The following is a 230,686-nucleotide window of genomic DNA, read 5'->3' as shown; positions in this document are numbered from 1 at the left end:
CTGCAGCATCGCGGTGCCAAATGAATCTGTGTCAGGTGTGGCTGGACGCCTATCAATCGCCAAGGCAGCATGGGCGCCTTCATCACAGGGGCTGAACCCATGCGACGATTGCCTTCTCTGGCAGCACTCAGGACCTTCGAATGCGCCGCCCGGCACGCCCATTTCGGTCGCGCCGCTGCCGAGCTGTGTGTCACCGACAGCGCCGTCAGTCATCAGATTCGCCAACTCGAAGAACACTTGGGTGTCTCGCTGTTCATCCGTGAGGGCCGGCAAATCCGTCCGACCATGGCCGCTGGCCGTCTGATGCAAAGTCTGCAGCAAGCGTTCGAATTGATCGGCGATGCCTGCGATGAATTGCGCGACCCGTCATCGCTGGCCGTGTTGCGCCTGGCGGTCACCGCCGAGTTGACGCAAAAGTGGCTGATGAGTCGCCTGACAGATTTCTACGCCCGCTACCCGCACATCACGCTGCACCTCTACGAACAACCGATCGACGCCACGGCGCCGGGGGAAGACATCGACCTGGCGATCACCTACGGCACCGGCCCGGTCGATAGCAGCGCATACTTCGTGCGCCCCTTGCCCGCGTTGCAGTTCTTTCCGGTGTGCAGTCCCGGCCTGTTCAATCAGGGCACCCTGAAAACGCCCAAGGATCTGGTGCGTCACTGCCTGCTGCACGACGATCAGGACGGCAAGACCTGGACCGCGTGGCTGACCAGTCATGCCGGCGATCAGCGTCCCGGACGGCAACTGTATTTCGCCCATGCCGGCCTGGCGCTGGAAGCGGCGGTCCAAGGCCAGGGCGTGGCGATGGGCGATAACCTGACGGCGCAGGAGGATTTGCTCAGTGGTCGCCTGGTCCGGCCGTTTACCTCAAGCATGACGGCGCTCGGCCAATATGCGCTGGTGTGCGAGCGGGTGCGCCTGGAGCGCCCAGCCGTAGCGCAGATGCTCGAGTGGTTCAACGATCAATTGATCGATTGATGAGTTGAATTCAACTATTCCGAAATAATCATCGTTGGTGAGCAGGGCGCTCGCCCCCTTAGCCTGTGGTCATTCCAATCCCCGCTGATGAGGTTTGACCATGGCACGTTTGCTCGACTCCACTCCCAAACTCGACGGCTTCCGCCTGCCCGGCGAATTCGAAACCAAGTCCGGTTGCTGGCTCGGCTGGCCGGAGCGCACCGACGTCTGGCGCAATGGCGCCAAGCCCGCGCAGAAAGTCTGGGTGCAGATTGTCAGCGCCATTGCCCAAAGCGAACCGGTGACGGTGTGTGCCTCTGCCAACCAGTTCGCCACCGCCCGCCGTCAGTTGCCGCCTCAGGTGCGCGTGGTGGAAATGACCTGCAACGACACCTGGTTTCGCGACAGCGGCCCGTGCTTTGTGGTCAACGACGAGAGTGGCGAGGTGCGCGGCGTCGACTTTGAGTTCAACGCATACGGTGGCCTCGACGGTGGCTTGTATTACCCGTGGGACAAGGACGACCAGATCGCCAGTAAAATCCTTGAAATCGAACGCTTCGACCGTTATCGCGCGCCGCTGATTGCCGAACTGGGCGGCATCCAGAGCGACGGCCAGGGCAGCATCCTGACCACCGAACAATGCCTGCTCAACCGCAATCGCAACCAGCATTTAGGCAAGGACGAAGTCACCCGTCGCTTGACCGATTACCTCGGTGCCGAGCAGATCATCTGGCTGCCGCGCGGTTGCAAGTTCGACGAAACCGATGGCCACGTCGACGACCTCGCGTGCTTCGTGCGTCCCGGCGAAGTCGTGCTGCAATGGACCGACAATCGTGATGACCCGCAGTGGGAAATCTACCAGGAGGCCTACGACATCCTGCGCAGCACCTGCGACAGCCGTGGCCGCGAGCTGATCGTGCACAAACTGCCGCAACCGGACGTGCTGGAATGGACCGCCGAGGAAGCCGAAGGCCTGGACCAGCAAGACAGCACCCATACCCGTCAGGCCGGGACGCGGATCTGCGCGTCGTACATCAACTACTACGCCGGCAACACCTCGATCGTGGTGCCGTTGTTTGGCGATCGCAACGATCAAGCGGCCCAGGCGACCCTCGCCGAACTGTTCCCGCAGCACAAGATCGTCGGCATCGAAAACTCCCGGGAGATCCTCCTCGGTGGCGGCAATGTCGCCTGCATCACCATGCCGCAATACGCGGCGCCTGCCCGCAGCCAAAAGGGAGTGTGAACATGGGCCTGCACAAACTGACTCAAGCGTTATTGCTGGTGCTTGCACCCTTGTGTGTGCAGGCCGCCGACACCGCCAAACCGGTGGTGAACCTGTACATCTGGGGCGAGTACCTGGCGCCGGATACGCTGACCAATTTCGAGAAAACAACCGGCATCCATGTGGTGGCCGATCACTTTGATTCGCTGGAAACCGTCGAGACCAAATTGCTGACCGGTCGCAGCGGCTATGATCTGGTGCTGACGGCGGGGCAGCACTTGTCCCGGGCGATTCAGAGCGGGGCGATTCAGACGTTGAACCACCAACGATTGCCGCACTTTGCCGGTGTCGGCGAAGAGTTTCGCCAGCACATGGCGGCGTTCGATCCAGGTAATCGCTACGCCGGGATTTACGCCTGGGGCACCACTGGCGTCGGTTATCAGGAAGAGGCGATCAACAAGCGTTTGCCCGATGCGCCACGGGACAGTTGGGCGATGCTGTTCGACCCGGCCGTGGTGTCCAGATTTGCCGATTGCGGGGTCAGCCTGCTCAACGATCCCAACGAGGTATTTGCCGCGGTCATGAAGTACATGGGCCTGGACATCAACCGCCAGAACCTCGATGACCTGAAACTGGCCGAGCAGCAATTGGCGAAGATCCGGCCGTACATCCGCTACTTCGACAATGACCTGAATATCAGCGACCTGGCCAACGGCAACACCTGCGTGGCGATGTCCTGGAACGGCAACGTGGGCATCGCCGCCACACAGGCCGAGGCTGCGCACAAGCCATTCAAGCTCAGTTACCGGATACCGACGGAGGGCACGTTGATCTGGTTCGACGCCATGGTCATTCCCAAGGATGCGCCGCACCCTGAGGCCGGGCTGGCGTTGATGGACTATCTGATGACGCCGGAGGTGATTGCACCGATCACCGACACCATCCACTACGCCAATGCGATTACCGCGGCGGACGGGTTGATTGACCCGGCGATTCGCAATGATCCGGGGACGTATCCGTCGGCGCAGGTGCGGGCTTCGTTGTATAGCAAGAATGACAATGACAAGGCGTTCAACCGAGCGCTGATTCGGGCATTCAGTCGGTTGAAGTCGGGGTTGTGATTGGCCCTGAGTAATATGTTGGCCTTTCGGCTGCCATCGCGAGCAGGCTCGCTCCCACAAGGGATTTGTGAACACTGAAAATCCGATGTGGGAGCGAGCCTGCTCGCGATGAACGATGACTCGGTCTACCGGCTAGGCATCCGCCACAAATACCAGGACGCCACCGTCCGATACGGACTCCACGCCAAGCCAATCTCGACCATCTGCTTGCGCGTCGGCTGCACCTCCAGCCCCTTCAAGCGCCGATACCCCTCGCGCACGCCGAAGTCATCGGCGGGCAAGATGTCCGGTCGCTCCAGGCTGTAGATCAGCAGCATCTCGACCGTCCAGCGGCCGACCCCGCGCAAGGTGATCAAGCGCTCGATCAGCGCTTCATCCTCCATGGCCAGTGCCGTTGCGTAATCCGGCACCACGCCGTCGAGGGTGGCCTGCGCTATCCCCTGAATGGTCGCAATCTTGCCCGCGGAAAAACCGCAGCTGCGCATCTGGTCAAAGTCGGTGGCGATGATCTGTTCCGGCCTCGGAAATGCCACTGACGGAAACAACGCCAGCAGCCGCCCGACAATCGCATCACCGGCCTTGGCGTGCAGTTGCTGATAGGCAATCGCCCGCACCAGCGATTCGTAAGGATCGCGAGCCGGGTGCGGTTGATGCAGGCAGGGGCCGATGGCCGCGATATGGCGGCGCCAGTCGTCATCGATGGACGCCAGGAATTGCGTCGCGTCCTGATAGGGATCGGGCATGTCGATCAGGCTTTTTCCGCAGGCTTGAGCAGGGCGTTCACTTCGCCGTAAGTGAATGCCTTGAGGTGGCTGCTGTCGAGTTTGCCGGTTTCCAGGAAGCCTTTGGCCAACGAGGCCATCGCCCCATAGAGAAACTCGGCGATGCCCGAACCGGCACTCAGGCGACGCACGCCGAGTGCTTTGAGTTCATCGAGCGACGGCAGCCCCGGAAGCCCGAGCACGTTCACCGGCAACGAGGTGCCTTGGCACAACGCAGCGATCTCGTACTCGGCCGTCACGCCCGCAGCGAACAACCCGTCAGCGCCCGCCGCCTGATACAACGCGGCGCGTCTGAGGGTTTCGGCGACGCGGTCCTCAGCAGGCACCAGGCCTTTGAGGTAAACATCGGTGCGGGCATTGATGAACAGCCTCACCTGGCGGCGTTCGGCAACCTGACGGGCGATTTCGATCTTGTGTGCCAGCAACTCGGGCGGCGAAGCGCCGTCCTCTATGTTGATCCCGACGGCGCCGGCCGCGATCACCGCATCAATGACCTCGGCAACCCGCGCCAGGTCGTTGGAATATCCCGCCTCGATGTCCACGGTCAACGGCACCGAAATCACCCGGGCGATGGACTCGACGGTCGAAATCAGGCGTTCGAGGGGCAGGGCATTGCCGTCCGGGTAGCCATGCGCCCACGCCACCGCCGCGCTGCTGGTGGCCACGGCCTTGCAGCCCAGTTGCTCGACGATGCGCGCCCCGGTGGCATCGGCGACGTTGGTCAGGATCAACAGGCCGTCGTGGTGCAGTTGATGAAATTGACTATCCATCGTGTGTCCTTCCTTAAGACTTTTGGTGAAAAACAGGGGATCAGAATGCGAGTTGTTCGGTCAGCTGCACGGCGGCCTTTTCCAGTCGGAGCAAAAACGCCTTGCGCGGTTGTCCTCCACCATAGCCCGTCAGCGAGCCGTCTGCACCGATCACCCGGTGGCAGGGCAACACAATCGAAAGACGGTTATGCCCGTTGGCCAGGCCCACCGCGCGGCTGGCGCCGGGCTTGCCCAGTTTTGCGGCAATGGCGCCGTAGGTGCTGGTCTGGCCGTAGGGGATCGTCGCCAGTTCAGCCCACACCCGGCGGTCGAATTCGCTGCCCGGCAAGTGCAGGGCAACGGTGAATTCAGTGAGTTTGCCGGCGAAATACTGCGCAAGCTCGGCTTCAATCTGCTGCAGGTGCGCATTGTGTCCGGGCGCTACGGCATAGCCATAACGGGCCTGCAATTCTTCGACTTCCTTGGTCAACGCCGGTCGATCGAGAAACTCCAGCAGCACCAGGCCGCGACGCTCAGCCATGGCGATCATCGGCCCCAGCGGCGTGGTCAGCCGGGTAAACAGCAACGGCTCGCTGTTGGCTGCACGGCCCGGGGTGATGTGAAACGATTTTTGAAACGCGTCGCGAAAACCGCTCAGGGATTCATAGCCCGAGTCGAAGGCAGCGTTATCGATGGAGTTTCCCTGCTTGATGCCGCCCAGCGCCATGCCCAGGCGTCGGGTGCGCAGCCAGGCGTGGAAGGTCATGCCGAAATGCTGTTTGAACCAACGGCGCAGTTTCAGCGGCTCGATGCCTTGCGCCATAAGCTGGGCGTCGGTCCAGCGCAGGTCAGGATCGGCGTCGACGGTCTTGAGCAACGCCTGCACCCAGTCGGGGGCAATGGCGGCGGCGTCGAGGGGCTTGCAGCGCAGACAGGCGCGATAACCTGCCGACATGCACTCATCGGCATGGGCGAAAAACTCGACGTTCTCCGGTTTGGGTTTGCGCGCCGTGCAACTGGGGCGGCAGAAGATCCCGGTGGTCTTGACCGCAGTGAAGAACACCCCCTCGTAGGCGGTGTCCCGTTCGAGCATGGCGCGGACCATCTCGGCGTGGGGCGGAAGCAAAGCGTTCTGTAGGTTCATGGGCTGAGCATAAAACGCGTTGGCCGACGCCTCCACCGGAAAATCGACAGAGAATTACGCCGCCTCAGATCGAGCGTTGATTGACCCGTTTCGACAGTTCTTCGGCGCTCTCTTTGCGCTCCGAATAACGATCGACCAGAAACTCCTCACGACCCCGCACCAGCAACGTGAACTTCATCAGTTCTTCCATGACATCCACTACACGGTCGTAATACGCAGAAGGTTTCATCCGGCCCGCGTCATCGAATTCCATGAAGGCCTTGGGCACCGACGATTGGTTGGGGATGGTCAGCATGCGCATCCAGCGGCCCAGCACGCGCAGTTGATTGACGGTGTTGAAGGACTGGGAACCGCCGCAGACCTGCATCACCGCGAGGGTCTTGCCCTGGGTCGGACGCACCGCACCCATCGTCAGCGGGATCCAGTCGATTTGTGCCTTGAACACGGCAGACATCGAACCGTGGCGTTCCGGTGAGCACCAGACCTGGCCTTCGGACCAGAGCACCAGTTCGCGCAGTTGCTGGACCTTCGGGTGGTCGCTGGACGCATCGTCGGGCAGGGGAAGGCCGCTAGGGTCGAAGATCACCGTTTCGGCGCCGAACAGACGCAGGATCCGCGCGGCTTCTTCGGTCAGCAGGCGGCTGAAGGAGCGCTCGCGAGTCGAGCCGTAGAGCAGCAGGATGCGCGGTTTGTGGGTACTTTGATCTGACAGTGTCAGCAGTTCCAGATCCAGATTGGGCAGGTCGTCGTTCATCACAGGGTTCCAATGCGGTCCAGTTCGACCTTCAGTTCTGCGTGCGAAAGGCTGTTCAGGTCCAATGCGAAGAAGGCTGCAAAGCGCCGTTTGATTGTTTCGACTGTGTGGTCAAAAGCGGCCTGGATCGCTTGCTCGGTGCCATGCACCTCCGACGGATCGGCCAGTCCCCAATGGCTTTTGAGCGCTGGTCCGAAGTAGACCGGGCAGGCCTCCCCGGCGGCCTTGTCGCAAACGGTGATGACGATATCAGGCGGTGAATCGGCGAACGCCGAGGAGTCTTTGCTATAGAGGCCGTCGGTCGAGACTCCAAGGGTGTGCAGGGTTTGCACGGCTTGAGGATTGAGCCGGCCGCTGGGGAAACTGCCGGAACTCACTGCGGTGAAACCGGCGGGGGCCAAATGATTGAACAGTGCTTCGCTCAACACGCTGCGGCAGCTGTTGGCGGTGCACATGAATAGAACCTTGGTGGGACGTGAGTTCATTGCGACGGCTCAAATATATGGATATTCGAATATACGTATGCTCGCCGAAAATGCCAATCCACTTTTTTCGACCTTTTAATGTTTGTGCCGGTGATGGATGTCCGGAAAGTGCGGGTGACTGTGGCGGATCGGCGTGTGCTGATGTTCATGGGTGTGTGGCTCGACTCCGTCCCACTGGAACGCATGCTCATGTTGATGATGTTCGTCATGAACGTGCCGGTGGCTATGAAGGAGTGCGAGGTGCTGATGTTCATGGGCATGACGTTCCTTGAGGTGGATCCAGACGCCCAGCCCCATCAGCAGTGACGCGCCCCAGAACGTTATGCTGACCGGCTCACCGAACAGCACAATGGCAATCGCCGCGCCAAGGAAGGGCGCCGTCGAGAAGTAAGCCCCCGTGCGTGCGGTGCCCAGCCCGCGCAGCGCCAGGATAAACAGCACCAGACTGATCCCGTAGCCGAGGAAACCGACGAGCAACGTCGGCCCGAGTACCGCGATGTGCGGCAGTTTGGCTCCCAGCGCCAGTGCCAGGGCGCAGTTCACCAGCCCGGCAGTCAGCCCCTTGATGCCCGCGATGAACACGGCGTCGGAGGCCGACACTTTGCGCGTCAGGTTGTTATCGATGGCCCAGCAGACACAGGCCAGCGCCACGGCCAGCGGTCCGATCCAGCTCTGCGATTGCGCCGAACCTTGCGGCCAGGCCAGCAATAATCCGCCGGCAACAATGGCCAGCATTCCGGCAACGATCCGTCGGTCGGCATTTTCCTTGAACACCACCCACGCCAGCACGGCAGTCAGCACCGATTCGAGGTTGAGCATCAAGGATGCGGTGGAGCCGGAAGTCAGGGTCAAGCCGAACATCAGCGCGACCGGCCCAAGGACGCCGCCAAACGCGATCGCACCGATCAGCCAGGGCCATTCTGACGCTTTGAGGCCGCTGGGCTGCCAGCCCCGGTCGCGGATCAGCCTGAGGAGTGTCAGGCCCAGTCCGCTGCCCAGATACAACAACCCGGCCAGCAGGATGGGCGAGAGATTCAGGCCCAGCACCTTGGCCAAGGGCGTGCTCGCTCCAAACAGCGCAGCGGCGCCCAAGGCATAAACAACATTCAGGTTCATTCAAGGCTCGACAGGTATTGAGGCAGGATGCCTCGCAGTGTGAACCCGTGTCGCCCCCCGTCAATCCCCTGCGCTCAGGCGCGGCGCGCCATCAACAGCACCGACGCCGCGGCCGACAACAACCCCGCGCAGCAACGGTTGAATATTCGTTTGCCCCGAGGCTCGGCAAACCAGCGGCGCATGTGCAGGCCCATGTAGGCATAGGCGCTGATGGCGATCCATTCCAGCATCAGAAACAACGCGCCGAGCAGCGCGAATTGCGGCGTCACGGTGTGAGTCGGGTCGACGAACTGGGGCAGGAACGCGGTGAAGATGAGGATGGCCTTGGGGTTGCCGGCCGCGACCAGAAACTCCTGGCGTGCCAGCGCCATGATGCCGACTGGCGCGCCCTTCACCACGTGTTCGGCGCCGGGGTCGGCTCGCCACAATTGCCAAGCGAGGTAAAACAGATACGCCGCACCGACAATCTTGATGCCGTAGAACAACAGTTCAGACGTTTGCAGCACCACGGCCAACCCGGCGGAGGCGAGGGCGATCATCCCGGCAAACGCCAGCAGCCGACCGATGCCGGCCACACAGGCAATGCGGTAGCCGTAGCGGGTCGAGTTACTGACCGACAGCAGATTGTTCGGCCCGGGCGCCATGTTCAACGCGAAGCAGGCGGGCAGAAATAGCGAAAGGGTGGCGAGGTCCATGACAGGTCTCCAGGAGCAAGAGAACGCTAGTTTTATCACGGACGGCGAAGGCTTTCCCGGTACAGCGGTGCGCGCAGGCCGCAGTACAATTTCGCGAAGATTATTTGGCGAATCTTCTCGCACCCACCACACACAGGATCACCGCCACGGTAACCCCGAGCATACCGAGGCTGACTTGCTCATGTAGCAACGTGGCCGCCAGTGCCAAGCCAAAAAATGGTTGCAGCAGCTGGAGCTGTCCCACGGCGGCAATTCCTCCTTGGGCAAGCCCGCGATACCAAAATACGAAGCCGATGAGCATGCTGAACAGCGAGACGTACCCCAGGCTCAACCAGGCCGGTGTGCTGATGCCCGAAAACGACGCGGGGGCCAGCCACCAGGTCAGCGGCGCCACCACCGGCAACGACAACACCAGCGCCCAGGAAATCACCTGCCAGCCGCCCAGTGTCTTGGAGAGCTTTGCGCCTTCGGCATACCCGAGCCCACAGGCAAGGATGGCCAGCAGCATCAGGATGTCGCCAGCGGGGGAGGCCGTCAGCCCCTGAGCGAGGGCAAACCCCACCACCAGCAAACTGCCAAGGATCGAGAAGCACCAGAACGCCGGCCGCGGACGTTCACCGCCGCGCAAAACACCAAACGCGGCTGTCGCGAGTGGCAACATGCCGACGAAGACGATGGAGTGCGCGGAGGTAACGTATTGAAGTGCCAGTGCCGTCAGCAGCGGAAACCCGATAACAACGCCCATCGCCACGATAAACAAGGGCATGAACTGGTGACGCGCAGGACGCTTTTCCTGCAACAGCAGTACAAGGCACAGCGCCAGAACAGCCGCGATGGTGGCGCGTGCGACCGTCAGAAAGACCGGATCGAACTCGAGGACGGCCACCCGGGTAGCGGGCAGTGAACCGCTGAAGATCAGGACGCCGATAAGTCCATTGATCAGCCCGCTCGCGTTCTTTTCCAGTGACTGGTGTTGTAGCTTCGATGCACGTTCCATGGGAGTCCACTCGCAGTTCGGGGGTTGCCTTGCGGGCATCGTATGACCGAGTATCGATACAATCAAAAAATTGTCATGGATACATCTTGATATGCCTCGCTCCCGTTACAAATCGCTGGTGGACGCGTTTGCCGCCGATATCCGCGCCGGGCGTTTGCCGCCGGGTACGCGGTTGCCGACACACCGTCAGCTCGCCACCACGGAAAAGCTGGCCCTGGTCACGGCCAGCAGGGTCTATGCAGAGCTGGAGGCAATGGGGCTGGTCAGCGGTGAAACGGGGCGCGGAACGTTCGTCAGGGAGACGTCGCTGCCACCCAGCCAAGGGATTCATCAGCCGGCGGTGGCGGTCGGAATGGTCGATCTCAACTTCAACTATCCCTCTGTGCCGGGGCAGGCCGACCTGCTGCGCAATGCCTTGCGCCAGCTGGCGTTGTCCGGCGACCTGGAGTCCCATCTGCGCTACCAGCCGCATGCGGGCCGCCTGCATGAGCGGGCATCGATTGCACGGCATCTGCTGACACGCGGACTGAATGTTCAGGCCGAACAGGTATTGATCGTCAGTGGCGCCCAGCATGGATTGGCCGTGACCCTCATGGCGCTGCTGCAACCCGGAGAAGTGATCGCGGCTGACGCCTTGACCTATCCGGGGTTCAAGGTGCTGGCCGAGACGCTGCACCTTGAAGTCGTACCGATTCCGCTCACTGATCAGGGGCCAGACCTGGAGGCACTGGAAAAGCTCTGCCGCAGCCGCTCGGTGCGTGCCGTCTACACCATGCCGACGCTGCACAATCCGCTGGGGTGGGTGATGCCCGCCGATCAACGCGAGCGCCTCGTGTCGATTGCGCGCAAGCATGACCTGCACATCATTGAGGACGCTGCCTACGCCTTTCTGGCGCAAGATCCGCTGCCACCGATCGCGCAGCTGGCACCCGAAAGAACGCTGTACGTTTCAGGCTTTTCCAAGAGCGTCGCCACCGGTTTACGCGTCGGATTCGTCGCCGCCCCCGCGCACCGGGTGGCCGCGCTGGAACGCACGATCAGGGCGACTACCTGGAACACGCCCGGGGTGATGACCGCGATTGCCTGCGCCTGGATCGATGACGGAACCGTCAGCGCGCTGGAAGCGCAAAAGCGTGCCGATGCGCAGGCCCGGCAAGCCTTGGCTGACACCCTGCTGACAGGGCTGCACTACATTCGTCATCCTGCTTCCTACTTTATCTGGCTGCCCCTGGCGGAAGACGCGAGAGCCGATCAGATCGCCGTGGCATTGCTGCGCGAACAAGTGGCGGTTTCAACCGCCGAACCCTTTGCAACCTCTGTGCATGTGCCGCACGCGATCCGGTTGGCGCTGGGGTCAGTGGACATGGACTCGCTCGCCGCGGCGCTGGTGAAAGTGAAGCGGGTGGTGGGGGCTTTTACGTAGCGAGCTGCGCTGTCGGTCTGCAGTTTTTATGAGCCCACGTCGCCCGCTGAAGGATCTCGCAAAGCATTTGCCCGAGCGAAGGGCATCGCCAAACGCAACCATGACCTACGCTTGTTCACAGACGCATGTTCAGTGAGCAGGGGTTGCTCCTGAGCGAGATTCAACCGACACCCACAAAAACAATATCGGGAGATCCTTTATGCCTGCCTTGCTCCGTCGAGTCAGCCGTTCCATGGCAATCGCCATTGCAGTTGCCGCGCTGAGTGCATCAGCGTTTGCCCTGGACACCGTCAAGTTCATGGCCCCCGGCTCGGTCGGTGGCGGTTATGACCAGACCGCGCGGGACCTGGGCAAAGCCCTGGTCGAGGTCAAAGCGGCCAAAGCCGTGACCTTTGAGAACAAGGGTGGGGCAGGCGGCACATTAGGCCTGGCGCAATTCGCCAACAGTACCAAGGGCGACCCGAACGCGCTGCTGGTGGTCGGCGCGATCATGGTCGCCGGTATTGAACAGAACAAACCGCAAATCACCTTGAAGGATGTGACACCGATTGCCCGGTTGTTTACCGAGTACAACGTGATCGCCGTACGCAAGGAATCCGAGTTCAAAAACCTGGAGGATCTGCTCAAAGCCTTCAAGGAAAAACCCTCCAGCATCACCTGGGGTGGCGGCTCAAAAGGCTCGATTGATCACATTGGCATCGCCGATCTGGCCAGCAAAATGGGAATCCCGGTCAATAAAGTCAATTACGTCGCCTTCGCCGGGGGCGGTGAAGTGGTCGCTCAGGTATTGGGCGGCCAGATCAAAGTGATCACCGGCGGCTATGCCGAACTGGGCCAATACATCCGAAACGGCCAGTTCCGGGTACTCGCCATCGGCGCACCTGAACGTATCGCCGGTATCGATGCGCCGACGTTGAAAGAGAGTGGCTACGACGTGATTATCGGCAACTGGCGTGGTGTCTACGGTGCCGCGAATCTTACGCCCGAGCAGCGCAAGGAGGTGACCGATGCCGTCCTGGCTGCCGCCGAAAGCAAAGGCTGGAAAGAAAACGTCGACACCAATAAATGGGCACCCAACATTCTGACCGGTGATGAGTTCGGCAAGTTTGTCGATGCTGAACACGTGCGACTGCATGGAATGCTGGTCGAGGTCGGGTTGATTGCAAAATGAACCCGCCTCGTCGGATCGTCCCGGTTCAACTGGCGATTGGTTTGGGAGTGATCGCCATCAGCGCCGTGCTGGCGCTCGGTGCGTACCAGTTCCCTGCGGAGATGGGGTTCGTCATCCTCGGCGCTCACGTCTATCCCTACGCGCTGGCGGTGTTTCTGGGTGTCGTTGGCCTGGTGTTGAGTTATCAGGCGGTCAGCGGTGGTTTCCGCGAATTGGCCGACCACGATGACGAATCTGCCAAGGCGCTGCCCGGCGGCAAACTCGGCGCCGCCTGGGTAACCGCGGGACTGGTGAGCGTAGCCGTGCTGATCAACCTCATTGGCTTCGTGTTGGCGGCCGGTTTGTTGTTTGCCTGTTCGGCCCGGGGGTTTGGCAGTCGGCGCCCGGCGCGGGACCTGGCCATCGGCATCGCCTTGACCTTGCCTATTTACTGGCTGTTCAACGCCGGGCTGGGGGTTTCCCTTCCGCCCCTCGTCAACGCCTGGTTCTGACCCCGGCTACAGGAGATAAAACACGGTGGATATTCTCTCAAGCCTGGCCATCGGTTTTGCCGCCGCCCTGACGCCGATCAACCTGATGTGGGGGTTTATCGGCTGTTTGCTTGGCACCGCGATCGGTGTGCTACCGGGCATCGGGCCGGCGCTGACGGTTGCACTGCTGCTGCCGATCACGGCCAAGGTCGATCCGACGGGGGCGCTGATCATGTTCGCCGGCATCTACTACGGCGCTCAGTTTGGTGGCTCGACCACCTCCATCCTGCTCAATACGCCCGGGGAGTCGTCCTCCATGGTGACGGCCCTGGAAGGCAATCTCATGGCTCGCAACGGACGCGCCGGACCTGCCCTGGCAACGGCGGCCATCGGCTCATTTGTCGCCGGCACCATTGCGACGATTCTGCTGACCCTGTTTGCCCCGGTCGTTGCCACACTGGCGCTCAAGTTCGGGCCTGCGGAGTATTTCGCGATTCTGGTGTTGTCATTCACCACCGTGTCGGCGGTGCTCGGCGCGTCGATGCTGCGGGGTTTCGCTTCGTTGGGGATCGGCCTGACCATCGGCCTTATCGGCCTGGACTCGACTTCGGGGATCGCGCGCTACACCCTGGGCGTGCCGGAATTGGTCGATGGCATCGAAGTCGTGCTCGTGGCAGTCGGGTTGTTTGCCGTAGGGGAGGCGTTGTACAGCCTCCTGTATCAAAAGGAAGAAGCAAGCGGTCGGCACCGGTTGACGTCGCTGTGGATGACCCGTGCCGACTGGAAACGCTCGGTCCCGGCGTGGCTGAGAGGCACGCTGATTGGCTTCCCCTTTGGATCGATTCCCGCAGGCGGCGCGGAAATTCCGACGTTTTTGTCCTACTCCGCCGAACGCAAACTGAGCAAATTTCCGAAAGAGTTTGCGGGCAGCAAAGGCGTGGGCGCCATCGAAGGGGTGGCGGGGCCCGAGGCAGCCAACAATGCCAGTGCTACCGGCTCTCTGGTGCCACTGCTGACGCTCGGCATTCCGACCTCCGCCACCGCGGCGATCCTGCTGGCCGCGTTCCAGAACTACAACCTGCAGCCGGGACCGATGCTGTTCCAGACCTCGGGAGAACTGGTCTGGACGCTCGTGGCCTCGCTGTACATCGGCAACGTCATCCTGCTGGTATTGAACCTGCCGTTGGTAGGCCTTTGGGTCAAGCTGCTGCAAATTCCCCGGCCATACCTGAATGCCGGGATTCTGGTGTTCGCCACCATTGGCGTATACGGCATGCGCCACTCTTCGTTCGACCTGTTGCTGATGCTGGGGATCGGTTGGGGCGGGGTGCTGATGCGCCGTTTTGATTTTCCCGTGGCGCCCGTGATCGTGGGCATGCTGCTGGGACCGATGGCTGAAAAGCAGTTGCGTAACGCGTTGTCCATCAGCGAAGGGGACTGGATGATATTTGTGACGCAACCCATCGCTGCGTCGTTCCTCGCGCTGACGCTTCTGGTGCTCATCGTGCCTCATCTGCTGCACGCTCGGGGCATCAAGCTGCATGAGGATGATTAGGCATTTTTCTTCAATACGCAGCGCAGGGGGATCAGTACGTTGAGCGCTGATTTCCTGAATTGAAGAAGGTGTGCAATGAGTCTGATTATTTCCATGGCCACATTTGCGCTGGTGGCTTCGATAACACCCGGGCCGGTAAACATTGTCGCGTTGAGTTCGGGGGCGCAGTTTGGTTTTCGCGCCAGTCAACGGCACGTCGCCGGCGCCACGTTGGGTTTTGTTCTGTTACTGGTTTTGATGGGGCTGGGACTGCATGAGGTGTTGCTCCTTTGGCCGGCAATGACGCAGGTGATGCAACTGGCCGGCGTGGCGTTCCTGTTGTTCATGGCCTGGAAACTGGCGGCGGACGATGGTCGCATCGATGCCAAGGAGTCGCACCGGGCACCTTCGATGCTGTACGGCGCCGTGATGCAGTGGCTCAACCCGAAAGCCTGGCTGGCCTGCGTGGCGGGCATGGGCGCGTTCGTCGCGGACGGCGAGGCGCGGCTGGTCTGGCAGTTTGCGGCGGTCTATCTGGTGATTTGCTACGTGTCGGTGGGGTGTTGGGTGTATGCCGGTACATTCCTGCGGGGTTACCTCAATAACCCTGCAGGGATGCGTTTGTTCAACCGGAGTATGGCGATCCTGTTGGCGCTTTGTGCGGTCTACCTGCTATTGCCTTGACACTCAGGACAGGCCGCTAAGCGCATTTTCGGTTGGAACGGACAAGGCAGTGAAGCGTCCCTTTCGCAGTTCCGAAATGGCATAAACAGTTCGGGCGGCCCTGCCATTGCCATCGGCAAAACTGTGATACCCCAGCAAGGCACCCAATAACTGCTTGTTGAAGTGTTCGGAACTCGTATCCAGCTTTGCCAAGTGTTTGTCCAGCAGATGCGCACCGGAAACGCTTGCGGGGTATTTAGCCAGCCCTGTCGGAGAGCGATAGGTTTTTTCGGGGGCAGGAATGGCTTTCTTATGTATCTGTCTCAACACGGACGGATCATTAAGCGAGTCGCTACTGGCGGTGTATTCACGAAGCAACGTTTTTAACGTTTCCAGGTCATTTTTGGAACTGGAGGCGTTGAAGATCCAGGCCGCGGCCCGATCCACATCATCGGTCAGACCGCCAGGGTTGAAAGTGCTTTCTTTCGCCATGCCAATGTAGGGGGGCTTACCGAGGTCGAGTTTAAGCAAGGCGTCCTGATGTGCGTTCATGAAGTTGATGTTTTTGACCTCCACATCCAAGACGTTACTTAGAATGTCTGGTAATGCCGATGGGGTGTCTTTGTAGACGTGCAGGTGCGACAGATCATATTTTTGCACCTCATGTTTAGCGATGATTTCGACAGTGTCCGCTGGCAGAACGGTTTTTAAATTTTTCGCACCCTCGGATCTGAGCACAATGTCGCTCAGCGAGTTCTCCAGCAAATGCTTGATTTCAATATTGGAGAATTCGTTCGCCAGCATGCTCTCGTTACTCTTCGACAAGCGTTGCAGAACGTTCTCTGCATCGAGTAAATCAGGGTCTTTGAAAACGAATCTGCCGTGCTCCAGCAGGGGAAGCGCCAAGCGAGATTCGGCGGCTGCATTGAGTTGCGAGGCCCGAACAAAATCGTAAGCGTCCGCGCTTCCCGTCAACTTTCGCAGTTGATCGGTCGCCAGTTCGAATCCGCTGCTGCCCAGCTTGGCAACGCGCACGGCGCCTTTACCCAGAAGGGTGGGAATGCCATCCACGGGGTTAAACAACGATAGCGAAAACTTCAAACTCAGCTGGGTGACGGACGAAATTTTTGAACCCAGGCTGCCCGCCTTGAAGATCAGGTTGGCAGCGGTGCCCGCAAATCCGATAAAGGGCAGCAATACGGCGGCACCATCCAGTAAACATCCCCAGATTCCGCTGGTCCTACGGTCCTTGTCCCCAGATTCGAGGTCTTCAATACAGCTTTTGAATGGAATAATGATATTGGAAATGGTGTCGGCCCATCTGACGTCCTCCTCTAAACGCAGCTCAAATTCTGTTTTGTCGAAACCTGCTGCGATCAGTGAGTCTTTTGTCACATACAGAGCCTCGGATGCGATGAAACGCGCGATATCCTTGAATGCCATAGAACGAAAAGCCAGCAGTGGAGACCGGTAATCAGCGGTGCTTCCTGTTCGTCTGGGCAGCAAAGACAACAGGTCTACGTTAAAGAACTGATGAACCACATTATTTGATGGCTTGCCGTTGAAATAAGCGTCCAGGTCCAGCGCTGCGTTAAGCGATAGCTCTCCACGGTCATTCGCAATCAACGCTTCAGGTATGAAATCGTCGATTTCATCTACGAGCCCGGAAACTCTGAAAGCTTCTGCCAAGGACTGATTTTTTTTGCATTCGCCGGAGAGTGTATTCAGTTCGTAGCAATGGAGCTCGTTGCCCAGTGTAGCGGTGATGATCACACCAAATCGGGCGCGGTCCGTGGGCTGTATGGGCTGGCTGTTGAAAGGGTCTCGCGGCAAGTATCGGCGAAGCGAAAATACCCCAATCTCGCCAACGCCCAATTGGCCTCGGTCTTGTTGTGGGAGAGAGGCGAGCGCATGGCGAATGACGGTGGTTGTCGCTTCTTTCAAACGTTTGAGATGAGCGTCAACTGCCTGGTGGAAAATCTCGTTTATCGACGGCAGCGTCAACAATTGTGGAAACAGCGTGTAAATATCCTTGCCGACCATGTGCCATTTCCTGTCTGCCAGGTTATTGGAGAGGTACGCGTCCAGGATCGATAAGGTCAGGGGGTGTTGGCCAGAAAATCCCGCACTGGTTCTGAGTATTTTTGTTTCTAGAAAATCGCAATCAGGTACGTGAAATTTCAGTGTTTCAAGTGCGAGTTTTTTGCGACTGGGAAACGGTGTCGACAGTGTGTTTGCGCAATGACTCAGTTCATCCAGGTAATCATTGTATTGCGTGGTTGCGGTATTGATCGCTTCCTGGCTGAAGTGACTGCCCGAATCCCCAGGTATGGATTCGTTGATCCGTGCCCAGTACAAAACTGGTTGAACCGTGGAGGCGTTATGCAGTAACTGCTGTCGATGACTGATGGGTGCGATCATCGCCCGCTTCAGTAGTTCTTCATAAGTTAATAGTTGAGATGCCCCCGCGGCATTGAACTCCGCCAGCATGACGGAACGATTCAACACGACCCAGGCCGTCGAACCCATTTGCAACCAGGTCGGTGTATTTTGCACCAGGAACGCTGGCGCCAGTTCAGTCAGCAGTGCGTATACGATCATCGGCACAGCGACAGGTTCGATATATTTGCCGTTGCTGGTCACCTTGTTTGCAAAATGACTTTCCAACTCTCCCCTGACTGCTAGCCAACTCTTTTCGACATGCGCGGTGGAGTACAACTTGTACCCCGCAATATTGATTTCAGGCGTTTTGTTATCAAGGTTGATTCTGAGGTCGAGCATGATCGCCGCCAACAATACCTGTCGGCCCAATACGATGTTCGATACGGCGTCCATCCCGGCGTCATACCAACCCAGCGCCTCGGTGTATTGACGAGCGATGGCGCGGGTTTCCGGTTGACTTAACAACCACTTCAAGTCGTCGTAGGTTTGTGGCTGGATCGCGTTCGGCGAAGGCTGGGTGCCATGCCAGGAAATGACGTTCATCAAGTGGTTGATAAGCAATTCATTACCATCGAGCAATTGATCGGTGACTTTCCAAATAGTCGAACGATGTTCGGTCGTCAGTTCATATCTGGAGTGTGCAGCGCTGGCGAATACTTCACAGAAATTGCTGCGCCCTTTGGCAGCTTCAACGTTGAAAAAATCCAGTAAATTTGCCGCCTGGTCGGCCGTTTGCGGTACGTCGACCTCATGAAAGCGCAACCATTGCGCAACGTTGATCAACGAAGTCGAGCTGATGCCCCAAGTGGTTCGCGTTTGTGTTTTGAGCGTGTTCAGCTGTTTTTCAAGATCTGCAACCTGCTCGATCTCATTCGTGATGTCGTGTTGCTCGAAAACCGTGCGAAAGCGAACACCCAGGGCAGAGTGAAAGATTTGTTTGTGAGCTTTTTTTAATGCCTGGATGCGGCCATTAGTGTCGACGTGAAAAATAGTTTCTTCTGGTAATGATAATTTTGCGCGAACATCAATAAACGCTGGGTGTTGAACAAGGCCTGTCAATAACAGTTTTCCGGGCCTGTGTGCTTTATGAAACTGCGAGTCTTCGGTGATGTGAAGGTAGAAATTTTCAAAGCCGCCCTGTTTGAAGAAGTCTGGTTGATTGGTTGAGATGCCTAACGCTTCAGTTGTCTGATTTTTTTCGCTGAGTTCCGGATCGGAATAAGTAGTGCTGAAGTGGGTGGCGTTATAAATAGCGAGGTTGTCATTCATGGGCGGGCAATCCTTTGCGCGTTGATAGGTTAATAAGTTGCACACCTGGGTCGGGCGCAGAGTAGATGGTGTTGGAAGATTAGCGAACGACATTGTTCAGTCACAACGGTTATCTATTGTCCTGATGTGTCTGCTGTAGCACTGTTAAAAATAATAATGAAGGCTGCTTGATGTTTTAAGTGTCAAGTAATCAGCCGCGATACTGTCCCGGGGTTGCCGCCAAATGCTGTTTGAATGCTCGCTGAAAGTGCGCCTGATCAGCAAATCCCGCTTCCAGCGCTACATCGACAATCAACTTGCCGTTGCGCAGTTGTTCGCGGGCGAATTGGATACGTCGGTTAACCAGATAGGCATGGGGCGTCATGCCGTAATGCTGTTTGAAGGCGCGGATCAGGTAGGACGGTGACAGCTGCGCGGCCTCGCATATGTCCTCGAGCTTGAGCATCAGCGTGCAATTGTCGCGGATGAAATCGGCGGCCCGTTCCAGTTTGAAATTGGGCTCGCGCAACGGCTGTCCAATCGGATTGAGTTGCTGTTGAACCTCGGTGAAAAACTCCACCGCTGCGCTGTGCTTGCTCAACACGTCCTTCAGGGGATCAACCAGTGTTGCGTACAGGTCGTTCAGGCCCGTGAACAGCTTGCCATCGCGGGTATGGGTTACGGAAAACCGTCGATACGCCGAGTCCTGGCTGAAACCGAGCTGATGCTGCAAATCGGTCAGCCAGGGCGTCTCGACGTACAGCATCAGGTAAGACCAGGGCTGGTCGTCTATCGGGTTGCAGGCGTGAACATCGCCGGGATTCATCAGCACAACGGTGCCGGCGCTGACCTCAAAGGCCGATTGCTCATGGACGTAGGTACTGCGCCCGGCGGTGATCGCACCGATGGAGAAGTGCGCGTGAGAATGCCGGGCGTAACAGACCTCGCGGCCATCGGCGATGGACCGGGCTTCGATGAAGGGCAGGGCATCATCGCGCCAGAAGCGTGGGGCTTTGTCTGCGTACTTGGCAACGGTGTGCTTCATCGTTCATGTTCTCGGCGGCCAGAGGGCGAGTGTATTAGCTCTCGCCGTTAAAGGCTCGTTGCAAGGCGGCGATGTCGAGTTTTTTCATCTGCATCATGGCTTGCATGGCGCGCTGGGATTTGGTCGTGTCGGGGTCTTTGAGCATGTCCATCATGGCGACCGGCACGATCTGCCAGGACAGGCCGAATTTGTCCTTGACCCATCCGCATTGCTCATTCTCGGGGTGAGCGGAAAGTGAGCCCCAGAAATAGTCCACTTCCTCCTGGGTCTGGCAGTTGACCTGAAATGAAACCGCTTCATTGAACTTGAACACCGGACCGCCGTTGAGTGCCGTCATGGGCTGTCCGTCGAGTTCAAAACTGACCGTCAACACCGAGCCTTCGGGCCGGCCATGTACCTCCTGACCGGCTTTGCCATAGTGAGTGATGGCAGTGATTTTGGAATGATCAAAGATCGAACAGTAAAACTTCGCAGCCTCTTCTGCCTGATCGTCGAACCAGAGGCAGGGAGTCAGTTTTTGCACGCGTTGCATGGTCGATGCTCCTCTACGGGTTGCTCATGCCGGATTATCAGCGTAGTCAGCCTGTGGTCGATTGGCCGGACCGTAGATCGACAAACAGCCAAGTGGAATTGGTTGCGAGGCGAGTCTGTATGACTACTTTGTGTGTCATTAAGACTCCTTTTCGGTGTTGTCGATATGACTCTTGTTGGCGTAGATGATTGATTTTGTGGGGTTTAAAAGGTGGCACGGGACTTGATACATCTACGGTACAACTGACCTGTTTCAGGAGTACGGAAAATGTTCGATTTCTTCAGCAATCCCCTGAACGTACTGCATCTGTCGAGCAAAGTGCTGGGCGTCGGCCTGATCATGTTGCTGGTCGGCATCTATGGCGCCTATCTCTACAACGGCCATTTGCCGATTGTCGCGCTGGTGTCGATGCATGCCATGACCATCATCGGGCCGACCTTGCTCAAAATAGGTTATGTGATGCGTCTGCTGGCCCAGCATCGTCTGGGAACACGTCTGGCAAGGGTGGTGGCGTAATGCGCAGACTTGCCGCTGCCCCGGTCTTCAGTCTCGGTTTTCGTCCCTTTTTCCTGGCCGGTGCCGGTTTTGCGGCAATCGCGGTGGCGATCTGGGCGTTGTGGTTGTACGGCCGACTGCCCGGCGCGCAACCCGTTGGCGGCATGCTGGCGTGGCACCGGCATGAAATGCCGTTTGGTTTTGCCACGGCCATCATTGCCGGGTTTCTGTTGACGGCCGTGCCCAACTGGACAGGGCGTCCCGGCCTCAGTGGCTGGCCGCTGATCGGCCTGGTACTGGTGTGGCTGCTGGCGCGACTTGCCTGGTTACTGCCCATTCCCGAGGGGTTGTTGTTGCTGGTGCAAGTGCCTTTTCTTCCGCTGCTGGCCTGGGCGATCGGACGGGACCTGGTCGCGGCGGGCAAGCGTGACAACTATCCGGTGTTGTTGGTGATCGCATTGATGGCCGGCGCTCAAGGCATGACCTTGTGGGGCATCGCTGTGGATGATGCGGGCCTGCAACGGCGTGGTGTACTGGCGGCCTTGTGGTTGGTGGCGGCGCTGATGACCGTGATTGGCGGGCGGGTCCTGCCGTTCTTTATCCAGCGGGGCTTGAACCGGGCTGCAGCGGCCGCCGCTCAGGCGCTGCCCACCCGGGTCTTGTTGGTGAGCAGTCTGCTTGCTGCCGTGTCTTTTGCCGGTGGGTTGAATGACGTCCCCAGGCCTTGGTTGGCGCTGTTGTTTGGGGTGATAGGGGCATTGCACTTGCTGCGGTTGTGGCGCTGGCATGATCGGGGTATCTGGCGGGTGCCGCTGCTTTGGTCGCTGTTTCTGGCGTACGCCTGGCTGATGGTTGCGGCGCTGGCGATGGCGCTCTGGCACGCGGGAGTCTTGCCGCAGCAAAGTCTGGCTACGCATGCGCTGGCTGTCGGGGGGATCGGTGGATTGATTCTGGCGATGATTGCGCGGGTCAGTCTTGGTCATACCGGGCGTTTGCTGCAACCGTCGGGGCTTGTGGTGTTGGGGTTTGCGTTGTTGTTGATCGCCGCTGTGTGTCGGGTGTTTCTGGTGCCGTTTTCTGGGGTCGGGCTGGGGCTTTCGGCGGTGTTTTGGAGTGGTGCTTTTGTGCTGTTTCTGGCGAGGTATACCGGTATTTTGCTCAAGCCCAGGTGCTGACGATTTGAACCTTGTCGTTGGGTCGTTGTTCAGGGAGATGCTGACGCTGGGGGGCATATCCGTTTCTTCGGTCATGGCGGCTATTGGTTCCGCCCTGACGGCGGGTCACTTTGAAAAGCGCAAAGTAACCAAACGCTAGCGCCCCTGACGTACGGTGCCTCGCTGTGGCTCGGCATTCCCTCACTCCGGTCCTGCTCCGTGGGCCCGCCGCCATCGGCCATCCATGGCCGGGGGCGGCTAACCCGGCATCCATGCCGGGTTGCCCACTACGCAGAACCTGCGTTCGGCCTTCCGACGGAGCAGATCAAGATCAAGATCAAAAGCGCAAGGCGAGCTAACGCTCGACCTGATGAGTGGTGAGAAGCCACGGGTGTACACCGTCAAAATGTGGGAGTGAGCCTGCTCGCGATGAGGCCCTGTCAGTCGGCGGTGATATTGCCTGTAATGCCGCCATCGCGAGCAAGCTCGCTCCCACAGGTATTGAGTACATCTGGCAAAGCCAGGTTGGCCGGAAGGCCACTTCGCGTGATCGCGCCCACGCTCTGGAGAACGATCAGGACGCGCAAGCGTTGAGCAACCAGGCCGGCCCGCAGGCCGCCTCGCTTTGGCTTTGGCGGTGCACGCCCCCTCGTGAGGCCGAGCGCAGGTTCTGCGCAGTGGGCAACCCGGTATGGATGCCGGGTTAGCCGCCCCCGGCCATGGATGGCCGATGGCGGCGGGCCCACGGAGCAGGACCGGAGCGAGGGCATGCCGAGCCTTAGCGAGGCACCGAACGTCAGGGGCAAAAGCGCTTGGTTACTTGGCGCTCTTCCAAGTGACCCGCTGTAAAAGCGGAACCAATAGCCGCCGTTACCGCAAAAACGGATATACCCCCAACCCCAACCCCAACCCCAACCCCAACCCCAACCCCAACCCCAACCCCAACCCCAACCCCAACCCCAACCCCACCCCAACCCCAACCCCAACCCCAACCCCAACCCCAACCCCAACCCCAACCCCAACCCCAACCCCATCAAGACCGACCCGTGACCGATGGTCGATGAACCCGTCTCCCCCGGCATTTTGCGCTTAGCTGTATGGATAACCCAAGCGCGCAAGCATCTCCATCACCACAGCGACGCCCCTCCAGAACACCGTGAGTCTGAGGAAATTCACAATGCTGACCCTGAACATCAACGGTAAAGACCAAGAGCTTGATGTCCCCGCAGACATGCCATTGCTCTGGGTCCTGCGCGATGTCGCGCACCTCACCGGGACCAAATTCGGTTGCGGCATGGCCCAGTGCGGCGCCTGCACCGTACACATCGACGGAGCACCACTGCGCTCCTGCATCACCCCCGCCACGGCAGTCGCCCACGGCCAAAAAATCCTCACCATCGAAGGCCTCTCCACTGACGGCTCACACCCGGTGCAACAAGCCTGGGCCGAACTCGACGTGGTGCAGTGCGGTTACTGCCAGTCCGGACAAATCATGTCCGCCGCCGCATTGCTGGCCAAGATCCCCAAACCCACCGACAGCGACATCGATCAGGCGCTCTCCGGCAACATCTGCCGCTGCGGCACCTACCCAAGGATCCGTGCCGCGGTCAAACGCGCCGCCGAGATCGGTTGATGCCACGTTGAAGGGAGTCTGGATATGAACAGCTTCAACCCCGTGTCACGCCGCAGTTTCCTCAAGGGTAGCGCCGCCTTGGGCGCCGGTCTGGTAGTGGCGTTCGTCATCCCCGGCGCTCATCGCTTTGCCCTGGGGGCGGAAAATGAAGGCAATGTTTTTGCACCGAATGCTTTCCTGCGCATTGGCAATGACAACACCGTCACCGTGCTGCTCGGCCATTCGGAAATGGGCCAGGGCATCTGGACTGGCCTGACCATGTTGATCGCCGAAGAACTGGACGCCGACTGGTCGAAGATCCGCGTCGAGCATTCTCCTGCGTCAGCGGCGGACTACGGCATGCCGGGATTCGGCGGGATGCAGATCACCGGCGGCTCGACCTCGACCTGGATGGAATTCGACCGCTATCGGCAGGCCGGCGCGACGGCGCGCTTGATGCTGATCCAGGCGGCCGCCAAGCGCTTCAACGTCGCGCCCTCCGAGATTCATACCGAATCAGGCGTGGTGGTTGCCGGCGACAAACGTGCGACCTACGGCGAGCTCGCAGATGATGCCGGCAAGCTGCCAGTGCCGGATCCGGCGTCGATCACGTTCAAGGACGCCAAGGATTGGAAAGTCATCGGCAAACCCACCAAGCGTCTGGACACCCCGGAGAAAATCACCGGCCGCGCCAAGTTCGGCATGGACGTGCAGTTCGACGGCTTGATGACGGCCATGGTTGCCCGTTCGCCGGTGTTCGGTGGCAGCGTCAAGTCTTTCGAAGGAGCCGAAGCGCTGGCGGTGCCGGGCGTGCATAAAGTGGTACAGGTGCCCACGGGCGTGGCGGTGATTGCCGATCATTACTGGGCTGCGAAGCTTGGGCGCGATGCGTTGAAGGTCGAGTGGGACCTGGGGCCGAACACCGGTCTCGACAGTCAGCAACTGCTGGAAACGTTCCGCAAGCTCGCGGCCACTCCCGGCATTTCGGCGAGCAAGGCCGGCGACACGGCCACCGCATTGGGCAAAGCGGTCAAGACCATCGACGTCGAGTACAGCGTACCGTATCTGGCCCACGCACCGATGGAACCGCTCAATTGCACGGTGAAAATCAGCAAGGACAAGTGCGAGATCTGGACCGGTACGCAGTTCCAGACGCTGGATCAAATGATCGCGGGCAAGATCACCGGGCTCAAGCCTGAACAGGTGGAAATCCACACCGAATTTCTCGGCGGCGGATTCGGACGCCGAGCCAATCCGACCTCGGATTTCGTCGCGGAGGCCGTGCAAGTGGCCAAGGCAGCGGGCGAACCGGTGAAAACCGTCTGGTCGCGGGAGGACGACATCCGCGGCGGCTATTACCGCTCGGCGTTTTTGCATCAGGCGCGAATCGGCCTGGACGCCGACGGCATGCCTCTGGCCTGGAAGCATGTGATGGTCGGCCAGTCGATCATGGCCGGCACCATGCTCGAGGCAACGATGGTCAAGGACGGCATCGACAAGACCTCGGTCGAAGGCGTCGCCGACAGTCCGTACATTGAAGGCCTGGCCAATCACCAAGTGGAACTGCACTCGCCGAAAACCGGCATCAACGTGCTGTGGCTGCGTTCGGTGGGGCACAGCCACACGGCGTTCGTCATGGAATCGTTGATTGACGAATTGGCGGAGGCGGCCGGCAAGGACCCGGTGGAATATCGACGTACCTTGCTCAAGGCGCATCCGCGGCATCTGGGCGTGCTCAACCTTGCCGTCGAGAAAGCCAACTGGACGGCGCCGCTGCCGGACGGCCATGCCTTGGGTGTGGCGGTGCATGAGTCTTTCGGCAGCTACGTGGCGCAGGTGGCTGAGGTGTCCCAGGACAACCTGGCGATTCGAGTGCATCGGGTGGTGTGCGCAGTGGATTGCGGGATTGCCGTCAACCCGATGAGCATCGCCGCACAGATGGAATCCTGCATCACCTTCGGCCTCGGGTTTACCTTGCACAGCAAGCTGACCCTGAAGAACGGGCAGGTCGTGCAGTCCAATTACCATGATTATCAAGTGCTGCGGCTGAACGAAATGCCGGTGGTCGAAGTGCACATCGTGCCGAGCACCGAAAGGTCCGGAGGGATCGGCGAGGCCGGCGTCCCACCCACGGCGCCAGCGGTGGCCAACGCGGTGTTCGCCCTGACCGGGCAACGTCTGCGGGAACTGCCCTTGCAACTGTCGGGGGTGTGACATGAGACGACATCTGATTCTAGGCGCGGTGGTGCTGGTCGGTCTGGTCAGCTACGCCGATGACCTGTTTGCCGATGACAAGGAAGCCATCAAGGCCTTCGAAACGGTGCAGAAGGTGTTCCAGAGCCCGCGCTGCCAGAACTGTCATATCCCGGGGGATTCACCGTTGCAGTTCGATGCCGGGATCCCGCATGCGATGAATGTCGTGCGCGGGATGGACGGCAAGGGCGCGGCCGGTTTGCCCTGCGCGACGTGCCATGCCGATAGCAATCCGCCCGCCAGTTACGGGCCCCATGCCCCACCGGGAGCACCGCATTGGAGCTTGCCGCCTGCGGCGCACAAAATGGCCTGGATCGGGCTGCCGGCCGACCGCTTGTGCGCAATGATCAAGGATCGCGCCAGCAATGGTGATCGGGATTTCGCCGCGCTGATCAAGCATGTCAGTGACGACAAACTGGTGCTGTGGGGCTGGAATCCGGGAGAAGGCAGGGCGCCGGTGCCGGTGCCGCACGACATTTTCGTCACCCAGTTCAAGCTCTGGGCGCAAGCGGGAGGGCCATGTCCGGTGGTGGGCAGCTGACCGGCGGTCCGTTATCAGGGAGTCATACCGGGTATGCACCACTCTAAAGTACATACCCGTCACTGGAGTGAGTCATGCTGATCCCAGGCAAACCGGTCAAAAACGGCGCGTGCGCAGACACGTTGCGTTCGCCACAACAGGAGCGCCAACACCTGCGCGACCTGGCCCGTATGGCCGAGCAAGAATTGATGGGCGTGCAGATGGCGAGCATGGACGAGTTGACGCTGCTGCCCAACCGTCACGGCTTCACAGCGCTGGCCGAACAAGGGCTGAACGCCTGCCAGCAGTTGGGCAGGCCGGCCACGCTGCTGCTGTTCAACCTCGATGACTTCAAGCACATCAACTACCTCTACGGACGCGCCGAGGGCGACAATGCGCTCAAGACCTTCGCGGATGTGCTGCGGATCGCCTTTCGCGAAAGCGATGTAATCGGCCGGCTAGGCAGCGACAAATTCGTGGCCTTGCTGACAGGCTCGAGTGCCGTGGAAATAGCGGCGATCAGGGCGCGCCTCGAAGAAATACTCGAAGAGCGCAACGCCACTGTGCATCGCGCTTATGACCTGCACTTCAGCATCGGCCAGATCGAGGTCGACCCGTTGCTGCATGACACGGTGGATCAGCTCCTGATCGCGGCGGATGCCTTCACTTGGCAAACAGTTGGCTGATGTCTTTGAATGCCTTGAATTCCAGCGCATTGCCGCAGGGGTCGAACAGAAACATCGTCGCTTGCTCGCCCACCAATCCCTGAAAACGAATGCCCGGTTCGATCACGAATCGGGTGTCGCGGGCTTTCAATCGCTGCGCCAGGGCTTCCCACTCTTTCATTCCCAGCACTACGCCGAAATGCGGCACGGGCACGTCATGACCGTCCACGGCATTGGTGTTCGCCGCTTCCTGAGACGCGTTTTTCGGCGCCAGGTGGATCACCAATTGATGGCCAAAAAAGTTGAAGTCGACCCAATGGTCACTGGAGCGGCCTTCTTCCAGGCCGAATACTTCAGCGTAAAAATGCCGGGCGGCGGCCAGGTCATAGACCGGGATGGCCAAGTGAAAAGGAGAGAGTTGCATTGGTCTTGCCTCGGATGTGTCGGGAGTGAGGCTGAGTTTAGCGCTGTGCTTTTTGATTGAAAGACGATAGTTTTTGCGTCGAGCTCAAATTATTTCGATCAATCGAGAACGCCATGCTGCGCGAACTGAAAACTTTCATTGCCGTGACACGCTTCGGCACGTTCGCGGCGGCCGGAATGCATATCGGGCTGACGCAGTCGGCGGTCAGTGCGCAGATGCGCAATCTGGAACAGGCGCTGGGCATTCGTCTGTTCGATCGCACCGGGCGCCAGGCGATCCTCAATGCGGCAGGGCAACGGGCGTTACCGATGGCGCGGGAGATCCTCGAAACGTTCAGCCGGATGGCGGTCAGTGATGATGTCAGTGAATACCGCGGCGAACTGAAAATTGGCGCGGTGGCGACGGCGCAGACCGGCTTGTTGCCTCAAGCATTGTTGCGATTGCGTCAGCAGGCGCCGTTGCTGGAGCCCAAGCTGGTGCCGGGTGTCTCGTTGAATTTGTTGAGTCAGGTGGACACCGGAGAGGTGGACCTGGCGATTCTGATCAAGCCCCCGTTCGACTTGCCCAAAGAACTGTCCGCGCAGGTGATCCGCCGGGAAGCCTTTGTATTGATCGTGCCGACGGACCTCGAAGGCGATGACCCGTTGCAGATTCTCGCGAGTCATCCTCATGTGCGTTACGACCGCAATTCGTTTGGTGGGCGCCTGGTCACGCGGTTTCTGCGTGAACAGCAGATTGATGTACAGGTGGCACTGGAGCTGGATGAACTGGAAGCCATCGTGAAAATGGTCGAATGCGGGCTCGGCGTTTCGCTGCTGCCCGAAGCGGGGTTGTGGCTGGACTATGGAGCGAAGGTCAGGATCATCCCGCTGGGCGATTTGACGTTCTATCGCGAAATCGTCCTGTTGCAGCGCTACAGCCAGCGCACACAGCCGATCCAGCAGCTGTTCGCCGAGTGCCTGAATGCTGCATCAGTCAACCATGATGCTGCCATCGGCCTGCTGACGGTAGAGGGTGTAGGGCAGCAGTAACGTATCGAACGCACCGGATAGAACCACATCGATCAGCACAATGGCCGGAGCGTTGTCATGCACTTCGGCTTCTCGGCCTTTTTCCAGGGGCGCATTCAGTATGCAGAAATCGTAAGTCACACCGCTGTAGATTCGCGGAACGGCGCCGCAGTAGCTTTTGCGCTCCTTGAGACTCTTCGCCGCCACTTCGTCACCGCGCATCACTGTTTGTACCGTACCGCAACCCGCGAGCATCAACGCCGCGAGTAAAACCGCCTGAGTTTTCATACCGCCAATCCTTCGCCGGAAAACCGTCAATCTACGCGTTTCACATCAAAACATCACTCACGCCATCGGGGGCAAGCGGCGTTTGACCGGGGTCTTTTTGACGATGGCGGTGTTGGTTTCGGCGTGGGTGTTGAGGCGGTCGAGCAGGGTGTCCAGTTGCTCCATCGAACGCACATGCAGGCGCGCGATGAAGCAGTCGTCGCCGGTGACTTTGTCGCATTCGGTGAATTCGGGGATGGCCTGGATTTGTCGCTCCACTTCCTGCAACTGGCCCGGCAGCGGGCGGATGCGCACGATGGCCTGGAGTTGATAACCAAAGCATTTTGGATCGATCTCGACGGTGTAGCCCTTGAGCACGCCACGCTCTTCAAGACGGCGCAGACGCTCGGCAACGCTGGGCGATGACAGGCCGCTGATGTTCGCCAAGGCCTTGAGCGAGCGGCGTGAGTCTTCCATCAAGGCGCTGATCAGCACTTGGTCGATGTCGTCGGTCATGGCAAAACCCCTGTTAGGCGATTGACTGAATATGCCTTGATAAAAAAGGCAGAAGCCGATTTTAGCCTGCTTTTTGCGCTGGAGAAGCCCTCTGCCGGATTGGCATACTTTGGCCTCAAACAGAGGAGTCTGATGATGGACAAAACAATACGTCGCGGTTCATTTGAAATGACCGCCGCCATGCTGATTTCCGGGACCATCGGCTGGTTTGTGTTGGTGTCCGGGCAACCGGTGCTGGACGTGGTGTTCTGGCGTTGCGTGTTCGGCGCCGGCACGCTGTTGCTGATCTGCGCGGCATTCGGCTTCCTGCGTCCAGGCATTCTGACCCGCACCACGTTCTGGCTGGCGGTGCTCAGCGGCGTCGCGATTGTCGGCAACTGGTTGCTGTTGTTCGCCTCTTATTCCCGTGCTTCGATTGCCATTGGCACGGCGGTGTATAACGTCCAACCGTTCATGCTGGTCGGGTTGGCCGCGCTGTTCCTCGGCGAGAAGATCACCCTGCAGAAACTGTTCTGGCTGGGCGTTTCGTTTCTGGGAATGCTGGCGATTGTCAGCGCTCATGGCGAGCAGGGCCCGGGCGGTAACGATTACCTGATGGGGATCGGTCTGGCACTGGGGGCGGCGTTTCTTTACGCGATTGCAGCACTGATCATCAAGCGCCTGACCGGCACGCCACCGCATTTGATTGCGCTGATCCAGGTCAGCACCGGCGTGCTGTTGCTGGCGCCATTCGCGCACTTTTCAGCATTGCCGCAGGCACCCAGTGCCTGGGGCAGCCTGGTGACGCTGGGCATTTTCCACACCGGCGTGATGTATGTGCTGTTGTACGGTGCGATTCAGAAACTGCCGACGGCGCTGACCGGAGCGCTGTCGTTCATCTACCCGATTGCGGCGATTTTCGTCGACTGGTTTGCCTTCGGCCACCGCCTCGATCCGCTGCAATGGATCGGTGTCGCAGCGATTCTGCTGGCCGCCGCCGGCATGCAGCAGGGCTGGGGCCTGAAGGTTCGCCGGACGGTCACCTCATAACCGGGCATCAGATGCTCCAGCGCGGCGCAGTCTTCGCCAGGCGCTGGCGCATCTCGCCGATATTCAAGGCGAACTGACGGATCAGTAACCGATAGCCATCCAGCGGGTTGTACACCGGTGCTTCGAGACTTGAATTAACCGGCAAATCGATAGGGCGATTCAGTCGCTGCGACGCGCCGGTTTTCAGCGCCCGGGCCATGCCGATCAACTGCACCCGAATTTGCCGGTGTTCGGCTTTCAATGACGATTGCAGGTGCGCCATGGCCTCGGGGTCATTGGCATCCGGTCGGGTGTTGCCGAGGATTTCCAGGGTGCTGACGCACATCCGCAAGTTGCGCTGGATGGCATCGAGTTCGGTCATGGAAATCTTCACTTCCTTGGACACCGACGGCATCAGCGAGCGCAGTTGCACCATCACCGTATTCAAGCGATTCATGAGTTTGAGGTGTTCGTCGTCACTGACCGGTTGGCCATTGATGATGCGCCCGTAAATCGTCGCGCAATCGCGCAGCGAATCGGCCAGGTTGTAGCGCCAGGAATAGACCGCATACAGCGGCAGGGCGAAGGAGAACGCCAGGGCCAGGGCAATGCCGATCAGGATATCCACCCCGCGCCACAGGCCATCGGTGACAGGGTTATCGCCGTGGCCGGCGACGATAAACACGGTAATCGCCGACAGCAGCGCCGTGTAACCGCCCTTGCCAATGGCATGGTACGAGAAGAACCCGCACACCACCGACATCGCAAAATAGGTCAGCCACGGCATGCCAAGCCAGGCCTGTTGCGCCGCCAGCAAAAGCCCGACGCCAGCACCGATCAGGGTGCCGATGGCGCGTTCAGCGGCTTTTTTGCCGATGTTGCCGTGGTGTTGCAAGCCGCCGATCACCACCAGCATCGTCACCGACGCCCACTCACCGTGGGGCAGGTGGATGCCGGTGGTCAGCAGGATCGTCGCCAGCAACCCGAGCGATACGCGCACCGCGTGGATCAGTTTCGCGTGGCGATAGCGCCGATACGGGTCCAGCAACGGACGCAGTAAACGGCGCAGCAGCGGTGGCAATCGGTTGGCTCTGAATGTGCTCAGGCTCGGTGTCCTCAGAAAATATAATCGGTGGTCAGGAAGCTTGAGCTGCGTCCGCTGATGATCTCGCTGATGAGTTCCTTGTTGGTTTCCTGGAACTTGGTGGCCACCAGCGTGCGGATCGAAAACACCCTCAGCGCATCATGTACCGACAGCGTGCCTTCGGCGGAGTTCTTGCGGCCATTGAACGGGTAGGTGTCCGGGCCGCGCTGGCACTGGGCGTTGAGGTTGATCCGCCCGACCTGGTTGGCAAAGGTGTCCACGAGGCGCCCGACGGCCACCGGGTTGGTGCCGAAGATGCTCAACTGCTGGCCGAAGTCCGATTCCAGGACGTAGTCGATCACCGTGTCCAGATGCCGGTAAGGCACGATGGGTACCACCGGGCCGAATTGTTCTTCCTGATAGACGCGCATCTGCGGCGTCACCGGGAACAGCACGGCCGGATAGAAGAACGACGCCCGGGCCTGACCGCCGTTCGGATTCACCACCGTGGCGCCTTTGCTCACGGCATCCGCCACCAGTGAATGCAGGTAGTCGACCTTGCTCGCTTCCGGCAGTGGCGTCAGGGCTACGCCGCTGTCCCAAGGCATTCCCGGCTTCAGGGTGGCGAGTTTGGCGTTGAATTTCTCGATGAACGACTCGACCACATCTTCGTGGACAAAGAGGATTTTCAGCGCGGTGCAACGCTGGCCGTTGAACGACAGCGAGCCGGTCACCGCTTCGCTGACCGCGTTGTCGAGGTCGACTTCCGGCAGCACGATGCCCGGGTTCTTCGCATCCAGGCCCAGCGCCGCACGCAAACGGTGTGGTTTGGGGTGGAGTTTTTTCAAGTCGCTGGCGGCTTTGTTGGTGCCGATGAACGCGAAGATATCGATCTTGCCGCTGGCCATCAGCGCGCTGACGGTCTCGCGACCGCTGCCGTAGATCACGTTGATTACGCCTGCCGGGAAGCTGTCGCGGAAGGCTTCCAGCAAGGGCCGAATCAGCAGCACGCCGAGTTTCGCCGGTTTGAACACCACGGTGTTGCCCATGATCAGCGCCGGGATCAGCGTGGTGAAGGTTTCATTCAGCGGATAGTTGTAAGGCCCCATGCACAGCGCCACACCCAGCGGTACGCGGCGGATCTGCCCGAGGGTGTCCTGCTCCAGCTCGAAACGGCTGGAGCGGCGGTCGAGTTCTTTCAGGGCGTTGATGGTGTCGACGATGTAATCACAGGTGCGGTCGAACTCTTTCTCCGAGTCCTTGAGGTTCTTGCCGATCTCCCACATCAGCAGCTTGACCACGGCCTCACGCTGTTCGCGCATCCGGCTGAGGAAGGTTTCGACGTGCTGGATGCGTTCGGCCACCCGCATGGTCGGCCACAAACCCTGGCCCCGGTCATAGGCGCGGACGGCGGCATCGAGCGCGGTCAGTGCGGTCTCGGCGTCGAGCAGCGGCGTGCTGCCGAGGATCACTTGTTCGTCGCCATTGGCACCGGTCACGTACACCGGGCTGCGGACCTGGGCGAGGGGCCCGGACCAGTTTTTCAGTTCGCCGTCGACCAGGTATTCGCGTTGCTCGGTCTGGCCGTCGAGGCGGTATTTTTCCGGAATGTCGGCGTGACTCGGGAACAGGTTGCCGAGAATGTTGGCTGTGGTCATGTCGCTACCCCGTCTGGATTGGGTGACTGATGAATCGTTTTAGCAGACCTCGGCCTCGCTTGTCATGACTCATCTCATCGTTTTGCGGCTCAGGGTTTCAACCCTCAACCCACTCGCGTCGGTGCCTTCGTGTTGACCTGTGCTGTAGCACGATGAAAAAGGTGGCCCCGTCGAGGGACGCCGTCAACCCGCAAATCCATATGGGGTGCACACAAATGCTCATCCCCCGGTTAAACTCAGCGCTCTTTTTAAGGAGTTCATATGAGTTATTACCAGCCGGGCATTCTCGCCACCCCTGTTCCGCCACAAGCCCGTCATATGTTCTTCGCCCTCGAATCTGCCGAAGCCTTGCCTGCCGCGCTCGATAACCTGGCGCAACTGGTGGACGGGAAATCGGCGGTGGTCGGCTTCGGTGAGTCCCTGGTCAAGGCGCTGCACGCTCGGGTCGAAGGCCTGCGGGCGTTCCCGGCGCTGGCCGGTGTCGGTGTCGATAATCCGTCGACCCAGCATGCGCTCTGGTGCTGGTTGCACGGCGTCGACCGGGGTGAATTGCTCAATCGCAGCAACGCCATCGAAGCCGCGCTGGCACCGGCCTTGCGCCTGGTGCAGATGAACGAAACCTTCCGCCACCAGACCGGCCACGACTTGACCGGTTACGAGGACGGCACCGAAAACCCCCACGATGAAGCCGCCGTGGCTGCCGCGCTATTGGGCGAAGGTGCAGAAGGCCTGGTCGGGGGCAGCTTTGCCGCGATCCAGCAGTGGCAGCATGACCTCAAGGGCTTTCACGCCATGCCGCCCCATGAGAAAGACAACATCATGGGCCGCCGCCTGATCGACAACGAGGAAATCGACGACGCGCCGATTTCGGCCCACGTCAAACGCACCGCCCAGGAAAGTTTTGCCCCTGAAGCGTTTGTGGTGCGTCGTTCGATGCCGTGGATCGAAGGTGAACGCGCCGGCCTGATGTTCCTGGCGTTCGGTTTCTCTCTCGACGCTTTCGAAGCCCAGTTGCGCCGCATGAGCGGCCTGGAAGACGGCATCACCGACGGCTTGTACCGCATCAGTCGCCCAATCACCGGCGGCTACTACTGGTGCCCGCCGCTCAAGGACGGTCATCTGGACCTGCGCGCCCTGCGCATCGGCTAACCCTGCTCGGCATGTTGAAAACCGATTGGGTGATGGACGCGCTCCTTAAGCGCATATGACACATAGTCAAAAGATCGCAGCCTCGTTTCACTCGACAGCTCCTACAGGGTTTTGCATTCCTTCTGTAGGAGCTGTCGAGTGAAACGAGGCTGCGATCTTTTGATCTTCTAACCTTATGCTTAATCAGTATTTCTCAATCCTCACAAGGCCTCTCTAAGATCACGTCATAACTCGTTATAACAAGTGATCTTCATGACCGATAACGTTCTATCCCTTAGCCCGCTTTCCCACAGCAGTATTCCGCTGCACACCCAACTGCGCGATGTGTTGCGCGCCCGTATTCTCGACGGCGAATACCCGCAAGACAGCCAGATGCCTTCCGAAAGCGAGCTCGGTGTGCTGTTCAAAGTCAGCCGCATCACCGTGCGCCAGGCCTTGGGCGATCTGCAAAAGGAAGGGCTGATCTTCAAGATCCACGGCAAGGGCACCTTCGTCGCCAAGCCCAAAACCTTCCAGAACGTCAGCACTTTGCAAGGCCTGGCCGAGTCCATGACCGGTCGCGGCTACGAGGTGATAAACCGCCTGCGCAGTTTCAAATTCATTGCTGCCGACAAACTGGTCGCCGAGCGTTTGCACGTCGCCGAAGGTGAAACCGTGGCGCAGATCAAACGGGTGCGATTGATCAATCGCGAGCCGATTTCGCTGGAAATCACCTACCTGCCCAAAGCCATCGGTGAGCGGCTGGAGAAGGCCGATCTGGTGACGCGCGACATCTTTCTGATCCTCGAAAACGACTGCGGCCTGGCCCTCGGCCACGCCGATCTGGCCATCGATGCGGTGCTGGCTGACAGCGACCTGACCCAGGCGCTGAACGTCGAGCCCGGCTCGCCGATCATGCGCATCGAGCGCCTGACCCACGACGCCAGCGGCCACCCCGTGGACTTCGAACACCTTTACTACCGTGGCGATGCCTTCCAGTACCGCTTGCGGATCGACCGGCAAAAAGGGGATCAGGCATGACCCACAGTTCTATCACCAGAAACACGCTGGAGCAGGAATACGACATCGTCGTGATCGGCGGCGGCACCGCTGGCCCGATGGCGGCGATCAAGGCCAAGGAGCGCAACCGCGATCTGCGCGTGCTGTTGATCGACAAGGCCAACGTCAAACGCAGCGGCGCGATCAGCATGGGCATGGACGGCCTGAACAACGCAATCATTCCCGGTCACTCGACGCCAGAGCAGTACACCAAGGAAATCACCATCGCCAACGACGGCATCGTCAATCAGGCGGCGGTCTATGCCTATGCGACCCACAGCTTCGAAACTATCGAGCAACTGGACCGCTGGGGCGTCAAGTTCGAGAAGGATGAGACCGGCGACTACGCGGTGAAAAAGGTCCACCACATGGGCGCCTACGTGTTGCCGATGCCGGAAGGGCATGACATCAAGAAAGTCCTGTACCGCCAGTTGAAGCGGGCGCGGGTAAGCATCACCAATCGCCTGGTCTGCACGCGATTGCTGACGGATGAAGAGGGCGCAGTCAACGGCGTGATGGGTTTCGATTGCCGCACCGCCGACTTCCATGTGATCAAGGCCAAAGCCGTGATCCTCTGCTGCGGCGCGGCCGGGCGCCTGGGGCTGCCAGCCTCCGGCTACCTGATGGGCACCTACGAAAACCCGACCAATGCCGGCGACGGCTATGCCATGGCCTATCACGCCGGGGCCGAACTTTCGAACCTCGAATGCTTCCAGATAAACCCGTTGATCAAGGACTACAACGGCCCGGCCTGCGCCTACGTCACCGGCCCGCTGGGCGGCTACACCGCGAACAACAAGGGCGAGCGCTTCATCGAATGCGACTACTGGAGCGGCCAGATGATGTGGGAGTTCCACCAGGAACTCGAGAGCGGCAACGGCCCGGTGTTCCTTAAGCTCGATCACCTGGCCGAGGAAACCATTCAGAACATCGAAGAGATCCTGCACAGCAACGAACGCCCGAGCCGTGGCCAGTTCCACGCCAATCGCGGCACCGATTACCGCACGCAAATGGTCGAGATGCACATCTCGGAAATCGGCTTTTGCAGTGGGCACTCGGCGTCCGGCGTGTGGGTCAACGAGAAGGCCGAAACCTCGGTCAAGGGCTTGTACTCGGCGGGGGACATGGCAGCGGTGCCGCATAACTACATGCTCGGCGCGTTCACGTATGGCTGGTTTGCCGGCACTAATGCAGCGGATTTCGTCGCCGGGCGCGAGTTTTCAGCGGTCGATGCCGAGCAGGTTAAAACGGAAAAGCAACGGGTCTACGCACCACTGGACCGAGAACACGGACTGCCGCCCGCGCAGGTCGAGTACAAGTTGCGGCGTTTTGTGAACGACTACCTGCAACCGCCGAAAGTGACCAAGAAGATGCAGATCGGCCTGCAACGCTTCAGCGATATCCAGCGCGATCTCGATCAGATCAAGGCCCACAACGCCCACGAACTGATGCGCGCCATGGAAGTCAGCATGATCCGCGACTGCGCCGAAATGGCCGCCCGCGCGTCCTTGTTCCGCGCCGAAAGTCGCTGGGGGCTTTACCACTATCGCGTCGACCACCCGCAACGCGACGACAGCGACTGGTTCTGCCATTGCCATCTGAAGAAGGGTGAAAACGGCTTGATGACCAGCTTCAAGAAAGCCGTCGAGCCTTACATCATCGCGCTTGATGCCGAAGAAATGCAGGCCTATGACCGGCTGCGGGTCGGTGCCTTCGCGGCCTGAGCATCACTAAAAGAGAGACCGCCAAATGGCCTATCAACCCCAGGAAATCTTCTTCCGCTCCAACGCGCCGGTCACGGTCGATGAAGACCTTTGCATCGCCCATAAAGGCTGCACCGTGTGTGTCGACGTCTGCCCGATGGACCTGCTGGCCATCAACCCGGCCACGCAAAAAGCCTACATGGCCTTCGATGAATGCTGGTACTGCATGCCCTGCGAAAAGGACTGCCCGACCGGGGCCGTGAAAGTCGAAATACCGTATTTGCTTCGTTGAAATGCATATCAGTGTGGGAGCGGGCTTGCTCGCGAAGAGGCCGGTACAGCTTGCATCGCCATTGACAGAGAGGACGCTTTCGCGAGCAAGCCCGCTCCCACAAGGGATCGAGGCCAGCTGAGAATATTGTGTGCAACTGGCAACCTGTGGGAGCGAGCCTGCTCTCGATGACGTCAGCCCAGACAACATAAACGCCATCCGGCAACACCGGACGCTTGCTTCAAAACACCCCTCGTTTCCCACCACGCCCTGATCGTGGCGGAGACGAACATCCTATAAATGATTCGAGGGGATTCACTATGCTATTGCGCGCAGCATTTGCCGGTCTGGTACTGGCTTCATTCACCTTGTCGGCCTCGGCCGAAACCATCCGCATCGCCATCGGCACCCAGGACACCACAATCAATTGCGCCGCCGGCGGCTTGTTGATTCGCGAACTCGGCCTGCTCGATAAATACCTGCCCCACGACGGCCCCTACAAGGACGCCAACTATGACGTGGAATGGAAAAACTTCACCAGCGGTGCGCCCCTGACCAATGAGATGGTCGCCGGCAAACTCGACTTCGGCGCCATGGCCGATTTCCCCGGTTCGTTCAACGGTGTGGCGTTCGAAACCGCCGGCAAGCACAGCCTGTTTATCAGCGTGTTGTCGGGCAGCATCAAGGGCAGCGGCAACGGCATCGTGGTGCCAAGCGCCTCGGGCGTGCAGTCGCTGGCCGAGTTGAAAGGCAAGACCATTTCCGTGCCGTTCGCGTCCACTGCCCACGGTATGTTGTTGCGGGCCGTGGCTGCGCAAGGCTGGGATCCGCTCAAAGATGTGAACATCATCGCCCAACCGCCGGAAGTGGCCGGTTCTGCGTTACAAGCCGGGAAAATCGACGCCCACGCCGACTTCGTGCCGTTCGCCGAACTGTTCCCGAGCCGAGGTTTCGCCCGCAAGATTTATGACGGTTCACAGGCCAACACACCGACATTCCATGGTGCCTTGGTCGATCAGGCCTATGCGAAGAAATACCCGGAAATCGTCGTTGCCTACCTGCGAGCGAGCATCGAGGCCAATCAACTGCTGGCGGCCGAGCCGGAGAAATACAGCGAGCTGATCGCCAAGGTCTCCGGCGTCGACGCCGAGGTCAATTACCTGTTCCACGGTCCGCTGGGCGTGCAAACCCGTGACCTGAGCTGGAAGCCGGAATACCGCCAGGCCGTCGGCACCGCCATCGATACGCTCAAGCTGTTGAAGAAGGCGGATCGCGGCCTGGATCTGAATACCTTCATCGACGACCAGTACATCCGCGCCGCGTTCAAGGCCTCGAACCTGGACTACACCGCGCAATTGGCCAACTACGGGCAGACGCCGCTCAACGCGGTGGATGCGGCGAGCGGCAAAGCCATCACCGACTTCAGTCATGTGGCGGAAATCTGGGTGCGCGGTGAACCGAAAGTCCGTCAATACGCCTCGGCCGAATCGGCGTTCACCGCATTGGCCGGCTTGAAGCAGGAAGGCAAAAGCATTCGCGCGGTGTATGCCCAGGCGAGCGACAGCGGGATCAAGTTGCTGGCCGATCAGGCGTGGTTTGCCAGTGATGCGAAAGGCCGCTTGAGTGCATTCCTGCTCAAAGGCCAGGCCCAGCAATTCGCCACGGCCCAGGGCGGAAAAGTCTTCGACTTCATCGATGCCACCACCCAGGCAGTCGCCACCCGCTAAAGCGCAAATCCCTGTGGGAGCGGGCTTGCCCGCGAAGGGGCCAGTTCAGGCGTCATCAGTGTTGACTGGCACACCGCAATCGCGAGCAAGCCCGCTCCCACAGTGATCTCGGTTGAGAGGAAGAATTGTGTACGGATCATATTTGCGCTGGATACCAAGAGCCGCTTCACTGCTGCTCTGCCTTTTATTCTGGCAACTCGCCGCCAGCCACCACTGGAACCTCGGGCTGGTGACCTTCGCCAACGTGCCGACGCCGCTGGCCGTTATCCAGGCAGCCCTGGGCCTGGGTGATTCCGGCAAGCTTGCCCAGCACCTGAGCAGCAGCCTCGGCCGCGTCTTCGCCGGTTACCTGGTGGCGATGATCATCGGCATTGCTTTGGGCCTGGCCATCGGGCGCTCGAACTGGGCCGAAGATGTATTGCTGCCACCGCTGGAAGTCCTTCGCCCGATTCCGGCCGTCGCCTGGATTCCCTTGGCCATCCTGATGTTTCCGTCCTCGGAATTGTCGATGGTTTTCATCACCTTCACAGGCGCACTGTTCCCGATCCTGCTCAACACCGTGCACGGCGTCGAAGGCGTCGACCCGCGCCTGATAGCGTCAGCCAAAAGCCTCGGGGCAGGGCGCCGGGCGATTCTGTGGGAGGTGATTGTGCCGGGCGCCGCGCCGAGCATCATCACTGGCCTCGCCATCGGCATGGGCACCTCGTGGTTCTGCCTGGTGACCGCCGAAATGATCTCCGGCCAGTACGGCATCGGCTATTACACCTGGGAGTCCTACACCCTCCAGAACTACGCCGACATCGTCGTCGGTATGTTGCTGATCGGTGTCCTCGGGATGGGCAGCAGCCTGCTGATCAAACGCCTCGGCGGGCTGTTCACGCCTTGGCACCGACCGCGAGGAAAAGCCTGATGAGCATGATGCAAACCCCTGAGGGGCGGATCGACATTCGCCAACTGTCCATCGTCCTCGGCGAAGCACAGCACGCCTTCGAAGCCGTGCAAGGCCTCGACTGCCAGATCGAACCGGGGCAATTCGTGTGCATTCTCGGGCCATCCGGTTGTGGCAAATCGACTTTGCTCGGCGCACTGGCGGGGCACCTGCAGCCGACCACCGGCAGCCTGAAAGTCGATGGCGCGGACGTTTCTGGCCCGTCGCCGCAACGGGGCATGGTGTTCCAGCACCACACCCTGTTCCCGTGGAGAACCGTGCGCGACAACGTGGCGTTCGGCTTGAAAATGCGTGGCATCGGCAAGGTCGAACGCCACCAGGCTGCCGATGAAATCCTCGCGCTGGTGGGCCTTGAAGGCTTCGCCGAACGCTGGCCGGATCAGCTCTCCGGTGGCATGCAGCAACGGGTGGAAATCGCCCGTGTACTGGTCAACCGTCCGCGCCTGTTGCTGATGGACGAGCCTTTCGGCGCCCTCGATGCGCTGACCCGGCTGAACATGCAGGAGCTGCTGCTGGACATCTGGACGCGGATTCGCACCACGGTGGTGTTCGTCACCCACGACATCGACGAAGCGCTGTTCCTCGCCGACCGCCTGCTGGTCATGAGTTCACGGCCTGGTCGAATCATTGAAGACCTGCGCCTGGAATTCCCTCGACCACGCACCACCGAATTGGTCACCAGCCATGAGTTTTCCCGCTTGAAACGCCATTGCCTCGAATTACTGCGTCATGAAGACGGTCGGCAGTTACCACGCCTGAACCCTCTCGGACTGCCTCCTGAAAACAAACTGCCGCGATTTGCCCTATGACCTCTCTATTCGATGTAACCGACAACGACGACATTCTCGCCCTGCAACCGCGCCTGACCGACGACGATCCTGGCGTGCGCCGGATCGCCCTGATCGAACTGGCCGACCTTGAAGAACCGGACGGTCTGCTGTGGCTGGTCAACCGACTGGCTGAAGACCCGACCGAAGACGTCCGCGCCGAGGCCGCGCGCCTGCTTGAAGCTTGGGAAGACACGCCAGTGGTCGAGGCACTGTGCCAGGCCCTGACCGATCCCTCCTTGGCCGTGCAAGCGGCCGCCGCGCAAAGCCTGAGCCTGCTCAAGAGCGAGGCGGCGGGCAGGGTGGTTCTGCCGTGGACCGGGCACGCCGAAGTCAACGTGCGCATCGCCGCGTTCAGGGCTCTGCGTGAATTGCGTTTCCCCGGTGCCGCGGGCGCTGCCGCAGCGGCATTGAACGATGAAAACGCCAGTGTCCGGCGCGAAGCCGTGGGCGTACTCGGCTGGCTCAAGCAACTCGATGCCTTGCCCGCCCTGGCCAAACTGGTCAGCGACGATCCGGACACCGAAGTCCGCCGCGCCGCCACCGGGGCCTTGGGCCTGGCGTCCGATGCTCAAGTGTTGCCGGCCTTGCGCCAGGCATTGCAGGACCCGGCCTGGCAAGTGCGCGAAGAAGCCGCCACCACCCTGGGCAAAGTCGGCCACGTTGACGCCGGTCCTGCCTTGGTCGAAGCCTTGAGCGACGATTACTGGCAAGTCCGTCTGCGCGCCACCCGCAGCCTCGGTCGTTTGCGTTACGTTCCGGCGCTCGATGCGCTGATCGACACCCTCGGCCACCGCATCAGCAACCTGCGCAAGGAAGCCGCGCTGGCCCTTGGCGAACTGAACGATAAAGGCGCCATCGCGCCCTTGCAGGCCGCACAAGACGACAGCGACCCGGAAGTGCGCAAAGCCGTGCGCATCGCCTTGAGTCAACTGCAATGAACCCGGTGGCGGTGGGCAACTCCCAAAGCAAACAGCAGCTGCGATTGAGCTGGGCGGATGGGCGTGAGCAGCGGCTGGATCATGCTGAGTTGAGGCGTCAGTGCCCGTGTTCGCAATGCCGGGCGTTTCGGTTGCAGGGGCTGACGGTCAAAGTCGACGAGCGCATCCGCGTGATTGAACTCAACCCACAGGGCTACGGCCTGCAACTGATCTTCAGCGACGGCCATGAGCGCGGCATCTACCCATGGCCGTATCTGGCACAACTCGCCCCTGAGAACGGCTGAACCCTTGTGGGGGATAGCCTGCTCGCGAAGGTCCTTCGGACCAGTCGCAGATTATTTCAACGCCGGGTCTCCCATGTTCATTTTCTTCCAGGATTGCAACAACACTTGGGCCTTCGGTTCCTGACCACTGTCGAGGTAGTACTGGATCAGCGACAACCGCGCATTGCGATTGGCGGGTTGGACTTTTAGCAGTCGTTCCAACTCTGCGCACGCTTCATCAACCTTGCCGCTGTCATGCAACGCCACCGCCAGCACATAGCCGTACTGGCCGTTTTGCGGCTCCAGTTGCGCCGCTTTGCGCAAGGCCGGCATGGCTTGGGCGGATTTCCCCGCACGCACCAGTGACAGGCCTTGGGTATGTTGCAACAGGGCGGCGTCGGGATGTTCCTTGAGGCTCTGCACCAACAGCGATTGTGCTTCTTGGCCGCGTCCGTTGGCCTCCAGCCATTGCACCAGCGTGACGAGGGCCGGGTAGAAATCGGGATCACGCTTCAGTGCACTACGCAGCAGCGGTTCAACTTCGTCATTGCGACCGCTGGCCTGATACAGCATCGCCAGGTTGAGGTTGGCCTCGGCGCGTTCCAGCAGGCTTTTTTGCACGGCTTCGTACTCGGCGATGGCCGCTTCCCAGTTCGCCTGGGCGCCGCCAAGACCGTTACGGGCGGCGCCAAGCAGATCCCGAGCCGCGCCAATGCGCACAGCCTTCACCGGGTCTTTCAGCAACGGTGTCAGCAACGGCGCTCGCTCAGGTGGCGGCAGGAACGCGCTGATCGCCCGCACCGCGCTCTCACGCACTTGCGGCGCGGCGTTGCCAAGGTCTTTGGTCGCCAGTTTCAGCGCCTGCTCGCTCGGGTACAGCGGCAGTTCTCCGAGCAGGGTCGCCCGCTGAATCGCCGGCAAATTGCTGCGCTGCAGTTGTTCGTACAAGGCTTGCGCGGCACCAGGCTGGTCGTTGCGAATCAACCACAGGCTTTCGTCATAACGTGGCGCGGTTGGCACCTGCGAGCTGCTGCTCCACAGCTTGAACTGCTCGGTGACCTTGTCGCCGGCCTTGCCCTGGTGACAGGTCAGGCAAGCGTCCGGTGTACCAAGTTTTTGCGCCCGCTCCGGGTTGGGAATGCTGAAGCTGTGGTCATGCCGAAAGTCGTTGCCCATGTAGAACTTGCCGGGCATGTGGCAATCCACGCATTGCGAACCTGGCTGGCCCATGGTGTGGCGGGTGTGTTCGATCGAGTCGTAGTTCTTCGCTTGCAACCCCTTGCCGTCGACACCGGCCACCGAGGTCTTGCCAGCGGTGTTGTGGCATTGCAGGCAAACGCCGTTGCCCGGCGCCTTGAGTTCGGTGCTGTGAGGGTTGTGGCAGTTGCTGCAGCGCACGCCCTTGTCGAACATTTTGCTTTGGGCAAAAGAGCCGTGCTCGAACACCTCGTCCTTGATCTTGCCGTCCAGCGCATACAACTCGCGGGTCAAGGTGCTTGGCAGGTAGTCGTCCATCAGGCGTTTGCCGGCGGTGTAACCATCGTCCAGTGGCGCGCGACGGGAGTGGCAACGGGCGCAGGTTTCGATTTCGACGGTAGCGTCCTTGTCCTTGAGGTCCACCGCAAAACCCACGTGGATCAAGCCAGTCTTTTTCGCCGTCCATTCCAGGTGATTGGAGGCTGGGCCGTGGCATGCCTGACAGCCGACACCGAGGCTGTTCCATTGACTGTCAAAAGTGTTTTTGGCGGCATCGAAATTGCGCTTAAAGCCGGTGGTATGGCATTCGACGCACATGAAGTTGGCGTTCTGGCTCGGTTTGCTCCAGTGCAGCGGACTCTTGAAATTCACGCCCTGGCCGGGATAGAGGTGAAACCAGCGATGTTTCTCGGTATCCCAGGCCACGCCCAGCGCTTGCAAGCGCCCGTCGCCGACCTCGATCAGGTATTGCTGCAACGGCGCAATACCGAAGGTATAGGCGACCTTGAAGTCGGCATTCTTGCCGTCGATGCCCGGCGTGTTGACCCAAAATCCGTCGTCCTTGCGTGAGAAACGGCTGGTTTCGTTTTCTGCCTTGAACGTGACGTTATTGAAATCACCCAGCATCGTTTCGGCATTGGCTGGCTGCATCGCCAATTGGTGATGGGAGCCTTGCCAGTCTTTCGTCTGCTCGCTGTGGCAGCCTTGGCATTGTTGCTCGTCGACCATCTTCGCCGGCGCCAGGGCGACGGGTTGCGGCTTGGCCGGCTGAGCGGCAGGCGCGCTGACGGGCACGGGTTTGGGCAGCGCTGGCGAACTGCTGAACAGAAACCAGCCGATTGCCGCCACCGCCACCAGCAACAGACCGATGGTGACGGGAAACAGATAACGATGGGTCAGCGATTTTGGCGAATCAGGGGTTGGCTGTGCTGCTTTATTTTTATGTGTCGGCATTACGACTTCCGTAGTCCAGGTGCGTTTGCCGTCGGGCGCGCGTTCTAGCCTATTGCAGCTTTGTCGCAGGATCGGTGTCTGTCAAATGGCGGCTGTGAGCAAAACCTCGGAGAACGATGAATATCGTGTGTTTTCAACAACTGCTCCAGTGTCGATAGACCCAATCCTCAATACTCAGCCCGTCCCAGTCGGTTGTAATAGCTGATCAGCGAGTCATACCCTCGTGTCACCGCAAAAAAGTCATCACTCAATCGCTGTGGTTCAGCCTTGTTCTGCCAGTCCTGGTGCAGAGCATTCAAGGCATCCAGATACGTCTGCGTCGGCCTGGCAATGTGCGACCAGAGATAACTGGGGACTTCGTTACGTTTTTGCGTTTCTGGTAACTGACTGTGGTTGAACTGCTGCCGGTAATCCCAGGCCAGTTGCAGTTCAGCGGTGGTTTTGGCCAGGGCCTGGGGTGTCAGGGTTCGATTTTTAACCCCCTCGGTGACCAGGTTCAGGGTATCTCTGGCCTGGATCATGTAAGCCAGCAAATACCAGTGAATGTCCTTGCCCAGACGCGCTTCGATCAGATTGAGCTGCGCGCGTCGCTGTTCAAGGTCCAGCGCTTCGACGTGCTGTCTGAGCAGCGTCGACGCCGTGAGGTAGTCCTCGGCCTTAATTCTGAACTGGTCGGCAAACGCAGGCTGCACCTCGTTGATGACGGTCGAAAAGCGCGCCTGCCGGTAAAAAGTGATTTGCTGCGTCAGGGGCATTACTTGCTGTAACGCCTGCGCGTAGGCATCGGCTTTTAACGCCAACGGTGGGTCGTATTCAAGCAGCTTGAGTTTTTCGCTGATTTTTGCCGAGCAGATGTCCCTTTGGAGGTAGGACGCATCACTGGCACCGTTGTCGTCGAAGTCATGCTGGCGGGTAATCCAGTCAAGCACTGGTTGCTCAGATTGCTTCGGCGATTTGTACAGTTCGTAGGCCACTCGCCAATGCACGTCGACACGATTGATGCAGTCGATCACCGGGCTTAGCGCATTGGCCTGCGCGGTGAGCGGCGCGTCGTATTTATCCAGCCACAAGTCGATGCGGGCGACGAATTTCGAGGAGCCGGCCAACCCTATCAAGATAAGCAGTACGACGGTGGCTATGGGGAACAGCCATTTCGGAATCATGGCTGTTTCTCCTGGCCGTACCACTGCTCAGCGGTGGCCGGGGCGTAGCATTCGCTGGTGGTAACCGGCATGCGGCTGCACAAGCGTTCGGTCCATTGTTGCAGGCCCTGGTTGCGATTGACCGTGCCTTGGCTTGAGATCACTTTGAACACGCCGAGTATTACAACCAGGACCACAATGCCCGCGCCCATCAAGCAACGTTTGAACAAGGGGCTGGCGTGCTGCCAGGAAACGCGCGGCTTGACCTCTCTGCGGCGTATCAGCCCGACGGTTGCCAGCGTGCTCACGTAAACGATGCTGCCAACCACGCCATAAACATTGCCGATGCCTGCTGTCATGACTGCACAGGGAATCAGGTCGCGCAGCACGCCAAACGGCAGCGGGCCGCGCGAGGGCGAAAGGCGCGCACTCAATCGATCGTCCAGCAACCAGAAGCGATGGGCGACTAGCCCTGTCATCCAGTTGAGTACCCAGCCGCCAGCAGCGAATATCATCGACCAGAACACCGTGACGCCAATCAATCCGCCCAGCCGCGTGCCCAACGGAGCGAACTGGATAAAGGAGCCGACCAGGCAGGCGAGGACAATGCCCAGGTACATCGGCCAACTGTCGTAGACGTATTCCCAGTCCCGCCAGAAGAACGGCGTGCCGCCGGGTAGATTTGCGCAGATATCAGGATGATTGGCGTGCAGCGCAGAACTCAGCTTGCGGCATTGCACCCAATCTTCGTCGCGCAAGCGTCGAGCCAGGGCGCGGCGCTGGCTGAACCTCAGGGGTGCCAATAACAGGCGTGCGGCGCGATGCTGCGGCGTGGCGGCGGGTTCTGCAGCCAGGCACTGGTGCCAGGCCAGAAAGATCGGTGCTTCACGACGCTCGGCGATGTGCTGGCGCTGCTGCTGCAACTGTTCGATCAGGACTTCATCCAGTTCCAGCCGCTGCTGATAGCTAAACCAGTGAAAGGTCTCGATCGCCCACTCGATCAGGTCTTCGCAGGTGTCAGTGTGCTCGACGCAATGCCTTAGCACCGCATCTTCCATGACATCGACGGCGCCATGCGCTACGGCGGTGGCATGCCGTTGTTTGAGCTCGTCACGGCTGACGTTATGCAATGAGCGCGTGACCACGTGCAGCGCATCAACCTCGACCACTGACAGGCCGCTCAGGTCCCACGACTCTTCAACGCTGGAGTCTTCCTCGCGCAAGCGCTCCCATTGCTCGATGTTCAGCGCTTGTTCGTAGGCCTCACGCAGACGCTGAAAACCTTCCGGGTCTTCGTCTGGACGTGTCTGTTTGAGCAGTGCCGCGTATTGGCGTTTGATTTGGCGCGTATCGGCGTCGGCCGACAGACCAAGGACGGTCCAGCAACTCATTGCGTGTGCAACTCCATGAAAACCTGCGACGCGGCAACATCCCTGTAAACGGGGTGTAGTGGCAATTCGATTTTGCGCACACTACCTGTTTCGCGTCGAAAAGTCCTTGGCCCGACCACGCCCATCGAATAGGCGCTGATGTTGGTCTGGCCGATGTCGTCGCCTTGTTCCTTTTGCTCACTTACGTCATTCAAAAGCGACAACCGTTTTTTGCATTCCTGCATTACGCTTTTTTTATTGCACTTGCTCGGGTGTGGTGGCATCGAACGGATAGACCCGGCGCCATTCGGCAGCCATATCCACGATAGTCCAGTCACGGGTTTTTGCTTCATCCAGGGCCTTGTCCAGACGACCGATGTCGGATTGGCGGTCGTAGGCCCATTCGCGTTTGGCGTCGGTGTGATGCACCAGTCCCATGAACCGTTTGCCTGGCCCTGCGGCCGTCCACTGGAGCATTTGTAGATCGCCATCGGAGTTGCCGAAAGCGAGGATCGGCCGTTTGCCGATGACGGAATCGATGCTTTCGGGTTTGCCCGGGCCGTCGTCGTTGTGCGCCAGTTTCGGCGAGCGAATGATCGAAGCTTTGCCGTCCTTGTACTGGAACGCTGTGACGAACGTGGTGCCGATGACCTGCTCCGGAGGGATGCCGTAGACCTTCTCGGCGAAGGCACGCATGAACGCGGTGTCACCGCCGGAAACGATGTAGGTCTTGAAGTTCTGGCTGCGCAGGTAGTCGAGCATTTCCAGCATCGGCTGGAAGATCATCTCGGTATACAGCTTGCCGGTCTTGGGGTGTTTGGCCTGGCTCAGCCAGGTTTTTGCGTAGTCATCGAAGGCTTCGGTGGTCATGCCGGTGTGGGTGGCACCGAAGATTTTCATCATCCCGCCCATGCCGGAGGCCGCCAGGGCCTTGTGATCGTTTTCCAGTACGGCCTGGAACGGCTGGGTGGTTTTCCATTCCGGGTGTTGTGGCGCGGTGCGCTTGACTTCTTCCAGGGCAAACAACAATTCGAAGTACATCGGCTGCTCGCTCCAGAGGGTGCCGTCGTTGTCGAACACAGCAATGCGGTCCTCGGGCTTGACGAAATCCTTGCTGCTCTGGTCGGTGACAGCCTGGACGAACTCGATGATGTTTTTCTTCGAGGGTCCGTCGTTCCATGACGGCAGGGGCTCGGCGGCCAGCGCCAATAGCGGCAGGCTCAAGGCTAGTGCGAACAGCAGTTTCAACCCGTAGCGTTGGCGGGTCGATATCGGGCTCGTCATGGGAAATCCTTCTCTTGGACAGGGTTTAGTGGTCGTAGTACTAGAGGGGCGGCGGCATTGCGGGATTCGGCCCGCTTATGCAGCGTAGCCAAGGATTTCTTGAATTGGCGCAGCGCCGGATTTTCGTTTGATTGCCGGCTGTAACGACCCCGATCTCGCCGGAAATCGGCACGCCCTTGCTGCAGAAAGACATGACCCAACCCGGTTCCGGCGGCACGATCCCGACATTGGAAAACAACAGTTGCCCAGTGATCGGCCGACCGACACCGCTCTCAGAGGGCTTGCGCCGATCACACCCAGGGCCAGTAAAGGACGAACTACAAAAGGCCTGACCATGACTGACGCCCCTTACTGTTTTTGTGGGTCGACGGGTGTCAGCGGCGGAATTTGCCACTGGCCACTGCTCACTTCCGGTTTTGGCAGGTACAGGCGCAAGACGCCATAGAACGGACCATTGGGTGCCGGCAGCCAATTGCTTTGCAGGTCGTTGGCCGGTGCCTTGTTCTGCAGGTACAGCGTCAGGCCGCCGTCGGCATCGCGCTTGAGATCGGGCAACATCCGCGAGTTGATCAGGTAGCGGTCCAGCGGGTTGGCCACCAGCAGCTTGGTCTTGCCGTCGTACATCGTCAGTGACCAGAACGCGTCGGCGGGGGGCAGGGCGCCCTTGTCGAAATGCAGGGTGTAATCGTGTTTCGAGGCGTCGACCGGTTGGTCGTCCTTGTCGACGAAATAACCGATGTAATTCGCTTCTTCGGCGGAGTTGCCGAAAATCCCCATGTTGGCGCCGGCGTAGCGGTACAGGTAATTGCCGTTGAGGTGATCGCGGCTACCGAAGAAGTCGCCGCTGCTGACCTGATGGGTATCGACCTTGTCTTTTTTCAACCGGGCGAATTCGGCCTTGGCATCGCTGATGCCATCCTCCAGGGCCTGTCGCTGTACGGCGGTGTAGTCGTGCAACTTGAAAGGCTTGCCGGCTTCGATGCCGATTTTCTTGAAACGCGCGAGCAGGTCCTTTTCGGCGTCCTGTGCCGGGGCGAAGGCCAACATGAAATTCAGGTAGCGGAACAAGTCCGGGGTGTCGCTCATGGTCGGCGTCGGTTTCGGCCAGGCGATCTTCGGCGCGGGCGGCGGAGCCTTATGTTTGACGTAGTGGCTGAGCGTCTCGACCTTGTAGCCTTTCTGGATCTGCTTGACCTTGGCCAGGTCTTTGTCATCGAACAACTGCGTGCGATACAGGGCGTACGCGATGTTGGTTTCGCTGCGCAGCAACCGGTCCATATTCACCGGTTGCTGACCTTGCCAGTTGGGCCCGGCGATCATGAAATGGCCGCCGTTATTGCCTGTGCTGCGCGTGCCCAGATAGGCAAAGTTCTGCGTGTAGGCGTCGATCAACTGCACGGAGTAGTAACGGTTTTCGTCGATTTTCGGCAGGGTCAGCACCAGCGGTTCGGCGCGCAGGTCCATCCAGATGAACGAGTAGGGTGTGTCGGCATTCGGCGTGACGAAGGCGGTGTCCTTGGCGGTGAACGCCTTGGCGGTGTTGCCGATCTTGTTGAAGGGCGCCTTGAAGTTAGCGCTCTTTTTGTCCACGGCCTGGGTGTACAGGGTCTTGTACATCTCCACCACCGGGAAACCGTACAGGTAGGCCTCCTTGGCGATACCCCGGGCTTCTTCGGGGGTGGCGGTGAAGTCGGCCCAGACGCTGGTGCTCAGGGTGAATGAGAGTGTGGTGAGCATCAGGCGTTTATACATAGAACATCCTTATTCAATTCCGGGCGTCATTCCACGGCCGTTATGCCGTCAAGCTTCACGCTTTTGTCAAAGTGAGCTGCGGTCGGGACGTATTGCTGCACCGAGATGTCAGTATCGTTTTTCAAATCCTGAGCGCCGACGCCACAACTGGCGAACATCGTCATCAGGCTGAAACCGACCACACGAATGAGAAGACGCATGGGAAACTCCTTATTTAACGAGGGTGATGTTGGTCGCGCAGAATCGTGGGAAGTGCGGCAGGCCGTCGCCTTAGTGCTCTCGTGGCTCATTGGACGACTCGGCATTTGACGGCCGTTACTGCTTAATTTCTTTCCTATCAAGCCTGTAGGACACGTCTGATGAAGTTAGCAGCTAACACCGGGTTCGCCAGTCGGAAAGGCTGATTCCTTGGTTTTTGTACAAGTTTTTGTAATTTTTCTTGTACTGAAAAGTTAATACGAATCAGGGTGTTGTCCGTTGAAGTAGGTTTTCGGTTGAACATTCCCACGCCCCCACGTGGGAATGTTCGGTTGTTCAGCTCTTCTTCATTTGCGACCGCACCCACTCTTCCTGCTCGCGCAATTGCGGGGTGAACTCCGCGCCGAAATCGTCCGCCTCGAAGATCTGGCGTATCTCGATCTCGGCTTCAGTGCCCGGCATTGGATTGGGGCAGCGCTTGACCCACTCGATCGCTTCTTCCTTGGACTTCACTTGCCAGATCCAGTAGCCGGCGATCAGCTCCTTGGTTTCGGCGAACGGACCGTCGATGACGGTGCGCTTGTCGCCCGAGAAGCGCACCCGGGCACCTTTGCTGCTCGGTTGCAGGCCATCGCAGTCAATGAGGATGCCAGCCTTGGCCAGTTCCTCGTTGTAGTTGCCCATCGCGCTCATCAGTTCTTCGCTGGGCATCACGCCGGCCTCGGAGTCCTGGCTGGCTTTAACAATGATCATGAATCGCATGGTCTTCTCTCCGCTGGAGGGTGGTTGATTCAAGGTGTAGTCGAATGACCGTTTGTTGAATCGACAACGCCGCTAAAGAAAGCAATCCGAATGTGCAGATTAGCTTTCGGCTCACCGCTCAGATAGCTGCCCACCTGGCTGGAAATCCCACGCGATAACTATGTACCGCACCAGACCACTGCTGCGCCGACATGCTGTGCCCTACAGACAAGGAGTGACTGTATGGCACCACAAATATTCAACGATGGATCCTCAGGAAGTGTCGTCATCAGGTCGGGACCGCCCGCTTCAAGCGGTGGTTCCGGTGGAGGGGCTGGCGGCGGAGGGGTTTCAGGCGGGTTTGGCAGAACCAACAAAAAACAGCAAAGGGCCCGAAAGCGCGCCATAGAAGCCGCTCGTCAGGCAAAGGAAAAAGAGCGTTTGCAGGCAGACGCCCAAGCTCAAGCAGCGGCGGCTCAGGCTCAGGCTCATGCCCAAGCAGCTCAAACCCAAGCTCAAGCCGCCGCGGCGCAGGCTCAAGAGTTGTCTCGCCTCCAGGCTTTGCAGCAATTTCTCGCTGGGCTGGCCCATCGTCATGACGCCATCAGAGCCGAGGTAGACCGCAGCTTTGCGGCCAAGGCCGATCAACTCGCGCCATTCCTTGAGCATGAAATCGCGGGTGCTCGACGACCGCCTGAAACGGGTTCGAGCGAGCGTTGGCAGCTCTACACCATCACCAAGGGAAAAAACGAAATCGACGGGCTGATCGCCCACAAAACCGCAGAGCTCAATGCAAAGAATGCGATTGCCAGATCCTTCGATGGGCACGATCCATTCACCCGTACTTCGAACGATTACCTGACACGACTCGGGGCGTTCGGCCAAGCGCTCAATGACGGCCACCAGATTTGGGAAAGCGCCTACAACGCGGCCCACGAAGCCCGGCTGCTATCCGCGCAGCTAAACGCGCTCACGGATAAATCCAATGCGCTGGCCAGACATCATGCCGAGCAGACCGTCGTCTGGCGTGAGCGGGAAGCGGTGTGGGAGACACTCCGTCAGTTTGCCGAGCAGCGCGATGCTCGAGTCCGGTTCAAGCAGCAGGCTGATGAAGACGTGCGAATCGATCGGGTCAGGCGGGTCAATACGCTGACTGTGCCCGTACCGATAGCGGCTGGCGGCGGGATGATTTTGACCCGCGAGGGTGTTCTTCTTGTTGCTCAGGATGTAGCGGCGGTGATTGAGGCTGCTTCCCAAGCTGCAGGCAGGCTCCTTGGCGATTTTGTTCGCATTGCAGCCCGAACCGGACCTGCATTTGTTACTGCAATGGTGTACTCGCCGACGCTTGGCAATGGCGAACTGACTCCCGAACAACGCAGGCGACTGTTTCACTCAGTTGGCGTACCGGCGCAGGCGCTGGGGCTTTCTGACAGCCGTGTTCTGCAATCGATCGCTGATGCGGGCGGATCGGTTGAAGTGGCCTATCGGCTCAAACCTGAAACGGTGCCAGAAGGCACCGCGATCATTGCCGTCAGTACCGGAGGCCAGATTGGCGCACATATTCCGGTCATCAATGCAGTACTCGATCCACTGACCGGGGCTTATAACGCCGAGATCCCCGGATACCCCGGCAGGCAATTGCAGTTCACCCCGCAAGTTCCCTCTCCAGCGGCAACGGCGAGTCAAGGCGGGTTGGCGGTGATCACACCGCAGGTCCAGAACATCCCGGAGGGTGCCGACCTACGCATTCAGGATTGCATCGTGTGCGTGCAGGGCCTGCGGCCGACTTATTTCTCTTTCGGCTTGCCCACGATGGGGTCTGGTGTCGTCACCGGTACCGGTCAGCCCGCCGGCCTCGATTGGTGGAAAGCCGCCAGCCAGGCGAGCGGCGCGGCTATTCCGGTACAGATCGGCGATCAGTTTCGAGGCCGGGAAATCAACTCGTTCGTGGCCTTCGATGAAGCGCTGTGGCGAACGGTTGGCGAGTACCCGGCGCTTGTCACCGAATTTGATGAGGTGAACAAAAAGCGCATCGAACAAGGCTTTGCACCCTATGCGCCCAAAAGTACCTGGGTGGGGGACAGGCGTGAATTCGAACTGCGTTATCAAGAGTCCGCAGCGCTCGGTGAAAACCCCTTCAACCTCGACAAAATCAGTATCACCACGCCGCAAAGCGCCTTCGGACAACAAGGGATCCTGCCTGCCATTGAGGCCTGGCCAATTCGGCCTGTTGGCGTGGGTACCTGGACACCCCTCGTTCCGCCGGGTATCGACCACCTCGGTCCTACAACATTTCCGCTCACACCGCCGATTCCAGCGGTTTATCCCGGCACTCCGGTCATCCCGGTCCTACCCCAAAACGAGACGTTTCCGGCTGTTGACGAAGGGCAGATCGGTGCCAGTATTCCTGGGTATCCGGCGGATATGGAATTGCCTTCGCCGGATGTGCTGTTTCTTGATCGGCGGGATGATCCGGGTACGGCTACAGGGGCGGGAGCTGATGCCTCGCATGTTTGGCTCGGTGAAGCCGCCAGAGGGAAGGGAGCGCCTATTCCTTCGCAGATTGCAGACCAGTTAAGAGGAAGGGAGTTTGCTAATTTTCATCGATTCAGGGAGGCGTTTTGGAAGGCAGTTGCGGCTGACTCAACTTTAAGCACTCAATTCAATGCCACAAACGTAAGGTTTCTGCGCAAAGGCAACGCGCCTTTTCCTATTGAAAATGATCAGTACGGAGGTCGAGTTAAATACGAGCTCCATCATCAATTGGAGATTGCCCAAGGAGGTGCGGTGTATGACATGGACAACATTGTTGTAATGACACCGAGACGACATGTTCTAGTGCATAAGGGGGGTCAGCAGCTATGAAAAGTTATTCACGTATCGAAGATTACACAGAGTCTGAGTTTCTGGAGTTTCTTCGAGAACTTTTTGAGGGCGGAGAGGATTTGACGGCTGATGAGTTTGATCAATACATGATCGAGCGCGTAAATCATTTCGTGGCAATCACCGAACACCCCGGCCGTTCCGACGTCATCTTCTACCCCAAGGAAGGTCAGGAAGACAGTCCGGAAGGCATCCTTAAGGAAATCAAGGAATGGCGCGCACTCAATAACAAACCCGGCTTCAAACCGGATTAGTGCCCGGACATCTTTATAAGGGATGAGCAAGGAGCACGCGCATCTGCCGAAATCAAATGAACAGATGCGCTGTGCTGGAAGTTTTCAAGTGGTCAAAAGGAAGCATTAAAGATGGATCTTAAATCGACACTCAAGGATTACACCGAGCCGGAATTCCAGTCCTTGGTAAACAGGATTTGGGCAGTTGATCTGCCTAAGCGCAATCACGATCAACTGATCAATCATTTCGACCGTATCGTTGGCCATCCTGACGGTGCCGACCTGCTGTTTTACTCAAAAGATGAGTACAACGTGAATTCCCCTGAGTGGGTCGTCGGCTATGTGATCGAGTGGTGGCAAAAACAGGGTTTGGCCGCGTTCAAGGGCCAAGGTGCGCCTGTGAGAACGCCAATGCCGTATGTGCCGCTGAATCCCGCGCAAATGGAGCAGCAACGAGCGACTTTGAGTCTGGCAAGTGTTCAAAGAGTCGTCGCTGGAGTATTAGCGTCCGAGCAAACGGTTGAAGTGTCTCTTGGTCTTCTTGAACAACGGATCAAACACCTGCATGACCAACAGGCTGAAGCAGTGAACATCATCGAGCGCGAGACGAGTCTCCGAGCGCTGGAGGCGGCCGAATACGAGGCACGGACGTCCGCGCGCCAGTATGAATTCTGGAAATCGAGCATCGAGTTGACCAGGAACGCCGTCATGCGTGACAAGACCGGCACTCGGTCAGAGCAGATGCTATGGCAAAGTATCGCGCAACAGATCAACACCGCCCATGAACGGTACGCAGGGAGTTTGATGGCCATCAACCAGCGTCTGCTTCGCTTGCAAGTTCAGGCAGAAGCATTGCTGGTCCTCGCACAATCCCGACTTGTCCGACAGCGCCATAAAGAGGGGATCGGCCCGACCCAGACGCCAGGTCTGCTTCTCGCAGACCTTGCCTTTGCCAAGGTACGCCCGAGTATCTTGCTCAACGGTGCGTTGTCGCAGCCACTGGATACTCATTGGATGGCTCTGCAAAAATCCATACGTTCGGTTATGGCAGAGTTCACCTGGCAGCTCACTGCTGCAACCGAGGCTGATACAGTTCAGTACGCCGCGGTCCTGCAATTGGAGTTTGTCAGTCGTGCGGAAACCGGGATGTATGGATTGAGTGTGCCCCTTGCCGAACTTCACCCTATCGAGGGACAGGACTGGCAAGGTCTGGCGAAGTCTCAAGCCGGGGTCGACATGCGCTTCAGAATGAACAGTGGCAGCTACTCCGTTCCACCCGGCACCTTGTCTCGGGGATTGAAACGGATAGAAACGCTGCTACAGATAGCCATTACCCCGACCAATGGAACAAAAGTGCGAGTGCGCGAGGCCGTTTGGGATGAGCGTCTGAAAGCTTTCTGCTTCACTACTGAGGCAAAAGTACCGGTTACCGTTAACTGGCATTCGCCGGACGTACTTCAAACCACTTCGGACCTTGCACCAGACTCCGCGAGCAGGTTGGGATTCCTCGTCTCGTCTCCCGTGCCTTTACTCAAGGTGATCGACGATATCGCAAAGATCCAGTTCGATGACTATGTCGTCGTCTTTCCGCCAGATTCGGGGGTGGAGCCGCTTTATGTCATGTTCAGGGATTCGCGCGAATATCCCGAAATGGCGTTCGCTGAGATCACCTCATGACACGACTTCGTTCACGACCTGCCAATCCACCATCCGGCCAGACAAAGGAATGTTGCCCACTATGCCTGTTTTGGAACTGACGACCCTGATCCCAAACCGTACGCCGGACTTTGTTCTCGGCTTTTGTCTGGAGGGTCTGAATTTTCCGAAGATCTTTCCGGAGCGAATCACGCTGCTAAGCGATATCGACTTGAGCAACCTGCGCATTGAAGCCGGGCGCCAGTTCCGCTTTCGACACTGGATGTTCAATGTCATTCCGGCGAACTGGACCGTGGTCATCCGCGAAGTGGGCGAGCAGCATTTCATCGATGAAATGCTCGAGGGGCCGATGGCTGCCTTTCGTCACGAACATCGGGTCGAGGCTGGGGAGGGCGGTACGCTATACACCGACCGGGTCACTTATGCGGCCATCGGGGGCGCGTTAATGGAAACTCTGTTGGTGAACACGTATATGCGCCGGATTTTTGCGGCACGGCACCGCAATATGTTGCGGTTATTGGCTTGAACACGACCTTGTGGGAGCGGGCTTGCCCACGATAGCGGTGTGTCAGCCGACATTTATTTTGAATGTCAGTCCGCAATCGCGAGCAGGCTCGCTCCGACAAAGATTTATGTTGTATACAAGTTTTGTATCGGGGATAGGTCGAAGGCCTCGTTTCGTGGTTAACTTCGGCCTCTTCAAAATTCTCCACAACAACGTTCAGAAGGACTCCGTTCATGGCTCAAGTCACTCTTAAAGGCAACCCGGTTCAAGTCAACGGTCAACTGCCACAAGTCGGTTCCAAGGCGCCAGCCTTTTCCCTGGTTGCCGGCAATCTGTCCGACGTGACCCTGGCGAACTTCGCCGGCAAGCGCAAAGTGCTGAACATCTTCCCAAGCGTCGACACCCCGACCTGCGCGACTTCGGTTCGCAAGTTCAACGCCCAGGCCAACGATGTCGCCAACACCGTTGTGTTGTGCATCTCCGCCGACCTGCCGTTCGCTCAGGCACGTTTCTGCGGCGCTGAAGGTCTGGACAACGTTCAGAACCTGTCGACCCTGCGCGGTGCCGAGTTCATCGAGAACTACGGCGTGGCCATCGCTGACGGCCCGCTCAAAGGCCTGACCGCCCGTGCCGTTGTGGTTCTGGACGAAAACGACACCGTGCTGCACAGCGAACTGGTCAGCGAAATCGGCCAGGAGCCGAACTACGAAGCGGCACTCGCTGTCCTCAAGTAAGCTCGTTTTTACAATTGTTAACGGCCTGGCCCTGTCCAGGCCGTTTTCATTTGTGCTTCAGTGTCTTAGATAAATCTCCCGTTACGTAAGCCGAAGGTAAATTGCCGGTAAAGGCGCTTTGCTTAATACCCGCCAGTGCTTATCGTTCAGCCTCCCGTAGAAAAAAGCTCACGCGCCCAATGGTTGATCATTCAATGCAATCCTCCGCTTCCCGTAATCCTCGTCGCTGGCTGCTCGGCCTGCTTGTCCTGTTGGTCATCGCTGGGCTGTGCTGGAAATTCTGGCCTGCCGGCAGCAGCCAGAAGGACGGTGCAGCTCCGAAAGCCGTCGCCGGGCACACCGGCAAGTCGGGAAGCATGCGTCCGGGCTTTGGCGGGGCGACCGGACCGATCCCGGTGCGTGTGGCGCCGGCGGTCAAAGGTGATTTCCCGCTGTACTACAGGGCGTTGGGCACCGTCACCGCACTCAACACTATTAATGTACGCAGCCGCGTTGGCGGCGAGCTGATGAGGATTGCCTTCGAAGAAGGTCAGATGGTCAAGGCCGGCGACCTGCTGGCTGAAATCGACCCGCGTCCTTACCAGAACGCCTTGCTCCAGGCCGAAGGCACGTTGCTGCAGAACCAGGCACAACTGAAAAACGCCCAGGTCGATGTCGAGCGTTATCGGGGTCTGTTCAAGGAAGACAGCATCGCCAAGCAAACCCTGGACACCGCCGAAGCGCTGGTCGGCCAGTACCAGGGCACGGTCAAGACCAATCAGGCGGCAGTCAACGACGCCAAGCTCAATCTGGAATTCACCAAGATCCGCGCCCCGATTGCCGGGCGTGTGGGCCTGCGACAGCTGGACGTCGGTAACCTGGTGGCCGCCAACGACACCACGGCGCTGGCGATCATCACCCAGACCCAACCGATCAGCGTCGCCTTCACCTTGCCGGAAAACAGCCTCGACGTCGTATTGGCGCGCTATCGCACCGGCGCCAAACTGATTGCTGAAGCCTGGGACCGTGGCGACACGCAGTTGCAGGCCACGGGCGTGTTGCAGAGCCTGGACAACCAGATCAACGTCACCACCGGCACCCTGAAATTCAAGGCGCGCTACGAGAACCGCGATCAGGTGTTGTTCCCCAACCAGTTCGTCAACGTTCACCTGCTCGCCGACACCCTCAAAGGCGTGGTGCTCGCACCGTCGGCGGCGATTCAGTTCGGCACCAACGGCACCTTCGTCTACGCAATGGACGGCGACAAGAAGGTCACGATCCGCCAGTTGAAAGTCGGCGCCAGTGACGGTCAGAACACCGTGGTCACCGAAGGCCTCGCTCCCGGGGATCGCGTGGTCCTGGAAGGTACCGACCGCCTGAAGGAAGGCAGCGAAGTCGAAGTGGTCAACGACACCAAGGACGTACCAACCACCCCGACCGGCCACTTGCAGGGCAAATCGGCGGCCAGCTCGACTGAGCCTGCGACCGCCACCGACAAGGCGAAAAAGGACGGCGCATGAACATCTCGCGGCTGTTCATCCTTCGCCCGGTCGCCACGACCCTGAGCATGCTGGCGATTATCCTGGCCGGGATGATCGCTTATCGGCTGCTGCCAGTGTCGGCGTTGCCGCAGGTTGATTACCCGACCATTCGGGTGATGACGCTGTACCCCGGCGCCAGCCCGGACGTCATGACCAGCGCCGTCACCGCGCCGCTGGAGCGTCAATTCGGGCAGATGCCCGGCCTGACCCAGATGGCGTCGACCAGCTCCGGCGGTGCCTCGGTGCTGACCCTGCGTTTCAGCCTCGACATCAACATGGACGTCGCCGAGCAGCAGGTGCAGGCCGCGATCAACGCCGCCACCAATTTGCTGCCCAAGGACCTGCCGGCACCGCCGGTGTACAACAAGGTCAACCCGGCGGACACCCCGGTGCTGACCCTCGCGATCACCTCCAAGACCATGCTGCTGCCCAAGCTCAATGACCTGGTCGATACCCGCATGGCGCAGAAAATCGCCCAGATCAGCGGTGTCGGCATGGTCAGCATTGCCGGCGGCCAGCGTCAGGCGGTGCGGATCAAGGTCAACCCCGAGGCCCTGGCGGCCAACGGTTTGAACCTGTCCGACGTGCGCACCTTGATCGGCGCGTCCAACGTCAACCAGCCCAAGGGCAACTTCGATGGCCCGACCCGCGTCTCGATGCTCGATGCAAACGATCAACTGACATCGCCCAAGGACTACGCCAACCTGATTCTGGCCTACGCCAACGGCGCGCCGTTGCGGCTCAAGGACGTCGCGGAAATCGTCGATGGCGCCGAGAACGAGCGTCTGGCGGCGTGGGCCAATGAAAACCAGGCCGTGCTGCTGAACATTCAGCGCCAGCCCGGCGCCAACGTCATCGAGGTGGTCGACCGGATCAAGGCCTTGTTGCCGAGCATCACCGACAACCTGCCGGCGGGCCTCGACGTCACTGTCCTCACTGACCGCACCCAGACCATTCGCGCCTCGGTCACCGACGTGCAACACGAGTTGCTGATCGCCATCGCGCTGGTGGTGATGGTCACGTTCCTGTTCCTGCGTCGGGCCAGCGCCACGATCATCCCGACGGTGGCCGTGCCACTGTCGCTGATCGGTACGTTCGGCGTGATGTACCTGGCCGGGTTCTCGGTCAACAACCTGACCTTGATGGCCCTGACCATCGCCACCGGTTTCGTGGTGGACGATGCCATCGTGATGCTGGAGAACATCTCCCGGTTCATCGAAGAAGGGGACACGCCTCTTAATGCCGCGCTCAAGGGCGCCAAGCAGATCGGTTTCACCCTGATTTCCCTGACCCTGTCGCTGATCGCGGTGCTGATCCCGCTGCTGTTCATGGCGGACGTGGTGGGGCGGTTGTTCCGCGAGTTCGCGATCACCCTGGCGGTGGCGATCCTGATTTCTCTGGTTGTCTCCCTGACCCTGACGCCGATGATGTGCGCGCGTTTGCTCAAGCGTGAGCCGAAGGAAGAAGAGCAGGGCCGCTTCTACCGCGCCAGTGGCGCAGCAATTGACTGGATGATCGCGGGCTATGGGCGCAGGTTGCAGTGGGTGCTCAAGCACCAGCCGCTGACCTTGCTGGTGGCCATCGGCACGCTGGCGCTGACGGTGTTCCTGTACATGGTCGTGCCCAAGGGCTTCTTCCCGGTGCAGGACACTGGCGTTATCCAGGGCATTTCCGAAGCACCGCAATCGATTTCCTTTGCGGCGATGAGCGAGCGCCAGCAGGAGCTGGCCAAGGTGATCCTGGCCGATCCGGCGGTCGAAAGCCTGTCGTCCTACATCGGTGTCGACGGTGACAACTCGACGTTGAACAGCGGTCGCCTGCTGATCAACCTCAAACCCCACAGTAGCCGCGATTTGGGCGCGACCCAAGTGATCGCTCGCCTGCAACCGGAATTGGACAAACTGGTCGGTATCCGACTGTTCATGCAGCCGGTGCAGGACTTGACCATCGAAGACCGTGTCAGCCGCACGCAATACCAGTTCAGCATGTCCTCGCCGGATTCGGAGTTGCTCAGCCTGTGGAGCGGGCGTCTGGTGCAAGCCCTGGCGCAACGGCCGGAACTGACGGACGTCGCCAGTGATTTGCAGGACAAGGGTTTGCAGGTTTACCTGGTGATCGACCGCGATGCAGCGTCGCGGGTCGGGGTGTCAGTGTCGAACATTACCGACGCGCTGTACGACGCCTTCGGCCAGCGGCAGATTTCCACCATTTATACCCAGGCCAGCCAGTACCGCGTGGTGCTGCAATCGCAGTCCGGCGAGAAGATCGGCCCGGATGCGTTGAACCAGATTCACGTCAAGACCACCGATGGCGGGCAAGTGCGCCTGTCCAGCCTGGCGCACATCGAGGAGCGACAGGCGCAACTGGCAATCACCCACATCGGCCAGTTCCCGGCGGTGATGATGTCGTTCAACCTGGCGCCCGGCGTGGCGCTGGGGCATGCGGTCGAGATTATCGATCAGGTGCAGAAGGACATCGGCATGCCGATTGGCGTGCAGACTCAGTTTCAGGGCGCAGCCGAGGCGTTCCAGGCATCCTTGTCGAGCACCTTGCTGCTGATTCTGGCGGCGGTGGTGACGATGTACATCGTGCTTGGCGTGTTGTACGAGAGCTACATCCACCCGATCACCATTCTCTCGACCTTGCCCTCGGCGGCGGTCGGCGCCTTGCTGGCGCTGCTGCTGAGCGGCAATGACCTGGGGATGATCGCGATCATCGGGATCATTCTGCTGATCGGCATCGTGAAGAAGAACGCGATCATGATGATCGACTTCGCCCTCGACGCTGAGCGCAATCAGGGCATGGACCCGCAGACCGCGATCTATCAGGCCGCGTTGTTGCGCTTCCGGCCCATTCTGATGACCACGCTCGCTGCGTTGTTTGGCGCCGTCCCCCTGATGCTGGCCACCGGTTCCGGCGCCGAATTGCGCCAGCCTTTGGGTCTGGTGATGGTCGGCGGTTTGCTGGTGAGCCAGGTCCTGACGCTGTTCACCACGCCTGTCATTTATCTGTATTTCGATCGCCTAGGTCGGCGCTGGGGTCGTAAACGTGAGTCCGTGGAAGCGGTAGAGCAGCCATGAACCTGTCCGGACCTTTCATCAAGCGCCCGGTCGCGACCATGTTGCTGAGTCTGGCGATCATGCTGCTGGGCGGTGTGTGCTTCGGCTTGTTGCCGGTGGCGCCATTGCCGCAGATGGATTTCCCGGTGATCGTGGTTCAGGCCAGCCTGCCTGGCGCGAGTCCCGAGGTCATGGCCTCGACCGTGGCCACGCCGCTGGAGCGCTCGTTCGGCGCGATTGCCGGCGTCAACACCATGAGCAGCCGCTCCAGCCAGGGCTCGACCCGGGTGATTTTGCAGTTTGACCTCGACCGCGACATCAACGGCGCGGCGCGGGAAGTGCAGGCGGCGATCAACGCCTCGCGCAACCTGCTGCCGAGCGGGATGCGCAGCATGCCGACCTACAAGAAGGTCAACCCGTCCCAGGCGCCGATCATGGTGCTGTCGCTGACCTCCGATGTGCTGGAAAAAGGCCAGCTCTACGATCTGGCCTCGACGATTCTGTCCCAGAGCCTGTCCCAGGTGCAGGGCGTGGGCGAAGTGCAGATCGGCGGCAGTTCGTTGCCGGCCGTGCGTATCGAACTCGAACCCCAGGCGCTCAACCAGTACGGCGTGGCCCTGGACGATGTGCGCAACACCATCGCCAACGCCAACGTGCGCAGGCCCAAAGGCTCGGTCGAGGACAGCCAGCGGCTGTGGCAGGTTCAGGCCAACGATCAGCTGGAAAAAGCCAAGGATTACGAGTCTCTGATCATTCACTACGCCGACGGCGCGGCATTGCGCCTCAAGGACGTGGCCAAGGTCAGCGACGGCGTCGAGGACCGCTACAACAGCGGTTTCTTCAATAACGACGCGGCGGTTTTGCTGGTGATCAACCGCCAGGCCGGCGCCAACATCATCGAGACGGTCAACGAGATCAAGGCCCAGCTCCCGGCGTTGCAAGCCGTGCTGCCGGCCAGCGTCAAGCTGAACCTGGCGATGGACCGTTCGCCGGTGATCAAGGCGACCCTGCACGAAGCGGAAATGACCCTGCTGATCGCGGTGGCGCTGGTGATTCTGGTGGTGTTCCTGTTTCTCGGCAATTTCCGCGCTTCGCTGATTCCGACCCTGGCGGTGCCGGTGTCGCTGGTCGGCACCTTTGCGGTGATGTACCTCTACGGGTTCTCGCTGAACAACCTGTCGCTGATGGCGCTGATCCTGGCTACCGGGCTGGTGGTGGACGATGCCATCGTGGTGCTGGAAAACATCTCCCGGCACATCGATGAGGGCGTGCCGCCGATGAAGGCCGCCTACCTTGGGGCGCAGGAAGTCGGCTTCACCTTGCTGTCGATGAACGTCTCGCTGGTGGCAGTGTTCCTGTCGATCCTGTTTATGGGCGGGATCATCGAAAGCCTGTTTCGCGAGTTTTCCATCACGCTGGCGGCGTCCATCGTCGTGTCGCTGGTGGTTTCCCTGACGCTGACGCCGATGCTCTGTGCGCGTTGGTTGAAGCCGCACACGCCGGGCCAGGAGAATCGTTTGCAGCGCTGGAGCCAGCGCGCCAACGAGTGGATGGTCGGTAAATACGCGACCAGCCTCGACTGGGTGCTGCGTCATCGTCGACTGACGTTGCTCAGTCTGTTCGTGACAGTCGGCGTTAACATAGCGCTGTATATCGTTGTTCCTAAAACCTTTATGCCCCAGCAGGATACCGGTCAACTGATCGGTTTCGTGCGCGGCGATGACGGTTTGTCGTTCAGCGTCATGCAGCCGAAAATGGAAACGTTCCGCCGTGCCGTTCTCAAAGACGATGCGGTGCAAAGTGTCGCCGGCTTCATTGGCGGCACCAACGGCACCAACAACGCATTCATGCTGGTGCGTCTGAAACCGATCAAGGAACGCAACATTTCTGCGCAGAAGGTGATTGAACGTCTGCGCAAGGAAATGCCCAAGGTGCCTGGCGCGCAATTGATGCTGATGGCTGACCAGGACTTGCAGTTCGGCGGCGGTCGTGAGCAAACCACCTCGCAATATTCCTACATCCTGCAAAGCGCCGACCTCGGCGAGTTGCGCGAGTGGTATCCCAAAGTCGTGACAGCCTTGAAGGCGTTGCCGGAACTGACCGCGATTGACGCCCGCGAGGGGCGCGGCGCGCAACAGGTGACGCTGATTGTCGATCGCGATCAGGCCAAGCGCCTGGGCGTCGACATGAACATGGTCACCGCCGTGCTGAACAACGCCTACAGCCAGCGGCAGATTTCGACGATTTACGACAGCCTCAATCAGTATCAAGTGGTGATGGAGGTCAATCCGAAATACGCCCAGGACCCGATCACCCTCAAGCAGGTGCAGGTGATCACCGCCGACGGCGCGCGGATTCCGCTCTCAACCATCGCTCATTACGAAAACAGCCTGGAAGACGACCGCGTCAGCCACGAAGGCCAGTTCGCATCCGAAAGCATTGCCTTCGACATGGCTGAAGGCGTGACGGTGGAGCAGGGCACGGCGGCCATCGAGCGGGCGATTGCCCGGCTCGGCATGCCGGAAGACGTGATCGTGAAAATGGCCGGCACCGCCGACGCCTTCGCCGCTACCCAGAAGAGCCAGCCGTTCATGATTCTGGGCGCGCTGGTGGCGGTGTATCTGGTGTTGGGTGTGTTGTATGAAAGCTATATTCACCCGCTGACCATTCTGTCGACGCTGCCGTCGGCCGGGGTCGGCGCGTTGCTGTCGATCTATGCGCTGGGTGGCGAGTTCAGCCTGATTTCGCTGCTCGGGCTGTTCCTGCTGATCGGCGTGGTTAAGAAAAACGCCATTCTGATGATCGACCTGGCGTTGCAACTGGAACGGCACCAAGGCCTGACGCCGCTGGAATCGATCCGCAGCGCCTGCCTGCAACGTCTGCGACCGATTCTGATGACCACCCTGGCGGCGATCCTCGGCGCGTTGCCATTGCTGCTGAGCCGCGCCGAAGGTGCGGAAATGCGTCAGCCGCTGGGCCTGACCATCATCGGCGGGCTGATTTTCAGCCAGGTGCTGACCCTTTACACCACACCGGTGGTTTACCTCTACCTCGACAAACTGCGCCATCGCTTCAACAAATGGCGTGGAGTGCGTACCGATGCTGCTCTGGAAACTCCGCTATGACTGACCGATCGCTTATCAATCTGGCCACCCCGTTGGCGGCGGCCCGGGGCTCGCGTCTACTGAGCCTGACGCTGTGCGTGGCGATGCTCAGCGCTTGCGCTGTCGGCCCGGACTACCAGCGCCCGCCGGCCGCGACGCCGGTGCAATACAAGGAAGCGGCAGGTTGGCGTCAGGCCAAGCCCAGCGACTCCCTGGCGCGCGGCGCCTGGTGGGAGTTGTATGGCGACCGGCAGCTCAATGGCCTGATCGAAAAACTCAACAGTTCCAACCAGACCGTTGCCCAGTCCGAAGCCCAATACCGTCAGGCCCAGGCGTTGGTGCGCAGTGCCCGGGGTGCGTTTTTTCCGACGGTGGACCTGACCGTCAGTAAAAGCCGCTCCAGCCAAGGCACCGGCAGCAGCAATTCGAGCCTGACCAGTTCCTCCAGCGGCATTCGTGACACCTACACCGCGCAGGCCGGTGTCAGTTGGGAAGCCGACATATGGGGCAAGTTGCGCCGGGGCCTCGAAGCTGACACGGCGAATGCCCAGGCCAGTTTTGCCGACCTGGCGGCGATGCGCCTGAGCCAGCAATCGGAGTTGGTGCAAAATTACCTGCAATTGCGGGTGATCGACGAGCAGAAGCGCCTGTTGGAAGCGACCGTCGAAGCCTATCAACGCTCGCTGAAAATGACCGAAAACCAATACCGCGCCGGTGTTTCCGGCAAGGACGCGGTGGCCCAGGCGCAGACTCAGCTCAAAACCACCCAGGCGGACATGGTCGACCTGATCTGGCAGCGTGCCCAGTTCGAGAACGCCATTGCCGTACTGATCGGGCTGCCGCCTGCCGAGTTCACCCTGGCCGAGACCAAGGATATCCCGGCGTTGCCCGAAGTGCCGCTGAGCCTGCCTTCGCAGTTACTTGAACGCCGCCCGGACATCGCTTCCGCAGAGCGTTCGGTGATGGCGGCCAATGCCAACATCGGCGTGGCCAAGGCCGCGTACTACCCGGACCTGACCCTGAGCATGAATGGCGGCTACAGCAGCAGCACCTTTGCCAACTGGATCAGCTTGCCGAACCGCTTCTGGTCGGTCGGGCCGCAGTTGGCCATGACCCTGTTCGATGGCGGCCAGCGTTCCGCTGAAGTCGATCGCAGTGAAGCGGCCTACGACGAAACCGTGGCCAAGTACCGCCAGACCGTGCTCGATGGTTTCCGCGAGGTGGAAAACTATCTGGTACAGCTCAAGGTGCTGGAGGACGAAGCGGGCGTGCGTCAGGAAGCGCTGGATGCGGCGCGTGAGTCATTGCGCCTGATCCAGAACCAGTACAAGGCCGGGCTGATTGCGTATCTGGATGTGGTGGTGGTTCAGGCCACGGCGCTGAATAACGAACGCAACGTGCTGAGTTTGTTGCAGAGCCGCCTGATCGCCAGTGTGCAGTTGATCGCGGCGCTGGGTGGTGGCTGGGACGGGCAGCTTCAGGTCAGCGATAAGGATTGATCCGGCGGGTCTTGATCGTTTCCCTTGCCCCGCCGGGATGTCCGACTGGACTGGCCTGGCATGGGACGCAGAGCGTCCCTGACGGCATTCCCACGCAGAGCGTGGGAACGATCGGCACACTCCGCTCTGGCACGGAAGTAAAATTATCAAACAAGCGTTTCATCGGGTTGATGGCCATTTGACCATTATTGTCAGTGCGTTCTTTTGCGCAATCAGTACAATCGCCGGATTTGCCACGCCGAGAACGGAAGCAGTACGGCAGGGCGATTGCGAGAAGTCACATGCTCATCGGTAGCTATTCACCCACATTGGTCATCATTTCACTCTGTGTCGCGATTCTCGCCTCCTATACGGCGCTCGACCTGACTGAACGCATTGCCACGGCCAAAGGCCGGGCCGTGTTCCTGTGGACGGCGGGTGGCGCCTTGGCCATGGGCGTTGGCGTATGGTCGATGCACTTTATCGGCATGCTCGCGTTCACATTGCCCATCGATCTGGGGTATGACTTCACCCTGACGGCCTTGTCGCTGTTAACCGCGATCCTGTCCTGTGGCTTTGCCTTGTGGCTGGTCAGCCAGCCGCGCCTGCCCGGCTGGCAATTGGGGTTCGGCGCGTTGATCATGGGCGCTGGGATCAGTGCCATGCATTACACCGGCATGGCCGCCATGCGCATGCAACCGGGTATCGATTACGACCCGACGTTGTTCAGTGCGTCGCTGCTGATCGCCGTCGGTGCATCCGGCGCGGCGTTGTGGATCGCCTTTCGCCTGCGTCAGCACACACCGTACGTGGGCCTGTTGCGTGCAGGTGCCGCGGTCATCATGGGCCTGGCCATCGTTGGCATGCACTACACCGCCATGGCCGCGGCGCGTTTCCCGGATGGCAGCTACTGCGGCGCCGCGATCACGGGCTTGAACGGCAAGGGCCTGGACAATCTGGTGCTGATCACCACGCTGGCGGTGTTGAGCATCGCCTTGCTGACGTCGGTGCTGGATGCGCGTCTTGAAGCGCGCACCGCCGACCTCGCGCGCTCCCTGACGGAAGCCAATCGCGAGCTGACCCAATTGGCCCTGCACGACACCCTGACCGGTTTGCCCAATCGCATGTTGCTCGCCGACCGCATCGAGCAAGCCATGTCCAAGGTGAACGAGCAGGGCGGTTGTTTTGCGCTGATGTTCATCGACCTGGACGGCTTCAAACCGGTCAACGACGCCTTCGGTCACCACATGGGCGACCAGTTGCTGCGTGAAGTCGGCCTGCGCCTGCGTGAGGATTTGCGCAGCCAGGACACCCTGGCGCGCATCGGTGGCGATGAGTTTGTGCTATTGGTGCGGCTCAGCGAGCCGAACGATGCATTGGACCTCGCGGCTCGGCAAGTCGGGCTGATCGGCAGTTCGTTCCGGGTCGCCGAACATGATCTGCAGATTTCCGCCAGTGTCGGCATTGCGCTGTTTCCGGGCAACGGCCAGACAGCCCAGGAATTGCTGATGAATGCCGACGCGGCGATGTACCACGCCAAGGGCGCCGGGAAAAACGGCTACAGCTTTTTCGATGCCTCGATGAACAGCAACGCGCGCATCCAGCTGCAATTGCTGCAGGATTTGCGCAACGCTCTCGATCAGCAACAGTTCAGCCTTTATTACCAACCCAAATTCGACGCCGGCAATGGTCGTCCGGTGGGCGCCGAGGCGCTGCTGCGCTGGGAGCACCCGACCCAGGGCATGCTGCTGCCGGACAGGTTCATCGACCTTGCGGAAAAGACCGGGCTGATCATCCCTATCGGTGAATGGGTGCTGAACGAAGCCTGCCGTCAGATGCGCGAGTGGTACCTGCAGGGCTACACCGACTGGCGCATCGCGGTGAACCTCTCGGCGTTGCAGTTCTGTCACAAGGGCCTGGTCAACAGCGTCTCCAAAGCCTTGGCTACCCATCAGTTGCCGGCGAACAGCCTGACCCTGGAAATCACCGAAACCACCGCCATGAGCGACGCCGACGCGAGCATGACGGTGCTTCAGGAACTCTCGGAAATGGGCGTCGACCTGTCGATCGATGACTTTGGCACCGGCTATTCGAGTTTGATGTACCTCAAGCGCCTGCCGGCCAATGAGCTGAAGATTGACCGTGGTTTTGTCCGCGATCTGGAACACGACAGCGACGATGCGGCCATTGTGTCGGCCATCGTTGCCCTCGGTCAGGCGTTGGGCCTGCGCATTGTTGCCGAGGGCGTGGAGACCGGTGTCCAGCAGGATTTCCTGACCCAACTGGGCTGCGACTCGTTGCAGGGTTACCTGTTGGGGCACCCGCTGCCCGCGGATCGCTTCATGATCGACATCCATCGCGGGGAACAACGGGCTGTCGGTTGAAGGGCCGTGTGATTGATGTGAGCCCATGCAAAAGCCGGCAATGGCGGTTATTCTTGGCCCCGACTGCTTAGGTTTGTTAGGGGACACTCACATGGACAAAGTCATTCTCATCACTGGCGGCAGCCGTGGCATCGGCGCCGCAACCGCGCTGTTGGCCGCCGCGCAAGGCTATCGAATCTGCATCAACTATCAGGCCGACGAAGCGGCTGCGCAACGTGTGCTGGAGCAAGTCCGCGCGCTGGGCGCCCAAGCCATCGCGGTCCGCGCCGACGTCAGCATCGAAGATGAAGTGATCGGCTTGTTCCACCGGGTGGACACCGAACTGGGCCGGGTCACCGCGCTGGTGAACAATGCTGGCACGGTGGGGCAAAAGTCCCGTGTCGACGAAATGTCCGAATTCCGCATTCTCAGAACCCTTAAAACCAACGTCCTGGCACCGATCCTCTGCGCCAAGCACGCGGTCCTGCGCATGTCGCCAAAGCATGGCGGGCAGGGTGGCAGCATCGTCAACGTGTCTTCGGTGGCCTCGCGCCTGGGCTCGCCCAACGAATACGTGGATTACGCTGCATCGAAAGGTGCGCTGGACAGCTTCACCATTGGCCTGTCCAAAGAGGTAGCAGGCGAGGGCATTCGCGTCAACGCGGTGCGACCGGGGTATATCTACACAGACTTCCATGCACTCAGCGGTGATCCGGACCGGGTGAGCAAACTCGAATCAGGCATTCCGATGGCCCGGGGCGGACGGCCGGACGAGGTGGCGGAGGCGATTATCTGGCTGTTGTCGGACAAGGCGTCGTATGCGACCGGGACTTTTGTCGATCTCGGTGGTGGCCGTTAATTTCTGAGATTTGCGGTGCTGGCACTGGCCTCTTCGCGGGCAAGCCCGCTCCCACAGTGGATCGGGTGAACAGAACATTACTGAGCACCAACAAACCCTGTGGGAGCGGGCTTGCCCGCGAAGAGGCCGGCCACGCCAGCATCCAGTTGTCAGAACGACCGCACAATCCGCCCCAGCGTCTCCATCGCCTTCTCCGATTCCTCGGTCCACGGGCTCCCGTAGTTCAGCCGGATACAGTTCCTGAACCGCTGGGTCGGTGAAAAGATTGGCCCCGGGGCGATGCTGATGCCCTGCGCCAGTGCCATCTGAAACAATTTCAATGAATCCATCTGCGGCGGCAGCTCCAGCCACAGGAAGTAACCGCCCGCTGGTTGGCTGACGCGTGTCTGCGCCGGGAAGTAGCGGGCAATGGCGGCGAGCATGGCGCTTTGCTGTTCTTCCAGGGCGTAACGCAGTTTGCGCAGGTGTCGGTCGTAGCCACCGTGTTGCAGGTAGTCAGCGATGGCGGCCTGGGCCGGCATCGAGGCGCACAGCGACGTCATGAGTTTGAGCCGTTCGATTTTCTGCGCATAACGCCCGGCGGCGACCCAGCCGATGCGGTAGCCGGGGGCCAGGCTCTTGGCGAACGAACCGCAGTGCATCACCAACCCTTCGGTATCAAACGCCTTGGCCGGTTTCGGCGCTTGCTGGCCGTAATAGAGTTCGGCGTAGACGTCGTCCTCGATCAGCGGCACCTGGTGGCGGCGCAACAATTCAACCAGTTCCTGCTTTTTGGCCTCGGGCATGGTCGCGCCCATGGGATTCTGGAAACTGGTCATGCACCAGCACGCCTTGATCGGATGGCGTTCGAGGGTTTGCGCGAGCACGCCAAGGTCGATGCCGTCCCGTGGGTGCACCGGAATTTCGACGGCTTTGAGCTTCAGCCGTTCGAGGATTTGCAGGCAGGCATAGAACGCCGGTGCTTCGATGGCTACCAGGTCGCCGGGTTCGGTGACGGCTTGCAGGCACAGGTTTAACGCTTCCAGCGCACCATTGGTGATCAGCAGTTCTTCCATGGGCAGCATCAGCCCGCCGACCATGTAGCGCAGGGCGATTTGTCGGCGCAGTTGCGGGTTGCCCGGCGACATGTCGGTGACGACCATGCGCGGGTCCATGTCCCGGGCGGCGCTGGCCAGTGAGCGCGACAGCCTTTGCAGCGGGAACAGGGTCGGACTGGGAAACGCCGAGCCGAAGGGCACTGTGGTCGGGTCCTTGATCGAGTCGAGCACCGAAAACACCAGTTCGCTGACGTCGACTTCAGTGGATTCGTTGACCTGGCTGCTGATCACCGGCTCCGAAAACGGGCTCGGCGCATGGGCGTTGACGAAGTAGCCGGAGCGCGGCCGGGCGCGGATCAGGCCTCGACGTTCGAGCAGGTAGTAGGCCTGGAACACCGTGGACGGGCTGACCCCGTAGGTCTGGCTGGCGTAGCGCACCGACGGCACGCGCTGGCCGGGGCCAAGGACGCCGGAGCGGATCAGTTCAGCGATGTCGTCGGCGAATTTTTCGTAGCGTTTCATCAAGTGCTCGATGGGTGTCATTCAGAGAAATCGAGGTGACTTCATCGCGAGCAGGCTCGCTCCCACAGTTGACCGCATACCCCTGTGGGAGCGAGCCTGCTCGCGATTGGCAGCACCGCAGTCTAACGGTTCATCGGCGCCACAAACCTGCTTTTTGCCACGCTATAGATACCTGGCTCATCGCTGTCGGCAATCTTGAAACTGATCGTCTGTGAACTGCTGCTCGGACGTTCTGCCAGCAGGGCCACCGACACCGGTACGTCGACAATCTCACCCGGTGCCAGGCTCAGTTCAGTCTTGCCTTGGAGCTGGAAGCCGTCGCCTTCTACCAGGCTCAATTGATAGTCCTGGCGCACCTGAGTCTTGTTGATGACCTTCAGGCTGTAGATGTTTTCAATCTGTCCCTGACTGTTCTCACGGAACAGACCGCGGTCCTTGCTGACATCCAGCGACACCATCGGCCGTTCGACCAGGGCGAGGACGAGGGCGCCGATCATCACCAGCAGCACGGCGGTGTAACCAATCAACCGTGGCCGCAACAGGCGGGTCTTGCCGCCTTGCAGCTCACGCTCTGAGGTATAGCTGATCAGGCCGGGGGCGTAGCCCATTTTGTCCATGATCGAATCACAGGCGTCGATGCACGCCGCGCAGCCGATGCATTCCATCTGCAAGCCATCGCGAATGTCGATCCCGGTCGGGCAGACCTGCACGCACAACTGGCAGTCGATGCAATCACCGAGGCCGACGTCGGCCGGTTTCACTTCACGTTTGCGCGGGCCACGGTTTTCACCACGGGCCACGTCATAGGAAATGGTCAGGGTGTCCTTGTCGAACATCACACTCTGGAATCGCGCATACGGGCACATGTGCATGCACACCGCTTCACGCAGCCAGCCGGCATTGATGTACGTCGCCCCGGTAAAAAACAGCACCCAGAACAGGCTGATGCCGCCCATCTGCAAGGTCAGCATTTCTTCGGCCAAGGGCCGGATCGGCGTGAAGTAGCCGACAAAGGTCAGGCCTGTCAGCAGGCTGATCGCCAGCCACAAGGTGTGCTTGGCCGAGCGGCGCAGCAGTTTGTTCAGGCCCCACGGCGCGGCCTGCAGCTTGATGCGCTGGTTACGTTCACCTTCGGTGACCTTCTCGCACCACATGAAGATCCAGGTCCACGAGCTCTGCGGACAGGTGTAGCCGCACCACACCCGGCCGGCGAACACGGTGATGGCGAACAGGCCGAAGGCGGCAATGATCAGCAACGCCGAGAGCAGGATGAAGTCCTGCGGCCAGAAGGTCGCGCCGAAGATGTGGAATTTGCTTTCGGAAAGGTCCCAGAGCACCGCCTGACGATCGCCCCAGTTCAACCACACGGTGCCGAAGAACAGCAAAAACAGAAATCCGGCACCGCTCAGACGCAGGGTGCGGAACAGGCCGGTGAAGCTGCGGGTGTGAATCAGGTTGTCGCTGGACTTGGCCTTCATCTTTGGACGCGAAGGCTCATAGGTCATTACTGGCGGGGCGCTTTCTACGGTTCGGACGGGGATTCTATCGCTCATGGTCTTTCGCTCATCAGCCTCCATCAGGCATGAGCACTATGACCAGCGATCTGTTTGCATAACAGACTCAGGTATTGCAATAAAAAGCGGATCAGATGGGCGCCGATGCGCTGCCTGCGACAACTTGATGCACCCGGTGCAGCAGGAGGCAGGCGCCGGTATCAGTCGCCTGCGGGGCGTGTTGATGTGGGTCAGTCAAATCACCGAATCACTGTCGGTGGCCTTCAAATGCTTACGACCGTCCACGGCGCCTGCTACGGTCAATGCGTCGGCTTCTGCTTCGGTGATGTAGATGCGCTGGCCGTCGAGTTCCACCGCTGACATGGCTTTATCCGAGTCAGTGATGATGGTGACGTCGGGGCACAGGCGAATTTCTTCACCGTTTTCCGTGGTGAAAAAGCATGTCTGGTTTTCGATGCGCACAGTCATGAAGGTGTCCTTTTCTCTATAGGTTCTACAGTGTTAGGGCATCGCGGCGGATCATCGTTCGGTGCAACCGATTAATGGTCGGTGCGGTCCATGCTCTATCGAGCAATCACAAGGATTTGCACCATGAACGCCTGGTGGCATGAGGTTTGGGTAACGCTGCAAGCGGAATTCGCCGACATTGGCGATGCATCGCAACTTACGCGCATCACCGTACGGTTGCTGATAGCTGCGCTGCTGGGCGGCATTCTCGGGTTTGAACGCGAGCAAAAGGGCAAGGCGGCAGGCGTTCGCACGCACATGCTGGTGGCGTTGGGCGCGGCCTTGTTTGTACTGGTGCCGCAGATGTCCGGGTCCCAGGCCGACGCCATGAGTCGGGTGGTGCAGGGCGTGATCGCCGGGATCGGTTTTCTCGGCGCCGGCACTATCCTGAAAAACCAGGAGGGCGATGAAGGCCACGTCAAAGGCCTGACCACCGCCGCCGGGTTGTGGATGACGGCGGCGATCGGGGTATCGGCCGGTTTGGGGCGCGAGGCGACCGCGGTGTTCAGTACGTTGCTTGCGCTGGCGATTTTCAGTGTGATGCCCAAGGTCGTGAAAATGCTCGACCGGGATAAGGACGAGCAGGAGAGACCCTAGCGACGCCAGTCATCACTCAGGCGTGACGATAACGGGCGGCATGGTATTGGGAGGCTCTTCCCGAGGCGGTGGGGTGGTTCCCGGCGGCTCCTGTTCGGGAGCCGGTGCCGGGTCCGTCGGCGGGATGGTCGGCTGGTCGATGTTCGGGTCCGGTGTTTCGGCGGGGATCGGAATACTCATGATTGAAGCCTCCTTGTGGTACATGGCGTAAGTCGTGCTTAAGTTTGTTGACCCACAGGTCACGGAATTGATTCCCGGTAAATGGGCGTGAACTTTTCCCCGCGCCTGTCGCTCGGAACCTAAGTGAGTTCATTCCGGAGCAGATGATTCCGCGTGAATGAAAACCAGACACATGAGCGTCCATGGGGCGTAAAGGAGAGATGCTCGATGACTGCTGAAAAACCGACTGAGTTGAACTACAACCCGCACATGCCGCTGTCGCAGGCGTTGCTGCTGCCGCGCATCGCCATTGAAAACGTCATGCCGACCCTCGACGGTGGCCAATTCGCCGTCAAAGCGGTGGTAGGGCAAGACGTCGTGGTGACCAGCAAAGTGTTCGCCGACGGTCACGACAAACTGGCCGTCAGGGTTCGCTGGCAAGCCGATGGCGAGGATATCTGGCAAAGCGAGACCATGACCGAGCTGGGCAATAACGGCTGGCAAGGCCAGTTCCGTGTCGAGCACCAGGGTCGCTATGTATTTTGTATCGAAGCCTGGATCGATCAGTACGCCAGCTTCTGCTATGAGATCGAGAAAAAGCACATGGCCGGTGTGCCCATCAGCCTGGAGTTGCAGGAAGGGCGGCATCAGGTTCAGCAAGCGGCTGAGCGTTCCGAAGGGCCGCTGAGCGAAGAACTGGCGGCGCTGCACCATGAATTGTCCGGTCTGCTCGAAGCCGAGCAGGTCGCGCTGTTTCTGCACCAACATAGCGCCGACCTGATGGCGCAGGCCGATCATCGCGCTTACTTGAGCCTCAGCCCCGAGTTCCCGGTGGATGTCGAGCGCGAGCTGGCCCAGTTCGCCAGTTGGTATGAGCTGTTTCCGCGCTCGATCACGGACGACCCCGCGCGTCACGGCACCTTCAATGACGTGCACTCGCGGCTGGCGATGATCCAGGACATGGGTTTCGACGTGCTGTATTTCCCGCCGATCCACCCGATTGGCCGCAGCTTCCGTAAAGGCCCGAACAATTCCCTGACGGCCGGCCCCGACGATCCGGGCAGCCCGTATGCGATTGGCAGCGAGGAGGGCGGGCACGAGGCGATTCATTCCGAACTCGGCACCCGTGAAGACTTCCGCCGATTGGTCGCGGCGGCGGCTGGCCACGGGCTGGAAATCGCCCTGGACTTCGCCATCCAGTGTTCCCAGGACCATCCATGGCTCAAGCAGCATCCGGGCTGGTTCAACTGGCGCCCGGACGGCACGATCAAATACGCCGAGAACCCGCCGAAGAAATACCAGGACATCGTCAACGTCGATTTCTATGCCACGGACTCGATCCCCAGTTTGTGGGTGGAATTGCGTGACATCGTTGTGGGCTGGGTCGAAGAGGGCGTGAAGATCTTTCGCGTGGACAACCCTCACACCAAACCGCTGCCGTTCTGGCAATGGCTGATCGCCGATGTGCGGGCGTTGTACCCCGAGGTGATTTTCCTCGCCGAAGCATTCACCACCCCGGCGATGATGGCGCGGTTGGGCAAGGTTGGTTACTCCCAGAGCTACACCTACTTCACCTGGCGCAATACCAAAACGGAGCTCGCGACCTACTTCACCGAACTCAACGAGTCGCCATGGCGCGAATGCTACCGGCCAAACTTCTTCGTCAATACCCCGGACATCAACCCGGCGTTTCTGCATGAGTCCGGCCGAGCCGGTTTTCTCATTCGTGCTGCGCTGGCCACCATGGGCTCTGGCTTGTGGGGCATGTATTCGGGCTTTGAACTCTGTGAGGCCGCGCCGGTGCCGGGCAAGGAGGAATACCTCAATTCCGAGAAGTACGAAATTCGCCCTCGGGACTTCAATGCCCCCGGCAACATCATTGCCGAGATCGCCCAGCTCAACCGCATCCGCCGACAGAACCCGGCGCTGCACACGCACTTGGGCTTGAAGGTCTACAACGCGTGGAACGACAACATCCTGTATTTCGGCAAGCGCAGTGCGGATGGCAGCAACTTCATTCTGGTGGCCGTCAGCCTCGATCCGCATAACGTGCAGGAGGCGAACTTCGAATTGCCGCTGTGGGAAATGGGTTTGCCGGACGACGCCATCACCCAGGGCGAAGACTTGATGAGCGGCCACCGCTGGACCTGGCACGGCAAGTATCAGTTCATGCGGATCGACCCCGCACATCAGCCATTCGGCATCTGGCGCATCACCATTTAGCACATGATCGTTCCCCCGTCGAGGCGTCGAACCGTCTGCGTGGGAATGCAGCCCGGGACGCTCTGCGTCCCAATCCAGAGCCGAACGCGGAGCGTCCGAGGAGGCATTCCCACGCAGAGCGTGGGAACGATCTCGGCCACGGAGTTCTCGGTTTTCAACAGGAGTTTCAAATGGCGAAGAAACCCAAGGCTGCCACCTTTATCAAAGACCCGCTCTGGTACAAGGATGCGGTGATTTACCAAGTACACGTTAAGTCTTTTTTCGACTCCAACAATGACGGGATCGGCGACTTTCCCGGTCTTATCGCCAAACTCGATTACATTGCCGACCTGGGCGTCAACACCATCTGGCTGTTGCCCTTCTATCCGTCGCCACGGCGCGACGATGGTTACGACATTGCTGAATACCGGGGCGTGCATCCTGACTACGGCACCCTGGCCGACGCCAAGCGGTTCATCTCCGAGGCCCACAAACGCGGGCTGCGGGTGATCACTGAGCTGGTCATCAACCACACTTCCGACCAACACGCCTGGTTCCAGCGCGCCCGTAAAGCCAAACCCGGTTCCGCGGCGCGGGACTTCTATGTCTGGTCCGATGACGATCAAAAATACGACGGCACCCGCATCATCTTTCTCGACACCGAAAAGTCCAACTGGACCTGGGACCCGGTCGCCGGCCAGTATTTCTGGCACCGCTTCTACTCCCACCAGCCGGACCTGAATTTCGACAACCCGCAAGTCATGAAAGCCGTGCTGTCGGTGATGCGCTACTGGCTCGACATGGGCATCGACGGCTTGCGGCTGGACGCCATTCCGTACCTGATCGAACGCGACGGCACCAACAACGAAAACCTGCCAGAGACCCACGACGTCCTGAAGCAGATCCGTGCCGAAATTGACGCCAATTACCCGGACCGCATGTTGCTGGCCGAGGCCAATCAGTGGCCAGAAGATACCCAGCTGTATTTCGGTACCACCGATAAAAAGGGCCTGAGTGGCGATGAATGCCACATGGCCTTTCACTTTCCGTTGATGCCGCGCATGTACATGGCGCTGGCTCAGGAAGATCGCTTCCCGATCACCGACATCCTGCGCCAGACCCCGGAGATTCCGACCAACTGTCAGTGGGCGATTTTCCTGCGCAACCACGATGAGCTGACGCTCGAAATGGTTACCGACAAAGAGCGCGATTACCTGTGGAATTACTACGCGGCCGACCGTCGGGCGCGGATTAACCTGGGCATTCGCCGTCGCCTCGCTCCGTTGATGGAGCGCGATCGTCGCCGTGTCGAATTGCTCAACAGCCTGCTGCTGTCGATGCCTGGCACGCCGACGATGTATTACGGCGATGAAATCGGCATGGGCGACAACATCTATCTCGGTGACCGTGACGGCGTGCGCACGCCGATGCAGTGGTCGATCGACCGTAACGGCGGTTTCTCCCGCGCCGACCCGGCAAGCCTGGTATTGCCGCCGATCATGGACCCGCAATACGGCTACCTGTCGGTCAACGTCGAGACCCAGGCCGGCGATCCACATTCACTGCTGAACTGGACGCGGCGCATGCTCGCGGTGCGCAAGCAATCCAAGGCGTTCGGGCGCGGCACCCTGAAAATGCTGTCGCCGACCAACCGGCGGATCCTGGCCTACACCCGGGAATTCACCGGACCGGACGGCAAACACGAAATCATCCTCTGCGTGGCCAACGTGTCGCGCAGCGCGCAAGCGGCGGAGCTGGACCTGTCGGCATACGTCGGCATGGTGCCGGTGGAGATGCTCGGCGGTAACGCTTTCCCGCCGATTGGTCAGCTGAATTTCCTGCTGACCCTGGCGCCTTATGGTTTTTATTGGTTCGGACTCGCGGCGGAGAATCAAATGCCTAGCTGGCACGTTGAACCGGCACAAAGCCTGCCGGACTTCACCACACTGGTGTTGAAGAAACGCATGGAAGAACTGCTCGAAGCGCCGTCACGCGGCACGCTGGAGCAAAGCATCTTGCCGAACTGGTTGCAGAACCGTCGCTGGTTTGCCGGCAAGGACGCAGCCATCGAGAAGGTCAACCTGGCCTACGGCGTGCGCTTCGGCGATGCCCAGCGTCCGGTGTTGCTGAGCGAGATCGAGGTCACCAGCGGTGGCCAGACCAGCCGCTATCAATTGCCGTTCGGCTTTATTGCCGATGATCAGGTCGGACCGGCACTGCCGCAGCAACTGGCGCTGTCGCGGGTACGACGCGGGCCGCAAGTGGGCTTGATCACCGATGCGTTCAGCCTGGAAAGTTTTATCCGCGCGGTGGTGCTGGGCATGCAGGAAAGCACCGTGTTGCCGTCGGATGGCGGCGAGATCCGCTTCGAGCCGACCGCTGAGCTGAACAAGCTGGGCCTGACGGCCGAGTCAGAAGTGCGTTACCTGTCCGCCGAGCAATCCAACAGTTCGGTGGTGGTCGGCAAAAGCATGGTGCTCAAGCTGATCCGTAAAATCGCCACGGGTGTGCACCCGGAATTGGAGATGAGTGCCTATTTGACTCAGGCCGGGTTCGCCAACATCTCGCCGCTGCTGGGCTCGGTGATTCGCCGCGATGCAAACGGTGAAGACAATCTGCTGATGATCGCCCAAGGCTATCTGAGCAATCAGGGCGACGCCTGGGAATGGACCCAGAACAACCTCGAGCGGGCGCTGCGTGATGAACTGGCCGACGCCATGTCGGAGCAGGAGCAGCATTACAACGCGCTGGGCGAGCTCAAGGACTTCGCCGGCATGCTCGGCCAGCGACTCGGTGAGATGCACCAGGTGTTGGCTGCGCCGACCGACAACCGGGATTTCGCGCCGCAGGTCACCACGCAAAAAGAGGCCCTGGCTTCGGCCAAGGATGTTGCGGCGCAGGTGGATCACGCGCTGAAACTGCTTAAAGAGCATCAAAACGAACTGAACCCTGCGGACAAAACCTTGGTCAGTCGTTTACTGGACAACAAAAAAACCATCCTCAGCCATGTTCAGGAGCTGGGCAAAAAAGCAGTGGGTGGTTTGCGTATTCGTGTCCACGGTGATTTGCACCTGGGGCAAGTGCTGGTGATCAAGGGCGACGCTTACTTGATCGACTTTGAGGGTGAGCCGGCGCGGCCGTTGAGCGAACGTCGCGGCAAGCACAGCCCCTATAAAGATGTGAGTGGCGTGCTGCGCTCCTTCGATTACGCGGCGGCGATGGCGATCAATGTGCAAAACGTCGACAACACCGCCGAAGCCCGCGCGGCACGACAACGGGTAGCCGACCGTTATTTGAATGATGCAAAACTGGCATTTGTCGACGCTTATCGGCTGGCGGCAGCTAGTCTTGCTCATGCATGGCAAGATCCGGAAGGCGAGGACGCCTCGCTGGCGTTGTTCGGTCTGGAGAAGGCGGCCTATGAGGTGGCGTATGAGGCTGAAAATCGCCCCACTTGGTTGCCGGTGCCATTGCATGGATTGTTTGGATTATTGAGTGGGCTTAAACCCTTTTCCGATCTTGGTGGAGAGTAGTTATGGGTTTCTCGAACAAGGAACAGGGTCACGCTAAAGAGGCGCTGCTGCCCAGATCGCGGGATATCGACGCGCTGGTGCGCGCTGAACATCACGACCCCTTTGCAATTCTTGGCCCCCACGGCGATGGCGCCGGTGGGCAATTCATTCGTGCTTACCTGCCGGACGCGCTCAGCGTGCACGTGCTGGCGAAGGACACCGGCGAAGAGCTCGGTATCCTTGAGGCCACGCAGACGCCGGGCCTGTTTGTCGGGCATTTCGACCGGGCTCAGCCGTACTTGCTGCGCACCCGTTGGGCGGGCGGCGAGCAGGTCTCTGAAGACCCCTACAGCTTCGGCGCGTTGCTTGGCGAGATGGACTTGTATCTGTTCGCCGAAGGCAATCACCGCGACCTGAGCGCGTGCCTCGGCGCGCAGCTGAAGAACGTCGACGGTGTCGATGGCGTGCGTTTCGCCGTGTGGGCACCGAACGCCAAGCGCGTGTCGGTGGTGGGCGACTTCAACAATTGGGACGGTCGCCGGCATCCGATGCGCCTGCGTCATCCGACCGGGGTCTGGGAGCTGTTCATTCCGCGCATGCAGGCCGGGGAGGCCTACAAGTACGAGATCCTGGGCGCCAACGGCATACTGCCGCTGAAGGCAGACCCGATGGCCCTGGCCACCTCGCTGCCGCCGGACACGGCGTCGAAAGTCGCACCGCCGCTGTCTATCGACTGGCAGGATCAGGCGTGGATGGAGTCACGCGTTGAGCGTTCACGTCCGAGTGCACCGCTGTCGATCTACGAATTGCACGCCGGCTCCTGGCAGTGCGAGCTGGATGATCTGGGCGAAGTGGCCCGCCAGTACACCTGGCACGAACTCGGCGAGCGGTTGATTCCGTACGTGAAAGAGCTGGGGTTCACCCACATCGAACTGATGCCGATCATGGAACACCCGTTTGGCGGTTCGTGGGGATATCAGCTGCTGTCGCAATTCGCTCCAAGCGCTCGTTATGGTTCGCCCAATGACTTCGCGGCCTTCGTCAACGCCTGCCACCAGGCCGACATCGGCGTGATCCTTGACTGGGTGCCAGCGCATTTCCCTACCGATACCCACGGCCTTGCGCAATTCGATGGCACGGCGCTGTACGAATACAGCAACCCGATGGAAGGTTTCCATCAGGATTGGGACACGCTGATCTACAACCTTGGTCGCACCGAAGTGCACGGCTACATGTTGGCTTCGGCGCTGCACTGGCTCAAGCATTTCCACATCGATGGCTTGCGGGTCGATGCCGTGGCCTCGATGCTCTATCGCGATTACTCGCGCAAGGCCGGTGAGTGGGTGCCCAACCGTCATGGCGGTCGCGAGAACCTCGAAGCCATCGACTTCCTGCGTCACCTCAACGACGTGGTCAACCTCGAAGCCCCTGGCGCAATGGTGATTGCCGAAGAATCCACGGCGTGGCCGGGCGTGAGCCAGAGCACGCAACAGGGCGGCCTTGGTTTCGACTACAAATGGAACATGGGCTGGATGCACGATTCGCTGCATTACATCCAGCAAGACCCGGTGTACCGCGCCCATCATCACAACGAGCTGAGTTTCGGCCTGGTGTATGCCTGGTCCGAGCGGTTCATCCTGCCGATTTCCCACGATGAAGTGGTGCACGGCAAGCACTCGCTGATCGACAAGATGCCCGGCGATCGCTGGCAGAAATTCGCCAACCTGCGTGCCTATCTGAGTTTCATGTGGGCGCACCCGGGCAAGAAACTGTTGTTCATGGGTTGCGAATTCGGCCAGTGGCGCGAGTGGAATCACGATCAGCAACTGGATTGGTACCTGCTGCAATACCCGGAACACCAGGGTGTGCAGAAACTGGTCGGCGACCTCAATCGCTTGTACCGCGAAGAGCCGGCGATGCATGAGCAGGATGATGCGCCGCAAGGCTTCCAGTGGTTGATTGGCGACGATGCCATCAACAGCGTTTACGCGTTCATGCGCTGGAGCAAGGATGGCCGGCCGGCACTGGTGGTGGCGAACTTCACGCCGGTACCGCGTGAGGCCTATCGCATCGGCGTACCAATCGCCGGACGCTGGAGCGAAGTGATCAACAGCGATGCCGCGATGTATGCCGGTTCCAACTACGGCAACAGCGGCGGGGCGTTTACCGAGGAAGAACCAAGCCACGGCCAACCGCTTTCGCTGGTGTTGAATCTGCCGCCGCTGGCGGTATTGATCCTGCGCCCGGAAGGCTGATCTAAAACCGCGTCGCCCCCATCGCCAGCAGGCTAGCTCCCACACCGGTTCTGTGTACGACACAAAACCACTGTGGAGCTAGCTTGCCAGCGATGGCGTCCGACCAGACAACACATTCCCAAAAACTGCCCACCCATTGATCGCATGCCTTACACAAATCCAATTGTGGGAGCTAGCCTGCTGGCGATGGCATCAGCCCAGACAACACATTCCTTAAAACTGCCCACCCATCGATCTCATGCCTTACACAAATCCAATTGTGGGAGCTAGCCTGCTGGCGATGGCGTCCGCCCAAGCAACACATTCCTTAAAACTGCCCACCCATCGATCTCATGCCTTACACAAATCCAATTGTGGGAGCTAGCCTGCTGGCGATGGCGTCCGCCCAGGCAACACATTCCTTAAAACCGCCCACCCATTGATCTCATGCCTTACACAAATCCAATTGTGGGAGCTAGCCTGCTGGCGATGGCGTCCGCCAAGATAACGCGTGTCTCAGCCCATCCCTCACCAGCGCATCCGCACACCCAGGCTCGCAATCAGCCCGTTCAAATCATTTTGGTCGACGACGCTGCTGTAATCAGCGCTGACGTACAGGCTCACCGCAGGCGTTACCCGCGCCACCAACCCCAAGCCCACGTCAACGGTCGATGAATTGCGACTGCTGCTGATTTTGTCGACTTGATCGAGGGTCACGGTATTGCCGGTATAAACGGTGTGCCACAAGTTGGTCCGCACATAGGGTTCGACCGGCAGGCCGTTGAGATCGTAGCTACCTTTCAAGCGTGCGCCGACCCGGCCGCTCCAGGACGTCACATCGCTCGACGACGCATTGCCCGAGCCTGCATAAGGCGTATCGAGCGTGATGCGCTGGTTGATCAACTGCGCTTGCGGTTCGATCACCCAGTTATCGCTCAGACCGATCGGGTAACCGCCTTCCACCGACAACGTCATCGCGCTGCCTTCGGTTGCCTGCCGCGCGCCCTGATCGTTGCGGGTATAGCCGTTGACACGGCCACCGCTGGCGGTCAAGTCCACGTGCCAGCCTTGTTCGCCCGTCAGGCTCCAGTAGGCGCCGAAGCTCTGGCCTCGAAGGATGAGGGTGTCATTGGCAGGGTCGGCCAGCGCCCGATTGGTCAACAGCCCGTTGCTGTTGCCTTGTACCAGGGTCATGCCGCCAATCAGTCCGACCTGCTGGGTACGCCCGCTATCGCTTCGCAGGGTCAGGATCGCCGGACCTTTGAGTTCGGAGCTGCCCGAAATTGCAGAATTCTGTGCCATAAAATCGGTTTGCGCTTGCCGTGACGCTTGCCCATACACCTGATCCCACGCCGATGGTGCGGCGTCTTCGATCGTCAGGTGTGAGCTTCGGGTATCGGAGCCGGCGCTGAAGTGGCCCGGGTAGAGCGCGGAGAGAGAGTTGGCGGGCAGGCTCAGGACTGGAACGTCCTGGCGATACCAAGGTGTGGATTCATCCTCGGTGGGACCCGCCTGAACCTCGATGGATGAGCACAACAGCAGTGAGCTGGAGACAGTGCAAAAGGTAACTTTGATCTCTTGTCGGGTGAATGAAGTTTTCATGGCGGTCTACCTTGCAATCGCATGCCGTATCTCGCTTTGGCGTCTCTCCTACCCCGAATGAGGGGCGACCGAATGGATTGAGGCAAGCCGCCGGCCGCCCGATTTCGCGGGAGTCTTCGGGTTGCCCCGGGTGGTATTTCCGGGGGTAGTAACGTGAAGCTAAGAAGACCGAAGGCGTTGCGTCAAGAAAATGAACGATGAGTGGTATGCCTAAATCAGGGTATGCAACTAATTGTTTTTCCGCGCTTATCTAAGTTCTTGTTTGTACGAAAAATCATCTTCCGAGCCGCGAGCCAGAGGTCTCGGGCAGCCGACAATCGGTCTTTTTCCGGCCTGGCAGCGGCGGATTTCCTGGCTCTTTGTGCCGGGAAAATGCTGTCAGTATTACGGCTATCCCTGGTGGGGCAGGGCTACAGTCGGCGTGTTCATCCCGGGTGGAACGCCTTGGAAATCTGACAGGTTTGTTTCGACGGGGCAGATCAAGCTCATCAATAGATGAAGGCGTTGAATGGTAAGAAGCAACAGCGGTGCGCCGATCTGCTTTGTGTAGGGGTGAGCCTGCTCGTGATGCTGTTGCTGTTGATCGTTCCCACGCGGAGCATGAGAACGATCGGGATACGGTTATTCGTCGGCGAATGCTTAAAGGTGCACTTCAACCGCGAGCGGCAAATGGTCCGACAAATGCGTCCAGGGCTTGCTGCCGAGAATGCGCGGATTATGGCTACTTGCGTTGCGCAGGTAGACCCGGTCCAGGCGCAGCAGGGGGAACCGCGCTGGATAAGTTTTCGCCGGTCGGCCATTGTGGCGTTCGAACGCTTCATGCAGGTAATCGCGCCGGGCGAGGGCGGTGTTGCCGTGCAACTGCCAGTCGTTGAAGTCGCCGGCGATGATCACCGGCGCGTCGTCGGGCAGGGATTCGAGCAGTTGGCAGAGCAATTGGAGTTGTAGCTGGCGATGGCTTTCCAGCAGGCTCAGGTGAACGCAGATGGCATGAACTTCAGCGTGCCCCGGCACATCGAGGATGCAGTGCAATAAACCGCGTCGTTCGGGGCCGGTGATCGAGACGTCGAGGTTGCGGTGTTCGCGGATCGGGTATTTGGACAGCAACGCATTGCCGTGATGGCCGTTGGGGTAAACGGCGTTGCGCCCATAGGCGAAATCGCTCCACATGCTGTCGGCCAGGAACTCGTACTGCGACGTCTGTGGCCAGTCGTTGTAACGGGAGGAATGGCGCTCGTGTTCACCGACCACTTCCTGCAGGAACACCAGGTCCGCCGAGGTGCTGCGCACCGCTTCACGCAGTTCGGGCAGGATGAAACGCCGGTTGAGGGCGGTAAATCCCTTGTGGGTGTTGACCGTCAGGACCCGCAGTCGATGAATCGCCGGGGGCGTGTTCAAGGACTCGGGTTTGACGGCTCGCTGCTCGGAATCGCTGGTCACGGTCACTCCTCTGAATCTGGGCTGCATCTCTATGCGACTGATGCAGCGCCGGGCAGTTCAGTTTGAGCGACACCTATCCAATGTGGGAGCGAGCTTGCTCGCGATGAGGCCGTCAGCTTCAACATCTCTGTTGACTGACAGTCCGCCATCGCGAGCAAGCTCGCTCCCACAGGGAGGTGGTGGTGAATGGGGAATCGGGTCAGACGAAGACGATTTCGTAAGGCAAGCGCATGCGTTCGAGAATCACCCGGGGCAGCAGCGGAGCAATGCCGAGGGCGGGTTCGCCGTCGAGCTGGCTGGCGTAGGCATGGGTGGCGTGGCTTTTGCGCGCGACGGTCCAGGTGTCGAGGCGCACTTTGCGGGCTCGGTGCCATGGCATCAGCCCTTGGTCTCGACTTGGCCAGTGCCAGGCCCAGACCGGGACTTCGTTGAACGTCGCGCCGACCATGCGTGCCGCATTGGCGCTGGCGCGGCCGACGGCGTCATGGTCGCTGGTGCCGTCTTCGCGCCAGGTACTGAACACCGCGTCGCCGGGGCGCAGATAACGGGCGATGAACTGGGTCAGTTGAGTCTCCCGCTCCGCCAGGGCGTTATCGGTGAAGCCGCCGCGAATCCATTTCAGGCTGTGCATCGGCAAGCCAAGGCGGCGCAAGGCTTCGACGCTTTCCTGGCCGCGAAACACGCTCAGGCGTTTCTCGGACCACTGTTGCGAACCCGGATGGCTGGCACTGCCGTCAGTGATGGAGATTAATTGCAGGGGATGTCCAAGGGTGGACAACAGTTGTAGCAGGCCGCCGCACATGACCACCTCATCGCCGGGGTGCGGCGCGATGACCACGGCGCGTGCGCCGGCGGGAATCAGGGTCTGGGTGTTGATGACGGGGATGTTGTCCAGTTGCAGGGCACTGTTCCAGATTTGTCCTGGCAGGCTGCTTTCGATGATGGAAACGGGTTTCATCGGGCTACGTCCTTGTTCTGTTTAAAAGCGGTGTGCCGCGCTCCATACCCTGGATTGCCGCGCAGTGAGTATTGCTCAAGTCGCGCTATTCGTCGCCTTGGTGTTTCATCTCGGGCGTTTTTTTTCAATCGGCCTGTACCAGATCTCGCAAATAGTCACCGAAACCACCGCGGGCACGACTGTCCAGTCGGGCGCTGGTGAGCACTTGCGGGCGATGACTCCAGGCAATATTGGCCCCGCAGCGTTCAAGTTGTCGCACCAGTTGCACATCTTCATCGCAGGCCAGCGGCTCGAATCCACCGGCACGCTGATAAGCCTCGGCGCTGATGCCCAGGTTAGCGCCGTGAATGTGCCGATGGCCGTCGCGGGCCTGATAGTGCTGGTGGTAGCGAATCTGTGCCGACTCATCGAACGACTCGTGCCACGCCTCGACCGTCACCGTGCCGCAGACCGCGTCGACATCCAGCGCCAGTTGCGCCACCAGCCAGTCATGGGCGACACGGCTGTCGGCATCGGAGCAGGAGATCCAGCGTGCTCCACGTTCGAGCAAAAAATGCGCCCCAGCGGCACGGGCCTGACCAACATTTCGCGCCTCGATTGCCAGACAGTGCACCGGAAATCCACTGACGATCTCGGATGAGCGATCAGTGCAACTGTCGAGCACCACCAGTATCTCAACGGTTTCGCCGTCCAGCCGTTCGTGTTGCGCGGCGAGCAGCGCCGCTTGCAGGCACTCTTCTAGCAGGTCTTCTTCGTTATGTGCCGGGATCAGGATGCCAATCATCGCAAGCCCTCCAGCGCTGCCACCGAACGAGGTTCGCGACTCCAGAGTTCGAGCAGGAAATCCGCTTCCTGATGCAGGACCAGACGCGGCAAATGCAGATGTTCATGGAGCATGTCATGGACTTGCCGCGCATTCAGCGGGCAGCCGTCGATGGGCGGACGCCAGTGGCAGGCCAGGAGTTGGCCGTCGGCGGTCAATGATTGTTCGGCCTGCACGATCACCTTTTTCAGGTCCTCGGCGTCGAGGTAATAGCCGATTTCGCTGATCACGATCAGGTCGAATTGTTCGTTTGGCCAATCCTCCGGCAATCGGCTTTGGCGAACCTCGGCGTGCTCGAACGGCCCGAGCCGCGTACGGGCCAGCGTTACGGCCGCTGCCGCCGTGTCGCAGCACAGCAAGCGATCGCAGCGGCTGGCCAGTTCAAAGCTCAGCTCCGCGTTGGCACAGCCAGGCTCGAAGATCGCACGGTAGCGCGGGCGAGGCAGGGCGGCGAGGGTGATTGCGCGTTTGCGCTGTTCATACCAGCGTTGGCGAAATGACCAGGGATCATCGTTGCCGGCAAACAAACCGTCGAAATAGCGATCCTCGACGCTCATAGAAACACCACTTCGAAAGGTTGCAGCAGTCGCTCCAGCACAAAAGGCGCCAGCACCGGCGGCAAGCCGATGTTCGGGTCGCCTTCCAGTTGGCTGGCGAAGGCGTGGATGGCGTGGCGTTTGCGGGCGACCAGCGCCGGGTCGAGGAGGATTTTCCGTGCGCGCGGCCATGGCACGAAGTTGTCTTCGGGCGCGGCCCAATGCCAGGTCCACACGGGCAGCTCATGCAGGGTCGCACCGACGCGGGTTGCCGCTGCGGCGCTGGCCCGGCCCACCGCTTCGTGGTCGCAATGACCGTCTTCGCGCCACGTAGTAAAGACCACATCGTTGGGCCGTAGATGCCGTTCGATGAAGGCGCTCAGTTCGACTTCGCGGTCGGCCACATGGCTGTCAGTAAAGCCGCCGCGCAACCATTTCAGGCTGTGCAGCGGCAGGCCGAGGCGGCGCAAGGCTTCGGCTGATTCCTGCGGGCGAACCGCGCTCAGTCGTTCCACCGGCCAGCGCTTTGAGCCAGGGTGACTGGCGCTGCCATCGGTGACCGAGATCAGTTGCAAGGGGCGACCGGCAGCGGCGAGCAATTGCAGTAATCCACCGCAGCCGAGCACTTCGTCATCCGGGTGCGGCGCGATGATGACGGCACGGGCGCCTTCGGGCACCAGATCAAGAATGTCGATCACCGGCAGTTGCGCCAAGTGATGGGAGGTTTGCCATAAATGCAGGGGCGTGCCCTGACCGACAATGGGGTTTGCTTTCATAACGTCCATGTTCCGTTGAGGACTTGTTTGCCAAGCGCGGCGAGATCCCGCTCAGCGTGGCTTTGCCGCAGGAACACCGGTAAATCGGCGATCAATCGTGCGAACTGTCGGTCCTTGCAATAAGGTCCGGCGCCCAAGGCATGACCGACGTGCTGGACGACCTGTTCGGCGGCGTTTTCCACCACTGCACGAACGCGCCGGGCGAGCATTTCAGCATCGTCCAGTGGCGCGGCGTCGATGGCCAACGCGCTGGCCCGCAACACCTCGGCTGCAGCGTGCAGCGCGCTGTCGACTGCACCCAGGTGGGCGAGGGCATGGGGTTCCTCTCGTTGAGCACAATGAGCACGCAGACGTTCGGCGAGGCTTTGTGCCGCACCGTACCAGCAGGCGGCAATGCCGATGCCGCCTTGCCAGAAACCGGGTCGTTGCAGGTAGTCGCCAGGGCTGCCGATGGCTTGCGCTTCGGCACCGTCGAACGTTACCTCGACGCTGCCGGTCGCACCCATGCCGACTGCTTGCCAGCCCTCATCGGTGACGATCACACCGGGTTGATCCAGTGCCACCGCGACCAATTGCTGGCGATCTTGCTCATCCCAGGCAGTGAGCAGCGCATGACTCAACACTGCTGCACCCGAACACCAGGCCTTGCGCCCGTTCAGCGCCACCATCTGGCCCTGAGGGCTGACCCGAACCTTTGCTTGCGGCGGTTCCGCGGCCCACATGCCCCACGTGCTGCCCGGTGTTGGCGAGCCACCGAGTTGCTGGATGATCGCCAGCGCATCGGTATGGCCTTCGTACAATTTGCACAACCCCAAATCGTGGGCGCCCACCTCGGCCAGACGCTGCAACCGCTCCAGCGTCCTGCCGCTCCCCGGCAGCGGGAGCTGATCGAGACTGGCCTCGACCAGCGCCCGCAGGCACCGGCCTAACGCCCGAGTATCGGCGTAGTCCGGTGGCTGACGGCTGAGAAACGCCTGCAGGTCCATTTCACTCTTCTTCCTCATGCTGCAATTCGAACAGCAGCAGCGAACGGCCGGTGACGGAATATTCAACACCGAAATCGAAGCGTTCCTGGCCGCGAATCGACGGTTGATTGGTGTCGATCATGCAAGTCCAGTGACCGCCATCAGGCACTTCCGGCAAGGTGAAGTTGACGATGTCGTGGTGCGCGTTGACCACCAGCAACAGGGTCGCGTCACCGCCTTTGCGACGGATGCCGGTTTCCTGGGCGCGACCGTCGAGCAGCATGCCGAGGCATTTGCCGTGGGCTTCGTCCCATTGTTCGGAGGACATTTCGCTGCCATCCGGCGCAAGCCAGGTGACGTCCTTGACGCCGATGTCCTCGTTGTAATTGCCCACCAGGAAGCGTCCGCGACGCAGGATCGGATACGCCAGGCGCAGCTTGATCAGGCGTTTGACGAACTTGAGCAGGGCCTTGCCGTCTTCGCTCAGGTCCCAGTTGACCCAGCCGATTTCACTGTCCTGGCAATACGCGTTGTTGTTGCCTCCCTGGGTCCGGGCAAATTCGTCACCGGCCACCAGCATCGGCGTGCCTTGGGACAGCAGCAACGTGGCGAAGAAATTGCGCATCTGCCGCTGGCGCAGTTCGTTGATCTCGGGATCGTCGGTCGGGCCTTCGACGCCGTGGTTCCAGGACAGGTTGTTGTTGCTGCCGTCCTGGTTGTTTTCGTCGTTGGCTTCGTTGTGCTTGTCGTTGTACGACACGAGGTCATTGAGGGTGAAACCGTCGTGCGCGGTGATGAAGTTCATCGATGCATAGGGGCGACGGCCACGCTGGTTGAACATCTCGCCGGAGGCGGTCATGCGGCTGGCGAAGTCGGCCAGTTGACCCTCATCGCCTTTCCAGAAGGCACGCACGGTGTCGCGGAACTTGTCGTTCCACTCGACCCAGCCCGGCGGAAAGCCACCGACCTGATAACCGCCGGGACCGCAATCCCACGGCTCGGCAATCATTTTCACCTGGCGCAACACCGGGTCCTGACGGCAGGCGACGAGGAAGCTGTGACGTTCGTCGAAGCCTTCGTGGTAACGGCCGAGGATGGTCGCCAGGTCAAAGCGGAAACCGTCCACGTGCATTTCCGTGGCCCAGTAGCGCAGGGAGTCGGTAACCATTTGCAGCACGCAGGGGTGACTCAGGTCCAGGGTGTTGCCGGTGCCGGAATCGTTGATGTAGTAGCGTTTGTCGTCCGGCATCAAGCGATAGTACGAGGCGTTGTCGATGCCGCGCATGGACAGGGTCGGGCCTTGCTCGTTGCCTTCGGCGGTGTGGTTGTAGACCACATCGAGGATCACTTCCAGATTGGCTTCGTGCAGGTGCGCGACCATCTCCTTGAACTCGGCGATCTTGCCGCTGGCCAGGTAGCGCGGGTCGGGGGCAAAAAAGGCGATGCTGTTGTAGCCCCAGTAATTGGTCATGCCTTTGTGCAGCAGATGCTGGTCGTTGACGAAGGCGTGAATTGGCAGCAATTCAACCGACGACACGCCGAGCTTGCGAATGTGTTCCAGCACGTCGTCGACCATCAGCCCGCCGAAGGTGCCGCGCAGGTTTTCGGGGACGGAAGGGTGACGCATGCTGATGCCGCGCACGTGGGTCTCATAGATGATCGTCTTGTCCCACGGCACGCTGACGCGTTGGTCATTGCCCCAGGTGTGAGCCGGGTCGATCACTTTGCACTTGGGTACGAACGGCGCGCTGTCGCGTTCATCGAAACTCAGGTCGGCGTCGGGGTGGCCGATGGTGTAGCCGAACAAGGCTTCGGACCATTTCAGTTGGCCGACCAGTTGCTTGGCGTAGGGGTCGATCAGCAGTTTGTTGTGGTTGAAGCGATGACCGTTGGCTGGGTCATAGGCGCCATAGACGCGGTAGCCGTAGATCAACCCAGGATGGGCGTCGGGCAAGTAACCGTGGTAGATCTCGTCGGTGTATTCAGGCAGTTCGATACGCTCGAGTTCCACCTCGCCGGCATCGTCGAAGATGCACAGCTCGACCTTGGTCGCGTTGGCGGAAAACAAGGCAAAGTTGACCCCCAGACCGTCCCAGGTCGCGCCCAGCGGGAAGGGCAGGCCTTCACGAATTCGCGAGGCCTCGACATGAGGTTCCGGCGCGTTTTTTTTTGGACTGGTCATACTAGCTCCTGCAAAAGGGGAAGAATTCCGGGCTCTGATGTTTTTCGAGGACGAGCGCGTCCTCGGTGGCGAGGGGGCTCGCCACGAGGTCAATCAATTCAGTGTCGGGGAGCGTCAGACCGCAGGCGGTTTGCGCGTCGCCTTAGGCTTTTTGTCAGCGGCTTTTTCGCCCGGCGGAATCACTTTCGAAGCAGCGGCAGGTTTGGCTTTGGCCTTCGGTTCCGCAGGGGCCTTGCCATTGGCGCTTTTAGCCACTGGGGACTTGGTGCCCGCAGTTTTGCTGCCAGCGGCCTTCGGCGACTTGCTCGGGGCCAAGGCTTCTGCTTCAGCCAGCTTGCGAGCCATTTCCCAATGCCGGGCATCCTGGCCCTCGGGTTTTCCTTCCGACTCCCAAATCTGATAGGCAAATTCGCGAATGCGTTTTTCTTCGGTACTCATCGCAATACTCCTGAACTGAACTCAAGCTTGGGTAAACGTTTGAATAAAGAGATTGACCGGGAAATCCCCCAGCGCGGCGCTGATGTTCAGCTCCTTGTGGTGTGTGACTGCGGTGCTGGAAAAAAGTCCCTTCAAATTTTCGTCAGACGTGGCGAACGGTAATTTGACCCGCGTATCGCCCCAGCGCAGTGCTTCAACCTGAGGTTCTGCACTGTTTTCCAGCAACGCGGCGCAACGTATCGGGACGATCACGATGGCGCGTTTTCCCTCATGTTCTCGAGCAAAGGCCAACACCCGGTGAGCCTGGCTGCCGACCACCTCAAGGGCTTGATACGTCCCTCGCTGGAACAGCTCGGCATGTTCGGCCCGCAGGTTCAACGTCTGGGCGATCAAGGATTGCTTGATGCGCCCGTCACGCCAGCGGGTCAGCAGATCGGGCAGATTCACGGACGCCTGCATGGCCTGTTGGCGGCTGGCGTAATCCACTGGTCGGCGGTTGTCCGGATCGACCAGCGAGAAGTCCCAGTACTCGTTGCCCTGATACAGGTCAGGCACCCCTGGCACGGTCATTCGCAGCAAGGTTTGCGCCAAACCATTGAGGGCGCCGGGGACGGCGATGGTCTTCGCTGCCTTGCCCAGTGCTGCGCGCAGCAGTTGACCATCGGGGTGCACCAGCAGGCGTTGCAGAAATTGCTGGGCGGCTTGTTCGTAAACCTCGTTCGGCGCACTCCAGCTGCTTTGCAACTTGGCCTCGCGCAAGGCTTTTTGTTGCCACTGCCACACACGCTGAGCGTAGTCCTCGAGCGCCGATTGATCGTCGTCGCGCAGGTCCAGCGGCCAACTGCCGAGGATGGCCTGGTAGAGAATCAACTCATCGCCTGCCGACGGCATTTGCTCATCGTCACGCAAGGGGCGGGCGAGGGTTCGCCATAGCGGAACCTGCTCGGCGTACCAGGCGCTGCGTTCGCTCAGCACCGCGAGCCTTGCCCGGGTGTCTTCGCCGCGCTTGTGGTCGTGGGTCGCGGTCGCCAGCAAGTTGTCTGGAAACTCGGCGAGACGGTTGGCGCAGGCCGCGTGAAAATCTTCCACGGGGGCGCTGAACTGCTCGGTGCTGAAGCCCACGTCGTTGCGCGACAGCAGCACCGCCGAGCGATAGAACGCGGTGTCCTCCACGGCCTTGGCGGCGGCCGGTGAGGTCAATTGCTGGAAACGCACGCAGGCATGCTTGAGGATCTTGCGCGGGCGGCCCACGGGCCGTTTGCGCCACGATTCACCGCCGAGCCATCTGGCCAGGCAGTCAAGCACGGGCCAATCGGCTTCGCTGAGGGCTTGCCGGGCACCGTCCATGGCCTGCTGGAAAAATACATCGTCTTCGCCAGAGCGACCACGCGGACTGATATAGGTGCGGTACACCGGGAAATGCACGATCAGTTCCTGCAACGCCCGGCGGATCGCACCGAGGGTCAGGTCGCGGGTCATCAGGTCATCGCGGGCCACTTGCAGCAACGCCTGGGCAACGCTTTCGAAATCCCCGGCGAGTGAACCGTTGAGGATTTGCTGGCGCGCCAATTGCGCTTCCTGACGGAAGTCGGCGGGCCGCTCGCTGTAGCGATTCCACAGGTTGCCCAGATTCTCGGCGCCTTGCGGATCATGCTGCAGCAGCGACAACTGGTTCATGAATTCATAACCGGTGGTGCCGTCCACCGACCAATCGCGGTGCAGAGTTTCGCCTTCGCCAAGGATCTTCTCGACGAAGATCGGCAGGTGGCGGTCGGGCGACAACGTATCGACCCGACGCCGCAGTTTGCGGCAATAACCGCGCGGGTCGGCGAGGCCGTCGATGTGGTCGATGCGCAAGCCGTCGACCAGGCCTTGCTCAACCAGCTCGAAGATTTTTGCATGCGTTGCTTCGAACACCGCCGGACGTTCGACCCGCAGGCCGCCCAGTTCGTTGATATCGAAAAAGCGCCGCCAGTTGATGTCATCGGCGGCTGTGCGCCAGCTCGCCAAACGATAGCTTTGGCGTTCGAGCAGGTTGTGAAGGCGCTGGAAACCCTCGGGCGTCAATGAGTCGTATTGGCCGAGATTATCCTGGATGCACTGCAGGATCGCCGGGTTGCTGGCGAGCTCGCGCAACTCGGCTTTCAGCGGTATTGCCAGGCCATAAGCATCTGTCTGGTAGCTCAAGGCACTGAAACGGTCCGCGAGAAACTTCAGCGCTTCGTCATCGCTTCTGAGCAGTTCGCCATAACTGGACGGACAGATCGGGAAGTGATGCTCGTAGTGCTCGACATAAAAGGCACCGCGTTGCGCGTCGAAGCGCAAGGGCAGGGTGCCGTCCTGCAAGGCGACGCCGTAATCGCTGCCGAGGAAAGGCAGCAGCAGCTGGCCTTCCATCAACGGGTCGGGCGAGTGCCATTGAATGTCGAAGAATTCGCCGTACGGGCTCAGGCGTCCCCATTCCAGCAAGTCGAGCCACCAGGGATTGTCACTGCCGCCGACGGCCATGTGGTTGGACACGATGTCGAGGATCAGCCCCATCTTGTGTTCGCGCAAGGCAGCCACCAGACGGTGCAAGGCCGCTTCGCCACCCAGCTCGGGGTTGACGGTGGTGGGGTCCACCACGTCGTAGCCATGCATGGAACCCGCACGGGCCGCGAGCAGCGGCGAGGCATAGAGATGGCTGATGCCCAGGCTGGCAAAATACGGGACCAGCGGGACGGCCTGGTCCAGTGTGAAGCCTTTATGAAATTGCAGCCGCAGGGTCGCCCGCAGCGGTTGGAGGTCCGAATGATTCATTGGTCACGCTCGCCGGCCTGAAGTCGCGCGCAGGCGAGTAATTCCAGGCGCCGGGCGGCGTCCGGGTCATCCAGCAATGCCTCGCTGGCGCCGGGCAGGCGCCGCGACCAGTTGGGATGCGTGTCGATAGTGCCAGGCAGGTTGGCCTGTTGTTCGATGCCCAAGGCATCTTCCAGCGGCAACAAGACCAGTGGCGCCCGGGTGTGACCGAGGAAGCGGATGGCCGCGTCGAGCACCTGATCGGTTTCATGGGACTCTTCGCGAAAGTTCTGCGGGTCCTCGCTCAACACACGGCGCAGGCCTTCACGCTCGCGCTCACGGTGTTGGCGCCATTCGATTTCACCCGTGGCGTCGACCAGGCCCAATCGGGCGTTCCAGTCGATATCGCGGCCATGCCACCAGCCATTGAGGGTCGGCAGGTCATGGGTGCTGGTGGTCGCCAAAGCGTTGTCCGGCCAGTCGAGCATGGGCTTGAAGTATGTGTTGTCCTGTTCGAACAACAGCACGCGCATGCCGAGGATCGAGCGGGCAATGAGTTTTTCCCGCAGGCCTTCGGCCACGGTCCCGAGGTCTTCGCCCAGGACTATCGCCTGATGGCGATGGGATTCCAGGGCAAGCAACCGCAGCAGGTCATCCACCGGGTAATAAAGGTAGGCGCCGTCGGCCGGTGGTGAACCGTTGGGGATCACCCACAGCCGTTGCAGGCCCATGACGTGATCGATGCGCAAACCGCCGGCGTGGGCAAAATTGGCGCGCAGCATTTCGATGAATGCGCGAAAGCCGTTACGCACCAGGCCTTCCGGGGAAAACGCCGAAATGCCCCAGCCCTGGCCCGTGCGATTGAGGATGTCAGGTGGTGCACCGACCGTCAGCGAGGCAAGCAATTCGTCCTGGCGACTCCAGGCCTGGCTGCCACCGCCGTCGGCACCCACCGCCAAATCGGCGATCAGCCCGATGCTCATGCCCGCGCCGCGGGCGGCGGATTGCGCGCGCTCCAGGCAGCGGGCGATCAGCCATTGGCAAAAGGCGAAGAAGCCGATGCGTCCGGCGTTCTCTTCGGCAAAATCGGCGAGGGCGGCGCTGCGTGGGTTGCGCCATTGCTCCGGCCACTCGCGCCAGTCGAGGCTTTCGCCCTTGGCCAGACGCGCTTCCTGAATGGCTTCGAAGCGGCAGTGATTTTCCAGCGCTTCACCGCCGGCGTGGCGAAAACTGCTGAAGTCGGCGTGCAGCGGGTGTTCGCCTTGCACAAAACCTTCGTACAAGGCTTGCAGCAAGCGGTGCTTGGCGGCGGCCGCCACGGGCCAGTCAATCAGTGCCTGTTCTTCCAGCTGCTGCAGTTCGCCGGCCAGCCCGGTTGCATCAATCGCTGCACGCCAGGCACGTTCGCCGAGAATGGAGCCCGGAGCTGCGTACAAGCTGTTGAGGAACAAACGGCTGGACGGGGAATAAGGGCTGTAACGGTGGGTGTCGCTGCCGAACATGGCATGCAGCGGACTGATCGCCAAGGCTTCGGCGCCCCGTTCACCGGCGACCCGGGCAAGGTCTTCCAGCGCCTGGGTATCACCGAAACCGCCATCACCGGGACGACGCAGCGAATACAGCTGGACACTCAGGCCCCAGGTCCGCGGGATTGGAGTGTCCACCGCATCGCCGACGCTGTAGCAGCGCTCGGGTGCTACCGCCAGGGTAAATGACTGTCCATCGATGCTGACATGCTGATAGCCGACCGGGATCAACCCCGGCAAAACCGCCTGCGCGTCGAGCTTGAGGTTCAGCCGGGAGCCGTCTTCAAGGTGGACTTCGCAAGGAGTTTCGGGCTCGAAGTAATGCGCCAGGTCGAGGCCGACACCGACATCGCAGGTGAGCAGCGGCGGCAGGTGGCGCGTCTGTTGGACTTCTTGCAGTTGCAACAGGCTGGCGTCGATTTCCTGGGCGCTGCTGGCTGGGTGGCCGAGGCCGGTCAGGACGGCGCGTAGCACCGAAGGGGCGACTTTTTGCGGGCGACCGTTGGCATCGATCCAGTCAACGGCCAGGCCAGCACGGCCGGCCAGTATTTCAAGTTGCGCGTCGCTCATTGGCGCTCTCCATCAGAGGGTAGCAAAGGGGCTGCAGCGGTGAGGCTGACTAGCGCGCAATACGGGGCAAGCGTGCCCTGATCCAACAGGTCGGCAGAATGCGGCGGATATTCGAACAGCAGCGCAGCGTCGACCTGTTGGGTGTGGACCACAGGCGTGTTGCTGAGGTTCAGGTCAATACGCAGCTCACTGCCATCACCCAGACGCCAGCGTGCGCTGACCGCGCCTGTGGCCAGGACTTCAGCCCCCAGGGCCTGGGCGCCGGGCAGGCGCGGGATGATGTGCTGGTGGCGCAAGTGCAGCAGTCGGCGATACAGCGCGTACACCGACGATTGCTCAATCGATGACAGCGTTGGCCGCGATGCTTCAAACGTCTGCGGTGCGTTCGGATCGGGAATCTGCTCGCGCTTGTGCGGGTCGGCAAAGGCGCTGAATGCGGCAAACTCATTGCGTCGACCTTCGCGCACCAGTTCCGCCAGTTCACCGTGATGGCTGGTGAAGAACAGGAACGGTTCTTCGGCGGCGAATTCATCGCCCATGAACATCAGCGGGATCATCGGCGACAGCAACAGCAACACGGTGGCCGCTTTCAATGCGTCAGGCGGGGTCAGCTGATGCAGGCGCTCACCGAACGCGCGGTTGCCGATCTGGTCGTGATTTTGCAGAAACAGCACGAATGCGGTGGGTGGAAGGTGGCCGCTGGGCTCGCCCCGGGGCGTGCCGTGGCGTGTCATATGGCCCTGGAACACGAACCCCTGACTCAAGCATCGCGCCAGTTTTTCGGTCGGTTGTTCGGCGTAGTCGGCGTAGTAGGCGTCGGTTTCGCCGGTCAACAGAACGTGCAGGGCATTATGGCCATCGTCGTTCCACTGCGCATCGAACCCTTCCTCCAGCAGGCTGGCCTGGTTGTGCTCGTTCTCGACCATGAGCCAGACATTGCGCACCGGGTCGGTCTGCTCACGCACCCGTTGTGCCAGTTCCTGGAGAAAGTCCGGGCTCTCGATGGCGTGCACGGCGTCCAGGCGAAGCCCGTCGAAGCGGTACTCCAGCAGCCACATCAGCGCATTGTCGATGAAGAAGTCACGGACCTCGCGCCGTCGGAAGTCGATCGCCGCGCCCCACGGGGTGTGCTTGTCTTCGCGAAAGAAGCCTTTGGCGTAGTGATGCAGATAATTGCCATCGGGGCCGAAGTGGTTGTAGACCACGTCGAGAATCACCGCCAGGCCCAGGCCGTGCGCGGTATCGATCAGGTGTTTGAGTTGTTCCGGGGTACCGTAGGACGCTTGGGGCGCATAGGGCAGCACCCCGTCGTAACCCCAGTTGCGCTCACCTGGGAACTGCGCCAGCGGCATCAGTTCGATCGCGGTGATGCCCATCTCGATCAGTCGCGCCAGATGCTCCTCGACGCCACTGAAGCCGCCGAGCGTGCCGACGTGCAATTCGTAGATGACGGCCTCGTTCCAGGGGCGGCCCGTCCAGGCGCTGTTTTGCCATTGATAGGCGAGGGGATCGACCACCACGCTGTGGCCGCCGATATCCCCCGCCTGCGCGCGGGAGGCCGGGTCCGGCACCTCCAGCTCGCCATCAATGTTGTAACGGTAACGCGTACCCGCTGGGCAGCGAGTCTTGATCACGAACCAGCCATCGGCCTGAGGCAGTAGCGGCAAGGATTGTCCATCTTCCAGTTCGACACTGACATAAAACGCATCTGGCGCCCACAAGGCAAAACGCGTGTGTTCTGCGTCCAGCATAATTGCGCCGTGGGGCCAGGTCTCAAGGGTCCGTAACGGCATCTTTGAAAGCCTCTTTTTACTGTTTCCCCGATTTTCCCAGGGCTTTGGCGACAAGTTGTTCGTAGAGTTCGGCGTAGGGTTCGACGGCTTGGCACCAGTTGAATGGCGCGGTCATGGCACGGCAACGCATGGCATTGAGCAGGTCAGGGAATGCAAATACCTTGAACGCGCGGCTCAGGGCTTCCTGGTAACTCTCGACCGTGGATTCGTCGAACAGGAAACCGGTCACGCCATTTTCGATGGTGTCGGCCAGGCCGCCGGTATTGCGTGCGACGGGCAACGAACCGAAGCGCTGGGCATACATCTGGCTCAGGCCACAAGGCTCGTAACGCGACGGCATCAACAGGAAATCGCTGCCGGCGAACATGCGCCGGGCGTCGGTTTCGTTGAAACCGATGCGCACGCCGATCTGCCCCGGGAAGCGCAGGGCCAGCTCACGCATGGCTTGCTCTTCTTCCGGCTCGCCCCGGCCGATGATCGCGATCTGGCCACCGTTGTTGACGATGTATTCGGAGACTGCTTCGGTCAGGTCCAGGCCTTTCTGATAGACCAGGCGCGAAACCACGGCAAACAGCGGGCCTTCGGAATCTTCCAGGCCGAACAAGTCACGCACGTGGGCGGCGTTGACCGCTTTGCCTTCCCAATCACCGATGGTGAACGGGCAGAACAGGTGCGGGTCGGTGGCGGCGTCCCAGCTTTCATCGATACCGTTGGGAATGCCGCTGAGCAAGCCTTGCTGGGTCTTGGAGGCCAGAAAACCGTCGAGGCCGCAGCCAAAGGCCGGCGTGGTGATTTCCTGCGCGTAAGTGGCGCTGACCGTGGTGATGTGGCTCGAGTAGGCCATGCCGGCCTTGAGAAACGACATCTTGCCGTAGAACTCCATGCCTTCCTGTTGCAAGGCGTGCATGGGAATACCGAGTTCCGGGCACGAGCCAAGGCTGGTGACGCCTTGGTACGCCAGGTTATGGATGGTGAACAATGTCGGGGTGCGCTGCCCACGCCAGTGCATATAAGCAGGCGCCAGACCAGCGGGCCAATCATGGGCATGCACCAGATCCGGGCACCAGTGAATTTGTGCAAGGTTGGCGGCGATATCGGCGGCGGCGAGGCCCAGGCGGGCGAAACGAATATGGTTGTCCGGCCAGTCGCGGCCGTTGTTGGCGCCGTAAGGCGAACCTTCGCGCTCGTAGAGTTCGGGGCAGATCAACACGTAGATGACCAGGCCGTCGGGCATGTCCATGCGGCCGATCTTGCAGGGTGGCAATGCGGCGTGCCCACCCATTTCACCAATGATATGGATCGGATTTTCGCTGTGCAGCACTTGCGGATAACCCGGGATCAGCACCCGCACATCGTGCAAATGAGCCATGGCCCGAGGCAATGCGGCGGACACGTCACCCAAACCACCGGTTTTTACCAGGTCGGCAATCTCGGAGGTGACAAATAGCACTTTCTTTCGATTCGGATTCTGACTGGCAGCCGGTGTCAGCGTTTTTGTGCCTGGCACGCTGACCGATTGAGCGCTCGGAGCAACCACGGCGCTCGATTCGCCGACCTGCTGATGAGCACGCTCTCCCTGAATATCTAAAGCCGCACTTATCATATGAATCTCCCGTGTTGTTGATCTAATTCTTAGTCCGGCACAAACGGTGTCGTGGCCAAATCCTGTGGCCGGGCGCGAACGCGCGACGCATAGGTGAGCAAGTGCTGCCCAATGCGTTAAAGCAAAATGGGTGGAGGGGCCGTTGCAAGGAATACACCAGTCGCTTAAGCCCTACCTTTAACCTGACCCATGGCCACGACCGAAAGTTTCGAGTTTTTTCCCGCCAGATGACCGACCGGTTTTACCTCGCGAAAATGAGTCTAGGCCAGATCCTAGAGCGGGGGAGGTCAAGTGGCGAAATTGTTCGACAATCGGCTCAAAGAGGGTAAAGGCACACGGCTTACAGGGGGAAACGCACCGACGAAGTGCAGGTTTATTTTTTATAGTGAGTCAAAACGGGACTTGCAAGTCACGGAAATGGGCGGGTTTAGGGGGGTGGCGCACCATTTGGGTGCGGGCGGAGCGGGGGAATGGTGTGGTCTCAAGACCCTTCGCGGGCAAGCCCGCTCCCACAGGTGACCGCATTCCTACAGTAGGAACGCGATTCGTGTGGGAGCGGGCTTGCCCGCGAAGAACGATGACTCGGTATCAGGTCAGTAACCGAATCGGCTCTCCCGCCGACCAGGCCTGAATGTCCTCAATCATCTGCGAAAAGAACTGATGGTAGTTCTGCTGGCTGACATAACCGACATGCGGCGTCGCCAACACATTTTCCAGCGTGCGGAACGGATGATTCACGGGCAGCGGTTCCACGTCGAACACGTCCAGCGCAGCCCCGGCAAGCCGGTTTTTTTGCAGTGCCTTGATCAGCGCTGCTTCATCGACAATCGGTCCGCGGGCGGTGTTGACCAGCAGCGCCGAAGGTTTCATCCAGGCCAGCGCCTGGGCATCGACCAATCCGCGGCTGCGCTCGCTGAGCACCAGATGCACTGACAGCACATCGGCCTGCTCGAACAATTGCTGCTTGCTGACATAGGTCACGCCCGCTTCAGCGGCGCGTTCGGGCGTGAGGTTTTCGCTCCAGGCGATCACCCGCATGCCGAACACCTGGCCGAACTGGGCGACGCGTTTACCGATGCTGCCAAGGCCAAGGATCGCCAGGGTCTTGCCATGCAAGTCGCCGCCCAGGCCTTGCTGCCATTTGCCGGCGCGCAAGGCATTGGCTTCGACTACCAGATTGCGGGTCGCGGCCATGATCAACGCCCAGGTCAGCTCCGGCGCCGCGTGTTTGTAGCTGTCGGTGCCGCAGACTTGTATGCCGAGTTCGGCAGCGGCTTTGAGGTCCAGCGCGGCATTGCGCATGCCGCCGGTGACCAGCAGTTTGAGCTTGGGCAGTTGGCGCAACAGGTCGGCATCGAATCGGGTGCGCTCGCGCATCACGCAGATCACCTCGAATGTGCCGAGGCGTTCCGCCAGGGTTTCATTATCGGCGGGGTAGTCATGGACAAAGCTGACCTCGCCGATGCTGTCCAGCGCGGACCAGTCGACCACGTCACCGGCCACGTCCTGCCAATCATCGATTACCGCTATCTGCACTGCCATCTGCCTTAGCTCCTCAACGAACGGGATTGGTTTTGTTCAACCAGTCGAGCAGCGCCTGGTGGAATTTTGCCGGCTCTTCCATCTGCGGCGCGTGGCCCAGGCCAGGGAATTCGACCAGGGTCGACCGCGGGATCAGCTTCGCCACTTGTTTGCCAAGAACATCGTAGTGACCGAGCTTCGCCTTGACCTCCGGTGACGCGATATCACTGCCGATGGCCGTGGTGTCGGACGTGCCGATCAGCAACAGCGTGGGCATCTTCAGGTCCTTGAACTCGTAGTACACCGGCTGGGTGAAGATCATGTCGTAGATCAGCGCCGAGTTCCACGCCACTTGCGTGTGCCCCGGGCCTTTGTTCAGGCCGGCGAGCATGTCGACCCAGCGATCGAATTCAGGCTTCCAGCGACCGCCGTAGTAGGTGTTGCGTTCATAGGTGCGGATACCGTCGGCGCTGAGTTTAAGCTCGCGTTCGTACCATTGATCGACGCTGCGATACGGCACGCCAAGGGCTTTCCAGTCTTCCAGGCCAATGGGATTGACCAACGCCAGTTGCTCGACCTGATCGGGGTATTGCAGCGCATACCGCGTGGCGAGCATGCCACCGGTGGAATGCCCCAGCACGCTGGCCTTCTGGATGCCCAGGGCCTTGAGCAGTTGTTGGGTGTTGGTCGCCAGTTGCTGGAACGTGTACTGGTAATGCTCCGGCTTGCTGGACGTACAGAAGCCGATCTGGTCCGGTGCAATGACCCGGTAACCGGCTTCGCTCAGTGCTTTTATTGAACTGTCCCACGTGGCGCCGCAGAAGTTTTTGCCGTGCATCAACACCACGCTGCGCCCGTTGGGCTTGCCGTGGGCGGCGACGTCCATGTAACCCATCTGCAGAGACTGCCCTTGGGATTTGAACTCGAAATGTTTGACCGTGTAGGGGTAGGCGAATCCTTGCAGTTGCGGCCCGTATTCCGGGCCTTCGGCTTGGGCAAGGACTGGCAGCGCCGCTATCAGGAACAGCCCGGGCAGCCAGCGGGAGAGGGCAAGTGACATGGATGAACTCCGTAGAAAACCCGCCGATGCTGGATCGGCATGATTAGGGCGACATTAAATACTGGCAATCCACGCCCGTGATCGTTCAACCGATCCAGCCCAGCGTGGCCAGCGCGAGCACACCGTAACGTGCGCCTTTGGCGAGGGTGACGATCAACAGGAATCGCCCGAAGGGTTCGCGCATCACCCCGGCCACCAGCGTCAGCGGATCGCCGATGATCGGCACCCAGCTCAGCAGCAATGACCAATGGCCGTAGCGTTGATAGTGCTGTCGGGCTTTTTCCAGATGGCGCAGGCTGACCGGAAACCAGCGCCGGTGGCGAAACCGCTCAATGCCGCGTCCCAACCACCAATTGACCACCGAGCCTAAAACGTTGCCCAGCGTCGCGACGGCCAGCAACGACCACAGCCAGTATTGACCCTTGAGCAGCAGCCCGACGAGCAGCGCTTCGGACTGCAATGGCAGCAACGTCGCGGCGCCGAAGGCCGCGAAGAACAGCCCGATGTACGCGCCGGACATCAATGGGCGGGGTAGTCCGCCACCACGACATCGGTGCCATCCTTTTTCAGGCCGATGACTTGATAGGCATCGCTCATGCCGTCCATTTCCATGCCGGGCGAACCCATTGGCATGCCTGGCGCCGCAACACCCAGCAAATCATCGCGCTTGCTCAAGGCCAGGACCTGATCCGCCGGCACATGGCCTTCGACGAACTTGCCATTGATCAGCGCGGTGTGACAGGACGCCAAGCGCGGTGGCACGCCGTGCTGCTGCTTGAATTGGCTCATGTCCGATTCGACGTGGTCTTCAACTTTGAAACCGTTGGTTTCGAGGTGGCTGATCCATTTTTTGCAGCAACCGCAATTGGCATCGCGGTGGACTTCGATGGGGATCAGCTCGGCGGCCTGGGCCAGGGAGGAGATGAACAGGGCGCTCAGGGCGACCAGACGCAGGTGGTTTCGCATGGGGGATCTCGTCTCCGATGGCGGTCAAAAAGAGGCATTTTGAACACTTTAGCCATAAAAACGGAGCGAGATTGTTTCGAAGTAATTCCTGTAGGAGCTGTCGAGTGAAACGAGGCTGCGATCTTTTGATCTTGACCTTAAAAAACAAAGTCAAAAGATCGCAGCCTCGTTTCTCTCGACAGCTCCTACACGGTTCCTACAGGGGATGTGTCATCAGCGAACCTTGAACCGCCCCATGATCGAGCTGACGCGCGCATTGGCTTCCAGCAGTTGATGAGTATTGAGCTCACTGGCCTGGCCGCTTTTGACCAGCTCATCGACCATGTGACGGATCTGCACCATGCTGCGGTTGATCTCCTCCGTGACCGCGCTTTGCTGCTCGGCGGCCGTGGCGATCTGGGTGCTCAGGCTGTTGATGTGGCTGACTGAGCCGGCCATTTCATCCAGTCCTGAGTTGACCCGTGCCGTTGCATCGGCGGCGGACTGGCAACTGGCCTGAGTGTTTTCCATCGCGCTGACCGAAGAGCTCACGCCTTGAGTCAGACGCTTGAGCATTTCGTTGATTTCCGAGGTGCTGGCCTGGGTGCGGGCGGCGAGGGCGCGGACTTCATCGGCCACCACTGCAAACCCGCGACCTTGCTCACCGGCCCGGGCCGCTTCGATGGCCGCGTTGAGTGCGAGCAAGTTGGTCTGGCCGGCAATGGCGCCGATCACCCCGAGAATCTCGGTAATGCGTTGTGCGTCCTGTTGCATGCTTTCGACTTTATGGGTGGCGCTGGCGACTTCGTCGATCAACGCGATGACACTACTGGACGCTTCACCGACCACCACCCGCGAACGGTCGGCGTTTTCATTGGCGCGTTGGGTGAAAGCGGCGGTTTCAGCCGCGTTCTGCGCGACGCTTTCAGCGGTCGAGCTCATTTCGGTGATCGCGGTGACGGTCTGGTCGGTCTCCGAGGCATGACGCACCAGAATCTGGCTGGTGTGGGCGGAGGTGCGCTGCAGGTTGTCCAGGCTGGACGCCATGGCGCCTGTGGCTTGCGTGACTTCGCCGATCATGTTCTGCAAATAGATGATGAACGCGTTGACCGAATGGCCGATGGCGCCCAGTTCATCTTCGGCACGGATGGTGATGCGTTTGGTCAGGTCAGCGTCGCCGGCGGACAGTGCGTCGATGTTGGCCTTGAGGATTTTCATGCGTTGGATCAGTTGGCGAATTGCATAGACCTGCAGCAACACCAACAGGATCACCATCGGAATCTGCAGCAGGCTCAAGGTGCTGAGCACGTCGTCGCGCTGGGCGGTAATCAGTTTGGTCGGCAGGGCGGTGGCGAGGAACCACGGCGTGCCTTCGATCGGTCGCATGAAGAAGGTGCTGGCTTCGCCGTTGTTGTCGAATTCGACCCGTTGCGCTTGATCACGGTTTTGCAGGCCGGCCTTCACTTGACTGGCGAAGGGCGAGTTGCCGGCCAGTTCACTGATGTTCTTCAGCACAATCGGCCCGCTGATCCGCGAGCTGTTGCTGATGATCTTGCCATCGGCTTCGACGATCAGCATTTCTGCGCCGAGGTCTTTTTCCTTGCGCGCGATCAGGTCATTGAAGAAGCCCAGGGTCACGTCAATGGTCGACACACCGTACGCGGCGCCATTTTTCTGAATGGCCATGGCGCAGTTGGTGCGCGGCTCGGCGCTGGCGTCATCTTTATAGGCAGCCGCCCAGGCGCATTGGCCGCGCGGGGTTTGCATGCCGCCCTTGTACCAGCTCTGGTCGTAATAGTTGGGGGCGGCGTCGCTGTTCCAGAAGGTGTTGACTGCCAATTTGCCCGAGGCATCGCGGTGCCAGAAGGTGCTGAACTTGTTGCGCCCGGCCTCACGCTGGCCAGGCAACGGCCAGATCCCGCCGCCAAAGACTTTCAATTCGCCGTACTGATCAACCAGGCCGGGCAACACCGTATCGATCGCCGCACTGTCGAGCAGGGGAATGGTCTGGGTGATGCTGCGCTGTTGCGCCTGCACCTTGTTCAATTCGCCCTGGATTTGCTCGGCGACTTCGGCAATGCGATTGAGGGCCACCTGTTCTTCGGTGTGGCGAAGTTTCGGGGCGACCAACTGGCTGATGCCGACGACTGTCAGCACGGACAGCAGAAGAATGAACAGGACCAGAAACAGGGTGTAGCGAGCCTGGATGGTGCGGAATGCGGGCATGGGACCGGTCCTTGTGCAGCGTTCTTATTGTGGTTTTCGCGATGAAAATCGGCGCTTCATCGGGCTATCGGCCTGCTGATGGCGAGCTTTAGGTACGGACGTGCAAGAAGGAGGGAAGGTGACGGACGGTTCGGGCTGGCGGGTATCTGTTTTGATACAAATAAACTAACCAAGACGTACAAACATGCGGATTAGTTAGCTATGCCAATTTCCGGAAGTTGGCATAGGCCAATGAAACAGGGCCGTTGCGGCTTTGTATCTGAATTGTACGAGAATTGTAAAAAACACAAATAACTGTTGGTGTGGCTAGTTGCCAGCCTGATACTCGCCCGCACTAAAAGTGGTTTAAACAAGGAGTTTGTATGGTCACGCAGTCGGGAGTTCATTCATGACTATCGGCCTAACCGGTGGCTGGACCGCCAAGGCAGGACTACTGGTTCAGAACACGGGCGGCGGCAAAGTTGTCTCTCAAAGCGCCCGAGTCAGGGAAATGCTGGCGCTGGTGGGTAATAATCCAAACGTGCTGAATACGGCGAAAATGGATGAGCTGAAAATCCACCGGAACGTAAAAGGTTTCGACCCGGAAAATGTATCGGCCAAACAATTGGGCAATCTCAGTGCCTTCCTGAGAGACAGAGGGCTGATTTCCGACATTACGGCGATGACGCTGATGAATGCCGGTGACAAGTTCGACCGCTTCGGCGTGCAAAGTGACCCGGATGCCAAGTTTAATGCCCTGGCGTATTTCGCCACGCAACTCGACACCATCCAGAGCAACAGTATCAAGGGCGACAAGTACGCTGCCGGGTTGATCCCGGAATACAAGAAGGCAATCTACGTCCTGCAGAACCTGCAAACTTACGGCAAGGGCAACGGGACGACAGTGCCGACTGACAAAGGCGTTAAAAGCAAGGCCTGACGCAGTACTGGCCCACTCGGGTTACGGGTGGGCCAGATGGCTGTTAGCGGTCGAGCAACTTCATGACTTCCTCGGGATAACGCAAGCCTGCGGTGGCATGTGCGGGAAATATCGCTTCCAGCGCCTGCAACTCGTCAGGGCTTAACCTGACGTCCAGCGCGGCGACGTTTTCTTCAAGGTATTTACGCTGCTTGGTCCCTGGAATCGGGATCAGGTAGTCACCCTGCGCCAACACCCAGGCCAACGCCAGTTGCCCGGCGGTCACGCCTTTGTCCACGGCCAGGGCTTGCACCTGCTGCACCAGCAACAGATTCTTGGCGAAGTTTTCCCCTTGAAAGCGCGGGCTGAAGCGACGGTAATCGTCAGCGGCAAAGTCGTCCGGGCTTTTCAGTGCCCCGGTCAAAAAGCCACGTCCCAACGGGCTGTAAGGGACGAAAGCAATGCCCAGGCGCTGACACGCGGCCAGGCAACCGTTTTCCTCCTGATCGCGGCTCCACAGCGAATATTCACTTTGCAGTGCGCTGATCGGATGCACCTTGTGAGCGCGCTCCAGAGTGGTCACCGACGCTTCGCTCAGTCCCAGATAACGAACCTTGCCAGCTTTCACCAGTTCGGCCATCGCCCCGACGGTTTCCTCGATGGCCACCTGCGGATCGATCCGGTGCTGGTAATACAAATCCAGGGTTTCAACGCCCAGGCGTTTCAAGGTGCCGTCGATCGCCGCGCGAATGTACTCCGGCCGGCCATTGACGCCCCGTGCGTCGGGGTTCGACGGATCGCGGACGATCCCGAACTTGCTGGCCAGAAATACCTGGTCGCGTTTGCCGACAATGGCTTTGCCAATCAACGTTTCGTTGGTGTGCGGGCCGTACATGTCGGCGGTGTCGAGAAAATTGATTCCCAACTCCAGCGCACGGTGCAAGGTGGCGGTGGCTTCGCGGGTATCGACGCCCGTGGTGTAGAAATCGGTCATGCCCATGCAGCCCAACCCGATGGCGGAGACGTGCGGACCGTTTTTGCCCAATTGACGTGTTTGCATGAAATCAACTCCCTGTGGTGAAGGCCCCTAGTGTTGATCTCGACAGAAGCAAGATAAACCGGCTAAAACTGCTATCACTATTCGTGATTTCTAAATGATCAGCAGGATCGCCAGAGCAATGGATCGTTTTAACGCCATGCGCGTCTTTACCCGAATCGTCGAGTTGGGCGGTTTCGCCAAAGCGGCGGACAGCCTGCAGTTACCCCGTGCCTCCGTCACTATTGTGATCAAACAGCTTGAAGCTCATCTTGGTGTGCAACTGCTGCAACGCACCACGCGGCAGATCAGCCTGACCCTCGACGGCGCAGCCTATTACCCCAGGTGCGTTCGCTTGCTGGCGGATCTGGAGGAGACCGAAGCGGTGTTCAGCGCGGCCCGTCACAATCCAAAAGGGCTGCTGCGTGTCGACATGCCGTCCGGGATTGGCCGATTGCTGGTGATTCCGGCATTGCCACAATTCACTCAACGCTACCCGTTGATCGAGTTGGACATCGGCTTGAACGATCGGCCCGTCGACTTGATTCGCGAGGGCGTAGATTGCGTGCTTCGCGGTGGTTCGGCATTGGACGACTCGCTGGTGGCCCGGCCGCTGGTGATGCTGGATCAGGTCACCTGCACCAGCCCCGACTACGTGCAACGCCATGGCGCGCCACGCACTCTGGCGGAGCTTGAGGGGCATCAAATGGTCGAGTACTTCTCCAGTACGACCGGCAAGCGATTCGGGCTGGAGTTCATGGTCGACGACCAGGTCCAGGTGATTGACCTGCCCCGACAGGTATCGGTCAACAGCGCCGATGGTTACCTGGCGGCGTGTGAAGCGGGATACGGTCTGGTGCAGGCGCCTTACTACCACGTTGCACGTCAGTTGAAGGAAGGGCGATTGTGCGAAGTGCTTGAAGCGGTGCCGCCACCGGGAATGCCGTTGACGGCGTTGTATCCGCCGCACCGCCAGTTGTCGCGGCGGGTGAGGGTGTTTGTCGACTGGCTGGTAGAGCTTTGCGCGCAGCCGGGCAATGACTTTTATCGAAAAGCCTCAGGCAGCTGAACGAGCGCTGCGCAGAGGTTGAGTGTTGCGTTGTAACTCGTCGTGCAACTGTTGCATGTGGGGGCAATGCAGGCTCAGGGAGCGAGGCTGCGCCCCGCGATGAAACAAGGCAAACCATCCATGGCTCCCGGGCGAGGGCGTGAGCCCGGTGAAGGAGAATCCGAGCAACGTCAAGTTGTGCAAGGCTTCGGCAAAGTGCGCCGACAATTCGACTCTTGCCGAAATCAGCCAGTGGCCTGGCAACTGCCGGATTTGCGCCAGCAGACGTTTATTCAAACGCTGGATGACGATTTCGAAACGGTGATGGTGCTGCGTGATCTGCAACGGTATCGAAGACAGCGATGGCACATCGTTCTGCGTTCCAAACACCGAACACATATGCTCCATGAAACCTTGGCAGCTCTCTGGCCACGCAATGTCTGGAAGCGGTCGTGTATGCCCTTCGGCCAGGTAACAGCCCATCACGATCGTTTCCGCGAGTGGCTCGGCGAAGGGCGAGGGGACGTAATCGGGTAGCACTCCGGTGCTCTGGAAACCGATGGTGGCCGCCATGCGCTGAGTGTAAGGATGGTGAGTCACTTGCTTGATCACGACACTCGTTGACCCCAGCGAACCTGCCTGCTCCAGCAGTTCCCGGGACAGGCGGGTTGCGATGCTTTGCCCCTGCGCCGCGGGATGCACGACGCTGAGCGCCAGTTCCGTGGTGCCAGAAGGCCGGTCATGACACAGCGCCGCATGGCCCAGCACGCGATGTTCGTCTAGCGCCAGCATGGACATCCAGCGACCATCGGCATTGTGCTGGCTGATCATGTTCGGCAGGTAAACATCCGGCTGGACATAGAGATCGCCGTAGACCTCACGAAACAACTGGCTCACGGCCCGAGCGTCCGAGGAATGAAAGCGACGAAAAATCAGCTCGTTCATCACGGGTACTCCGGAGATGGAGTGTCATAGATGCGCAAATCCAGCACACGCATCTGTTTGCCGGAGCGGGGGTGAAGCTTCAATTCCGTAACGGCGCATGCCAGGACTCGCAACTCCAGCAGGCCTTCTTGCGTCAGGTGCTCGATGGCGGGGTAGTGGGCCACGAGCGCTTCGTATAACGCACTGGACACCGCAACGGTGTTCTCGGCCTGATCGCAAGGCACCCACTTCACGCTCACAATGTCCTTGCATCCCTGTTGCTCGATCCGTAATTGCCACTGGTCGCTGCCGGCGACAGTGCGGACCATGTGCAGCACTTCGTCGATCAACAACGAAAACATACCCACCCGAACCCGTTGGCTGTGGGCGCTACGTCCCTTGAGGGCAAATTTTCGCTTGGGCGTGGCGCTGGGCTCTCGCCAGCAAGCAAGGTCTCCCACCGGATAACGCAGCAGCGGCATGAGCTGACGGGTGAGGTTGGTCACCACCAGCATCCCGGTTCGGTCGCATTCCTCGATGACTTCGCCGGTCAGCTCATCGACGATCTCCAGTACCGTTTGCGGTTCAAACATCCGGTGTTCGCCGAGCGCGCAATCACGGCTGGTCGCACCGATGAGACCCGCATCGACGCTGGCGTAGCCGATGGAAGCAATGCCCACGTTGGGCAGAACCTCGCGCAGCATGTCCAGCTGCAAGGCAAACAGACTTTCACCGCCGTACAGCAAGGTGTCGACCCCAGACAGCACTCGCTTTTGCGCCTTCAGGTACGCGGCGAGTTGCAGCAGCTGCGCCGGTACTCCGACGAGCACGTTGATTCGGTGTCGGTCAATCGCATCGGCCAGAACGTCCATGCTGACCTGACCGGTAAAAGGAAACTCGCAGATCGAACATTTGACGTGCGCCAGTGCGTCATGGATGAACACAAAACTGGCATAGAGATCACCGCAGAAAAACAGGTTGGCGATTCTGTCGCCGTTTTTCAGTTGACAGGAAATACTCTCGCCGAAAGTACTGACCAGTGTTTGCCATTCATTGACTGTATACACCGACAACTTGCCATCGCCGGTCGATCCGCCCGTTTTAAATACGACGCCATCGCGGACTTCAGCCGTCAGCACTGGCCAACGATCCAGATCGTTACTGTCTGCCCAATAATTAGTCACAGAAGTCAGCGGAAGATCTTTCAATGTCAGGGTGTCAGTCGGTAGGTGTTGCAGGTGTTCCTGATAAAAATTGGAATGTTTGCGTATGTAAGGCACGAGTTGTTCAAGCGAGTAAGTTGATTTCACAAGTTTATTTTCCTGCCAGGCGTTCACGGTTATAAGTGTTGGCAAAGTTATTTTTATATTCTTTTATCAATGACCAGGGGTGTTTTGCCGCTGTGATTGTTTCGTGCAAATCCGGATTCGGCGCACTGTCGAACTTCCACGGTTATCAGCTTGGCGTTCACTGCATTGGCCACGGGCGCGTGGGTCAATAGTTGATCCAGTGCGCTACTGGTGGTTGAGTTCGTTAACACCAGCATCCGTTCCCTGCCATCGGGGGCATGATCCAGGACGATTTGAACAGGCCCGCCGACGGCGTCCTGCAGCGCCGACGGTGAAACGAACTCGGTGCCAACTCGCAGCAGCTTGCCGTGGCGTTGCAGCAATTCGAATCGCGGTGAATCGAGCCCGCAAGGGCAGGCGCCGGGTATCCAGCGACCGGTGTCGCCCACCTCGTATCGGCGTACTGCCTGGCCCTGGCGTGCTCTTGATGTGAACAACAAACGGCCGATCTCGGCGGCCTCAACCGGCAGATCCTCTTCGAGATGGACGATTTCCAGATGCTGCGTATCGCACATCAAATGAAACACGCCGTCGGCCGTGGCCGAGCAGGCATGCCCCAGCGGGCCGGCGTCGACCGAACCATAGATTGCGGAGCGGACCAGCGAGACGCCGCAGCTTTCCATCAGGTGTATCGTGGCTTCGCCTGGATGCTCGCCGCCAAGGAACACTTTGGTGATTGCGCCGTACTCGCGCAGAACGGTTTGCTCGTTGAAAAACAGGCGGTGCAGCGTACTTGGCATGCCGATCAGCACGGACACGCGATGGTCCACGATCATCTTGGCAATTTCGCTGAAATCATCGTTGGATGGTGCCCCCATGGGCAGGTGTGTTGCGCCCATCTGTTCCAGCACTTTGCTGAAGCTCGAGAAGCCGCCATACAGGCCACCTCCATAAAACAGGTTCATTACCCGATCCGTCGAGGGATCAAGGCCGGCGGCGAACATGCCGTCTGCAGCGGCGCGCATTTGCCGCTCAAAGTCGCGATAGCTGAACCCGGCCAGTGCCGGGGTGCCGCTGCTACCCCCAGAGCGAAAATACAACTGTGCGGTGGCGCTCATCGGCAGGGTCATGAAGGCGTTTTTGTCCATGATCGGGTCATGACCCGGAGCAGGGGCGTCGGGCAGTGCGTCGAGCGTCCCCCGGCCCGTCACCGCTTGCGCCGGCAGGCTCACCGAGAGACGGCGACTCAAGCGCGACAGGGCGTAGACGCCGTCATGGGGTTCTCCGGGATAACCGTCGTGAATCTGCTCGCACGGCGCGATGCGCGTGACCCCGGCATTGACCAGCGTGCGCACCAGCCCGGGCGTCTGAACCGCCGAGCAGATCAACGCACAGCTTTGCAGGACCGTGCGCCAGGGCAACAGCGTCTCGGCGAGCAGATCCTGCGGCACGGGTTTTAGCAGCAATGTACGAAACAATGGCGACGGCGCGAGCGTTTGATGGTGATCCCAGATAATCCGCCACCCGGCACCGGCCCAGACCTGCCCCGGCTGATTCGCAAAACAATGATCGAGTCGCGCCATGGCGACGCGGGTGGTGATCTCCGAAGCCTCTTGATCGGTCGGCACCAGTTCTGGCCACTGTGAGGCTCGACGTGTGAATGACTCGGCCAGGCGTTCACCCAGGTCCCGCAGGATGGCTGGATCGTTGTTGTCCACCAGTAACCATTGCGGGCTGGAACACGCTTGCTGGTCCAGGCTGCACACTTGATCCACCAGCGCATCCAGCGTCGATGAGTCGGCGGCTTCCGGCGTCAGGTAGGCAAAACTGATCTTGTGCCCCCAATCGATCCAGCGACATCCTGCCGGCAGGTGCTGGCGGATCGCTTTAAGGGCATTGATCCCGCCCCACGCCGCCACGCCATCGGCTTGAACGCAGAGTCGAGGAATCTGATCTGTGCTGACCGGCAGCACCGCGATGAAGTCGGCGAGCCTGCCGCTGGCGTCGCACTGCACCAGCGCTGCCAACAAGCGTGCGGTCAGGCCTTCATCGCTGGAACTGGGGCGAAGCCAATTGATGTTGCCCGCCAGCAGGCTTTCGAGCACGGCGCAAAACGCTAACATCGGCGCATTGCCGGGCGTCACATGCACCACCAGTCCCAGAGGGTGCCAACTTTCAAAGCAGGCTTGCTGATAGTCGATGCGGCGCAGCGAACGCGGTTGTACACCCAGCTCGCGCTCGATTTTTGTGTTCAGGTTGCTGCGTGAACAGAAGTCGATAAGCCCTTGGCGTTGATCGTCGTCCAGGGGCAGGTCGAGTCGGCGAGAGTACAGTTGCAGGCTGAAACGAGCAGCGGCCTCGATGACGGTGTCGCTGTCGATGGGCGCGTTCAGCAGGTGTGGCAACTGTTCGTGAAGCCGTTCCAGCGCGGCCTCAAGGGTCACGTCATCGCGTAATTGGCCATTGATCAAATACATGTCACGCCCCTCCCAACAATTCTGATGCCGCCATCGCACAGCTTCGGCTGGCGGTAGTGCCGGCACGTCCATGCAGTTCGAACCAATCGGTTGCAAGGCCACACCCGCAGGCAGCGCCGGGGTGCAGCGTCGCCAGGTCGCCCATCACCACGGCATGTGCCGGGCTGGATGAAATGTAGGGTGATACGAATTCAAGCAAACCGGGCCGGCCATAGGGTTGAACAGTGAAGTCGGATGGATTGCGCACGAAGACCTTCGAGTACACCGGGACATGGAAATGCTGGTGGGCACACTGGATATAGGGCACTGCATGCTCGACGGCGCCATAGCCATCGCGACAGCGGGACAGGTCAATGCCCAACTGGCGATTGATCCGTCCATACAATTGCGCCAGGGGAATCTCCTGCGCCGCCTGGGTTTTCCAGCCGCCGCCGAGGAACACCAGGGATTGAGCCGGCAACTGCAGATCCGCTACATCGGTGTCTTCCATGTGCTGCAGCGCATGGGAGAGAAATGCAGGGAAGCCGAGAATGCGCACCGGCAAACCCTCTTCGGCAAAATCCTGCAATGCGCGAATCACTCCGAACAGGTCGAACTCATGACCCGTGCTCGTCAGACGCAGTCCGTAGGCGACGCGGTTGACCGGCGCATAGCGGCACAAAAACTGGTCGGTGTAGGCGGTGCCCAGGGTGATCGCAGCCTTGGGCTCGTAGCTCAGGAGCAAGTAATTGCAAGGGCTGTCAGGCGTGTCCCAGCCATAGTGGCGAAAAATATGACTTACCATTCCTTGCGCCGCGGCCATGCTGCGCGAGTCGTAACGCATGCGACTTTTCTGGCCGCTGGTGCCCGATGACGTCAGTTCCAGCGCGCCTTCGCCCGTGGGCCCGAACAACAAGTGACGCTTGAAGTAATTGGCGAAGATCGGCGGCAATCTCGACCAGTCGTCCAGCGTCTCCAGGTCTTGCGTGCCGAGGCCATTGGCGTTCAACCAGCGTTCATAGCCGGGTGTGTGGTGGCAATGAAAGAAGCTGATTTCCCCCATGGCCTGATCGAACAAGCCTTCGGGCACGGAATCCAGGCAATAGGGTTGCGCTAACGCGCAAAGCGCATCGGTATGGGGTAAATGGATCATCGAGAAACCTATGGTGTTGTGTCAGACAGCAGGCACGAAGTGAGGGCGGCGCAGAAACAGTCGCAAGGGCAGCAGGCACATAAGCCCTGCAATGCCGGCCATGAGCGCGAAGGACTCATGACTGTCACCGGCACCGGCGGCTGCGATCAGCGATCCGCCGCCACCCATGATGGCGATCGACAGCATGCCGATCATGGCCGAAACCAGACCCTTGCTGTCCTCGCTGGTAAACAGCGCAAGGCGGTACAGCGCGGCATTGCTCATGCCAAGGCCGATGGCGTAGAGACTCAGGCAGATGATCAGCAAGGGGGTAGAGGCGGCGGTGAAACTGATGACGATCAAGGCGATGAGTCCGGCGCAAAATGGCCAGAGCGCGTAGCGGATCAGCTGTGGCAATTGTGTGTGGGCAATCAATCGGTTGAGAATCAAATTACCGAGGATGACGGCCGCAAATACCGGGATTTGCCACAGGCCATACTGCAAGGGTGTGAGGCCCTGATTGTGGATCAGCAGGAGCGGCGCCAGGCCGATCCAGGCAATCAAAGGCAGGCTCATGACACCCAGTGCGCCAGTGGCGCTCAGGAAGCGCGGGTTGGTGAGCAACGCCGCATAACGCCACATCGTGCCGCCCCATTGAAATGGCACCACTGCCAGCCGCTGACCGTCCTGGCGCACGGTCCCCACGGTTTCCGGCATGAACACATACAGCCCGAGCCAGACCACGACTGCGCCGATACCGAGCAATAAAAACAGTTCTCGCCAGGAGAACCATTCCAGCAGCAGACTGCCCAGTAGCGGCCCCAGCAGCGGCGAAAGGAGCGCAATGTTTCCCAGCAACGCCATGATTTTTACCGCATCGACTTCGCTGAACACTTCCTGCAAGGCGGGATAGCTGACGGCGATCACAAATCCCAACCCGAGCCCCTGAATCAATCGCAGTCCATTGAACGCGTAGATGTGTTGCACGTTGAATGCTGCAGCACTGGCGATGGCGAATATGGCACAACCGATCAGCAACAGTTTGCGCCGTCCGAAATGATCCGACAGCGGACCAATAAGCCATTGCAGAAGAATGCCGCCCGCCAGATAAAGATTGAAGGCATGGGGGACATGACTTGCACTGGCATCAAGATCCTGGGTGACGGTTAACATCGCGGGCATAATCAGGTCACTGGCCATATAGGTCAGCAGTTCGAACAGAGTTATTGCAAGGCAAAAGCCTAGCAAGTGGAAAGAACTGATGTTTATTAAAGGTTTGTGCATGACATTCCGGCTTTGTTGCTCACGGTTTAATAACGAGTTTGAAACGAGGCGCGGAGATTAAACGTCACTGAAGGACAGTTCCAATCAACTATTGAGACTTAATGCTTCAATAATTTTCGTTATGTTGCGAGGAACAACAAATGGCGGGAATAAAGTGTATTTGCATGTAGGAAAAATGCCCGCAACAGGCGGGCATTTTTTCAGTGAGGTGAGGAGTTGGAAACAAACAAATGACAGTTAATTAATGATCCTTCCTGGCCCAACGTTACCGGTGTTGGTAATAACCGGGGCCGCCCCGGTCGTAATGGTGATCGCCGTGCCAGCCGCCGTGGGGGAAAACGATGCAGCCGCTGAGGGTCAGGAGAGCGAGCAGGGGAATCAGCAGTGTGATTCGACGAAACATTTTTAAATCCTCATGGTTATCGCCGTCATGAAGCCAAAACTCTTCATCGGCTGTAACATGAGACCCCGTTTGTAGCGTTCCATCCCCGCGAAAAGGTAGGGGCTTGGTGTGCTTTCGGATACAAACCGGATACATTTTTCAGGTTCAGGAATTCGCAATGACTCAGTCGCAACGTTTGAAATATTCGATTCTGATCTCCCTGGTGGTGCTGGGGATCATGTTCGGCCTTTCGTATCTGCAAAACGCAGGCGTCATCAGCGAGAAGCTGTTTCAGTACATCGCCATTGGTGTGGCGGTGATCGTGGTGGTCATCAATGGCGTGATGCGCCGCAAGGTCAAGCCTTGAGCGACGCATTGGGCTGATTATTCGCCGCGGAGCATGGCTGCAGCGTGCGGATGCAGGCTGTAGCTCTTGTCCGGATTGAGAATGATCACGCCTTCGCTGCACAAGCGTTTCAACACTTCGCGCACGCTGAGGAAGGACAGGGGAATATCCAGGTCCAGCAAATATCCGTGCACGCCTCGCACACCCAGGCTGCGCTCGCTTTCGGCGGCGGTCAGCAAGGCGTCTATGACTTTCAGGCGAATCAGGCTGGTTCGCAGGCCAAAGCTCTTGAGCAGTAATCTGATCCGCTCATTGCCATTGCGCTCGCCCCGTTGACTGAACAGGCCGGAGTCCGCGCAAGCGTCCGTTGGCGCATGGCTACCGTCCGTTGGCAGTTGCGAGTTGTACATGCAAAACCCCTTTTCGGAACTGGCCAGGAAATGTGATGGATGCGTTCAGCATTAATACGAACGAGTAAGACAAATCATGAAGACCTGAATGTAGAAAATTTGTCGCCTGCGCGTGAGCGGCATGTAAGAAACCCGCAAAGAGCGTCTTTGGGCTGCTGAATTTTTGTTTTTTGTTTGGTTCCTGACGTTCCGCGAGCAATCTGAAAGACAGGGAAGGTCGCAGCGCAAAAAAAACAATGAAGGCCGCACCCGGGCGAGGGTGGCGGCCTTCAGCTTTTCGGGGTTTGCTGCGGGATCGAATTGAGGACGGGATTGCCCTCTTTGTTGCGGGTCAGATAGACCGGCAACACTTTAGGCAGGGACGCCACCAGAGCGTTGAGATCCTTGATGTTGTAGATGCCGCCCAGGCGAATCGAGCCCGTATTTTGATCGGCCACCATCACCGGTTTGCTCAGGTAACGATTGATCAACGGCAACGCATCGTTCAATTGCAGATTGTCGAGCACCAATTTGCCGCTGCGCCAGGCAAGCGAATTGTCATTGGCGTAGGTCTGGCTGACTTGAGGCGTGAAGTCACCACGTTTAAAACGAGCCTGCATCGCTGGCCCCAGGCGCATGCCATCCCCTGCAAGGTCATCGTTGCTACTGACCAGCACCGACCCTTCAATCAGATTGACGCGCACCTGGTCCTCGTACATCCAGACATTAAACCGGGTCCCGGTCACCTGAATCCTGGCGTCTGCGGCCCTGAGGATAAACGGCTGGCTGGGGTCATGGCTGACGCTGAAGAAAGCTTCACCTTTTTCCAGCGTGACCCGTCGTTGATCCTTGTAATTGCTGAACGTGAGTTCACTGCCAAGGTTCAGTTCCACCTGGCTGCCATCGTTGAGGGTGACCTGACGGACAGTGTCGCGCGCCTCAAAATGCTGATACGAATTGGGTATCCAGCCCATGTTCCAGCCACCGTACAGCGCCAGCGGCACTGCGATGGCGCAAACGGCGGCGATGCCGAGCGTGCGCCAAGGCATGACCGGCCGGCTGTGGGCAACGGGCTCTACGTCGGGCCGAGGCAAATCCCCCGCGACTTCCCAGATCTCCAGCATGGCCTCGTACTCGAACGCATGCAGCGGATGAGCATCACGCCAGTGTTCGAAGGCGATCCGCTCCTGAGCGGTGCAGTCGATGGCGTGCAGACGCATGCACCAGTGCGCGGCGGCGTCGGTGATCGCGTCATATTCGGCTTGCGAGAGAGAATTGTCGGTCATCGACCCATCCTGGTTTCCCGCATTCTAACCTTGAGAGAAAGTCTGCGAGAACAGCCGTCATGGCAATTACCCATCAACTGAGCGTTATATCTCTGATCATGGGACATCGACGTGCAGTTGGCGCCCCAAATGACTGATCAGCCAGGCAACGCTGTCGGCGTTTGCGAGTTGCACGTTCAGCCTGATTAGAGGATCTCGCCTGAAAGTGTGGCGGGCACCGCTCAGGTTTTCGGCCCCGGTCAACGCCAGGACACGCTGCTTTATCTTGCGGGTATCTTCAACAAAGGTGTTGCCAAGGTCCTCCCACTCGCCGGTATCAGGGTCGAAGTTCATGAACAGTTGAGTCAGCGGTGTCTTGATCGACAGCGCTGTTTCCTGAGTGGTGGACAAGGCGTTCTTGAGTTCCGTGGCAATCGGGGTCGCTGTACCGATCAGCTCGACGAAGGGTCTGCCGGGATCAAGGTAGGTGATGTCAACAGTGTCACAGGCAATGTGGGAAATTTCATGGATAAGGGTGGTCGCTCGGGCATGGGCGCCGATTGGGAAGTGCGGATCGGAAAGATGCTCGCGGTAGTGATTGAACCTGGGCGTAAAGAACCGTTCAGCCAGGTAAATTTTGCGTTTGATGTCCGTTGGCACGGTGAAGCCGAAGACGTTTTCGGTGTCCCGGATCGAGCCGCCTATCACCAGCCGATTGGAATCCGGCTTTCTGAGTGTGGGGTCCAGCAGCGCTGCAAAAATCTCCTCGACGACTTTTTCAATCTTCTCGATATGGATGGACTCCACCTGCGTCACGCCCATGAAATCCATGATGATCTGATGCACCGGGGTGATCGTGCCTTCAGAAGTCTTGAGCATTTGCAGGTTGCGAAAACTGTTCCATGCGTAGGTCGTTGCCAGGTCCAGTGATTCGTCAATCTGACGGGCTTTGTGCGGAAAGAATCGACGGATCTCTCTCATCCCGCGGGCATCGACGTTCATGCCCTCCCAAACCGATAGCGCGGTACGCACGCGGTTGAGCAAGCTGAAGCGAGGGGCCGGTTTTTCCTCGGCCAGCACCCATTGCCTGGCGACGTTCTGTTCCAGCTTCGGTCCCCGTATGCCGGGGGCCGCGATGCGCCACCGAATGCCACGCTTGGCCACCGCATAAACCTTGCCCTCCACCGGTGCGTAGTGCTTTTTGCTGACCGGGTGGGTGTAAAGCCCCTGCGCCGTATCGTGTGTCATGGACCCCAGGTCCAGATCCTTGCATTCGTGACGGCTCAATTGCGTGCGTTGTGGCGCGGTGATGTCGACGTGATGCCAGTCAAAACGGCTGGTGGATTTTTCCGCAGCGGGCAGGGCTGGCGTCGCAGACAGAGGCGTTTGCTCACCCAGCGATTGGCGCAACGCGGCCAGTTGTGAGATGCCGCTGATAAACTCTCTGATGGCGGCCGCCCATTTGTGCCTTTGAAGGTCATCGGCAGATTGCTTGATATCGCGGTAACTTCGCCACACGGTTAGGGGATACGCCAGTTTGCCCATGCAAAACGAAAATGCTTCATGCACATCTTCGCCCAGCACTCGCTTGATGGTTGCCCACTCACCGGGTTTTTTATCGTCGGACTGACAGCCGAGCAATCGGGACAACAGCGCGGCGTTGTCATCGAATAGGTGTTTGAACAGGTGGCCCGTGAGAGGCGTGGACGCCAGTTTGACCTCGGCGGGGCGAGTGTCCGGATTCGTTGACGCGGCCCTGGCCACACGCTGAGGGTTGAGCATCATCCGGTATTCCAGTTGCGTGCGATCAGGCTGGGGCAGGTTCATGAGGACCCAGTCGAGCAATGGCCCGCGGCTTTTCAGCTCCGCCAACAGCTGTGCTTCATTCTTGTATTCCTTCACGCTGTGCCGAGGACTGTGCGGGGCGATAAGTACCAGCGGCGCTGTACGGTCGGCGAGCGAGCCGATCAGATACACACCGGGCACTTTGACGGACTGAGCCTGCTTGATACCGAGCAGCTCTAGCGGGCGGATGATCGCCTCGGCACCATGAACCGCGGCACGGGCGATGGCGTCGGGCATGTTCATGACTTGCCGGATCAGGTCGAACCCTGTTTGGCTCAGTCGCTCCTGCAACCGTTCCTCGTGGGCGTAGTGCATCAGTTGCCAGGGCAGTTGAGTGTAAAAGCGCTTCCTGCGCTCGGCGTTCAGCGGGGTGTAAGCGAGGGCGTCGCTTAGTATTTGCTGCTGATGCTCTCCCGGTTTCAGGTCGTGGATCAGGTCTTTGATGTAACGCTCGTTCATCTCCTCGGGGATCACGGTGGTATCCAGGGACGCCAGTTTGAAACGGGTGTGCTCCAGATCCTTGAGGTGTACCAAGGCAAAATCAGTCAGGGTCTGGGTGCTCGCCGCCGACGTCGGGCGCGCGCTGATCTGCACCTGAACCTTGTCCGGATCGATGTTGAAATCGTCTGCCTTGAGTCGTTTCTCAAGCTCGTGGTGTGTTGTGCGTTGCAGCGAGCGGATGCCTGTGAGGTAGTCCTGATCGTTGTTGACGTTATCAAGGTACTGCTGGAGCAGTTCGCCATGCAGCATCAGGTCTTCGATAGGCGCTTTGGCCAGCCATGCCGGCAGTTTTTGTTGCGTCGTCAGTGACTGTGCAATGTCCGTCACGCGGTGCAGTCCGGTCTTGGGCTCACGCAGCGTCACCAGATTCAAGAGGCTGGTGAGCGGCGCAGCAGGCAGCGTTGTCGCCAGGGCGTGGGTAAGGCTTGTCAGGTCCAGATGAATGTGCGGTTTTTGCAGGTGCTCAAGAAAATGCCCAGGGATTCGGTGCAGCGGAGCCAGCGTGGGCGCCTTGCCAGGTACACGTTCGCTACGGCCAAGGTTTTCCAGAAGGATCGAGCGATGATCGTCGTCGGCCAGGCGTGCCTCAAGCTCGGTCTGCAGCAGTGTCAACGTATTGAAGGACTCGAATCCGCAGGCAGGTGTCCACAGGATTGCTTTCCCGGAATGCACGGGGTCCAGGCCACCCCGTTCAGTCAGCACGAAACAACTGGCCAGTTTCACCGGGTCAGCCACATCGGCCATCTTCAACGCCAGGGAAAATACGTCCGGCAAAAAACCATTCAATGCCGCTCGCTGCAGATGGACAGGGGAGTCGAGCACGGTTTTGATGATCGCCTGTTCGGCCGTGCCCAGGGTTCGCGAGACTGTGCGCAGCTTCAGCTCGCTGCGTAGCGCCGTTGACAGGGTATGCGTAAAGCTCGATTGCAAGCTTGTCAGGGAGGATTCGACGAGCGTGAGTGCCTCAGTGACCGTGCGAGTTGTTGTGGGAATGGCAGGGTGTTTGTCGCGCAATTGATCGAGCGCTTGCGCGACGGAATCGAGCGAGGCCAGCGCCTCCTTGGCCGACTCGGCACGCACGGTTGCCGGTTGCGCAATCCAGCGTTGATCCACCCGAGTGCTCCAGCGTCCCGCAGCTTCTGCAGACAGCAGCCGGTCATCAATCAGCCCCCGGACGTCCAGCGCCTTGTCGAGCAGGGCGTGAGGGTCTAGCGTACCCTCGCTTTCGCGGTAGCGGCTCAGTGCGTGGCTCAGGTTGTCCTTTTGCTTGTCGAGGATGTCGGACATCAATTTTTCGAACACATTGCCGATGATCGGGTGACCGACAATCACTCGCTCATCGGGCTTGAACGCCAGGAACCGGGCGCGTTCTTCCAGGGACATGAAATTGAGCAACGCGTCTTCATGCCCTTCACTGGTCATCATTTGCAGCACGATTTTCTTGAGGGCAGGCAGACTGCTTGTCGCTTCGATGCCTCTGGATTGGGTGTACAGAAAACCCAGGGTGTTGGTGCCACCAATCATCAACGTCGAGGCGAGTTCCGCGAAATGCTCGAAGGGCGCGGTGACCCGCACTTTTTCTATACGTAGCGGGTCGTCAGGGTTCGGTGCGAGGCTGACATTCACCAGCCGCACGTATTCCTGTGTCGTCAAGATACCTTGCTGGCGCTGCTGAAAAAGCCTCGTGTGGAAGGTATCGCGCAAGCTTTCGGCAAAGAACTTCAGGCGTGACAACCCATTGTTCACGGGCGTATTCCAGAAGGTGTCGAGCAGGCTGTGCAAATGCGGCGTGAAGCTTTGTGCCGTGTCCTTCAAGGCGCCTTCCCACGCCTGGTTATCGGCATCGCTGCTGGCGCTGAGCTCGGGATGGGCAAAGACTCTGGAAACGCCGGCAGGCCACTGATTGGTGAGGTAGACGTGCAACAGGGCTTCACTCAATGACATCGCCGATATCGTGTGGTGATGGTCGCCCCCGTCAAAAGCCGAAATCGTACTGACAAAATTGTTCATTTGGGTCAGGCGCTGATCCAGTTTGGGGAACGTCTTGTGCAGCGCGTGTTTGAGCGTGTCGTCGAGCATCGATTGCAAGGTGGGCAGCTTGGCCAGCTCGCCGATCATTGTCTTGATGTTCTGTGCCTGATTGCCATCGAGGGTCAGTTGCTGGGCCTGGAATACCGCACCGTCAATGGTCTTGATGGAGATTTCGAGGGCGGCGCCAGAGGGCAAGGTGCTGCGCTGTTCGATGGCCAGAAAGCGTAAAAGCTCGCGCTTCCCGGCGGCTCGGGCCAGCCACTCCTCAAGCTTGCTTTTAAGGTCGGCCATGTCGGCAAACTTGATCAAGCCTTTCCACGGTGTGAAAAGCATGACCTCGGCGTCGCCGGATCGGCTCATGGCAAATGCGCCGGCCAGTGGAATATCCTGCATGCCGGTCGCACCGAGCATCAATTGGTCGACGTGCATGGGGTTGGTTGGGGCGATGCGGGCCGTATGAGTGGCCAGGTAAACGGTCTTCAGCCACTTCAGGTCATCCATTGTGAAGTTCAGCACTTTTTCGCGTTCGCCGGGCTGTTTGGCATTGGCTGCACGTTCTGCCTCATCGAAAAAGTAGGGGAGGTCGGGTTCAGTCACGGTGTTTCCTCATATGCTGCGATGAATTGCCAATCGCAGGCTGTCGGTTGAGGAAAAACAGTAAGACCCGGGAGGGCGTTCAGTGCGGTACATATTGCTTGCCCCGAACTGGCAGTCGAGACTTGACAGGACGCTGGTAGAACAGCGCTTAATCGACGTCTGCTGTGGGTTGCCATGCAACCTCGTTTCCCCTGGTGCCCGTACTTAATAATAAAATTGGAGCTTCAGATGACCGCAACGCCCGAAGTGGCCGTCAGTTCGACCACCCAATCGCTTGATTTCGACGCGCTCGTTCAATTGCTCGAGCAGGTTTTTCTGCGTCACGGTACGTCTGCCGACGTCGCCAGGACCCTGGCGCTCAATTGCGCCGGCGCTGAACGCGACGGCGCGCACAGCCACGGCGTATTTCGCATCCCCGGCTATGTCTCGACACTCAAGAGCGGCTGGGTCAACGGCCAGGCAGTGCCGGTGGTCGAGGACGTTGCCTCAGGTTTTGTCCGGGTCGATGCCGGCAATGGTTTTGCCCAGCCGGCGCTTGCCGCTGCCCGCGCACTGCTGGTGGAAAAAGCCCGCAGCGCTGGCATCGCGGTGTTGGCGATCCGCAATTCCCACCATTTTGCGGCGCTGTGGCCGGATGTTGAGCCGTTTGCCTATGAAGGGCTGGTGGCGCTCAGCGTGGTCAACAGCATGACCTGCGTGGTGCCGCACGGTGCCGATCGTCCTCTGTTCGGTACCAACCCGATCGCCTTCGCCGCGCCTCGGGCTGACGGGGAGCCGATTGTCTTTGACCTGGCCACCAGCGCCATCGCCCATGGCGATGTGCAGATCGCCGCACGAAAAGGTGAACGCTTGCCGGTCGGTATGGGCGTAGACAGCCTTGGCCAGCCGACTCAGGACCCGAAAGCGATTCTGGAAGGCGGCGCGTTGCTGCCGTTCGGCGGCCACAAAGGTTCGGCACTGTCGATGATGGTCGAGTTGTTGGCGGCGGCGTTGACCGGCGGTAACTTTTCGTTCGAGTTCGACTGGTCGAATCATCCGGGAGCCAAGACACCGTGGACCGGTCAGTTGCTGATCGTGATCGACCCAAGCAAGGCGGCGGGGCAGAACTTTGCCGAGCGCAGTCAGGAACTGGTCCGGCAGATGCACGGCGTGGGGCTCAAGCGTTTGCCGGGTGACCGACGTCATCATCAACGGGCCAAGTCGGCTACCCAAGGTATCGAGCTGGACGCTCAGACCCTGGCTGACTTGCGAGATCTGGCCGGAGTGTGACGCCGACGTTACACCCAGGCATGCAAAAGGCGAGCACCAGGCTCGCCTTTTTTATGCTTTAACTTTTTACGCTGTAACCATGAACGCGTGAGCGCTTAACGACGGCCCAGCAACAAGCCTACCACCAGGCCGAAACCGGCGGAGATGGCAACGGTTTGCCACGGGTGACCACCAATGTAGGTTTCGGTCGCATCGACCACCGGTTTGGTACGATCACGCACACTGCTGACCGAATCCCGGGCCTGCTGGAGCTTCTGTACGATTTGCCCACGAAGGGTTTCTGCTTCCTCACCAACCAGTGAAGCGCTGCTTTTGAGCAGTTTTTCCGATTCTTCGATCAGGGACTGAAGTTCGCTGAACGCCTGATCCTTGATTTGGTCTTCGGCGACTTGTGCGGCGGTTTTCCGGGCCATTGGGGTACTCCTTGCAGATAAATGGGCAGTGAACAATGGAGTCTGTCGCTGACGAAAAAGTTGCACTCGATTTTCGCGCCACGCCAACCAGGAACAAAAATCCCGGGTCGGACATTTCCTCCTACAGTGTAAGATGTCGCCTATTTTATGCAGCAGGTAATTCCCATGAGCTTCAATCTGGCCGACAAACCCCTTGCCGAGCGCGCGGCGCTTGAAGATGAAAAATCCCGTCTGTTCGACCTGTGGCAGAGCAACCTTGGCAAATCCAAGGGTGAAGCCGCGCGCTTGTTTGGCGAGCGCGCCAAACGCAAAGGCAAATGGGCTGAATGGGTTCGGGCCGAACTCGACGGCATGTCACCGCCGGAGTTCGCGAACATGGTGCGCAGTGAAGTCAATCGGTTGATGGCTGCCAAGTAAACGCAAGTCGTCAGGCGAAACTCGCAACAATGGCTTCACGCACTTTCAGCACCACCGGGTCGAGCTGGGTGCTGGTGCGCCAGCCCAGCTCGATCGGGTAGCGCGGTAATGCCAAGGGGCAGGGCAGCAGTGCCAGCCCGCTGAGCGCCGCGATACTTTGTGCGGCGTGCGCCGGAATGGTCGCGACAGCCTGACTGCCTTTGAGCAAGTGTGGCAAGGCCGCGAAGTGTGTGGTCGATGCGCACACCCGCCGACTCAGTCCCAGCGCCGCCAGCCCTTCATCGGTAATCCCGATAAAACCGCCCGACGACACCAGAATATGCTCGCGGGCGACGAACTCTTGCAGGCTGATGGCCTGTTGTCCGGGCGCCAGGCTGCGCGGATCGACCAGGCACATGTAGCCGCCTTCTCCCAATACCTGACGACTGAGCAACCGCTCGGTGAACCCGCCTGCGGTGATCGCCAGATCAATGCTGCGCTCCATCAGCGCTTGAGCGACGATCTGGCTGTGGGTTTGCCGGAAGATCAGCCGCAACTTTGGCGCACTGACGGCAATGTGTTCGATCAAGCGCCGTCCGTAGGCAATTTCGAAATCATCCGACAGGCCCAGCGCGACCGAGCGTCCGTCGTAATGGTGGGCTGCCGGATCGACCATCGCCAGGCTCTGGCGGCATTTGTTCAGCGCGTCACTCACCACTGGTTTCAACTGGTTGGCTTTGAGCGTCGGCGCGAGGCCACGACCGGTGCGCACGAACAACTGATCGCCATACACCTCGCGCAGCCTTCGCAGCGCGGCGCTGACGGCTGATTGGGTCACCCCCAGACGCAACGCCGCGCGGCTGGCGCTGGACTCTTCATGCAGCGCTTCAAAGACTTTGAGCAAGTTCAGGTCAACGTTGGTGATATTCATTTGGTTCATATCAGTTAGCAGCGGACAGGGCTTTATTCATGATTGCGTGGCGCCTGAGAATGAGCAACACCTCATCGCTTTCGGAGTTACCGACATGCCCAAATCAATCGTTGCTGCGCTGCAAATCGGCGCCTTGCCCGGCGGCAAGGCCGAGACGCTGGAACAGATTCTCGCCTGGGAAAACGCCATTACCGAATCCGGCGCCGGGTTGGTGGTCATGCCCGAAGCCTTGCTCGGCGGCTATCCCAAAGGAGAGGGCTTTGGCACTCAACTGGGCTTTCGATTGCCGGAAGGTCGTGAAGCCTTCGCCCGCTATTTCGCCAATGCCATCGACGTGCCGGGCATCGAGACCGAAGCGCTGGCCGGGTTGTCGGCCCGCACGGGTGCGAATCTGGTCATCGGCGTCATCGAGCGTGCCGGCAGTACGTTGTATTGCACGGCGTTGTATTTCGATCCCCAGGCCGGACTGGTCGGCAAGCACCGCAAACTGATGCCCACCGGCACCGAACGATTGATCTGGGGCAAAGGCGATGGCTCGACACTGCCGGTATTCGACAGCCAGGTCGGGCGGATCGGCGCGGTGGTGTGCTGGGAAAACATGATGCCGCTGCTGCGCACCGCGATGTACGCCAAAGGCATTGAGGTGTGGTGCGCGCCGACGGTGGATGAGCGCGAGATGTGGCAAGTCAGCATGCGCCACATCGCCCATGAAGGACGCTGCTTTGTGGTCAGCGCATGTCAGGTTCAGGACTCGCCGCAGGCCTTGGGCCTGGACATCGCTAACTGGCCGGCAGAGCGGCCGTTGATTGCCGGCGGCAGTGTGATCGTCGGGCCGATGGGCGATATTCTGGCGGGTCCGTTGCGGGGCGAGGCGGGATTATTGACCGCCGAAATCGATACCGACGATCTGGTTCGCGCCCGTTATGACTATGACGTCGTCGGGCACTACGCGCGCCCGGATGTGTTTGAGTTGATCGTCGATGAGCGGCCTAAACCCGGTGTTCGCTTCAATACATGACCCCCTTGTGGGAGCGAGCTTGCTCGCGATAGCGGTGGATCAGGCAACTGATTTGTTGAATGTGCCGGCGTCATCGCGAGCAGGCTCGCTCCCACATTGGTGGCTAAAGCACTGAATCCGGTTTACCAAGTGCCCGTCGTAGAGCCCGGCAAGCTCAGTTTGCCCGTGTCCACGAAACGCATCGTCCCAAACAATCCGCCGGCCAGTTTGCCACGCAGCACATAAGGAAGATTGTTCAACGTCTGCGTCTGCGTCAGGCCCAGCGTCTGGCGTAACACGGAGAACGCCGAAACGCTTACCGGCACTGTCAGCACGGTTTCGGAAAAGCGTGCGATCGAACCTGATTGATCGCTGACGCCGGAGGCCAGCGGCTGGCCGTTGACCTCCAGGTCCAGCGCCACGCCGTTGTAGTCAATCGGCGTTTGGTTGGGGTTTTGCACGCGTATCTTTACCGCAAACCGTACTTCCATGTCCTGGCTTTGCAGCGGTTCGATGCCGACCACATTGATGTTCAACGGGTCGCGATGGGGAAAGAGGGCGCAGGCGCTCAGGGAGAGCAAGAGCAGGGAAAGGATGACGGCGTGGACGCGGCGCATGGACAGGCTCTCGTTCAGAAATAAGGGCTGAACCGCCAACGGCTCGGCCCTTGAGCCTTTTAGCGGGTCAACTGTGCGACCGCCTCAGGCGTTGCGGGTTCACCTTTAGCCGGGACATCGGGATTTTCCATGACCTGCAGGATCGAGGCTTCCGGATCAAAATCGTCTTCTTCCAGCGCGATGAATTCCTCGGGCAGGAAGATGTTCAGCACGATAGCGCACAACGCGCCCACCGTGATCGGCGATTCGAAGATGTTGTGCAACGCCAGGGGCAGTTCACGCAACACCTGCGGCACGGCCGCGACACCCAGGCCCATGCCGAGGGAAATCGCCACGATCAGCATGTTGCGTCGATGCAGGCCGGCTTCGGCGAGGATCTTTATCCCGGCCACCGCCACGGTACCGAACATCACCAGCTCGGCGCCGCCAAGGACTGGCTTGGGCATCAATTGCAGCACCGCGCCAATCATCGGGAACAACCCCAGCAGCACCAGCAGGCCGGCGATGAAAAACGCCACGTAACGGCTGGCCACGCCGGTGAGCTGGATCACGCCGTTGTTCTGCGCGAAGGTCACCATCGGCATGCTGTTGAACACCGCCGCCATGGCCGAGTTGAGGCCATCAGCGAGCAGACCGGACTTGATCCGGCGGATGTACACCGGACCTTTCACCGGTTGCCGGGAAATCATCGAGTTGGCGGTCAGGTCACCGGCGGCTTCCAGCGGCGACACCAGGAAAATCACCGCCACCGGCACGAACGCCACCCAGTCGAAATTGAAGCCGTACTTGAACGGCACCGGCACGCTCATCAGCGGCACGTCAGGCAGGCTGGCGAAATTGACGTCGCCCAACAGCCAGGCCACGAGGTAGCCCAACGTCAAGCCAATCACGATCGCCCCAAGGCGCAGGAACGGCACGTCGACCCGGTTCAATACCACGATGGTTCCCAGCACCAACGCCGCCAACGCCAGGTGACTGGCCGCGCCGAGGTCCGCTGCGCCAAAGCCGCCAGCGATATCGGTCATGGCGACTTTGATCAGCGACAGGCCCATCAACGTAATGATAGTGCCGGTGACCACGGGCGTGATCAGCATGCGCAACTTGCCAATGAACTGGCTCAACACCACTTCAATGAACGCCGCGAAAAAGCACACGCCGAAGATAGTCGAGAGGATTTCATCGGTGCCGCCGCCCCGGGCCTTGACCATGAACCCGGCGCTGAGGATCACGCTGATAAACGAAAAGCTGGTGCCTTGCAGACACAACAAACCAGAACCCACCGGGCCAAACCGTCGCGCCTGGACAAAAGTGCCCAGGCCGGAGACGAACAACGCCATGCTGATCAAGTACGGCACTTCGCTTTGCAGTCCGAGCGCGCCGCCCATGATCAGGGTCGGGGTGATGATGCCGACAAAACTGGCCAGCACATGCTGCAGCGCGGCGAAGACCGTGGCGGTGAGGTGCGGGCGATCGTCGAGGCCGTAGATCAGGTCGGAACGGGGCTGGGGTTTTGCGTGTTCGGATGAGGTCACGGGGAAAGCGCCAGGGCCAGGTCAAAAAATGGAGGCGCAGGATGCCAGAAAGACTGCGTTGTCGGAACCTTATCCCGGTTTTACACAAAACCTGTGGGAGCGGGCTTGCTCGCGAAGGCGTCCTGTCAGGTGACAAGGATGCCGGCTGACAGGACGCCTTCGCGAGCAAGCCCGCTCCCACAGGGATTGCAGTGGTTTTCAGGCAAACGCCGCCAGCAAATCCTCTTCAAATGCCTTCTGCGCATCCCCCGGCACCTGCGCACGATAACGGGCCAGGTGAAACGCCACATCGAAACTCATGTCCTCTCGACGCATGGCCCTGAGCAAACCTTTGTCTTCCCAACTACGGGCAAAGTGATCGGGCAAATAGCCGACGTGTTTACCGGACAGAATGAAGGCGAGGGTGCCTTCGACCTGCTCCGACCTCGCCGAACAGCGCTGTCCCTGGAAGGGCTCGTCGGCCCGCAGGAAACGGTAGGGATGATCGACCCGGTCACACGCCTGCAAGGCCTGGTCGTCCGGCGCATCGTCGGTGAACAGTGGATGCCCGGGCGCGCAATACAGGTGCTGGGTTTCCGTGAACAACTGGCGGTAGTCAAACGCACGCTGCACCTGTGAGAAATAACCGATGGCCAGGTCCAGGCGTTGTTGCAGCAGAAGGCGTTCCATTTCGCCGGGCATGGCGCTGATCAATTCGATGCGCACCGATTCGTCGCGCTCGCGAAAACGACTGATCGCATCGGCCACGCGTTGCAGCACCGATTGATCCAGGGCCTCGGACAAACCCAGGCGCACTTCGCCGATCAAGCGCCCGGCCACACCGTTGGATTGGTGGCGGAAGGCTTCGATGGATTCAAACAGGCCGCGCGTCGCCGTCAGCAGCTGTTCACCTTTGGGCGTGATCTTGAATCCGCCCTTGCCGCGACTGCACAAGCGATAGCCGAGTCGGGTTTCGAGCTTGGCCATTTGCTGGCTGATGCTCGATTGGCTCAACCCCAGCTCGCCCTGTGCCGCACTGAAGCCGCCGCACTCGACCACCCGCACAAACAAACGCAGCAGTTGCAAGTCGAGGTCATGGAGTTGACCGAGCATCAAACATTACTCCGCAATAAAGTCAGGTTAACAAACTTGATATTTCGACAATGTATCGGAGCGCGCACGCTGCAACCACTTCCTCTGGTCAGGTGTTCGTCATGGCTCCCATGTTCAAGCTGTGTTTACCCGCGTTGTTCCTCGCCGTGGCTGCTTCGGCCCAGGCCGAGGAAAAGACCCTCAATCTCTACAGTTGGGCCGATTATGTAGCGCCCGAGACCTTGCAACGTTTCGAACAGGAAACCGGGATTCACGTGCGTTACGACACATTCGATGCGCCGGAAGTGCTCGAAACCAAACTGCTCACCGGTGGCAGCGGTTACGACGTGGTCGTGCCATCGTCCAGCGTGCTGGCTCGCGGCTTGGCAGCCGGTGCGTTAAAAACCATTCCTCACGAAGGCCTGAAGGGCTACGCCAACCTCGACCCGGACCTGTTGGAAAAGCTCGCCGCCGTGGACCCCGGCAACCTCTACGGTGTGCCGTACACCTGGGGCACGCTGGGGCTTGGGATGAACGTCGAGGCAGTGCAGAAACGCTTGCCGGACAAACCGCTCAATAGCCTGGATTTGCTGTTCAAGCCCGAGTACGCCAACAAACTGAAGGACTGTGGCATCGCGATCATCGATTCGCCCCAGGAAGTCATCGGCCTGGCGTTGCACTACCTGGGTAAAGATCCCTACAGCACCGACAAGAACGATCTCGACGCGGCGCAGACCTTGTTGCATCAATTGCAGCCAAATGTGCTGTACGTCGCCAGCGGCCGGCAGATCAACGATCTGGCCAACGGCAGTGTCTGCCTGGCGCTGACCTACAACGGTGACGCCAGCATGGCTGCCGATCAGGCGCGCAAGGCCAACAAGCCCTACGAAATCGCCTACCGGATTCCCAAGGAAGGCACCCTCGTCTGGCAGGACAACCTGGCGATTCCCAAGGATGCGCCACATCCCGAGGCGGCCCGCCAGTTCATCGAATTCATGTTGCGCCCCGAATCCGTCGCAGCGCTGACCAACACGCTGTTCTTCGCCTCCGCCAATCAGGCCGCGACGCCGCTGGTGGATGAGGCGGTGCGCACCGATCCGGACATTTACCCGCCCGCCGACGTTCGCGGTCTGCTGTACGCCGACCGCACCATGAGCCTCAAGGACATGCGTCAGCGCACCCGCTTGTGGACCACTTTCCGTAGCCACCAATAAAAAGGAATACCTGATGGACGTCCCTGTGCAAAACGATCAGGCCATGACCCGCGACAGTCTTTACGGCACCGCCGCCGAAAGCACCTACGCCGGCATCACCAGTTTCATGCGTCGACGCTACAGCCGTGACTTGCGCGGTGTCGACGTCGCGGTTAGCGGTGTCCCGTTTGACACCGCCACCAGCAATCGCCCCGGTGCGCGTTTCGGGCCACGAGGCATTCGCGCCGCGTCCACCGGGATCGCCTGGGAACGCCACTGGCCGTGGACGTTTGATCCATTCGATCATCTGGCTGTTATCGACTTCGGCGATTGCGACTTCGATTACGGCTCGCCGCACTCGGTGCCGGAAAGCATCGAGGCGCATGCCGAGCACATTATCAACGCCGGCAGCGCGATGCTGACGTTCGGCGGCGACCACTTCATTACCTATCCGCTGCTCAAGGCCCATGCCCGCAAACATGGTCCGCTGTCGCTGATTCACTTCGATGCCCACAGCGACACCTGGCCGGACGAGGCGGGAAAGCGCGTCGACCATGGCACCATGTTCTGGCACGCGGCCAGGGAAGGGCTGGTCGATCCGTCGCGTTCGGTGCAGATCGGCTTGCGCACCACCAATGACGATCATCAGGGCTTTCAGGTGCTGGATGCGCGGCAGGTGCATCGGCAAGGATGTGAGGCGATTGTCGAAGCAATTCGTGCACGGGTCGGCGATAACCCGGTGTACCTGACGTTCGACATCGATTGCCTCGACCCGGCCTTCGCACCGGGCACCGGGACACCAGTTTGCGGGGGATTGAGCACGGTACAGGCGCTGGAAATTCTCGGCGGCTTGCGCGGGATCAATCTGGTGGGGATGGACGTGGTGGAAGTGGCGCCGGCCTACGACAATGCGGACATCACCTCACTGGCAGCGGCGACATTGGCCATGGAAATGCTCTGCCTTTATGCCGCCAGACATAAAGTGGACCGGTAGCCCCATCATGCGCTAACGCCATCGCGGGCAAGCCCGCTCCCACAAGTACAGCGCAATACCTGTGGGAGCGGGCTTGCCCGCGATGCTGTTTCAGGCGACAGGGATTATCGGAACGTCCAATGTTTCAGCCCCGGTAAATCGCGAATACGACCCGGCAATGGTTTCATGCGGCACACCCATCGCCACAGCGCTGACCTCATCCAGTCGCGACATCTGTTCGGCACTCAATTGCACCGTCAAGGCACCCAATGTCGCATCCAGTTGCTCACGCGTGCGCGAACCCAGGATCGGTATCAGCGCAGTCGTTGAACGCTTGGCCTTTTCTCGCAGCCAGGCAATGGCGACGTGAGTCGGGCTGGCTGCCAGCTCTTCTGCGACGCCGAGCAAGGTGTCGAGCAGGGCGGTGTCCCGTGCGCTTGTTTCGGCATGGATCAGCACGCCAAGTTTAGCGGCGCGGTTGTCGCCGTCATTGCTGCGGTACTTGCCGGTGAGAAAACCGCCACCCAACGGCGACCATAACGTCGCGGCCAGGCCCAGGGCTTCGGCCATCGGCAGCTGCTCACGGTCAGCGCTGCGTTCGGCCAGGCTGTACTCGATCTGAATCGCGGCAATCGGCGCAAAACCGCGCACTTCGGCCAGCACGTCCGCCCGGGCGATGCGCCAGGCCGGGAAGTTCGACAGTCCGGCGTAGTGAATTTTGCCGGCACGCACCAGGTCGTCAAAGCCACGCAGGATTTCTTCCATCGGCGTCACGCCGTCACTCATGTGCGCCCAAAACAGGTCGATGTGATCGGTGTTGAGGCGTTTCAGGCTTTCTTCCACGGCGCGAACCATGTTCTTGCGACTGTTGCCGGTGTGGGAAATGCCGGCGGCGGGCGTGGTGCCCAGGGTGTATTTGGTGGCGATGACCAGGCGATCCCGTTCCGCGGCAATGAACTCGCTGAGCATGGCTTCCGACTGCCCACCCTGATAGCCGTTGGCGGTGTCGATGAAATTGCCGCCGGCCTCCAGGTAGCCATCGAATATGCGCTTGGCTTCGTCACGTTCTGCGCCATGGCCCCAACCGGTGCCGAAATTGCCGGCGCCCAATGCCAGTTCCGAGACCCGCAACCCGGTTTTACGGCCGAAGACTTTGTAATGCATGAGATGACTCCTGAGGAACCGATGCGGTGAATTAGTTAAATGTTTGGCGACATGCATTGAATATTATGCGAGTAATATTTTACGTCAATCGGCTTTTTGATTTATCGCGAAAGGCCCGATTGACGGGGACATTGCTACTGCCAGTTTCTGACAGTAGCCTCTGCTAAGCTCCGTCGACTTCTCAGGAAAGAGACTACGGATCGTGTCGCGTACTACACGTTTACTCACGTTGTTGCAGGTGTTGCGGGGCAAAAGTCGTCCGGTTACGGCGGCAACGCTGGCCAGCGAACTGGAAATTTCCGAACGTACGCTGTACCGCGACATCGCCGAACTGACTGCGCTGGGCGCGCCGATTTTCGGCGAGGCGGGGATCGGTTACGTATTGCGCAGCGGTTTGTTCCTGCCGCCCTTGATGCTCAATGCCGATGAAACCGAAGCCATCGTGTTGGGGTTGCGCTACGTCGATCAGCGCGGCGACGAGGTGTTGAGCAAAGCCGCGGCGGATGCGCTGGCCAAGATTGCCGCCGTGCTGGCCCCCGAAGCCCAGGATGCATTGCGCAACCCGACAGTGCTGCCGGGCCCGCCCGGTTATGGCTATCCGCAAAACGCGGTGCCGTTGAATGTGTTTCGCCAGGCCATACGTGATCAATCCAAGCTCAACATCGACTATGCAGATGCCAACCAGGTGCCCAGTCAACGGATGATCTGGCCCCTGGCGCTGGGGTTTCTCAATGAAGTTCGGATCATCGTCGCCTGGTGTGAACTGCGCGGCGCCTACCGCACGTTTCGCACCGACCGGATCTCGGCCGCCAGCGAGCAGGGCGAGCGTTATCCGGGGCGGCGCAGCGACTTGTTGCGCACCTGGCGCAAGCAGATGCAACTGGATGAAGCGGGGCGTTTCACTCCTGACAAGAACTGACACAGACGTGTTCTAGGATGGCTCCAGAACCAACAAACAAGGAGCCGTAAACATGTCCAATCCAGCCTCTTCACTGGCGCCCGCCATTGCCGCCTACATTGCCGCCGCCAATGCTCGCGACACTTCGCGGGTCGGCAGTTTTTTTGCTGAGGATGCCAACGTGTTCGATGAAGGACATCACCGGACCGGCACGCAAGCCATCGCCCAATGGATGCAAGACACGGCACAGCGCTATGAACCCCGGGTCGAAGTGCTCGGCGTGCAGCAGCGCACCGGTAAAGTGCTGGTGCACAACCGGATTTCCGGGACCTTTCCCGGCAGTCCCCTGGAACTGCGCTACATGTTCCGCCTCAACGAACAGGGCAAGATCGCCCGGCTAGACATCTCTCTGTAACGCGAGTGCGTGGCATACTGCCGCGCATGAATGTCGACTCTCCCCTAAGCGCCTGGCAACACGCCATCGAACAAAAGGGCTTCGTCCAGGACGAAGCCCAGGAACATGCCGTGTGGGCGCTGCAGAAATGCCACGAAGCCTTGCACGAAGGGCGCACGCCGATCACCGGGGTTTACCTCTGGGGCCCGGTCGGGCGCGGCAAGACCTGGTTGATGGACCAGTTCTATCAAACCCTCAAGGTCCCGGCTCGCCGCCAACACTTTCACCACTTCATGGGCTGGGTGCACCAACGCTCATTCCAGCTGACCGGCACCGCCGATCCGCTGAAGGCGCTGGCCCGTGAGCTGAGCGAGGAAGTGCGCGTGCTGTGCTTTGATGAGCTGTTCGTCAATGACATTGGCGATGCGATCATTCTCGGGCGTTTGTTTCAGGTGATGTTCGAGCAAGGTGTGGTGGTGGTCTGCACCTCCAATCAGCCCCCGGATCAGCTGTACGCCGATGGTTTCAACCGCGACCGTTTCGTGCCCGCCATCGAGGCGATCAAGAAACACATGCAGGTGATCGCGGTGGATGGCGGCGAAGACCATCGCCTGCACCCGGGCGCCGGCCTGCAACGTTATTGGGTGGCGACCGCCGGCCAGCCCAGCGCGCTCGCAGATGTGTTCAAGGCCTTGACCGCTGGGCAATCGGTGTCCAGCGAGCCGGTCACGGTCGGTTATCGCTCGGTCAACGTCGTGCAGGCCAGCGCCAAAGTGCTCTGGTGCCGTTATGCCGATCTGTGCGAACAACCGTTTGCTGCCATGGACTTTATGGCGCTGTGCGACACCTTCAGCGCTATTCTGTTGAGTGAAGTGCCCAACCTGAGCGCACAAAAGCGCGCAGGACGCATCGCCCGAGGCACCGAAGACGCTGCCGAGCGTGTGGTGGCCGGTGATCGCGAACTGCCGCAATTGTCGGTGCACGACGACGGAGTCCGGCGTTTCATCGCGTTGGTGGACGAATGCTACGACCGCAAGGTGCCGCTGTACCTCGAAGCGCAGGTGCCGATGGCGGCGTTGTACACCGAGGGTTACCTTGAATTCCCGTTCCGCCGCACATTGAGCCGTCTACAGGAAATGCAGCTGCAACGTTTCGCTGAAGCCTAATTGCAAGGAGCCGCGAACATGAATCAGCCCCTGTCTCATCATTTGCTGACCATGGCTTATCAGAACGCCTGGGCCAATCACCGACTCGCCAAGGCCTGGGGCCAATTGAGCGCTACCGAACTGGTGGCGCCGCGTGTCAGCTTCTTCCCCAGCATCAGGGCCACCCTCAATCACATCCTGACGTGCGACTGGTTCTACATGGATGCGCTGGAGCGCGAGCTGCGCGGGGACGAGCCGCACCCCGATTGTTATGTGTTCTTCACCCACGACGAGCCGTTCACCTCGGGCCCCGACCTGCAGCGTGAGCAAGCCCACGTCGACCGTCGACTGATTGCCTACTGCGAACAGTTACGCGATGCCGACCTGGTGCGAATCGTGACCATCGCCCGGGAAACGCCGCAGCATGACAGTCGTTTGCGCATGCTTTCCCATCTGTTCGAACACCAGATTCATCACCGTGGCCAGGTGCACGCCATGCTCAGCGGCACGTCGGTCAAGCCACCGCAGCTGGACGAATTTTTCTGCGCCGGTGAGTCAGGCTTAAGGGCCGCGGATTTTGCCGAGCTGGGATGGACTGAAACGCTGATCTGGGGCGTTTGAGTCAGGTTCGGGTTGTCGACGATTGCGCCTCGCGATAATGTCCGTCGACCTCCCGGCGCGAGAGACGTGTCGGGTCAACCAGATGGGATGTTGACGATGGAAATGGAATCCGCAGAAGTACTTGTCCTTCAAGCCAGCTACACCAATCCGGTGCACGCCGAAGCGATCGGTGTTGTGCTCAATGCTTACGCCCAGGACCCGATGGGCGGCGGGCACGCCTTATCCGATGACATCCTGCAGCGATTGCCGGGTGAACTGGCCAAGCGTCCCCACGCGTTCAGTGTGCTGGCTTTTGTCGATGGCGAGCCGGCCGGGCTGGTCAATTGCTTTGAAGGGTTCTCGACTTTTGCCTGTAAGCCTTTGGTCAATGTGCACGATGTGTCGGTGGTGCCGAAGTTTCGCGGCCTGGGGCTGAGTCAGAAGATGCTGCAAAAAGTTGAGGACATCACCCGCCAGCGCGGCGGCTGCAAGATCACCCTGGAAGTCCTTGAAGGCAATGCGGTCGCGCAGGCGTCCTATGGCAAGTTCGGTTTTGCACCCGGCATGTTCGACCCGGCCCATGGTCGCATGCTGTTCTGGACCAAGGACCTTTGATCTCGCCGCTATGGAGCATAAAAAAGGGCGTCCATCAGGACGCCCGTCTGCCATCGTTTATTTCGGCCTGTAGGTTTCGGTGACTTGTGCGGTTTGATCGTCCGGAACCCTTAGCTCAATCACTTTGCGCTGGATGCCATTGGCCTGTTCTTGCTTAAAGCGCAGGCTCTCGAAGTAATACCTCATGCGTTCGGCGCCACCTTCAGCCAAAGCAGCGGCCGAACCGAACATCATCAGACTGGCGAGGATCAGCGTTATACGTTTCATGGTGTGCCTCCCATTACGGATATCGGGTGCCTGTCTTCCATGAGTCAATGTCGCCGGGACATTATCCGCCGAATCGGTGAATTGGGAATTAACCGCCGCAAAGCTTCCAGTCGAGGCTAACGAGAATTATTGGTATTTTTAGATGTGTCGTGCGCAACAGCGGGACACAAAAAAGGGGCCGGAACCGGCCCCTGAAAGGATTACTGCTTGGCGACTGCCGGATCGGCCGGTGCGACCTTGGGTTTCATCAGGCTGAAGTCGATCAGCGGATGCACTTGACGCTCGTAAGGGTTGCCGATCATCAATGGCCGCGGCTTGAAACTGTCGCTGACCAGGCTTTTGCTGCGGTCCAGTTCATCAAAACTCAGGCCCGCCAGATCGGCCCAGGTATGGATCAGTTGCGAGCTGCTGTAAGGCCGCCCCAAGTCACCGGCCAGATTCCAGTTGTGGGTCTCACGCCATTTCGGCGAGGCCCACGCCATGAACGGGATGGTGTACATCGGCGCGGTCGGCTTGTTTTCGTTGCGGCCCAGTGTGCTGTGACCCGCTGAGTCGAACACGTCTTCACCGTGATCGGAGAGGTACAGCAGGAAGCCATTCGGATCGGCCTTGGCGTAGTCCTTGATCAGGCTCGAGACCACGAAGTCGTTGTACAGCACCGCGTTGTCATAACTGTTGTACGTCGGCACCTGATCGTCACGTACACCGTCCGGCACACCTTTGCGGTCGGTGAACTTGTCGAAGGTGGGCGGATAACGGTACTGATAGCTCATGTGCGTGCCGAGCAAATGCACCACGATCAGCTTGCGCGGAGCGGCGTCCGCCAGGGCCTTGTTGAACGGCTCGATCACGTCGCCATCGTACTGGGCGGCGTTCTGGTTGCGGTTATTGTTCAGGTACACCTGCTCGTCAGCCTGTTCGGAGAAGGTGGTGAGCATGGTGTTGCGCTTGGTCATGGTCTGCTGGTTGGTGATCCAGAAGGTTTTGTAACCCGCCTGCTTCATCATGCTGACCAGGGATGGCGTGGTCAGGTAAAGGTCCGGGTTTTCCTCGTCGGCGAAGGTCAACACCTGCTGCAACGCCTCGATGGTGTACGGGCGCGGGGTGATGACGTTGTTGAAGACCGCCAGTTGATCCTTGAGTTTGTCCAGTTCCGGCGTGGTTTCACGCGGGTAGCCGTAGAGGCTCATGCGCTGACGGTTGGTCGATTCGCCAATTACCAGCACCAGGGTGGCGGGCTGGTTGGCCATCGTGTCGGTGAGGTTTTTCAGCGGGGCAATCTTGCTCGCGCTGTTGAGCATGTCTTGCATGCCGGCGAGGGTCTGGAGGTAACGGTGATAGGCCACGGCCATCTGCCACGGCACCGCAGGCTCTACGCGGGTCTCGAATTTATCGAAACCATCAGCGAAGCTGCCCGTGCGCGCGGTTTGCTTGACCAGCGGATAACCGACCACGGCCACCAGAATCGCGGCCGCCGCGACCAAGGCCTGCCAGCGCGGCATATACACCGGACGCAAGCGCGTCCACAGGAAATAGGCGAACAGGGTGTGGGCGACGAATGCTGCGACCATCCACCAGGCGAAATACTGGGTCATGTACTCGCCCGCTTCAGCAATGTTCGATTCGAACATGATGAAGATGACGCTTTGGGAGAATTCCTGCTGATAGATGAAGAAGTAACCGAGGCTGGCCATCGAACAGGCCCACAACACCACGCCGATCACTGCAGCCATTACACGTGTCTGCCGAGGGAACAGCAGCATCGGTGCGAGCCAGATGGCGCTCATCACAAAGGCCTGGCGGAACCCGCTGAAACCCGAGGTGCCCGTCAGTTGAATCAATAGTTGGGTGATGCCGGAAAAATACCAGAAGAACAGGAACAACCAGAGAAATCCTGCCCAATCAAAACCTTTCGCAGTCGTATTGCTGCGGTTAAACAAAGCCATTCAGCGCTCCAGCCAAGTATTCACTTCGACCGTCGAGCCTCCCTGCTATCGACGAGCGGAAGCCGCGCGCATACCGCGCGGCCATAGGGCGGCGGAGTATCAACAGGTAAATGTGAAAAATTCGTGAGTTTAAGGCTTGGCAGGTGCGTTGCATCGGAAACAGCAGGGCACTGTTTCCGATTCAGGCGAGCGGATCAGGCGTGGGGAGCACGCTGGGTGACGGGAAAATTCTGAGCGGGGGAGCTTTGTGTGAGTAAGCGCAGCTGCGCGAGCTCCTGCTTCAGCAGGTCGCGCTCTTCTTTCAACTGGCGCAATTCATCACGACGGATCGTGACATAGAGGGTTTGTGCTGGCCGTGCTGCTTGTACTGTGCCCATTGCTCACCTCGCAAATGGCTATCTCAACTGTAAATCCGCCCCGACATCGGTGCTTATTTACTATCGGCCGCGATTTTGATTTCTTTTGCCCCTGAATGGAACTTTTTTATTTTTGATGGTCGGTGTGTCTTCGGCGCGATTACCGACGTTATCAATCAGGATCGGGCACAATGCACGGAAACTTAGCGCCAATGCTCTGGACTAACCCACATTGGTCGCGTTGGGCTATAACCTTTGACACACATTTTTAGTAGTAGGGAGCATCAGCACATGCAACTCGGGATTATTGGACTGGGCCGCATGGGCGGCAATATTGCGCGTCGCCTGATGCTCAACGGGCATACCACCGTTGTTTATGACCGCAATACCGCCTTCGTGGACAACCTGGCAGCAGAGGGCGCCAAGGGCGTCATCGACCTGCCGGCGCTGGTCGCAGGCCTGGCCAAGCCACGTGCCGTATGGGTCATGTTGCCCGCTGGCGCACCGACCGAAGACACCATCACCGCCCTGAGCACGTTGCTCGAAGCCGGCGACACCATCATCGACGGCGGCAACACCTTCTATAAGGACGACATCCGCCGCGCGAAGAGCCTGTCGGAGAAAGGCCTGCACTATGTCGACGTCGGCACCTCCGGTGGCGTCTGGGGCCTGGAGCGTGGTTACTGCATGATGATCGGCGGAGAAGCGGCCGTGGTTAAACGCCTTGATCCGCTGTTCGACAGCTTGGCACCGGGCATGGGCGATATTCCGCGCACCAAGGACCGCAAGTCGGACGACGATCGCGCCGAGCGCGGTTACATCCATGCCGGCCCCGCAGGCTCGGGCCATTTCGTGAAGATGATCCATAACGGCATTGAATACGGAATGATGCAGGCCTTCGCCGAGGGCTTCGACATTCTCAAGACCAAGTCCAGTGAGCAACTGCCGGAAGATCAGCGTTTCGACCTGAACGTGGCCGACATCGCCGAAGTCTGGCGTCGTGGCAGCGTCGTGTCGTCCTGGTTGCTCGACCTGACCGCCGATGCGCTCGCCAGCGATCCGAAGCTCGACGGTTACTCGGGCTCGGTGGCTGACAGCGGCGAAGGTCGCTGGACCATCGAAGCGGCCATGGAGCAATCGGTACCGGTTCCGGTGCTGTCGAACTCGTTGTTCTCGCGCTACCGTTCCCGCGGGCAAGGCACTTTTGGCGACAAGATTCTCTCGGCTCAGCGATTCGGCTTTGGCGGGCATGTGGAGACTTCGAAAAAATGACCGGCTTGATCCGCAATAAATCCAAGGCAGAACCCGCTCCACCGACCACGCTGTTTTTATTCGGTGCCCATGGTGACCTGGTCAAGCGTCTGCTGATGCCGGCGCTGTACAACCTGAGTCGCGACGGTCTGCTCGGCGATGGTTTGCGGATCATCGGCGTTGACCACAACGCCATCAGCGACGAAGCCTTTGCGCAAAAGCTCGAGGATTTCATTCGTGCGGAAGTGACGGCGAAGGTCGGCAAGGGCGATCAAGCCCTTGATCCGCAGCTGTGGGCCACATTGGCCAAAGGCATCAGCTACGTCCAGGGCGACTTCCTGGACGACAGCACTTATCAAGCGCTGGCGGAAAAAATCGCCGCCAGCGGCACTGGCAACGCGGTGTTCTACCTGGCCACCGCGCCACGTTTCTTCAGCGAAGTGGTGCGCCGTCTCGGCGCCGCCGGTTTGCTGCAAGAAACGCCTGAAGCATTCAGAAGGGTGGTGATCGAAAAACCGTTCGGCTCCGATCTGCAAACGGCTGAAGCCTTGAACGCGTGCCTGCTCAAGGTGATGTCGGAAAACCAGATCTACCGGATCGACCATTACCTGGGCAAGGAAACCGTACAGAACATTCTGATCAGCCGGTTCTCCAACAGCCTGTTCGAAGCGTTCTGGAACAACCATTACATCGACCACGTGCAGATCACCGCCGCCGAAACCGTCGGCGTGGAAACCCGTGGCAGTTTTTATGAGCACACTGGCGCCCTGCGGGACATGGTGCCCAATCACCTGTTCCAGTTGCTGGCGATGGTGGCAATGGAGCCGCCGGCAGCCTTTGGCGCCGATGCGGTGCGCGGCGAGAAAGCCAAAGTGGTGGGTGCGATTCGTCCCTGGTCCACCGAGGAGGCCCGGGCCAACTCGGTGCGCGGGCAATACACCGCCGGCGAGGTCAACGGCAAGCGGTTGCCGGGTTATTGCGAGGAAAACAACGTCGCGCCTGACAGCAACACCGAAACCTACGTCGCGCTCAAGGTCATGATCGATAACTGGCGCTGGGTCGGCGTGCCGTTCTACCTGCGTACCGGCAAGCGCATGAGCGTGCGCGACACTGAGATTGTCATTTGCTTCAAGCCTGCGCCGTATGCGCAGTTCCGCGATACCGAAGTTGATGAACTGCAACCAACCTATTTGCGGATTCAGATTCAGCCCAATGAAGGCATGTGGTTCGACCTGTTGGCGAAACGTCCTGGCCCGGCGCTGAAAATGGCCAATATCGAACTGGGTTTTGCCTACAAGGATTTCTTTGAAATGCAGCCGTCCACCGGCTATGAAACCCTGATCTACGACTGCCTGACGGGTGATCAGACGCTGTTCCAGCGCGCCGACAACATCGAGAACGGCTGGCGCGCCGTGCAGCCCTTCCTGGATGCCTGGCAGCAGGACGCGAGCGTGGAGTTCTATGCGGCTGGCGAAAACGGTCCGAAGGCCGGCGATGACCTGTTGACTCGCGATGGTCGCGTCTGGCACGGCCTCGGATGAGTGACGTCACGCCACACCCCATCCGTTTTCTGCTCAGTGACATGGACGGCACGCTGTTGCTGCCCGATCACAGCTTGAGCCTGCGCACGATCGAGGCGGTTCGTTCATTACGCGAGGCTGGCGTGCTGTTCAGCCTGGCCACGGGCCGTCCACCCAAAGCCATGTTGCAGCAGATTGAAGCCTTGGGTGTCGACCTGCCGACGGCCGCGTTCAACGGTGGCACCCTCGTCAATCCAGATGGCAGTGTGCTGGTCGCGCATTATTTGCCGGCCACGGCCGCGCTGACGGCGTTGGCATTGTTTGCCGATCTGCCGGACATCGAGGTCTGGGTGTTCAGCGGGGGCGACTGGCTGCTCAAAGATCCACACCGTCCAATGGTTCCCCGGGAGCAACATGGCCTGGGCTATCCGCCCGTGGTGGTCGAAAGTTTCGAGCCTTACCTTGAGCGTATCGACAAGATCGTTGCCGCCAGCAACAACGCTCAGTTGTTGATCGAGCTGGAAGCGCAATTGCTGCCCAAGGTCGAGGGGCAGGCGCAGGTCTCGCGCTCACAGCCGATCTATCTGGACGTGACTGCGATGCAGGCCAACAAAGGTGCGGCGTTGGCGACTCTGGCCGAGTTTCTCGGTGTCTCGCTGGAGCAGACTGCCGCGATGGGCGATGGCGGCAATGACCCGGCGATGTTTCATCGTGCCGGGTTGTCGATTGCCATGGGGCAGGCGGAAGAGGCGGTCAAGCTTCAGGCCGATGTGGTGACGGGTGCCAATACCGAAGATGGCGCCGCGCAGGCGATCGAGCGGTATATCCTCCCTCGCCAGCTCACCTGAAAACCCATGTGGGAGTGAGCCTGCTCGCGATAGCGGTGTGTCATTCAACATCAATTTTGACTGACACGGCCTCATCGCGAGCAGGCTCGCTCCCACAGTGGGTCGGTGTTTACAACCAGTAACTCACTGCGTACCAGCCAAGAACCCCCATTACGACGGTGTAAGGCAACGCCATCCACACCATCCGCCCGTACGACAGGCGAATCAGCGGGGCAATCGCCGACGTCAGCAGAAACAGAAACGCGGCCTGACCATTGGGTGTGGCCACGCTCGGCAGATTCGTCCCGGTATTGATCGCAATCGCCAGAGTTTCGAAGTGCTCACGGCTCATGTGGCCGGAGATGAACGCCTGTTTCACCTCGGTGATGTAGATGGTTGCTACAAACACATTGTCGCTGATCGCCGACAGCAAGCCGTTGGCGATGAACAACATGCCAGGCTGTTGATCGGCCGGCAGCGCCAGGACCCACTGGATGAGCGGCGTAAACAGCTGTTGATCGTGAATCACCGCGACCACCGCGAAAAACACCACCAGCAATGCGGTAAACGGCATGGCGTCCTTGAACGCATTGCCGATGCGATGCTCTTCGGTGATGCCGGTGAACGCGGTGATCAACACAATCACCATCAAGCCGATCAGCCCGACTTCAGCAATATGAAAGGCCAGCCCGGCGATCAGGATCAACGCCGCCGCACCTTGGACCAACAGGGCGGCGCGTTGGCGGGCAGTGCGCTCTGCATTGTCTTCGGCGGCGTAGTTGGCCAGCACCGTGCGCACGTTGTCCGGCAGCAGCGTGCCGTAACCGAACCAGCGCAGCTTCTCCAGCAGCACACAGGTCACCAGACCTGCAGCCAGCACCGGGAGCGACACCGGGGCAATCTTCAGAAAGAACTCGGAAAAGTGCCAGCCCATTTCGTGGCCGATCAGCAGGTTTTGCGGTTCGCCGACCAGCGTGCAAACACCGCCCAACGCGGTGCCCACAGCGCCGTGCATCAGCAGGCTGCGAAGGAACGCGCGAAACTGATCAAGGTCACCGTGATGGAGTGTGGGCAGGTGCTGGTCATCGCCGAACTCGCTGTCCTGACGCGGATCATTGCCCGAGGCGACGCGGTGATACACCGAATAAAAGCCAACCGCGGCACTGATGATCACCGCCGTCACCGTCAAGGCATCGAGGAACGCCGACAGAAACGCCGAGAGAAAGCAGAACATCAAGGCCAGCAGCGCTTTGGAGCGCACGCCCAGCAACAGGCGCGAGAACAGAAACAGCAGCAGGTCTTTCATGAAGTAGATGCCCGCCACCATGAACATCAGCAGCAGGATCACCGGAAAGTTGTGCACCAGTTCATCGTAAAGTGCTTGCGCCGTGGTCATTTTCAGCAGCAGCGCTTCAACCAGCAGCAAACCACCGGGCATCAGCGGATAACACTTGAGCGCCATGGCCAGTGTGAAGATGAACTCCAGCACCAGCAGCCAACCGGCCGCTACCGGCCCGACTGTCCATAACACCAATGCATTGATTATCAGGAAGCCGACAATGCTTGCCTTGTACCAGCGGGGAGAGTGGCCGAGAAAGTTGTGCGCGAAGGCCTGAGCCATTGAGCCGGACATCGGCTACTCCTTGTATTAAGAAGCGCGCAAGTTGCCGGAAGCGACAGGGAAGATCAAGTGTGTAACAACAAGTTGGCTCAGCCGAGATAACGCACCACTACTGCCCGGTAATTGCCATCCAGCGAATAGCCGCCGACGACAATGCCTCCGTCAGTTTGCACCGCCACTGAGGTGGCCATGTCCAGGCTGCTGCCAAAACGGGTACGAACCCAGCAGGTGCCTTCGGCAAAGCCAGGATCCGGCTGTCCACCGGGTAGATACCGGGCCAGCAAAAAACCGGGTTCAACCCCGCCCAGAGTGCCACCGACCGCCAGCACCCGGCCATCTGGCCGCAACTGCGCGGCGGTCCATTGGCTGGTGTTGCGGCCAATGCGTAGCAAGTGCGGCTGGCCATTGTTGCAATGGATATCCGGACGACCGTTGCTGTGCACTTTCAGCGCCAGGCAATGCATCGGTTCTCGGCTGCTGCCAAAACACTGCAAATCGCCATTGCCCAGCTGGACGATCTGGCTGATGTGCGCGCTTTTTCCTTGAACACTGAAGGTCATCAAACCATCCACGGCAAAGCGCTCATCCAGGCTGCCGTCGGGTAGATAGCGCGCCAGCAACGCTTGTTCAGGGAAACTGATCGATCCGCCGACCATGATTCGGCCATCCGCCTGCAGCATCAGGCTGCTGAGCCAGGAGTTCATCAGCAAATGCCTGACCATGACAAAGCCGCGTCCATTGAAGGTTTTGTCCAGTTCGCCCTCGGCGGTGAGGCGTATCAACAGGCCGGCGTGATCGGCCAGTTCAAAATAGTGATTGGCCAGTAAGAGGATCGCGCCGTCGGCTTGCACCTTCACGCCACAAGTCTCCGCCCCCGGTACGCCAAAAGGCCCGCAGGTGTTGCGCTGGCCTTGGGACAGATTCCCCGACAGACGTACGACGCAGTAACCGTTGTCGCCAAAATCGTGGACCGGGCGACCTTGTTCGTCGAATAGTGCCAGGGCTGGCAGTGTTCGATGGGAATCTTCGTAGTGCAGGCCGGCCAACAGGATGTTGCCGTCGGCCAGGACCTGAACGCTGCCCGCCATGGCTTCATGACCACGCTGAAACGGCCCGATAACGCTTCCGTGAGTGCCAAATGACAGGTCGGCGGAGCCGTCGGCCAGCAAACGGGCCAGGCCAAAGTAATGACCACTGCGAGTGCCAACTTTCGCCGCCACCAGCACACGACCCTGTGCATCAATCGCCACACCGTTGGCGATGCTGTAAGTGCTGCCGACGAAATACACCTGGGTTTTGCCTGCGCAGGCGAAGCGCTTGTCGAGTTGGCCAGCAGTGTAAGGCGATTCAGGCAGGGCAACAGCAGTCTGGTCTGGCATGCGCGCACCTCCTTGCGAGCCGACCAATCCCGGGATTGGGAGGGCAATGGCCTGTGCAAAACATTCAATCCTTGAATGATCGATAGCACAACGGTAACAACTAACTGGTGGAGGGTCGTTATGTGCCAGAACAGTGTCTTTTCGAACCACTGGCAAGCCTGCCAAGTAATAAAGCAAAAAAGACCGTCCAGGCGCGGCCTGGACGGTCTTTTTTTAAAGCATTAACACATGTCTTTAGTGCGGCATCGACCAGGATTGCAGTGTGTAACCTTCCTGGCTCAGTTCGGTGCGAGCCTCTTTAAGAACATGTTCCAGTTGCGCCGGGTCGGTGTAAGCGCTGCTCGGGATTTGTGTGCGGCCCAGTGGAGTACTGGTGCGATCGATCACCGTCAGGCTGAGTTCGCCGTTACCGTCTTGTGGCGCCCAAGCTACGCATTTAAAGGGCTTAAATGCGCGGTCGGCAATCAAAAGAGCTTCGTTGATACGGAGCGGGGCGGTCATGGGATCTTCTCTCTCTATGCCCAATCAAGTGACAGGCCGTCGGTTGGGCTTACCGTTCGGCTGGTTACTTGTACTGATGCCCGCAACCGGGGGGCAGGTCACACGGATTGGGCAGAAATTTCAACTTTCTTTCATATACTCATTGAGTGAGGCGTTTTTGAAAGCTTAATGAAAGGTTGAACTCGTTAGGCAACTAACAAACCGTCTTCTTATAACTAATTAACTAACTACCCTATAGACAAACGGTACAAGGCACCGTCAAATTCTTGCTAATGTTACAGCCAGGCCCGCCAAACGACTGTTTTTAATAATATTTCTCAAATTTGGCGCCAAGGAACAGTCATGATCGAAACGCCCGCGTTGCGACGTCTGTTAGTAGTGGACCCGTGTGACGACTGCCATCGTCTGTTGCCGGGTTTACGCTCTGTCGGTTGGGATGTTGATAGCTGCACCTTGGAGAACGCGGCCGAGCGCACCTGCGACGTTGGCCTGTTGCGATTACAACCTTTTCATCTGGAACATCCGGAAGCCGTCAAAGAGCTGATCAGCCACAGCGGCACCGAGTGGATCGCTGTGCTCAATCAGGAAGTCCTGCGGCTGCAGAATGTCGGCGACTTTGTTTGCGAATGGTTTTTCGACTTCCATACTTTGCCGTTTGATGTTTCGCGGGTGCAAGTCACGCTGGGACGAGCGTTCGGCATGGCGCGCCTGCGAGGGCAGGGCACGATTCATATCGATCAGCCCGAACACGAGTTGCTCGGCGACAGCAAGCCGATTCGCGAACTGCGCAAACTGCTCAGTAAATTGGCGCCTACCGAATCCCCGGTATTGATCCGCGGCGAGAGCGGCACTGGCAAGGAGTTAGTGGCCCGCACCTTGCACCGACAGTCCCATCGCCACAACAAACCGTTCGTGGCGATCAATTGCGGTGCGATCCCTGAACACCTTATCCAATCGGAGTTGTTTGGCCACGAAAAGGGTGCGTTTACCGGCGCCCATCAACGCAAGGTCGGACGGATCGAAGCGGCGAACGGCGGCACATTGTTTCTCGATGAAATCGGTGACTTGCCGTTGGAACTGCAAGCCAATCTGCTGCGCTTCCTCCAGGAAAAACACATCGAGCATGTCGGCGGCAGCCAGCCGATTCCGGTGGATGTGCGGGTATTGGCGGCGACTCATGTCGACCTGGAGGCGGCAATCGAAAAGAAACGCTTTCGTGAGGATTTGTATTACCGCCTGAACGTGCTGCAAGTCGTCACCGCGCCGCTGCGCGAGCGCCATGGTGACTTATCGATGCTGGCCAACCATTTTTCCCATTTCTACAGCCACGAAACCGGCCGCCGTCCACGTAGTTTCAGCGACGACGCCTTGATTGCCATGGGCAAACATGACTGGCCGGGCAATGTTCGCGAGCTGGCCAACCGGGTTCGTCGCGGGTTGGTACTGGCCGAGGGGCGGCAGATCGAAGCCCGGGACCTGGGGCTGATCAGCCAGCACGCCATTCCCGCGCCGATGGGCACGCTGGAGGACTACAAGACCCGCGCAGAACGCCAGGCGCTGTGCGATGTGCTTAACCGCCACAGCGATAACCTGAGCATTGCCGCCAAGGTGCTCGGGATTTCCCGGCCGACGTTCTACCGTTTGCTGCACAAACATCAGATACGTTGAGTGGCCATTTTTAGTTAAAAATTGTCGGTATATGCTTTTTAACCCGTGTAGCGATCAACAAAAAACCCGCTGAAAAGCGGGTTTTTTGTGGGTGCCGTATCAGAAGTAGTACGGGAATTTCAGGCTGAAGGAAAAGTCTGGCGAGTCTTCCGTCAGGCCAATGGCCAGATTGGGAACAATCGTCAGCTTGTCGGTGGCGGCCAGTGTCATGCCGATGTTGAAGTTAGCCGAGTTGTAGTCGCTGTTGGTGATCGATTGCCAATCGCCACCGTCCGGTTTGATTTTGCTCTTGCGAGCGAATTGATCGGTGAACGAAAACGACATACTCATCTTTTCGTTCAAGGCAAACGCAATGCCGGCGCCGACCTGCCATGAATCGCCGAGTTTCACGTCCCCAGGGACTTTGGAGTTGACCTGAGGGCTGATGTCGCTGAAAGAGTCCTGAATGTTGTAGGTATAGGCCAGGCTGCCGAACAGCACCGCCGGATCGAAGGTCTTGACCAGCGAGATTCCCGGGGTGATCGACCAGACACCGTTGCCGGTAGGCAAGCTCTGGGGCACCGAAAGGTTATCGTTATTAGGGTCATTGACCAGCTTGATGCCGTAAGGGTCATTACCGGTTGGCGCCTTGACGCGCAGTGTCACGACCGCGTCGGGCAGGTTGACCGACTCATCGAGAAACTTGTAGGCCACGCCGACGTTGACGTCGCCGATAGTGGGGTCGCGAGTCACGGTTGCGTCAGACGTCACCGGGCCTGCGCCACCAGCGCCACCGGAGGAATACGTCGATTCGCGATACACCACGGGAACGTTAATGTCGAACTGCCAACGTTGTGCCACGTTATAGCGAGCCGTCAGGTCAAGGGTCCAGTTATCCGCCTTTATACGGTCAAGGTTGATGTTGCCGAGGAAAATCGAGTCCAGTGCCAGGAAACCATTGAGCGTCAACGCTCGGGTATCGTAGTGCGTATAGGTCAGGCCGGTTTCGAAGCTGAACTTGCCGCCACCGAAGAAGCCGCTGGCTTCGTCATACAGGTTGGACACGCTTTGTGCCGGTTCAGAGTCGTCCTTGAGCGCCTGGCCATATGAACTGCCCGTGGTTCCAGGCGCACCGGTGGCCACCGTCTGACCACCCCTGGCCGGTTCGGCAGGGGATTTGGTCAGACGTTTGGGCGGTGGTGTTGTTGGTGTTGCTTCGACTTGGCGAACGCGCTGCTCAAGGACCATCAGCGCGTTCTGTTGTGCTTCGTAACGCTGTTTCAACTCCATGAGTTCTTGTTTTAATAATTCAACCTGAGGGTCCGGTGCTGCATAGAGCAGTGTTGCCGGGGTCAGGCTACTTAAACAGACTATAGCTCTGAGCGTTAGCGATCGATGCATGGGTTAGCCGTCCCTTCAAATGACTTCCGATGAGACTGAGCGTAGATCAGAATCCGAGCGCGCGAAGACCTTTGAGTTGATCGAGATTGCCGCTCACCGACCCGGCTGACGGCACGTTGTCACGCAACACGACATTGAATGAGGTTAGATTGCGGACCTGGTTGCTGCTACCCAGCAATGTTGTGTTCTGCATCAGCCCACCCTGGGCCAGGCGTTGAATGGTACTGCCCTGATTGTTATTGGCCACGATGTTGAGTTGCACACCCGAGCCGGTTGAGGAAACGCTCAGCGAACCCGCGCCGTTGGTGCCGGACAACGTCGAGCCTGCGGCCAATGCCTGGCCCTGTTGTTGCGTTACTGGCGCCTGGTTAGCCTTTGAGACGTTGATATCAACGTTGTTGTAGGCCGAATTGTTGTCGCCGGCAGCGCGTACGACTTGAGTGACGCCTTCGGTGCTGTTGAGACCGCTGCCGCCCGTGACGCTACCGGTGCCGGAGCTTTGTGAGTGGGTTGAACCACTGCCTTTTTCATCGATCATCGATACATAAAACTGTGGCTTGATGGTTGATTGTTGGATTTGCATCGATGAAGTAGCGCCGATTACTTCACCGTTGGCATTTTGCCAACTGCTTGTCATGACGATGCCGAAACTGACAATTCTTCCCGGCATGACAAAGCGGCCGCGCAAAGTCGCCAGTTCCTGATCCTTCAGTTCGATGGGTTTGAATGGTTGTGCCTGGGTTGGCAGGCTGGCGGCCAGACAGGCAACGGCCAGCCAGATTGGAGTCTTCATTGGATGCTCCCGGAGCTTCATGCTCCTTATCATTAGAAGAAGTCGCTTTGGATGAATCCGAAGTCCATCAATTCTGCGTCTGGCACCGGGCTGAAAGCGTTGACCCGGTTCTTGGCGGTCAGTGGCAGGGGTGGGTCGAGCAACGCATTGGCTTTGTCATAGCCCTGACCGATAACGGCAAAGACGATGCCGTTCCAGCCTTTGACAAAGTCGTCGAGTCTGTAACGTTTATGACCCAGTACCGGATCTCCGATATAGACCCAGCCGTCATGAACTCTTTGCAAGACCACAAAATGTTTGTAGCCGCGGATATCCATGAGGACCACAACGGGAATTTTGATTTCGCTCAACGTTTCATTGGCTACCCGGTAGCCGCGGGCACGCATGCCGATACTTTCCACGTAATGCTTCATATCGAGCATGGAGAAGCCCTGGACGCGGACAAGATTTTGATCGGAGTGCGCCAACATGCCTTCGATGATCTGTTCTTCATTCACGTCCAGCCAATAGGCCTGGCGCAAAATGGTCGCGAGCGCAGCGGCGCCGCAACTGAAGTCGGTTTTCTGTTGCACCAGGTCGGCAAATTTACGTTCACGTATGCTCTGGACCGGTTTGTACACCACCGCGCCGCCTGGCAGGACGGAAAGCGGCATTTGTGCAGCCTCGCTCACACTGGCCACGCAAAGCAAAAATGCCAAGGTGATGATAATGCGCATGGTGGGGCGCCTTCAGGTTGGGGCTGAAAAAGGCCCCCGTGAGGGGGCCTCCACCGTCAGCAGTTAGAACGAGTTGTTGGAAATGGCCAGCGAGTTGCTTTGTTGGTTGCCCACACCGGCAGCTACGTTGACGCCCAGGTTGCCGCTGCCGCCATTCACCGAACCGCTCAGGGTTGCAGTGTTGGTCACAGGGTTGGCCCAGCCAGTTGGAGTCAGCACTTGATAAGAGTAGGTGTTGCTCAAATCAAACGAGCTGCTTTCACTGTAGCTTTTAGATTTGTCGTACGAGGACTCTTTCGATTTGCTGCCCGATTTTTCGAATGAGGAGTTGAACGATTTCTCAAACGATTTTTCGTGCGATTTGTCGTACGACTTGTCGACCGATACGTCGAGGGATGCATCGAGCGATGCAGTCAGCGAAGCGTCAGAAGACGAGCTGCTGCTGCCCGAATGGTGATGGCCATAATCCCACGAAGCGTTTTTCGAAGCCTCGACCGCAGCGTCCAGAGTAGCGCTCAAAGAAGCGCTCAAAGAAGCACTCGAGGAACCGCTTGCATGAGAGCTGCTAGAGCCACTGGCATCGAAGCTCTTCGAACCGCTTACGTCAAAGCTCGAAGAAGAGCTTTTGCTTCCGCTTGCCTCAAATGACTTGTCCTTGGAGAAACTGCCGCTGGCTGTTTGTGTAACGGTCAGCGTATCTACACGGAAGGTCCGATCAGCGTTGTTTTCCACAACGAGGCCGGGGCCTTGTTGGTCGGCGGAGGCGGTAGCAGTTGCGTTACCCAGTGGAGCATTGGTGTTGGCAATGGCCATGGTGTTTTTCTGTTGGTTCAGGTCGCCGCCAGCAATGTTGATCCCCATGTTGCCGCTGCCGCTGTTCCCCGATCCACTCATGTTGGCCGAGGCAGTGCTGCCGTAGTTGTATACCTTGTTGCCGTTGCTGTATTGCTTGACGCTTGCCGTAGCGGAGGCAGTGCCGAACACGAAGCTGTTATCGGTGGCTGCGGCTGCGGCGTTTGCAATGGCGGCCGCGTTGTCTTGTTGGTTGCCGTCGCCGGCAGCCACGTTGACCCCGACGTTGCCGCTGGTGCCTGTGGCAGAGCTGCTCATACTGGCATCGTTGACAGTCCCTTGGTTGAGGATGCGGTTGTTGGTACTGCTTTGGTTATCCCACGCATTCGCCGTCGCGTAGACAGGGATTTTGGTTGGAGGAGGGGTGTGATGACCATTATTGTGGCCATTGTGGCCATGATGGTGGTCATCAGTCTGCCCAGCTTGTACAGCAACAGCCATGACCGCAGCAATTGCGAAAACCAGAGGCTTGATTGCCATCGAAGGTTTCATGGTGATTCTCCGTACTTATTTTAGGTTAAGTGTTGTTTCTTACCTGTTTGGGTCAATCCGCGACCCGTACGCTTAGGGTGTTTGCCATTCGATTACCCACCCCGGCGCTCTGATTCAACTGAATCACCCCACGGCTACCGGTGAAGGCCTGATCGCTGGTAGCGACCTGGCGATAGCCGGGTGCAGAGTCAGTTGCATCGGAGTTGTTGATCAGCGCCACGTTCTGTTGCCTGAGGACGCTGTCGTCGATACTTTGCGGCTGCGCACCAATGCTGATGCGCAGTGCATTGGCTTGCTGGTTGCTGGCGCCCGCGCTCTGGTTCACGCCCAGTGCGCCGTTGCCGTGGCTGAAGGAGTTGCCCTGGATGCTGGACTGAGCATCGATCCTGGGATCGACTTCAGTGCGCAGCCGTTGGCGAATCTGTGTGGTCGCGTTCGCACCATGACCAATGGCGAAAGCCCGGGCATTGGCCTGCTGCTGCTGGTCGCCCGCAGCTTGGTTGACCGCGAGGTTGCCTTGGTACTGAGCGCCCGAGCCGTCGATGTCGGCGTTGTTGATGACGGGCGGTTGGGCGAATGTCGATGCACTGAAAAACATGGCGATAATCAGCAGCGAACGATTCATCTCAACGGTCTCCCGTTATGATTTTCAGAGCACCCAGGCCTTGCTGGACGTTTGAATTGACCATGTTGGCGATGCCGCTGCCCGAGTTTCCCGAACGTCCGGCGGGGAGGTTCGAAAGCTGACTCTGGTTGCTGATATTGCCGCCCAGATTGTTGGTGTTTTGAGTGACCAGGCGGGAGATGCCTGCACCACTGGCGACATTGGCAAAGTCGCCGTCGCTCAGCTCGTTCGTTTGGCTGAGGATTTGTTTGGACGGGTTGGCGTTGACGGTCGTGGGGTTAGGGTCGGGGCGCAATGGCGGAACGGTTGCGTTGCGAGGCTGGACATCACGTTTGATGGTGATGATGCCGTTGTCGGCCTGTACGGGCAGGCAGACACTTGAGCCCAGTGCGCATCCGATCAGCAAGAGGCTAAAGATGCTGTTATTAAATGTCCCCACGGCGGCAATTCCTTCTGTAATTGGACGCTGGCCCTTTTCAGCGTTGCGAGGTAGAGAGCAGAAGGTGTGCCGGTTTTTGCTTTTCTTTTAAAAACAGCGGGTTGGGTTTAATTATCGAGACAGTCAAAAAAACGGTGTAAAGCCGCTGAAACAGAGCCACGCAAAAGCCCCCGTCCATACTGGCGGCACTGCTCGCTAAGGGCTTCGAATGCAGGTTGTATCAGTGGCTTAACATTTTTTTGCTGGCGTGAAGGGGCCGCTTTAAATCGCGGGTTTGCACAAGCGGAGGTGTTTCAGAAATGGACAGTTGCGACAAGGCGGGCAAGCCCTTGTCAGCCGTTGAGCAAATGCGTCACCGCTTCGAATGACGCTTCCTTTCGCTGTTTCCAGTCACCTTCCACTACCTGGAAAGGCTGGCGATGCAGGTCAAGCCATTGGCGGCTGGCCTGGAAAAACACCTGGCGTTCTGCCAATTGCGGCTGGCAACGCTGCCCATCGTCATGCCAGGCAACGCTTTCAGGGCTGAGCAGCAAGTGCAGGTCGTAATGCCGCGCCAGCAACGCTTGCTCGATCCATGGCGGGCAATTGCCAAACAGCGTGTGACTCCAGAGGATATTGCTCAACAGGTGCGTATCGAGAATCAACAGTGACGGTTGTCGGGCGCGTGCTTCATCCTCCCAAGTCAGTTGGCCATGAGCGATCACCGAGATGTCATCGTAGCGGGTTTCCCGGGCTTCGCTGTCGATAAAGTGCCTAACGTACTCACTGACCAATATGCCGCCAAAGTTGGCGTGAATCTCGCTCGAAAGCCAACTTTTGCCGCTGGATTCCGGACCTGTAAGCACCAGCACTTTCATGTGCGCAACGCCGGGTCGGCGCGCCATTCGCGCCAGCCTTGCACAGCCAGGAGCAGGAACAGGGCGTAGAGCGAGGCGGTCAGGTACATGCCTTTATAGATGAACAGCGCGACGAAAATCACATCGACGGTGATCCACAGTGGCCAGCACTGCACGCGTTTTTGCGCCATCCACAGTTGCGCCACTAGGCTGAACGCGGTCAGTGCAGCGTCAAGCCAAGGCTGCGCTGCGTCAGTCCAGTGCGCCATGGCAGCGCCCAGCAACAGACTGCCGATGGCGCCGACCGCAAGGCCCGATGCGATTGATTTTGCGTCGAGTCGACTGACCTGGCGACCGGCATTCGCCTCACCCGCGCGGGTCCACTGCCACCAGCCGTAGAGCTGCAGCGCGGCATAGATCACTTGCAGGAGCATGTCCGAATACAGCTTCACTTCAAAAAAGATCCAGCTGTAAAGCAGCACCATGACCAGGCCGATCGGCCAGCACCAGGGGTTCTGTTTGACCGTCAACCAGACGGCGATCACGCCGAGGGCGGCGGCAAACAGTTCAAGCCCGGACATGGGGGTTCCTTGGGGAAATCGAAGAGGGGGCGGATTGTACCGGCAGGCGCTGCCAAGTAGAACCGCCTGTAGCAGCTGCGGCAGCTGCTACAGGCGCATTGCTATACGCGAAACTGCTTGAGCAATCCGTTCAACTGCTCGCTCAAGTCCTTGAGCCGAACGCTGGCCATACTCGATTGCTCGGCCGCCAATGCCGTGCTGTGGGACAACCCAGCAGCCTGGGTGACGTTCTGATTGATGTCTTCCACTACATGGGCTTGCTGCAAGGTCGCACTGGCAATCGAGGCGTTCAGGCCATTGAGGTTGCGCAAGGCTTGCCCGATCGCATTCAGGCTGGCACCGGCCAGGCCTGCCTGTTCAATGGTCAGTTGCGAGGCGCGGCTGCTGTCGCCGATCACTTTGACCGCTGCTTCGGAATGGTTTTGCAGGCGTTCGATCATCGACTGGATCTCTGCCGTGGACTTTTGGGTGCGCTGGGCCAGCAGGCGCACCTCGTCGGCCACCACTGCAAAGCCACGACCTTGCTCACCGGCCCGCGCCGCTTCGATCGCCGCGTTGAGCGCCAACAGGTTGGTTTGCTCGGCGATGGAGCGGATGACCTCCAGGACACTACCAATCTGTGTGCTTTCAGCGGCCAGGGTGCGAATCACTTCGACAGCTTGATCGATGGTGCCGGACAGTTTGTCGATCTGCTGCAAGCTGCCATCAATGTTGATTTGTCCCTGCTGCGCCTGAGATTCGGCATCGCGCATTTCGCTGGCCGCATGCTCGGCGTTCTTGGCTACATCCTGCACGCCATAAGTGACTTCGTTGATCGCGGTCGCCACCAGCTCCATTTGCTGGGATTGTTGCTGGCTGCGTTGCTGGGCCTGAGCCGCGTCGTTGCCCAGTTCGCTGGATGACTGGCCCAGCTCGCTGGCGGAGACTTGCAATTGACTGATCACCCCTCGCAGCTTGGCGGTGAACGCATTGAAGTGGCGAGCCAGTTGAGTGACTTCATCGCGGCCGTGGGTGTCGAGGCTGCGGGTCAGATCGCTCTCGCCGCTGGCGATATTGGCCATGGCGTTCACGGTGTCCTGAAGCGGGCGCACGATGCTGCGCGCAATCATGATCACCAGCAATGCCATGATCAGCGCAATCACCAGGCCGACGACAGAAGCCTTCCATACCTGGCCATAGAACTCGGCCTGCATGTCATCGATGTAGACACCCGAACCAATCACCCACCCCCAAGGTTCGAACAGTTTGACGTAGGAGGTTTTCTCGACCGGGGCGCTGGCACCCGGCTTCGGCCAGCGGTAGTTGATCGTGCCGGCGCCCTTGGCCTTGGCGACGGCCACCATTTCGTTGAACAGCGCAAAACCGTCCGGGTCGCGGATCGCCGAGAGGTTCTGGCCATCCAGTTTTGGGTTGGCCGGGTGCATGATCATCACAGGCGTCAGATCGTTGATCCAGAAATAGTCATTCTGGTCATAACGCAGCCCGCGAACGGCCGACAGCGCTTGCTTCTGTGCAGCCTCGCGGGTCAGCGTGCCGGCCGTTTCCAGGTCATGGAAGTAGCTTAAAATGCCGCTGGCAGTCTGCACCACGTGCTGGGTTTTCTGAGCCTTGCCCAGATAAAGGTCGTCGTGGATCTGCTTGAGCATCAGCACGCCCAGCGTCAATAGCATCACCACCGAGACGATCAAAATAAGCCACAAACGTCGGCTGATCGACACATTACGCAAGCTGTTCATAACGCTGTCACTCCGGTTCTTGTTCTTGTAATAAACGATGGTCAGCATCCAACCACGCTTTGGCCTGTCGGGCATATGCGACCCAAGTCTCATGACGCGGCAGCGTTATCGTGGCTTGTCTGATAGGATTTCGGCCCCGCGCGAAGAAACCTGAATCCAAGTTGATTTTTCACGGGATTTTTACCGGAGTGTCTGGATCCTCTGCGCGCGGACTTCAGCTACGCTTGGCGCAGTCAACGCTTAAAAAAATTAATGGGGCATGCCTTTTCGCATTGCCTTTGGGGGATTGATGGATCTGTGGACCGCCTTTCAGGCATTGATTCTTGGGGTTGTAGAAGGGCTGACAGAGTTTTTGCCCATTTCCAGTACCGGTCACCAAATCATCGTGGCGGATTTGCTCGACTTCGGTGGCGAACGGGCGATTGCGTTCAACATCATTATTCAGTTGGGGGCAATCCTGGCGGTGGTATGGGAATTTCGCCGCAAGATCCTCGACGTGGTGACCGGTTTGCCGACGCAACCCAGCGCTCGCCGGTTTACTGCCAACCTGCTGATCGCCTTTATGCCGGCCGTGGTGTTGGGCGTACTCTTTTCCAACCTGATTCATGAATACCTGTTCAACCCGATTACCGTCGCAACGGCGTTGGTCGTGGGCGGGATCATCATGTTGTGGGCCGAGCAGCGTCAGCATGAAGTGCACGCTGAAACCGTGGACGAGATCACCTGGAAAGACGCATTGAAAGTCGGCTTCGCCCAGTGCCTGGCGATGATTCCCGGTACTTCGCGTTCCGGCTCGACCATCATTGGTGGCTTGCTGTTCGGCCTGTCGCGCAAGACCGCAACCGAGTTCTCGTTCTTCCTGGCGATGCCGACCATGGTGGCTGCGGCGGTGTATTCGGGCTTTAAATACCGTCACCTGTTCGTGCCGGCGGATTTGCCGGTGTTCGCCATCGGCTTCGTGACCGCGTTCATCTTCGCGATGATTGCCGTCAAAGCCTTGCTCAAGTTCATCGCCAGCCACAGCTATGCCGCGTTTGCCTGGTATCGCATCGTGTTCGGCCTGCTCATCCTGGCCACCTGGCAGTTCGGTTGGGTCGACTGGGCCGCGGCGCGGCCATGAGTGACTCCAGCGCGCGCAACAACCCCGGACGCCGGTCCGGGGGAGAGCGGGTCCAGTATCCACAGTTGAAACTGTTGGTGTTTTTGATCCTGTGCGCGCTGCCGCTGACCGGCTCGGTGCGGTTATGGTTGCGCGGGGTTTCGCTGATTCCCCTGGCGGCCTACGGCATCGTCAGCGTGCTGGCGTTCGTTCTGTACTGGAGTGACAAGCGCAAGGCGCGCGCCGACAGTTGGCGCACCCCGGAGAACGTCTTGCACGCGGTGGAACTGGCGGGCGGCTGGCCGGGCGCCTTGCTGGCCCAGCAAGTGTTTCGGCACAAGACCCGCAAGCTCTCGTTCCAGCTGGTGTTCTGGCTCATCGTGCTCATGCACCAGGTCTTCTGGATCGACCAACTGTTCCTCGGTGCGAACTTGTTTGCCCTGGGCTGAAAGAGCTGGCCTTACAGCAGCAACCCGATCTGGGTGCGCTTGGGCAGTTTGCTTACTACCAGTTGGTGGGAACGTTGCAACAACCCTTGCAGCTCTTCGCCAGCCAGCGGGTAGGGCGTTTGCATGATGATCCACTGCGCCCTGGCCAGATACGGCGCCGGGTGAATCCCCGGACGGTCGCAGTGCCCCAGGAACAGATCCTTGTCGACCTTGAACGCCAGTGATTCGCCGCGCAGGTTCTGCAAGGCGAACATTTTGTTGCCGGCAATCGAAAACACCCGAACGCCTCCCCATTTGTAGTCCTCCCGGGCGCCGGGCAGCGCGAGACAGAATTGCGCGACATCCTCTTCGCTCATACGTCCAGCCTTCATAGCAGTCGGTCCCCACACATATTGAATGATTCGATCAGATGGTCGATCCAGGCGCGTACCGCCGGCATCACCCCGCGCCGATGAGGGTAGACCGCTTGCAGCCAGCCGCCAGGCAGCGACCAGTCGGGCAACAATTGCACCAGAGAGCCGTTTTCCAGCTCCTGCTCGCAATACATCATTGGCAACATCGTGAAACCCTGTCCCGCAAGGGTACAGGCCTTGCGCACGATGAAGTCGTCGATACCCAGTCGCGCTTCCAGACTCAATTCAACACTTTTACCCTGTTGATCAAGCATGCGGATGTGCACCAGGCGGTCGGCTTCCAGCGCGCCGAGCACCGGCAAGGTTTTCAGGTCATCAGGGTGGTTGATCGCGCGCCCATGCAGGAAGGCCGGGCTGGCGACCATCGCCATCTGCGCCTGGCGCAAACGCCGTGTCACCAGTAACGGATCCTCATCGCCCAGCTCGCGCACCCGCAGTGCGACATCGACGCCTTCGTTCACCAGGTCGACGCGGCGATTGAGCAGCATCACTTCCAGTTGAACCTGAGGGTATTTTTCCAGGAACTTGCTGATTACCGATGGCAGCATCTCGTGGGCCAGTCCAACCGGGCAGGACACGCGCAAGCGTCCACGGGGCTCGCTGGACATACTGGCCACGGCTTCATCAGCCATCTCGGCTTCCAGCAGCATGGCCTGGCAGTGGCGCAGGTAACGCTCTCCCACAGCGGTCAGCTTCAGTTGTCGGGTGGTGCGTTGCAGCAGGCGCGCGCCGAGGCGTTCTTCCAGCTCGGCGATACGCCGCGATAGCCGGGACTTGGGAATCCCCAGCAGCCGTCCGGCAGCGGCAAAGCCGCCGGCTTCGACTACCTTGGCGAAATAGTAGAGGTCATTGAGGTCTTGCATGGCTGGAGTCCGATTGTTCTATCAGTGAGACGAACTATCGCATTATTGCAGGCTAATCAGCTATTGGTTTCATCTGTAGGATCAACCCCATCAGATCGCCCCGTGGCGATCCTCACCTGGAGATCCCACATGAAATTGTTGCATATCGATTCGAGCATTCTTGGTGACAACTCGGCTTCCCGTCAGTTGAGCAGCGAAGTCGTTAAAGCCTGGCAAGCCGCCGAACCTACTGCTGTCGTGACTTACCGCGACCTGGCCGCCGATGCCATCAGCCATTTCTCCGCAACGACCCTGGTCGCCGCAGGCACCACTGCTGAACTGCGCAACGCCGCCCAACAGCACGAAGCCGAGCTGAGCGCCACGACCCTGGCCGAATTCCTGGCTGCCGATGCCGTCGTCATCGCCGCGCCGATGTACAACTTCACCATCCCGACCCAACTCAAGGCCTGGATCGATCGCATTGCCGTTGCCGGTCAGACGTTCCGTTACACCGAAGCCGGCCCTGAAGGCCTGTGCGGTGGCAAAAAAGTGGTGATCGTCTCCACTTCCGGCGGCCTGCATGTTGGTCAGGCGACCGGCGTTGCTCACGAAGAATACCTGAAGGTGTTGTTCGGCTTCATCGGGATCACCGACATCGAGTTTGTTCGTGCCCACGGCCTGGCTTACGGTGACGAAGTGCGTACCAAAGCCATGAGCGACGCTCATACGCAAATCAGCGAGCAATTGTTCGCCGCGGCGTAAAGCTTGCGTAAAGACGACAAACAGCTCAGGCAACCCCCAAAAAACTCTGTATTCTGATCACGCAAGTGTCAGATACGGAGTTTTTTGTTTCTGACCGTTTCAGGTTGTGGCCCAGGTTATGCAGTCGAGGGTTTAACGTCCCCGTTCTGTAACGACCTTGGTAGCTGCAATCGCGGGTTCAAGGCCGCTTTCTCGGTATTTCGAGAAGAACGGGCTTTCCGGTCAAGTAACAAAGGGTAGGGCATCCTATGGTGCGTCTTTGTGCAACGTTACTGATTTGCCTGCTCAGCAGCCTGAATTCAGTGCACGCCGCGCCTGCGCCGCATCCTCACTGGAGCGTCGGTTTCCATGAGATGACTTTTCTCGACCCTCTGGATTTGCAGCCGATGCGCGCCATCGCGTTCTATCCTTCGAGCGACAGGGAACACTCCAGCCTGCTCGAGGGGTACACCGTCGAAGCCGGCGAAGACACCCGAGTCGCCATCGGGCGTTTCCCGATGCTGATGCTGTCCCACGGCAACACCGGAACCCCGCTGGCCCTGCACGACCTCGCGACCTCGCTGGCGCGCAAAGGCTTTGTGGTGGTGGCGGTGATCCATCCCGGCGACAACTCCACAGACCACAGCCGTCTCGGTACGTTAAGCAACCTGTACGGCCGGCCTATCCAGATTTCCGAAGCCATTACCGCGACCCTCGGCGACCCGATGCTCGCGCCTTTCGTCAATGCCGACCAGGTGGGCGTAATCGGGTATTCGGCGGGTGGCGAGACGGCGTTGATCCTGTCCGGCGCCACACCAGACCTGGACCGTCTGCGTCGCTATTGCCAGGAACGCCCGGATGACCGCGATGCCTGTAACACAAAAGGTGAGCTGATTGTCGACCGTGACGACCTGCAACCCGTGGCCGACCCACGCGTCCACGCATTGCTGCTGATGGCGCCGCTGAGTTTGAAATTCGGCCGCCAGACCTTGGCCGACGTGCATGTGCCCGTGCTGCTTTACAGTGGCGATGGCGACAAACTGGTGGCCTACGACAAAAACGCGGCGGCGCTAGCGCGCAAACTGCCGACCGCGCCCGACTTCAAATTGCTGGCCGGGGCAGGGCACTTCGTGTTCCTGGCGCCGTGCAATGAAGAACAAATCATCGCCATGCCGGCCTTGTGCACCGATGCTGACGGCGTCGACCGCAAAGACATCCACCGCAACATGGTGTCCGAAGCCGATCGATTCTTCTCGCATGCTCTGGGCAAACCAAGCCGCGCCGGTATGCAAACCGCCGATCAATAGTTGCCGCTATCCCTGATGGGGTCAGGCCATTGCGCGGCGTTTGAGCAGCAGGGTCAATCCGAGGCCTGTCACTGACAGCAACGCCGCGCTGAAGAAGATCCACGAATACCCCAGGTTCAACGCCACCGCGCCCATCAGCGGCCCGGCAATCGCCAGCGCCAGATCGAAAAACACCGCATAGGCACTCAAGCCCGCGCCACGACTGGAATTGGGCACTTGCTTGATCGCCTCGACACCCAATGCCGGATAGACCAGCGACAAACCAAACCCGGTCAGGCCGGCACCGATCAACGCATAACCGGTCGAAGGCGCGAGCCACAGCAGCGCCAGGCCCAGGGTTTCAATGGTCATGCAGGCGATGGCCGAGGTGAAGCCTCCGAAGCGGCTGATGCTGGAGATGAACAGCAGCCGCGCCAGAATGAAGCAGACGCCAAACACCGTGAGGCAATAAGCGGCGCCGGCCCAGCCTCGGCTGACGTAATAAAGCGTGATAAAGGTGGTCAGGGTGCCGTAACCGATCGAAGCCAGGCTCAGGCTCGCACCAAACGGCGCGATCCGCCCGAACACCGCCCAGAACGGCAGGCGCTCACCGCGAATCACCGGCACGGAAGGTTTGTTGCGGATCAGCAGCAACGCCGCCAGGGCCAACAGTGACAGCACAATCCCCAGGCTGGCGAAGCCATATTCACCGACCATTACCACGCCCAAAGGCGCGCCAATGGCGATGGCGCCGTAGGACGCGATGCCGTTCCACGAAATCGAACGGGCCGTGTGTTCGGCACCGACCTGGCCCATGCACCAACTGATCGTGCCCACGCCGATCAATCCTTGTGCAATCCCCAGCAATAAGCGACCGGCAATGAGGATCAGCAAACTTGGCAGCGGGTAGCTTTGCAGCAACGTTGAAATCAGCGTCAGAACGCCGCTCAACACGATCCCCGACAATCCGTAGACAATCGCCCGTTTGGTGCCAATGGTGTCCGACATGCGCCCGGCCATTGGACGACTGAGCAAGGTGGCCAGGTATTGCGAGCCAATGGTCAGGCCCGCGATGATCGCGCTAAAACCCAACTGCTCATGGACGTAGCCCGGCAACACCGCAATCGGCAGGCCGATGCAGAGGAAGGCGATAAAGGTGTAGAAAACGATAGAGACGATCTGCAGGGTGATCGCCATGGAGCTTTGCGGGGGCAGTTGCTGCGCAGACATGAGGGCTCGTTCGCGGGCGGCGGTAGGAGAACTGCATCATGGCGTGGGTCTGAAACAAAAGAAAGCAGGCTAACTATATCAAGCGCCGAATTTTGACTGATCGTTCCCACGCTCTGCGTGGGAATGCCTCAACGGACGCTCCGCGTTCGGCTCTGGAAGGGCCGCGGAGCGTCTGGGGCTACATTCCTTTGCTGCGCATGTGAACGATCAGAGCAAAAAAAAGCCCCGTCACCAGGACGGGGCTCTTCATTATAGCGAACGTTTAGAACACAACGCCCTGGCTACGCAGGTAGTCGTCATAGGTGCCGCTGAAGTCGATCACGCCGCTAGGGCTGAGTTCGATGATGCGGGTGGCCAGGGACGATACGAACTCACGGTCGTGGCTGACGAAGATCAGCGTGCCCGGGTAGTTCTCCAGCGCCAGGTTCAGCGCCTCGATGGATTCCATGTCCAAGTGGTTGGTCGGTTCGTCCATGATCAACACGTTCGGCTTTTGCAGGATCAGCTTGCCGAACAGCATGCGACCTTGCTCACCACCGGAGATGACCTTGACCGACTTGAGGATCTCGTCGTTGGAGAACAGCATGCGGCCGAGGGTGCCACGAACGATTTGCTCGCCGCCCTGGGTCCATTGGCCCATCCAGTCGAACAGGTTGCAGTCGTCTTCGAAGTCGTGCGCGTGGTCCTGGGCGTAGTAGCCCAGTTCCGCAGCGTCGGTCCACTTCACGGTGCCGGCATCCGGGGTCAGTTCGTTGACCAGGGTACGCAGCAGAGTGGTCTTGCCGATACCGTTCGGGCCGATGATTGCCACGCGTTCGCCGGCTTCAACCTGGAAGCTGAAGTCCTTGAACAGCGTCTTGCCATCGAAGCCTTTGGCCATGCGTTCGACGATAACCGCCTGACGGTGCAGCTTCTTGGTTTGTTCGAAACGGATGAACGGGCTCACACGGCTCGAAGGCTTGACTTCGGCCAGCTGGATCTTGTCGATCGCCTTGGCGCGGGAGGTCGCTTGCTTGGCTTTCGAGGCGTTGGCCGAGAAGCGGCTGACGAACGATTGCAGTTCCGAGATCTGCGCTTTCTTCTTGGCGTTGTCCGACAGCAGCTGCTCGCGGGACTGGGTCGCCACGGTCATGTACTCGTCGTAGTTGCCCGGGAACAGGCGCAACTCGCCGTAATCCAGGTCAGCCATGTGGGTGCACACGCTGTTCAGGAAGTGACGGTCGTGAGAGATGATGATCATCAGGCTGGAGCGCTGGGTCAGGATGTTTTCCAGCCAGCGGATGGTGTTGATGTCCAGGTGGTTGGTCGGTTCGTCGAGCAACAGCACTTCAGGATCGGAGAACAGCGCCTGGGCCAGCAACACACGCAGTTTCCAGCCCGGGGACACTTCACTCATCGGGCCAAAGTGCTGCTCGATGCCGATACCCAGGCCCAGCAGCAGTTCGCCGGCACGGGATTCGGCGGTATAGCCGTCCATTTCGGCGAACTCGGTTTCCAGCTCGGCCACGGCCATGCCGTCTTCTTCGGTCATTTCCGGCAGCGAGTAGATGCGGTCGCGCTCGGCCTTGACCTTCCACAGCTCTTCGTGACCCATGATCACGGTGTCGATGACGGTAAATTCTTCGTAGGCAAACTGGTCCTGGCGCAATTTACCCAGACGCACGTTCGGCTCGAGCATGACCTGCCCGCCGGATGGCTCAAGGTCGCCGCCGAGGATTTTCATGAATGTCGACTTGCCGCAACCGTTGGCACCGATCAGGCCGTAGCGGTTGCCCGCGCCGAATTTGACCGAAACGTTTTCGAATAGCGGCTTGGCGCCGAACTGCATCGTGATGTTAGCTGTAGAGATCAAAGGTTTTTCCTGCGAAGCATTCAGAATAGCTAAGGGTGCGGCAGTACCGATTCAGTACCCGTTTCCGGTTTTCGAACCACAGGAAATGCATCCCGGTCAGAAGCGGAAGGTCCATCTGGCAATAAGTGGACAGCAGCAATGGAGCGCTTGGCCCGAGTCGAAGTGCGCTGAGACGGGGTTCATTCCCGTCATCAACCAAGGGGCGCGCGTAATGTTTGGCGGCGATTGTACTGGTCTGGCTCTTTAAACGATAGGGCGTTAAGACTCTGCGGGCACTTTGGTGGCATCAGCGGACAGATTTTCACATTTGCAAGCTAACTATTTGTTACAAATACTGGCTAAAATGCCATCTATCGAGCTTTTGCCGACAGTCGGCACAGGCTCAAGAACGCACCATTGAGACCGCTGTTGTGTATTCAGACGCTGCACACAACCCCAGGGGCGCGAGGCCACCCGGGGACGCAGTTTGTTTACTTCTGACGTGTGACGATTTCCGTGAAACTGATAATTGCCGCTATATATGTTGTCTCCATTGCGTACGTCCACCTGCGCGGTCGGGTGCGCCACAAACTGGGACGTCAACTGAGCGATCACTCGACGTTTCTGGCTCCGATCAATTGCTTCCTTTACTTGTTTTCGAAGATCCCCAACAAGCCTTACCTCAATCCGGCCGATTTTCCTGATCTGGGCCCGTTGCAGGAGCATTGGGAAGAAATCCGCGCCGAAGGCCAGAACCTGCTCCAGAACGGCGAAATCAAACGCTCGAACCAATATGACGATGTCGGATTCAACTCGTTCTTCAAGACTGGCTGGAAGCGTTTCTACCTGAAGTGGTATGGCGACAGCCATCCTTCCGCCATGAAACTCTGCCCGCGTACCACTGAGTTGCTGCAGGGTATTGGCTCGGTAAAAGCGGCAATGTTCGCCGAACTGCCACCAGGTTCCAAACTGGTCCGTCACCGCGACCCGTATGCAGGCTCGTATCGTTACCATCTGGGCCTGAACACGCCAAACGACCCCGGTTGCTACATCAATGTCGACGGTCAGAACTACCACTGGCGTGACGGCGAAGCGGTGATGTTCGACGAGACGTTCATTCATTACGCTGAAAACACCACGCAGCAGAACCGCATCATTCTGTTCTGCGACGTTGAGCGACCGATGAAATACCGCTGGGCGGCGGCCTTCAACGCCTGGTTCAGCCGTAACGTGATGTCGGCCGCCGGTGCGCCGAACGATGTAGGGGACAAGACCGGCGGGATCAATCGGTTGTTCACCAAAATCTACAAAATCCGCTTGCGGGGCAAGGCGCTGAAGAAGACTAATCGCAAGCGGTATTACCTTGAGAAGTGGGCACTTTTTGGTGGGTTGCTGGCGGTTATTGTGCTGATCTGAGAGAAGCGTTGCGGCTTGCCATGCCTTCGCGAGCAAGCCCGCTCCCACAAGGTTCAGCGTTCGCCGCAAATTATTGAGCTGACACTGAACCCTGTGGGAGCGGGCTTGCCCGCGAATAGGCTTTAAGCCACACGCAAAATCATCAATCAGCCACGAGAAGTCTTCGTGGCTTTTTTCTGCGCGGTCGGTTTAGTCGCCGGCTTGGCCTTGCCGGCACTCTTGCCGCCCAGGCTGCGTTTGAGCAATTCAGTCAAATCAATGACATCAGCGGTTTTACGTTCCTCTTCCCCGGTTGCCGTCTCGACATCCTCGATCTTGCCTTCATTGGCCTTCTTCTCGACCAGCGCCATGATCTTGTCTTCAAAGCTGTCGCGGTAGTCCTCGGGGTTCCAGTCGCCGCTCATGTCCTGGACCAGACGCTTGGCCATATCCAGCTCACCCTTGGCCAATTCGGGTTTGGTCACTTCACTGCCGAGTTCCAGCGTATCGAGACTGCGCACTTCGGCGGGCCAGCGCAACATCACCAAGACCATCGCCGAGTCCAGCGGCATCAGCGCGGCCAAGTGCTGCCGGGTGTGCAGCACAACGTGCGCCAGCGCGACTTTATTGGTCTTGCTCAGGGTTTCACGCAACAGCGCATAGACTTTGCCGCCGCGTTTGTCCGGCGCCAGGTAATAGGGCGTGTCGATGTTTTGCAGGGGGATCTGGTCGCTGTCGACAAAGGAAAAGATGTCGATGGTCTGCGTCGACAAGGGATGCGCCGACTTGATTTCCTCTTCGCTGAGGACCACGTAGCGACCCTTTTCGTACTGCACACCTTTGACGATGTGCTCTTTGGTGACCTCCTTGCCAGTGACCTTGTTGATGCGCTTGTAGCCCACCGGATCCATGCTGCGACTGTCCAGCCAGTCAAAATCCACGCCCTGGGAAGACGTCGCCGAGACCAGCGCCACAGGGATATGCACCAGACCGAAACTGATTGCGCCTTTCCAGATTGCCCGTGCCATGGTCGTCTACTCGCAAGTGATGTGTTCAGGTGACCTGCGTCGACGCGCAAAAGTTTCAGCGGGCTGCGGCCCGGTTTTGCTGGGCGGTCACCGGGTGTTACATCTTGTGAGGGAGGTTTTGGTTAACAAATCCGAACCCCCGGCGTAGCGTGCTATCGAAGACCCTATCCACGCAGGTGTCGAGAGGCTCCCCATGAACAGACTCGTGTTCGGCTGCACCGTATTGGCATTCAGTGGCCTGCTGGGCAGTCTGGCCCAAGCCGCGCCACCTTCATCAATGCTGCTGGCGCAGAGCCCGACGGGTACGTCGAGCAACCCTTACAACAGCCCGATTCACCGGGCCAATCCCAATAGCATGCAAGGCACGCAACCGAATGCTCCAGCGATTCGCGGGCCGAACACAGTACCGGTACCACGGCCGCCCACGCTCGATAATGGCGGCATCGGCAATCGCTACCCGCAGGATCGGTCGCCGCCCGCCAGCCCACCGAAATTCATTCCCAATCCGCCGCATCGAGACGACGACACCAGTAACCGTTGAATGGCAGTGTTTTTGCCGGCCATTCGAACGACAAAAGGATTCGTGCATGTTGCGTAAAACCCTCCTGGCCACTTTCTGCGCCAGCGTACTGCTCACCGCCACGGCGCCCGTTATTGCGGCGCCGGCCCAGGAGATGAAAAGCGAGCAGGGCACCCTCGAAGTCACGCCGATTGCCAAAGGCCTCGAGCATCCATGGTCCCTGGCGTTCCTGCCCGATCGCAAGGGCATGCTGGTGACCGAACGGCCCGGCAACCTGCGGCTCGTCGATTACGCAGGCAAGCTTTCAGCACCGATCGATGGCGTGCCGAAGGTTTGGGCCAAGGGCCAGGGTGGTTTGCTGGACGTGGTGCTGTCGCCCGACTTCAAGCAGGACCGAACGGTTTATCTGTCTTACGCCGAGGGTGGTGGTGCAGGTGACAAGGCCGGCACGGCGGTCGGACGAGGACAATTGTCCGAAGACCTGAAAACCCTGAAGGACTTCAAGGTGATCTTCCGCCAGGAACCCAAGCTCTCCGTCGGTAATCACTTCGGCTCACGGTTGGTGTTTGATCGGGATGGCTACCTGTTCATCACCCTGGGCGAAAACAATGACCGGCCAACGGCCCAGGACCTCGACAAGTTGCAGGGCAAGGTGGTGCGGATCTACCCGGATGGCAAGGTGCCGGACGACAATCCCTTTGTCGGCCAGGCCGGTGTGCGCCCGGAAATCTGGTCCTATGGGCATCGCAACCCTCAAGGTGCGGCGCTCAATCCGTGGGCCGGGACCCTCTGGGAAAATGAGCATGGCCCTCGGGGCGGCGATGAAATCAACATCATCGAGCGCGGCAAGAATTACGGTTGGCCGCTGGCGACCCACGGCATCAACTATTCCGGCGAACCGATCCCGGAAGCCAAGGGCAAGACCGCCGAAGGCACCGTGCCCCCGCACCATGTCTGGGAAAAGTCCCCCGGCCTCAGCGGCATGGCGTTCTACGACGCTGATCGCTTCAAGCCCTGGCAGCACAACGTGTTCATCGGCGCGCTGGTCAGCCAGGATCTGATCCGCTTGCAGCTCGAAGGCGGCAAAGTGGTGCATGAAGAGCGTTTGCTCGGCGAACTGGGCAAACGCATTCGCGATGTGCGGCAGGGGCCGGATGGCTATTTGTACGTGCTGACTGATGAGGATGATGGTGGCTTGTACAAATTAGGCCTGAAATAACCCGATCCTTCAGTAGTTATCAGTCCGCTATCCATTGACTTGCCATCCGCGCCCGGCTAATTTCCAGTCATGACTTTCACCGTACTGCGCTGCCAGCCAAGCATTATTACCGCCATTCCTTATTTGGCGGGCTAGCTCACGACTGCAGCACCCAACCCGCCCTCGAGGCGGGTTTTTACTTTCTGTCTCCTGGGTTGCGATCAACGTCAGGAGACGACCATGAGCACGACACCCGCCCAGCAGACCTTGCTTGAGCACTACGTAAAAAAGATCCTTGCCGCGCCCGTGTATGAACTGGCCGTGCGTACTCCGTTGCAAGCGGCGCCTGCGTTGTCCGAAACCCTGGGTAATCAGGTGCTGCTCAAGCGCGAGGATTTACAGCCAACCTTTTCCTTCAAGATTCGCGGCGCCTATAACAAGCTCGTGCAGCTAAGCGATGAGCAGAAGGCTCGCGGGGTGATCACCGCTTCGGCAGGTAATCATGCCCAAGGCGTGGCCCTGGCCGCGCGAGAGTTAGGAATCGCTGCCACCATCGTCATGCCCTGCACGACACCCGAGTTGAAAGTGCTTGGGGTGCGCAGTCGTGGTGCCGATGCCGTGCTGCACGGCGAAAGTTTTCCATTTGCCCTCGAATACGCGCTGAGCCTGGCCGAACAAAGCGGTCGCACCTTCGTTTCGCCCTTTGACGACCCGGACGTGATCGCGGGGCAGGGCACCGTGGCCATGGAAATCCTTCGCCAGCATCAAGGGCCGCTGGATGCGATCTTCGTCCCGGTGGGCGGTGGAGGCTTGATCGCCGGCATCGCGGCGTACGTCAAATACCTGCGACCGGACATCCGCATCATCGGCGTCGAGTCAGAACATTCCGCGTGTTTGTACGCTGCATTGCAGGCGGATGAGCGCGTGGTCCTGCCCAACGTAGGCACCTTCGCCGATGGCGTGGCCGTTGCGCAGATCGGCGCTTATGGATTTGAGGTCTGTAGGTTTTGTGTCGATGAAGTGCTGACGGTTTCCAATGATGAGTTGTGCGCCGCCATCAAGAATATCTACGACGATACCCGCTCGATCACTGAGCCTTCCGGCGCGTTGGCGGTAGCGGGTATCAAAAAGTATGTCGCACAAACCGGTGTGCGTGGCCAGACGCTGGTGGCGATCGACTCAGGCGCCAATATCAACTTCGACAGTTTGCGCCATGTTGCCGAGCGCGCCGCGTTGAGTGGCGCCCCGGCGTGAAGGAGGGGGTTGTTATTCCTGAACGGCTTTTTCGACGTTGCTTGACGCTGACCAGATCCGATAACGAACTTCAACGTCCTTGGGCACGTAAAGCACGATTGGCAGCTTGCTGTTGTAACGCAACATGAAGCCGTCGCCGATCACAGGCACGAAGTCCTGTTTGCTTTTGCCATCAGGACACGCCATCAGGGTGCTCATCGGACCGATCACCTTTTCCAGGCGGTAATAGGGATAACCCCAGCCCTCGAGGTTTTTTTCTTCAAGGATACCGCCCAGACGCTGGCGGTTGCAGTCCACGGTCAGGGTCTTGCCGGCCAGCACCTCAACCTGGAAGTTTTCTTCCTGCGGTTGTGGGGCAACGTGTATGACCTGGCGGGTATAACCGCTCTCGGGCTTGGGGAACGGCGCAACGGTCTCCAGTTTTGCGGCATGAGCCACAGTCGACAGACCGGCAACAATCAGCCCGACGGTATTGATCAAGGTCAAAGAACCCATGATGCCTCCTTGCGCGTGTGTAGGGTCAGCGGATACTGAAATCACTGGGCGCATTCTTACTGCCGCCTACCGCTAATGCAAACCCGCTCGGGGAAATTGCAGGGCAGAAACAGGCCCTCCTTGCATATTGCATGAGGCCATTTCTTGGCTGTGTCACTAAATCCTTGATTTGCCGATGAACTGCACAGCGAAAATCCCGGCATGTTTTATGCTCAATCAGACTTAAGTTGGCCGGAACAGTATTGAGTCAGCCTGAACGACAAAACGGTGCGTCATTGAGACATAGAAATCCCGCAAAGGAAGTAAAGCGAGAGATCTCAACACCCACCGACGTTGAAATTTAATTGGCAATCTCACATTTAGGAGAGGGTCGCCATGTTTCTTTCTGCCTTGGAACTTCGCAATATCGTTGAAAGCAGCTTTTTGCCGAGACGCTGCCAGTGCACGCTGTCGCCGGACCTGTCGATGACCGTCAAGGTATACGCCGACGGTGCAACCGATCACCTTGATCTGGTGGTGAGCGGAATAAATGCCAAGCAACTCAATGGTTGCCGGGAAATCAATGACCTGATTGCTGGACTGCGCTCTGACCTGGCACATCGGTCCGCCATCCAGACCCTGCACCCAGACAGGAAAGCACTTTAACCTGCAGTTTCGAGTTCCGCCGATGTGCGCCGGGTCTGGACGAATCCCAGTCCCAGCGCCAGCTCGACCAACACTGCCAGCAAGATGGCTGGACCGGCATGGCCATTGAGCCATTCGCCGAAGCCCAGCGTTGCCAAGCCGAAACATCCAACGGTAAACCCGGTGCTCAGTGCGCCGCGAGTGACCGATGGTGCCTCGTTTCGCACCAGATAGAAAATAACCCCCAGCGCTGCAAACAGCACTGCACTGCGTCGTGCCACAAATCCGGTCGCCGATGAATACTCAATGCTCCAGATCGCAAGTAACACGTCCGGTACGAAACCCCAGACCAGGGCCAGCAGAAAACACAAAAGGGAAGTGAAGGTCGACAAGGTGCGAAACGAAAACTGCATGGCCAATCCTTGCGGCAGTGAGGGAGGCGCAAAGCATAGCGCCAGAACCCCTCACAGGAATACCGCAAAGTTTTAAATCAGACTTTTCAGTCAGTTCTGATAACTGCAAGCGTCGGAAAGTTTTCGGTAGCTGATTTCTTCAGACTTGCCTGATGTATCGATGTACCTCATGTCAGCGGTTATCACTTTGCACTCATCTGTCTTGGGCTCCGTCAAGGCAACGACCTTCTTGATATTCAGCGGCATGCCGTAGTGATAGGGCACGGCTTGCGAGGAGGACGTGTCATTGGCCTGGGCCAGCCCGCTGAACGCGGTGCAGGCGAGGGCAGAAGTAACCAGCAGTGTGCGGATGTTCATGTGACGATCTCCCGTGCAGACGTTAAGTCAGCTCGACGGATTGGCGTCGAACCTGCCGCACTGGGCGTCAGAGAACTCTGAGGAGTGCGGTCCAGTAAAGTTTTGGACCGCGGGGTTAAGCGATGGTTAACCCGGCTGAACGCCGTCTGTCGTGAGGCGTTTCTGTCAGAAGTTTCATGTGGGAAACGATCTACGGGATGTTCGGCTTGGTCCTACACGGTCAGATGACTTGTCGGCTTTCGCCTGATGGGGCGGGCGGTTAGTGTTTGGGCTCGCTGCAAAATCAGCGATCGGGTTTGGTCACCTGATGCCATCGCACAGTTTTGTGCCATCATTTGCGCTGCGGATTCCCACGTCCGCGTCGTGCGTTGCAATGGTGGCTGTGTGCTGGACGCCTTCGGGCGAACCGATTTGATGGTGTCGGTTGACCAAGCCTGTACACAGCCGCCTCCATCGTTTGGTCACGGTGCTGGCGATTACTAACTAATCATCGAGTAATTACTATGCCAACGCTAAATCCGTTCCCAGATCGCTATCGTTCAATCAACAGCGGTGTCACCGACTCAAGTCCTTTGTTGATCGACACAGAAGCCAATCCCCAAGACATTCTCGAAGCCGCGCTACAGCGCATCCGAGCCTCCAGCCAGCTACTCGAAACGCTCCACTGCCAATGCTTCAAGCACGGCGATGTTCAAGACATTCCACACATTACGCATGCGGTATACCTGCTGACTCAGGATGGTTTTGATCTGTTGCAGGTGGCTCAGCAGCGGATGATGGGGTGGAAGGCGCCGGTCTGATTTCTCAAGCTTGCAAATAATCCAGCGCCCGTAGGCGCTGGATTTTTTATGTCGTCACGGATTGGAAGTGTTGAGCTCTATTAATTCCCCCCCCGGAGTGAAAATCCCGATCGCTAGTTTCTGCCTGACTTAATTCTTAAGAGCCTGAATTGGTGGATCCTGATAGGTTTCGTCGATTTCGATACCTGCGGCGCGGGCTTTTTCTTCCTGTTCAAGTCTTGTCTTGTGGTAAGCATTCAGCCTTTCTGGCAACAGTTCCTTCCAACGCTGTCTCTCTTTCTTGTCTGTAATGCCATCGCGCCAAAACTCACTCTCTGATTTAAAATCCAGGGTAATCAGATAAGTTGCTTTTTCGGTAGGGTCTTGTGAGTCGTTTTGCTTCCACGCTTTAAGGTTGAGATAGATGCCATCTTTGTAAAAATACCATCGGTAGAAGGAGCCGATCTGTAGCCATCTCTTAAGATCCAGTCGGTAATCAGGATCTAGCCAAGGGTGGCTGCCGACATATCGACCTAACACTTCGTCAGGACTACTAATTTTTTCCGTCTGTGAACCAGAAATCCTAGGATCTTCTGGAAAATAAAAGTGTGACCAACCAGATTTTTGTATTTTTCCTATAAGGGTGAATATCAAATCCCGATATTGTTCGTGTGTGCTTTCTTTTGGTAGTCCACGTAATATTACGTTCAGGTTTTCGATATGTTCTGTCGTGTCTTTGTCTAGTGCAACTGTAGTATTGACAGCTTGTTCCAGGCTCAAAATACTGCCGTTATTTTTTACGTTAATCGTTGGTAGGTCTGTATCATTTGCCGATTTTTGTATTTTATACCAACAGATATTTACCTGTGGCATGCAGCTTTCCGTGAATGGAATCGGTGTGCGCGCTGTGATTGTTTTTATGGGAGATAAAAGTTCGATTTCAATGATTTCTGATTGATTGGTCATAGTAGGGGGCTCTGTCGAGTTGCTTGCTTCATCACATCCACTAATCAATATTAAAATGGCGATAAGAATTTTTTTCATTGTTGATTTGACCAAGTTGAGATTTTTTTTATCTCGCTTTCCATGTATTCGGTTTTATTACCCATTAGAAAGTGGTACTGATTGGCTATTTCTGTGATAAAGACCATTCTGTCAGTTTCGTCATACAGATCGCCTTTTTTCATTTGGACTCGTAATTCTGGCTGTTCAACGTCACAAGCGGTGCTAAATGCGGCTACTCTGACCGGAACAAATGGAGCCCACTCAAAACCAGCTTGCATCTTAAGTGTAGTTTGAAATGGCTTTCCTTCATAAATAAGAGGCTGAAGAATCTTCCGTTGTTCATGGTTTGCAATGTCCATTAGTGACGATAGTTGCATCTCGCGCCTAGCTGTGCCATTTGGAAGATTTTCTGTGTTTCGAATAGATTTAAATCCTGATTTTATTTCGTCGGTAACATGCAGATTGCCAAGTATGCTCAGCGCATCATCCGCCCAAGGCAAACTATCAATATTGGTTTTTATTTGTCCCTCGCAACTACGTGCATTACGCTCCGGCGCGCATTCATCGAATTGATTTTTATACTTGCCGTAAAACCAATGCCAGACAAAAATGTCCTGAAATAGCCAGAAATTGCCTTTGCCCAGTTCATTTTTGCCAATACGCAAAGGAGGTTGAAAGGCGAGTGGGGTTAGCGTCAGGTAAGGTTCACTCGGAATAAAATCTAACCCGCATTTGACCTGTTTGCTGGCAAATGCCGCGAGACCCATCCAATAAAAGCGACCCTTGAGCTCCGGTTTTCCATCTTCACCTTGTTCGAGATAGAAACTGGCGTAAGCGGCGGCAATTCTTGCTGCACGAACGCCAAAGTCGGAGATCAGTTCATATTTGCTTGAGGCAGAGGAGCGTTTTTTGCTCAGGCGACGTATGGCTTCTTCTTGTCCCATTGCCCATAACTTGTCACAGCCGAGAACAACCTCGTGGACCGAGCACTCTTTGGCATTTGTTTTGAATGTTGTAATGGGCGCACTCATTTCTTTCTACTCGCTTCATAGTCGTCTGCTCCGGAAGGCACCACCACTTCATCCCAAACAAGGTGGGCTTTCACAGGTTCTTCGGCGTCGGTCCGGACTCTCGGGTGTAGGCCGTCAGCATTACTTCTCGATATTTGAGGCGCGCTTTCCGATGGCACGATCAGCGCCGCTTTGACTGATTTAACGGGTTGCCCCCTACGCGTAACAAACTTGAGTTGTTCGTCGTAGCGCTCACTGATTTTCTTGGAGTTCAACAAGCTTCCTGCTCGTGCTTGATCGGCAATGACAGGAATTAGTGGGGCAAGAATCCCAATGCCGGTACCGGCGCCAGGCGAGCCCCCGGTATTCACCTTCACCTCACCCCCACTGATCGTCACGCCCCCCGCATCCACCTTGACGAAACTCCCTCCAGCCTTGGCCGTCAGTTCCATCCCGCCTTCAACCACGACCTTCTCGCCAGCGTGGTAATGGATCTCCTGACCCGCCTCGACAAACTGCGCCGTGCCGACCTTCACGTGCTGGGTCACCGCCACAGTCAGGTGATCATCCGCCCGCGCCTCAACCTTGCGGTCCAGCTGCGTAATACGATGCTCTTCAACCTTGAACTCGCTGAAAACATTGGCCTCAACGGTGTCGTGGCGTTCATTGCCGACACGAATCTTCTGGTCATGCTCGATGTTTTCATCCCAGTCACGCTGGGCGTGCAGGTAGATCTGTTCCGCACCTTTTTTATCTTCGATACGAAACTCGTTGTAACCGTTGCCACCCGGCGAGCTCAGGGTTTTGAAGGTGCTGCGGGTCTTGTTCGCGGGCAGGTCGTAGGGGACGACGTTTTCCTTGTGGAACAGGCAACCGGTGACCAGCGGTTGGTCGGGGTCGCCTTCGAGGAAGGTGACGAGCACTTCCATGCCGACACGCGGGATGGCGATGCCGCCGTAGGCACTGCCGGCCCAGCCGGTGGCGACGCGCAGCCAGCAGCTGGTGTTGTCGTTGGCCTGGCCGTCGCGGTCCCAGTGGAATTGCACTTTGACGCGGCCGTATTCGTCGCAGTGGATTTCTTCGCCGGGTGGGCCGGTGACGATGGCGGTCTGGCTGCCCAGGACTTTCGGTTTGGGGTGTTCGAGGGCAGGGCGGAAGTGCGCTTCCCACGGGGTGGCGAGGAAGCGGTTGCGGTAGCCCTGATGGAAATCGTCTTTGTTGTGGGTGACGTCGCTGGTGACGTTCTTGCCGAGTACCTGTGGTTGCTTGCCTTCGTGCACCACTTCAAGCAGCAACCAGAGGTCGTTCCACTCGGCGCGCGGGTGTTCGCTCAGGGCCATGAAGTGGCCGCTCACCAGGGTGGGTTCGTCGCTTTTGCCTTCGGCCAGTTGGTAGTCGCTGCGGTGGCGTTCCAGGGCACGGGTCGCCAGTTGTTTACCACGGGCGCGGTCGGTGAAGCGGCCGGGGTAGTCGTAGTCTTCCAGGTCCGGAGCGAAGGCGCTTTTGGCCGCGCCTTCGGGCAGGATGCCGGGTTTTTCGAAGTCGTAATCGCGGCGGCTGACGCGAGTGGTGCGGGTTTCCAGGCGCAGGTTGAAGCGCTTGATCACCGGTTTTGTCGCGGCCATGCCGGAGTCTTGCTGGTAGGCCACGGGCGCGAGTTTGCGGAACACCGTCTGGTCATCGCCGAAGACGAGTTTATGGCCGCTGGCGCTGTGCTGGAAGTGGAAGTGAATGCCTTCCTCTTCGCACAGGCGCTGGATGAAATGCAGGTCGGATTCGTCGTACTGCACGCAGTAATCGCGTTCAGGGTAGATTGCGCCGAGTTGGAAGCTGTAGGTATCGGACAGAATGCCGCGTGCTTCAAGCACTTGGGCAATGATCTTCGGCACACTGAGATGCTGGAAGATTTGCTGGTCATGGTTGTGGCGCAGATAAGCCAGTTGCGGCACCAGGCTGATGCTGTAGCGCGTCAGGCTTTTGCCGGAATCGCCTTGTTCGATGCGATACACCAGACCGTGGATTGTGCCTTCGCCGGTGGCGCCGAAGGTCAGGCAGCCAGGCTTGTGCAGCAACTCTTCGAGTTTCAGGTCGGGGCGGGCGCTGACCAGTTCAATGTCGAAACAGAACGGCTGATTGAGGGTTTCGCGACCGACGAAGCTGAGCACTTGCAGGTCAACGGAAACGCCTTCCAGCGTTAGGGAAATATGGGTAGCGTTCGCGTCCAGCATGCCTTTAATTCCGTCCTTTGAATAAGCAGGTGCGGATGGTGCAGCATTAAACCGCCCCGTTCAAGGCGCAAATGCCGTAGGCGCCGGGGCTTGCAACCATCGGGAAAACCCCTAGAGAGTAGGTTTCGGCCAATGAATACGGGGGTTGTGGCTGTATCCCTCGTAAATCACCTTTGCGCCACTCGTTCGTGGCAGCCAGAAACTGACAGTCATTTTCAGACTAAAGTCGCCTGTAGCCGCTGAAAGCCTTCTGCCATCATTGTCGATCACCCCCGTGTGTCCGCTTCACCCTGGTCATTTACATGTCCGGGGCGAACGCTATTTCTTTGGCTTATTGCGCCTTGCGCAAACGCTGCACTGTTGGAGCTTTTTTTCATGCGTCCCCCATTTCCTTTTATCACCGCGCGCCACTCTTCGGGCTTCGGCGCTTTAGTCCTGTGCGCCGGTTTTATTGCCCAGGCTCAGGCGAGCGTTTTCATCGACGACACCAAGGCGAACATCGAATCGCGCACGGTGTATTTCAATCGCGACTTTCGTGACGGGCATACGTCCACCGAGCAGGGCGCTTCGAAGCGCGATGAGTCGGCTCAAGGCTTTATTCTCAATCTTCAATCGGGTTACACCGAAGGCACCGTCGGTTTCGGCGTGGATGCATTGGGCATGCTCGGGCTCAAGCTCGACTCCAGCCCCGACAGCAGCAACAGCGGCTTGCTGCCGTCCACGGGGCAGAACCCACGCGGTTCCGAGGATCAGTACGCGAAACTCGGATTAACCGCCAAAGTGCGCGTGTCCCAGAGCGTGTTGAAGTACGGCGCGCTGTTGCCGGATGTTCCGTTGCTCAAGTACAACGACGGTCGATTGCTACCGACAATGTTCAACGGCGCAATGCTGACCTCCAGAGAGGTCAAGGACCTGACCTTCATGGCGGCGCGCCTGAACCAATACACCGCGCGCGATTCCACCGATGGCCAGGACATTCGCGTTCACTGCAAGAACAAGCGCTATGCCTGCAATATCACGGCCGATCATTTCGACATGTACGGCTTCGACTACAAGATCAACGAGCGCCTGACCGCCCAGTATCACTACGCCGAACTGGAAGACATCTATCGTCAGCATTTCGTGGGATTGCTGGCCAACCAGCCATTGGGCGATGGCGTCCTGAAAGCGGACATGCGCGTGCTCAAGAGTGCCGACAGCGGCGATGCCAAGGCCGGTTCTATCGATAACCGTGCGCTAAGCGGCATGCTTGCTTATGCCATCAGTGGTCACACGTTCAGCGCCGGTTGGCAGCGCATGAATGGCGACAACTCGATGCCGTATCTGGATGGGACCAATCCGTACCTGGTCAACTACGTGCAGGTCAACGATTTCGCGGCGGCGCAGGAGCGTTCGTGGCAGTTACGTTACGACTATGACTTCAAGGCAATCGGCATCAACGGACTGAGCTTCCTCACCCGTTATGTGAACGGTGATCACATCAAGGTGTTGGGCAGTGATCAGGAAGGGAAGGAGTGGGAGCGCGACAGCGAGCTCAAGTATGTGGTGCAGAGCGGCGCTTTCAAGGATGTCAGCCTGCGCTTGCGAAACGCGACCTACCGGACTAACTACGAGAAGTTCGCCCGGGATGTGGATGAGACCCGGTTGATTGTGAGTTACAACTTTTCTTTGTTGTGAACCTTTGATCAGGCGGTGTGAGTGACATCGCCATCGCGGGCAAGCCCGCTCCCACAGTGTCCGTGGCGAATACAATTTCTTCGGACGCCGCCAAACCTGTGGGAGCGGGCTTGCCCGCGATGGGGCCGTGAGCTTCAGCGCACCTCTAATTGGTGGCGATACGGCAAATCCGGCCCGGTCTTGCTGCACGTCAGCGCCGCCGCTTGCACTGCAAACTTCAACATTCCGTCGATTTGTGCGCGCTCAAGCGATTGCACACCCTCAACCGAATCCAGTTGCTGCTCCGTCAGCCAGGTGATCAGCGCCGCCTGAAAGGTATCGCCAGCGCCCACGGTGTCGGCGATTTTTACCGCACACGCCGGCACCGACCACGAGCCATGCCCCTTGCTGAACACTGTCGCGCCTTCGCCGCCACGGGTCAGGAACACCAACTGACAGCGATGCTGCAGCCAGCCTTCAATCACTCGCTGCGGATCCTGCTCGGGATACAACAGGCTCAAGTCTTCGTCACTGACTTTGATCAGGTCAGCCAGCTCCACCAGCGTGGCGACCCGCGAACGCCACAGCTCGATGTTCGGCTCAGGATTGAGTCGCACGTTCGGATCAAGGCTGATCAGGCGTTTGCCGCTTTCGCGCTGCACCAGCGTCAGCAAGGTATCGGCAATCGGCTGCACCACCAGCGAAAACGAGCCAATGTGCAAACCGCGCACGTCAGGCCCCAGCTCCGGCAGGTGCTCGGCTTTAAGCTGCCGATCGGCGCACCCTTCACCACGAAAACTGTAATGCGGCGAGCCATTGGCACCGACGGCAACCATCGCCAGCGTTGTCGGCGCGGCAAAATCCACCAGATAGTCCGGGCGCACGCCTTCATCCTGCAAAACCCGCTGCAAACGTCGGCCCAGATAGTCGGTCGACAAGCCGGCAAACAGCGCCGCGTCCACGCCCAACCGCCGCAAGCCGACTGCCACGTTAAACGGTGAACCGCCGGCAATTGCCTTGAAATTCACTTTTGAAGCCAGGCCGCTGGCATCGTCTTCGCTGAAGAAGTCGAACAGCGCTTCGCCACACACCAGATACATAGTTGTTCGCTCTTTAAAGGGTTGCGACATGCTGTTGATAGCGCTCATAGGCCTGCTGAAAGGCCATCACGTTGTTGGCAATCGGCAGGGTTTCACTGGACGGGTCGAGCTTCACGCAACGTGCGCAAAGGTCAGCCAGGCTGTCCTCGTGGCCGTTTGCCCAGGACAAGCACCACGCCGCCTGAATCGCTGCGCCGAGGGCGGCGGCTTCGCTTTGTTCGGTGCAGATGACCGGGGTGTTCATGATGTCGGCGACGATCTGGCGCCACACCGCACTTTTCGAGCCGCCGCCAATCAGGCAAATGCGCAGGCTTTGTAAGCCATTCTGGCGCAGCAGGTCCAGTCCATAACGCAAGCCGAAGGTGGTGCCTTCGACGACAGCACGACACAAATTGGCCTGGGTCAGGTTGGTCATGGTCAAGCCCAGCAGGCTGCCGGTGGCATGGGGCAGGGCGGGGACGCGTTCGCCATTAAGGAACGGCAGCATGCACACGCCTTCGGCACCGATGGGCGCTTGTTCGACCAAATCGTTGAAGCGTTCGAGGCCGAGGTCGAACAAGTCGCGAATGACCCCCGTGGCGTTGGTCAGGTTCATGGTGCAGATCAATGGCAGCCAGCCGCCGCTGGAGGAGCAGAAGGTGGCGACCGAGGCATCCGGGCTGACTTTCGGTTGGTCGGCATAGGCGTACACCGTTCCCGAGGATCCCAGGCTCATGGTGATGGCGCCGGGCTTGATGTTGCCGGTGCCGATGGCGCCCATCATGTTGTCGCCACCGCCGCTGGAGACCAGCGCCTGCGGGTTGATGCCCAGGTGTTCGGCGATGCCCGGCAGGATCGTGCCGACCGCTTCATGCGCCTCGATCAGTTCCGGCAACGCCGCTTGCAGGCGTCCGCTCGGGTCGATGTCGCGCAGTAGCTGCACATCCCACTGTCGGGTGCGCACGTTGAAATAGCCGGTGCCGGACGCATCGCCGTACTCGCTGCAACTGCGGCCGGTGAGCCAGTAATTCAGGTAGTCGTGGGGCAACAGGATGCGAGCGATTCTGGCGAACAAATCCGGGTGCTGTTCCTGGGTCCACAGCAATTTGGAAACGGTGTAGCCCGGCGCGATGACCACACCGAGGCGTTCCAGCGAACCTTTTTCCCCGCCGAGTTGCGCCAGCAGACGGTCGTTTTCGGGCGTGGATTCGGTGTCGCACCAGAGCTTGGCGGGGCGCAGCACCTGGCCTTGATCGTCGAGCAGGACCAGCCCGTGTTGCTGGCCGGATACGCCGATGCCGAGAATGTCCTGGCCGTCGACGTTGGCGGCGAGCAGGGCATGACGGGTGGCCGACGCGAACGCTTCAAGCCATTGATTCGTGTCTTGTTCACGACGGCCGTTGGCGCCGCTGATCAAGGTGTGCGCAGCGGCGCCCTGACCGAGGACCTTGCCGCTGCTTGCGTCGAGGATGATGGCTTTGGTGCCTTGGGTGCCGCAGTCGATGCCGAGGAATAGTTGTTGGTTTGCCATCGAAGGTCCTTGGATTTTCAGGTTCAACACATAAGTTGTCTGTCAGTCCGCCATCGCGGGCAAGCCCGCTCCCACATTGTTCAGTGTCGGAACACAATGTTGTGAATGACATTGATCCCTGTGGGAGCGGCTTGCCCGCGATGGCGGCAGCGGTTTCACCACAAAGCCTAGGCCAACACCCGCTCCAAAGTCCGCGTCACACCCACATCCCGCAAGCTGTTGCAGCACCATTCGAACGCCGCCACAAACTCCGGCGAATGCGCAATCGCCGTGCCGAAAATCTCCTCGACGCCCAGCAACCGCTGAGTGATCAGCGCATCATCGGCCACCAACGCCTGACAGAATTCCGCCCGTGGGTCTGGAATCGAATAGGTGTCGCCATTTTCGTCCACGCCTTTCAAGTACAGCGCCCAGGCGGCCACCACCAGCGCCGCCCGCTTGGTCTCGCGACCATCCGCGATCAGACGGTTGATCGTCGGCACAGTGAACTTGGGAAACTTCGACGAGCCGTCCGAGCACACGCGCTCCAGTTGATCGGCAATTGCCTGATTGGAAAAGCGCTCGACCAGGGTGTTCTTGTAGTCAGTCAGATCAATCCCCGGCACAGACGGCAGTTGCGGGGTGACATCCAGGTCCATGTAAGCGCGCATATAACGCACAAACAGCGGGTCATTCATGGTCTCGTGGACAAAACGATAACCCTTCAAGAAACCCAGGTAGGTCAGCGCCAGGTGACTGCCGTTGAGCAGCTTGATTTTCATCTCTTCGTAAGGCGTGACGTCATCGGTGAACTGCACCCCGACCTTTTCCCAGGCCGGTCGGCCATTGACGAATTTGTCTTCCAGTACCCACTGCACAAACGGCTCGCACACCACCGGCCAGGCGTCGTCGACGGCGTGTTTGTCGGCCAGTTGCAGGCGATGTTGGGTGCTGGTCATCGGCGTGATGCGATCGACCATGGCGTTGGGGAAGCTGACATGGTGGTCGATCCAGTCCCGCAGATCGGCATCGCGCAAGGCGGCGAAGGCGAGCAAGGCTTTGCGGGCGACCGCGCCGTTGTGCGGCAGGTTATCGCACGACATCAGGGTGAACGCAGGCGTACCGGCGGCGCGACGTTTGGCCAGCGCCGCGCAGAGAAAACCGAACACGGTCTTGGGGGCATCGGGATTTGCCAGATCATGCTGAATCTGTGGCAAGTGCGCCATGAACTCGCCGTTGCTGTCGTCGATGCAATAGCCGCCCTCGGTGATGGTCAGCGAGACGATGCGAATCTCTGGACTGGCGAGTTTGTCGATCAGCGCGGCTGCGCCGTCCTCGGCGAGCAACATGTCGCGAATAGCGCCAATGACCCGGACTTCGGTGTCGTCGGTATCGCCCAGCTCGAACAGGGTGAAGAGGTAATCCTGCTCCTTCAGATCGTCCCGGGCGCGGCGGTCTTCAGGGCGCAGGCCGACGCCGCAAATCGCCCAGTCCAGGCCTTCGCCCGTATTCATCAAGGCGTCGGTGTAATACGCCTGATGGGCGCGGTGAAACCCGCCGACGCCGATGTGGGCAATGCCTTGGCGCGTGTCGCTCAGGGCGTAGGCGGGCAGGAGCACCTCGGGGGCGAGGCGGTGCAGGTTCTGTTTATTGAGTTTCATCAAAGTCTCTCTGAAATCAGGCCGCTGCGCGCAGTGGGCGGGTCAGCGCTACACCGTCGGCATCGAATAAATGGCAGTGTTCGGCGTCCAGGTGCAGGCTCAATGTTTCGCCATAACGGCTGGCCAGATCGCCGCGAACGCGCATGGTCAGTGCCTCACCGGAGGCGGTCACGACGTGGCAAAAGGTGTCGCTGCCCAGGCGTTCGCTGACGTCGGCGGTGACTTGCAGGGTGCAATCGCCGGTTTGCGCCAGTTCCAGGTGTTCCGGGCGAATACCCAGCGTTACCGCGCTGCCGACACTCAGGTTGGCACTGCTCAATGGCAGGCTGATACGGGTGCCGGCGTCCAGCAGCACTTCGCAGCTCTGGCTTTCGACGCGGGTGACTTTGCCCTTGAGGAAACCCATTTTCGGCGTGCCGAGGAACCCGGCGACAAACAGGTTGGCGGGCTGGTGATACAAGTCCAGCGGCGAACCGACTTGCTCGACTTTGCCGCCATTGAGCACGACGACTTTGTCGGCCATGGTCATCGCTTCCACCTGATCGTGGGTCACGTAGATCATCGTGGCTTTCAGTTCTTTGTGCAGGCGCAACAATTCCAGACGCATCTGCACGCGCAGGGCGGCGTCGAGGTTGGACAAAGGCTCGTCGAACAGGAAAATTTTCGGGTTGCGCACAATCGCCCGGCCAATGGCCACGCGCTGACGTTGGCCGCCGGACAGCTGCTTGGGCTTGCGTTCCAGCATCGGCCCGAGTTCAAGGATGCGTGCCGCCTCGCCGACTTTCTTTTCCACTTCGGCTTTCGGTACGCCAGCCAGGTCGAGGGCGAACGACATGTTCTTCTTAACTGTCATGTGCGGGTACAAGGCGTAGGTCTGAAACACCATGGCCAGGTCACGCTTGGCCGGGCTGACCTCGGTGATGTCGCGGCCATCGAGTTCGATGGTGCCGCCACTGACTTCTTCCAGGCCGGCAATCAGGCGCAGCAACGTCGATTTGCCGCAGCCCGAAGGGCCGACGAACACCACGAATTCCTTGTCATTCACTTCCAGGTCGATGCCTTTGATGATGGAAAAGCCTTCGAAGCCTTTTTGCAGATTCTTGATTTTCAGGTTGGCCATGGTGGCGCTCCTTTTGTGCTTATTCTGTGAGGGCTATTTCACGGCGCCGAACGACAGGCCGCGGACCAATTGTTTCTGGCTGATCCAGCCGAAAATCAGGATCGGCGCACAGGCCAGCGTCGACACCGCCGACAACTTGGCCCAGAACAACCCTTCGGGACTTGAATATGAGGCGATCAATGCGGTGAGGGGCGCGGCTTTCGAGGAGGTCAGGTTCAGCGACCAGAACGCCTCGTTCCAGCACAGGATTAACGACAGCAAGACTGTGGACGCCAGACCACCCTTGGCAATCGGCAGCAGCACCCGGACCATTTCCTGCCACAACGTGGCGCCATCGAGACGCGCGGCTTCGAGGATGTCCTTGGGGATGTCCTTGAAGTAGGTGTAAATCATCCAGACCACGATCGGCAGGTTGATCAGCATGTAGATCACGATCAGGGCGATGCGTGTATCGAGCAGACCGAAGCTCTTGGCCAGCAGGTAGATCGGCATCAGCACGCCCACCGGCGGCAGCATCTTGGTGGAGAGCATCCACAGCAACGTGCCTTTGGTGCGCTGGGTTTCGTAGAACGCCATCGAGTAGGCCGCCGGCACCGCGATCAGCAGACACAGGGCCGTGGCGCTGAAGGAAATCACCACCGAGTTCCAGGCGAAGCTGAAGTAGTCGCTGCGCTCGTTGATGTGCAGGTAGTTCTCCAGCGTCGGCGTGAAGATGAATTGCGGCGGCGTGGCGAAGGCGTCGATTTCGGTTTTGAAGCTGGTCAGCACCATCCAGAAGATCGGGAAGAAAATCAGGATCGCGATGGCCCAGGCCAGCGTGCCTAGCAGCAGGCTTTGCAGGCGACGGGATTGTTGAAGAGTCATGGCGCAGGCCTCAGGCTTTGTCTGTCAGGTTTTTGCCGATCATGCGCACCAGCACGATGGCCGCGATGTTGGCGATCACCACCGCGATCAAGCCGCCGGCGGACGCCATGCCGACGTCGAACTGCACCAGCGCCTGGTTGTAGATCAGGTACGCCAGGTTGGTCGAGGCATAGCCGGGGCCGCCGTTGGTGGTGGTGAAGATTTCGGCGAACACCGAGAGCAGGAAGATGGTTTCGATCATCACCACCACCGCAATCGGTCGCGCCAGGTGCGGCAGGGTCAGGTGCCAGAAAATCGCGATGGGACCGGCGCCATCGAGGCGCGCGGCTTCTTTCTGCTCCTGGTCGAGGGACTGCATGGCGGTCATCAGGATCAGGATCGCAAAGGGCAGCCATTGCCAGGACACGATGATGATGATCGACAGCAACGGGTAATGCGCCAGCCAGTCCACCGGCTGGGCGCCGAACAGCTTCCAGACGTAGGCGAGAATCCCCGAGACCGGGTGGAAAATCAGGTTCTTCCAGATCAGCGCACCGACTGTGGGCATGATGAAGAACGGCGAGATCAGCATGACCCGTACGATGCCGCGACCGAGAAACTCGCTGGCCTCCAGCAAGGCACTGATCAACACGCCGAACACCACGCTGATCAGCAGCACGCTGCCCACCAGCAACAGGGTGTTGGTGGCGCCGGGCAGGAAGCCCGAGTCGGTCAGGAAATAGGTGAAGTTCTCCAGCCCGACGAACTCGTTCTCGCCGGGGTTGAGCAGGTTGTAGCGGATCATCGAGAAATAGACGGTCATGCCCAGCGGCACGATCATCCACAGCAGCAACAAGGCCACCGAAGGGCTGACCAGAAACCAGCCGGGGTTGGCCAGCCGGCTTTTACGCAGCGGCTGGGGAATGTCCATGTGAGCTTTGGCAGTTGAAATATTCATGGCGATCAGAACCGATAATGAACAGCAAACGAAGTTCGACTGTGGGAGCCAGCCTGCTGGCGATAGGGCCGGTACATCCGGCCCATTGCTGATGGCTTGACTACCGCTATCGCGAGCAGGCTCGCTCCCACAGGTTGAGTGGCGGCTACTTGGGATAACCGGCGCGCTTCATCTCACGTTCGGTGGAGGTCTGGGCGGCGGCCAGGGCCTGGTCGACCGTGGTCTGGCCAATCAACGCTGCCGAGAACGACTTGCCGACCTGCGTACCGATGCCCTGAAACTCAGGAATGGTCACCAACTGGATGCCGATGTAAGGCACAGGTTTGAGCGTCGGTTTGCTTGGGTCCGCGGTTTTCAGCGATTCCAGCGTGATCTTGGCGAACGGCGCGGCGCTCATGTACGCCTCGCTGTACGTCGAGGCCCGAGTGCCGGGCGGCACGTTGGCAATGCCGTCTTTTTCCGCCACCAGTGCTCCGTACTCCTTGGACGTTGCCCAGGCGCTGAAGGTTTTAGCTGCGTCCTTGGCCTTGGAGCTGGTCGGGATCGCCAGCGCCCAGGAGTAGAGCCAGGCCGAACCTTTGTCGGTGGTCTGGTGCGGCGCATAGGTGAAGCCGACGTGGTCGCTTACCTTGCTCTGAGTCTTGTCGGTCACAAAGGAGCCGGCGACGCTGGCATCCACCCAGATTGCGCACTTGCCGCTGTTGAACAGCGCCAGGTTTTCGTTGAAACCGTTGCTGGAAGCCCCCGGCGGGCCGGATTTCTTCATGGTCTCGACGTAGAAGTTCAGCGCGTTTTTCCACTCTGGACCGGTGAATTCAGGTTGCCACTTCTCATCGAACCAGCGTGCGCCATAGGCGTTGGCGACCGTGGTGATCAGCGCCATGTTTTCGCCCCAGCCAGCCTTGCCGCGCAGGCAGATGCCGTACTGTTCCTTCTCCTTGTTGGTCAGTTTGCTGGCGAATTCGCCGATCTGTTCCCAGGTCGGGTGCTCAGGCATGGTCAGCCCGGCGTCCTTGAACAGGTCGGTGCGGTAATAGGTGATCGAGCTTTCTGCGTAGAACGGCAGGGCGTAGAGCGAACCCTTGACCGACAGGCCTTCACGCACTGAAGGAAAAACGTCGTCCAGGGCGTAGGAGGCAGGCAAGTCCTTCATCGGCTCCAGCCAACCCTTTGCCCCCCAGAGTGCGGCTTCGTACATGCCGATGGTCAGCACGTCGAACTGCCCGCCCTGAGTGGCGATGTCGGTGGTCAGGCGTTGGCGCAGAACGTTTTCTTCCAGCACCACCCAATTGAGCTTGATGTCCGGGTGCTCGGCCTCGAAGGTTTTCGAGAGCTTTTGCATGCGGATCATGTCGCTGTTGTTGACGGTGGCGATGGTCAGGGTCTGAGCGCCGAGACTGACGCTGCTGAGGGTCATGCAGGTGAGGGCTAGCAGAGCTTTTACAGAAGGTTGCATCGTGCACTCCTTTTCTGCACCCGCAGGGATACAGAAGGACAGTTATTGTTTTTGTGTCTTCCGATGACAGGAAGAATGTGCGCTGATTACAGCCTTCAATTGATGATCAGACAAATCATCCGTAGCACTTGAATCGATACTATTTTGCACTGGAGTTTGGCGGGGGAGGCTTAGGGGCCAGCCTGCAAGTGATGGCACGGCATCGGATATGTACAGGTTTAACCCATGTTTTGTTCGGTCAACCGCTGTACCGCCAACCGCCGATAGTGAGAAGGGGTCATGCCCTTGAGCTGCTGGAAACGCCGATTGAAGTTGGAAATATTGTTGAAACCCGACTCGAAACACACGTCGGTCACCGGTTTGTCGCCATCTGCCAGCAACTCGCAGGATTTGCTGATGCGCAGGCGATTGACGAATTCGATGAAGCAGCGTCCGGTAGCCTGCTTGAACACCCGGCTGAAATAAGTCGGCTTCATGCCCAGATGCGCGGCGACTTCCTCGAGCGGCAACTCCCGGGCGTAGTGGGCAAAGATGTAATCCACCGCCCGGTTGGTGCGGTCAATGTTGTGCTCATCGGCCAGTTGCGGTGTCGTGGCCCCGGACAGCAATTGAAAGTCATCAGAGGCGGCCAGCAGTTCCAGCAGGATGAAGAAGTGCCCCAGGCGAGTCACGCCTTGGGTGTCGGCAATGCGCTGCATCAGGGTCATGGCCTGGCGAATGGTGCGTTTGCAGCGAAATTCGATGCCGTATTGCGCGCGCTCAAGCAGCGGGCTGAGGGTCTTGAGTTCAGCAAAGACCTGATGACCGCTTTCGAATAATTCATCGGTGAAATTGACCAGCATGTCGCGTTTGGGCACCACCTCGTCTTCAGCCACCTGACTGATCCAGTTGTGTGGCAGGTTAGGGCCGGTGAAAAAAAGGCTTTCGGGGTAGAAATTGCCGATGTAGTCGCCGATGAACACCTTGCCGGAGCTGGCGACAATCAGGTGCAGTTCGTACTCCTTGTGAAAGTGCCAGCGCACCAACGGACACGGGAATCCATGCTGGCGATAGATGATGGACAACCCGTTGTGGTCGTCCATCAATTCGTAGGAGGGGTCGGTGACTCTGGCTGTTCGGGTCATGTCTGGGCGCTTTTTATTGTCATTGCGTCCTGATCATGCCTCTTTCCGAGCAGTTATTGCCAGCGTGTAGCGCTGCGACGTCAGGCCGGCGCCCGATCATGCAGGGCTCTGCCATAGACGGCGTTCATGCTGGTGGCTGTCCAGCAGTAACGGACGATCTCTGACTCATCGAAAAAGTCGGTATTGATGATGCTGCAGCGAGTGACCCAGTCCCGGGTGGGATCGAACCAGTCATTGATCTGGGCCTTGATGTCTTGAGGTCCTCCCAGAAACGCATAGCTGGTGGCCGATAACGCCCAGAGGAAGGATTCGAAGGGTGCGTCTTCAAGGGTTTTGGAGATGTGGGTTTTCAGGTCATCGGTGTCGCTGAATCGCTTGTTGATCCACTTGTGCGGGATACGCGGCCAGAAATAACCCAGATCCAGCTCGGGCTGGGCGGGCGCCGCCAAGACTATCCTGCGGCGAGTGCTGAGCCGCTTGAGTTCTCCCACCGTTTTCAGGGCGTCGGTGGGTGGTATGACCCGATGTCCGAGTCGGCTCACCAACAGCGCATTGAATTTTCGATGGTCAAAGGGTTTGGCCCCGTCGCCGAGCTGGTGGAAATCCAGCACCAGGAATTCATCCGGGTGACGATCCAGGAACGCTGAAACCGCCGTGATCAGTTCATCGAGGACACGATGGGACTGGTATCCGTTGTGATGAAAATAGAAGATCGACTGGTCGGCGCCCTCGGTATAACCGAGGCGGATATCAAATGCCCGTGCACCGTTTGACAATTGCCAGGCAAATGAATCGTTCTGGCAGGTGGTCCAGTTGCCGACCACCACGTCATAGTTGGGTGCTTGCTTGTCCATGCCGGCATTGTGCGCACCGGGCCAGACAATCTCGGTCAGTTTCAACCGATGAACATCCAGTACGTGACGCATCCAGTTTTGTTTGTCCAGCGTGGTGCCTGCGTTGTGGGTCATGACAGTTCCTTGTCGTTGACTCGCCCCCTCCCTGGGGGCGATGAAGTTCGTGTAGTGCGGTGGCGTCCCACACCCGTAAGAACGATGTTCATGACCCAGCATAGAAGTGCGCGACTGCATCGCCAGTCACGGAAATACCTGCACAAAAATAGCCCATTGATGGCACGGCGAACTACTTGGCTTGCTTCGCGGCTTTTTTGAGGTTTGCAGTTCGGCAATAGGACACGATATTGCTCTCTTCAATAAAGTCGACGTTGATAATGTTGCACTGGGTCGCCCAGTCGCTATTGTTCGGATCAAACCACGCATCAAGTTCGTCATGGATATCCACCGGACCACCCAGCGCGCTGTAGCTCGTCGCCGACAGGGACCACGGAGCCCATGTGCCTGGCGGGTATCGCAGCACCTTTGTAATGTGCTGCTGCAACTCGGCGACACTGGTGGTGGCGATGCCGGACCATTGATGCTCGATTTGCCGAATGAACACGTTGCTGTCAATTGCCCGGTGCCGCGGCGCAGCGACCACAATGCGCTGACTGGCGCTGAGTTGTTTGAGTTGGCCAAGACTCAAAGTGTGATTCTGGCTTGGAATCAGGCGGTGCCCAAAAAAGTGCATCACCATCTTATTGAAGTAGGCAAAATCAAAGGCATCCCCGCTCAATTCGTGAAAGTCCAGAATGATGAATTCATTCGGGTTTTCTTGCAGAAATCTTTCCACGTCACTGGAAAGATGCCCAAACGTACGCCCGTTGCGGTAGCCGTTGTGGTGAATGCATAACTTGCCGAGGCCCTGTGCAGTGGCGTCATGGGTCAAGCGCACGTCAAGCACTCGGGAGCCGTGGCGCAGCTGGGAATAAAACGATTCGTGCTGGCAGGCCAGCCAATGGGCGCCGGGGATGAGCGGCCAGGATGCCTTCCAGTCGCTGCCGGCGTTATGAGTGCCTGGTAGTGTCAACTCCGCGAGTGACAAAGTATCAATGGCTGGTGTAGCGGCCATCCAGTTTTTAAGTGCGTAGTTATTTTGAACGATGTTGTCCATTTAATGCTTCCTTGCAAAGATCGATAGAGGTTGCCGGTTAACCGAAGTAGTGTCCGTTACTAACTTCGGCCAGCCCTTTATAAGGAGAAACAGATGAGTGATCAACAAAGTGGTAATGCAAGATATGTGAAGTCGATACGCACAGTTTAAATCGGGACTTTGTTTTTGGCCTCAATCCATTGCGCCATGTATTGCGTACTTTTGTGGTGGTGATGGCGCAGCATACTGCCCATGAAGTTATGACTTCTAAGTTGTGCCAAGTGCTGTTGGCAATACACTAGTTTTTCGATCAGTGCCGGGCCATGTTCTGACTGTCGATAACGATCAGCGAGCAATGTCTGCCCGTGGGATTGGGCTTGCGTCCACAGCGCTTCATCCTTGTACAGCTGCACCGCACAGTCAGCCACTTCGCGAGCCGTGCGGGCCACGGCACCGGGCCAGGGGTGATTGCCGTGCATCGCTTCTGCACCGATGGGGGTGGTCACGGTGGGCGTGCCACACAACATGGCGTCGACAATCTTGCCTTTTATGCCTGCACCGAAGCGAAGCGGCGCCAGGCACACACGTGCTGCCGACATCACCTGTAACGCATCTTCTGCCCAGTTCATGACATGAAAGCCCTGCGCCGGGTTATGCAGCGCGGTGGCCTTGGGCGGCGTGTAGGCACCGTAGATATGCAACTGAGCCGCGGGCAGTTGCTCGCGAATCAACGGCCAGATGGCTGTTTTCATCCAGAGCACCGCATCCCAGTTCGGAGCGTGACGAAAGTTGCCGATGCTCAAGAAATGCGCCCGGTCTGCGAATGCCGTCGGCGGCGCAACCGGCACATCGACCATCAGTGGACACCAATGCAATACGTTGCGTGGCAACTTGAACTGCTCGACCAGCAATTCGATTTCCACCTCGGAGATCATCAGGTTCACGTCACAGCGGTAAAGCGCCGCGATCTCCCGTTTGGCCAGATCGCTGTCGGCCATCAGTTCGAACTCTTCACGCAACGCCGGCGCAAACAATTCGCTGAAGTCATTGGCATCGTCGCTGTGTTTCAAACGTTCTTTGAGTCGTTGATGACGAGCGCGCCGCAGGCTTTGCAGATCCGATGTTTCAAGCACGCGCAACGCATCAGGGCAGTACTTCTCTACGCGCCATCCGAACTGTTCTTCCATCATGAACTGGTCAAACAGGACGATGTCCGGCGCGAGGTCACTGATAAACGCATCGAAGCTGCTGTTATTCAACTCGATCGGCACTTCGCGGATGCCCAGTGCCGTCAAGTCGGCTCGATGTTCGCCGGTGCCGGCAGGACTGCTGAATGTGATGTCCCAGCCCTGCTGCAAGAACGTATCGAGGATTTGCATCACATGCCCGCTGGCCGCCGAAGACCGGGGCTCGGGCCAGACGTAACCAATGACCAGGACTTTGGTTGCGCGGGGCTGAATCATGTAAGGGCGTTCCTTGATGCGGGGAAAAAGACGGAGAGAGAGCAAGGCTGTAATTAAACCACAGCCTCGGTGCTTATCCGTCCAACGCCCTTCAGTCAGCGCTTTGGGATGAAACCATGCTTTTGACCTTGTCGCGCAACTGATCGATGGAAAATGGCTTGCCGATCACCTGCATGCCTTCAGGCACATCAATGTTTTCGGCATAACCGCTGGCGAACAGGATCGGCAGTTCAGGGCGCAACATCCGTGCCTGTGTCGCCAGCTCGCGCCCGTCCATCACGGGCAGGCCGACATCGGTCATCATCAAATCGATGTACTGGTCTTCATCGTTCAGGAATTCAAGGGCTTTCTCGCTGCCGTCCGCCTCAAGCACGGTGTACTCCAGCTCCTCCAGCACATCGACAATCAACATGCGCACGATGGCATCGTCTTCGACAACAAGAATGATGGACGGGTGGGAGGTCATAGTGAGGCTCTCAATGATTGGTTTGCGGGTACCGGACGCACAAAATTGCCGGGCTCTTGCATGAGTAAGTGGCGGATCCCGACAAGTTCCCAACGCTGTACAAAAAGAATAGCCGTACAAGGGCGCGCAAGGATAACCGCTCCTTTCAAGCGGGCGCAGCTAAAAGAAGCCGTTTGCACGTCCATTGCTCAGAAAATTAGATCAATACCGCCTTTTTGGGGCAAACTCCCTGGTTTTGAACAGTTCGACAAGGCTTCCCCATGACCACGGTGTCTTCGGTTGATGAGCAACGATTTCGCAAACTCCTGAGTCGCAACATCAGCCTGCCACTGGGCGTCGGCGTCATCAGTGCGGTGTTCTTTGTCTCGCTGATCACCTATTTATTGTCGGTGATCCAGTGGGTCGAGCACACCGACCGGGTGATCAATAACGCCAACGAAGCCGTGAAGCTGACCGTCGATCTGGAAACCGGCATGCGCGGCTTCCTGCTCAGTGGCGACGAGCATTTCCTCGACCCCTACGAAACGGCCAAGCCGAGAATCGCGGTCGCACTCAATACCTTGCTCGAACTGACTGCCGATAACCCGGTGCAGACCGATCGCTTGCGCCGGCTCCAGGCTTTGCAAGCGGAATGGGCTGCCTATGCGCAAACGATGATCGATTTGCAGCGCGCCAGCGGTGATTACCGTAATGCGGTCAAGGCCGGTCGCGGCAAGCGCCTGACCGATGAGATCCGCAAGCAGTTCGAAGACGTGATCGACATGGAGCAGCAGTTGCGCACCGCGCGCAACGAAGAAGTGCGTCGCACCACGATCTGGAGCATCTCGCTGTACCTGTTGTTCATCGCCGCCATCAGCGCCTTGCTGGCGTACATCGGGCGCCGGGATCTGCTCAACCTGTCGCAGGATTACAGCGCCAACCTGGCGGCGCAGCAAACCGCCGCCTCGCGACTGGAGCGGCAAGCCTGGCTGCGCAATGGCCAGACCGAACTGGCCGAGCAAGTGCTGGGGCAACTGTCGCTTAATGTGCTGGGGCGCAACATTCTGCAATTTTGCGCCCAGTACCTGGGCATTGCGGTGGCTGCTCTTTATGTTCGTGAAGAGCATGGCAGTTTGCGGCGTATCGCGTCCTACGGTTTTTCGCGCGAACAGGAAGAGCGCGATCAGCATATCTCCAGTGATGAAGGGATCGTTGGCCAGGTGGCGAGCCGGGCCCGCCTGATTCGCCTCGATGACGTACCAAGCGACTATTTCAAAGTCAGCTCCGGCTTGGGTGAGGGCTTGCCACGTAGCGTGCTTGTCGTACCAACCAGCGATGACGACCGGATTAATGGCGTGATCGAACTGGGATTCCTGCGACCGCTGGAAGAGCGTGACGTTGAGTTGCTCGAACTGATTGCCGGCAACATCGGCACTTCGATCGAGGCAGCACGCTACCGCCAGCGCTTGCAGGAAGTCCTGGCCGAGACCCAGCAACTCAATGAAGAGCTGCAAGTCCAGCAGGAAGAGCTCAAGACCGCCAACGAAGAGCTGGAAGAGCAGTCGCGGATTCTCAAGGAATCCCAGGCGTATCTGGAAACCCAGCAGGTCGAGTTGGAGCAGACCAACGAACAATTGGCCGAGCAGGCGCAGGTTCTGGCCGACCAGCGCGATGCGATGGACTTGAAGAACACCGAACTCAATCAGGCCCAGACTCAACTTGAAGAGCGCGCCGAAGAGTTGCAGCGCTCCAGCAAGTACAAATCCGAATTTCTCGCCAACATGTCCCACGAACTGCGCACGCCGCTCAACAGTTCGTTGATTCTGGCCAAGTTGCTGGCAGAGAACCCTCAGGAAAATCTCACGCCCGAGCAGGTGAAATTTGCCGAATCGATCTATTCGGCCGGCAATGACTTGCTCAATCTGATCAATGACATCCTCGATATTTCCAAGGTCGAGGCCGGCAAGCTGGAAATGCGCCCCGAGAACACCAGTGTTGCGCGTCTGGTGGACGGGCTGAGCTCGATGTTCGAGCCGATGGCCACCAACAAGAAGTTGAAGTTCGAGGTCGACTTGCAACCCGGTTCGCCGATGATGTTGTTCACCGACCGCCAGCGTCTGGAGCAAGTCATCAAGAACCTGCTGTCGAACGCGGTGAAATTCACTGAAAAAGGCACGGTCAGCCTGACCGTGGCGTCCCAGCCAAACGACGGCATCGCCTTTATTGTTCGCGATTCCGGGATCGGCATCGCCGCTGACCAGCAGGAAAGCATTTTCGAAGCCTTCCGCCAGGCCGATGGCACCACCAATCGTCGTTATGGCGGCACGGGCCTGGGCTTGTCGATTTCCCGGGATCTTGCGGCCTTGCTGGGCGGCTCCATCAGTGTCACCAGCGAGCCGGGGCAGGGCAGTGTGTTCACGCTGGTCTTGCCGCAGCAGTATGTCGAACCGGGCGACCAGCCGGTCGAGCCGATGCAGGCCACGCCGGTCGCCGTGACGCCACGCGTGGCAGCCACGGCGCCTGCGCCTGTGCCGCTGATCGCCGAAGTCAACATTCCGCGTTTTGCCGATGACCGCGCCAAGGCGCCGTTCGCCACCCGGTGCATTCTGGTGGTGGAGGATGAGCCGAATTTTGCGCACATTCTTTACGATCTGGCGCACGAGCTGGGTTACCAGTGCCTGGTTGCCCATGGCGCGGACGAGGGTTACGACCTGGCCAAAGAGTACATCCCCGACGCCATTCTGCTGGACATGCGCCTGCCCGATCATTCCGGGCTGACCGTGTTGCAGCGCCTTAAAGAGCACGCCGCAACCCGCCACATTCCGGTGCATGTCATTTCGGTCGAAGATCGGGTCGAGGCCGCCATGCACATGGGCGCTATCGGCTACGCGGTCAAACCGACCACCCGCGAAGAGCTCAAGGACGTGTTTGCGCGCCTCGAAGCCAAGCTTACCCAGAAGGTCAAGCGCGTGCTGCTGGTCGAAGATGACGATCTGCAGCGTGACAGCATTGCGCGGCTGATCGGCGATGAAGACATCGAGATCACCGCTGTCGGTTTGGCGCAGGACGCACTCGAGCAACTGCGCACGACCAATTTCGACTGCATGATCATCGACCTCAAGTTGCCGGACATGCTCGGCAACGACTTGCTCAAGCGAATGTCCACCGAGGATATCTGCTCATTCCCCCCGGTCATCGTCTACACCGGGCGCAACCTGACGCGGGACGAAGAAACCGAGCTGCGCAAATATTCGCGCTCGATCATCATCAAGGGCGCGCGCTCGCCCGAGCGTCTGCTGGATGAGGTCACACTCTTTCTGCACAAAGTCGAATCCAAGCTGTCCCATGAACGGCAAAGGATGCTCAAGACCGCGCGCAGCCGCGACAAGGTCTTCGAGGGTCGGAAAATACTGCTGGTGGATGACGATGTGCGCAACATTTTCGCCCTGACCAGCGCACTGGAGCACAAAGGCGCTGTGGTGGTCATTGGTCGCAACGGTCGCGAAGCGATTGAAAGATTGAATGAAGTCGAGGACATCGACCTGGTGCTGATGGACGTGATGATGCCGGAGATGGACGGTTACGAAGCCACTATCGAGATCCGCAAGGACCCGCGCTGGCGCAAGCTGCCGATCATTGCGGTAACGGCCAAGGCCATGAAGGACGATCAGGAACGCTGCCTGCAGGCCGGTTCCAACGACTACCTGGCAAAACCCATCGACCTGGACCGTCTGTTCTCGTTGATTCGAGTGTGGTTACCGAAGATGGAACGTATCTAAGTGGAGCGCGATTGTTCAGTGGAGCGAAATAGCGAGATCGAACTGCGATTGTTGATCGAGGCGATCTACCTCAAGTACAGCTACGACTTTCGTGACTATTCCGGCGCATCGATCAAGCGCCGGGTCAATCATGCGCTGGGTCAATTCGAGTGCAATACCATTTCGGCCTTGCAAGAGAAAGTGCTGCACGATCCCACCGCGTTCATGCAATTGCTGCAGTTGCTGACGATTCCGGTCAGTGAAATGTTTCGTGACCCTTCGCATTTCCTGGCGATCCGCAAAGAAGTGGTGCCGCTGCTCAAGACCTACCCGTCGATCAAGATCTGGATCGCCGGGTGCAGCACAGGCGAAGAAGTCTATTCGACGGCGATACTGTTGCGCGAAGAAGGCTTGCTCGACCGCACCATCATCTATGCCACCGACATCAATCCGCGTTCGCTGGAGAAAGCCAAGCAAGGGATTTTCTCCATGGAGAATGTCCGTGCCTACACTCAGAACTACCAGCAGGCTGGTGGCCAGCGTTCGCTCTCTGATTACTATACGGCGGCGTACGGTTACGCCATTTTTGACAAGAGCCTGTGCGAAAACGTGACGTTCGCCGATCACAGCCTTGCGACCGATAGCGTATTTTCAGAAACTCAATTAATTTCGTGTCGCAACGTATTGATTTATTTCAATAAAAAACTTCAAGATCGTGCCTTTGGCCTGTTTCATGAATCCCTCTGCCATCGCGGATTCCTGGTGCTGGGCAGTAAGGAAACCCTGGATTTTTCGGCCTTTGGCAATCAGTTCGAGACACTGGTCAAACAAGAACGGATTTATCGAAAATCATGAACAGTGCTGCGGGTTTGCCTGCTGTGGAAGCGATTGTGATCGGTGCTTCGGCCGGAGGTGTCGAGGCGTTGCTGACTATTCTCAGCCCGCTGCGCAAGGGGTTCGTGCTCCCGATCATCGTGGTGCTGCACTTGCCTGAAGCACGTCGCAGCCAATTGGCCGAAGTGTTCGCGCGGCGAGTCGCCATGCCTGTCCTGGAAGCCATCGACAAAACGCTGGTCGAAGCAGGAACGCTGTATTTTGCAGGCCCCGGTTATCACTTGTCGGTGGAGCAGGATCGCAGTTTCTCCTTGAGCCTGGAGCCGCGCGTGCATCATTCGCGGCCAGCCATCGATTTCCTGTTTGAGTCGGCGGCCGATGCCTACGGTCCGACGCTTGCAGCGGTGCTGTTGACCGGGGCCAACCAGGATGGAGCGCGCGGAATGGCCCTGGTCAAGCAACGTGGCGGGCTGACTGTCGTGCAGGACCCCGACGAAGCTCAAGTTTCAACCATGCCGCAAGCTGCGCTGGATATACACCAGCCAGACCACATTCTTCCTATACGCGGCATCGGCCGTCTGATTGTCGAGCTGGAACAAATAGCATGCTAAGTAACATCCAAGCCAAACTGCTGATAGTCGACGATCTGCCGGAGAATTTGCTGGCGCTGGAAGCGTTGATCAAGCGTGAAGACCGCATCGTCTACAAAGCCTTGTCCGCCGACGAAGCCCTGTCGTTGTTACTTCAACACGAATTCGCCATGGCCATTCTCGACGTGCAGATGCCGGGCATGAACGGTTTTGAGCTGGCCGAGTTGATGCGCGGCACGGAGAAGACCAAGAACATCCCGATCGTGTTCGTCAGCGCCGCCGGTCGTGAGCTGAACTATGCGTTCAAAGGCTACGAAAGTGGCGCCGTGGACTTCCTGCACAAGCCGCTGGACATTCATGCGGTCAAGAGCAAGGTCAACGTGTTCGTCGACTTGTATCGCCAGAGCAAGGCGATGAAGCAACAGGTCGAAGCGCTGGAGCGAAGTCGCCGGGAGCAGGAGGCATTGCTCAAGCAGTTGCAGGCGACCCAGAATGAGCTCGAACAAGCCGTGCGCATGCGTGACGACTTCATGTCCATCGTCGCCCACGAACTGCGTACGCCGCTCAATGGCCTGATCCTCGAGACTCAGTTGCGCAAGATGCACCTGGCCCGGGACAACGCCGCGGCGTTCACCCTGGACAAGATGCACGCCATGGTCGACCGGGACGAGCGGCAGATCAAAAGCCTGATTCGCCTGATCGAGGACATGCTCGATGTGTCGCGAATCCGCACGGGCAAGCTATCGATTCGTACCAGTCAATTTGATCTGGTGAAATTGGTCAGCAATCTGCTGCAAAACTTTGCGCCGCAGATCGATGCCGCCGAAACGGCGGTGACGTTTACCGCCGACCAGCCAGTTGTCGGTAATTGGGACGAATTTCGTATCGAACAGGTGATCTCGAATCTGCTGACCAACGCATTGCGCTATGGTGGCAAGGGTACGATTGATGTTCGCGTGTTCACCCAGGACGGCCAGGCGCGGGTCGAGGTTCAGGATCGTGGTATCGGTATCAGCGAAGAGAACCAGCGGCGCATTTTTCAGCAATTCGAACGGGTTTCCGCCAAGACCGTCGTTGCTGGATTGGGACTGGGACTGTTTATTTCGGAGCAGATTGTCACTGCCCACGGTGGCTCCATCACCGTCGAGAGCCGGATTGGCGAAGGCGCCTTGTTTCGCGTTTGTCTGCCGCTATAGGAAAACAGCCGGATAAACGCAACCTCTGATCGACCCCATGGTCGTATCAGCAGCAATTGACCGAACAAAGGCTTCCCATGAGTGAAGATGCACAAGATGTGGTATTGATCGTCGAGGATGACCCCTCGATCCTGATGGTTTTATCTGCCTATCTTTCGGGGGAAGGGTACCGGGTGTTGCAGGCCGAAAACGGCGAGCAGGCGTTCGAAATCCTGGCCAGCAAACCGCACCTGGACATGATGATCACCGACTTCCGTCTGCCAGGCGGGATTTCCGGGGTACAGATCGCTGAGCCTGCGGTGAAGTTGCGACCGGAACTCAAAGTGATTTTCATCAGTGGTTATCCGCAGGAAATCCGCGAAACCGACAGCCCGATCACGCGCAAGGCACCGATCCTTGGCAAGCCGTTCGATCTGGATGTGTTGCAGGAACTCATGCAGGACATGCTGTCCTGACTATCCCCAAAGCCCCGTTTGTCGGGGCTTTCAGATTCTGATCATCTCGCGCACTTTGGCCGTCAGCAGGTCGAAGGTGAATGGCTTGGTGATCAGCTGCATGCCCGGGTCGAGAAAACCTCCACGCACCGCGGCATGTTCGGCGTAACCGGTGATGAACAACACTTTCAGATCAGGCCGGTATTGGCGCCCGATTTCCGCCAGTTGCCGGCCATTCATCCCCGGTAACCCCACGTCACTGATCAACAGGTCGATACGCTGGCCCGAATCCAGAATCGGCACTGCGCTGTTGGCATCGCCGGCTTCCACGAAGGCATAGCCCAACTCACTCAGTACCGCGCTGACCAGCACGCGGACCGCCGGGTCGTCCTCGACGATCAGCACTGTTTCACCTTCCAGGGCATGGGGCGCGTGTGCGACATCGATTTGCGTGTCCTCATCCAGCTCGCCCCAGTAACGCGGCAGATACAGGCTCACCGTGGTGCCGTTGCCCACTTCACTCTGGATGGTGACGTGACCGCCAGACTGCTTGCTGAACCCGTAAATCATCGACAACCCCAGCCCCGTTCCCTGGCCGATTGGCTTGGTCGTGAAGAACGGATCAAAGGCTCGGCTGATGGTGCTTTCCGGCATGCCGCAACCGGTATCGGTGACTTGCAAGACAACGTAATCACCGGGTTGCAGGTTGCCATTGGCCTGAGCGAAGGTCGCGTCCAATTGCTGGTTGGAGGTGCTGACCACCAGATTCCCGCCCTCGGGCATGGCATCACGGGCATTGAGCACCAGGTTGAGCAGGGCGCTTTCGAGTTGATTGGGGTCAGCCTCGGCCACCCAAAGATTCTCATCCAGCTGCATGTCCAGCTGAATGCTTTCGTTGAGGCTGCGTTGCAGGAGCTCACCCATGGACACCACCAAGGTGTTCATTTTCACCGGCTTGGAATCCAGTGACTGACGCCGGGAAAATGCCAACAGTCGATGGGTCAGGCCTGCCGCACGGTTGGCGGATGTCACCCCAAGATCAATCAGGTCGTCCAGGTTTTCGGTGCGCCCTCGGGCCAGGCGCCGACGCAGCAGCTCGAGACTGCCGATGATACCGGTCAGCATGTTATTGAAGTCATGAGCGATGCCGCCGGTGAGTTGGCCGACCGCTTCCATTTTCTGCGATTGCCTGAGCGCCTCTTCATTGTGGCGTAATTGGGCGGTGCGCTCTTCGACCTGTTGTTCGAGGGTTTCGAGCGTGGTTTGCAGGCGCAGTTCGCTTTGAGTCAGGTCGATCATCCGGTCCCTGGCTTCGTACTGTCGTCGTCGACCCCGTAGCGCCGTGGTGACCAGGCTGATCAACGTCACCGGGTGAAACGGGCGCTCAAGGAAGGTCACGTTGCCGAGCTGCGGGCCAAATCGCGAAGCGGGGTTCTGCTCGGGGCCACCGTGGTGGGTCATCAGGACGATCGGCAAGTCCGACCAGGCCGGTTGTGCATCGATCAGACTCATTAGAGGGGCCAGGTCACAACCCAATAGCGCTTCCGAGGAAATCACCAGCAGGCCGGCGCCTCGTGCCAGTTCGTCGCACAATGTGATCAGGTCGCGGGCGACAAGGCCTTCGAACCCTGCCTCGTTGAGCATCATCAGCGCAATCTGGCTGTCGCGTCCCAGTGGCGCGAGAATGATCGCGCGCTCGGACTTCGCCTCGACACTGTTCACCGGGCATCATCCTTGAGCAACGGCTGGCTGGCGCCGAGGTAGGTCGGTACGCCACGTAATACACCCTGGAAGGCGTCCAGCGGCTCACCAATCGTCATGCCACTTTTACCAATGCGGTATTCGCGGATGGTCGATTCGTGGCTGCCGGTACGCTTCTTGATGATCGAGATCGCCCGGCGAACCTTGCCCAGGGCTTCGAAGTAACGCAACAGAATCACCGTGTCAGCCAGATAAGTAATGTCGACCGGGGCTTGCATGTCTCCGACCAGACCATGCTGGGCCACGGTCATGAACGTTGCCGCGCCTCGGCGATTGAGGTAAAGCAGCAACTCATGCATGTGCAGCACCAGCGCGTTTTCCTCGGGCATCGCGGCCTGATAGCCGTTGATGCTGTCGATCACCACGGTTTTGATTGCTTGCTCGTCGACACAACGACGAACCCGGTGCGAAAACTCGCCGGGGGACAGCTCGGCGGCGTCGACTTGTTCGATCAGCAAGTTGCCGGTGTCTTGCAGGACCTTCAAGTCGATGCCCATGTTCTTCATGCGCTCGAACAGCAGGCCCAGCTCTTCGTCGAAGATGAACAACGCGGATTTTTCACCTCGCGCCACGGCCGCCGCGGCGAAGATCATCGAAATCAGCGATTTGCCGGTACCGGCGGGGCCCAGGATCAGCGTGCTGGAGCCGGTCTCGATACCGCCGCCGAGCAGGGCGTCCATTTCCTTGATCCCGCTGGTCAACTGCTGGCGGGTGTATCCGCCGCGATGTTCAGCCGCCACCAGGCGCGGAAACACATGTACGCCGTCGCCCATGATGGTGAAGTCATGGAAGCCGCCACGGTATTTCTGTCCACGGTATTTCACCACGCGGATCCGCCGCCGTTCCGCGCCATAGTTGGGCGTCAGTTCTTCGAGACGAACCACGCCGTGTGCCACGCTGTGCACGGTTTTGTCGAGGGATTCGGTGGTCAGGTCATCAAGCAACAGCACCGTGGCGTCGTAGCGCACGAAGTAGTGCTTGATGGCCAGAATCTGCCGGCGATATCGCAGGGAGCTCTGGGCCAGAAGACGGATTTCGGAAAGACTGTCGAGGACTACCCGGGTAGGTTTGACGCGCTCGACCACTTCGAATATCTGCTTGGTGGCCTCACCCAACTCAAGGTCGGAAGAGTAGAGCAGGCTCTGCTGATGCTCGGCATTGAGCAGGCTTTCAGGCGGTGTCAGCTCGAAAATGTGGATGTTCTCGTCCAGATCCCAGCCGTGGGACAACGCGCCTTGGCGCAGTTCGCGCTCGGTCTCCGACAGGGTGATGTACAACGAGCGCTCGCCGGCACGAGCGCCGGCCAGCAAAAAATGCAAAGCGACCGTGGTTTTGCCGGTTCCGGGTTCACCCTCCAGCAAAAACACATGACCTCGGGAAAACCCACCGGCGAGGATGTCATCCAGACCCTCTATACCGGTAGCGGCTTTTGCACTGAACAGCTCGTTAGATGTAGACAAAAAAAACCCTCTCATGACTAGGGGAAGCGAGGCAGCAGGCTGAGGTGCCTGAATGTACTGCCTGATCACTTGACCTTTTGCCGTGGCGACGGTTCAACCTTTTGTGTCTGTCTGTGAGAGGTCGTGCCGAAAAACGCTTAGAGCCCTTGCTGCAACGCCGGGTCGTCCGGGTTGAGTTGCTCCAGTTGTGCCAGCAAAATCTGCACGTTCTGCAACTGGCCACTTTCCTTCCAGTAATTGATCAGCAACACCCGCGCCTTGCGGTCGGCCGGGTGGCGCTGGACGATCTCCTGCAACTGCTTTTGCGCAGCCTCCAGCTCTTGCTCGTCGTGCAAAGTGGTGGCCAGGTCGTAACGATAGTCCTTGTTGCCGGGCTCGATCTCTACGGCTTTCGAGAGCCCCAGCAACGCAAATTCACTTTGTCCGTGATGCAACAACCACAGTCCCAGCGCATGTTGAAGGTAGGCCGAGTTGGGCTGCGCCTTTAACTGTTTTGCCAATAATTGCTGGGCTGCATCGCTTTGGCCTTGCTTATCCAGTACTTCAATCTGCATGACCAGCGCCGGCAGATTCGCCGGGTCCAGCTGCAAGGTGCGCTCCAGTGCCTGCTGCGCCTCTTTCAGTTCGGCGTTGTGCAGGTGCAGACGGGCCAGTTGGTATTGGGTTTCGGCGCTTTCGGGTTGGCTCTTCAGGACCTGCTCCCAGGCATCGATGGCTTGTTGCAGAGGCCCGAAATACAAGCCCAGATCATCCGGCGACAAGCCCAGCAGGGCGTTGATTGCGGCAAAGCGCACACTTTGTTCGCTGTCCTCCAGCAACGGCCCGATCAACAGGCTGCGCTGCCCGTTGGGCACCAGGCCGCTGATGCTCTTGATCGCCGCCACGCGGACTTCAGGGGACGGGTTTTGCAGGTCAGCATCGGCCAGTTTCAGGGCTAGCGGGCTCGGGTAATTGGGCAGTTCAGCATGCAGCCAGATACGGCGCTTGGCCGACAGGTCGGGGCGCGCCAGTTGCTGATACAACACCCGCGCGGCGCCGGGCTGCCCGGCACGTGCCTGGGTCAGCGCTTCGCTATAGCCGCGCTTGATGGCCTCCGGCACCACCGGGGCAGGCGTGCGCAGGAAGAACCAGGCAAGGACGATGGCGAGCAGGACACAAAGGCTGATGAGCGCGTAGCGGCGGGACTGGGACATGCAGGAATCCGGGAGCTGGCAAGCTTGTGCAAAGCCGTCAGCTTCGGTCAGGTGGCGCTGTGAGTCAAACTCTGACTCGGTTCAATTGCGACGATTTTGCCTACAGGTCGCGTCGACATTGAAACCCGTCGCGGCGCCGAAGCAGTGACTACTCTTGCTGGAGATAACTCCACGAGTGTTTCCATGCAACCGTTTCTGCAGTACTTCAAAGCGATGCTCAACCCCGGGCCAGGGGTGCTGCTGTTTGCGTTGAGAACCATCGCGGCCGGGTTGCTGACGCTGTACCTGGCCTTTCTGTTCGACCTTGACCAGCCCAAGTGGTCAATCATGGCGGTGGTTATCGTCAGCCAGCCGTTGTCTGGCATGGCCCTGGCCCGCAGTTTTGGCCAGGTCATCGGCACCACTCTGGGCGCGGCAGTCGCGGTGTTGATCATGGCGATCTTTCCTCAGGCGCCGCTGCCTTTCATCATCACGTTGGGGTTGTGGCTGGCGTTGTGTACGGCTGGCGGCACCTTGTTGCGCTACACCAGCTCCCAGGCGTTTGTGTTGAGCGGTTACACGGCGGTGGTGGTCGCCTTGCTGGCGGTGCCAGACCAGGATGGCACGTTCCTGCTGGCTGTCACGCGGGTCACCGAGACGCTGCTGGCGGTCGCCTGCGTCTGCGTTGTCAGCCTTTTGACTGCGCGCCCGGAGGCCGTGGCACGGGATTACTTTGCCAAGATCGATCAGGTCATCAAGCTGCTGGCGACCCACGCTGCCGCCGTCATCCGCACCGAAGAAAGCGAGGCGGATTTTCATCGGCGGCAGATGCAATTGCTCGGTGCGATCAGCGCGCTGGAAGGGGTTCGCCGGCATCTGTATTACGATGCGCCACGCCTGCGCAGCGCTAACGAGCTGGTGCAGTTGCTGGGCAATCAACTGGTGCTGCTGACCTCGCGGCTGACAGCGCTGCGCCACCAGCGGGAATTGCTGACCGAGCGCTGGGAAGGCGCATTGCCGCTGGAAGTTCAGCACCTGCGTGCCGAAGAACTGGCCTTTCTTGATGATCTGGCGGTGCAAGGGCGCTCGTTATCGGCTGACGCGCGGCATCACTTCTCGGCCTTGCAACAGCGTTTCGATGACCTGGCCTACAAGGCCGAGCAACTTACCGAAACGATGCCGGCCACGCTGCGGTCACTGGCCTGGGCGCTGCGCTGGGAACAAGCGCGGATGCTGGAACAACTGGGGCAGATCCTCGAGCTGAGCGACGCGATCCAGGAGGGACGGCAAGCCAGTTGCGTGTTCCGCGGCCAGGACAACCCGCTGCACCTGGACTTCACCTTGGCGGCGATGAACGCCATCCGCGCATTCAGTGCATTGATGGTCGCCGGCCTGATCTGGATCGAGACCGCGTGGGATGGCGCTCGGGGCGGGATGATCGTGGTCGGGATTCTCTGCTCGTTGATGGCGACGTTCCCACGGCCATTGCTGGCCAGCCAAAGCTTCGCCCGAGGGCTGGCGCTGGCCCTGGTGGTGTCGGCGCTGTACCTGTTCCTGCTGGTTCCAATGATCAGCGATTTCGAACTGCTCGCCTTGTTATTGGCCCCGTTGCTGTATGCCGTCGCGGTGGGGCTGTCCAGTCCGCCAACCACGGGAACGGGCATTGGGCTGGGGCTGACGACGATGTTGTTGCTGGGTCCGCAAAACGTAGGCGTAGGCCAAAACACCGCAATTGCCTGGTTCGAGTTCGCTGGTGCGTATATCTGCGCCGCCACGCTGGCATTGAGTGTCTATGCGCTGATCTTTCCATTCAGGCCCGATCTGCGGATTCGCCGACTGTTCAAAGAGAATTGTGAGCAGGTCTACGCCTTATTGAAGACCCCGGCGACCGATGAACAGCAGTTTGCCTTTGAAAGTCGCATGGTCGATCGCCTGACCATGATGTTGGGACTGTTGCCGGCCACCCGGGACAAGCAATCCAGCGAGCTGTTCGAGGTCAGCCTGGGGTGCATGGCGCTGGGTGTGGCGTTGAACCAGCTCAGGCAACAGGGGCAAGGCAACACATTGCTCAGTACCGAACAACAAAACCGCCTGATGGCCGCCGTTCGTGAGACCGGCCGATTGGTCGCCGGGCGACCCGGAATCGACCTCAACCTGCTGCTTGCCAACCTGCATGCCTTGGGCGATGAAATGGACGACCTGCAGCTGGTGGTTCATGAGCACCTGTGGTCGGTGTTCAGGATGCGTGTGGCGCTGCTGATCGTGGTGTCGTTTCTGGAGCGGCATCGCCAACACTTTCTACCCGCCGAACCCAAAGGAGTGCCAGCCCTTGCCCATTGATCTGGAAATAGGCGGCGTGTACCTGCCACCGATCGCCCAGGCCCTGTTGCTGGCCTTGCCGATTTTCCTGCTGCTGGACTGGTTCCTGCGCCGCCTGGGTGTGCTGCGTTTCGTCTGGCATGAAGCCCTGTTCGAGGGCGCGTTATATGTCTGTGTATGCGCCACCCTGATTCTGGTGATGGGAGCCTGATGCCTTGAAGAAGATCCTCGCCCGACTGACGACCGTTGTGGTGGTGCTGCTGGCCTTTGTCCTCGGTGGGTACGCCTGGGAGCATTACACCCGCGCGCCCTGGACTCGCGATGCACGGGTTCGCGCCGATGTGGTGACGTTGTCCGCCGATGTCTCGGGGCGCATCGTCAGCCTGACGGTGCATGACAACCAGCATGTCGATAAAGGCCAGCTGTTGCTGGAGATCGATCCGGCGCGCTACAAGCTGGCGGTGGAACATGCCAAGCGTTCGGTGGAAGTGGCGAAAGCCTCTTTGGGGCAATCCGAAGCGACCATTGTTTCCAGCCAGGCGCTGCTCAGGCAGCGTCAGAGCGAAGAGCACCGGCGTCGCACACTCAAGGAACGTGCCGCGATTTCTGGCGAGGAGTGGGAAAAGTCCAGCACGGACGTGGCCGTGGCGCAGGCTGAATTGCTGCGCAACCAGGCCAACCTCGGTTTGGCCCAGGCTAATGTGCAACTGGCCATCGCCGCGTTGACCCAGGCTGAGCTCGACTTGCAGCGCACCCGGGTCGAAGCCCCCGTCAGCGGTTACGTGACCAACCTGCTCACCCGACAGGGTGACTATGCCGCCGCCGGTGGCGCGTTGTTGGCGTTGGTTGATAGCGATTCGTTTTATGTCAGTGGCTACTTCGAAGAAACCAAGCTGCCGCGAATAGAGGAGGGCGACCGCGTCAGGATCGAGTTGATGAGCGGCGAGACTTTCGGCGGCACCGTCCAAAGCATCGCCTTTGCCATCGCCGACCGGGAGAACCTGCCCGGCGGACGATTGCTGGCAAACATCAACCCCAGTTACACCTGGGTCAAACTGGCGCAACGGGTGCCGGTGAGAATTCAGATTGACGCCGACTATCTCGCCAAAAATCGCCTGCGCGCCGGGACCACGGCCACGGTGACCGTCATGGAAGACCACAAATCTCAAGACCAACCCTAGCCCCCCTGTGGGAGCGAGCCTGCTCGCGATGACGGATGCACATGCAACATAAATGCTGAATGACCCATCGCTTTCGCGAGCAAGCCCGCTCCCACAGGGGGGGTGTGGTGTATCAGGGGGCTATGGACAGGCAAAAAAAAGCCCCGCGACCGAATGAGGCACGAGGCTAAAAAACTGGCTGGTTGCGACCAACCAAAAGGAGCGCTTTAAAATATTAGTTGCTGGCCACCGTCTCGGGTTGCCAGCCACCGCCAAGGGCTTTGTAAATCGCGACAATGCCGCGATACAAATCAGTTTCGGCCAGGGCCTGGGTATCTTCTGCCGCCAGACGCTCACGCTGGGCATCCAGCAGGACGAGGAAGTCCACGGTGCCTTCGCGGTAGCGAATTTCGGCCAGGTCCGCGGCGGCGCGGCTTGCTTCACTTTGACGAATCAGCGAGATCAAGCGTTGTTGGCGTTTGCCATAGTCGCTGAACGCGTTTTCCGACTCTTCCAGTGCCAGCAGCACTTGCTGCTCGTAGGTTGCCAGTGCGCCTTCGGCATCGGCATCGGCGGCGCGCAGACGTGCCCGCACGCTGCCCAGGTCAAATGCCGCCCAAGTGATGCTTGGGCCCAGTGCCCAGGCATTGGCTGCCGAGGAACCGATTTGCGAACCACGCCCGGCGGTGAAGCCAAGGAAGCCGCTGAGGCTGACTTGAGGGAACAAATCGGCCTTGGCCACGCCGATACGGGCGGTGGCGGAGGCCAGTTTGCGTTCGGCGCTACGGATGTCCGGACGACGTTGCAGCAATTCGCCGGGATCACCGATTGGCAAAGCCTTGGCGATGGCCGGCAAGCTCTTTGGACTCAGATCGACGGTCAATTTGTCCGGACGCTCACCCAGCAGGGTGGCGATACGGTTTTTCTGCCGAACCTGTTCAGCCTGTAACTGAGGCACGCTGGCTTCGACCGAGGCGAGGCGTGCATCGGCACGCTCCACGTCCAGTTGATCGCCGACGCCGGCATCACGCAGGCTTTCAGTGATCTTGCGCGACTCCTGCTGGTTGTTCAGGTTGGCAATGGCGATCTTTTCACGCAGTTGCGCACCGCGCAGTTGGCCATAGGAATCCACCAGTTCGGCAATCATGGTGACTTGCAGTTGGTACAGATCGGCTTCAAGCGCTTGCTGTTCGGCGTCGGCCGATTCCAGGTTGCGCTGGATGCGGCCAAACAGATCGATCTCCCAGGCCATGTCCAGACCCAGGTCGTAGCGTTCGCTGTTGACCCGTTGGGTGGTCTGGCCAGGAATCTGCCCCTTGGCCAGATCGCTGCTGGCGCGGCTGGTAACGGTCGGCATGGCGTCATTGCTGACGTCATCACGAATCGCCCGGGCGGCTTTCCAGCGGGCGAATGCCACCCGCAAATCACGGTTGCCTTGCAGCGATTGAGTCACCAACTGATTGAGCGTTGGGTCTTCGAACTGCTGCCACCAGATGCCTTCGAAGCGCGAGCGGTCGAAGTTCTTCTGACCGGCAGCGCCATCGGTGGCGGTGGTGATGTTGGCCGGTTCAGTGGCAGGGGTCTTGTAGTCCGGGCCGACGGCACAGGCACTCAGGGCCAGTACCAGCAGGCTCGGCAGGAAGGCTTTCAGGCTCATTGTTGCGCCTCCAGTTGCTTTTGATGATTCAGCGCCTTGGCCGCTTTGCGCGCTTCACCGCGCTCCACAAAGTTACGAATCAATACGTAGAACACAGGCGTCAGCAACAGGCCGAAGAAGGTCACCCCGAGCATCCCGGAGAACACCGCCACACCCATGGCGTGACGCATTTCGGCACCGGCACCGCTGGAGAAGACCAAAGGCACTACGCCCATGATGAACGCGAAGGAGGTCATCAGGATCGGACGCAGACGCAGACGGCACGCTTCCAGAACCGCAGCCAGCGGGTTGAGGCCTTCCTGCTGTTTATCCTTGGCAAACTCGACGATCAGAATCGCGTTCTTACAGGCAAGCCCCACGAGTACGATCAATCCGATCTGGGTGAAGATGTTGTTGTCACCACCCGAGGCGATCACACCGGTGATGGCCGACAGCAAGGTCATCGGTACGATCAGGATCACCGCCAGCGGCAGGCTCCAGCTTTCGTATTGAGCCGCGAGTACCAGGAAGGCCAGCAATACGCAGAGCGGGAACACGAACAGCGCGGTGTTGCCGGACAGAATCTGCTGGTAGGTCAGGTCGGTCCATTCGTAGGTCATGCCGTTAGGAAGTTCATCCTTGAGCAGTTTCTCGATGGCCGCCTGAGCCTGGCCGGAGCTGTAGCCCGGGGCTGCCGCACCGTTGATTTCAGCGGTGATGAAGCCGTTGTAGTGCATCACGCGGTCTGGACCCGAGGTGTCGCTGACCTTGATGAAGGTCGCCAGCGGGATCATCTCGCCTTTGTTGTTGCGCACCTTGAGCTGACCGATCTGGTCTGGTTCGAGACGGAACTGTTGTTCAGCCTGAACGTTGACCTGATAAGTCCGACCGAAGCGGTTGAAGTCGTTGGCATACAGCGAACCCAGATAGATTTGCAGGGTGTCGAAGATGTCGCTGACGGCCACGCCGTGGGTCTTGGCTTTCTCGCGGTCGATGGCGGCATCGACCTGCGGCACGTTCACGGTGTAGCTGGTGAACAGGGCGGCCAGTTCCGGCACGTTGTGGCTTTTGGTAATGATGTTCATGGTTTCTTTGTACAGCTCGTCGTAGCCGAGGTTGCCCTTGTCTTCGATCTGCAGGCGGAAACCACCGATGGTGCCCAGACCCTGTACGGGCGGCGGCGGGAAGATCGCCATGTAGGCTTCCTGAATCCCGGCGAACTGACCGTTCAAGGCACCGGCAATCGCACCGGCGGACATGCTCGGGTCTTTACGCTCGTCAAACGGTTTCAGGGTCACGAACACGATGCCGGCGTTAGGGCTGTTGGTGAAGCCGTTGATCGACAGGCCCGGGAACGCCACGGCGCTTTCCACACCTGGCTGTTTCAGGGCCAGGTCGGACATGCGTTTGATCACGTCTTCGGTACGGTCCAGGCTCGAAGCGTCCGGCAGTTGCGCGAAGGCCACCAGGTATTGTTTGTCCTGGCCGGGTACGAAACCGGTCGGGGTGTGGGCGAAACCGAAGAAGGTCAGCACCATCAGGCCTGCGTACAACAGCAGTGCAATACCGCTGCTGCGGATAACCCGGGCTACGGTGCCGACATAGCCATGGCTGGCGCGTTCGAAGAACCGGTTGAAGGGACGGAACAGCCAACCGCCCAATAGTTTATCAAGCACTTTGGTAAAGCGATCTTTCGGTGAACTGTGGCTCTTGAGCAGCACGGCGGCCAGGGCAGGGGACAGCGTCAGCGAGTTGAACGCCGAGATCACGGTCGAGATGGCAATGGTCAGGGCAAACTGTTTGTAGAACTGGCCGGTGAGTCCGGAAATGAACGCCGCCGGGATAAATACCGCACACAGCACCAGCGCCGTCGCAATGATCGGCCCGGTCACCTCTCGCATAGCTTTCTTGGTGGCTTCTACGGGCGTTTCTCCCAGCTCGATGTGCCTCTCGACGTTCTCTACCACCACGATGGCGTCGTCCACCACGATACCGATGGCCAATACCAGTCCGAACAGCGACAGCGCGTTCAGCGAGAAGCCGAACAGGTGCATCACGGCAAACGTACCAATCAGCGAAACCGGCACCGCCACCAACGGAATGATCGAGGCGCGCCAGGTCTGCAGGAACAGGATCACTACCAGTACAACGAGGATCAGTGCTTCGAAGAGGGTGTGGACCACCGCCTCGATGGAGCCGCGCACGAAGATCGTCGGGTCATAGACGATGCTGAAGTCCATGCCTTCCGGGAAGTTCTTCTTCAGTTCGGCCATCTTGTCGCGAACTTCGTTGGAGATCTGGATCGCATTCGAACCCGGACGCTGGAAGATCGGGATCGCCACCGCCGGCTGGTTGTTCAGCAACGAGCGCAGGGCGTATTGACTGGAACCCAGTTCAACGCGAGCGATGTCTTTGAGGCGGGTGATCTCACCGTTATCGCCGGAGCGAATGATGATGTTCTCGAACTCTTCTTCAGAAACCAGACGGCCCTGGGTGTTGACCGACAGCTGGAATGCGGTGGCATTCGGCGCAGGCGGCGCGCCCAGTGCACCGGCCGCCACTTGACGGTTCTGCTCACGGATTGCCGTAACGACATCGGTCGCCGTCAGGTTGCGCGAAGCGGTCTTGTTTGGATCGAGCCATACCCGCAGGGAGTAATCGCCCATGCCGAACAGTTGCACGTCACCGACACCGCCCAGACGTGCCAGCTCATCCTTGATGTTGAGCAAGGCGTAGTTGGACAGGTAGAGCATGTCGTAGCGTTTGTCCGGCGAGGTCAAGTGCACCACCATCGTCAGGTCCGGAGAGGCCTTGTCGACGGTGATACCGATGCGCGTCACTTCTTCTGGAAGCTTGGGCTCGGTACGGGTCACGCGGTTCTGCACCTGGACCTGTGCGTTATCCAGGTCAGTGCCCAGCGCGAAGGTGATGGTCAGGGTGATCTTGCCGTCAGCGGTGGATTGCGAGGACATGTACAGCATGTTCTCGACGCCGGTAATGGCTTGCTCAAGAGGAGCCGCCACGGTTTCACCGATGACTTTTGGGTTGGCGCCCGGGAAGTTGGCACGAACCACCACCGTCGGTGGCACCACTTCCGGGTATTCACTGATCGGCAACTGGAACAGCGAGATGGCGCCGGCGATCAGGATCAGCAGCGAGAGCACCGCTGCAAAGATCGGCCGTGAAATGAAGAATTGGGAAAAATTCATCGGAGTTGTCGTCCCTTAACCGCGTGGAGTCGCAGCAGCCAGTTTCACAACCGAACCCGGCGCGACCTTGGCAGGTGCGACTTGGGGCAGGTTGCTGGCTTCCAGCGCTTGTCGTTGTTGTGCGAGTGCCGCGAGGGTTTGTTCACTGGCCATCGGGATCACTTCGGGGGTGACCGGCGAGCCAGGGCGAACCCGTTGCAGACCCTTGACGATGACGGTGTCATCCTTGTTCAGGCCGCTGCGCACGATGCGCAAGCCTTCGATCTTCGGACCGAGCTCGACCGCGCGATAGGCTGTCTTGTTGTCGGCATCCATCACCAGCACGAACTTTTTGCCCAGGTCAGTACCGACCGCTTCATCGTTGATCAGCACGGCGGAGTAGGTACCGCTGCCGACCAGTTTCAGACGGGCATAAAGGCCTGGGGTGTAGGTGCCGTCGGTGTTGTCGAACACGGCGCGACCGCGGATGGTGCCGGTTTTCGGATTGACCTGGTTGTCGACGAAGTTCATCACGCCCTGGTGAGGGTTGCCGTCTTCGTTGGACAGGCCGAGGTAAACCGGAGTGGTTGCACCGCGTTTGCCTTGGCGAGCGAGCTGGGTGTATTTGAGGAACACACGTTCGTCAGCGTCGAAGTAGGCGTAGACCTTGTCGGTGGAAACGACACTGGTCAGCGCGGTGGTGTCGGCGGTGACCAGGTTCCCGGCGGTGATTTCCGCACGGCTGACGCGACCGCTGATAGGTGCGGTGACGCGGGTGAAACTCAGGTTCAGTTTGGCCAGATCGAGTTGCGCCTGAAGGGCGCCGACGGCGGCGCGGGCTTCTTGTGCGGCACTGGTGCGCGAGTCGGCGAGTTCGGCGGAGATCGCGTTGCTGGTACGCAAGCGTTCGCCACGCTGGGCTTCGTTGTCGCTGCGGTTGGCATTGGCGCGGGCCTGGGCAACCAGGGCTTCGAGGCGGCGGACTTCAGCCTGGAACGGACGCGGGTCGATCTGGAACAGCAGGTCGCCTTTCTTGACCAGTGCGCCTTCAGTGAAGGCCACTTCGTCAATCTGGCCCGAGACCCGTGGACGAATTTCTACGGTTTCAGGCGCTTCGAGGCGCCCGGTGAATTCGTCCCACTCATTGATCGGTTGTTCCAGCACCTTGGCGACACTGACTTTCGCCGCAGGCATGGTAGCGGCAGACTCCGGGGCCTTGCCGCAGGCGCTCATCACCAGTACGGCCAGCAAGGCCAACGGGAAGCGCAAATGTTTGAGTGAATGTTCCATGGATGCATCCGCCAATGTATTGAGAATGGACGGATGATGCTCGGGGGAGGGTGTATCTCACGAATCGAATGAAGCAAAGGTAACTATCATTCGGAATGATATAAGACTAAAGCGAGCCCTCTAGCATGCGCCTTCGGTTAGAAAGCGATCAATCGGTCTGATGACAATTCTGTGTTGCCGAGCGTGCAAAGGTCAGGGGGGGCATGTTGACTGACACGGCCCACCTGCGCGTGGGCCGTTTTCGGGAGGCCTAGATAGTCACGGCAATACTGTTCGCCTGTCGTTCCCGCGCCTGGGCCCCACGCTGCAATTGACTGGCGATCAGGGTGTTTTTCAGCAGATACGCAATGGTCATCGGACCGACCCCGCCGGGTACTGGCGTGATCGCGCTGGCCACTGTGCGCGCACTGGCGTAATCGACATCGCCTACAAGCCGGTTGCCGGACTCACTGGCGATGCGATTGATGCCGACGTCGATCACCACCGCGCCGGGTTTGAGCCAGCTGGCGTCGATCATCTCAGGACGACCTACCGCCGCGACCACGATGTCCGCCAGCCTGCACAACGCCGGTGCATCGACACTGCGCGAGTGCACCACGCTGACCGAGCAATGGGCCTGCAACAATAAGGTCGCCATGGGTTTGCCGACTATGTTCGAGCGGCCAATAACCACCGCGTGCAAGCCGCTCAAGTCGCCGCAGGTTTCGTGCAGCAGGCGCATGCAGCCGCTGGGTGTGCAGGGTGTCAGGACTTCAATGCCTTGCACCAGGCCGCCGACATTTTCCCGATGAAAGCCGTCCACGTCCTTGATCGGATCAATGGCATGGATCACCGCGCCTTCGTCGATATGGGCCGGCAATGGCAGCTGCACGAGGATGCCGTTCACCGTGGCATCGGCATTCAGTTGCGCAATCAGTTCCAACACTTGCGCCTGGCTGGCGGTTTCCGGCAGACGGTATTCAAGGGAGCGGATCCCGACGTCCTTGGCCCGCAGCAGTTTGTTGCGCACGTAGACCTCGCTGGCCGGGTCTTCACCGACGAGCAGCACGGCCAGGGCGGGGTAAATCTGCTGTCCGGCCAGGACCAGAACCTCTTCTCGAACTTCGTCGAGAACCTGGGCAGAGATGGCTTTGCCGTCGATAACGCGGGCAAGAGCGGGGGTGGTGCTGATCAAAAGAGTCACCGTCGTCTTGATTGATAGAGGGGCGAAGTGATCATCGAGGCATTGATGCGCCTCGATGATCCATCAGACCTGCAGGCAAGGGCGCTTAGGCTACCAGTTGATGGCAACCGTACACCACCAGTACACCCGCGACCAGCGTGGCATAAGGCAGCCACCCGGCGCGTTTTTGTCCGGTATCGGTCTGCATATACAGGTCGCTGATCATCGCTTCCGGGAAGCGGCCCTTGTCCTGCACGTAGTGCCGGAAGCAGAACACCGGGAGGATCAAGAGCGCCAGCAACAGGCCGGTCACCAGCGTGCCGGCGCCCCAGATATCGGCTCCCAACCCCATGCACGCCAGGTTGACGAAGCTCAGTACACCACCGGCGGCCAATAGCACGGTCGGAGCCTTGTACGGACGTATCCAGTCGGGACGGTCCAGGCGATGGATCCAGCCAGCATTAAGGTTAAGAAAGTTGAAGATGATGTAGCTGACGTTGGATGCGGCCAGCACGAACACATAATCGGACATCAGCAACAGCAGCAGGTTGAACGACAAGTCGGTCCACATCGCTGCGGTAGGTGCACCGTGTTCGTTGGTGCGCCCCAGATATTTCGGCAGCCAGCCATCCACCGACGCCTGATACAGGGTGCGCGAGGAGCCGGACATCGAAGTCATGATTGCCAGCAGCGTGGCCAGGACCAACATGATCAGCACGATGTTGGCCACCAGTTTTCCGCCGCCGATGCTGTCTGCCATGACCTGGCCGACGCCCATGCCGCTGTAGATCGCGGGTGACAGCAGACCGCTGTAGACCGCCGGTGTGACCACCGCGCCGCTGGCATCGAGAACGGCCGGTGTCACCAGTTGGCCGAGTCCGAGGCTGCCCTGAAACGCCAGGGGCACCAGGGTGAACACCAGAATGCACAGCAGGCCGGCGTAGAAGATCGCCTTGAACGTGTCACGCTTGGGGTCCTTGAATTCCCGGGTGTAGCACACGGCGGTTTCGAAGCCGTAAGTGGACCACGCGGCCATGAACAGGCCGCCGGCCATCAATGACCACCCGGAAATGTCCCAAGGCCCGTCGATCACTTGCCCGGCCGCGTCATGGGCCAATGGGTACAGGGGCAGGAAATTGGCCTGGGCCGCGTCACCGGTGAATAGCGGCACCACGCCCACCAGCAGCAAGGGAATCAGCGAGGTCACCCCAAGCACCAGGGTCAGGCGTGCCGAGCGCAAGATGCCGCCATGCTGCACGGCGAACACCGTCAGTAAAATCAACAGGCCGATGGCGAACGTTGCGTTGATCCGCAGCGACAGGCCGCTCTTGACCCAGCCGAGGTCAAGCAAGGTCAGTTGCCAGGTATTGATCAGCGCATCAGCGGGGAACAAGGCGGTGAGGATGTAACCGGCTGCCAGCCCCGAGCCAATGGACAACACCGGGGACCAGGCCAGCCAGTTGCACCACACCGAGACCGGTGCGATCAGCTTGCTGTAGCGCACCCAGGCAACTGCGCCGTAGACCGACGCGCCACCGGATTTGTGTGGAAACAGCCCGGCGATTTCGGCATAGGTGAAGGCCTGGATGAAGCCGAACAGGATCGACACGATCCAGACGATCCAGGCCGGTTTGCCTACCGTGGCGGCAATCGCGCCGATAGAAAACAGGACCAGGGCGGGCACGCCACTGGCGACCCAGAAAGCCCCGCGCCAATCAATCTTGCGGTGCAGGCTGCCCACTGAGCTGGCGGCCTGCGGTACGGCCTCGAACGTAGTCGCTTCCATCTTCGTATTCCCATGTCTGAGTAGAGGAGTAGTGGGGCAGTCAAAGTCGGGTGGCGCTCAAGCTCGTGTGATCGATCAACTGCGTACCCGGCTCTTGTCCGGGTCGTAGAAAATCGCTGCGGTGACCGTGGCGCTGATGCGCTTCTGCAGGCCATCGACTTTGCCGATCTCCAACGCTGTGCCGGCGTCGGCGCAGGCCACGTCGACCCGGCACAGCGCGATATTGCTGGCCAGCAGCGGTGAGCGGCAGGCACTGGTGATGACTCCGACCTGGGCTCGGCCGTGGTACACCGGGTCACCGTGGTGGGCGCCTTCGTTGCCACTCAGTTGCAGGCCCACCAGTTTGTGAGCGGGATGGGCGCTGCGCCGTAGCAGGGCATCGCGGCCGATGAAATCATCGGTTTTGCCTTTTAACGGAACACAAAAACCGATACCGGCCTCGAACGGATCGGTCTGGTCGCTGAACTCGTAACCGGCAAAAATCAGCCCGGCTTCGATGCGCAACATGTCCAGCGCTTCCAGGCCCAGCGGCACCAGGCCCAAAGGTTGGCCCAGTTGCCAGATCCGGTCCCAGACCCGCTCCGCATCCTCGGGTTGGCACCAGACTTCGTAGCCCAGTTCGCCGGTGTAGCCGGTGCGCGAGATCATCAACGGGCAGCCGTCGTACCCGTCCAGACGGCCCACCAGAAAACGGAACCAGCTGAGGGTTTCCAGGCTCGGTTGGGTCGGCGCGGTCCAGACCATCTGTTTGAGCAGCTCGCGGCTCATCGGGCCTTGCACCGCCAGGTTGTGAATCTGCTCGCTGGCGGATTTGACCCAGACTTTCATACCGAGCTTTTGCGCCTGTTCGCGCAGCCAGGCTCCGGCGTAATCCTCGCCGCAGATCCAGCGGAAATTGTCCGGGCCCAGGCGCAGCAGGGTGCCGTCGTCGAGCATGCCGCCATGCTCGTGACACATTGCCGAATACACCACTTGACCCACCGCCAGGCGCCGGACATCGCGGGTCAGGCAGTGCTGCAACAAGGCTTCGGCGTCAGGGCCGATGATTTCGAATTTGCGCAGGGCGGTCAGGTCCATCACGGCCACGCGCTCGCGGCAACCGAGGTATTCCTCGATCGCGCCATAGCCGTCATAGCGCAGTGGCAGCCACCAGTTGCGGTAGTCGACGAAGCTGCCGGTCAAGGCGCTGGTGCGTGAATGGAACGCGGACTCACGGGTGAGGATCGGGTCGGCATCGGCCGTGGTTCGAGTGCTCATGGCGATGGAAAAACGCTCCTTTTCGCTGTAGATGCGGATATGGATATCGGTCGGGTTCCAGCCATTGGCCGGGTCGATGTCATCCGGGCACGAAGTACTGCCGCACACCAGGTCGGTCATGGCCCGCAGCAGCACGTAGTCGCCGGGGCGCGACCAGGGCTCATCCAGGGTCATCTGCTGGTGCGCGTCGATCCCGGTATTGAAAAACAAATTGATCGCCGGCCAGCCATTGCGGGCTCCGACCCCATGGGAGGCGAGCACTCGGCTGAGGTTGTCGCTGCAGTTGTCGTGCCCGAAATAGCCATGGCTTTCGTAGTAGCGCGCGGCGCAAGCCAGTGCGAAGGAGTCGTGCCGGCCGACGGTGTCACGCACCACCTCCAGCATCGGTTGCATCTGCCGGTCGAAAAACTTTGAGAACAGTCCCGGTGCCGGGTAGGCGCTACCGTTCAGGGTGCGGGTGACGGTCTGGTCCAGGTCCAGTTCCAGACCGCGATCCAGTGCCCGCCGATCCAGAGCGACGAAGTCCGAGCACTGGCGACCGGCGACATCCAGCACCTGCACGTACTGACCTTTACCGACGGTGTAACTGAGGGCGGTGCCAGCGCCGAGGGTGAACTCGTCGATTAACTCACCCAAGGGTTCGGGCAACGCGGGGAGCAGCAGGGGTGAGGGATTGGCCCGTGTCACCAGCAGTCGCAGCTCGCTGGGCCGGTATTGCCGGTCAACGGCGGTTGGCCCGGCGGGTGCGGCGACGATCACCAGCAGCTCACCGTCGGCGACGAAGCGGCGGCTGAAGTTGGCCGGGCTGTCCTCGCCCCAGAGTGAAGCGGCGCTGGGCAGGTGCTGTGGATCAATCGCACGTCGGCTCAGCGCCTGGCCAATGCGCCGCGATTGCACGGTCGGTTCGGCGAGCCGTGCGCCGATGAACCCGCAGGCCGTCGAATCGATCAGCCCCCAGGCCGCGAGGGCGCTGCGACCGAGGGTATCGATGGCCAGTAATTCGCAGGGCTGCCGGCCTTCAAGGTCGATCACTTGCAGGCTGTCGCCGGGCTGCAACGCGACAAGGGTCAGGCCGCCGCCGGCCACCCGATAGCGCTCCAGGCCCGGGGCTCGGGCAAAGAGTCCGGGCTCGCGCGGATGGGAAACACGAGGTGCGTTCATGGTGGGACTCCCGGGTCAACCGATCGACTTGACGGATATCGCCGGTTCAGCGAGGTACGCCGCCATGGAGTCGTCAAGAGCATGCAGCCAGGGCGTGTGGTGGGGCGGCGACTGGGTGCCGGTCATCAGCGATCGGTAGGATTTGTCGCGGTAACCCATGATGTCGTGGGCCTTGTCGTGCTTCCAGTGCAGGAAGGTGTCGTTGACCCCGGCGATATCGAAGTTCGGGTAGTCCGTGGCGTCCACCAATTGCTGGATATAGGCGCCCTGGTATTCGAACATCTGCTGGTTGGTTTCAAGCTGCTGTTCGCGGTCATGCCATTGCTGGATATCGGCGGCCCTTTGTGTTTGCCCGGGTAAAGCGATGCGTTGCAGGATCACGTCGCGGGCGTACCAGGCCTGGGCGTCGAACATGTTGAACGAGTACCACTGGTCCTGCATGCCGAGGTAGATCAGTTGCGGGTTGGGCTGCCAGAAAATGCCTTTGTACAGGTTCATCGGCCACAGTCGGTTGTCAGTCTTGAGGCACAGTTCGTCCGGCAGGAAGGGGAAGTGATGTTTGTAGCCGGTGCAGAGGATCACCGCATCGATGTGCTTGTGGGTGCCGTCAATAAAGTACGCGCGGTTTTTTTCCAGGCGCTGCAACAGCGGTTTTTCTTCCCAATTGGCGGGCCAGTCATAGCCCATGGGCGCGGTGCGGTAGCAACTGGTGATGCTGCGGGCGCCGTATTTGTAACACTGGGAACCGATGTCTTCGGCGGAATAGCTACTGCCGACAATCAGCAGATCCTTGCCCTTGAACTCCAGCGCGTCGCGGAAATCATGGGCGTGCAGAATGCGCCCGCCGAACTGCTCGAATCCGGGGAAGTACGGCATCTGGGGCGTTGAAAAGTGCCCGCAGGCGTTGATCACATAGTCGAATTCTTCCGAGGTCCGGGTATCGCTGCCGTAGTCGTGGGCGACCACCGTGAAGCGGCGAGTCTCTTCGTCAAAGGTGACCTGGCGTACCACATTGTTGAAACGGATGTAGTCGCGAACTCCGGCTTTTTCGACGCGGCCCTTGATGTAATCCCACAGCACTTCCCGTGGCGGATACGAGCCGATGGGGCGACCGAAATGTTCCTCGAAACTGTAGTCGGCGAACTCCAGGCATTCTTTCGGGCCGTTGGACCATAAATAGCGGTACATGCTGCCATGGACCGGTTCGCCGTTTTCATCCAGGCCGGTGCGCCAGGTGTAATTCCACATGCCGCCCCAGTCCTGCTGTTTTTCGTAGCAGACGAGTTCCGGGATGGGCGTGCCCTGGTCCCTGGCTGATTGAAATGCCCGCAGTTGAGCCATGCCGCAAGGGCCGGCGCCGATGATTGCTACGCGTGTGGTCATGGTCGTCTCTCGTGGCTGTGTCTTGTGGCTGTGTCTTGTGGCGATGGATCGGAAAAGGGCGCGCTCAGCGAAAAATCACCGTCTTGTCCTGGTTGATGAACACCCGGTGTTCCAGGTGGTATTTCAGGGCTTTGGAAAGTGCGACGGTCTCGGTGTCGCGGCCGATGGCGACCAGCGCATCGGGTTGGTAGGTGTGATCGACGCGCTGGATTTCCTGCTCGATGATCGGGCCTTCGTCGAGGTCACTGGTGACGTAGTGGGCGGTGGCGCCGATCAGCTTCACGCCACGGTCGTAGGCCTGGTGATAGGGCTTGGCACCCTTGAAACCGGGCAGGAACGAGTGATGGATATTGATGGCTCGACCGGACAGTTGCTGGCACAGGCCGTCAGACAGAATTTGCATGTAGCGGGCGAGCACCACCAGGTCGGTCTGGGTGTCCTCGACGATGCGCATTAACTCGGCTTCCTGGCTGGCCTTGGTGTCCTTGTTGACCGGCAGGTAGATGAAGCGAATACCTTCGCGTTCAGCCATGGCCCGCAGGTCCAGATGGTTGGAAACCACTGCGGTGATGTGCATATCCATCTCGCCCTTGCGGTGGCGGTACAGCAGGTCGGTCAGGCAGTGGTCGAATTTGCTGACCATCAGCAGCACGCGGGTCGGCTGGCTGCTGCAGAACAGCTGCCACTGCATGTCGAAGCCGCCAGCCAGGTCACCCAGACCCTCGCGAAGGGCACCGATATCGCCGGTCACGCCGGTGTTGAAGCGGAACACCGCGCGCATGAAAAACTGCCCGGTGAACTCGTCGTCGAATTGCGCCAGCTCGCTGATGTAGCACTGCTGTCCGGCCAGGCAGGTGGTGATTGCGGCGACGATGCCGGACGCTGCCGGGCAATTGATCTTGAGGATGTAATGTTCGTTGGAGGTGTCCATCGAAGGCCTCTTGGATAAAGTGGTTGGAGGCTCAGCCTTTGGCCGTGCGCTTGGTTTTTTCCGGATCGTCGAAGGGCAGGGCGTGGGTTACGGCGGCGCTTTCCTGGCTGCCGCGCACCTGCAAGGCAATGCCTGGGACCGAGCAAGCGACGCTCATCCGGGCGATGGCCATCGAGCGTTTGCTCAGGCGTGAATACATGCCGCAGGTGATCACCCCGACTTGCTGGTTGCCTTGCCACAGGGTGTCGCCGGCTTCGGCGGCACGCACGCCTTCGAGCAGCACGCCGGTGATCTTGAAGCGCTCCTGGCCGCGCAGGCGCAAGTGCTCTTCGGCACCACGGAATTCGCGCTTGTCCGGGGACACGGTGAAATCCAGGCCCATTTCCCACAGGGTGTCGCCAGCCTTCTGATCGGCGAAGGGGTACATCTGCGAGTTGTCGTAGGGGAAAAACATCAGCGAGCTTTCCACCCGCAACCAGTCCAGTGCAGTGAAGGCGCAAGGGATGATGCCCAGCCCTGCGCCTTGTTCGAGGATCGTGTCCCACAGCGCCGGGGCATCGGCGGCCTTGCAGAAAATCTCGTAGCCGCGTTCGCCGGTGTAACCGGTGCGAGAGATCATCACCGGGCGGTCAAACAGGCGGGTTTGCAGGTGGTGGAAGTAAGGCAGCTGACGAATCCCAGGCACATGCTCGGCGAGAAAATCCACCGCCAGCGGTCCTTGCAGCGACAGGTCGTGCAGGTCGTCATCGAACAGCACCGCCACTTGCCGGCCCTGGGATGAGCGCACCAGCATTTCGTGGCCGCTGCCGGCGCCGTGCACCACCATGAAGGCGTTGGGTCCGGTGCGGTAGACGATGCAGTCATCGACGAACTTACCGTCCTCATCGAGCATCGAGGCATACACCGACTTGCCGGGGTAGAGCTTGGCGATGTCGCGGGTGGTTGCCCATTGCAGCAGGCTCTCGGCGTGGGGGCCTACGTAGTGGACTTTTTTCAGCCCGGACACGTCCATCAGCCCGGCCCGGGTACGGATTGCCTGATGGTGATCGGCCAGATCGCTGTCGTAGGTCCAGGCAGTGCCCATGCCGTTCCAGTCTTCGAGGTTCGAGCCGAGTGCGCGGTGCCGTTCGGCCAGTGCAGAAATACGCCATGAATGCGCCATGTGAAGATCCTTGTCGGTGAAAGTGGGGTCAGGGTTCAGGCCTGGTCGAAGCGGCTCAGCCACTCAACCAGGGTCTGTCGGTAGCGGCTCATGCCCTTGTAGTCGGCGATCGGCTCGGGCAGGTCGCGCAGCACACGGTGCAGGCGGCAGCCCCAGCCGGGCTGAGTGACCAGCTCATCCATGCTGATCAGGTAGGTGCGGATGCTGAACATCACCGCGTTGCTGCGGGGCAGGCGGACCATCACTTGCAACTCGACCCGCAGGTGAACCTGTTGCCCGACGTTCTGGGCAGTGATGCGGCCGCGGTCGGCGCCCCATTCATGGAAAGTCTCGGGGGAAGAATCCAGGCGCGGGTTGATGGTCAGCGTCCAGTTCAGACGCCGCACCGGTTGCCCCACTTGCAGGTTGAGCAGGTACTTCAGCGCGCGGTCGAAGATGCCCATCTGGTGGGCCATGGGCACCGGCGAATGCCACTGTTTGAAACTCATGCCGGCGTCGAAGGCCAGGGACCAGTCGGCGGGGCTGGTGACCAGGCCGGCGTCCATGTACAGATCGCCGTCGCGTTGATCGAGCAGGGCGAAATCCCCCTGCACCTGTCGGCCAATGAACTCCAGCGGTTCACAGGGCAAGGTCGCGGCATCACCGAATACGAAGTGCTGGTCGATATCGAGCAAGGTGTTGCGCCAATGCCAGTGCTGCGCGTCACGCTTGAGGGTGAACCACTGCGGATAATCGGCGGCCAGATGCTCCATCAGCATTTGCAGCGCATCCCAGGCCGCCACTTGCATGTGCGGCAGCACCAGGTAGCGGCGCGGATCCTTGTCGAGCACAAGGGCGCGTTCTGCCATTTCCGAGCGATAGTGTTCATCGATGTCGAACGCGTGCTGGTAAATCGAACCGGGATCCCGGGAAGTCGCCGGTTCGATGTTCACCGAATACAGGTAGCTGTCCTCGGTGAAGGGGAAGGGGAAACGACGGATGGCGGCGGGGCTGTTGCGAAAACTGAAATCGTCTCGATAGCTCTGCACAGGACTTGATTGCATGGTCATGGTCGACTCCTAAAGATCCAGCGAAACGGTAGGGCCGCAGCCGCGGGACACACAGGGCATGAGAAAGTCGGCCTGCTCGGCGGGGCTCAGGAAACTGTCGCGGTGTTCGATGTCGCCGCCCACGTGGCGGGTCATGCATTGGCCACAGACCCCGCCACGGCACAGGTTGGGGATCTGCAGCCCGGCGGACTCCAGGGCTTCGAGCAGGCTTTGATCGGCGCCGACCCGCAGGCGACGGCCGCTGCGCAGCAGTTGCAGGTCGAAGGGTTGGCCCGGTTGCGCGGCATTGAACGCCTCCCAGTGCACGCGACTGGATGGCCAGCCAAGTGCCTTGGCCTGTTGCCGAACGGCGTCGAGTAACGGTTGCGGGCCGCAGGTGTAAAGATGGCTGCCCAGCGGTCGATCGCGCAGGATCCGGCTCAGGTCCGGGCGACTGGCGTAAGTGTGCAGGCGCGAACCCAGCCGCTGTTGCAACGCCTCGACATAGGCATCGCTCAAGCCCGGACGGCAGAGGTAATGCAATTCGAGGTGAGCCTGGCGTTGTTCCAAGGCCGCGATGTAGGTCATGAACGGAGTGATGCCGATGCCTCCGGCAATCAAGATGTGCAGGCTGGCGGTCGAGTGCAGCGCGAACAGATTGGCCGGTGGCGAAATCTGCAGTGTGTCGCCGACCTGGACCTGCCGGTGCAGGTAGTGCGAGCCGCCGCGAGACGCTTCCTGCAAGCGTACGGCGATGCGGTAATGCTGGCTGTCCGCTGGGTCGCCGGTCAGTGAATAGGCATTGCGCACCTTGCCCCCGGCCAGCGGCAGGTGGACCTGCACATGACTGCCGGGAGAGAAAACCGGCAGGGGCCCGGCGCACGTCTGCAGGGTGAACTCGCGCACCACTGGGGTCAGCATTCTCGCCGCACTGACCCGCACTTCGATGACGGCGCTCATGACCGGGCTCCGACGCAAGGCTGATCGGGGTTGGCGCAGACGCCGAGGTATGCCCCCAGGCGTCGGGAAAAGTGCTCGCGGACTTCCAGCCCGACGTCGCAACCGATGCAGGTCAGTAGCGCCTCTGTCCCGGTGGTCTGAGTCAGCCCGCAGTGCACGCAATACACCAGACGCGCACCGGCAAGCGTGTGGGTGATGTCGATCTCGTCATTTTCCAGTCCGGCGCTGCGGGCCTCGCCATGAATACGCCAGATAAAGGCCTCGTCGCCCATGATGTAGAGATGGCTGCCGACGCTGGCGCTAGCCAACACCTGATGCAGGCGGCGGGAAAAATCGGCGCTTTCGCCGTTCAGTACCAGGGGCTGTTCCAGCTCGTCGACAAAGGGCGCGCAGGCGGCCGCCGATTGCATGACCACGATGTGCCGGGAAACGCTTTCACGAGGCAGCGGCTGGCGATAGCACGGGAGGCTGTGAAGTCGGTCCGGGGCGGCGCTGTGTCTATCCGTCATGTGGGCTTTCCTGGTGTTGAACTGGGAATTTGTTTCCTGTTGGGGAAGATACTTTCCTATGGGGAAAATCTTCTCAATCCGGAAAAAGGGCTATGTCTTTGGAGATAAGCCCTGCACAACGCCGCTTCGGGGCATGGAAGTTGCTGGTCTTTGCTCAGGGCTGAGCAACCGGACGGGGAGTTATCGATAGTGCGAACACGATCGCAGTGGTGGCCGCTCTGGTTGGGGCGTATTCGCCCCGAACAGGCACGCAGCGTACGCAAACTGTTGGCCGGATTGCCCTTGTGTCAGGTGCACGCTGACGGTGCCTTGTCGGGTTTTCTGGATCGTTTCGAAGCATTGTTGCCGAGCTGCAAACTGAATCTGATCCTGGGCGGCGAAGACCTGGGGCCGGCACGGCGCGGATTGCTCGAAGGCTGTCAGGACGTTGCGCGTTGCCCCTGGCGTGAGTCGACACTGACTGATGCGGCGCAGGCCTGTGGCCCTTGTCGGCAACGGGGCGTCCATCGCCTGTTGTGTGCCTTGCCGAACAGTGACGATTCAAGCAAAGGGGTGTTGTTGCTCGATACGCCACATCCGGTTCACGCAAGCTGGCGCCAGTTGCTGGAGGAGGCGGCGCAGGCGGTCGGCGTCACTGTGCGTCTGCGCTGCCATACCCGTGAGCAACAGCGCAAACAGGCCACATCCCGGCATGGCGCCCTGGCCCGTGAGCTGCACGATTCGGTGGCGCAGCAGTTGGGTTACCTGTCGTTCCAGGCGCGTTTGCTGCAGTCGCAATTGGACGAGCCTGCGCGGGCCAGCACCGCGTTACAGGAACTGTGCGGCGGCTTGAGCCAGCTGCAGCGTCAGGTGCGCGAGCTGATCACCAGCGCTCGTCTGACCATGGACGGGCGTTCGTTGCGTCAGGCCTTGGCCGACTCTGTCGCCGAGTTCTCGCGGCGCTGCATCATCGTCTTTGAACTGGACAATCGCCTGGCGGATGACGCTTTGAGCCCGGAAACCGAATTGCAGATTCTGCAGATCATTCGCGAGGCACTGGCCAACGCCGTACGCCATTCCCATGCACGGCATGTGCGCATCGAGTTGCGGCAAAACCAGGACGGCGAGGCTTCTGTTTCGGTGGAGGATGACGGCATCGGACTGAGCCCGGCGTCAGGGGAAGAAAACCATTTCGGCCTGGCGATTATCCGCGAGCGCGCCGCGAGCATTGGCGCCCGACTGACCATCGAGGCGATCCGCCCGCACGGAGTCCGCGTACACCTTGGCCTTTGTTGCCACCAAGACCTGCCACAGGGGAGTTTCGATGGACTGCACGACCTTATTACTGATCGATGATCATCCGTTGTTTCGCAAAGGACTGGCACAGCTGTTCGGCGCCAGCGACGACTTCGAAGTGGTGGGGCAGGCTGCCAGTGGCCGCGAAGGCATCAACCTGGCCGTGAGCCTGGCGCCGCAGCAGGTTTTGCTTGATCTGCACATGCCCGGCTTGAGCGGTTTGCAGGTGCTCGATGAATTGCGTCAGTTGCGCCTCGATTGTCAGGTGGTGGTGCTCACCGCATCGATGGATCGCGCCGAGCTGTTGACCGCCCTGCGCCTGGGCGCCAGTGGTTATGTGCTCAAGGAAACCGAGCCGGATGCGTTGTTGGCCTACATGCGCAATTGCCACAAGGGCGCGATTGTTCTGGATTCAACCCTGATTGCGCTGCTGGCCGATCAGGGCGAGTCGGTGAACCGGCCTGCGCACGATCCGGATTCGCTCGACACCGGCAACCTGACCGAGCGCGAAGGTCAGACCCTGGCGCTGATCGCTGCGGGCATGAGCAATAAACAGATCGGCCGGGAACTGGGAATCAGCGATGGCACGGTCAAGATCTATGTGAGGAATCTGTTGCAGAAGCTCAGTCTGCACTCGCGCCTGGAGCTGGCGGCGTGGGTGCACAACGGCACATCGATGAGACACGAGGAGCGTCATTAGATGATGGAACGGCCAGAGGCATTCATGCAGACACCGCCCTTGCACCTGATGGATCGTTTTCCCGCGGCGTTGCTCGAACTGCGGGATAACGGTCAGATCGCCCACTTCAACCTGGCCTGGGTCGAGCTGATGGATCTGCCGGGCACGGAACGCAACCTCATCGACTATGTGCACCACGAAGACCGTTCGTTGTGGCGTCAGGCCCTGCATGAACTGCGTCGGCGCCCCGAAACCTCCTTCAACCAGCGGCTGCGTTTTGTTCACCCTTCGGGGGAGCTGCGCTGGTTCGACGTCAGCCTGAAGCGTGGGCCGCAGGGTTTTTATCTGGTGGCCAGCGACATCACTGCGCACAAGCGGCGCGAAATTGCCTTGCAGGCCAGCCAGCGCAGCAGCATGAGCTTGCTCGACAGCATGCCGGGGCTGATCTATCGCGGCCGCAACAACCGCGACTGGACCATGGAATTCGTCAGTGCCGGTTGTCTGCAACTGACCGGGTATCCACCCGAGCGGCTGGTGGACAACCATGAGTTCACCTACAACAGCCTCATCCTGGCGCAGGACGCCGATTACGTCTGGCGCGAGGTGCAATATGCGCTGTCGCGACAGGAACCGTTCGAACTCAATTACCGGATTCGCTGCGCCGATCAGTCGATCAAGCATGTCTGGGAAAAGGGTGTCGGCATCTACGCCGACACGCGTGAAGTGCTGGGTATCGAGGGGGCGATTTTCGAGCGAGGTGCTGGGCAGAATCCGGGGCGCTGACTCGTTGCATTTCTTTCCTGGCTGTACAGCAAAAAAGCCAAAGGACTAAGGTCTACAAAGGCCTCAGACTGGCAACCGGAATTGCTTACGCAAGGCCGTATCGAAGAATCCTGCGGGGGCAAAGCGGCGCAGCAGACTGATTTGTCGCGCTGACTTGCCGGCAGTGTAGCGATGCCGAGGACGGACATCCGTCGCCGCTTTCACCACTACCGCTGCCACGACATCTGGAAGGTCGGCTTTGGGCATTACCTCTTCGAGCAGCGCCCTGAACCCGGCTCGGGCGCGATCGTATACCTTGAGCTGCGAGTCGGGCTCAATGCCGTTTTGATCGAAGACGGTGCGCACGAATGCCGGCTCGATGACCGAGGCTCGAATATTGAAGGCACGAACCTCGTGATCAAGAGATTCCGAATAGCCCTCCAGGGCGTGCTTGACCGCCGAATAATGGGCGGAGTAGGGCGCGGGTACCAACCCTAGAATCGACCCGATATTGATGATGCGCCCTTGGCCACGCTCTCGCATCGACGGTAATACCGCATTGGTCATGCGGATGACTCCGAACAAATTGACATCGAACAATGCCTGGACCTGTGAGATCGAGAACTCCTCAGCGCCACCCAGTAGACCGATGCCGGCATTATTTACCAAAAGGTCGATCCGCCCGGTCTGCGCGAGTACGGTGGAGACGAGTGCATTGACAGAGTCATCATCCGTCACATCGCAGGTCAGCATGGACACCTGCGTTGAGCTGTTGCCAGCCTTTCGACTCGTGCCGAACACCGTATAACCAGCACGCACCAGAGCTTCGGCAGTCGCTTGACCAATACCGGATGATGCGCCGGTTACTACTGCGATTCTGTCGGAAGATGTTTTCATTCGATACTCCAGTGTGTCCGTGAGTTGCTTTCGGCTGTGGCAAGGTGCTGGTTAAGCGCTATTGCTCCAGCATTAATTTTCGCCAGGCTATGGTTGCCGGGTTAATAAACGAGGCTTCTGATAAGTGACCTTCACGTATATCTGAGCCGAGTGTCTCGTCCGGCAGGCTGGTCGAGTTACTGCTCAGTAAGTCGACGCCGTGCATTTGCTCTTTTATTTGAGCTGATTCATGCGAAGGCACAGACTCACGCGTCTTCAAATTATCGACAGTCATTGCCCTACGTTCCTGACCTTCTCGCCTGCGTCTAACTGCGAAAGATATGAGCCCTCGTCCTGGGCTCCGGTTATCAAGTGCCAGTTGTAGTCATATGAGTTTGACGACCACCTTACCTTTGGCTCTGCCCCGTTCGACATAGCTCAATGCCTCAGCCGTCGACTCGAGAGGGAAGGTTCGGTCGACCACAGGTGTGATAACTCCAGACTCGACAAGCGCAGTGATTTTTTCTAATTGAGCACCGCTCGCGCGCATGAACACGAACGCATATCTGACGTTCATTTTCCGGGCTTTTCGGCGTATGCCGCTGCTTAACAGACGCATGACCCAACCCAATCCCCAGAACAGCTTTTGTTCTTTTGCGAACTCCGCCGTTGGTGGCCCGGAGATAGAGATAAGCTGGCCACCAGGCTTGAGAACGCTGAGTGATTTTTCCAGCTCGACAGGGCCGAGGCTGTTCAATACGACATCGTAGTCGCGCAGGACGGTTTCGAAATTTTGCTGCTTGTAGTCGATGACGACGTCCGCCCCTAACGCCTTGACCCAATCCACGTTACTTGTGCTGGTCGTCGTGGCAACGAAAGCCCCCAGATGCTTCGCAAGCTGGATGGCAATTGAGCCGACACCACCGGAACCCGCGTGGATAAAGACTTTTTGGCCCTTTTTCAACCGGGCTGTTTCAACCAGCACCTGCCACGCGGTTAACGCAACCAAGGGAAGAGCAGCAGCTTGTTCCATGGTGATATTTCTGGGTTTCAGCGCGAGGGCACTTTGGTCCACCGCAATCAGCTCGGCGAAGGTGCCAATGCGCGATTCGGGTGGGCGTGCATAGACTTCGTCACCCGGCTTGAAGTGGCGTACTCCCGATCCCACGCGAACCACAACACCGGCCAGGTCGTTACCCATAATCAAGGGGAATGAATACGGCAGGATCAGCTTGAATTCACCTTTGCGAATCTTCGAATCCAGCAGATTGACGCTACTGGCATGCACTTTAATCAGGACGTCGTTGATTCCGGGTTCAGGTTCCGGTACCTCGCCAATACGTCCCTGGCTCTCGCCGTAACGGTCGATCAAGAAGGCTTTCATGTTTCAGTTCTCATGGATTCAACGGGACGGCAGCACGCAACAAAGCGTGCTGCTGTAACGCGAGCCGAAGGTGCTCAGGCTTCAGTCACGCCTCGGTTCGATAGCGCTCGGCGACTGCAGATTGGCGGATCTCTGACAGCAAACCTTGACGGGCAGCCTGTAGAGCATCCCAGCGGGCGGCGTCTTGTAACGGCGGAATGGTCACCGGCTCGCGACGATCAAAACCGACCAGCGCCGCATCGACGAGATCAGCCACGTCCATGATTTCGCTCAGGGTATTGATGTCGATGCCCGCACGTTCCCAGATCTCCGTGCGGGTGGCCGCTGGGAGAACAGCTTGCACATAGACGCCTTTGGGCGTGAGCTCAAGGCTCAATCCCTGCGATAGAAACAGGACAAACGCCTTGGTCGCGCCGTAGACGCTCATCCCGAATTCCGGTGCCAGTCCCACGACCGAGCCAATGTTGATGATCGCGCCATTACCGGCTTGTGCCAGGCGTGGAGCGATTGCACTGGCGAGTCGAACCAGGGCCGTGGTGTTGAGCGCGACCAGGTTGGCAACGTTGTCGGTGGATTGCTCGATGAAGCTGCCGGATTGGGCGGCTCCGGCATTATTCACGAGGATGCCGATGCTCGCGTCATCACGCAGGCGAGCTTCGACGGTGGTCAAATCGGAGATTTGAGTCAGGTCAGCCTGAATCACATCAATGGCAACACCGTGTTTCTCCCGCAGACGGGTCGCAAGCAGGTCTAACCTGTTTTTGTCGCGGGCAACCAGCACCAGATTGTGCCCACGTTGGGCAAAACGCTCGGCATAAGTCGCACCAATGCCTGTTGAGGCGCCGGTAATAAGTACGGTTTCAGGGAGGCTCATAATTGGATGCTCTTGAGTAGATATCGATAAAGGATTCAGTCTTTAGGACTGTTCAACCCTGCGCGGACCTGGACTCGGCCAGGGTCGGGTAGTCGATGTAACCCGCTGCACCGCCGCCATACAGCGTCGTTGGATCGAATGCGGATAAAGGCGCATCAGCCTTGAGTCGCTCCACCAAATCCGCGTTGCCGATAAACGGACGCCCGAAAGCGATGAGGTCGGCCTTGTCCTCGTTCAGTGTCGAGGTGGCCAGATTCAGGTCGTAGCCATTGTTGGCGATGTAGGTGTTTTTGAAGCGTTTGCGCAGGGAGCCGAAGTCGAAGGGAGCGACCTCGCGAGGTCCGCCGGTAGCGC

General features: G+C 59.3%; 197 protein-coding genes and 3 pseudogenes (1 of these 200 running past the window's edge). 79 read left to right on the top strand and 121 right to left on the bottom strand.

Going from position 1 to position 230,686, the window contains the following annotated elements:
- Positions 1-99: 99 nt before the first annotated feature.
- The 3 genes from K5K95_RS28015 to K5K95_RS28005 all read left to right on the top strand — a co-directional run bounded on the left by K5K95_RS28015 (position 100) and on the right by K5K95_RS28005 (position 3,309).
- On the top strand, positions 100-984 hold the full coding sequence (locus K5K95_RS28015) for a LysR substrate-binding domain-containing protein (protein WP_222587100.1): 885 nt from the start codon (positions 100-102) through the stop codon (positions 982-984).
- Between the two features lie 100 nt (positions 985-1,084).
- Positions 1,085-2,209 (top strand): agmatine deiminase, encoded by a 1,125-nt coding sequence (gene aguA, locus K5K95_RS28010; RefSeq protein ID WP_222587099.1) that lies wholly within the window; start codon positions 1,085-1,087, stop codon positions 2,207-2,209.
- Positions 2,210-2,211: 2 nt separating this feature from the next.
- Positions 2,212-3,309: an extracellular solute-binding protein gene (locus K5K95_RS28005; RefSeq protein ID WP_222587098.1), complete on the top strand. Its 1,098-nt coding sequence runs from the start codon at positions 2,212-2,214 to the stop codon at positions 3,307-3,309.
- 125 nt (positions 3,310-3,434) lie between these two features.
- Here the strand turns inward: K5K95_RS28005 and K5K95_RS28000 are convergent, their stop codons facing one another.
- The 8 genes from K5K95_RS28000 to K5K95_RS27965 all read right to left on the bottom strand — a co-directional run bounded on the left by K5K95_RS28000 (position 3,435) and on the right by K5K95_RS27965 (position 10,031).
- A complete protein-coding gene (locus K5K95_RS28000; protein ID WP_222587097.1) occupies positions 3,435-4,052 on the bottom strand; it encodes a DNA-3-methyladenine glycosylase family protein in 618 nt (205 codons plus the stop codon).
- A gap of 5 nt (positions 4,053-4,057) precedes the next feature.
- Positions 4,058-4,861 carry an isocitrate lyase/phosphoenolpyruvate mutase family protein gene (locus tag K5K95_RS27995; protein WP_222587096.1) on the bottom strand — a complete coding sequence of 268 codons (804 nt, stop codon included), beginning with the start codon at positions 4,859-4,861 and terminating at the stop codon, positions 4,058-4,060.
- Between the two features lie 40 nt (positions 4,862-4,901).
- Positions 4,902-5,984, bottom strand: a complete 1,083-nt coding sequence (locus K5K95_RS27990; RefSeq protein ID WP_222587095.1) for a bifunctional transcriptional activator/DNA repair enzyme AdaA — start codon at positions 5,982-5,984, stop codon at positions 4,902-4,904.
- 64 nt (positions 5,985-6,048) lie between these two features.
- Positions 6,049-6,738 carry an arsenical resistance protein ArsH gene (arsH, locus tag K5K95_RS27985; RefSeq protein WP_222587094.1) on the bottom strand — a complete coding sequence of 230 codons (690 nt, stop codon included), beginning with the start codon at positions 6,736-6,738 and terminating at the stop codon, positions 6,049-6,051.
- On the bottom strand, positions 6,738-7,223 hold the full coding sequence (locus tag K5K95_RS27980) for an arsenate reductase ArsC (RefSeq protein WP_222587093.1): 486 nt from the start codon (positions 7,221-7,223) through the stop codon (positions 6,738-6,740). The genes arsH and K5K95_RS27980 overlap by 1 nt, the downstream gene beginning before the upstream one ends.
- A gap of 75 nt (positions 7,224-7,298) precedes the next feature.
- Complete coding sequence (locus K5K95_RS27975) at positions 7,299-8,339, bottom strand: DMT family transporter (protein WP_222587092.1); 1,041 nt, start codon at positions 8,337-8,339, stop codon at positions 7,299-7,301.
- 74 nt (positions 8,340-8,413) lie between these two features.
- Positions 8,414-9,034 carry a LysE family translocator gene (locus K5K95_RS27970; protein WP_222587091.1) on the bottom strand — a complete coding sequence of 207 codons (621 nt, stop codon included), beginning with the start codon at positions 9,032-9,034 and terminating at the stop codon, positions 8,414-8,416.
- Between the two features lie 100 nt (positions 9,035-9,134).
- On the bottom strand, positions 9,135-10,031 hold the full coding sequence (locus tag K5K95_RS27965) for a DMT family transporter (protein WP_222587090.1): 897 nt from the start codon (positions 10,029-10,031) through the stop codon (positions 9,135-9,137).
- Between the two features lie 91 nt (positions 10,032-10,122).
- Between K5K95_RS27965 and K5K95_RS27960 the strand changes: the two genes are divergently transcribed.
- From K5K95_RS27960 to K5K95_RS27940, 5 genes are all read left to right on the top strand, one after another.
- Positions 10,123-11,454 carry a PLP-dependent aminotransferase family protein gene (locus K5K95_RS27960; protein WP_222587089.1) on the top strand — a complete coding sequence of 444 codons (1,332 nt, stop codon included), beginning with the start codon at positions 10,123-10,125 and terminating at the stop codon, positions 11,452-11,454.
- Between the two features lie 199 nt (positions 11,455-11,653).
- Positions 11,654-12,625 carry a tripartite tricarboxylate transporter substrate binding protein gene (locus K5K95_RS27955; RefSeq protein ID WP_222587088.1) on the top strand — a complete coding sequence of 324 codons (972 nt, stop codon included), beginning with the start codon at positions 11,654-11,656 and terminating at the stop codon, positions 12,623-12,625.
- On the top strand, positions 12,622-13,116 hold the full coding sequence (locus tag K5K95_RS27950) for a tripartite tricarboxylate transporter TctB family protein (protein WP_222587087.1): 495 nt from the start codon (positions 12,622-12,624) through the stop codon (positions 13,114-13,116). The genes K5K95_RS27955 and K5K95_RS27950 overlap by 4 nt, the downstream gene beginning before the upstream one ends.
- 25 nt (positions 13,117-13,141) lie before the next feature.
- Positions 13,142-14,650 carry a tripartite tricarboxylate transporter permease gene (locus K5K95_RS27945; RefSeq protein WP_222587086.1) on the top strand — a complete coding sequence of 503 codons (1,509 nt, stop codon included), beginning with the start codon at positions 13,142-13,144 and terminating at the stop codon, positions 14,648-14,650.
- Positions 14,651-14,725: 75 nt separating this feature from the next.
- On the top strand, positions 14,726-15,313 hold the full coding sequence (locus tag K5K95_RS27940; protein ID WP_222587085.1) for a LysE family translocator: 588 nt from the start codon (positions 14,726-14,728) through the stop codon (positions 15,311-15,313).
- Between the two features lie 573 nt (positions 15,314-15,886).
- Here the strand turns inward: K5K95_RS27940 and K5K95_RS33705 are convergent.
- From K5K95_RS33705 to K5K95_RS27925, 3 genes and pseudogenes are all read right to left on the bottom strand, one after another.
- Positions 15,887-16,735 (bottom strand): annotated as a pseudogene (locus tag K5K95_RS33705) (hypothetical protein); the annotation flags it as partial.
- Positions 16,736-19,193: 2,458 nt separating this feature from the next.
- On the bottom strand, positions 19,194-20,027 hold the full coding sequence (locus K5K95_RS27930) for an AraC family transcriptional regulator (RefSeq protein ID WP_222587083.1): 834 nt from the start codon (positions 20,025-20,027) through the stop codon (positions 19,194-19,196).
- Between the two features lie 34 nt (positions 20,028-20,061).
- Entirely contained in the window at positions 20,062-20,559 is a 498-nt protein-coding gene (locus tag K5K95_RS27925) for a VOC family protein (protein ID WP_222587082.1), read from the bottom strand.
- A gap of 267 nt (positions 20,560-20,826) precedes the next feature.
- Here K5K95_RS27925 and K5K95_RS27920 point away from each other — a divergent pair, with 267 nt between their 5' ends.
- From K5K95_RS27920 to K5K95_RS27895, 6 genes are all read left to right on the top strand, one after another.
- The gene (locus tag K5K95_RS27920; RefSeq protein ID WP_222587081.1) at positions 20,827-21,075 is read left to right on the top strand and encodes a transmembrane sensor/regulator PpyR; all 249 of its coding nucleotides are present in this window, start codon (positions 20,827-20,829) and stop codon (positions 21,073-21,075) included.
- The gene (locus tag K5K95_RS27915) at positions 21,075-22,229 is read left to right on the top strand and encodes an NnrS family protein (protein WP_222587080.1); all 1,155 of its coding nucleotides are present in this window, start codon (positions 21,075-21,077) and stop codon (positions 22,227-22,229) included. The genes K5K95_RS27920 and K5K95_RS27915 overlap by 1 nt, the downstream gene beginning before the upstream one ends.
- 1,156 nt (positions 22,230-23,385) lie before the next feature.
- The gene (locus K5K95_RS27910; RefSeq protein WP_208668682.1) at positions 23,386-23,841 is read left to right on the top strand and encodes a (2Fe-2S)-binding protein; all 456 of its coding nucleotides are present in this window, start codon (positions 23,386-23,388) and stop codon (positions 23,839-23,841) included.
- A 24-nt stretch (positions 23,842-23,865) separates the two neighbouring features.
- The gene (locus K5K95_RS27905; protein WP_222587079.1) at positions 23,866-26,034 is read left to right on the top strand and encodes a xanthine dehydrogenase family protein molybdopterin-binding subunit; all 2,169 of its coding nucleotides are present in this window, start codon (positions 23,866-23,868) and stop codon (positions 26,032-26,034) included.
- Between the two features lies 1 nt (position 26,035).
- Positions 26,036-26,614, top strand: coding sequence for a hypothetical protein (locus K5K95_RS27900; RefSeq protein WP_222587078.1), 579 nt, complete (start codon positions 26,036-26,038; stop codon positions 26,612-26,614).
- A gap of 74 nt (positions 26,615-26,688) precedes the next feature.
- Entirely contained in the window at positions 26,689-27,279 is a 591-nt protein-coding gene (locus K5K95_RS27895; RefSeq protein WP_222587077.1) for a GGDEF domain-containing protein, read from the top strand.
- Here the strand turns inward: K5K95_RS27895 and K5K95_RS27890 are convergent.
- Positions 27,257-27,682: a VOC family protein gene (locus K5K95_RS27890; RefSeq protein ID WP_222587076.1), complete on the bottom strand. Its 426-nt coding sequence runs from the start codon at positions 27,680-27,682 to the stop codon at positions 27,257-27,259. The two genes, K5K95_RS27895 and K5K95_RS27890, sit on opposite strands and share 23 nt — an antisense overlap.
- Positions 27,683-27,795: 113 nt before the next feature.
- Here K5K95_RS27890 and K5K95_RS27885 point away from each other — a divergent pair, with 113 nt between their 5' ends.
- Positions 27,796-28,713: a LysR substrate-binding domain-containing protein gene (locus tag K5K95_RS27885; protein ID WP_261398089.1), complete on the top strand. Its 918-nt coding sequence runs from the start codon at positions 27,796-27,798 to the stop codon at positions 28,711-28,713.
- Here the strand turns inward: K5K95_RS27885 and K5K95_RS27880 are convergent.
- The gene (locus K5K95_RS27880; RefSeq protein WP_222587075.1) at positions 28,654-28,980 is read right to left on the bottom strand and encodes a YceK/YidQ family lipoprotein; all 327 of its coding nucleotides are present in this window, start codon (positions 28,978-28,980) and stop codon (positions 28,654-28,656) included. The genes K5K95_RS27885 and K5K95_RS27880 overlap by 60 nt on opposite strands.
- A gap of 57 nt (positions 28,981-29,037) precedes the next feature.
- Positions 29,038-29,475, bottom strand: a complete 438-nt coding sequence (locus K5K95_RS27875) for an Lrp/AsnC family transcriptional regulator (RefSeq protein WP_090183345.1) — start codon at positions 29,473-29,475, stop codon at positions 29,038-29,040.
- A gap of 135 nt (positions 29,476-29,610) precedes the next feature.
- Here K5K95_RS27875 and K5K95_RS27870 point away from each other — a divergent pair, with 135 nt between their 5' ends.
- A complete protein-coding gene (locus K5K95_RS27870; RefSeq protein ID WP_222587074.1) occupies positions 29,611-30,504 on the top strand; it encodes a DMT family transporter in 894 nt (297 codons plus the stop codon).
- 7 nt (positions 30,505-30,511) lie between these two features.
- Here K5K95_RS27870 and K5K95_RS27865 read toward each other — a convergent pair whose 3' ends face one another.
- Both K5K95_RS27865 and K5K95_RS27860 read right to left on the bottom strand, forming a co-directional pair.
- Positions 30,512-31,555 (bottom strand): FUSC family protein, encoded by a 1,044-nt coding sequence (locus tag K5K95_RS27865; RefSeq protein ID WP_261398197.1) that lies wholly within the window; start codon positions 31,553-31,555, stop codon positions 30,512-30,514.
- Positions 31,556-31,599: 44 nt separating this feature from the next.
- Positions 31,600-33,225, bottom strand: coding sequence for an NADP-dependent glyceraldehyde-3-phosphate dehydrogenase (locus tag K5K95_RS27860; RefSeq protein WP_222587073.1), 1,626 nt, complete (start codon positions 33,223-33,225; stop codon positions 31,600-31,602).
- Positions 33,226-33,486: 261 nt separating this feature from the next.
- On the opposite strand from K5K95_RS27860, the gene K5K95_RS27855 reads away from it, so the two are divergent.
- The 9 genes from K5K95_RS27855 to K5K95_RS27815 all read left to right on the top strand — a co-directional run bounded on the left by K5K95_RS27855 (position 33,487) and on the right by K5K95_RS27815 (position 42,114).
- Positions 33,487-34,374: a Dyp-type peroxidase gene (locus tag K5K95_RS27855; RefSeq protein ID WP_222587072.1), complete on the top strand. Its 888-nt coding sequence runs from the start codon at positions 33,487-33,489 to the stop codon at positions 34,372-34,374.
- 252 nt (positions 34,375-34,626) lie between these two features.
- Positions 34,627-35,394 carry a GntR family transcriptional regulator gene (locus K5K95_RS27850; RefSeq protein WP_222587071.1) on the top strand — a complete coding sequence of 256 codons (768 nt, stop codon included), beginning with the start codon at positions 34,627-34,629 and terminating at the stop codon, positions 35,392-35,394.
- Positions 35,391-37,136, top strand: a complete 1,746-nt coding sequence (locus tag K5K95_RS27845) for a fumarate reductase/succinate dehydrogenase flavoprotein subunit (protein WP_222587070.1) — start codon at positions 35,391-35,393, stop codon at positions 37,134-37,136. The genes K5K95_RS27850 and K5K95_RS27845 overlap by 4 nt, the downstream gene beginning before the upstream one ends.
- 25 nt (positions 37,137-37,161) lie before the next feature.
- Positions 37,162-37,407: a ferredoxin family protein gene (locus tag K5K95_RS27840; RefSeq protein WP_007946457.1), complete on the top strand. Its 246-nt coding sequence runs from the start codon at positions 37,162-37,164 to the stop codon at positions 37,405-37,407.
- 299 nt (positions 37,408-37,706) lie between these two features.
- On the top strand, positions 37,707-39,113 hold the full coding sequence (locus K5K95_RS27835) for an ABC transporter substrate-binding protein (protein WP_222587069.1): 1,407 nt from the start codon (positions 37,707-37,709) through the stop codon (positions 39,111-39,113).
- A gap of 127 nt (positions 39,114-39,240) precedes the next feature.
- The gene (locus K5K95_RS27830; RefSeq protein ID WP_222587068.1) at positions 39,241-40,023 is read left to right on the top strand and encodes an ABC transporter permease; all 783 of its coding nucleotides are present in this window, start codon (positions 39,241-39,243) and stop codon (positions 40,021-40,023) included.
- Positions 40,023-40,871, top strand: coding sequence for an ABC transporter ATP-binding protein (locus tag K5K95_RS27825; protein ID WP_222587067.1), 849 nt, complete (start codon positions 40,023-40,025; stop codon positions 40,869-40,871). Before K5K95_RS27830 ends, K5K95_RS27825 begins: the two co-directional genes overlap by 1 nt.
- The gene (locus tag K5K95_RS27820; protein ID WP_222587066.1) at positions 40,868-41,830 is read left to right on the top strand and encodes a HEAT repeat domain-containing protein; all 963 of its coding nucleotides are present in this window, start codon (positions 40,868-40,870) and stop codon (positions 41,828-41,830) included. The genes K5K95_RS27825 and K5K95_RS27820 overlap by 4 nt, the downstream gene beginning before the upstream one ends.
- On the top strand, positions 41,827-42,114 hold the full coding sequence (locus K5K95_RS27815) for a DUF971 domain-containing protein (RefSeq protein ID WP_222587065.1): 288 nt from the start codon (positions 41,827-41,829) through the stop codon (positions 42,112-42,114). Before K5K95_RS27820 ends, K5K95_RS27815 begins: the two co-directional genes overlap by 4 nt.
- A gap of 51 nt (positions 42,115-42,165) precedes the next feature.
- Here K5K95_RS27815 and K5K95_RS27810 read toward each other — a convergent pair whose 3' ends face one another.
- From K5K95_RS27810 to K5K95_RS27775, 9 genes and pseudogenes are all read right to left on the bottom strand, one after another.
- The gene (locus K5K95_RS27810) at positions 42,166-44,523 is read right to left on the bottom strand and encodes a tetratricopeptide repeat protein (RefSeq protein WP_222587064.1); all 2,358 of its coding nucleotides are present in this window, start codon (positions 44,521-44,523) and stop codon (positions 42,166-42,168) included.
- A 167-nt stretch (positions 44,524-44,690) separates the two neighbouring features.
- Positions 44,691-45,686, bottom strand: coding sequence for a DUF3829 domain-containing protein (locus K5K95_RS27805; protein WP_222587063.1), 996 nt, complete (start codon positions 45,684-45,686; stop codon positions 44,691-44,693).
- Positions 45,683-47,056, bottom strand: coding sequence for a J domain-containing protein (locus K5K95_RS27800; protein WP_222587062.1), 1,374 nt, complete (start codon positions 47,054-47,056; stop codon positions 45,683-45,685). The genes K5K95_RS27805 and K5K95_RS27800 overlap by 4 nt, the downstream gene beginning before the upstream one ends.
- Positions 47,053-47,280 carry a hypothetical protein gene (locus tag K5K95_RS27795; RefSeq protein WP_222587061.1) on the bottom strand — a complete coding sequence of 76 codons (228 nt, stop codon included), beginning with the start codon at positions 47,278-47,280 and terminating at the stop codon, positions 47,053-47,055. The genes K5K95_RS27800 and K5K95_RS27795 overlap by 4 nt, the downstream gene beginning before the upstream one ends.
- Positions 47,281-47,290: 10 nt before the next feature.
- Positions 47,291-48,319 carry an HAD family hydrolase gene (locus tag K5K95_RS27790; RefSeq protein ID WP_222587060.1) on the bottom strand — a complete coding sequence of 343 codons (1,029 nt, stop codon included), beginning with the start codon at positions 48,317-48,319 and terminating at the stop codon, positions 47,291-47,293.
- Positions 48,320-48,407: 88 nt separating this feature from the next.
- Positions 48,408-48,655, bottom strand: a pseudogene (locus K5K95_RS33700) (transporter); the annotation flags it as partial.
- Positions 48,656-48,667: 12 nt separating this feature from the next.
- Complete coding sequence (locus K5K95_RS27785) at positions 48,668-50,071, bottom strand: DUF1254 domain-containing protein (RefSeq protein ID WP_222587059.1); 1,404 nt, start codon at positions 50,069-50,071, stop codon at positions 48,668-48,670.
- Positions 50,072-50,097: 26 nt separating this feature from the next.
- Positions 50,098-50,271 carry a hypothetical protein gene (locus K5K95_RS27780; RefSeq protein ID WP_222590502.1) on the bottom strand — a complete coding sequence of 58 codons (174 nt, stop codon included), beginning with the start codon at positions 50,269-50,271 and terminating at the stop codon, positions 50,098-50,100.
- A 334-nt stretch (positions 50,272-50,605) separates the two neighbouring features.
- Positions 50,606-51,031 carry a YciI family protein gene (locus tag K5K95_RS27775; protein ID WP_222587058.1) on the bottom strand — a complete coding sequence of 142 codons (426 nt, stop codon included), beginning with the start codon at positions 51,029-51,031 and terminating at the stop codon, positions 50,606-50,608.
- Between the two features lie 222 nt (positions 51,032-51,253).
- On the opposite strand from K5K95_RS27775, the gene K5K95_RS27770 reads away from it, so the two are divergent.
- From K5K95_RS27770 to K5K95_RS27720, 11 genes are all read left to right on the top strand, one after another.
- The gene (locus K5K95_RS27770; RefSeq protein WP_222587057.1) at positions 51,254-53,875 is read left to right on the top strand and encodes an S-type pyocin domain-containing protein; all 2,622 of its coding nucleotides are present in this window, start codon (positions 51,254-51,256) and stop codon (positions 53,873-53,875) included.
- Positions 53,872-54,147 (top strand): bacteriocin immunity protein, encoded by a 276-nt coding sequence (locus K5K95_RS27765; protein ID WP_222587056.1) that lies wholly within the window; start codon positions 53,872-53,874, stop codon positions 54,145-54,147. Before K5K95_RS27770 ends, K5K95_RS27765 begins: the two co-directional genes overlap by 4 nt.
- A gap of 111 nt (positions 54,148-54,258) precedes the next feature.
- Entirely contained in the window at positions 54,259-55,803 is a 1,545-nt protein-coding gene (locus tag K5K95_RS27760) for a bacteriocin immunity protein (RefSeq protein WP_222587055.1), read from the top strand.
- Between the two features lie 61 nt (positions 55,804-55,864).
- The gene (locus tag K5K95_RS27755) at positions 55,865-56,308 is read left to right on the top strand and encodes an SRPBCC family protein (RefSeq protein ID WP_222590450.1); all 444 of its coding nucleotides are present in this window, start codon (positions 55,865-55,867) and stop codon (positions 56,306-56,308) included.
- Positions 56,309-56,520: 212 nt separating this feature from the next.
- Entirely contained in the window at positions 56,521-57,021 is a 501-nt protein-coding gene (gene tpx / locus K5K95_RS27750) for a thiol peroxidase (RefSeq protein WP_222587054.1), read from the top strand.
- 179 nt (positions 57,022-57,200) lie between these two features.
- A complete protein-coding gene (locus K5K95_RS27745; protein ID WP_222587053.1) occupies positions 57,201-58,520 on the top strand; it encodes an MdtA/MuxA family multidrug efflux RND transporter periplasmic adaptor subunit in 1,320 nt (439 codons plus the stop codon).
- Entirely contained in the window at positions 58,517-61,621 is a 3,105-nt protein-coding gene (locus tag K5K95_RS27740) for an MdtB/MuxB family multidrug efflux RND transporter permease subunit (RefSeq protein WP_222587052.1), read from the top strand. Before K5K95_RS27745 ends, K5K95_RS27740 begins: the two co-directional genes overlap by 4 nt.
- Positions 61,618-64,725: an efflux RND transporter permease subunit gene (locus K5K95_RS27735; protein ID WP_222587051.1), complete on the top strand. Its 3,108-nt coding sequence runs from the start codon at positions 61,618-61,620 to the stop codon at positions 64,723-64,725. Before K5K95_RS27740 ends, K5K95_RS27735 begins: the two co-directional genes overlap by 4 nt.
- On the top strand, positions 64,722-66,203 hold the full coding sequence (locus K5K95_RS27730; RefSeq protein WP_222587050.1) for an efflux transporter outer membrane subunit: 1,482 nt from the start codon (positions 64,722-64,724) through the stop codon (positions 66,201-66,203). Before K5K95_RS27735 ends, K5K95_RS27730 begins: the two co-directional genes overlap by 4 nt.
- Positions 66,204-66,484: 281 nt before the next feature.
- Positions 66,485-68,566, top strand: coding sequence for a putative bifunctional diguanylate cyclase/phosphodiesterase (locus K5K95_RS27725; protein WP_222587049.1), 2,082 nt, complete (start codon positions 66,485-66,487; stop codon positions 68,564-68,566).
- A gap of 91 nt (positions 68,567-68,657) precedes the next feature.
- The gene (locus tag K5K95_RS27720) at positions 68,658-69,404 is read left to right on the top strand and encodes an SDR family oxidoreductase (protein WP_090184618.1); all 747 of its coding nucleotides are present in this window, start codon (positions 68,658-68,660) and stop codon (positions 69,402-69,404) included.
- A gap of 149 nt (positions 69,405-69,553) precedes the next feature.
- Here K5K95_RS27720 and mapR read toward each other — a convergent pair whose 3' ends face one another.
- The 3 genes from mapR to K5K95_RS27705 all read right to left on the bottom strand — a co-directional run bounded on the left by mapR (position 69,554) and on the right by K5K95_RS27705 (position 72,945).
- Entirely contained in the window at positions 69,554-70,963 is a 1,410-nt protein-coding gene (gene mapR / locus K5K95_RS27715; RefSeq protein ID WP_222587048.1) for a GntR family transcriptional regulator MpaR, read from the bottom strand.
- Between the two features lie 122 nt (positions 70,964-71,085).
- The gene (ccoG, locus tag K5K95_RS27710; protein WP_222587047.1) at positions 71,086-72,516 is read right to left on the bottom strand and encodes a cytochrome c oxidase accessory protein CcoG; all 1,431 of its coding nucleotides are present in this window, start codon (positions 72,514-72,516) and stop codon (positions 71,086-71,088) included.
- Positions 72,517-72,711: 195 nt separating this feature from the next.
- Positions 72,712-72,945 carry a DUF3203 family protein gene (locus K5K95_RS27705; RefSeq protein ID WP_222587046.1) on the bottom strand — a complete coding sequence of 78 codons (234 nt, stop codon included), beginning with the start codon at positions 72,943-72,945 and terminating at the stop codon, positions 72,712-72,714.
- A gap of 123 nt (positions 72,946-73,068) precedes the next feature.
- Between K5K95_RS27705 and K5K95_RS27700 the strand changes: the two genes are divergently transcribed.
- Entirely contained in the window at positions 73,069-73,581 is a 513-nt protein-coding gene (locus K5K95_RS27700; protein ID WP_222587045.1) for an MgtC/SapB family protein, read from the top strand.
- A gap of 12 nt (positions 73,582-73,593) precedes the next feature.
- Here the strand turns inward: K5K95_RS27700 and K5K95_RS27695 are convergent, their stop codons facing one another.
- Positions 73,594-73,761 carry a hypothetical protein gene (locus K5K95_RS27695; RefSeq protein ID WP_222587044.1) on the bottom strand — a complete coding sequence of 56 codons (168 nt, stop codon included), beginning with the start codon at positions 73,759-73,761 and terminating at the stop codon, positions 73,594-73,596.
- Between the two features lie 207 nt (positions 73,762-73,968).
- On the opposite strand from K5K95_RS27695, the gene K5K95_RS27690 reads away from it, so the two are divergent.
- From K5K95_RS27690 to glgB, 3 genes are all read left to right on the top strand, one after another.
- Positions 73,969-75,963 (top strand): alpha-1,4-glucan--maltose-1-phosphate maltosyltransferase, encoded by a 1,995-nt coding sequence (locus K5K95_RS27690; RefSeq protein ID WP_222587043.1) that lies wholly within the window; start codon positions 73,969-73,971, stop codon positions 75,961-75,963.
- 170 nt (positions 75,964-76,133) lie between these two features.
- A complete protein-coding gene (gene treS / locus K5K95_RS27685; protein WP_222587042.1) occupies positions 76,134-79,475 on the top strand; it encodes a maltose alpha-D-glucosyltransferase in 3,342 nt (1,113 codons plus the stop codon).
- 2 nt (positions 79,476-79,477) lie between these two features.
- Entirely contained in the window at positions 79,478-81,709 is a 2,232-nt protein-coding gene (glgB, locus tag K5K95_RS27680) for a 1,4-alpha-glucan branching protein GlgB (RefSeq protein ID WP_222587041.1), read from the top strand.
- A gap of 507 nt (positions 81,710-82,216) precedes the next feature.
- Here the strand turns inward: glgB and K5K95_RS27675 are convergent.
- The 18 genes from K5K95_RS27675 to K5K95_RS27590 all read right to left on the bottom strand — a co-directional run bounded on the left by K5K95_RS27675 (position 82,217) and on the right by K5K95_RS27590 (position 105,430).
- Positions 82,217-83,290 carry an autotransporter outer membrane beta-barrel domain-containing protein gene (locus K5K95_RS27675; RefSeq protein ID WP_222587040.1) on the bottom strand — a complete coding sequence of 358 codons (1,074 nt, stop codon included), beginning with the start codon at positions 83,288-83,290 and terminating at the stop codon, positions 82,217-82,219.
- A 639-nt stretch (positions 83,291-83,929) separates the two neighbouring features.
- The gene (locus K5K95_RS27670; protein WP_222587039.1) at positions 83,930-84,730 is read right to left on the bottom strand and encodes an endonuclease/exonuclease/phosphatase family protein; all 801 of its coding nucleotides are present in this window, start codon (positions 84,728-84,730) and stop codon (positions 83,930-83,932) included.
- A gap of 199 nt (positions 84,731-84,929) precedes the next feature.
- A complete protein-coding gene (locus tag K5K95_RS27665; protein ID WP_222587038.1) occupies positions 84,930-85,688 on the bottom strand; it encodes a PIG-L deacetylase family protein in 759 nt (252 codons plus the stop codon).
- Between the two features lie 124 nt (positions 85,689-85,812).
- Positions 85,813-86,472: a glycosyltransferase gene (locus tag K5K95_RS27660; RefSeq protein ID WP_222587037.1), complete on the bottom strand. Its 660-nt coding sequence runs from the start codon at positions 86,470-86,472 to the stop codon at positions 85,813-85,815.
- Entirely contained in the window at positions 86,469-87,068 is a 600-nt protein-coding gene (locus K5K95_RS27655; protein ID WP_222587036.1) for an SAM-dependent methyltransferase, read from the bottom strand. Before K5K95_RS27655 ends, K5K95_RS27660 begins: the two co-directional genes overlap by 4 nt.
- A complete protein-coding gene (locus K5K95_RS27650; RefSeq protein WP_222587035.1) occupies positions 87,065-87,823 on the bottom strand; it encodes a PIG-L deacetylase family protein in 759 nt (252 codons plus the stop codon). Before K5K95_RS27650 ends, K5K95_RS27655 begins: the two co-directional genes overlap by 4 nt.
- Entirely contained in the window at positions 87,820-88,809 is a 990-nt protein-coding gene (locus tag K5K95_RS27645; RefSeq protein WP_222590449.1) for an acyl-CoA dehydrogenase, read from the bottom strand. The genes K5K95_RS27650 and K5K95_RS27645 overlap by 4 nt, the downstream gene beginning before the upstream one ends.
- 1 nt (position 88,810) lies before the next feature.
- Positions 88,811-90,970, bottom strand: coding sequence for a glycogen debranching protein GlgX (gene glgX / locus K5K95_RS27640; protein WP_222587034.1), 2,160 nt, complete (start codon positions 90,968-90,970; stop codon positions 88,811-88,813).
- Positions 90,971-91,084: 114 nt separating this feature from the next.
- Positions 91,085-91,408 (bottom strand): DUF2934 domain-containing protein, encoded by a 324-nt coding sequence (locus K5K95_RS27635; RefSeq protein ID WP_222587033.1) that lies wholly within the window; start codon positions 91,406-91,408, stop codon positions 91,085-91,087.
- Positions 91,409-91,429: 21 nt separating this feature from the next.
- Positions 91,430-94,207 (bottom strand): malto-oligosyltrehalose synthase, encoded by a 2,778-nt coding sequence (locus tag K5K95_RS27630; protein ID WP_222587032.1) that lies wholly within the window; start codon positions 94,205-94,207, stop codon positions 91,430-91,432.
- Positions 94,204-96,282, bottom strand: coding sequence for a 4-alpha-glucanotransferase (gene malQ / locus K5K95_RS27625; protein WP_222587031.1), 2,079 nt, complete (start codon positions 96,280-96,282; stop codon positions 94,204-94,206). Before malQ ends, K5K95_RS27630 begins: the two co-directional genes overlap by 4 nt.
- The gene (gene treZ / locus K5K95_RS27620) at positions 96,279-98,075 is read right to left on the bottom strand and encodes a malto-oligosyltrehalose trehalohydrolase (RefSeq protein ID WP_222587030.1); all 1,797 of its coding nucleotides are present in this window, start codon (positions 98,073-98,075) and stop codon (positions 96,279-96,281) included. The genes malQ and treZ overlap by 4 nt, the downstream gene beginning before the upstream one ends.
- 16 nt (positions 98,076-98,091) lie before the next feature.
- A complete protein-coding gene (gene glgA, locus K5K95_RS27615) occupies positions 98,092-99,678 on the bottom strand; it encodes a glycogen synthase GlgA (protein WP_222587029.1) in 1,587 nt (528 codons plus the stop codon).
- 588 nt (positions 99,679-100,266) lie between these two features.
- Positions 100,267-101,220 (bottom strand): D-2-hydroxyacid dehydrogenase family protein, encoded by a 954-nt coding sequence (locus K5K95_RS27610; RefSeq protein ID WP_222587028.1) that lies wholly within the window; start codon positions 101,218-101,220, stop codon positions 100,267-100,269.
- Between the two features lie 13 nt (positions 101,221-101,233).
- Complete coding sequence (locus tag K5K95_RS27605) at positions 101,234-102,259, bottom strand: alpha/beta fold hydrolase (RefSeq protein ID WP_222587027.1); 1,026 nt, start codon at positions 102,257-102,259, stop codon at positions 101,234-101,236.
- An 85-nt stretch (positions 102,260-102,344) separates the two neighbouring features.
- Positions 102,345-102,779 carry a YqaA family protein gene (locus K5K95_RS27600; protein ID WP_222587026.1) on the bottom strand — a complete coding sequence of 145 codons (435 nt, stop codon included), beginning with the start codon at positions 102,777-102,779 and terminating at the stop codon, positions 102,345-102,347.
- Complete coding sequence (locus K5K95_RS27595) at positions 102,779-103,225, bottom strand: DUF411 domain-containing protein (protein ID WP_222587025.1); 447 nt, start codon at positions 103,223-103,225, stop codon at positions 102,779-102,781. The genes K5K95_RS27600 and K5K95_RS27595 overlap by 1 nt, the downstream gene beginning before the upstream one ends.
- 213 nt (positions 103,226-103,438) lie before the next feature.
- Positions 103,439-105,430 carry a methyl-accepting chemotaxis protein gene (locus tag K5K95_RS27590; RefSeq protein ID WP_222587024.1) on the bottom strand — a complete coding sequence of 664 codons (1,992 nt, stop codon included), beginning with the start codon at positions 105,428-105,430 and terminating at the stop codon, positions 103,439-103,441.
- A 388-nt stretch (positions 105,431-105,818) separates the two neighbouring features.
- On the opposite strand from K5K95_RS27590, the gene K5K95_RS27585 reads away from it, so the two are divergent.
- Positions 105,819-106,349 (top strand): hypothetical protein, encoded by a 531-nt coding sequence (locus tag K5K95_RS27585; protein ID WP_222587023.1) that lies wholly within the window; start codon positions 105,819-105,821, stop codon positions 106,347-106,349.
- 43 nt (positions 106,350-106,392) lie between these two features.
- Here the strand turns inward: K5K95_RS27585 and K5K95_RS27580 are convergent, their stop codons facing one another.
- Positions 106,393-107,388, bottom strand: coding sequence for an aldo/keto reductase (locus tag K5K95_RS27580; protein ID WP_222587022.1), 996 nt, complete (start codon positions 107,386-107,388; stop codon positions 106,393-106,395).
- A gap of 118 nt (positions 107,389-107,506) precedes the next feature.
- Between K5K95_RS27580 and K5K95_RS27575 the strand changes: the two genes are divergently transcribed.
- Entirely contained in the window at positions 107,507-108,433 is a 927-nt protein-coding gene (locus tag K5K95_RS27575; protein ID WP_222587021.1) for a LysR family transcriptional regulator, read from the top strand.
- Here K5K95_RS27575 and K5K95_RS27570 read toward each other — a convergent pair.
- From K5K95_RS27570 to K5K95_RS27545, 6 genes are all read right to left on the bottom strand, one after another.
- Positions 108,422-109,357, bottom strand: a complete 936-nt coding sequence (locus tag K5K95_RS27570; protein ID WP_222587020.1) for a GNAT family N-acetyltransferase — start codon at positions 109,355-109,357, stop codon at positions 108,422-108,424. The two genes, K5K95_RS27575 and K5K95_RS27570, sit on opposite strands and share 12 nt — an antisense overlap.
- Positions 109,357-110,646, bottom strand: a complete 1,290-nt coding sequence (locus K5K95_RS27565) for a phenylacetate--CoA ligase family protein (RefSeq protein WP_222587019.1) — start codon at positions 110,644-110,646, stop codon at positions 109,357-109,359. The genes K5K95_RS27570 and K5K95_RS27565 overlap by 1 nt, the downstream gene beginning before the upstream one ends.
- 53 nt (positions 110,647-110,699) lie before the next feature.
- Positions 110,700-113,102 carry an acyl-CoA reductase gene (locus K5K95_RS27560; protein ID WP_222587018.1) on the bottom strand — a complete coding sequence of 801 codons (2,403 nt, stop codon included), beginning with the start codon at positions 113,100-113,102 and terminating at the stop codon, positions 110,700-110,702.
- Position 113,103: 1 nt separating this feature from the next.
- A complete protein-coding gene (locus K5K95_RS27555) occupies positions 113,104-114,234 on the bottom strand; it encodes an acyl-protein synthase (protein ID WP_222587017.1) in 1,131 nt (376 codons plus the stop codon).
- 21 nt (positions 114,235-114,255) lie between these two features.
- Complete coding sequence (locus K5K95_RS27550; RefSeq protein WP_222587016.1) at positions 114,256-115,497, bottom strand: MFS transporter; 1,242 nt, start codon at positions 115,495-115,497, stop codon at positions 114,256-114,258.
- 265 nt (positions 115,498-115,762) lie between these two features.
- Complete coding sequence (locus K5K95_RS27545) at positions 115,763-115,900, bottom strand: hypothetical protein (protein ID WP_165557409.1); 138 nt, start codon at positions 115,898-115,900, stop codon at positions 115,763-115,765.
- A gap of 157 nt (positions 115,901-116,057) precedes the next feature.
- Between K5K95_RS27545 and K5K95_RS27540 the strand changes: the two genes are divergently transcribed.
- Positions 116,058-116,246 (top strand): hypothetical protein, encoded by a 189-nt coding sequence (locus tag K5K95_RS27540; protein WP_008024801.1) that lies wholly within the window; start codon positions 116,058-116,060, stop codon positions 116,244-116,246.
- Between the two features lie 17 nt (positions 116,247-116,263).
- Here K5K95_RS27540 and K5K95_RS27535 read toward each other — a convergent pair whose 3' ends face one another.
- The 3 genes from K5K95_RS27535 to K5K95_RS27525 form a co-directional block, all read right to left on the bottom strand.
- Positions 116,264-116,635 (bottom strand): fe2+ zn2+ uptake regulation protein, encoded by a 372-nt coding sequence (locus K5K95_RS27535; protein ID WP_222587015.1) that lies wholly within the window; start codon positions 116,633-116,635, stop codon positions 116,264-116,266.
- A gap of 269 nt (positions 116,636-116,904) precedes the next feature.
- Positions 116,905-117,900, bottom strand: a complete 996-nt coding sequence (locus tag K5K95_RS27530) for a FecR family protein (protein WP_222587014.1) — start codon at positions 117,898-117,900, stop codon at positions 116,905-116,907.
- 96 nt (positions 117,901-117,996) lie between these two features.
- Positions 117,997-122,853, bottom strand: coding sequence for a dermonecrotic toxin domain-containing protein (locus tag K5K95_RS27525; protein WP_222587013.1), 4,857 nt, complete (start codon positions 122,851-122,853; stop codon positions 117,997-117,999).
- Between the two features lie 228 nt (positions 122,854-123,081).
- Here K5K95_RS27525 and K5K95_RS27520 point away from each other — a divergent pair, with 228 nt between their 5' ends.
- On the top strand, positions 123,082-124,122 hold the full coding sequence (locus K5K95_RS27520; RefSeq protein WP_222587012.1) for an Ldh family oxidoreductase: 1,041 nt from the start codon (positions 123,082-123,084) through the stop codon (positions 124,120-124,122).
- Between the two features lie 95 nt (positions 124,123-124,217).
- On the opposite strand, the gene K5K95_RS27515 is transcribed toward K5K95_RS27520, so the two are convergent.
- Positions 124,218-124,535, bottom strand: a complete 318-nt coding sequence (locus K5K95_RS27515; protein WP_222587011.1) for a YqjD family protein — start codon at positions 124,533-124,535, stop codon at positions 124,218-124,220.
- A gap of 165 nt (positions 124,536-124,700) precedes the next feature.
- On the opposite strand from K5K95_RS27515, the gene K5K95_RS27510 reads away from it, so the two are divergent.
- Positions 124,701-124,952, top strand: a complete 252-nt coding sequence (locus K5K95_RS27510) for a hypothetical protein (protein WP_008155229.1) — start codon at positions 124,701-124,703, stop codon at positions 124,950-124,952.
- Positions 124,953-124,962: 10 nt separating this feature from the next.
- Here K5K95_RS27510 and K5K95_RS27505 read toward each other — a convergent pair whose 3' ends face one another.
- Complete coding sequence (locus K5K95_RS27505) at positions 124,963-125,871, bottom strand: LysR family transcriptional regulator (RefSeq protein WP_222587010.1); 909 nt, start codon at positions 125,869-125,871, stop codon at positions 124,963-124,965.
- 85 nt (positions 125,872-125,956) lie between these two features.
- On the opposite strand from K5K95_RS27505, the gene K5K95_RS27500 reads away from it, so the two are divergent.
- Complete coding sequence (locus tag K5K95_RS27500; protein ID WP_222587009.1) at positions 125,957-126,880, top strand: carbon-nitrogen hydrolase family protein; 924 nt, start codon at positions 125,957-125,959, stop codon at positions 126,878-126,880.
- Between the two features lie 122 nt (positions 126,881-127,002).
- Here K5K95_RS27500 and K5K95_RS27495 read toward each other — a convergent pair whose 3' ends face one another.
- From K5K95_RS27495 to K5K95_RS27485, 3 genes are all read right to left on the bottom strand, one after another.
- Complete coding sequence (locus K5K95_RS27495; protein ID WP_222587008.1) at positions 127,003-127,476, bottom strand: LEA type 2 family protein; 474 nt, start codon at positions 127,474-127,476, stop codon at positions 127,003-127,005.
- Positions 127,477-127,535: 59 nt separating this feature from the next.
- Complete coding sequence (locus tag K5K95_RS27490) at positions 127,536-129,008, bottom strand: nucleobase:cation symporter-2 family protein (RefSeq protein ID WP_222587007.1); 1,473 nt, start codon at positions 129,006-129,008, stop codon at positions 127,536-127,538.
- Positions 129,009-129,206: 198 nt separating this feature from the next.
- Positions 129,207-130,100 carry a LysR family transcriptional regulator gene (locus tag K5K95_RS27485; RefSeq protein ID WP_222587006.1) on the bottom strand — a complete coding sequence of 298 codons (894 nt, stop codon included), beginning with the start codon at positions 130,098-130,100 and terminating at the stop codon, positions 129,207-129,209.
- A 101-nt stretch (positions 130,101-130,201) separates the two neighbouring features.
- Here K5K95_RS27485 and K5K95_RS27480 point away from each other — a divergent pair, with 101 nt between their 5' ends.
- Both K5K95_RS27480 and speB read left to right on the top strand, forming a co-directional pair.
- Positions 130,202-131,293 (top strand): polyamine ABC transporter substrate-binding protein, encoded by a 1,092-nt coding sequence (locus K5K95_RS27480; RefSeq protein WP_222587005.1) that lies wholly within the window; start codon positions 130,202-130,204, stop codon positions 131,291-131,293.
- Between the two features lie 13 nt (positions 131,294-131,306).
- On the top strand, positions 131,307-132,266 hold the full coding sequence (speB, locus tag K5K95_RS27475) for an agmatinase (RefSeq protein WP_222587004.1): 960 nt from the start codon (positions 131,307-131,309) through the stop codon (positions 132,264-132,266).
- Positions 132,267-132,356: 90 nt separating this feature from the next.
- Here the strand turns inward: speB and K5K95_RS27470 are convergent, their stop codons facing one another.
- The gene (locus tag K5K95_RS27470; protein ID WP_222587003.1) at positions 132,357-133,409 is read right to left on the bottom strand and encodes an aldo/keto reductase; all 1,053 of its coding nucleotides are present in this window, start codon (positions 133,407-133,409) and stop codon (positions 132,357-132,359) included.
- A 202-nt stretch (positions 133,410-133,611) separates the two neighbouring features.
- Between K5K95_RS27470 and K5K95_RS27465 the strand changes: the two genes are divergently transcribed.
- From K5K95_RS27465 to K5K95_RS27445, 5 genes are all read left to right on the top strand, one after another.
- Positions 133,612-134,328 (top strand): helix-turn-helix transcriptional regulator, encoded by a 717-nt coding sequence (locus tag K5K95_RS27465; RefSeq protein WP_222587002.1) that lies wholly within the window; start codon positions 133,612-133,614, stop codon positions 134,326-134,328.
- A gap of 52 nt (positions 134,329-134,380) precedes the next feature.
- Positions 134,381-134,722, top strand: a complete 342-nt coding sequence (locus K5K95_RS27460; RefSeq protein WP_222587001.1) for a nuclear transport factor 2 family protein — start codon at positions 134,381-134,383, stop codon at positions 134,720-134,722.
- Positions 134,723-134,748: 26 nt separating this feature from the next.
- Positions 134,749-135,867: a cell division protein ZapE gene (gene zapE / locus K5K95_RS27455; protein ID WP_222587000.1), complete on the top strand. Its 1,119-nt coding sequence runs from the start codon at positions 134,749-134,751 to the stop codon at positions 135,865-135,867.
- Between the two features lie 18 nt (positions 135,868-135,885).
- Entirely contained in the window at positions 135,886-136,467 is a 582-nt protein-coding gene (locus K5K95_RS27450; RefSeq protein ID WP_222586999.1) for a DinB family protein, read from the top strand.
- A gap of 102 nt (positions 136,468-136,569) precedes the next feature.
- Positions 136,570-137,061, top strand: coding sequence for a GNAT family N-acetyltransferase (locus K5K95_RS27445; protein ID WP_222590448.1), 492 nt, complete (start codon positions 136,570-136,572; stop codon positions 137,059-137,061).
- Positions 137,062-137,118: 57 nt separating this feature from the next.
- On the opposite strand, the gene K5K95_RS27440 is transcribed toward K5K95_RS27445, so the two are convergent.
- From K5K95_RS27440 to K5K95_RS27430, 3 genes are all read right to left on the bottom strand, one after another.
- On the bottom strand, positions 137,119-137,328 hold the full coding sequence (locus K5K95_RS27440) for a hypothetical protein (protein WP_222586998.1): 210 nt from the start codon (positions 137,326-137,328) through the stop codon (positions 137,119-137,121).
- Positions 137,329-137,528: 200 nt separating this feature from the next.
- Entirely contained in the window at positions 137,529-139,274 is a 1,746-nt protein-coding gene (locus K5K95_RS27435; protein ID WP_222586997.1) for a phosphoethanolamine transferase CptA, read from the bottom strand.
- 194 nt (positions 139,275-139,468) lie between these two features.
- Entirely contained in the window at positions 139,469-139,651 is a 183-nt protein-coding gene (locus tag K5K95_RS27430) for a DUF6026 family protein (protein ID WP_222586996.1), read from the bottom strand.
- Between the two features lie 270 nt (positions 139,652-139,921).
- Here K5K95_RS27430 and gnd point away from each other — a divergent pair, with 270 nt between their 5' ends.
- Genes gnd through K5K95_RS27415 form a run of 3 tightly spaced genes read left to right on the top strand, consistent with a single transcriptional unit; the run spans position 139,922 to position 143,249 of the window.
- Complete coding sequence (gene gnd, locus K5K95_RS27425) at positions 139,922-140,902, top strand: phosphogluconate dehydrogenase (NAD(+)-dependent, decarboxylating) (RefSeq protein ID WP_222586995.1); 981 nt, start codon at positions 139,922-139,924, stop codon at positions 140,900-140,902.
- Positions 140,899-142,422, top strand: coding sequence for a glucose-6-phosphate dehydrogenase (gene zwf, locus K5K95_RS27420; protein WP_222586994.1), 1,524 nt, complete (start codon positions 140,899-140,901; stop codon positions 142,420-142,422). Before gnd ends, zwf begins: the two co-directional genes overlap by 4 nt.
- Positions 142,419-143,249 (top strand): HAD family hydrolase, encoded by an 831-nt coding sequence (locus tag K5K95_RS27415; RefSeq protein ID WP_222586993.1) that lies wholly within the window; start codon positions 142,419-142,421, stop codon positions 143,247-143,249. Before zwf ends, K5K95_RS27415 begins: the two co-directional genes overlap by 4 nt.
- Positions 143,250-143,358: 109 nt before the next feature.
- On the opposite strand, the gene nhaB is transcribed toward K5K95_RS27415, so the two are convergent.
- The 3 genes from nhaB to K5K95_RS27400 all read right to left on the bottom strand — a co-directional run bounded on the left by nhaB (position 143,359) and on the right by K5K95_RS27400 (position 146,729).
- Positions 143,359-144,861 carry a sodium/proton antiporter NhaB gene (gene nhaB / locus K5K95_RS27410; protein ID WP_222586992.1) on the bottom strand — a complete coding sequence of 501 codons (1,503 nt, stop codon included), beginning with the start codon at positions 144,859-144,861 and terminating at the stop codon, positions 143,359-143,361.
- 77 nt (positions 144,862-144,938) lie between these two features.
- Positions 144,939-146,228, bottom strand: a complete 1,290-nt coding sequence (locus K5K95_RS27405) for a hypothetical protein (RefSeq protein ID WP_222586991.1) — start codon at positions 146,226-146,228, stop codon at positions 144,939-144,941.
- A 234-nt stretch (positions 146,229-146,462) separates the two neighbouring features.
- A complete protein-coding gene (locus K5K95_RS27400; RefSeq protein WP_222586990.1) occupies positions 146,463-146,729 on the bottom strand; it encodes a hypothetical protein in 267 nt (88 codons plus the stop codon).
- A 342-nt stretch (positions 146,730-147,071) separates the two neighbouring features.
- On the opposite strand from K5K95_RS27400, the gene K5K95_RS27395 reads away from it, so the two are divergent.
- A complete protein-coding gene (locus K5K95_RS27395) occupies positions 147,072-148,397 on the top strand; it encodes a sigma-54 dependent transcriptional regulator (RefSeq protein WP_222586989.1) in 1,326 nt (441 codons plus the stop codon).
- Between the two features lie 99 nt (positions 148,398-148,496).
- On the opposite strand, the gene K5K95_RS27390 is transcribed toward K5K95_RS27395, so the two are convergent.
- The 9 genes from K5K95_RS27390 to K5K95_RS27350 form a co-directional block, all read right to left on the bottom strand.
- Positions 148,497-149,777: a hypothetical protein gene (locus tag K5K95_RS27390; protein ID WP_222586988.1), complete on the bottom strand. Its 1,281-nt coding sequence runs from the start codon at positions 149,775-149,777 to the stop codon at positions 148,497-148,499.
- Between the two features lie 46 nt (positions 149,778-149,823).
- Positions 149,824-150,570 (bottom strand): hypothetical protein, encoded by a 747-nt coding sequence (locus K5K95_RS27385; protein ID WP_222586987.1) that lies wholly within the window; start codon positions 150,568-150,570, stop codon positions 149,824-149,826.
- 32 nt (positions 150,571-150,602) lie between these two features.
- Positions 150,603-151,286: a C39 family peptidase gene (locus K5K95_RS27380; RefSeq protein ID WP_222586986.1), complete on the bottom strand. Its 684-nt coding sequence runs from the start codon at positions 151,284-151,286 to the stop codon at positions 150,603-150,605.
- A gap of 63 nt (positions 151,287-151,349) precedes the next feature.
- On the bottom strand, positions 151,350-152,630 hold the full coding sequence (locus K5K95_RS27375) for a heme utilization protein (protein ID WP_222586985.1): 1,281 nt from the start codon (positions 152,628-152,630) through the stop codon (positions 151,350-151,352).
- Between the two features lie 52 nt (positions 152,631-152,682).
- Positions 152,683-153,255, bottom strand: a complete 573-nt coding sequence (locus tag K5K95_RS27370) for an adhesin (RefSeq protein ID WP_222586984.1) — start codon at positions 153,253-153,255, stop codon at positions 152,683-152,685.
- A gap of 1 nt (position 153,256) precedes the next feature.
- Positions 153,257-153,694 carry a hypothetical protein gene (locus K5K95_RS27365; RefSeq protein WP_222586983.1) on the bottom strand — a complete coding sequence of 146 codons (438 nt, stop codon included), beginning with the start codon at positions 153,692-153,694 and terminating at the stop codon, positions 153,257-153,259.
- A 332-nt stretch (positions 153,695-154,026) separates the two neighbouring features.
- Positions 154,027-154,551: an AAA family ATPase gene (locus K5K95_RS27360; RefSeq protein WP_222590447.1), complete on the bottom strand. Its 525-nt coding sequence runs from the start codon at positions 154,549-154,551 to the stop codon at positions 154,027-154,029.
- On the bottom strand, positions 154,548-155,111 hold the full coding sequence (gene pnuC / locus K5K95_RS27355; RefSeq protein ID WP_222586982.1) for a nicotinamide riboside transporter PnuC: 564 nt from the start codon (positions 155,109-155,111) through the stop codon (positions 154,548-154,550). The genes K5K95_RS27360 and pnuC overlap by 4 nt, the downstream gene beginning before the upstream one ends.
- A gap of 101 nt (positions 155,112-155,212) precedes the next feature.
- A complete protein-coding gene (locus K5K95_RS27350; RefSeq protein WP_222586981.1) occupies positions 155,213-156,847 on the bottom strand; it encodes a methyl-accepting chemotaxis protein in 1,635 nt (544 codons plus the stop codon).
- 289 nt (positions 156,848-157,136) lie between these two features.
- Between K5K95_RS27350 and K5K95_RS27345 the strand changes: the two genes are divergently transcribed.
- Both K5K95_RS27345 and K5K95_RS27340 read left to right on the top strand, forming a co-directional pair.
- Complete coding sequence (locus K5K95_RS27345; protein WP_222586980.1) at positions 157,137-157,967, top strand: undecaprenyl-diphosphate phosphatase; 831 nt, start codon at positions 157,137-157,139, stop codon at positions 157,965-157,967.
- Entirely contained in the window at positions 157,964-158,395 is a 432-nt protein-coding gene (locus tag K5K95_RS27340; protein WP_222586979.1) for a DUF1294 domain-containing protein, read from the top strand. The genes K5K95_RS27345 and K5K95_RS27340 overlap by 4 nt, the downstream gene beginning before the upstream one ends.
- An 11-nt stretch (positions 158,396-158,406) precedes the next feature.
- Here the strand turns inward: K5K95_RS27340 and K5K95_RS27335 are convergent, their stop codons facing one another.
- Together K5K95_RS27335 and K5K95_RS27330 are read right to left on the bottom strand one after the other, a co-directional pair.
- Complete coding sequence (locus tag K5K95_RS27335; RefSeq protein WP_222586978.1) at positions 158,407-158,766, bottom strand: MmcQ/YjbR family DNA-binding protein; 360 nt, start codon at positions 158,764-158,766, stop codon at positions 158,407-158,409.
- Complete coding sequence (locus K5K95_RS27330; protein ID WP_222586977.1) at positions 158,763-159,671, bottom strand: LysR substrate-binding domain-containing protein; 909 nt, start codon at positions 159,669-159,671, stop codon at positions 158,763-158,765. Before K5K95_RS27330 ends, K5K95_RS27335 begins: the two co-directional genes overlap by 4 nt.
- Positions 159,672-159,800: 129 nt before the next feature.
- Here K5K95_RS27330 and K5K95_RS27325 point away from each other — a divergent pair, with 129 nt between their 5' ends.
- Together K5K95_RS27325 and K5K95_RS27320 are read left to right on the top strand one after the other, a co-directional pair.
- Positions 159,801-160,412: an FMN-dependent NADH-azoreductase gene (locus K5K95_RS27325; RefSeq protein ID WP_222586976.1), complete on the top strand. Its 612-nt coding sequence runs from the start codon at positions 159,801-159,803 to the stop codon at positions 160,410-160,412.
- A gap of 248 nt (positions 160,413-160,660) precedes the next feature.
- Positions 160,661-161,698 carry an alpha/beta hydrolase family protein gene (locus K5K95_RS27320; protein WP_222586975.1) on the top strand — a complete coding sequence of 346 codons (1,038 nt, stop codon included), beginning with the start codon at positions 160,661-160,663 and terminating at the stop codon, positions 161,696-161,698.
- A 21-nt stretch (positions 161,699-161,719) separates the two neighbouring features.
- Here K5K95_RS27320 and K5K95_RS27315 read toward each other — a convergent pair whose 3' ends face one another.
- Complete coding sequence (locus K5K95_RS27315; protein WP_222586974.1) at positions 161,720-162,907, bottom strand: MFS transporter; 1,188 nt, start codon at positions 162,905-162,907, stop codon at positions 161,720-161,722.
- Positions 162,908-163,169: 262 nt separating this feature from the next.
- Positions 163,170-164,759, bottom strand: a complete 1,590-nt coding sequence (locus K5K95_RS27310; RefSeq protein WP_080943075.1) for an ABC-F family ATPase — start codon at positions 164,757-164,759, stop codon at positions 163,170-163,172.
- A gap of 495 nt (positions 164,760-165,254) precedes the next feature.
- On the opposite strand from K5K95_RS27310, the gene lpxO reads away from it, so the two are divergent.
- The gene (gene lpxO / locus K5K95_RS27305; protein WP_222586973.1) at positions 165,255-166,154 is read left to right on the top strand and encodes a lipid A hydroxylase LpxO; all 900 of its coding nucleotides are present in this window, start codon (positions 165,255-165,257) and stop codon (positions 166,152-166,154) included.
- Positions 166,155-166,300: 146 nt separating this feature from the next.
- Here the strand turns inward: lpxO and K5K95_RS27300 are convergent, their stop codons facing one another.
- Positions 166,301-167,161, bottom strand: coding sequence for a Ku protein (locus K5K95_RS27300; protein ID WP_222586972.1), 861 nt, complete (start codon positions 167,159-167,161; stop codon positions 166,301-166,303).
- 193 nt (positions 167,162-167,354) lie between these two features.
- On the opposite strand from K5K95_RS27300, the gene K5K95_RS27295 reads away from it, so the two are divergent.
- The 3 genes and pseudogenes from K5K95_RS27295 to ilvA all read left to right on the top strand — a co-directional run.
- Positions 167,355-167,702, top strand: a complete 348-nt coding sequence (locus tag K5K95_RS27295; protein ID WP_222586971.1) for a hypothetical protein — start codon at positions 167,355-167,357, stop codon at positions 167,700-167,702.
- 46 nt (positions 167,703-167,748) lie between these two features.
- Complete coding sequence (locus tag K5K95_RS27290; protein WP_222586970.1) at positions 167,749-168,900, top strand: PQQ-dependent sugar dehydrogenase; 1,152 nt, start codon at positions 167,749-167,751, stop codon at positions 168,898-168,900.
- Positions 168,901-169,119: 219 nt separating this feature from the next.
- A pseudogene (gene ilvA / locus K5K95_RS27285) lies at positions 169,120-170,115 on the top strand (threonine ammonia-lyase, biosynthetic); the annotation flags it as partial.
- A 30-nt stretch (positions 170,116-170,145) separates the two neighbouring features.
- On the opposite strand, the gene eco reads toward ilvA, so the two are convergent.
- Complete coding sequence (gene eco / locus K5K95_RS27280) at positions 170,146-170,628, bottom strand: serine protease inhibitor ecotin (RefSeq protein ID WP_222586968.1); 483 nt, start codon at positions 170,626-170,628, stop codon at positions 170,146-170,148.
- Between the two features lie 375 nt (positions 170,629-171,003).
- Here eco and K5K95_RS27275 point away from each other — a divergent pair, with 375 nt between their 5' ends.
- Complete coding sequence (locus K5K95_RS27275; protein ID WP_208668415.1) at positions 171,004-171,273, top strand: DUF1652 domain-containing protein; 270 nt, start codon at positions 171,004-171,006, stop codon at positions 171,271-171,273.
- On the opposite strand, the gene K5K95_RS27270 is transcribed toward K5K95_RS27275, so the two are convergent.
- Both K5K95_RS27270 and K5K95_RS27265 read right to left on the bottom strand, forming a co-directional pair.
- Positions 171,270-171,665 carry a hypothetical protein gene (locus K5K95_RS27270; RefSeq protein ID WP_222586967.1) on the bottom strand — a complete coding sequence of 132 codons (396 nt, stop codon included), beginning with the start codon at positions 171,663-171,665 and terminating at the stop codon, positions 171,270-171,272. The two genes, K5K95_RS27275 and K5K95_RS27270, sit on opposite strands and share 4 nt — an antisense overlap.
- A 90-nt stretch (positions 171,666-171,755) precedes the next feature.
- Positions 171,756-172,022: a DUF2790 domain-containing protein gene (locus K5K95_RS27265; protein WP_222586966.1), complete on the bottom strand. Its 267-nt coding sequence runs from the start codon at positions 172,020-172,022 to the stop codon at positions 171,756-171,758.
- A gap of 503 nt (positions 172,023-172,525) precedes the next feature.
- On the opposite strand from K5K95_RS27265, the gene K5K95_RS27260 reads away from it, so the two are divergent.
- Positions 172,526-172,822, top strand: a complete 297-nt coding sequence (locus tag K5K95_RS27260) for a hypothetical protein (RefSeq protein ID WP_208668412.1) — start codon at positions 172,526-172,528, stop codon at positions 172,820-172,822.
- A gap of 129 nt (positions 172,823-172,951) precedes the next feature.
- Here the strand turns inward: K5K95_RS27260 and K5K95_RS27255 are convergent, their stop codons facing one another.
- Genes K5K95_RS27255 through K5K95_RS27245 form a run of 3 tightly spaced genes read right to left on the bottom strand, consistent with a single transcriptional unit; the run spans position 172,952 to position 177,044 of the window.
- Positions 172,952-173,845, bottom strand: a complete 894-nt coding sequence (locus K5K95_RS27255; RefSeq protein ID WP_222586965.1) for a hypothetical protein — start codon at positions 173,843-173,845, stop codon at positions 172,952-172,954.
- Entirely contained in the window at positions 173,842-174,837 is a 996-nt protein-coding gene (locus tag K5K95_RS27250; protein WP_222586964.1) for a DUF2515 family protein, read from the bottom strand. The genes K5K95_RS27255 and K5K95_RS27250 overlap by 4 nt, the downstream gene beginning before the upstream one ends.
- Positions 174,834-177,044: a type VI secretion system tip protein VgrG gene (locus tag K5K95_RS27245; protein WP_222586963.1), complete on the bottom strand. Its 2,211-nt coding sequence runs from the start codon at positions 177,042-177,044 to the stop codon at positions 174,834-174,836. Before K5K95_RS27245 ends, K5K95_RS27250 begins: the two co-directional genes overlap by 4 nt.
- A gap of 375 nt (positions 177,045-177,419) precedes the next feature.
- Here K5K95_RS27245 and K5K95_RS27240 point away from each other — a divergent pair, with 375 nt between their 5' ends.
- The gene (locus tag K5K95_RS27240; RefSeq protein ID WP_222586962.1) at positions 177,420-178,721 is read left to right on the top strand and encodes an OprD family porin; all 1,302 of its coding nucleotides are present in this window, start codon (positions 177,420-177,422) and stop codon (positions 178,719-178,721) included.
- A gap of 134 nt (positions 178,722-178,855) precedes the next feature.
- On the opposite strand, the gene K5K95_RS27235 is transcribed toward K5K95_RS27240, so the two are convergent.
- The 12 genes from K5K95_RS27235 to K5K95_RS27180 form a co-directional block, all read right to left on the bottom strand.
- Complete coding sequence (locus K5K95_RS27235) at positions 178,856-179,800, bottom strand: carbohydrate kinase family protein (RefSeq protein ID WP_222586961.1); 945 nt, start codon at positions 179,798-179,800, stop codon at positions 178,856-178,858.
- 13 nt (positions 179,801-179,813) lie between these two features.
- Complete coding sequence (gene xylB / locus K5K95_RS27230; protein WP_222586960.1) at positions 179,814-181,310, bottom strand: xylulokinase; 1,497 nt, start codon at positions 181,308-181,310, stop codon at positions 179,814-179,816.
- 167 nt (positions 181,311-181,477) lie between these two features.
- Positions 181,478-182,950 (bottom strand): mannitol dehydrogenase family protein, encoded by a 1,473-nt coding sequence (locus K5K95_RS27225; RefSeq protein WP_222586959.1) that lies wholly within the window; start codon positions 182,948-182,950, stop codon positions 181,478-181,480.
- Positions 182,951-182,966: 16 nt separating this feature from the next.
- A complete protein-coding gene (locus K5K95_RS27220; RefSeq protein ID WP_222586958.1) occupies positions 182,967-184,070 on the bottom strand; it encodes an ABC transporter ATP-binding protein in 1,104 nt (367 codons plus the stop codon).
- A 33-nt stretch (positions 184,071-184,103) separates the two neighbouring features.
- Positions 184,104-184,934: a carbohydrate ABC transporter permease gene (locus K5K95_RS27215; RefSeq protein WP_222586957.1), complete on the bottom strand. Its 831-nt coding sequence runs from the start codon at positions 184,932-184,934 to the stop codon at positions 184,104-184,106.
- A gap of 10 nt (positions 184,935-184,944) precedes the next feature.
- Positions 184,945-185,844 (bottom strand): carbohydrate ABC transporter permease, encoded by a 900-nt coding sequence (locus K5K95_RS27210; protein ID WP_261398196.1) that lies wholly within the window; start codon positions 185,842-185,844, stop codon positions 184,945-184,947.
- 172 nt (positions 185,845-186,016) lie between these two features.
- On the bottom strand, positions 186,017-187,327 hold the full coding sequence (locus K5K95_RS27205) for an ABC transporter substrate-binding protein (RefSeq protein WP_222586955.1): 1,311 nt from the start codon (positions 187,325-187,327) through the stop codon (positions 186,017-186,019).
- Between the two features lie 218 nt (positions 187,328-187,545).
- Positions 187,546-188,451: an AraC family transcriptional regulator gene (locus K5K95_RS27200; protein WP_222586954.1), complete on the bottom strand. Its 906-nt coding sequence runs from the start codon at positions 188,449-188,451 to the stop codon at positions 187,546-187,548.
- Positions 188,452-188,531: 80 nt separating this feature from the next.
- Positions 188,532-189,419 carry a phospholipase gene (locus tag K5K95_RS27195; protein WP_222586953.1) on the bottom strand — a complete coding sequence of 296 codons (888 nt, stop codon included), beginning with the start codon at positions 189,417-189,419 and terminating at the stop codon, positions 188,532-188,534.
- A 172-nt stretch (positions 189,420-189,591) separates the two neighbouring features.
- Positions 189,592-190,458: a phospholipase gene (locus K5K95_RS27190; protein ID WP_222586952.1), complete on the bottom strand. Its 867-nt coding sequence runs from the start codon at positions 190,456-190,458 to the stop codon at positions 189,592-189,594.
- Between the two features lie 146 nt (positions 190,459-190,604).
- A complete protein-coding gene (locus K5K95_RS27185; protein ID WP_222586951.1) occupies positions 190,605-191,900 on the bottom strand; it encodes a glycosyltransferase in 1,296 nt (431 codons plus the stop codon).
- 91 nt (positions 191,901-191,991) lie between these two features.
- The gene (locus K5K95_RS27180; protein ID WP_222586950.1) at positions 191,992-192,366 is read right to left on the bottom strand and encodes a response regulator; all 375 of its coding nucleotides are present in this window, start codon (positions 192,364-192,366) and stop codon (positions 191,992-191,994) included.
- Between the two features lie 260 nt (positions 192,367-192,626).
- Between K5K95_RS27180 and K5K95_RS27175 the strand changes: the two genes are divergently transcribed.
- From K5K95_RS27175 to K5K95_RS27155, 5 genes are all read left to right on the top strand, one after another.
- Entirely contained in the window at positions 192,627-196,124 is a 3,498-nt protein-coding gene (locus K5K95_RS27175) for a response regulator (RefSeq protein ID WP_222586949.1), read from the top strand.
- On the top strand, positions 196,125-196,958 hold the full coding sequence (locus tag K5K95_RS27170) for a CheR family methyltransferase (RefSeq protein ID WP_222586948.1): 834 nt from the start codon (positions 196,125-196,127) through the stop codon (positions 196,956-196,958).
- Entirely contained in the window at positions 196,955-197,548 is a 594-nt protein-coding gene (locus K5K95_RS27165) for a chemotaxis protein CheB (protein WP_222586947.1), read from the top strand. Before K5K95_RS27170 ends, K5K95_RS27165 begins: the two co-directional genes overlap by 4 nt.
- Positions 197,542-198,723 (top strand): hybrid sensor histidine kinase/response regulator, encoded by a 1,182-nt coding sequence (locus tag K5K95_RS27160; protein WP_222586946.1) that lies wholly within the window; start codon positions 197,542-197,544, stop codon positions 198,721-198,723. Before K5K95_RS27165 ends, K5K95_RS27160 begins: the two co-directional genes overlap by 7 nt.
- Positions 198,724-198,800: 77 nt before the next feature.
- A complete protein-coding gene (locus tag K5K95_RS27155; RefSeq protein WP_010460444.1) occupies positions 198,801-199,178 on the top strand; it encodes a response regulator in 378 nt (125 codons plus the stop codon).
- Positions 199,179-199,208: 30 nt separating this feature from the next.
- Here the strand turns inward: K5K95_RS27155 and K5K95_RS27150 are convergent, their stop codons facing one another.
- The 3 genes from K5K95_RS27150 to K5K95_RS27140 form a co-directional block, all read right to left on the bottom strand.
- Positions 199,209-200,879 carry an ATP-binding protein gene (locus K5K95_RS27150; RefSeq protein ID WP_222586945.1) on the bottom strand — a complete coding sequence of 557 codons (1,671 nt, stop codon included), beginning with the start codon at positions 200,877-200,879 and terminating at the stop codon, positions 199,209-199,211.
- Positions 200,876-202,378, bottom strand: coding sequence for an ATPase domain-containing protein (locus K5K95_RS27145; protein WP_222586944.1), 1,503 nt, complete (start codon positions 202,376-202,378; stop codon positions 200,876-200,878). Before K5K95_RS27145 ends, K5K95_RS27150 begins: the two co-directional genes overlap by 4 nt.
- Before the next feature lie 137 nt (positions 202,379-202,515).
- A complete protein-coding gene (locus K5K95_RS27140; RefSeq protein WP_222586943.1) occupies positions 202,516-203,571 on the bottom strand; it encodes a tetratricopeptide repeat protein in 1,056 nt (351 codons plus the stop codon).
- 183 nt (positions 203,572-203,754) lie between these two features.
- Here K5K95_RS27140 and K5K95_RS27135 point away from each other — a divergent pair, with 183 nt between their 5' ends.
- The 3 genes from K5K95_RS27135 to K5K95_RS27125 are packed head-to-tail and all read left to right on the top strand — an operon-like array spanning position 203,755 to position 207,050.
- A complete protein-coding gene (locus K5K95_RS27135) occupies positions 203,755-205,890 on the top strand; it encodes an FUSC family protein (protein ID WP_222586942.1) in 2,136 nt (711 codons plus the stop codon).
- Positions 205,880-206,080 carry a DUF1656 domain-containing protein gene (locus K5K95_RS27130; RefSeq protein WP_222586941.1) on the top strand — a complete coding sequence of 67 codons (201 nt, stop codon included), beginning with the start codon at positions 205,880-205,882 and terminating at the stop codon, positions 206,078-206,080. The genes K5K95_RS27135 and K5K95_RS27130 overlap by 11 nt, the downstream gene beginning before the upstream one ends.
- A 4-nt stretch (positions 206,081-206,084) precedes the next feature.
- The gene (locus K5K95_RS27125) at positions 206,085-207,050 is read left to right on the top strand and encodes an HlyD family secretion protein (RefSeq protein ID WP_222586940.1); all 966 of its coding nucleotides are present in this window, start codon (positions 206,085-206,087) and stop codon (positions 207,048-207,050) included.
- A 214-nt stretch (positions 207,051-207,264) separates the two neighbouring features.
- Here K5K95_RS27125 and K5K95_RS27120 read toward each other — a convergent pair whose 3' ends face one another.
- The 12 genes from K5K95_RS27120 to K5K95_RS27065 all read right to left on the bottom strand — a co-directional run bounded on the left by K5K95_RS27120 (position 207,265) and on the right by K5K95_RS27065 (position 224,482).
- Positions 207,265-208,686, bottom strand: coding sequence for an efflux transporter outer membrane subunit (locus K5K95_RS27120; protein ID WP_222586939.1), 1,422 nt, complete (start codon positions 208,684-208,686; stop codon positions 207,265-207,267).
- Positions 208,683-211,874, bottom strand: a complete 3,192-nt coding sequence (locus K5K95_RS27115; RefSeq protein ID WP_222586938.1) for an efflux RND transporter permease subunit — start codon at positions 211,872-211,874, stop codon at positions 208,683-208,685. The genes K5K95_RS27120 and K5K95_RS27115 overlap by 4 nt, the downstream gene beginning before the upstream one ends.
- 15 nt (positions 211,875-211,889) lie before the next feature.
- Positions 211,890-213,143, bottom strand: coding sequence for a multidrug efflux RND transporter periplasmic adaptor subunit MexE (mexE, locus tag K5K95_RS27110; RefSeq protein WP_222586937.1), 1,254 nt, complete (start codon positions 213,141-213,143; stop codon positions 211,890-211,892).
- Between the two features lie 250 nt (positions 213,144-213,393).
- The gene (folD, locus tag K5K95_RS27105) at positions 213,394-214,317 is read right to left on the bottom strand and encodes a bifunctional methylenetetrahydrofolate dehydrogenase/methenyltetrahydrofolate cyclohydrolase FolD (RefSeq protein ID WP_222586936.1); all 924 of its coding nucleotides are present in this window, start codon (positions 214,315-214,317) and stop codon (positions 213,394-213,396) included.
- A 94-nt stretch (positions 214,318-214,411) separates the two neighbouring features.
- The gene (locus tag K5K95_RS27100) at positions 214,412-216,091 is read right to left on the bottom strand and encodes an APC family permease (protein ID WP_222586935.1); all 1,680 of its coding nucleotides are present in this window, start codon (positions 216,089-216,091) and stop codon (positions 214,412-214,414) included.
- A 75-nt stretch (positions 216,092-216,166) separates the two neighbouring features.
- Positions 216,167-218,509 (bottom strand): DUF1989 domain-containing protein, encoded by a 2,343-nt coding sequence (locus tag K5K95_RS27095; protein WP_222586934.1) that lies wholly within the window; start codon positions 218,507-218,509, stop codon positions 216,167-216,169.
- Positions 218,510-218,524: 15 nt separating this feature from the next.
- On the bottom strand, positions 218,525-219,892 hold the full coding sequence (locus K5K95_RS27090) for an NAD(P)-binding domain-containing protein (protein WP_222586933.1): 1,368 nt from the start codon (positions 219,890-219,892) through the stop codon (positions 218,525-218,527).
- A 64-nt stretch (positions 219,893-219,956) separates the two neighbouring features.
- The gene (gene purU / locus K5K95_RS27085; protein ID WP_222586932.1) at positions 219,957-220,823 is read right to left on the bottom strand and encodes a formyltetrahydrofolate deformylase; all 867 of its coding nucleotides are present in this window, start codon (positions 220,821-220,823) and stop codon (positions 219,957-219,959) included.
- A gap of 31 nt (positions 220,824-220,854) precedes the next feature.
- Positions 220,855-221,985: an aminomethyltransferase family protein gene (locus K5K95_RS27080; protein ID WP_222586931.1), complete on the bottom strand. Its 1,131-nt coding sequence runs from the start codon at positions 221,983-221,985 to the stop codon at positions 220,855-220,857.
- Between the two features lie 35 nt (positions 221,986-222,020).
- Positions 222,021-223,034: a heme-dependent oxidative N-demethylase family protein gene (locus K5K95_RS27075; RefSeq protein WP_222586930.1), complete on the bottom strand. Its 1,014-nt coding sequence runs from the start codon at positions 223,032-223,034 to the stop codon at positions 222,021-222,023.
- A 9-nt stretch (positions 223,035-223,043) separates the two neighbouring features.
- A complete protein-coding gene (locus tag K5K95_RS27070; protein WP_222586929.1) occupies positions 223,044-223,973 on the bottom strand; it encodes a PDR/VanB family oxidoreductase in 930 nt (309 codons plus the stop codon).
- Complete coding sequence (locus K5K95_RS27065) at positions 223,970-224,482, bottom strand: dimethylamine monooxygenase subunit DmmA family protein (RefSeq protein ID WP_222586928.1); 513 nt, start codon at positions 224,480-224,482, stop codon at positions 223,970-223,972. The genes K5K95_RS27070 and K5K95_RS27065 overlap by 4 nt, the downstream gene beginning before the upstream one ends.
- Before the next feature lie 189 nt (positions 224,483-224,671).
- Here K5K95_RS27065 and K5K95_RS27060 point away from each other — a divergent pair, with 189 nt between their 5' ends.
- From K5K95_RS27060 to K5K95_RS27050, 3 genes are read left to right on the top strand one after another with little or no spacing between them, the layout of a single operon-like run.
- Positions 224,672-225,817: an ATP-binding protein gene (locus K5K95_RS27060; RefSeq protein WP_261398088.1), complete on the top strand. Its 1,146-nt coding sequence runs from the start codon at positions 224,672-224,674 to the stop codon at positions 225,815-225,817.
- A complete protein-coding gene (locus K5K95_RS27055) occupies positions 225,786-226,457 on the top strand; it encodes a response regulator (RefSeq protein ID WP_222586927.1) in 672 nt (223 codons plus the stop codon). Before K5K95_RS27060 ends, K5K95_RS27055 begins: the two co-directional genes overlap by 32 nt.
- The gene (locus K5K95_RS27050) at positions 226,458-227,219 is read left to right on the top strand and encodes a PAS domain-containing protein (RefSeq protein WP_222586926.1); all 762 of its coding nucleotides are present in this window, start codon (positions 226,458-226,460) and stop codon (positions 227,217-227,219) included.
- 63 nt (positions 227,220-227,282) lie between these two features.
- Here K5K95_RS27050 and K5K95_RS27045 read toward each other — a convergent pair whose 3' ends face one another.
- The 5 genes from K5K95_RS27045 to K5K95_RS27025 all read right to left on the bottom strand — a co-directional run.
- Positions 227,283-228,095: an oxidoreductase gene (locus tag K5K95_RS27045; protein ID WP_222586925.1), complete on the bottom strand. Its 813-nt coding sequence runs from the start codon at positions 228,093-228,095 to the stop codon at positions 227,283-227,285.
- A 58-nt stretch (positions 228,096-228,153) separates the two neighbouring features.
- The gene (locus K5K95_RS27040) at positions 228,154-228,369 is read right to left on the bottom strand and encodes a hypothetical protein (RefSeq protein ID WP_222586924.1); all 216 of its coding nucleotides are present in this window, start codon (positions 228,367-228,369) and stop codon (positions 228,154-228,156) included.
- A 90-nt stretch (positions 228,370-228,459) separates the two neighbouring features.
- Positions 228,460-229,458, bottom strand: a complete 999-nt coding sequence (locus tag K5K95_RS27035; RefSeq protein ID WP_222586923.1) for an NADP-dependent oxidoreductase — start codon at positions 229,456-229,458, stop codon at positions 228,460-228,462.
- 85 nt (positions 229,459-229,543) lie between these two features.
- On the bottom strand, positions 229,544-230,332 hold the full coding sequence (locus tag K5K95_RS27030) for an SDR family NAD(P)-dependent oxidoreductase (RefSeq protein ID WP_222586922.1): 789 nt from the start codon (positions 230,330-230,332) through the stop codon (positions 229,544-229,546).
- A gap of 52 nt (positions 230,333-230,384) precedes the next feature.
- Positions 230,385-230,686: the end of an alkene reductase gene (locus K5K95_RS27025; RefSeq protein ID WP_222590445.1), read on the bottom strand. 799 nt of this gene lie beyond the right edge of the window; the window shows 302 of its 1,101 coding nt (coding positions 800-1,101); the start codon falls outside the window, past its right edge; it ends in the stop codon at positions 230,385-230,387.

Origin of the sequence: Pseudomonas sp. DR48 (assembly GCF_019823085.1) — a bacterium.
Lineage (GTDB): Bacteria > Pseudomonadota > Gammaproteobacteria > Pseudomonadales > Pseudomonadaceae > Aquipseudomonas.
The sequence above is the reverse complement of the archived record's forward strand: the minus strand, read 5'-3'. Positions and strand labels throughout refer to the sequence as shown.

What these genes read in the sequence shown, in the direction of transcription:
- K5K95_RS28015 (WP_222587100.1), top strand. Translation starts at nt 100, where the DNA reads ATGCGACGATTGCCTTCTCTGGCAGCACTCAGGACCTTCGAATGCGCC.
- aguA (WP_222587099.1), top strand. Translation starts at nt 1,085, where the DNA reads ATGGCACGTTTGCTCGACTCCACTCCCAAACTCGACGGCTTCCGCCTG.
- K5K95_RS28005 (WP_222587098.1), top strand. Translation starts at nt 2,212, where the DNA reads ATGGGCCTGCACAAACTGACTCAAGCGTTATTGCTGGTGCTTGCACCC.
- K5K95_RS28000 (WP_222587097.1), bottom strand. Translation starts at nt 4,052, where the DNA reads ATGCCCGATCCCTATCAGGACGCGACGCAATTCCTGGCGTCCATCGAT.
- K5K95_RS27995 (WP_222587096.1), bottom strand. Translation starts at nt 4,861, where the DNA reads ATGGATAGTCAATTTCATCAACTGCACCACGACGGCCTGTTGATCCTG.
- K5K95_RS27990 (WP_222587095.1), bottom strand. Translation starts at nt 5,984, where the DNA reads ATGAACCTACAGAACGCTTTGCTTCCGCCCCACGCCGAGATGGTCCGC.
- arsH (WP_222587094.1), bottom strand. Translation starts at nt 6,738, where the DNA reads ATGAACGACGACCTGCCCAATCTGGATCTGGAACTGCTGACACTGTCA.
- K5K95_RS27980 (WP_222587093.1), bottom strand. Translation starts at nt 7,223, where the DNA reads ATGAACTCACGTCCCACCAAGGTTCTATTCATGTGCACCGCCAACAGC.
- K5K95_RS27975 (WP_222587092.1), bottom strand. Translation starts at nt 8,339, where the DNA reads ATGAACCTGAATGTTGTTTATGCCTTGGGCGCCGCTGCGCTGTTTGGA.
- K5K95_RS27970 (WP_222587091.1), bottom strand. Translation starts at nt 9,034, where the DNA reads ATGGACCTCGCCACCCTTTCGCTATTTCTGCCCGCCTGCTTCGCGTTG.
- K5K95_RS27965 (WP_222587090.1), bottom strand. Translation starts at nt 10,031, where the DNA reads ATGGAACGTGCATCGAAGCTACAACACCAGTCACTGGAAAAGAACGCG.
- K5K95_RS27960 (WP_222587089.1), top strand. Translation starts at nt 10,123, where the DNA reads ATGCCTCGCTCCCGTTACAAATCGCTGGTGGACGCGTTTGCCGCCGAT.
- K5K95_RS27955 (WP_222587088.1), top strand. Translation starts at nt 11,654, where the DNA reads ATGCCTGCCTTGCTCCGTCGAGTCAGCCGTTCCATGGCAATCGCCATT.
- K5K95_RS27950 (WP_222587087.1), top strand. Translation starts at nt 12,622, where the DNA reads ATGAACCCGCCTCGTCGGATCGTCCCGGTTCAACTGGCGATTGGTTTG.
- K5K95_RS27940 (WP_222587085.1), top strand. Translation starts at nt 14,726, where the DNA reads ATGAGTCTGATTATTTCCATGGCCACATTTGCGCTGGTGGCTTCGATA.
- K5K95_RS27930 (WP_222587083.1), bottom strand. Translation starts at nt 20,027, where the DNA reads ATGAAGCACACCGTTGCCAAGTACGCAGACAAAGCCCCACGCTTCTGG.
- K5K95_RS27925 (WP_222587082.1), bottom strand. Translation starts at nt 20,559, where the DNA reads ATGCAACGCGTGCAAAAACTGACTCCCTGCCTCTGGTTCGACGATCAG.
- K5K95_RS27920 (WP_222587081.1), top strand. Translation starts at nt 20,827, where the DNA reads ATGTTCGATTTCTTCAGCAATCCCCTGAACGTACTGCATCTGTCGAGC.
- K5K95_RS27915 (WP_222587080.1), top strand. Translation starts at nt 21,075, where the DNA reads ATGCGCAGACTTGCCGCTGCCCCGGTCTTCAGTCTCGGTTTTCGTCCC.
- K5K95_RS27910 (WP_208668682.1), top strand. Translation starts at nt 23,386, where the DNA reads ATGCTGACCCTGAACATCAACGGTAAAGACCAAGAGCTTGATGTCCCC.
- K5K95_RS27905 (WP_222587079.1), top strand. Translation starts at nt 23,866, where the DNA reads ATGAACAGCTTCAACCCCGTGTCACGCCGCAGTTTCCTCAAGGGTAGC.
- K5K95_RS27900 (WP_222587078.1), top strand. Translation starts at nt 26,036, where the DNA reads ATGAGACGACATCTGATTCTAGGCGCGGTGGTGCTGGTCGGTCTGGTC.
- K5K95_RS27895 (WP_222587077.1), top strand. Translation starts at nt 26,689, where the DNA reads ATGCTGATCCCAGGCAAACCGGTCAAAAACGGCGCGTGCGCAGACACG.
- K5K95_RS27890 (WP_222587076.1), bottom strand. Translation starts at nt 27,682, where the DNA reads ATGCAACTCTCTCCTTTTCACTTGGCCATCCCGGTCTATGACCTGGCC.
- K5K95_RS27885 (WP_261398089.1), top strand. Translation starts at nt 27,796, where the DNA reads ATGCTGCGCGAACTGAAAACTTTCATTGCCGTGACACGCTTCGGCACG.
- K5K95_RS27880 (WP_222587075.1), bottom strand. Translation starts at nt 28,980, where the DNA reads ATGAAAACTCAGGCGGTTTTACTCGCGGCGTTGATGCTCGCGGGTTGC.
- K5K95_RS27875 (WP_090183345.1), bottom strand. Translation starts at nt 29,475, where the DNA reads ATGACCGACGACATCGACCAAGTGCTGATCAGCGCCTTGATGGAAGAC.
- K5K95_RS27870 (WP_222587074.1), top strand. Translation starts at nt 29,611, where the DNA reads ATGGACAAAACAATACGTCGCGGTTCATTTGAAATGACCGCCGCCATG.
- K5K95_RS27860 (WP_222587073.1), bottom strand. Translation starts at nt 33,225, where the DNA reads ATGACCACAGCCAACATTCTCGGCAACCTGTTCCCGAGTCACGCCGAC.
- K5K95_RS27855 (WP_222587072.1), top strand. Translation starts at nt 33,487, where the DNA reads ATGAGTTATTACCAGCCGGGCATTCTCGCCACCCCTGTTCCGCCACAA.
- K5K95_RS27850 (WP_222587071.1), top strand. Translation starts at nt 34,627, where the DNA reads ATGACCGATAACGTTCTATCCCTTAGCCCGCTTTCCCACAGCAGTATT.
- K5K95_RS27845 (WP_222587070.1), top strand. Translation starts at nt 35,391, where the DNA reads ATGACCCACAGTTCTATCACCAGAAACACGCTGGAGCAGGAATACGAC.
- K5K95_RS27840 (WP_007946457.1), top strand. Translation starts at nt 37,162, where the DNA reads ATGGCCTATCAACCCCAGGAAATCTTCTTCCGCTCCAACGCGCCGGTC.
- K5K95_RS27835 (WP_222587069.1), top strand. Translation starts at nt 37,707, where the DNA reads ATGCTATTGCGCGCAGCATTTGCCGGTCTGGTACTGGCTTCATTCACC.
- K5K95_RS27825 (WP_222587067.1), top strand. Translation starts at nt 40,023, where the DNA reads ATGAGCATGATGCAAACCCCTGAGGGGCGGATCGACATTCGCCAACTG.
- K5K95_RS27820 (WP_222587066.1), top strand. Translation starts at nt 40,868, where the DNA reads ATGACCTCTCTATTCGATGTAACCGACAACGACGACATTCTCGCCCTG.
- K5K95_RS27815 (WP_222587065.1), top strand. Translation starts at nt 41,827, where the DNA reads ATGAACCCGGTGGCGGTGGGCAACTCCCAAAGCAAACAGCAGCTGCGA.
- K5K95_RS27810 (WP_222587064.1), bottom strand. Translation starts at nt 44,523, where the DNA reads ATGCCGACACATAAAAATAAAGCAGCACAGCCAACCCCTGATTCGCCA.
- K5K95_RS27805 (WP_222587063.1), bottom strand. Translation starts at nt 45,686, where the DNA reads ATGATTCCGAAATGGCTGTTCCCCATAGCCACCGTCGTACTGCTTATC.
- K5K95_RS27800 (WP_222587062.1), bottom strand. Translation starts at nt 47,056, where the DNA reads ATGAGTTGCTGGACCGTCCTTGGTCTGTCGGCCGACGCCGATACGCGC.
- K5K95_RS27795 (WP_222587061.1), bottom strand. Translation starts at nt 47,280, where the DNA reads ATGCAGGAATGCAAAAAACGGTTGTCGCTTTTGAATGACGTAAGTGAG.
- K5K95_RS27790 (WP_222587060.1), bottom strand. Translation starts at nt 48,319, where the DNA reads ATGACGAGCCCGATATCGACCCGCCAACGCTACGGGTTGAAACTGCTG.
- K5K95_RS27785 (WP_222587059.1), bottom strand. Translation starts at nt 50,071, where the DNA reads ATGTATAAACGCCTGATGCTCACCACACTCTCATTCACCCTGAGCACC.
- K5K95_RS27780 (WP_222590502.1), bottom strand. Translation starts at nt 50,271, where the DNA reads ATGCGTCTTCTCATTCGTGTGGTCGGTTTCAGCCTGATGACGATGTTC.
- K5K95_RS27775 (WP_222587058.1), bottom strand. Translation starts at nt 51,031, where the DNA reads ATGCGATTCATGATCATTGTTAAAGCCAGCCAGGACTCCGAGGCCGGC.
- K5K95_RS27770 (WP_222587057.1), top strand. Translation starts at nt 51,254, where the DNA reads ATGGCACCACAAATATTCAACGATGGATCCTCAGGAAGTGTCGTCATC.
- K5K95_RS27765 (WP_222587056.1), top strand. Translation starts at nt 53,872, where the DNA reads ATGAAAAGTTATTCACGTATCGAAGATTACACAGAGTCTGAGTTTCTG.
- K5K95_RS27760 (WP_222587055.1), top strand. Translation starts at nt 54,259, where the DNA reads ATGGATCTTAAATCGACACTCAAGGATTACACCGAGCCGGAATTCCAG.
- K5K95_RS27755 (WP_222590450.1), top strand. Translation starts at nt 55,865, where the DNA reads ATGCCTGTTTTGGAACTGACGACCCTGATCCCAAACCGTACGCCGGAC.
- tpx (WP_222587054.1), top strand. Translation starts at nt 56,521, where the DNA reads ATGGCTCAAGTCACTCTTAAAGGCAACCCGGTTCAAGTCAACGGTCAA.
- K5K95_RS27745 (WP_222587053.1), top strand. Translation starts at nt 57,201, where the DNA reads ATGGTTGATCATTCAATGCAATCCTCCGCTTCCCGTAATCCTCGTCGC.
- K5K95_RS27740 (WP_222587052.1), top strand. Translation starts at nt 58,517, where the DNA reads ATGAACATCTCGCGGCTGTTCATCCTTCGCCCGGTCGCCACGACCCTG.
- K5K95_RS27735 (WP_222587051.1), top strand. Translation starts at nt 61,618, where the DNA reads ATGAACCTGTCCGGACCTTTCATCAAGCGCCCGGTCGCGACCATGTTG.
- K5K95_RS27730 (WP_222587050.1), top strand. Translation starts at nt 64,722, where the DNA reads ATGACTGACCGATCGCTTATCAATCTGGCCACCCCGTTGGCGGCGGCC.
- K5K95_RS27725 (WP_222587049.1), top strand. Translation starts at nt 66,485, where the DNA reads ATGCTCATCGGTAGCTATTCACCCACATTGGTCATCATTTCACTCTGT.
- K5K95_RS27720 (WP_090184618.1), top strand. Translation starts at nt 68,658, where the DNA reads ATGGACAAAGTCATTCTCATCACTGGCGGCAGCCGTGGCATCGGCGCC.
- mapR (WP_222587048.1), bottom strand. Translation starts at nt 70,963, where the DNA reads ATGAAACGCTACGAAAAATTCGCCGACGACATCGCTGAACTGATCCGC.
- ccoG (WP_222587047.1), bottom strand. Translation starts at nt 72,516, where the DNA reads ATGAGCGATAGAATCCCCGTCCGAACCGTAGAAAGCGCCCCGCCAGTA.
- K5K95_RS27705 (WP_222587046.1), bottom strand. Translation starts at nt 72,945, where the DNA reads ATGACTGTGCGCATCGAAAACCAGACATGCTTTTTCACCACGGAAAAC.
- K5K95_RS27700 (WP_222587045.1), top strand. Translation starts at nt 73,069, where the DNA reads ATGAACGCCTGGTGGCATGAGGTTTGGGTAACGCTGCAAGCGGAATTC.
- K5K95_RS27695 (WP_222587044.1), bottom strand. Translation starts at nt 73,761, where the DNA reads ATGAGTATTCCGATCCCCGCCGAAACACCGGACCCGAACATCGACCAG.
- K5K95_RS27690 (WP_222587043.1), top strand. Translation starts at nt 73,969, where the DNA reads ATGACTGCTGAAAAACCGACTGAGTTGAACTACAACCCGCACATGCCG.
- treS (WP_222587042.1), top strand. Translation starts at nt 76,134, where the DNA reads ATGGCGAAGAAACCCAAGGCTGCCACCTTTATCAAAGACCCGCTCTGG.
- glgB (WP_222587041.1), top strand. Translation starts at nt 79,478, where the DNA reads ATGGGTTTCTCGAACAAGGAACAGGGTCACGCTAAAGAGGCGCTGCTG.
- K5K95_RS27675 (WP_222587040.1), bottom strand. Translation starts at nt 83,290, where the DNA reads ATGAAAACTTCATTCACCCGACAAGAGATCAAAGTTACCTTTTGCACT.
- K5K95_RS27665 (WP_222587038.1), bottom strand. Translation starts at nt 85,688, where the DNA reads ATGAAACCCGTTTCCATCATCGAAAGCAGCCTGCCAGGACAAATCTGG.
- K5K95_RS27660 (WP_222587037.1), bottom strand. Translation starts at nt 86,472, where the DNA reads ATGATTGGCATCCTGATCCCGGCACATAACGAAGAAGACCTGCTAGAA.
- K5K95_RS27655 (WP_222587036.1), bottom strand. Translation starts at nt 87,068, where the DNA reads ATGAGCGTCGAGGATCGCTATTTCGACGGTTTGTTTGCCGGCAACGAT.
- K5K95_RS27650 (WP_222587035.1), bottom strand. Translation starts at nt 87,823, where the DNA reads ATGAAAGCAAACCCCATTGTCGGTCAGGGCACGCCCCTGCATTTATGG.
- K5K95_RS27645 (WP_222590449.1), bottom strand. Translation starts at nt 88,809, where the DNA reads ATGGACCTGCAGGCGTTTCTCAGCCGTCAGCCACCGGACTACGCCGAT.
- glgX (WP_222587034.1), bottom strand. Translation starts at nt 90,970, where the DNA reads ATGACCAGTCCAAAAAAAAACGCGCCGGAACCTCATGTCGAGGCCTCG.
- K5K95_RS27635 (WP_222587033.1), bottom strand. Translation starts at nt 91,408, where the DNA reads ATGAGTACCGAAGAAAAACGCATTCGCGAATTTGCCTATCAGATTTGG.
- K5K95_RS27630 (WP_222587032.1), bottom strand. Translation starts at nt 94,207, where the DNA reads ATGAATCATTCGGACCTCCAACCGCTGCGGGCGACCCTGCGGCTGCAA.
- malQ (WP_222587031.1), bottom strand. Translation starts at nt 96,282, where the DNA reads ATGAGCGACGCGCAACTTGAAATACTGGCCGGCCGTGCTGGCCTGGCC.
- treZ (WP_222587030.1), bottom strand. Translation starts at nt 98,075, where the DNA reads ATGCCGTTACGGACCCTTGAGACCTGGCCCCACGGCGCAATTATGCTG.
- glgA (WP_222587029.1), bottom strand. Translation starts at nt 99,678, where the DNA reads ATGATAAGTGCGGCTTTAGATATTCAGGGAGAGCGTGCTCATCAGCAG.
- K5K95_RS27610 (WP_222587028.1), bottom strand. Translation starts at nt 101,220, where the DNA reads ATGGCAGTGCAGATAGCGGTAATCGATGATTGGCAGGACGTGGCCGGT.
- K5K95_RS27605 (WP_222587027.1), bottom strand. Translation starts at nt 102,259, where the DNA reads ATGTCACTTGCCCTCTCCCGCTGGCTGCCCGGGCTGTTCCTGATAGCG.
- K5K95_RS27600 (WP_222587026.1), bottom strand. Translation starts at nt 102,779, where the DNA reads ATGTCCGGCGCGTACATCGGGCTGTTCTTCGCGGCCTTCGGCGCCGCG.
- K5K95_RS27595 (WP_222587025.1), bottom strand. Translation starts at nt 103,225, where the DNA reads ATGCGAAACCACCTGCGTCTGGTCGCCCTGAGCGCCCTGTTCATCTCC.
- K5K95_RS27590 (WP_222587024.1), bottom strand. Translation starts at nt 105,430, where the DNA reads ATGCCCGCATTCCGCACCATCCAGGCTCGCTACACCCTGTTTCTGGTC.
- K5K95_RS27585 (WP_222587023.1), top strand. Translation starts at nt 105,819, where the DNA reads ATGACTATCGGCCTAACCGGTGGCTGGACCGCCAAGGCAGGACTACTG.
- K5K95_RS27580 (WP_222587022.1), bottom strand. Translation starts at nt 107,388, where the DNA reads ATGCAAACACGTCAATTGGGCAAAAACGGTCCGCACGTCTCCGCCATC.
- K5K95_RS27575 (WP_222587021.1), top strand. Translation starts at nt 107,507, where the DNA reads ATGGATCGTTTTAACGCCATGCGCGTCTTTACCCGAATCGTCGAGTTG.
- K5K95_RS27570 (WP_222587020.1), bottom strand. Translation starts at nt 109,357, where the DNA reads ATGAACGAGCTGATTTTTCGTCGCTTTCATTCCTCGGACGCTCGGGCC.
- K5K95_RS27560 (WP_222587018.1), bottom strand. Translation starts at nt 113,102, where the DNA reads ATGTATTTGATCAATGGCCAATTACGCGATGACGTGACCCTTGAGGCC.
- K5K95_RS27555 (WP_222587017.1), bottom strand. Translation starts at nt 114,234, where the DNA reads ATGATCCATTTACCCCATACCGATGCGCTTTGCGCGTTAGCGCAACCC.
- K5K95_RS27550 (WP_222587016.1), bottom strand. Translation starts at nt 115,497, where the DNA reads ATGCACAAACCTTTAATAAACATCAGTTCTTTCCACTTGCTAGGCTTT.
- K5K95_RS27545 (WP_165557409.1), bottom strand. Translation starts at nt 115,900, where the DNA reads ATGTTTCGTCGAATCACACTGCTGATTCCCCTGCTCGCTCTCCTGACC.
- K5K95_RS27540 (WP_008024801.1), top strand. Translation starts at nt 116,058, where the DNA reads ATGACTCAGTCGCAACGTTTGAAATATTCGATTCTGATCTCCCTGGTG.
- K5K95_RS27535 (WP_222587015.1), bottom strand. Translation starts at nt 116,635, where the DNA reads ATGTACAACTCGCAACTGCCAACGGACGGTAGCCATGCGCCAACGGAC.
- K5K95_RS27530 (WP_222587014.1), bottom strand. Translation starts at nt 117,900, where the DNA reads ATGACCGACAATTCTCTCTCGCAAGCCGAATATGACGCGATCACCGAC.
- K5K95_RS27520 (WP_222587012.1), top strand. Translation starts at nt 123,082, where the DNA reads ATGACCGCAACGCCCGAAGTGGCCGTCAGTTCGACCACCCAATCGCTT.
- K5K95_RS27515 (WP_222587011.1), bottom strand. Translation starts at nt 124,535, where the DNA reads ATGGCCCGGAAAACCGCCGCACAAGTCGCCGAAGACCAAATCAAGGAT.
- K5K95_RS27510 (WP_008155229.1), top strand. Translation starts at nt 124,701, where the DNA reads ATGAGCTTCAATCTGGCCGACAAACCCCTTGCCGAGCGCGCGGCGCTT.
- K5K95_RS27505 (WP_222587010.1), bottom strand. Translation starts at nt 125,871, where the DNA reads ATGAACCAAATGAATATCACCAACGTTGACCTGAACTTGCTCAAAGTC.
- K5K95_RS27500 (WP_222587009.1), top strand. Translation starts at nt 125,957, where the DNA reads ATGCCCAAATCAATCGTTGCTGCGCTGCAAATCGGCGCCTTGCCCGGC.
- K5K95_RS27495 (WP_222587008.1), bottom strand. Translation starts at nt 127,476, where the DNA reads ATGCGCCGCGTCCACGCCGTCATCCTTTCCCTGCTCTTGCTCTCCCTG.
- K5K95_RS27485 (WP_222587006.1), bottom strand. Translation starts at nt 130,100, where the DNA reads ATGCTCGGTCAACTCCATGACCTCGACTTGCAACTGCTGCGTTTGTTT.
- K5K95_RS27480 (WP_222587005.1), top strand. Translation starts at nt 130,202, where the DNA reads ATGGCTCCCATGTTCAAGCTGTGTTTACCCGCGTTGTTCCTCGCCGTG.
- speB (WP_222587004.1), top strand. Translation starts at nt 131,307, where the DNA reads ATGGACGTCCCTGTGCAAAACGATCAGGCCATGACCCGCGACAGTCTT.
- K5K95_RS27470 (WP_222587003.1), bottom strand. Translation starts at nt 133,409, where the DNA reads ATGCATTACAAAGTCTTCGGCCGTAAAACCGGGTTGCGGGTCTCGGAA.
- K5K95_RS27460 (WP_222587001.1), top strand. Translation starts at nt 134,381, where the DNA reads ATGTCCAATCCAGCCTCTTCACTGGCGCCCGCCATTGCCGCCTACATT.
- zapE (WP_222587000.1), top strand. Translation starts at nt 134,749, where the DNA reads ATGAATGTCGACTCTCCCCTAAGCGCCTGGCAACACGCCATCGAACAA.
- K5K95_RS27450 (WP_222586999.1), top strand. Translation starts at nt 135,886, where the DNA reads ATGAATCAGCCCCTGTCTCATCATTTGCTGACCATGGCTTATCAGAAC.
- K5K95_RS27445 (WP_222590448.1), top strand. Translation starts at nt 136,570, where the DNA reads ATGGAATCCGCAGAAGTACTTGTCCTTCAAGCCAGCTACACCAATCCG.
- K5K95_RS27440 (WP_222586998.1), bottom strand. Translation starts at nt 137,328, where the DNA reads ATGAAACGTATAACGCTGATCCTCGCCAGTCTGATGATGTTCGGTTCG.
- K5K95_RS27435 (WP_222586997.1), bottom strand. Translation starts at nt 139,274, where the DNA reads ATGGCTTTGTTTAACCGCAGCAATACGACTGCGAAAGGTTTTGATTGG.
- K5K95_RS27430 (WP_222586996.1), bottom strand. Translation starts at nt 139,651, where the DNA reads ATGGGCACAGTACAAGCAGCACGGCCAGCACAAACCCTCTATGTCACG.
- gnd (WP_222586995.1), top strand. Translation starts at nt 139,922, where the DNA reads ATGCAACTCGGGATTATTGGACTGGGCCGCATGGGCGGCAATATTGCG.
- zwf (WP_222586994.1), top strand. Translation starts at nt 140,899, where the DNA reads ATGACCGGCTTGATCCGCAATAAATCCAAGGCAGAACCCGCTCCACCG.
- K5K95_RS27415 (WP_222586993.1), top strand. Translation starts at nt 142,419, where the DNA reads ATGAGTGACGTCACGCCACACCCCATCCGTTTTCTGCTCAGTGACATG.
- nhaB (WP_222586992.1), bottom strand. Translation starts at nt 144,861, where the DNA reads ATGTCCGGCTCAATGGCTCAGGCCTTCGCGCACAACTTTCTCGGCCAC.
- K5K95_RS27405 (WP_222586991.1), bottom strand. Translation starts at nt 146,228, where the DNA reads ATGCCAGACCAGACTGCTGTTGCCCTGCCTGAATCGCCTTACACTGCT.
- K5K95_RS27400 (WP_222586990.1), bottom strand. Translation starts at nt 146,729, where the DNA reads ATGACCGCCCCGCTCCGTATCAACGAAGCTCTTTTGATTGCCGACCGC.
- K5K95_RS27395 (WP_222586989.1), top strand. Translation starts at nt 147,072, where the DNA reads ATGATCGAAACGCCCGCGTTGCGACGTCTGTTAGTAGTGGACCCGTGT.
- K5K95_RS27390 (WP_222586988.1), bottom strand. Translation starts at nt 149,777, where the DNA reads ATGCATCGATCGCTAACGCTCAGAGCTATAGTCTGTTTAAGTAGCCTG.
- K5K95_RS27385 (WP_222586987.1), bottom strand. Translation starts at nt 150,570, where the DNA reads ATGAAGACTCCAATCTGGCTGGCCGTTGCCTGTCTGGCCGCCAGCCTG.
- K5K95_RS27380 (WP_222586986.1), bottom strand. Translation starts at nt 151,286, where the DNA reads ATGCGCATTATCATCACCTTGGCATTTTTGCTTTGCGTGGCCAGTGTG.
- K5K95_RS27375 (WP_222586985.1), bottom strand. Translation starts at nt 152,630, where the DNA reads ATGAAACCTTCGATGGCAATCAAGCCTCTGGTTTTCGCAATTGCTGCG.
- K5K95_RS27370 (WP_222586984.1), bottom strand. Translation starts at nt 153,255, where the DNA reads ATGAATCGTTCGCTGCTGATTATCGCCATGTTTTTCAGTGCATCGACA.
- K5K95_RS27360 (WP_222590447.1), bottom strand. Translation starts at nt 154,551, where the DNA reads ATGAAAGTGCTGGTGCTTACAGGTCCGGAATCCAGCGGCAAAAGTTGG.
- pnuC (WP_222586982.1), bottom strand. Translation starts at nt 155,111, where the DNA reads ATGTCCGGGCTTGAACTGTTTGCCGCCGCCCTCGGCGTGATCGCCGTC.
- K5K95_RS27350 (WP_222586981.1), bottom strand. Translation starts at nt 156,847, where the DNA reads ATGAACAGCTTGCGTAATGTGTCGATCAGCCGACGTTTGTGGCTTATT.
- K5K95_RS27345 (WP_222586980.1), top strand. Translation starts at nt 157,137, where the DNA reads ATGGATCTGTGGACCGCCTTTCAGGCATTGATTCTTGGGGTTGTAGAA.
- K5K95_RS27340 (WP_222586979.1), top strand. Translation starts at nt 157,964, where the DNA reads ATGAGTGACTCCAGCGCGCGCAACAACCCCGGACGCCGGTCCGGGGGA.
- K5K95_RS27335 (WP_222586978.1), bottom strand. Translation starts at nt 158,766, where the DNA reads ATGAAGGCTGGACGTATGAGCGAAGAGGATGTCGCGCAATTCTGTCTC.
- K5K95_RS27330 (WP_222586977.1), bottom strand. Translation starts at nt 159,671, where the DNA reads ATGCAAGACCTCAATGACCTCTACTATTTCGCCAAGGTAGTCGAAGCC.
- K5K95_RS27325 (WP_222586976.1), top strand. Translation starts at nt 159,801, where the DNA reads ATGAAATTGTTGCATATCGATTCGAGCATTCTTGGTGACAACTCGGCT.
- K5K95_RS27320 (WP_222586975.1), top strand. Translation starts at nt 160,661, where the DNA reads ATGGTGCGTCTTTGTGCAACGTTACTGATTTGCCTGCTCAGCAGCCTG.
- K5K95_RS27315 (WP_222586974.1), bottom strand. Translation starts at nt 162,907, where the DNA reads ATGTCTGCGCAGCAACTGCCCCCGCAAAGCTCCATGGCGATCACCCTG.
- K5K95_RS27300 (WP_222586972.1), bottom strand. Translation starts at nt 167,161, where the DNA reads ATGGCACGGGCAATCTGGAAAGGCGCAATCAGTTTCGGTCTGGTGCAT.
- K5K95_RS27295 (WP_222586971.1), top strand. Translation starts at nt 167,355, where the DNA reads ATGAACAGACTCGTGTTCGGCTGCACCGTATTGGCATTCAGTGGCCTG.
- K5K95_RS27290 (WP_222586970.1), top strand. Translation starts at nt 167,749, where the DNA reads ATGTTGCGTAAAACCCTCCTGGCCACTTTCTGCGCCAGCGTACTGCTC.
- eco (WP_222586968.1), bottom strand. Translation starts at nt 170,628, where the DNA reads ATGGGTTCTTTGACCTTGATCAATACCGTCGGGCTGATTGTTGCCGGT.
- K5K95_RS27275 (WP_208668415.1), top strand. Translation starts at nt 171,004, where the DNA reads ATGTTTCTTTCTGCCTTGGAACTTCGCAATATCGTTGAAAGCAGCTTT.
- K5K95_RS27270 (WP_222586967.1), bottom strand. Translation starts at nt 171,665, where the DNA reads ATGCAGTTTTCGTTTCGCACCTTGTCGACCTTCACTTCCCTTTTGTGT.
- K5K95_RS27265 (WP_222586966.1), bottom strand. Translation starts at nt 172,022, where the DNA reads ATGAACATCCGCACACTGCTGGTTACTTCTGCCCTCGCCTGCACCGCG.
- K5K95_RS27260 (WP_208668412.1), top strand. Translation starts at nt 172,526, where the DNA reads ATGCCAACGCTAAATCCGTTCCCAGATCGCTATCGTTCAATCAACAGC.
- K5K95_RS27255 (WP_222586965.1), bottom strand. Translation starts at nt 173,845, where the DNA reads ATGAAAAAAATTCTTATCGCCATTTTAATATTGATTAGTGGATGTGAT.
- K5K95_RS27250 (WP_222586964.1), bottom strand. Translation starts at nt 174,837, where the DNA reads ATGAGTGCGCCCATTACAACATTCAAAACAAATGCCAAAGAGTGCTCG.
- K5K95_RS27245 (WP_222586963.1), bottom strand. Translation starts at nt 177,044, where the DNA reads ATGCTGGACGCGAACGCTACCCATATTTCCCTAACGCTGGAAGGCGTT.
- K5K95_RS27240 (WP_222586962.1), top strand. Translation starts at nt 177,420, where the DNA reads ATGCGTCCCCCATTTCCTTTTATCACCGCGCGCCACTCTTCGGGCTTC.
- K5K95_RS27235 (WP_222586961.1), bottom strand. Translation starts at nt 179,800, where the DNA reads ATGTATCTGGTGTGTGGCGAAGCGCTGTTCGACTTCTTCAGCGAAGAC.
- xylB (WP_222586960.1), bottom strand. Translation starts at nt 181,310, where the DNA reads ATGGCAAACCAACAACTATTCCTCGGCATCGACTGCGGCACCCAAGGC.
- K5K95_RS27225 (WP_222586959.1), bottom strand. Translation starts at nt 182,950, where the DNA reads ATGAAACTCAATAAACAGAACCTGCACCGCCTCGCCCCCGAGGTGCTC.
- K5K95_RS27220 (WP_222586958.1), bottom strand. Translation starts at nt 184,070, where the DNA reads ATGGCCAACCTGAAAATCAAGAATCTGCAAAAAGGCTTCGAAGGCTTT.
- K5K95_RS27215 (WP_222586957.1), bottom strand. Translation starts at nt 184,934, where the DNA reads ATGACTCTTCAACAATCCCGTCGCCTGCAAAGCCTGCTGCTAGGCACG.
- K5K95_RS27210 (WP_261398196.1), bottom strand. Translation starts at nt 185,844, where the DNA reads ATGGACATTCCCCAGCCGCTGCGTAAAAGCCGGCTGGCCAACCCCGGC.
- K5K95_RS27205 (WP_222586955.1), bottom strand. Translation starts at nt 187,327, where the DNA reads ATGCAACCTTCTGTAAAAGCTCTGCTAGCCCTCACCTGCATGACCCTC.
- K5K95_RS27200 (WP_222586954.1), bottom strand. Translation starts at nt 188,451, where the DNA reads ATGACCCGAACAGCCAGAGTCACCGACCCCTCCTACGAATTGATGGAC.
- K5K95_RS27195 (WP_222586953.1), bottom strand. Translation starts at nt 189,419, where the DNA reads ATGACCCACAACGCAGGCACCACGCTGGACAAACAAAACTGGATGCGT.
- K5K95_RS27190 (WP_222586952.1), bottom strand. Translation starts at nt 190,458, where the DNA reads ATGGACAACATCGTTCAAAATAACTACGCACTTAAAAACTGGATGGCC.
- K5K95_RS27185 (WP_222586951.1), bottom strand. Translation starts at nt 191,900, where the DNA reads ATGATTCAGCCCCGCGCAACCAAAGTCCTGGTCATTGGTTACGTCTGG.
- K5K95_RS27180 (WP_222586950.1), bottom strand. Translation starts at nt 192,366, where the DNA reads ATGACCTCCCACCCGTCCATCATTCTTGTTGTCGAAGACGATGCCATC.
- K5K95_RS27175 (WP_222586949.1), top strand. Translation starts at nt 192,627, where the DNA reads ATGACCACGGTGTCTTCGGTTGATGAGCAACGATTTCGCAAACTCCTG.
- K5K95_RS27165 (WP_222586947.1), top strand. Translation starts at nt 196,955, where the DNA reads ATGAACAGTGCTGCGGGTTTGCCTGCTGTGGAAGCGATTGTGATCGGT.
- K5K95_RS27160 (WP_222586946.1), top strand. Translation starts at nt 197,542, where the DNA reads ATGCTAAGTAACATCCAAGCCAAACTGCTGATAGTCGACGATCTGCCG.
- K5K95_RS27155 (WP_010460444.1), top strand. Translation starts at nt 198,801, where the DNA reads ATGAGTGAAGATGCACAAGATGTGGTATTGATCGTCGAGGATGACCCC.
- K5K95_RS27140 (WP_222586943.1), bottom strand. Translation starts at nt 203,571, where the DNA reads ATGTCCCAGTCCCGCCGCTACGCGCTCATCAGCCTTTGTGTCCTGCTC.
- K5K95_RS27135 (WP_222586942.1), top strand. Translation starts at nt 203,755, where the DNA reads ATGCAACCGTTTCTGCAGTACTTCAAAGCGATGCTCAACCCCGGGCCA.
- K5K95_RS27120 (WP_222586939.1), bottom strand. Translation starts at nt 208,686, where the DNA reads ATGAGCCTGAAAGCCTTCCTGCCGAGCCTGCTGGTACTGGCCCTGAGT.
- K5K95_RS27115 (WP_222586938.1), bottom strand. Translation starts at nt 211,874, where the DNA reads ATGAATTTTTCCCAATTCTTCATTTCACGGCCGATCTTTGCAGCGGTG.
- mexE (WP_222586937.1), bottom strand. Translation starts at nt 213,143, where the DNA reads ATGGAACATTCACTCAAACATTTGCGCTTCCCGTTGGCCTTGCTGGCC.
- K5K95_RS27100 (WP_222586935.1), bottom strand. Translation starts at nt 216,091, where the DNA reads ATGGAAGCGACTACGTTCGAGGCCGTACCGCAGGCCGCCAGCTCAGTG.
- K5K95_RS27095 (WP_222586934.1), bottom strand. Translation starts at nt 218,509, where the DNA reads ATGAACGCACCTCGTGTTTCCCATCCGCGCGAGCCCGGACTCTTTGCC.
- K5K95_RS27090 (WP_222586933.1), bottom strand. Translation starts at nt 219,892, where the DNA reads ATGACCACACGCGTAGCAATCATCGGCGCCGGCCCTTGCGGCATGGCT.
- purU (WP_222586932.1), bottom strand. Translation starts at nt 220,823, where the DNA reads ATGGACACCTCCAACGAACATTACATCCTCAAGATCAATTGCCCGGCA.
- K5K95_RS27080 (WP_222586931.1), bottom strand. Translation starts at nt 221,985, where the DNA reads ATGGCGCATTCATGGCGTATTTCTGCACTGGCCGAACGGCACCGCGCA.
- K5K95_RS27075 (WP_222586930.1), bottom strand. Translation starts at nt 223,034, where the DNA reads ATGACCATGCAATCAAGTCCTGTGCAGAGCTATCGAGACGATTTCAGT.
- K5K95_RS27070 (WP_222586929.1), bottom strand. Translation starts at nt 223,973, where the DNA reads ATGAGCGCCGTCATCGAAGTGCGGGTCAGTGCGGCGAGAATGCTGACC.
- K5K95_RS27065 (WP_222586928.1), bottom strand. Translation starts at nt 224,482, where the DNA reads ATGACGGATAGACACAGCGCCGCCCCGGACCGACTTCACAGCCTCCCG.
- K5K95_RS27055 (WP_222586927.1), top strand. Translation starts at nt 225,786, where the DNA reads ATGGACTGCACGACCTTATTACTGATCGATGATCATCCGTTGTTTCGC.
- K5K95_RS27050 (WP_222586926.1), top strand. Translation starts at nt 226,458, where the DNA reads ATGATGGAACGGCCAGAGGCATTCATGCAGACACCGCCCTTGCACCTG.
- K5K95_RS27045 (WP_222586925.1), bottom strand. Translation starts at nt 228,095, where the DNA reads ATGAAAACATCTTCCGACAGAATCGCAGTAGTAACCGGCGCATCATCC.
- K5K95_RS27040 (WP_222586924.1), bottom strand. Translation starts at nt 228,369, where the DNA reads ATGACTGTCGATAATTTGAAGACGCGTGAGTCTGTGCCTTCGCATGAA.
- K5K95_RS27035 (WP_222586923.1), bottom strand. Translation starts at nt 229,458, where the DNA reads ATGAAAGCCTTCTTGATCGACCGTTACGGCGAGAGCCAGGGACGTATT.
- K5K95_RS27030 (WP_222586922.1), bottom strand. Translation starts at nt 230,332, where the DNA reads ATGAGCCTCCCTGAAACCGTACTTATTACCGGCGCCTCAACAGGCATT.